Source organism: Gordonia liuliyuniae (assembly GCF_021738805.1).
Taxonomy (GTDB): Bacteria; Actinomycetota; Actinomycetes; order Mycobacteriales; family Mycobacteriaceae; genus Gordonia; species Gordonia liuliyuniae.
Window position 1 is genome coordinate 56,822 of the sequence record NZ_JAKKOR010000012.1, and the last position, 212,775, is coordinate 269,596.

A 212,775-nucleotide genomic window follows, 5' to 3' on the forward strand; every position below is an offset into this window, starting at 1 on the left:
CGGGCTTAGCGTTGAATGCTATGCCCAGGCCTGCCGCCGCCAACATGTCGATGTCGTTGGCACCGTCGCCAACCGCGACCGTCTGACCCATCGGCACACCGACCTGGTCGGCGAACGCGCGCAGCGCCCGCGCCTTACCCGGCCGGTCGATGATCTCGCCGATCACCCGGCCGGTGAGCGTGCCGTCGACTACTTCGAGCGTGTTCGCACGGACGAAGTCGAGTTCGAGTTCCCGGGCGAGCGGGTCGATCACCTGACGGAATCCGCCCGACACCACACCGCAGTGATAGCCGAGACGGTGGAGCGTGCGGATCGTGGTGCGGGCGCCCGGCGTCAACTGCAGCTCTGACGCAACCTCGTCGATCACCGACGCGTCGAGCCCCTCCAACGCTTTGACGCGTTCGTGCAGGGATTCGGCGAAGTCGAGTTCACCCCGCATCGCCGCCTCGGTCACCGCAGCGACCTCCGCCTCCCGGCCTGCCGAAGCGGCCAGCATCTCGATGACCTCGCCCTGGATGAGTGTCGAGTCGACGTCGAACACGATGACCCGTTTCGCGCGCCGTGCCAGGCCGCCACGGTCGACGGCGATGTCGATCGGGAATCTCGACGCCACTGTCACCAGCCCCGCGCGGAGGGCCATGTCAGTCGACTCGTCGTCACCGACGGTCACCAGCAGTTCTAACCCAGTCAGCGGATAGTCGGCGACGCCGCGGATCGAATCGATGTTCCCGCCGCACCCCGCGACCTCAGCGGCCACCGCCTGAAACGACTCGGCCGACACCGGCTGCCCCAGAATGACGATCGCGTGCGACGACGGGCGGTGCCCGTGGCTCGTCGCGTCCACCGCCAGCTCCACCGACATGCCGCGCGAATGCATCGGCAGGTCGACGGCGTCGAGGACCGCTGCCGCCGACCCGGTCGTCGTCACGAGGACACCGAGTGTCAGGTGGTTGTGAATCACCACCTGTTCGACGTCGAGGAGGTCGACTCCGACGCCTGCGAGCGCCCCCATCAACGACGAGGTCACACCCGGCTTGTCCGGGCCGCTGACGGTGATGAGAATGGTGCGCTTGGAGTCCACTTTTTCCACCCTTGAATTATGGGGCCTGGGCCGCGGTCGGAGCGAACCGGGCCGCAGACATACAACGAGACCCGCCCGAGTGAACTCGGACGGGTCTCGTCGTCTACGCAGTCGTGCCCGGGTTCTAGCCGGTCAGTGCGTCTTGTGCTTCTCGCTGCCCCAGCCGACATGGGCCTCGTCGCGCATGCGCTCCACCATGTGCGGGTAGTGAAGCTCGAAGGCGGGGCGCTCGGAACGGATCCGCGGCAGCTCGGTGAAGTTGTGGCGCGGCGGCGGGCAGCTGGTGGCCCACTCGAGCGAGTTGCCGAAGCCCCACGGATCGTCAACCGTGACGACCTCGCCGTAGCGGTAACTCTTGAAGACATTCCACAGGAACGGCAGCGTCGAGATACCCAGAACCAGGGCGCCGATCGTCGACACCAGGTTCAGCGTGGTGAAACCGTCCGACGGCAGATAGTCGGCGTAACGACGCGGCATACCCTCGTTGCCCAGCCAGTGCTGCACCAGGAAGGTGAGGTGGAAGCCGATGAACGTCAGCCAGAAGTGCCACTTGCCGAGCGTCTCGTCGAGCAGGCGTCCGGTCATCTTCGGGAACCAGAAGTAGATGCCCGCGTAGGTGGCGAACACGATGGTGCCGAACAGCACGTAGTGGAAGTGCGCGACGACGAAGTACGTGTCCGAGACGTGGAAGTCGATCGGCGGGGCGGCGAGCAGAACGCCCGTGAGGCCACCGAAGAGGAACGTCACGATGAAGCCGATCGAGAACAGCATCGGGGTCTCGAACGTTATTCGACCCTTCCACATCGTTCCGATCCAGTTGAAGAACTTCACACCGGTCGGGATCGCGATGAGGAACGTCATGAACGAGAAGAACGGGAGCAGAACCGAGCCGGTCACGTACATGTGGTGCGCCCAGACGGCCACCGACAGCGCGGCGATCGCGAGGGTCGCGTACACCAGACCCGAATAGCCGAAGATCGGCTTACGCGAGAAGACCGGGAACACTTCGGACACGATGCCGAAGAACGGGATTGCGATCACGTAGACCTCGGGGTGACCGAAGAACCAGAACAGGTGCTGCCACAGGATGACACCGCCGTTAGCGGGGTCGTACAGGTGAGCGCCGAACTGGCGGTCCACTTCCAGGCCCATCAGGGCGGCGGTCAGCAGCGGGAAGATCAGCAGGATCAGGACGCTCGTGACGAGGATGTTCCAGGTGAAGATCGGCATGCGGAACATAGTCATGCCCGGTGCACGCAAGCACACGACGGTGGTGATCATGTTGACCGCACCCAGGATGGTGCCCAGACCGGCCACACCCAGACCCATGATCCACAGGTCGGCGCCGAGACCTGGCGAGTGCACCATGTCGGTGAGCGGCGTGTACGCCGTCCAACCGAAGTCAGCCGCACCGCCCGGGGTGAGGAACCCGCCGAGTGCAGTCAGGTTGCCGAACAGGAACAGCCAGTAGCCGAGCGAGTTCAGGCGCGGGAACGCGACGTCGGGGGAACCGATCTGAAGCGGGAGAACGAAGTTGGCGAAGCCGATGACGATCGGCGTCGCGTACATCAGCAGCATCACGGTGCCGTGCATCGTGAACAGCTGGTTGAACTGCTCATTCGACAGGAACTGAAGTCCCGGATGGGCGAGCTCGCCACGCATCAGAAGCGCCATCAGACCGCCGACGAGGAAGAAGGCGAAACAGGTGACGATATACATCTGTCCGATCAGCTTGTGATCGGTAGTCGTGATGAGTTTGTAGAAGAAAGAGCCCTTGGGCTGGTAACGCTCCGGATAGGGGCGCTCGGCCTCCACCCGGGTCGTCGGCTGATCTACCGCGGTCACTGAATCCTCCTCGTGAGCACCGTCGCGTCGGTCTCCCGGTCGTCGGCACTGGACCTTCGTCCGTCTACTGCTGTGGCGCCGACCGAAGACAGCGCGCTGCATCACTGATCGTAGACCAGAGCCGGGTGCAATTCCGAGTGGGTCCTACGAACTGTCGTATTACGTGTTCGCGGCCAGATCACCGTGCCGCGCACCGGTGCTAGCGTGGGCGCGTGCATCAATTCCCCCGACGCCTCGCCCGCGGCCGTATGGGCTCCACCGCCGCCGCGCTGGCGTGCACCGCGACGCTCGCCGTCGGACTGTCCGCGTGCGGCAGCGACGACGGTGTGCTGCGGACCCCCGACGGATCGGTGATCTCCACGACGACCACTCGTTTCGCCGAGGTCAACATCGTCGGTGCTGGTCGTGACTACTCGCGGACGTGCCTGGCGCCGACGACGGTCGACCCGGGGCGCACCGACGCGAAGCGGATCGTCGTCACCGACCCCGCACTGTTGGACGGGTTGTGCGCGCTCGGCCTCGGCCCGCAGGTCCGGGCGATCACGGCGGCGCCGGGTTCGGTGCCGGAGTACCTGGGTCCGCAGCTGGCCGCGGTCCCCGCCGTCGGCGACACACCCGATGCGGCGGCGATCCGCGAAGCGGCACCCGACCTGGTGCTGTCGACGCCCGGCACCGCGAAGCAACTCGATGCGTTGACTGCGACAGGTGCGCTCGGCACGGCGCGGACCGCCGTCGTCGACCCGGCAGGTGACGCGAAGGCGTCGCTGATGGCCGTCGCGGAGGCGACCAACCGCTCGGCGGCCGGTACGCAGCGCGTCGACGAGTTCATCGCCGAGGCCGCCCGTGTGGGCCGGGTGATGGACGCTAGTCATAGTCAGGTGTCTCTCGTGCGCTTCACTCCGGACGAGTCTCTCATCGAGGGCACGTCCCCGTTCGGCGCGCAGATCATGGCGCTGGTCGGTGTCGACCGGCCCGCGCCGCAGCGCACCCCCGCCGCGGTGCCGATGACCGACGACAACATGACCGACGCCGACGCCGACCTCATCTACGTCAGCTATGCGGGCGACGGCGGCCGTGACCGCGGCCACGACGTCCTGATGTCGGACGAGTGGCTCAATCTCGGCGCCCCCACGTGGAAACGGGTGCTGTCGGTGAACGACGAGGTCTGGTATGGGCGGCCCGGCGTCGCCGCGGGATGGCTCGTCCTCAACGATCTCAAGCAGTCGTTGAACAGCAGCTCGGCGAGCGGCTAGCCGAGATTGTCGGTAGGTCGGCGTAGAACGATTCTGTGAAGGCAACGGTGTCTGTCAAGGCTCCACCCGTCCGTGTCCTCTGGCGTCCCGGCCTCGGTCTCGCAGTGTGGCCAGCAGCTGCCTCCGCTGACGCCGGCACGCTCCTCGACGAGGTGGCCGACGTGCCGTCGACGCTGGCGGATCTGATCGGTGGGCGCAGGCTCCGTCACCCCGTCGAACTCCGGACGCCGGGCGGGTCGCGCGATTTCGTGCACGCCACGGCGGTCGGCGTACCGACCGCCGTGCAACTGTTCGACCGCTTCGACCATGCGCGTCCGGGTGGCGACGTCGCGTTTTACCGCTATCTCCTCGCCGGTGTGCGCGCGGCGATCGACGCTGGCGCGGTCGCCCCCGGCACGGTCGAGGTCGCCGGCATCACCGAGGTGCGGTGGCTGCCGATGCCGACGAGCGCGTGGCGCGCCTGGATGCAGGTCGCGCACGGCAGCGCGCCCCCCGCGATCGCCGACAACGGCGGATCGGCGGCGATCACCGACTTCGCGAACGAACTCCTCGACCACGAGGTCCGGCGCCGGATCGGCGACCGCGTCGGCTCCCAGGTTCCGTTGATCGCAGGACTCGCCGAGCCAGCCCCGTCTCCGGTCCCCGACCTGCCCGGCGCACGCAGCGCGTGGACCGACTGGCTCGCGACCGTCGGTCCGGAAGCGGCGTCACTGGTGCTGCGTTTGCACGAGCCGCCAGACGAGCCCGTGCCGTTCGCTCAGACGCGGTGGCGCCTCGAAGTGTGCCGCCACACCGCGACCGGCGACGTCGTGCCCGTCGCACCCCACCGGATCGACCCGCACGAACTCGAGGCGATCACCGGCGACCTCGCGATCGCGGTCCGCGCATTCGGCGTGCTCGCCGTCGCCGACACCGACCCGCATTCGCTCGACTTCCTCCTCGACACCCGGGCCGTCGACGATCTGTTCACCTCCGGAGCCGAGTCGATCTCGCAGGCCGGGATCACCGTCCTGCTCCCCCGCACGATCGCCTCGGTGTCCCCGAGCCTGTCGCTACGAGCGGCGACAGCAGTCCCCGATGGCGGGGCACGACCCGGTTTCGTCGGACTCGACGAGATCTCCGACTTCGAGTGGCGGCTGGCTCTCGGCGACGCCCCGGACTCGCCCGAGCTGTCGCAGGCCGACTTGGACGAGCTCGCCCAACAGCACGGCGACCTGGTGAAGGTCCGCGGTCGCTGGTTGCGCGCGGAAGGCGCTGCGCTGCATCGGGCGGCGTCGTTCCTCGCTGCGCAGCGCGCCGTCGCCGATCCCGATGCCAAGCAGACGATGGCTCAGTTGTTGGAGTTGGTCGCGGATCCGGTCGACAAGCTGCCGGTACCGGTCTCGTCGGTGCACGGTCTGGGCTGGCTCGACGACGTCGCGCGGGCTGGTGCGATCGTTCCCGAACCGGTGGACGCTCCTGCGTCGCTGCACGCGACGTTGCGCCCGTATCAGCAGCGCGGACTCGACTGGCTGCACACGCTCGGATCGATGGGCGCGGGCGCCGTGCTCGCCGACGACATGGGGCTCGGAAAGACCGTGCAGGTCATCGCGCTGTTGACGACGATGCGGGCGGCCGACGACACCCTGCCGCCTGCCCTCGTGGTGTGCCCGATGTCAGTCATCGGCAACTGGCATCGGGAGCTGACGACGTTCGCGCCGGGGTTGCGCGTCGTCGTGCACCATGGGACGGGCCGCCGCGTCGACGCGATCCGGACCGGCGACGTCGACGTCGTGCTGACGACATTCGCCACGCTCGCCCGGGATCGCGCCGACCTCGCGACTCTCCCGTGGACCGAACTGGTGGTCGACGAGGCGCAGCACGTGAAGAATGTGAACACGGCGGCGGCGAAAGCGTTGCGTGCCATACCTGCCCGACTCCGGATCGCGTTGACCGGCACGCCGGTGGAGAATCGCCTGGAGGATCTCCGCGCAGTGGTCGACCTCGTGAATCCGGGCATGCTCGGGACCGCGTCGAAGTTCCGTTCACGCTTCGCCGAGCCCATCGAACGCGACCGTGATCAGGATGCACTGCGTCGCCTCAACACGCTCACCGGTCCGTTTATCCTGCGTCGCACCAAGACCGACCCGGACGTCGCTCCCGACCTTCCGGAGAAGTCCGAACTCATCGTGCGGACTAACCTGTCGACCGAGCAGGCGGGCCTCTACCAGGCGGTTCTCAACGAACTGCACGAAGCGCTCGCCGAACGCAATCCCGTGGGCGAACGACGCCGCAGCGTCCTCGCCGCCCTCACCCGCCTCAAGCAGATCTGCAACCATCCGGCCCACTACCTCGGCGACGGGTCACCGTTGATGCGTAAACGCCGTCACCGCTCGGGCAAGGTCGAGTTGTTGATCGACGTCCTGACCACGCTGATCGCCGAAGGCGACAAGGCGCTCGTGTTCACCCAGTTCGCGGTGTTCGCCGATCTGCTCAGCGAGTGGCTGTCGCCGGTCCTCGGCGTCGACGTGCCGGTGCTGCACGGTGGGCGCTCGCGAGCCGACCGTGACGCCATGGTCGAACGGTTCCAGGACGGCGACGGTCCGCCCGTGTTGATCGCCACGTTGAAGGCTGGCGGCACCGGACTGAATCTGGTCGCGGCCAACCACGTCATCCACGCCGACCGCTGGTGGAATCCGGCAGTGGAAGACCAGGCGACCGACCGCGCGTACCGGATCGGTCAGACCCGCAACGTGCAGGTGCGTAAGTTCGTCTGTGTCGGCACTCTCGAGGAACGGATCGACGAGATGGTGACGGCCAAACGGGAACTGTCGCAGTTGACGGTGAAGACCGGCGAGAGCTGGCTGTCGGACCTGGACGACGACGCGCTGTTCGACCTGCTCGCGTTGCGTGAGGAGGCGGTCGGCGAATGAGCGGGCGGAGACGGGCAGCCCCAATCCGCGGGTACGGGATCACCGGCTGGTCGCGGGCGTTCGTGTCCGTCGTCGAGGCGGGTGCCGACCACCGGCACATCACCGGCGCGCGACGCTACTTCCGCGACCGGCACGTCGACGCGCTGGTGATCGGCGACGGGACGATCACCTCTGCGGTCCGCGGCACGCAGCTCGATCCATTCGACGTGATCTTGCGGACGCGGACCGTCGACGCGGACACGGTGGTCGGTCTGCTCCGGACTACGGGCGACGTCGACGATCTGCTCGCACTGGCGCGCGGCGAGCAGCCTGCCGGTCTCGGGAACCTGATCGCGCCGACGGAGTCGGCAGACGTCGAATCGAGTTGCACGTGCCCGGATCAGGCCCCGCGGTGCATCCACGTGCTGGCGACCGCGTTCGAGGTGGCCGCCGAGATCGACCGTCGCCCCACCGTGTTACTGCAGGTGATGGGCACGGATCTGCCTGCGTTGCTGGGATCCGCAGGTGGCGGCGACGCGGAGCCGTCCGACGATCCGTCGACCGGCGACGTCCTGCCCGAGGACTTCTACGGCGACACCGTCGTCCTGCCGCCCCCTCCCCCGTTCCCGGCAGTCGACGCGCTCACCGAGTTGGAGCCCGCGGCGTTGAGGACCGCGCTGCGCGCGTCCGGCGTTCCCGCGACCCAGCTGGCCGAAGCGTTCGACGACCTGGCCACCTTCTACGCCGAACTGAAACGTCGGACGTGAGAAACGCTGTCGGGATCGCCTTCACCTGCTCGTTGATGTCACCCGGCGACACCAACTAGCAGGCGAGTGGCGGAATCAGAAGTCCCAGTCGTCGTCTTCGGTGTTGACGGCCTTGCCGATGACGTACGAACTGCCGGAGCCCGAGAAGAAGTCGTGGTTCTCGTCGGCGTTCGGCGAGAGCGCCGACAGGATCGCCGGGTTCACCGACGTCTCATCCTTCGGGAACATCGCCTCGTAGCCGAGGTTCATCAGCGCCTTGTTCGCGTTGTACCGCAGGAACTTCTTGACGTCCTCACTCAAACCGACCTCGTCGTAGAGGGCTTCGGTGTAGTCGGTCTCGTTGTCGTAGAGCTCAAAGAGCAGCTCGAACGTGTAGTCCTTCAGTTCGGCGCGGCGCTCAGCCGTCTGCGTCTCGAGGCCGCGCTGGTACTTGTAGCCGATGTAGTAGCCGTGGACGGCCTCATCGCGGATGATCAGGCGGATCATGTCGGCGGTGTTCGTGAGCTTGGCGCGCGAGGACCAATACATCGGCAGGTAGAAGCCGCTGTAGAACAGGAACGATTCGAGGAGCGTCGACGCGACCTTGCGCTTGAGCGGATCGTCGCCGCGGTAATAGTCCATGATGATCTGCGCCTTGCGCTGCAGATGCTCGTTCTCCTCGGACCAGCGGAACGCCTCGTCGATCTCCTTGGTAGAGCACAGGGTGGAGAAGATCGAGCTGTAGCTCTTGGCGTGCACCGACTCCATGAAAGCGATGTTCGTCATCACCGCTTCCTCGTGCGGTGTGATCGCATCCGGGATCAGTGAGATGGCGCCGACGGTGCCCTGGATCGTGTCGAGGAGCGTGAGACCGGTGAAGACGCGCATCGTCAGCGTCTTCTCGTAGTCGGTGAGCGTGCCCCAGGACGGGATGTCGTTGGACACCGGCACCTTCTCGGGCAGCCAGAAATTGCCCGTCAGACGGTCCCAGACCTCGGCGTCCTTGTCGTCGGTCACACGATTCCAGTTGATGGCCGACACCCGGCTCACCAGCTTCACCGGTGCACCTTCGGCGGGACTGTGGGCGATCTCAGACATGACACCTCGCGTTGAAGAAATGGTGATCGTTAGAACGGCTCAACCCTACCGCTTGGGGCGCGCACCAGATCGCAACACAACATCGTGTGTCTTGACGGAGATCGGCGTGGCGCCCGACGACACGCCGACACGATCGGCGCATTCTGCGACGACGGCACGTCCGCGACGACAGCCGGTAGCACGGATCTGTGAGATTCGCATCTCACGTCCTTCGGTCTTGACTACCGTGAACGCCACCAGCCCAATCAGGACCAGTCCAATCGGAGTGTGGTGGCATGCCGGAGCGCGGAACACGAGTCGACATGCCCCCGGCGGCCAAGCTCGCCATGAAGGGGCTGGGCTATTTCACCTGGCCGCTGAAGATCGACGACTATCTGGCGCTCATCAACCCACTGTGGTCGACAGCGGAGTTGCGCGGACGCATCGAACGTATCCATCACGAGACAGACGATGCGGTGACCGTCTACATCACACCCGGCTTTCGGTGGCGCGGCCACAAGGCCGGGCAGTACATCCGGATCGGTTTCGACATCGAAGGCAAACGGCACTGGCGCGCCTACTCGCTGAGCAGTGACGGGTCCCGGCCTGACGGGCAGGTGACCATCACGGTCAAACGCACGCAGGACGGCGTCGTCTCCAATTGGCTGCACGGACCGCAGGCCCTCGGATCGCTGGTCACGCTGGGACAGGTGGACGGGCAGTTCACTCTGCCCGACCAGGTCCCGGAGCGGTTGCTGTTCCTGACGGCGGGCAGCGGAGTGACCCCGGTGATGGCGATGATCCGTTCGCTCGAACGTTCGCACACCATGCCCGACACAGTGCACCTTCACTCAGCGCACACCGCCGACGAGGCCATCTTCGCGAGTGCCCTCTCGGACGCGTCCAACGCAGATCCGGCCTATCGTTTCGTGACTCGCTCGACCGCCACCGACGGGCGGATGACACCCGCCGATCTGGATGAGCTCTGCCCCGACTGGCGCGAACGGCACACCTTCGCCTGCGGTCCGGGAGCTATGCTCGACGACCTGACCGAGCACTTCGGCGGCGCGGGGCTCGACGACCGACTGCAGATGGAGTCCTTCGAGCGCGTCCTCACCTCGACCACCGGCGAGGGCGGCGCCATCACCTTCACTCGGTCCGATGCGCGCGCCAACTGCGCAGGCGACCAGGTGATTCTGCAGGCAGGCGAAGACGCCGGTGTGGACATGCCATTCGGGTGCCGGATCGGCATCTGCCACACCTGCACCGGAATGCTCTCGTCCGGTGCGGTCCGTGATTTGCGGACCGGGAGTGTCACGAAGGCCGGAACGGAGGTCCGTACCTGCGTGAACTCCCCGGAGGGCGACGTCACCATCGACCTCTAGAAACCGACAAGGATAGGACATGACATGGCCTTCTCCCCGCCGAACAGCCCCGACGTCGAGAACCCCCTCGCGAGACTCTCTGCTGAGGAACTCGAACAGATCGGCCGCGAGTTCGATGCCATCCACGACGAGGTCTTCACCAGCCTCGGCGACAAGGATTCGGAGTACATCCGCAATGTGATCGCCCTGCAGCGCCAGTTGGCTCTGCTGGCGCGCGCCATCCTGCTCGGTTCCCGGTACAAGCCGGCATGGCTACTCGGGACCGGTGTGCTCGGCATCGCGAAAATCCTGGAGAACATGGAGATCGGGCACAACGTGATGCACGGTCAATGGGACTGGATGCAGGATCCGCAGATCAATTCCACGTCGTGGGACTGGGACAGCGCGTCGACCAAGGAAGCTTGGAAGCACTCGCACAACTATGTGCACCACACCTTCACCAACATCAGGGGCAAGGACAAGGATCTCGGCTACGAGATCATGCGGATCGACCCGCGCCAGAAATGGAAGCCCGTCTACCTGCTGCAACCGTTCTACAACGTGATCCTGGCAGCCTTCTTCGAGTGGGGGGTGGCGCTACACGATCTCGACGTCGACGCCGTCTTCGCCGGTGAGCGGACGAAGAAGGAGGTGTTGCACGATCTGAAAGGCATGCGGCACAAGGCGTGGCGGCAGATCGCGAAGGACTACATCGCATTCCCGGCGCTGTCGGGGCCGAAGGGTTTCCTGCCGACGCTAACCGCGAACTTCACCGCCAACATCATCCGGAACGTGTGGGCGTACGCGATCATCTTCTGCGGCCACTTCCCAGACCAGTGCTACACCTTCAGTGAAGAAGAGACCGAGAACGAGACCAGGGCCGGTTTCTATGTCCGCCAATTGCTGGGCGCGGCCAACATCGAGGGCTCGCCCATCTTCCACGTGCTGTCGGGAAACCTCGGCTACCAGGTGGAACACCACATCTTCCCGGATATGCCTTCGAGCCGGTACGCGCAGATCGCTCCCAAGGTCAAAGAGATCTGCGAACGACACAAGCTGCCGTACAACTCTGGCCGTTTCGGCGAACAGCTCTGGATGGTCCAGCGCACCATCGTGAAACTCGCCTTCCCGGGCGGTCGCGTGACCAAGAAGCCGGGACCGTACAAACCGGTGGACGACGACGCCGTTGTGCGCCCGCTGATCGCCGTCTGACCCTGATCTTCGCCTCACGGGCGAGGGAGACGACGTGACACACGTGCCCGACCCGCGCCCAGGATCACGACTCGTCCGCCGTCGTGTCCGCTACTACTACCTGTTGATCGCGCTCGTCATCGTCATGTTCGCCGCGGAGACGACGATGCACTACACCCACTACACGTGGTCTCGGTGGATCGTGACGATCACCGCACTCATCGCGGTGAGTCTCGCCGTCGGCTCTGGTCTCCGCGCCGACGATCTCGGCCTGTCGCCGCGCACCTGGGCCCGAGGCGCGCGCTGGGCGGCGGTGATCGTCCTAGTCGTCGTGGTCGCCATCGCGCTGGCGCTGGCGATCCCGCCGTTGCGCGACCTATTCCTCAACGACGCGTACCGCGAGCTTGGGTGGGCGCTGTACTCGGCATTCGTGCTGATTCCGCTGCAGACGGTGATCCCCGAGGAACTCCTGTTCCGCGGCGTCATCACCGGCGCATTGCTGCGGCGTCAGTCCGTCGCGGTCACGATCGCCGCGCAGGCCGTCCTCTTCGGGCTGTGGCACGTGGTGTCCTCGACCGGGCTGTCCGCAGGCAATGACGGGATCGGCGACGTCGTCGGCTCCGGCACAGTCGGCCAAGTGCTCGGGGTGGTCGGCGCAGTCCTGTTCACGGGCGCCTCGGGTGCCGTGTTCGGCTGGCTGCGAGTGACGACCGGGAGCCTCCTCCCCTGTCTCGCGTTGCATTGGGCGGCGAACGCAGCGGGCGCAGTCGCTGCGGCGTTCGCATGGAAGCTCGGGTGACAGCGCAGCGCGCACGTGCCACGATGTGACAATGAGCACTGACGACGTGCGGTCCCGAAATGACCCGTTGCCTGCAGATCATTTGTTGCCTGCCCTGCGCGGGCTCGCCGTCGGCCGCATCGCGCTCGGTGTCGCGTCTCTCGTCGCGCCCGGCACGCTCGCCCGGGGTCTGGGCGTGCAGCAGACGCCTGAACTGGACTACCTGACACGGATCTTCGGTGCCCGCGCCATCGCTCTCGGCCTCGGCTACCTGACCACCCCGGCCGCCGAGCGGCCCCGCTGGCAGCGGCTCTCGCTGATGGTCGACATCACCGATACCGCGCACGGCACCGCGCATCTGGTCCGCGGCGACCTGCCGAAGCCCGCGGCCGTCGCGATGGTCGCGTTGACTGGCAGCTACATGACGGTCGGCGCCACCCGATTCGTTCGGGACATGGCAGCGCGGCGACGCTGACCCTCACACCTGTGTGGCCGGGCTCTTCGGGTCGACGAGGATCTTGGCGTGTTTCTCGGGATCGCCGAGCGCGTCGAACGCGGCTTCCAGACCGTCGAGGCCGACGACTCCGGTGATCAGCGGCTTCACGTCAACTTTTCCGCTCGCCATCATCTGCAGCGTGTCGTGGAACTCTCCGGGGTCGTAGCCGAACACGAAGCGGAACTCGATCTCCTTGCTGCCCGCCATCGCGGGCATGAAGGCGTCCTGCTCCATGCAGACGCCGACGACCACGATGCGTGATCGCGGCGGTGCGGTGTCGACGAGCTGCCCGATCATGCCGGGTACTCCGACGCACTCGAACACGACGGGGCCGGCGGGGACTTCGCCGAGCCGTTCGGCGAGACGGAACACGTGCCACCACGGCACGCCGGGCACCGCACGGAGCTTGCCCATGGTCCCGAGTGCGAGCCCGACCATGTCCGACACAGACCGCAACTCGTTGCGGGAAGGCTTGTACGCGTCGAACGGGTCGGTCTCCCAGGGATCGACGACGACGTGCGCGCCCACCTCGCGCGCCAGTTCGCGGCGGCGCGGCGACAGGTCACTCGCCACGATCTGCTTCACCCCCGACGCCTTGAGCATCGCGATGACAGCGAGACCGATAGGCCCGCAGCCGATCACGACTGCGGTTCGTCCCCGCCCGACGTCACCGCGACGAACAGCGTGCCAAGCGACGGCCATCGGTTCGGTGAGCGCGGCCTCGTCGTCGGACAGCCCGTCGGGGACGGCCAACACCATCGACTCCTGGACGAGGACGCGTTCGGCGTACGCGCCCGGCGCCAGTTCGGACAGTCCCACCAGTTGAGGTCCGCCGCCCTCGGTGATCATCGGAAGCGCGACGACCCGCGTCCCCGCCTTCCACCGCTCATGGCAGCCCGGGCCGTATTCGGCGACGGTCCCGACGAATTCGTGTCCCATCACGACCCGCTGGTCGGACCGCATCATATGTGAATAGCCCGCCTGTTCGGCGACCTCGGCGACGATGTCCGCGTGGTGACGGGCGTGCAGGTCCGAACCGCAGATACCGGTCCGTGCCACGTCCAACACCACCTGGCCACGCCCCGGAGCGGGGTCCGGGAGGTCGTCGACGGTCAGGTTGCCTTGGCTGCACACAACGGCTTTCACGTCGACCACTGTAGTTCCGAGCGACCCCCCGCGAGCGCTCTTGAGCTCGCCGCAGAGGTTTCGCTTTCAAAGTGTCGATCCCTGCGGCGTTCCGATCAGCACTTCCACGGCGACGACACACGCCGGTATCCGAACGGCCCGCACGCCATGCGCCGACAGAACTCATCGTGTCCGTATCGCCCGAACCGTCGTTGCTCCCCTGATCCTGTGATCTGCCGACACTTCTACTATTTCGCTCGTCCAGACCGACGCCACCGATCACACCACCGCGCTGCGCACCGCCACTGCAAGTTCGCGCAACGCGGTGCCTCGCGCCCCGCGAGCGGTCGGGCCGACGAGCGTGTCCACGATCTGATCGAGCACCTCGCAAGGTAGGAACGGCCCGACGTTGCCGAGGAACTTCTCGACCACCTCCTCGACGGTCAACGCGGAGTCCGGATTGCCTCTCGCATTGGGCACCTCTGCGGTCCATCGGCCCGCGATCGTGCGGACCGTCACTCGAGCGGGGCGGCGCTCGGGCAGCTCCGCCGAGAACTCCGGCAACTCACGCACGTGCACGCGATCGACCAGCATCGCCACCTCGGGTCGCTCGAACCGCCCAGGAAGAAACCCGTCCGCGTCAAGTCGACCGTCGACAACGACCGAGGCGACGCACCGCGGTATTGAGAATCGCGCGTGCAGGTCTGATTCGGCGCCGCGGCTGTCCAGGGACGCGGCGAACGCGAATGTCTCCACCTCGATGGCGGTGATCTCCGACGGCAAAGGGCCGCCGGCCTCCGCCAATGCCGTGTGCAGGGCGTCCAACGCCGGGTGGACCCACCGCGCACACGCGTACGGTTTGATGTAGCTCTCGTGCATGCGCCACCGCGCTCCGAGACCTCCAGTGAGCTCGTCGATATCGACGTCGGTGGTGACGACTCCGTCGTACAGCTCGTCGATCAGTCGGTCCGTGACGACTCTGTCAGCGGCCGTCGCGGCCGCCAGCGCACCGTAGTATGACCCGACGCCGGTCCACAGGTTGCGCACCGTACCGCCCCGCATCGGCACGGCGAGCGTCGCGGCGAGCGGCAGTGAGCCGCCCAACTCGATCGCTCTCGTCGCCGTCTCAGCATCTACCCCGTTGAGCGCGCTCAACGCGACAGCAGTTGCGATCGGTCCATGAATGCCGTGCGGATGCAGCCCGGGGCGCAGCGACGTGCCGGCGCCGAACCGCAGCCCCACCTCGCAGCCGATCACGAATGCGGCGATCGCAGCGTCGTCGTCGACGTCACCGCGGGCCAGAGCATGCAGCAACCCAGGCAGCACGTGCGGAGCTGGATGAGCGGTCGGTACCGGCGGAATGCGCGCGCCCGCTTGATGGAAGGAACCGCCCGAGTCTGCGTCGAGCCAGGTCGCGGCCGCCCCGAGCGTCGTCGTCCACCCGAACGGAACTGTGCCGGACGGGTCGCCCACGACATCGAGGGTCTCGCCGAGCCGCCGCACGGCGGGATAGCGTAGGCCGCCGATCAGCGCGCCGAGCGAGTCCAACAGCAGCAGACGTCCGAACGTCCACGTCTCGTCGGGGATGTCGTCGGCACCGGTCGCGGCAACGAAACAGCCGAGCGCGGTTAGGTCGATCTTCACTTCGTTCATCAGGCTCTCCGTCGGCCGGTGTTGGCAGCTGGGTCGCCGCGCGTCGGGGCGAGACCCGCGCGTACCGCCGCGACGGTGACAGCGAGGTTCGCCTCGATGCCGCCTGTCGCTCCCGCGAGCACGACACCCTCGATCCCGAGGTCGGCCAACGGTCGCAGCCTCGCCTCGATATCGCTTGCGGCCCCGGTCAGCAGAAAGCGATCTCGGATCAGTGCGTCGGCCGCGGGATCGGGTTCGCGTTCACCCGCAGCTCCGGCGGTCCCGTGCTTGCGGTAGTCGTGGGCTGTGGCGACGACAGCAACCCGGGGAACCGTCTGAGGATTGAGCTGATACCAGTCGGGTGACTGGACCAACCGCATGGCGCAAGAACCGAGGATCGGTGCTGCGGCCCTCTGCGCCTGGTCGTCGTCGGAGGTGACGACCGCCCGCAGGAACAGCCAGCACCGCACGTCCGAAGCGGCGGCACGAGCGGTCTCGACGGCGCGTTCGACGACGCTGGTCGATACGCCGACGTCAAGCAGTACTCCTCCGAGAGCATGTGCGGTGGCCGCGATGGTCCGCGGACCGGATCCGGCGCCAAGCACCGGCCCCGATGCAGGTGCCAGCTCGCCGAGTCGTGCACGCAGCGACTCGAGTTGACCTCGATACTCGCGCAGCGACGGCACCGGCACGCCCTCATTGCGCAGCGAACTCTCCCCGCGCGCGACCGCGGTCAGCGTTCGGCCGGGGAACTGCTCGGCCAACGTGGCGCATGACTGCGCGACGACGCTCGGGTGGTGCAGTCCCAGACCGATCACGCACGGACCGGACAGAGCGGCATCAGTTGCCCCGAGGACCCTGGCTGCGGTCAGGACCGGATCCGGAAACAGGCGGGGGCTGTCCGCAAACCCGACGCCGTCGACGCCGTCGCGCAGCGCACGCTTGGCCGTGTCGACCGGGTCATGGCTCTCGCGTGGCCGTGCCAGGTTCAACAGGATCTTCGGGTCCCTCATCGCAGCATTCTCAGTAGCTCGTCGACCTTGCTCGGCACCGAGTCGCGCGCCGCCACCGGCCGACCGGCCACAGCGGACAGGGTGTGTACGACGCTGCCCGGCATCGGCGTGATCACGTCGGCGGGCACTCTGGCGGCGAGCCATCCGGACGCTGCTGCGTGTCCGGCGAGCCACCCACTGCCCGCTGATCGACCATCGGGGGCGAACGCGGCCAGACTTGCCGCTAGATCGAGCACGTCGGCCAGGTCGGCTCCCTCCGAAGGCCCGACCAGCGATGCCGCCACGGCCGCCGCGAGAGTGCCGAGGGTCGGATACGCGAGCGGATCAGCCGCCAGTAGGACCGCGGCCTCGTCTGCGACGCCTAGTCCGGCGAGTACCGAGTGCCCCACTCGGTCGAGTCCGGTGTCCGCCCCCGCCGCGGCCAACGCTGCGAGCAGGGGCGCCCACCGCGGGCTCGGCTGGGCCGCGTCGAGACGCGCGCCGTTCCACATGAGGGCGGCGTACGTCGACGCGCGACGGCCGGTGCCAAGCAGCGGGAATCCGTCCTCGGTGGCGATGACGTCGGCCCACGAGTTGAAGGACGGCTCGCCAAGGAGACTCACGGCGTCGAGCACGGGCAGAACTGCGGCCGATACGTCCCCCGCGACCGTGTACGCCGCTAGCGCCGCCTCCGCCAACTGCTCAGTGCTCACCGGCGACGGGTCGCTCAGAACCACAGACGCAGCGTCGAACGTCACCGATCACGCTCCACCACGGTGCTCTCACCGATCAGATAGAACTTGAAGTCGGTGCGCCCGGCCGGTCCGCGTTCGACGGCCAGCGGGTTCTCATCGAACCATGCGCGGTACGACTGATATGCGTCATGGTCAGCGAAGTGCATCTCGGCGATCCGGTAGAAAGTCTGGCTCGGCGGAATCTGTGCAGTGCCGCCGGACGCGGACGTTACCGGATACAGGATCTTGTTGAAGACGATGCGGTCCACGTGCGGGTTGGCGAGCAGGTCGGGCGCGTGGACGTCGAACAGCCACCGCTCGTACTCTTCTTCGCTGACGCCTTCGACGATGCCGTATCCGAGTAGTGCCTTAATCATCGGTGCAATCCCTTCACTGCGAGTGCTGCCCTGAAACGCGTAGGTCGAAGGCCTGCGCGCCTTCGCCGAATCCTTCGACGCGGATCCGGCTCGGCGTGATCCGCACCCCGCGCATGCCGTCGTCGATCTCGGCGCGGCCGCGCCGGGGAGCCTTCACGTGGCCCGCAGCACGGAGCCGGTCGGCGTGGCGGCGGTACACGTCCCAAGTCTCGTCCGCATCGAGCAGGTGTGCCGTGCCGCGCACGAACACCGCCCGCGGGATGGTGAGGCCGAGGTCGAACGTCCAGGGCGAGTCGTTCACCGAATCCGGCGACGGAGCGCCGACCCAGGTGACGAGGACGCGCGGATCGCGCTCGAGCTGCGCGTTTCGACGATGGACGCGCCGCTGCACCATCTCGACCGTCCAGTCGTCGGCGAGGAACGCGCTCGTGGAGCGTCCGACGGGCTCGCCGAGCCGATCGAACGTCACCACCTGCGCGAAACCAGCCTCACGCTGCACGAATGCGCGTGCGGCCTGTTCGGGGTCGGACGGCTTAGCCATTCGCGACGACCGTCGCGGCGAGGTATGCCAGGCCGAACGCGGGCATCAGGCCGTTACCTGCCAGGTACCCCCCGGCACCGTGACCGGACACGCCGGCGGCGGCGCCGCCCGAGGCGTACAGGCCCACGATCGGGACGTCGGCCTCGTCCACCACACGCGCCTTCTCATCGACGACGAGCCCGCCCTGGGTGTGGAACAGCGCCGGGACCACCCGGACGGCGGCGTACGGCGCCTCCAACGGCGCTTCGTAGTCGCGGCCGAAGCGATCTTCGATCTCCCCGCGCGCGGCACGCGCCGACTCCTGCAACTCGGCGACGACGCCCTCGACGGGCAGCCCGGTGACCTCCGCGAGTCCCGCGGCATCGTCGGCCCAGACCTGCGCACCTGATTCGACGGTCTGCCGGAAGTCGGTGAACGGCTGGCACAGGTCGTGGACGCGGCGGTCGAAGACGACCCAGCCGGTCGCCCCGGGGCGGGCCGCCAGGTACGGACCGAACTCGGAGTATCCGCTGGTCTCCTTGGCGAACCGGCGGCCCGTGGTGTCGAGCATGATCGCGCCGTGCATGATCGTCGCCCAGCCGAGCAGCGTCGCCGATCTGGCGGCGAGCGCGCCGTGGCCCTGGTAAGCGTCCAGATACGCCGACGCAGCACCAAGCTTCGTGCCGATGCGCAGTCCGTCACCGCGGGAGGTCTCGCTGCCGTGGTAGGTAGCCGATGCGATCTCCGGCATGTGCTCGGCCACCATCTCATGGTCGGCACCGAATCCGTTGGTGGCCAGCAGCACCGCGGGTGTCTCGATGTGTTCGGGCGCTCCGGACGGATCGGTCACGACCACCGCGCACACGGCCCCGTCGGCGTCCAGCTCCACCTCGGTCAGACGCGCCGGCACCAGGAAGTCGATGTTCGGGTGCGCACGAGCGGTGCGCGCGAGATGGTCGATCAGTGCGTTGCCGTGCCGCTCCGGAATGGTGTGGCAACGGTCCACCGAGTGGCCCGGGTAGTGCATGTCGGTCATCAGCGAGATCTCCAGGCCGACCTCGTCCGCCATCCATTCGACCATCTCGCCGCTGACCCGGGCCAGGGTGCGGGCCAGCCGCTGGTCGCCGGTGCCCTCGGTCTTGCGCTCGACGTCGGCGGCGAACAGGTCCGCAGAGTCCTCGATGCCGAGTTCGCGTTGGAAGCGGCTGCCCACGCCCGGGATCATCGCGGTGCACATCGAAGTGTTGTTGCCGCGGGTGAAGTGTTCACTCGTCTCGACCACCAGGACGTCCAGGCCGAGCTGCGCGGCGCGTAGGGCGCCGATCAGTCCGCCTCCCGCGCCGGCGACGACCAGGTCGGGTCCGTCAGCGCTCATGCCCGGGATCCCGCCGCGAAGAGTTCTAGCGCCCGGATCACCGGGTCGACGACAGGCACCGCTGAGGGGTGGTCGGCGTCGACGTCGACCGCCGAGCACCCGTTGAGTAGCGCTCGCGCACCACGCGGCGCCAGCGTCGCGGCAGCGTTGTCGAGCTGGGCCTGCCACTGCGGGCCCGCACTGACCGCGTCGAACGGCAGGTCGAGGACCTGGACTTCGGTGAGCCACTGAGACCACTCGTAGACCTCGGTGACGCGGCGCATCTCGGCTGCGATCGCGTGGTTGCGGACCACTCCGGCGGTCGGGGCGGCCAGGGCGGCCGCATACGCCAGGTTCATCCGCAGGATTCCGATGACCGGGCGGTCGGTTTCGCTCTGCAGTCGCGCCACTGCCGGGTCGAGGACGCAGTCGGGCATCAAGGCGTCGAACTCGGTCGGCGCCGCGGCCAGCGCGGCGTGGACGTAGTGGTCCGAGCGCGCGATGTCCTCGGCCGAGTCGAGGCTGGTCGGCGCGCTGTCGGGCAGATCGTGCAGCGTCACCCCGACGCCCGCGGGGGCGATCGCGTCGTAGCGCTGCTGGCGGCGGGCCAGTTCGTCGACGCCCACATACAGCGGGGTGGTCGCGAAGATCTTCATGTCTGTGCCTCTCCAGTCAGGGATGGGTCAATGTCTGCAAAAGCGCGCGGACTCCAGGCGCCTCGGGCAACGAGGAGGCCACGTCGACGATCCGATCGACAGTGTCCCCGTCGCCGAGCAGGTCACCGAGGAGTGCGACGGTCCGCTCGTGGTCGAACGGCTGGCGCGCGGAGTCGCCGATCGGGTTGGCCGCCTCCTCCCGCAGGACGCGGCCGTCGGCGAGAGTGACCTCGACCGCGGCACCGCGGGCGTCGGGCAGCCGGTCGTCGAAGACTGCGTCGGCGACCACCTCCACCCGGTCGGCCAGGGCCTGGAACTCCGCGCTGTTCGAAGCGTCGAATCCGTCCGGTGCCACCCGCCCGTCGCGCAGCGCGGTCGCGACCACATACGGAATCGAGAACATCGCGGCGAGTCGGTTGTTCCAACGCGTCCGGTGCAGGTTCGCCGCCGCTGAGTACGTCGACACCCGGATACCGGTGATCGCGCCGACACCGCCCTCGCCCAACTGCGAGCGCAACTCCAAGGTTGCGTCGGCCGTCGGGTGGGTGAACGCGCATGACGCGTGCCGTTTGAAGTAGCCGAGGCCGATGTCCCAGCGTTTGTCGAGTCGCTCGACGAGCACGTCCGGTGAGAACGTGCCGAGGAGCCGGCCCAGACTGTGGGCGGCGATGCCGGTCGGAATGGCCATTCCGGCCTTCGCGAGGCGCGCGGCGGCCAGGCCCGAGACGTTGCAGGCCCCCATCCATTCGTTGCGGACCGGGTTGCCGTCGAGCGCGGCGGAGAACGGTCCGGCGATCGGCATGCCGCTCGCAGCGTCGACCGCGCCTGTGATCTGATCGGCGTCAAGGCTCAGCAGTTTGGCGCAGCCCGCCGCGGCGCCGGTGAATCCCCAGTTGCCGTGCGGGTGCAGGTCCGCCGCCGCAGCCGACGCGCGACCGTAGCGGGCACCGACCTCGTAGGCAACCAGCAGCGCGGCCGCCGTCGACGGCCCATCGGCGTCGATCGCCGCGGCGAGGGCCAGAACGGCGGGGAATCCGTGCGCGGCCGGGTGCCCGCCCGCGAACTTGTTGCCCTCATCCATCTCCAGGCTGACCAGCGCCGTCGCGTTCAACCAGGCCGCGACCTCGGGCGAGGTCCGCACGCCGGTACCGATCAGGGGCACCGACCCCACACCGGGCGTCCACGCGTCGACGAGGCCCGCCCGTTCGGGCAGACGCGCACCTAGCATCGTGACCCCGAGTGTGTCGAGCAAGACCAGCCGGAGACGGTCGCGGACCTCATCTGGAACCGTTTCCCAGGTCAGATCGGCGGCCCACTCCGACAGTGTGCGCGCCGCGGCAAGTGCCGCTCGCTGGTCGGGGTCGATGGCCTGTGTCTCCTCCCGTCGATCGCTCATAGTCCGAGATACGCCCTTCTCACACGCTCGTCGCCCGCGAGTTCCTGGCCCGGACCCTCGAGGACAACGCTGCCGCTCTCAAGCACGTAAGCGCGGTCGGAGATGGCGAGCGCCTGTGCCGCGTTCTGCTCAACGAGGAGCACACCTATTCCGGTCGCGCGGATCTCTGCGGCCGCGTTCAACACATCCCACGTCAGCTTTGGCGAGAGACCGGTCGACGGCTCGTCGAGCATCAACAGCCGCGGCTGCGCCATCAGTGCGCGGCCGATCGCCACCATCTGCTGTTGGCCGCCCGACATGGTCTGCGCCACCTGCTTACGTCGTTCCTTCAGAATCGGGAATAGATCGAACACGCGTCCAAGATCGTCGCCGACTTCGCTCTTCTTGCGCGTCCACGCACCGAGGACCAGGTTCTCCTCAACCGTCATCGGGCCGAAGAGGTCGCGGTCCTCCGAGACCTGCACGACGCGGCGCCGCACCACCTGGTGCGGACGCAGCCCCGACAACTGTTCCCCCTCGTACCGGATCTCGCCGGTGCGCGTCTCGATGAGACCACTGATCGCCCTGAGCATGGTGCTCTTGCCCGCGCCGTTGGCACCGACCACCGAGACCAACTCGCCCGCGCCTACGTGAATCGAGACGTCATGCAGAATCTGCAGTTTCCCGTAGCCCGCCGTGATGTTGTCGACCTCAAGCATCAGCGATCTCCGTTCCCAGGTAGGCCTCTTGGACCGTCGGGTCTGCGACGACTGCCTCGGGGTCACCCGATGCGATGACCCGACCACGGTCGAAGACGACCACCGAGTCGGACAGTCGCATAACGGCGGCCATGATGTGTTCGATGAAGACCATGCTCAGGCCTTCCCTCTCGCGCAGGTCGGCGAGGAGTTCGACGACCGGCGTGCGTTCGGATGGCACCAGACCGGCAAGCACCTCGTCGAGCAGCAACAGCTTCGGCGAGCGAGCGAGCACGCGAGCCAACTCCAGTCGCTTGAGGGCTGCAGTGTGCAGCGAGTCTGACACCGCGTCGGCCCACTCGGTCATGCCGGTCGCCTCTAGTACTTCATCGGCTCGCTTGCGCGCCTGGCGGTGGCTGCCGCCCTTGGTGAGCGCGGCCGTGATGACGTTCTCCCGAGCGGTCATCGTTCCGAACGGCCGCATCAGCTGGAAGGTGCGACCGACCCCGGCGTGTGCGATGCGGTGCGGGGGCTGACCGGTCGCATGCTCACCGAAGAGCCGGACCGAACCGCTGTCGGGCTTGAGGGTCCCGGTGATGCAGTTGAAGAACGTCGTCTTGCCTGCGCCGTTCGGCCCAATGACACCGACGATCGAACCTTCGGGGACGTCGAACTCCACATCGGCGAGCGCGTGCACGCCCTTGAACGACTTACTCAAGTCACGGACTTCGAGGACGTTGTTCATCGTTGTCTCCACCAGAGTCGTATCGAACCGACTATGCCCTTGGGCAGCACCAGCACGATGATGATGAGCAGGATCGAGTAGACGACCACGTCGAGGCCGCTGCGACCGGCCAGGAAGTCGAGGATCGCCGGCGGGGTACGTCCCCACTCCGCGGTCAACTCGTTTAGCGGACCGATGATCAGGGCGCCGACCACCGGGCCCCAGATCGTCGCGATGCCGCCGATGACGGCCGGTGTGATGGCCTGGACCGACTGGGCGTTTCCGAACGCGATCTCCGGGTCGACGAAGATGTAATACTGCGTGTAAAACATGCCTGCGACGGCGGTGATCGCCGCCGAGACCGCCATCGTCGTCAGCTTGACGCGCATGACATTGACGCCGAGCGAGTCGGCGGCTTCCTCGTTGTCACGGATGGCGACCGTGTAGATGCCCGATCTGGACCGCAGGTAGAACATGGTGATCAGTACGCAGACCACCAGGAGCGCGAGGCCGATGTAAAAGTATTGCATCGCGTTCGCGTCGAACTGCAGCATCCACCACGAGTCGTCCTTGAGTAGTGGGACGTGCAGGCCGGCGGTCCCGTTAAGCCAGTCGGTGTTCGTGGCCAGCAGCCGGAGCATCTCAGCGAACGCGAACGTGGCCAGCGCGAAGTACGCGGCGCGAAGTTTGTAACGGAACGCCACATACCCGATGACAATCGCTACCAGCGCTGCGATCGCGGCACCGATGAACAGCGAGATCCACGGCGATATGTCGTAGTGGACGATCAGATAGGCGTCGGTGTAGGCGCCGATGCCGAAGAACGCCGCGTGGCCGAAGCTGAACATGCCGCCGTAGCCGCTCATCAGGTTCCAGCCGATGCCCATCATCGCGATGATCAGGACGTTGACGGCGACAGCCTGCCGGGAGTCGGGCAGGACTAACGGGGTGAAGGCCGCGACGATCACGACCACGGTGAGAATGATCAGCGGACGCTTGAGGTTTCGGGATCCGTCAGCGCCCACCGGCGAGCGGGGGGCCATTCTCGTGAGCAGGTTGGTCGTCATGAACTCTTACCTCCGAACAGTCCCTGCGGACGAATCAACAGGATGAGCAGGAACAGGAGGAACACTCCCAGCAGCGGGCTCTGCCCAACGAGGGCTACGCCGCCGAGCTGCTCGACGAGACCGACAATCAGACCACTGATGAGCGCGCCCATCACGTTGCCGAGGCCGCCCATGACGACCACTACGAAGGCGAGGATGTTGAACTGGTCGCCCGCCGTCGGGGTGATCGTGGTGAATGGCGCGATCAGCATGCCCGCGGCGCCGGCGCACGCCGCCCCGAGACCGAACGTGACCGCGTACACGGTGCGCACGTTGATGCCGACGAGGCCAGCGCCCCGACTGCTCGCGGCGACGGCGCGGATGGCACGACCGAACGAGGTGCGATCGAGGATCAGGTACAAAACGCCAGCCAGGACCAGTGCGCCGACGAACGCGATGATGTGCGATCGACTGACCACGGCGCCAAGGATGTTCACGCCGGGGTCGGAAGCCAGGTTCACCGAGAGTGGGTCACCGCGGAAGATCATCAGCAACACGTTCGCAATGAGCAGTGACAGACCGAGGGTGATCAGGAGTTGGCGCTCCAGCCCGCCGCCCATCGTGCGGTGCAACAGGAAGAACTGGACCGCCATGCCGATGATGAACAGCGCCGCAATGGCGATCGGCAGGGCGAGGTACGGGTTCCACCCGGTCGATTCGACGACTTGATACGTCACGAACAGCCCAACCGTGAGGAACGCCCCGTGCGCGAAGTTGACGATATCGAGGACACCGAAGATCAGGGTCAGGCCCATTGCGAGGAGGCTGTACACGCCGCCGGTGACGATGCCGGTGAGGAGTGCCTGCCCAGTGATCGCCATGCTGCCCGATCGCAGCAGGGCCGCGACGAACAATGCGACCAGAACCAGCAGCATGACCAGCGCCGGGGTCGACGAGCGCAGGCTTTTCATCATCCGGACGCCGTTGCCCGCCGTCACCGCGTCGATCGAGGCATATGTGTTCGTATCAGTCTGCGTCGGACTCATCGGCCCGGTCCCGCCGGGTACATGATCTGCTTCACTGCGTATTGCTCCGGGTAGACAACGTAGGGAGCATCGTCGAGTACCTGGGTCAGGACCGGCAGAGTGGACAGGTTCTCACCGGTCTCGCTGAAGCGGACCGGGCCGTCCGAGAGCACGACCGGCGTCACGTCGGTCTTGCCCAAGGCGTTGCGAATGGTTTTGGGGTCGTCCGACCCTGCCTTTTCGATCGCCGCGGCGATCACCATGACCGAGTCGTAGGCGAGTGCCGCACCGGTACGCGGCGCGTCGCCGTATTCGGCTGTATAGGCTTTCACGAAGTCCTGCCCTTCCTTGCTCTTGTCGTTGATGTGGTAGTTCACATCGAAGTAGCCGTCGCCCGCACGTCCCGCGTCACGAGGGAACTGCGGCTGGTCGAAAGCACCGTCGGCGGCTCCGACCACAGCGTCGAGCTTCGGCTTGACGGTCTGGATCGCCTTGGCGGCCAGGACGCCGTCGCGGTAGTAGCCCGAGATCACCAGGACGTTGGCGCCGCTCGACTTCACCTGCGCGATCTGCGTAGTCAGGTCGGACACGCTCGCCGCGTCGTAACTGATCGACGGCCCCATCGTGAGACCGAGCTTGGCGGCGCGCATCGTGAACGCCTCAGACACTCCGTTACCGAACGCCGTGTTCTCATGGAGGTAGGCAACCTTGGTGACCGGCCGACCGGCCTTCTCCGAGATCTCCTTGACGTAGTCCGCGGTACTCGACCCGAAACGGGAGTTCGGCGGCTGCATCCGGAAGGTGTACCGGTAGCCGTTCTCCAGGATCGAGTTGTCGCCACAGATGTCCATCAGATACGGGACCTCGTTACGTTCGGCGACCACCGCGACGTTCGCGCAGACGGCACTCTGGTAGCTGCCGATCATGGCGACTGCACCGCCGCTGACGAGACGCTGAGCCTCGCTCTGGCCGGTCTTCGCCGACCCCTTCGTGTCGCCCGGGTCGATCGCCAGCTTCTTCCCGCCCAGCGCCTTGATGCCGCCAGCGTCGTTGATGTGACGGACCGCGAGTTCGGCACCGTTCTCCAACTGGGCGCCGTCACCGGCATTGACGCCGGTTAGCGGGTGTACTGTGCCGATCTTGATGACGTCCTCGCCACCGCCAGACGCACCGCAGCCGGTGGCCGTCAACGCAACTCCGAGCGCAACGGCGGCTGCCGTCACGAACTTCCGACTTCTCATTCCGACTGCTCCTGACCTCGTTCGGTCCCGTCCTCGAATCGATGATCGAGGCGTCTCCAGATTGTTCCGCTGAAAGGAACACCAACTCGTGGAACCTAAATCTAACATGTGACTCCACTCACCTCAAGTCCTAATAGCGCAGCACCTCTCGATCCCGAATCGGCGCAGTACACCGCTAATTGCCCAGTCAAACCAGCTGAACTGGTAATAGTTGACACAACACGTCCCATTCGCGACCATCGTTCCGCTGGAGGAAACATGGATCATCTTCCGGTTGATGATGCAACGAACCTGCTGGATGCGGCCACTACGCCGATTCATCGTCCACGGACGCCGGCCGCCGCGACGCCCGACGACCGTCGAGGTCCGGCAGCATGCGGGAGATCTGCTCACTGCGACAGACGCGTAGGCCGACGGCGGCAGCCCGCGAACACTCGGTACCCGAGCTCCGTCCGTTCGCGCCTGCCCGAAACGGCCGGCCGCTTGTTTATAGTGACACCAGCGAGCCGTCGTGCCCGAGTATGCAGACCACAGCTCCCGTCCGGTGGACCAAGACCTCATTCTCCGACCGAAAGGCAGGACAACGTTGTCCGAAGCATCCTCTGAGACCGGGGGCACCGAGTCCGCAGACCGAGTCGCAGACGTTCTCCTACTCTTCGGCCGTTCCGACACGCCACTGGGCGTGTCGATGATCGCCCGGAGCCTGTCGTTGAGCAAGGCCGTCGTCCATCGCATCCTGCGATCACTGGTCTCCCGATCGCTTCTGCAGACAGTGCCGGAGGGTTCGGAGTACACGCTCGGCCCCGCAGCCATGGCCTTGTCAGCCCGGGCGTTCAGTCAAGTGGACGTCCGATCGGTAGCCGCGCCTGTGCTGCGCAGGCTGCGCGCACAGACTCGGGAAACAGCCACAGTGTCTGTTCTCACCGGTAAGGAGCGCATCTACCTCGATCAGTTCGAGTCGCCGCAAGAGGTCAAGATGGTCGTTGACATCGGAGCGCGGCTGCCACTGCACTCCGGTGCGTCAAGCCGAGCCATTCTGGCCTTTCTGCCGGGGTCCTTCATCGATGACGCCGTACGCGACTTGCGAGCGATGCACCCTGATCTGGACGAGGACGGGTACCGCCACGAACTGGATCAGATCCGGGAACGCGGATACGCGATCTCATTGAACGAGCGCAACACGGGTGCAGCGGCCATCGCCGCACCGTTCTTCGACGCAGCGGGCAACGTCATGGGGTCGATCAGCTCCTCCGGGCCAGCCTTCCGCTACTCCGTCGACACCCACAGCGAACACGGCGAGCTCGTCGCCGAAGCGGCCCGCGCGATCACTGATCTCCTCCGCGCCTGACTCCCTCCTGGAAAGGACGCTCCGTGCTCCCCCGATCCTTGCTTTACGTGCCTGCCAACAGACCCTTGCTCTTCGCCAAGGCTGCGGCCGGTCCGGCGGACGCGGTTGTCCTCGATCTTGAGGACGCCGTTCCGATCGCCGACAAGTCGACGGCTCGCCTATCAGTGCGTGAATTCCTCGACAGCCTCCCCGACGTTCCCAACGGTGCACAGATCTGGGTCCGCGTCGACCCGACATCTCTCGACGCCGACGTCGAGGCCGTCGTGCGTCTCGGGCTGTCCGGGATCCTGTTGGCCAAGTGCAGCATCGACGCGCTCGACCAGTTGGCGGCTCTGCTGGACCGTCTTGAGGCCGAGCGCGGCGTGACTCGGCTGCCGGTAGTCGGCCTCGTGGAAGATGCCGCGGCGATCCTCTCACTGGCCGACCTCGCCCGTCATCACAGATTGACGACGTTCGCCGTCGGTGAGGTCGACCTGCTGGGTGATCTCAGGCTGGCCCGCACGCCGGACACGGCGACCGCGGTGGTCGACCTCCGTCTGCAGGTCGTGCTGCACGCCGCCGCCGCCAGGCTACCCGCGCCTGTCGCGCCGACGTCCACCGACTTCCGGGATCTGGACACGTTCGAGCGCAGCACCCGCGAACTCGTCGACCTCGGCTTCCGTTCACGGACCGCGATCCACCCCGGTCAGGTCCCGGTGATCCACCACGTCCTCGCCCCCGACGACGGGCAGATCGCGACCGCCCAGGATGTCCTCGACCGCTTCAACGCCGCGAACGGCGGAGTCACTGTGGACGCGAACGGACGGTTGATCGACGCCGCCGTGATCCGCGCAGCGCGAGAGACGTTGCAGCGCGCCTGACATCGACATGCGCCGAATCTTCCTCGACCGACTCCGGTGGCCGTGGCCGAAACGCGTATTTCTGGTCTAACCGTCAGAGCCGTACCGTCGACTGGATTCGGCGACGCCCACCGGCTGACGTCTCCACGCTTTTCGCGCGACAGCGACAAGGGGCGCGGCCGAATCGGCCGCGCCCCTTCTCCGGGGAGGGAGTTGACTACGGGTGGGTCAGGCCTCGCCGCCCGAACGACGGACGTACTGTCCGACGGGCTCGCCGACGATCTGCTCATCTCGGAAGACGCCGTTGCCACGCACGAAGGTGTCGGTGACCTTCGCAGTCAGGTTGAAGCCCTCGAACGGGGTGTACTCCTGCGTCGACAGCGAGTCTTCCGCGCGCACCGTGTAGTCGACGGTGTCGTCGAGCAGGCAGAAGTCGGCGTCGTAACCGACGGCGACGTCACCCTTGTTCGCCATGCCGTACCGGTCCGCGGGGTTCTTCGCGACGAGTTCGGCGATCCGCGGGTAGCTAAGACCGCGCTTGCGCCCCTCGCTGACCATGCCCGCAAGCAGATACTCGGCACCGCCGAAGCCTGACTTCTGCAGGAAGACGTCCTCGCGGGGCTCACCGAACTTGGCTTCATCGCGACAGCACGCGTGGTCGGAGGTGACCCACGAGAAGTTGCCGGCCAGCACGTGCTCCCACAGCGACTCGACATCGTCGCGCGAGCGCAGCGGCGGATTCACCTTGCCGCCCGGAGCCGCGGTGGTGAAGTCGGCTAGCAGGTGGCCGACGGTGACTTCGCGGCGGAAGTTGATGTGCGGGAACGCCTGCTGCATGGTCATCGCGGCCTCAATGGCCTTACGAGAGGTGAGGTGGAGGAGGTTGATGTTGGGCAGCTCGGTCTCGTGTGCGAGGTACGAAGCGATCGTGATGGCCAGCCCCTCCGAGTGCGGGGGGCGGGAGGCGCTGTAGGCCTCCAGGCCGGTGAGCTTGCCCTCGTCCTCGACCAACTTAGTGTAGGCGCGCATGATCTCGGCGGTCTCGCAGTGCAGCGAGAGGGAGATGTTGTCCTTGTCTTTGGCGAACCGCGGATCCCGACGAGCCTTCTCGATGCCACGCATCACGAACTCGAAGTGCGCGACATCGTAGGTCTGGTCCTCGGGGAGCATGAGGAACGACGACTGGTTGCTCGACCGACCATGCAGGCCGTGCGCACCGTAGAACATGAAGATCTTGAACGACGGGACACCGAATTTGCCGATCAGGTCGGGGATCTCGTCGATGTGCTCCTTCATGATCGGAGCTATGTGGAATGCGTAGTCGGTGTACGCGCGTCCCTCCGTGGCCGCGAGGACCTCCGGGAAGATCTCGTTGTAGGGACCGGTCTTGTTCATGTAATACGCACCGGTGCGCATGTAGGTGATGCCGCTGGTGACACCGCCCTGGGCCGACGCCTTCGACTCATGGGCGGCGTCCTCCGACAGCGTGTTGTAGATGCCCCAGTGCTGGTGGACGTCCACCACACCCGGGAACAGGTACTTGCCGCTGCCATCGACGACCTCGGTGCCCCTCTCGGCGGCGATATCCGCCTCGACGGCGGCGAACTTGCCGTCGGACACTGCGACGTCGAGCAACTCGGGTGTCTCGCTGCCGGGACGCACCACCTGGGCGCCCTTGATGACCACATCGAATTCAGCCATTGTTCTCACTCCTTATCTCGGCTATCAGTATGTGTTCGGCTCGTCGCGGCGAGCCGGAGTCGGGGCGTCGACCCCGGTGAGCGGGGCCATCAGTCCCCGGAGGTCGGCACATTCATCCAGTCGGCGGCAGGTCGCCGCCAGCTGGTCCGCCTCGTCCTCGGTCAGCGCCCGCAGTGCGTTGTCTCGGAACTTGGCGGTCAACTCGTCGAAGGACAGCGGCCGGGCCGGCCCGCCTCGAGTCGTGAGCACTTCGGTGACCACGTCGCGACCGCCGGTCAACCGCGCGGTCAACACCGCCGGGAACTGCAGCGGGAAAATCTCTGTACACCGCTCGTCGGCAACCACGTCGACCTTGGCCATAATCTCGCGGCGGCGTCGATCGTGGGCCAATTCGTCGGTGTAGTCGTCGAGGCCTGCGCCCAGTCCGGTGCCGCCCAGTAGACCGAGCGCTACCGCGTACGGACCGCTGAACTGGGCCATGTACCCGGTATCGGGGGTTCGCTTCACCTCGATCGGCTCGCCGACTGTCCGCTTGTTCTGCTCAGGGACGCCGAGAACCAGCGTCTCGATCTCGTCGATGCCGACGCCCTGCTCACGCAGCGCGGCGGCGGCGTCGACGGCCGCGTGGGTGAAGTGGTTGGCCGGGTACGGCTTGAAGAAGATGTCCGGCACAGACCACCGCGTACCTAGACCGTCGGTGATCTCCGACGCGTCGAACGTGCCGTGCAACCACGCCTGAAAGAACCCGAACCGCCCTTCGAGCACGGTCGGCGGACCAGTGAGCCCGAGACCGACCAGTTCAGCGGCGCTGATCGCCGCGTGGGCCGCCCAGCCGCAATGGATCCGCTTGACGGTGCCACCGGTGCGATTGGCTTCAATGATTCCCGAGGCCATCGACGCGGCGACACCGAGCGTGTCGACGATCCGCTTCTCGTCGGCGCCGTCGAGCAGTGCGGCGGCCACCGACGCGCCCATAGCGCCACAGATCGAGGTGGCATGCTGACCGTGCTCGAAGAAGGTCGAGTTGCCTGCCTTGCGGTCGTAACCCGCCATGCCGATCCGCACGCAGACCTCAAGCCCGACGGCGATCGCGCGGATCACGGCACGCCCATCCGCGCCGATTCGTTCCGCGGCCGCGAGCGCGGTCGGGACCACCGAGGCGCTCGGATGAAGGACCGAGGGGAGGTGAGTGTCGTCGTAGTCGAGCGAATGTGCGAGCACGCCGTTGACAAAGGCCGCCTGCGCTGCGGGGAGCGGTTGTGCGACGCCGATACCCGACGTGCCGGTCCCCTGCTCGGCGACGCCCTGACGGCGGGCCCACTCACGCGCCGCTCGACTGGTTTCAAGGGAGGCGGCCGCGGTCGCGATGCCCAGTGTGTCGAGCACCCGCATCTTGACGCTCTGGACCACGTCGACGGGCAGATCGTCGTAGGAGGTGCCTGCCGCGAACCCCGCTAGCTGCTGGGCAAGGGTGTGCTCGGTCATCGGCTTCGCACCGCCAGCGGGCGAACGGGCGAGCCGGTCGCTCCGAATATCGGCATCGGCACGAGGACGAACGTGAACTCGCCCCATCCACGCGCCGAGATGCCCTCGAGGTCGACGGCCTCGATGATATAGATGCCGCTCTCGACGAGCAGGACACGGTGCGCAGGCAGCAGAGCGTGGCCGGTGCCGGGCGCGAGTCGTTCAAACGCGATGGTGTCAGCGCCCGCCGCGTGGACGCGGCGCTCGGCGAGCCAGCGCGCGCCGGCCTCGCCGACACCGGGGACTCCGGTCGGCCCGCCGACATACGGTGCGCCATCCGGGAACTTACTGCCCCAGCCGCTCCGGATCAGCACCACATCGCCCTCGCTGACGGTGGCGGATGCGGCCGCTTCTGCGGCCTCCAGGTCGGCGACTGCAATCTCGGTGCCGCCCTCCAGACATTCGACGCCCTTCAGAGCGGCGACGTCGAGGAGGACGCCGCGCCGGATCATCGGCTCGATGGTGTGCACGCCGAGCTCGACATACTTGCCACCGACGCCCGCCGCCGCCGCGTCGACGTCGCCGTACATCTTCCCGTCGTGCGAGACGTGCGCGAGCGCATCGATGTGCGTGCCGACGTGGGTGCCCATGGTGATCATGTCATTGGCGGCGCTGCCGCCGTCGGCGCGTGTCATGTCGCCGTGACGACGTGGAAGCGTGTGCCAGAACTGCGGGTGGTTCGGCGACTGCGGCATCCCCACGCGCAGCTCGCGTCCCAGGTCTATGACGTCCGTGCCCCGCTGGACGGCGTCGAGCAATGCGTCGGTCATCGGATGACTCCACTCTCCTTCAGTTCGGTGATCTCGTCGGCGTCCACGCCGACCTCGCGCAGTACTTCTAAGGTGTCCTGGCCCAATGCACGTCCGGTGAATCGGATCGATCCGGGTGATGCGCTCATTCGCCACATCACGTTGTGCTGCAGAACAGGTCCGAGGTCGTCGTCTTCCACCTCGACGAGCATCTGCGTCTCACGGATGTGCGGGTCGGCGACAATGTCCTTGGCGTCGTAAACCGGTCCGATCGCGGCTCCAGCGTCTGTGAACGCCTCGATCACCTCGTCGCGGGTGCGCTGGGCGATCCAGCCGCCGACATAGTCGTCGAGCATGTCGACGTGCTGTGCGCGACCCCCGCCCGTGGCGAACCACGGTTCGGAGATCACCTCCGGGTGACCGACGAGCTCCATCACCCGCTCGGCGATGCGCTGCGCACTGGTCGAGACGGCAACCCAGCCGTCATCGCGGGTGCGATAGACGTTGCGCGGAGCGTTATTCGTCGAACGGTTACCCGTCCGCTCACCGACTTCGCCGAGTTGCTGGTACACGGTCGGTCCAGGTCCGACGGCTGCCATGATTGGCTCAAGCAAGCTCATGTCGACGACCTGCCCCTCACCTGTGCGGTCTCGGTGACGCAGAGCCATGGTGACCGCGCTCGACGCGGCGATGCCGCAGATGCTGTCGGCCAGACCGAATGCAGGCAGCGTCGGCGGCCCGTCGGGCTGGCCGGTTGCAGCAGCGAAACCGCTCATCGCCTCGACGAGAGTCCCGAACCCTGCCCGCGACGAGTACGGCCCCACCTGGCCGAACCCCGTGAGACGGACCAGGATCAGGCCTGGGTTCTCTGCTCGGAGAACCTCGGGCCCCAATCCCCAACGCTCGAAGGTCCCTGGCCGGAAGTTCTCGACGACGACGTCGGCCGTCTGGGCCAGCTTACGAAACACTTCACCGCCGCGCGGGTCCTTCAAGTCGAGCGCGACGGTTCTCTTGTTACGGCTGATCTCCTTCCACCAGATCGGCACGCCGTCCTTGCTGCGGCCATGTCCGCGCATGTTGTCGCCGCCGCGCGGATGCTCGACCTTGATGACGTCAGCGCCGAAATCTCCGAGGATCTGGCATGCCAGCGGGCCGGCAAGGATCGTCGAGACGTCCAGCACACGGACGCCGTCGAGCGGTGCTGTTGAAACCACTTTCCACTCCGTTCCGATCAGCGAAACGCTATTCCGTTTGCGATGTCGAAACTGTAACACAGAGCCGTGTGAACCGAATCACCCAGAAGCGCATAGACGCCGTATACCGCGCCATACCTCTGGATTTCCAGAACGGCAGCCAAGATTCCATCTGTTTCCTTCAGCGAAACATCGTTGAGTTTCGGACGGTCGGACATCGACCCACCGACGGGTACGGGCGTGCCTAATGGATGGTCGTCCTGCACGGTCCGTGCTAAGCAGCCTGAAAATCGAAGTCGGCCTCGCGGGCCGATGCCTCGACGCGGACAACCTCGTCGGCGGAGAGGAGGGGCCGACCGATGCCGCCGTATCGGCCCGAAAGCCTGGTGCCCGGCAACGTGGAAACTCGGTGCAATCGACCATCGGCACTTTGGCTGGGCCAATCCGAATGTGGCACTAGCCGCAATTGAACTACATGCGAGTGCCCAGATAACTCCGCCAGGCCCGCGGTATTCGCAAGCCCAGCGGCACAAGTGATTCCGAAGCAGTTGGCGATGTGCGTTGCCACAACCGGGTTCTCGACTGACGTGCGGCCGGACACGGACACCCCGGAGCCTCGCTCCGGTTGGGCTGGCTAGTCATCGCAGAAAATCTACGACATACAACTCGACGCTTGGCTTGCCTCCGATATATCGGAGGCAAGCCAAGCGCCTGTCTGCGGCTCTACTGCCGCGTGCATCACAACATGCAGGACACGCAGCTTCTAGCAGCACTGTTGCAGCAGTTCAGAGGCTCACACAGGTCGAGTGTCTCGACACCGTGCCATCCCCGTGCCATGCTCTCGGACGCGTCATACTCTGTACCTGACCCGCGCATCGCGCGGCGTTGTCGCACCAATCCTGCACAATGTAGCTAGTCGCGAGTCCGAGCGCGACGGCGGCCATTGGCCGCGCAGGCAGGTGCGGCATCCCGCTGGACATGCCGCCTGACACCCGCCTCGGAGGGGTCTGTCAGGGGTGCACCAGCATCACGCTTTCTGTGATGCCTGGAGTTCCCCGTGTCGAAGCTCAACCCCGACATCGGCCGTCGTGACTCGTTTCGGTGTCCATTGCTGTTCGTCGTCACCCACACGGTCATGCTGCAGGGCTCGGTGGCCTCGTGGTCGGTGGCGTGCCGGGGTGGGCAGGAATCAGCGATGACGCGTTCGTCGGGCGCGACAGTCGACCCGCTAGCAAACATCCCCCAACCAGCTACGCCGCCTGGATACGCTGCAGAAGTGGGAGACGATGACGCGGCAGATGCCTGCGCTGCGGCCGTGAAGCCGCCGCGGCTTGGTGAGGAGACCGTTGAGGTCATGATCACGGTCAAGTCCTACCCCAACCCCAGCGAGACCTACGGCGAAACCGTGTGCGTGGCCGGTGTGCGCCTCGACCGCGGCCAACCCGAATGGATCCGGCTCTACCCGGTGAAGTTCCGCAACGCCGACTTCGACAGCCAGTTCAAGAAGTACGAGATCATCCGGATCAACGGCACTTACCACCAGACCAACGACAACCGTCCCGAGTCGTTCCGGCCACGCCAGGACGAGATGATGCATGTTGAGCGCCTGGACTCGAAGAAGAACTGGCTGCTGCGGCGGACCAGGCTCGGGTCGCTCATCGGCGAAACGACGATGTGTGATCTCCTCGCGCAGAACCCGAAGGGCGGCATGGCGACACCATCGCCGTCCCTCGGGTTGATCAAGCCCACCGACATCGAAACGTCAGTCGTCAGCGGTGACCCGTGGACGCCGGCCGAACAAGCGAAGGTGAACCTGGCATCTGAGGCGGACCTGTTCGGAACATCGATGGAGCCGCTCGAGCCCGCACCATTCGCGGTTCGGTACAAGTACCGCTGCGCCGCCGCGAAGTGCCCGGGGCACGATCAGAAGAACTTGGACTGGGAAGTCGGGCAGGCTGGCCGACGATGGAAAGGCGAGTACGGCGACGCCGGTGCGCGCGAGGCGATGTTGAAGCGATGGCGCGACGACATGGTTTCGTCGGAGAAAGACATCCACTTCTATGTCGGCAACCAGAACCGCTACCGGCGGAGCTTCTCCGTGCTGGGCACTTGGTACCCGAAGTTCGAGAACGCGTTGTTCTAGACGTGAATCACCGCGGCGTTCGGGCGGGTCTCTAGCACCCGATCCACGACGATGTTCCTGTGACACTCGGCGTGGTCGTGCTCGAAGCACAACAACGCGACCGCTCCACCGTCCAGCAACTCGCACACATGCGCCAGCGCATCGCCAGCCGCTGCGGTCTCAAGCACCTCACGGTAGCGCGCCATCGACTCCGGCTCACCGGCGCGGAAACCGGCGCGGTTGTCCTTCGGGTTGCCGAGGGCACGGTGATGGACGTACTCGATCCCGGCGGCGCGTAGGGCCGCGGCGAGCTTCGTCTTCGACAGTCCGGGCTTGCGACTCAGCGGAGTGAGGCGCACATCGACGAGCGCGCGCACGTCCTGCTCCAACAACTGCGCGACGAGGTCTCCGACGGTTTTCCCTTCATAGCCGACGCTGACAAGGGTTCCGTCGTTGTCGTACTTGGAGTCTGCTGATGCCACGTGACTATGGTGCACCACGCCGCCCGGGGAACTGGTAGCAACCGGGTGAAGACGCGGCACGGGTCACAGCCGCCGCGGGATGAACAGCGGCCGGTGGAGCAGCTGACCTTCCGGATGGTCGAACCCCTCCCAGCCGAGTGATGCCCAGAACCCGTGCGCCTCCTCCGAATACGCGAACAGCCGCCGATCCGGATGCCGCTCCTGCAGTGCCCGCACCACCTGCGTGCCGACACCGCTGCCACGCGCGGCGGTGGCCACCTCGATGAACTGGATCTCCAACCGCTCCGGCCCCAGCTCCGGCACGTTCGCGTATTCGGGGTTGATGCCGCCGGGGTCGTCGAGTTCGACGCGAGCGACTTCGGCACCGTCCTCGAGCACCTGCACGTACCAGGGGTCGTCGAACAGGTACGGGACGTCGTCCCACCACCGCTCGTTCTCGTAGGCGGTCTCGAAGTCGAACGGCGGCACCCAGGAGTACCGACTCGCGCCACCGCGGCGCAGGTCGACGAGTTCGAGCGGCACGGTCAATCCTGGAGCTCGAAGGGCACCGACGAGTAGTACCGCTCGAACTCCCGGTAGTCCCCGATGTCACTGAGCAGGCGCGCTACCGCGAGCTCGTACTGGGTGATGCGCAACCCCTGGTGTCCGCCGCCGAGCGGGAGGATGCCGCGGGCACCGTCGACGTGGACGTAGTTGAGCCGGTCGACGAGCGACCCGCGCCAGAAGAAGTCGACCAAGCTGATCTCGCGGATCTTCGAGTCGGGGAAGCTCTCCGACCACTCGATGGACAGGTCGCGGTCGTCTTGGTTCTCAGCCATCCCGTAGGCGATCGTCAGGTCGATGTCGTGTCGGTACACCGCCAATTCGGCATGGCTGTCGTGGTCGACACCGGAGGTGCCGTCAGCGGGGCTACTCCAGGAGCCGAAGCGGTCGCGGTAGGTGGGGCCGATCTTCAGGATGCGGTGCCAGTCGCTCGCGGTGGAGTCGGCTACTAGGGTGCGCAGCTCGTCAAGTGTCATGGGGCCTCCGTACGGGTGGTGGCGAGCGGAGTGCTCGCGCGGTGGTGTCAGGGTAGGCGGTGACTACGACAGTCGCAGCGAGGTTCGATGTCGGACAGGTCGCGGCTAGTCAGATGTCAGGCCACGCGAACAACGACCGGTAGAACAGCTCACGCGGGTGAGGTTGAGGTTCGGCCTCACCAGGCTGTCCCTGTACGCAGCCGAGGATCGAGTGTGGCGTGGACGCCGCCATCGGCTTGTTCCGCAGGATCAGCTTGGTGAACTCCTCGATCAACCCGCTGCCTGCCCCCATCAGCGTGACGGCCGCCGTCGCTAGATCGGCAACGGTGGTCCGGGCGCCGAACACCTCGGCTGGATCCGCGCGCCAGACGCCGAGGCTGTCGTAGTGACTCTGCGTCAGTTTCGGGCTGGCGCCGGGGAGCAGTTCGGGCATCGCATCGAGGTTCAGCGCGATGTTCTTGGTGCTGCCGTAGCCGCGCCCCGGATGCTGATCAACGGGCAGGATCCCGTCGTGGATGTGGTTGCGGAGCACCTTGCACACCCCGGCGTATGCATGGAGTCGTTCCACCTCCACGAGCGCGTCGGCCGGGTACTCCCGGGTCAAGTGGTCGGTGATGTAACCGCCGGCGTCGAGGGAGAGCCGAAACTTCTTCGGGTCACGGGTGGAGTCGATCAGCAGGAGGAAGCGGCGTCCGTAGATATCGAACGCCGCAGCCAGGTACAGCAGCTGTCGGTCGAACGCTTCCGCTGCAGCCTCCACGACATCGGCGCTCCGCTTGCCGTTGATCGGGTTGGACAGGACAGCGAGTAGTTGATCGAGCGCTCGGGTGGCACGACAGAGTCGGACACGGATCGAGTTGACCGCAGCAGCAAGGTCGGAATCACCGCTCCGGGCAGCGATGATGAGGTGCAGGCCGTCGAAGTACGGCATCCGCGCGCCGACACCCCAGTCGTAGAAGTTCTCGATCGTCGCCGTGGACTCCGTCTGCTCCCACGAGCCGCCACCGACGAGTCCGCCACGGCGCACTTGCACGACGGGGTTACTGGTCATCCGCAAGTAGTGCCCGATCAGCGCGATCGCATCATCGGGCGACACGCTCACCACGATGTCGTTGTCCGCAACATCGCAGCGGCCTACCGTCGGCGCCGTAGTGACGATCGCGTCGATACCGACCGCAGCTGAGGCCGCCGCGTAGGCCGCTGCCCGGTTCCGCTCCGCCAAGGTGACGGGTTCCGCACCAGGAGTCGGAAGCTGCTCGTCGAGCTGTTGGTAGACCGGGAAGAAGTGCGCCGAGTACCGCGAGCGCTCCCTCTCGCCGTCGGTCGCCACCCCGAACTCGACGGTGTCAAGGTGACGTGAGGCCTCCTCGACCGTCGTGAACCCGATTTGCCGTACAAGCGGGTCCTGGAGAACCCGTGCCCAGGCGTCGGGGACGTCTGCGCCGCGGGGCACCAGCAACTGGATGTCGAGCTCCTCGCGACCGAGGAAGGTCGAGAACGTCCCGCCCGGTGGAGCAGGGATGGTCGCGACGTCGATCCCAAGCCGCAGCGGTCGTGTGGCCGGCCTCAACGGGTACAGCGGGCGGTGGTCTTCGTCGTCCTTGATGGGAGGTCTGACGTACCGCATGAAGCGGTGGTTCGGCTGTCCCTCCGGAAGGGTGATCGTCACGCCTCAGATCATCACAGCGGTGTGAACGCCGCGGGCCGGAACCCAGACGGTACATCCGTTCGGGTTACCGAACGACAGCCTCCGCGAGGTTCAGCAACTGCTCGGCGTGTTCACCTAGACGAACTACACGACGCTGCGGCGCGCCGAGGCAGCTCTCGGACAGAGCCTTACCGCCTGCCTCCGACTACGTTCGAGAGCATGCAGCAAATCACCGAACTCGCGGACCAGCATGTGTTCGCCGCACTGGAAACGGCGCGGTCCAACGTGCTGCTCGCAAGTCCCTATCTGGGGGCGCGGGTCGCCTTTCGGCTGTCCGACTTGGCCGCGCACTCGCCCGCGTCCTGGCAGTTGCTCACGGCTCTTGATCCCTGGGCAGCCGCGGGTGGGTACCTCGCTCAGCCCGGCCTCCGAGCACTTCTCGACGCGGGGGTTGAGGTGCGCGACCTCCGCAGACTCCACGCGAAGACCTACCTCGTCGACGAGGGCTTCGGCCTGATCGGCTCAGCGAATCTCACAGACACCGGCCTCGGCGGCGGAGCGCGCCCCAACGCCGAACTCTCGGCGCATCTCGACAAGCAGGGTGTCGCGAAGGCACGCGCCGTGGTCGAAGCGTGGTGGCAGGAAGCCGAGCCGGTCGACGCAGAGCGCTTGGACGCTTTCGCCGTGGAGGTTGACGGACTTCCGCGCCTGCCCCGCTCCCGACCCAACCCGACCGCGCCGGCGAACCTTGAGGCGGGCACCATCGAACAGCTGTTGAGCGACACGCGTGACCCCGGGCGGAAGCTGTGGATGAAGGCCCAGACCCTGCACGATCAACTCACTCCGTGGCGCGCTCCCCATTGGTTCTCCAATCACGGCGGGCGCGGGCGTCCCCGGATCGAAACCGGCGATCTCGTAGCGATCTACTCCACGCCGCACCACGGGATCATCGCGATCGTCGAGGTGACATCCGATTCACGTGAGGACCCCGACTTCGTCCGCAGACAACGCGGCTGGGCATCAGACGAGCCGGTAAAGCACCCGTGGGTGAACGACACGGCTCCACGCCTGGTCCCGGCCAACCTCACCGTGATCGACCCGGCGGCGGTCGGCTTGTCGGCGGGTCAGGTGTCGAGCCTCCAAGGCGGCTGGATCGGCCTCCCACCGGAGGTTTTCACGTCGATCGTCCGCGCATTGGCCGACGGCGGAGCCTGACTTCGTCTACCACCGGGCCCGCTGGAACTGCCACACCCCGTGATCGAGATCGGTGGGCGACATGCCCATCTCCTTCGCCGCGGCGGTCACGATCTCCATGGCGAACGGCGGCGTGACAACACGGCAGGGCAACCCCAAGGAGTCGGCGATGAACCGGCAGATCATCCGATCCGGCTTCACACCCTCGATGCCGACGAGCATCAGCATGTAGTGCCACGTGATCCCGGAGCGTTGGCCCTTCACCGCGCACCACGACTTGCGGACCTGCTCCAACTGCGCCTCGTCCTCGGCCATCTTCCGGAGCAGGTCGGTGGCATCGATCCCCGCGGCGTCGAGCACACGGGCCGCGTCCCGGATCGCCTGAGACTTGAGCACCCCGCCGCGCGTGGAGGTGCGGTTGCTGTTGCCGATGTTCGTCGCCCATCCCTCTGGGCCGTCGAGCTCGTCGAAGGTACCCAGCAACTCGGCGACCCCGTCGCGGTTCGGGTCACCGCTGCGTTCGCGGCGGTAGGCGCGGTAGCGGGCGACCACGTTCTCCACGCTGCTGTAGGTGACGCCCGTGGACTGCACGCTGTCGATGACGCAGAGGGCGAGGCCGTCGCGGTAGCCTGCCGGCGCCTTGGAACCGCGGAACTGCTCGCAGGCGGCGACGAGAGCATGCAGCTGCTCGGCGGTGTGAGTCATGGGCGCAAGCGTGGCACAGGGCACCGACGCCGGGACAGGAAATGTTCACTGCTCCCGGTGGGTGCCTGCCCCAACCTGCTGCCAGCTTGGAGAATAGGAATCGTGTTGCGCAGGCTGAGGGCCATCATCGCGGTGGGATTGCGCTGTCTACTGACCAAACGACGCGGCGTGGCCCCTACCGTGAGCCGTCAGTAGCCGCTCGGCGGGCGGTCTACCGAGTGTCCACCCTCGACTGAGGGTGTCCCGCGGAGAGGTCACTCGGGCGGGACGAAGCTCGTCGCCTCCGACGACCGAGGTTCGAACATCGCAGCGGCGCAAGACCCTTGAAGAGTCCGTTTAGCCCGGTTCTCCAGCGGTTTCGACCGCCGGTAGTCCAACTGGCGGTAGTTCCGGTAGTTCCCGGCTGTCCGCCGTCACGGTGTCCGGTTCAAATACCTATGAGAAGAAATTCCCCGAATCTAGGGATCCGGGCAGATTCCTCCCGGCGGTTTGAGACCCGATGACTACCGGTAGTACCGGAACTACCGTCAGACATACGTTCGATGGATTAGCTAATTCGAACACGAGCACCCGATCACACCCGCTGAGACTGCACCGCGTACACCTCCGCGGACGGAAGAACCCCGCTGCGGTCGGCCGCAGCGGGGTTCCGCCCATCACGGTCACGCACCCTGCACGTCCTGCGTGCGCCCCAGTTCCGTCACCGTGTACTTGAGTACGGGTCCGCAGTGGGCGACGTCCTCGGTCACCTGCGCGAGGAGTCCGGCCGCAACGAGGTCCGCGCAGAGCCGCTTGGCGTTCTCCTCGCGGTACGACCTCCGCCCGCCGGCGCGACCCTGCTCACTCGCTGTGAACGGCATCGGCTGCTTGCGAGCCCACTTGAGCGCCCGCTGCATCGCAGTGGTGTGCTCGGTGGCCTCACGCGCCTGCTTCCGCAGCGCGTCCTTCACGCCCTGCTCCACGGACTCGCCTACCCGAGTAATGCCGACCGCGGTCTGGCACGCAGTACGCACGCGGCGGTGATGCTCGAGCAGGTGCTCAGTCCAGCACCACCACTCCCACGTCACCGCCGCCGACTCACCGTGGTAGATCGCGGCGGCCACGGCGAGCTTGAGACGCATGAGCGCGGTGTGCGTCTCCAGCGCCAACTCGGGCGTCTCTTCCTCGACGGCCATGCGCATCCGTAGGACTCGCACTTCGCGGTGGACCTTGGGATCGACGGGGACAGGTCCCGGCCGGAAGGGGCCAGGAGATGTTTCCCCTGGCCAGCGAGTTAGCTATGGAACCCCTAGAGCATGCAACTGACGCAGCTCCCAGCCGCGCCATTATTGCAGGTCATCGGCCCAGCAGATCGAGGGCCTGGGAGACCGTGCCATCTCCGTGCCATGTGTTCACGCACATCACGCGGACCGGTCGCCGCGCGCATCGCACGGTGTTGTCGCACCAATCCTGCACAATGTAACCAGTCGCGACTCCGCGCGCGACCGCGCACCGAGTGATGCGCACAGGCACTTGCCAGGCAGCTGGTGGATCGCCCGGACCCCGCCGCGGAGGGGGCTTCCGGGGGCGGGCCAGCATCGTGAACGATGCCTGGAGTTCCCCGTGTCGAAGCTCAACCTTTCCGCCCTCACCGTCGGGGGGATCGCCCCCAGTTACGTCTCCGTAGAGCATGCTGCGCACCTCATGGACTGCAGCCACTGGACCGTGCGCCGCTGGATCACCAACGGCGCACTGCCGGCACGGAAGATGCCGAGCGGCGGCCTGCGTATCGCCGTCGCCGACCTGGAGTCCATCGGCGAGCCGGTGCGGCCAGACAAGCACGCGGCGTAGACGGCCCACCACAGCAGGGGCGGCACCAAGTCGGTGCCGCCCCTGTTGCGTGTGTATCTACGCCCGCCGCAGCGCGTCGCGGAGCTCGCGCATCCACAGTCGCACGAAGCTCACCTGCTCCCCCGTCGGCACGTCCGCGGCGACTAGTTGGGCCATGACCGTCGCGGCGTGCAGGTCTAGCTCGTCGTCGTCGGACAACAGGAACTCAACCGCCGCACGCTCCACGACGGGGATGTCCGGTCCGGGATCACCGGCCGACGCCGCGCGCATCAACCTCGTCTCCCAGATGCGTCGCTCGCTACTCGTCACGGCTGTACCTCCAGGCGAATCGTCGCGTCCGTCGCGTTCACATCGACCGCGAAGCGACCATCATCCGCGACCTCGAATCCGGCCGCCCGCAACCGCTCCGCAGCACCAGCATCGACGACCGCTGCCGTGTCGACAGTCGTGATCAGATGCGCGGCGACCGCCTCCTCGAACCGCAGTGCCGGGCCGACCGGCGGCGTGATCTGGAGCGTGTCGCCATCCCGCGCCACCACCGAGGCGGGGTAGATCGCGCGCCAGAACCGCTCGCTGATGGCGAGCGAGTTCGTGACCAACCGCATCTCGGTGACGCCGTCCGCCATGGCCGCCCGCGTGCGCTCCACCACCTGTCGGGCGTACTCGTGCTCACCCCGTTCGTGGAGGTCCGCCGTCGATCGCCAGAGTGCGCGGCTGGCCAGCTGCGAGACCGCATCGAGGTCCCCGCCGGTGATCCTCCGCGAGGCGTCCGGCGGCAGCGAGCTCAGCGTGCGGTGCAGCGCAGTGGCCTGCTGCGCCACGCGGTACAGGGCGGCCCGAGTCACCAAGTCGTCGAACACGGCCTCGTAGCCCTGCTGCACCGCTGCGGCGCAACTCGCGCAGAGCCTGCGGACACCACCGTCCCGCGAAGTGTGCAGTACCCCGGTCTTCCCGCACTCCTCGCACAGGTGGGACGCGCGCTGCTCGGCGGCACGCACGAGCGCGTGCATCTGCTGGTAGCGCTCGGTGTGGATGGTGTCGAAGCGGACATCAAGTTCCCCGGCCTCTTCCTTGACCTGGTGCACCACGTAGTCCGGGTCGATCGCTGCGAGGGCGGCGTCGAGGTCGACGAGCAGCGGAAACCAGCCCGGGCCGACACCGATGCTCCGGCCCCACTGTTCGGGAATCCTGCGCAGGATCGGCGTCAACTCCGGGTACTCGCCCTCGTCGCTCATGCCCTGATCATCGCGCGGCGGGCCGACACCTGTCGACGGAGCTCGAGATGCAGATGATCGTTGCATCTGCATCGGAACCAGCAACAGCGACTGGACCAGCGGCAGCGCCCTGGCGCGATGCAGGAGCATCGAACCAGGCTGCGCAGCTTGAGGTTCCACCTGCTCGATGTCACATCTGCGTGGCAGTCTTTCGTGGATGAGCAACACCACCGCCACCCGACCCGTGATCCGCGCCAGCGTGCCAAACCTCGACGCGGCCGCCGAGTTCCTGAGCATGCTGTTCGACGCGCCGGTGACGATCACCGCGTCGGACGAAGCGGTAGCCACACCCGCAGAGCGGCACCTGATCCTGATCGTTGCGGAGGCACTGGCGTGATCGCGGAGATCCGACTGAACTCCAACTCGGCGGAGAGCAGTGCCAGGTTTCTGGACCGCGCTCCTCAACGTGCCAGCGCAGGACCTCGGCGACGGCCGTTGGCGCATCACCCCGGTCACCGGTCCCGCCGTGGTGGTCAGCACCACACGCGTGTGGGAGACCATCTCCCGGTACGTCGACCTCACAATCGCGGTGGATGCAGGTGCCCCGGATCGGCTGCGCGAGTTGGGATTCGAGGTAGCGCACGATGGCAGCCAAGCAGTGGACCTCAACGGCACGGACGCCACCGTGTTCCTGGTGCAGACTCCGTGACGCTCACAGACCCAGCACGGTCACCGCGTTCCCGATCAGCGGCGCGCTCTCGCGGACGTACCGGGTGACCATCGCCGGTGTCCGGTGGCCGGTCTGCCTCATGATCGCGTGGTGATCCGCTCCAGCCCGCGCGGCCTGCGTCACGAACCCTGCCCGCAGCGAGTGCCCGCCCAGGCGCTCGACCGTTTCCGGCTCGAACCCGGCCCTCGACGCTCTCCGTCTGATGACCGCGTGGATACCTGCGCCCGACAACGGACCCTCCGACAGCACGCCGTTGCGGCACGACCGGAACAGCGGTGCGCGGCGGTCGAGCTTCGGCGCGCGTGAACGGCACACATGCCGGCTCCCGAACGGCGGAGCGCCGGTGACGAGTCTGATCACGGCGTCCTTGCCGCCGTCATCGAACGCGGAAACCGTTGCAGCCCAACGCACGAACGCGCACGCGGGACAGCGCAGCGGATCTTTCGTTCGCGGCAGCGGGTACGTGCCGCCCTCGCCGAGCTGGTCCGTCTTGCTCTTGCGCAAGTGCACGTGCACGCCATCAGCGGCGTGGAGCTCAACGTCGGCGCCGCTGAGTCCGCTGAGTTCGCTGCGGCGGAACGCGCCGGCGAACCCCATCAACAGCAGCGCCGAGTCTCGTCGCTCGCAGACCTCGCTGGCCCAGCCGGTTACCTGTTCACGGGCCGTCGTGACGAGCAGCACCACATCATCGGTGAGCAGCGGAGTCCGGGGCCGCCGTGGCCTGTCACCGCGCGCGGCGTACTGCCGACTGATCCCGCTTATCGTCTGGCGCACCAACTCATGCGCCGCCGGGTTCGGGTCCAGCCCGGCTCGGCGGTGCCGATCGAAGATCGCCGCGCACCACTTGCCGAGACTCATCGTAGAGTACGCCCTCTCCCCGTTCTCGGTGACCGTCTCGGCGGCGTCGACGAGGTACGCGGCGACGGTTGCGGGGTGCGCCGGCAGCGCCTCGTGCCCGTTGGTGCGGCACCACCACTCGAACCGTCGCCACGAACTCTTGTATGCGCGGCGGGTTCCCTCCGACTGGCTGTCGATCGTGGCCACGCGGATCCGCTCCACCACGTCGACGGGGAGATCCGGCGGCTGCGCGGCGGCTGTCACTGCGGGAAGGATCATGGGCGGGAAGGTAGGCCCGACACCCCGGCGAATCGGTGTGCGGCGCGGCTACCGACCCCAGGATCAGCCGCCTCGACCCGCGGGATCCAATCGATTTCCATCCCGTTTCCCCAGTTCACTGGCCTGCCATGTGCGGGAAGTAGAACGGATCAGGGACTACGGCTGCACCAGCAATCGGCGCAGTCTAACGTCACCTGCGCACCACGGCGGACTCGCTTGGAGCACCTGGCGTACTACCCTGAACCCGGCGACGCACTCTGCACCGTGCCCCTCAACACGATTTCCTACCTGCCGCAAGTCGTCACGTGGCGGGCGCGCCGAAATTCGGGCGCGCAAGAACGAGCGTTGACCACGAGCGAGCGTCGGAAGACTTCGGATGGAGAGCGGATCGGAGCCTTATGCCAGAGTCCAAGAGTATGCAGGACCGCGCGCACAACTCGATCGGATCTTCCGAGAGCGGGGCGCTCAATCGAGTTGAGCGGCCAGGGCCTGCTTCCCGCCCGACAAGTCGTCAACCAACGTGGCCGCGTAATCAATGTCGGGCAACGACCCTTGGGCACTGCGCAACAGAATTGGTGGGTGATGCATGAGCCGCGGCACACGTGGGATGCCTCGCGCACAGAGGGAGACCAGGATCCTTGACGCTGCGGTCGAGGAGTTCGGCCGCAGCGCGTATGCGGGGGCGACTGTACTGTCGATTGCTTCGGCAGCCGATGTGTCGAAGCCATTGGTCCTGCAGTATTTCGGGTCCAAGGAAGATCTGTTTATTGCGTGCGTTACCAGAGCAGGGACGAATCTGTCGGCTCGGATCGATGCAGTGCTCGCTGCTGGGGAGCCGACTCTGACGCTAGCGGCCGATACCCTCGCCGCGATCTTCATCGCCCTTGAGAACCGACCTCACGACTGGACGATTCTGCATGACCGGACCGTCGATCGGGGGTCCGCAGCGCACCTGGCGGCCCGCGTTCAACGCAACGTGATTTCCGCACAGGCAGGCCGGGGTGTGTTGGCGCTGATGGCTGCAGCGCCGGGTCCCGTCGAGGTCGACGATGCCGCTGTCCTGTCCGAAATCTGGATTGGGATCGTCACCTCGATGGTGCAGTGGTGGTTGCGGCACCCCGATCAGACCGCCACGCAGATGACCGACCGGTCCTACCGAATAATCCAGACTGTGACACGCCTGGCTGCGGCCTCGAACGCCTCCAGAACTCGTACGCCGTGACCACCGATTGCCCAGGCCACCGCGAATCCGGGATGTGGGCGAGCTCCTAGGCTTGGGCCGCGGCGAGCTCAAGCTTGTACTGCAACACGGGCGCGTCACATTGTCCGCCGACTCGAAGTATCCCATCGCCCAGCAGGTCTTCCCAGGCGAGGCGCGCCCCAAGACGCAGGCACAGTCACGAGATCGATCGGACCATCAGGCAAGCGCTGAACCTTGCGACGCTCCGCTAGGCGAGCCGGTGACTGCCGATGTACTCGACGTAGCCGACGCCGGCGATGTCCTTGCCGCGGAACCGACCGGTGTAGCGGTAGCTCCCCGCATACCCTCCACCCATCCCGTAGCGGTAGTCACCATTAGATACGCCGTGGATCTCGATGACCTGGTCGCTGTTGTCGTCGTCGACGCTCCAGGTGAAGTCGGTGCCCAGGTGCATGGAGATCCCGTTTGGTGTGATGCGAGCCGACGACTCAAGCCGGTGAACGTCGAACCGGTAGTTGTTCTCGTAAGTATTGCCATGGTCATCGAGCGACCGAACGTAGACCGCGCGCTGCATCGGGAGCCCCTTCGGACCGAGCACCTCCACCATCAGCACCTGTGTGGCCTCGTCGACATTGAGGATGTGGTACGTGAAGAAGGAGAATGGGAGTGCCACATTGGCTCCACGCGCGTACTCAAGGGTAGATAGCCCCGAGATCTCGGTGGTGTTGCCCGCATATGTGATTGCGCCTTCGTACCGGCAGAGTAGCGACCAGTGGTCGTAGAGGCCGCCGCGCAACTTCACGAAGTGCGCGATCTTGTCGGTTGCGCTGACCGACAGGTCGACCTCGAACTCCGGGTTCCGGTACGCAACAGTGAAATCCGGGTAGCGCCCCGTCCAGGTCAAGTCGGCGCCGAACTCGATGACGCTGGAATCCGGGGCGAGATTGAGGTCCCGTCCGACCTGGTAGCCGCGGAACTGATCAGTGAACTCCACACCAGTGCCCACAAGAAGGTTCGCGGTATCGGAGGGCGTGGTCTCGACCAGCTGACGGTTACGCCAGAGCTTGATCTTGGGCTGGCCGACGACCAGGATCAAGTCAAGAAAGTGGAACGGGGCCGGCAGGTTCGGCAGCATCATCCCGTAGTGCACAGACGAATAGCGTCCACGCGGCGGATGGAACGGCGTTGACGAGCCGAAAGGGGCACCTCGCAACGCATACGACTCGTTTGCCAATCGTTGAGCTATCCGAACTGCTGTCTGACCTAAGCTCATGCCAATCCTCTGCTCACGCGTTGGTTCGATGAATGGTTCAGCCTCGGCAAGCCGAAGTGACCTTCCGGTAATATAGCCCACCGGGCTGAGGCTGAAGAATACTGGCGCAGCCCCTGGTCACTGCGTTGAGTCACTCCATTGCATCCCTCCTACCGCGCACCGCCGCCAAACAAGCGGTCGAGACCACCACCGTTTCCCCAGCTCACCGGCTTGCCATGTGCGGGAACTGAAATTCTCGTCGGCTCGCGCGCATCCATCGCGAGTGACTACGCAGGTGCGCCGGCAGGGCGCGACCGCGAGATCACGAGCTGGGTGAACGTGGGTGCAGGAGAGGGAATCAGACGCGGGGTGCGGGGGCGCAGTCGAGCATCGTTCGCCGTGATCAACCCGGTGATCGGTCCGCGCGAAGTGGCGCGCGGCCCTCAGACCGCGCGCCGAGAGCTGCGCACTAGTTTTGTATCTGGAGGTACATAACCTGGTAACCTGACCCGCATGGGCCGACCTAGGAAGTTCGACACGGACGCTGCGACGGACGCCGCGGTGGACGTGTTCTGGACGCGCGGATTCGCCGGCGCCACACCCGCAGCACTCGAAGAGAGCATGGGGATCACACGCAGCAGCCTCTACAACTCCTTCGGCAGCAAGTCCGACCTGTATCTGAGGGCGCTCGAACGGTACATTCGCGACGAGTCTGCGCAGATCATTGCTCTCTTGGATCAGCCCGGCGACGTTTTGCCCCGGCTACGCGCGGCGATTGATCGCGTCGTTGAGCTCTCGCTGCTCGATGCCGAACAGCGAGGCTGCATGGTCACTAACGCGGCGATCGAACGCGCACGGGACGACGAGCAGGTGCGCACACTGTTGGCGCAGGCCGTTGACGACCAGGCCGCGGCGTTCAGCCGAGCAATCGCACGCGGGCAGCTCACCGGCGAGATCAACGCCGCCGTCGACAACACCGCGATGGGCAACCTCCTGGTCGCGACGCTCAACGGAATCCGAGTGCTCGCGCGCATCGACCCTTCACCGACGCGGCTCACCGCTCTGGCCAGTGCGGCCTTGCGCGGGCTCTGACCACTACCCATCAACGATCGAGGAGAGATCCATGGATTTGAAACTGACCGGCAAGACCGCGGTAGTCACCGGCGCCAGCAAGGGAATCGGATTGGAGACGGCCCGGCTGCTGGCCAAGGAGGGCGCCACGGTACACGGGATCGCCCGAACCGCACCTGCCCCGGTTACCGGGGTCTCTTTCCTGTCCCGAGACCTTACGGACGAGGCCGCGGCTACGGACCTCGCCGAACTAGTCGGGCCGGTGGACATTCTGGTCAACAATCTGGGTGCGGTGCTGCCCCGGAGTATGTACGCCGGCGGGTTCCTCGCGATTGACGTCACTGCCTGGCGCGCGACCTTCGAGCTGAACCTGTTCGCCACGGTGCGGGTGACCCAGGCATTCCTCCCGTCGCTGCTGTCCCGCCGGGGCGTGGTGGTCAACGTTTCGTCGATCGGGGCGCGGGCGGCCTACCAGCCGGTCGACTACGGTGCGGCCAAGGCCGCTCTGACGAACATGAGCAAGGCGCTGTCGGAGGAGTTCGGCGATAGGGGGCTCAGGTCGGTCACTGTCACACCGGGGCCGACGCGGACCGCGAACTGGGCTGACCCGAACGGTTACGCCGGACACCTCGCAGAGCAAGCGGGGGTGTCCCTGGACGAGTTCGTCCAGGCCGTGCCCGATGCGATGTCGATCGCCTCGGGGCGGCTCAGCGAGCCCGCGGAGACCGCTGCACTCATCGCCTTCCTGGCATCACCGCGAGCGGCTAACCTCACAGGAGCCGACTTCATCGCTGACGGAGGCACACTCAAGGCCGTGTGAAGTGCGCGTCGAGCACTGAGCGACACCAGGCGGCGTGAGACCTGCGACCGGTGCCGTGCGGCCGGCCCTGACAGAGTGGCGGCTACTCAGACAGATGAGGAGCGGGAATCCCCCGCCAGGCCCGCTGCGCTGGAGCGGAGGAGAAGTGCCAGCGCGATCACGGGGAACAGGAACAGCCAGAGGTTGGGGGCCCACCAGGCCGGATCGAACTCGCCCCGAATCGCCCAGAAGTTCACGGCCATCAGCCCGGCGGCCGAGGTCAGAGCGAGCGAGACTAACATCAGCCCGTGCCCGGCGGGATGTCCCCTTCGGGACATGAGGATGCTGGCCAGACCGGTGGAGATCGCGAAAAGGTCCAGGCCGAGGAACGACCAGTTCCAGTCCTGCATGACAGCTCCACCGTCGACTGAGACGATCCCGGCGGCCGTGGCGATCCAGTATGCGAGGAACCCGAGATCGGTCCAGAGCATGATCGACTTCAGTCGCCGCGTCAGCCGTTCGCTGTTCCGATGCTCAGGCATTGGTCGCCTCCTCCACGAGCGCTTCAAGCCTGGCGCGGAGCAGCGATCCAGTTCGGTCGTCAGGCTGAGCGAGGTCGGCGAACGCCGCGAGCCACCATCCGTCCATGGTGAGCCTGATCAGCGTGGCGGTGACCGGGTCGATGCCGTCTGCGTCGAGCATCGATTGCCAGCGGGCGAAGTGCCGACGGAGGATGGCCAGCATGCTCGAGTCGACAGCGACCGCGGCGACCAGCGCGGCCGCAATCTGCCCCGAGTCGTGGCCGGGCAACGCCGCTGCGATGTAGGCGCGGGTCTTGGCCCCCGGCTCATGGTCGGCGCCGTCCAGGGCCTCGTCGAAGCCGACGACCGCGTGGTCGACGAGCGCCTCGAGCAAGTCCTGTTTGGACGCGAAGTGGTATCGGAGACCGCCAACGCTGAGGCCGGCCTCTTGTGCGACGCGGCTGATCGTGAAGGCCTCGACCCCGTCCCGCAGCAATGTCGTCGCGGCTGCTTCGAGGATGCCGTTGCGCACGGCGGGTGTCTGCTTATGCATGATTTTACTATACCGCACGTGCGGTACAGTAAACAGTCGTGCGGAAACGGGGACGGAGGACGCAGATGCAGGCATAGTTGATGCTCGGTGGGGCGATCTTGCTAGAGGTCACCGGCACCCTGTCGCTCAAGGCATCGGAGGGGCTCACCCGCTGGCCATGGGTGATCCCCGTGGCGATCGGCTACCTCGGCGCGTTCGCTCTCCTGGCCCAGGTACTCAGACTCGGCATGCCTGTCGGCGCCGCGTATTCGACGTGGGCAGGAGCCGGCGTCGCACTGACAGCACTTCTGGGATGGGCGATCTACTAGGAACGGTTGGCCTGGACCATGATCGCGGGGCTCGTCCTCATCGCTGCCGGGCACTGATCGGGCTGGGCAGCAGCGCAGAGTGAGGATCTCAGGCCACCGAGAGTGAGGCGGTATGTGTGGGTCCGACCCACCTCGTCGTGCAGCCTCAAAGGCTCGGATCGTGAACACGATCCCGTGGCGCCGAGGTGGGAGGTGCACGTGGCGGTCGAAGTCACGCCTGCGCGGAAGGAGATAATCGAGATGGATCGATGGGATGTCGATGTCCTGTACTGCCGACGTGCCCGAGCAAGCACGCTCGTTCCCAGGCGCTTGAACAATGCCACCAGCCGGACCACCTCGACCGCCGGGTTCGAGCTGGCCCCGCCCCAGGCCCGCCGGAACCATCCGCGACAACCGTCTCCAGCCGCGTTAGTCCCGCGCACAATCCTTGGGTGCCGGATCGGTCAGGGCCAGCATCGCGAACGACGTACCCACCAAGTCAAAGAGCCGACTGTCTCGGTCGTCAGGGATCGCCTCCGCGACGAACGCCACAGGTGGTGCGATCTTGCTGCCTCGTGTCTCGCTCCAGGGCAGGTAACAGATCGGTTAAGGCGACGAACTGTTGGGCCAGCCGCGGTCTGCCACTTCTTCGATGCAGAGGCTACAAATGAGCTCACGCGCCGAGCTGCCGCGCGACCCGTCGCACCGACTCCAGCAGGATCCAGTTCATGCGTCTCAGGTTGATCGTCCTCTACGTCACGGAATCGGCTCTCGACCGCGCCGCGTGTCCCGCCTTGAGCGAAAGTGTGACGCACCCTTGAGCACAAGAGGTGGGCTGGGGCCGAACTCGCCAACAACGCCTAGCAGGCTATTGAACTCGTACCGTGGTGCCCTAACCTCGCGAGGAGTAGCTGGGCAACGACCCGGTCGTGGGTCAGGTCCTGGTGCCCGACGTGTGCGCGCGGACATACCTCTTGCACGAACACGTTGTCTACTCCTGGTTCCCGGATGAACTGAGACTTCGGCGGTGTGACGATCAGATCATTTCGTGAGGCGATGACGAAGTACTCGATGCCCGGCTGTGCGATCGGGCCACGAGTGAGCTTGCGCACGAACGCCGACCCCTCTTCCATGTCTACGCAGGCGGGGCAGAACACTCCCATCGCCGCATCGGTAGTGGCACGGTTCGGCGTGCCCGCTGGTACCAGGCGATTAAGCCCACTCAAGGTCGTGCCATGAGTCAACGGTGCCAGCAGGATCATGGAGTCCACTGTCGAGGCTCCGCCTAGGTACTTCGCGTAGTACTCACCGATCATCGCACCTTGCGAGTGGCCGACATAGGTGACCTTCTTCGCCCCGGTCCGCGCTTTCACGTTCGCGATGAAGTCTGCGACGTGCCGGGCTGAGGCTCTCACATCGCCGAATCCTTTGACCTGGCCGCCTGTCACCGGGTGCCCGCCGTAGTCGGGCGCGAAGACGCAGTATCCAAGCTTGACGAGCAACGGTGCGTAGTCCGCCCAGTCCTGCTTGTCCGCGGCGGTGCCGTGCACGAGAACCAGCGGGGCTGGGTGAGGGCTGTCCGGCTTACAACCCCAGTCGTTGACCTGCGCCATTGATGGCGCAGGCAGTTGGAAGCGAGTCTGGGCGGTGGCAGGAAACGTGGTGAAAGCGAGTACGCCGGCAACTGCAAGCGCGGCGACCGCAAGGCGTCTAAGCGAGGTGGTCATGAGTGATCCTTGATGGTGACGGTAACGGGCTTGTTTCCGCTGGCGGTGATCTGAATGCGGTTGTCGGTGAGGCCATTAGTTACTGTGCCTCCGTCGACAGTGATGGCTGGTCCGTGCTTGTAGTGCAGCGGGCTCACGAAGATCTCGGTTGGGGCATCGGCATTGCCGGGCTCGTAGGTGTAGGTGAAGTCGCCAGTGTTGGTGTCGAACCGCAGGCGCTTCGGGATCCCGGCGGTTGCCTGCGGGTACGTGCGGACCAGACGTCGGAGTTTGTCCTTCTTCGTGCTCTGCAAATCACTATCGTCTACGAAGAGACCTTGGTCGCCGTCGGCGGTTGTCGGGTCGCCCCACTTCTTGTATGCCCAGTGCATCCACCCCATCAGATGCCGATCCGCCACGTCGGCGTCGATGCCGATCGCCGTGGTGTTGTCGGTGGCCCCCCACTCGGACATCAAGGTGGTGGCATTCATTCTGCGTCCCTGATCGAGCGCGTGCTGATTCCGGTCGGTACTAAACGAGCGACATCCCTGCATGTTCCCCGCGGGAAGCCCTTGGGACTCGGCGAAGACGTCAGGGCAGTAGTTGTGCCAGGAGAATCCGAGGTTCTGCTCGCCGTCGACTGGTGTGAAGAACGTGTCCAGGCGTTGTCCGCCGGCGAACTGCTGGGGTTCGAACCAAACGATGTTGTTCGGGTCAACGGTGCGCACGGCCCGCAATGCCTTCTCGAAGGCGGGTTGGAGTTCGTTGCGATAGGTATCAGGGCACCCATCGATCAGGCAGGTCATTCCTTCAATTCCCGCCCAGGGCTCATTCATCAGGTCATACCCCATTGAGTATGGCTGGTCCTTGTATCGGTTCGCGGTGATCGCCCATGCGCGAGCGAACTGGTCGAGCACTCCGTTCTTGTTGGCCCAGAAGTTGTCGTACACGGTCGAAAGCTCCGGCATCCAGTACCCCATGGGGAAAGGAGCGGACGCGATCGCGGACCGTGCAAACGGTTCGGGGCGGTGCGTTGCCCAGTCGGGTGCTCCCTCGCCGCCGTACTTCTCGTGCCACATGTCCTGGTGGAAGTCGAATTGCATCCAGATCCTGCGTTCGGCAAGTGCATTCACCACCGGCTGCCAGCGGTCCAGATACGAGGGATCCTCGACTCCCGGCCTATCGGGGGTGACGCCAGTCCAGAGGGTACCTAGTCGCGCCCCGTTGAACCCGTGATCGTAGAGCCATTCGGCGTCCTTGTCGGTGAAGCCCTGCGCCGTGGGCGGCGGAACATACGGCTTGTGCTTCCACACCAGATTCAGGCCATGAACGAGAACCACCCGTCCGAACTGGTCGACCATCCACCGACCATCGCGCCGCAGTTGAGGAACGGCCGAACCATCGGCAGCCGCAGGACCGACCACCAGCACAATAGCCCCGGCACTAAGAACAGCGACAAGCAGTAGACGGACGGCCACCAGGGCCACTCGGCACCCACCGAGACGCACGCGAGTTCGTGTATTCCAAGCTGTCGGACGCTGCATTGCTTCTCCTAGAGTCATCGCACCACTCGCACTTGCGCGGGCGGTCGAGCACCGCGACACCAGTGCCGTGACCTCCCCGGTCAAATCTCTGCGGTACACACAGTGCGGTAGCGGTTGCGGGCTCGTGCGACTCACCCTGACGGAACACTCCGGAGTAGGCCGCGTTGTCAGGTGTCGACGTTTGGTCGAATCCACATCGGAACGGTAGCCCCGGACCAACCAGGTTTGCAAGACATTCCTTGCAGAATTGTCCGTACGATGAGCCTGTGGCAAGCGATACGCGAGGGAGAATCATCGAGGCGGCGGCGCGCTTGTTCGCCGAACGTGGCGTTACCGGAACGACAGTCACTGCCATCGAACAAGAGTCTGGGCTGGCAGCTGGCAAGGGAAGCTTCTATCGACACTTCTCGAACAAGTCAGCGTTACTCGAGGAGGTGCTCGATCAACTCATCACACACGCCGCCGAAGCCAAGGAGTCGGCTCAATGTCTCGAGGAGTCATGCGATCAACTGCCGTCATACCTGCGCGCAGACCTCAGACACCTAACTGGAATCCGTCACCTAGTTGCCGTCCTAGCAGCCTCGCGCGATAACGCCCGCGTCCGCGAACGCATCGGAGAAGCACTCGTCGACGGCGGTATCGCTAACGAATCAGTAGCCCTGGTGTCCCGCATCTCAGCAGCATCTCCGGCAAGTGAGGACCCCGCGGCCTCGGCAGCTGTGATGATATCGGCAATGATCGGATATGCCTTGACCACCGAGTTCTTCGGGAGACCGCCCGGTGACATCGAAGCTGACCGATTCACCGACACTCTCGCCCGAATCCTGATCGGACAACACCCGCCGACTCCTGCCGCGTGAACCGGCCACGACAGGCAGCGCATTCCCGCACAACACGCAAATGGTGCCAGGCGGAGCGACCAAGGGGCGAACGCGCTGCGCCGGATCGTGAGCGACGTGCCGCATCACTGCGTACGGTGAAGCCATGTCAGGCATGGACCTGGCGTTCCTCCCCTACTCCGACCCTTCCCTAGGGCTGTACATCCGTGGGTAGGTGGCCCAGGCCAGCCGGCGGTCCCGCTCGGGATCCTCGACCACACGCGTGTGGGTGTCGAAGACCAGGGTGTCGCGTTCGGTCGCGGTGTAGCGAGGCCATGACGAGAGAGGTTCGCCGTGATGCGCGATGTTGATCCAGTGACCTTGTACCTGTTCGGTCACGGCACGAAGATTCTTGCGCCCGCCGAGTGCGGTCAGCGCCCACCCTGCCGGAGAACGGTCGAGCCCGAACACTGCGATCATCTCCGACGTGTGAGTTGCACCGAATCCCAGAAGGTTCAGAGTTCGCGGAGCAAAGTCGTAGCGATAGGTGTAAGTGGGCGCGTACCGACTGTGCCCCTCCACCGTCGCGACCAGTGGGCGCAGGAACGTGTAATCGGCCCCCATGCATACGGCCGCCCGCTTGGGCGAGTATTCGGTGTAGTGCTTCGCAATACTGTCGAGGGGCACCGAATCCGAAGTCGCGAACATCCGTCTCAGCTTCGCATCAGTGGTCGGTATCGCATCGAGGACTTTCGAGAAGAACGACCCCTCGTTGCGGTTTCTACCGATGATCAGTGGGACGCGGTGGGCGGTGCCGTCAGCGAACGCGTCGAAAGGGTGGGATGGCAGGTAGTCGCCGTCGACGACCGGCGCGAGCGTCCACTCTCCGGGCTTGTTCACCAGCCGTCCCCGGGCGACTTCACTAACAGCACGACGCAGCCGCTGAGGGGGCGCGAACCGCAAAGTCTCCGCCGCCTCCCCCACACGGATGCCCAGGGCGGCAATGCAACCGCGGGCGATGTCCGCTGCCGTGTCGGCATCGTGAGCCCAATCTACCGGCGCACTCTGCGCTATCCCTCTATGAAACAGACCGTCCGCAGCCGGCGTGGCGAACAACGTCGTGACAGCCGCACCGCCCGCGGACTCACCGAAGATCGTGACATTGTCCGGATCACCACCGAAGGCAGCGATATTGCGTTGCACCCATTGGAGTGCGGCAACCTGGTCTCGCACTCCCAGGTTCGAATCGATCGGACCGTCGGCTGTTGCGAACGGGGTGAAGTCGATGTAACCGAACGCGTTGAGCCGATAGTTGAGCGACACGAAGACCACGTCACCGCGGGCCGCCAAGTTGTTCCCGTGGTACATGTCCATGGCCGAGCACCCGAAGAAGTAGCCGCCACCGTGAATAAACACCATGACCGGCCGCAGCTCACCACTGGAGTTGGCGGGCGCTGTGACGTTGATCGTGAGGCAGTCTTCGCTCTGCGGCTGGATCACGAAGGCCCCAGCTCGAGACCCGGATGCGTGCTGTACCGCTGCGTCACCGTAGGTCGTGCCGTCACGCACGCCACTCCATGGCTGAACCGGCTGGGGAGCCCGGAACCGCCATCGCCCGACCGGCGGGGAGGCGTACGGAATCCCGAGCCACCGATTCACATCACCGCTACGGCGGCCACGCACCACCCCCTCGGCGGTGGATACTTCCAGCGATGCGTCCATCTCCTTCCCCCTGCCATGTCGAGGATCAGCTCGCACGGGGCACCTCCCCGTTCGCATCGGACATGATGACCGTGGTGAGCCGCCGCATGTACTCGATCAGCTGCGCACGTTCGCTAGATGTGAATATCTGCGCGGCGCGCAGCTGCCGTCCCCTTAACTCGACACGGTGGCGGCCAAGTAGCTCCGCGCCCTCGACAGTCAGACTGACCAGGACCCGCCGCTCGTCTTCCTGTGATCGACGCCGCGTGAGGATGCCCTTGGATTCGAGCTGCTGGAGCATGCGGGTGGCCGTGGGGATCGTGACGCCCGACTTGCCGGCAAGTTGACCAACGGCGAGCGCATCTTCCGGCGACGAGAGTGGATCAAGGAGCGCAATCTGCGCTTGAGAGAGGCCGCCGCTGCTGTGCGCTGTGCGCGCCTTCCGCATAGCTAGATAGAGCGCGTCTGCCGCCTGTGCCATGCCTTCGGGCTCCCCCGTTGCGACGCTCCGGTATTCGTTTCGTTCCACGACGAGAAGATTAGCAGCCTATTGCTTAGTTAGCTAACTGTTAGTGTGCTTTCTATGACTCGTATTGATGTGCACCAGCACTTGCTACCGCCCCTGTACCGCCGCGTCCTCGATGAGCGGGGGCTCACATCGGGCGGATGGCCTACCCCTGCCTGGGATCCGAGGGGTGCGATCGCGGCGATGGACCACCGCGAGATCACGACCGGAGTCCTGTCGGTGAGCGCACCCGGCGTCCACTTCGGGGATGACGACGACGCGCGCCAGCTCGCCCGGGCGGTGAATGACTACCAGGCCGAGTTGATGAAAGACCGACCAGAGCGATTCGGCCACTTCGCTGTCCTGACGCTGCCTGACGTCAAGGGCGCGATCGTTGAGGCCACCTACGCTCTCGAGGAACTGAAGGCCGACGGAGTCGTTCTACTGTCCAACGCGCAGGGGACATACCTCGGAGACCCGTCGATCGAACCGCTGTGGGAGTACCTCGACACTCAGGCAGCCGTGGTGTTCATTCACCCTGCCGAGCCGCCCATCACCAGGTTGCCCGGCCTGCCCAGTCCGGTCGTCGACTATCCGTTCGACACCACTCGTACGGCGGTTCATATGGTGGCGAACGGTGTCATGGCGCGGCACCGAAGAATGCGGGTGATCCTTGCACACGCTGGCGGCTTCCTACCGTACGCGGCTGAGAGGTTCACTCTGGCCGCTTCTTTCAACACGGGTGCCACGCCCGAGGGGATCCGCAGGGACTTGCGCAGCTTCTACTTCGACACGGCCTTGTCTTCGTCAGCGCTTCCCGCACTGTTGGCGTTCGCCGCGGCCGGGCACGTGCTCTACGGAAGCGACTTTCCGTTCGCTCCGGCGCCAGTACGCGCCGAGGTTGACGCTGAACTGGAAACGTACCGGGGTTGGCAGCCCGGCCAGCTCGCGGCTCTTGAGCACCACAACGCCGAAGCGCTCTTCCCGCGTTTGCGGCGTTAGGTGGATCCGTTGCGGTGCCGTCGGCACGAAGTGTCGGAAGCTGTAGCGGAGGAGAACCGAGCCGGCGGGGCGTCCCGGCTCGGACACTGTCGGCAGTCAGCGAAGCTCGATCCAAGGTGCACGCGGCGTGCCTCGGGAGTCGGCTGACGAACTGAGGAGGCAGGGGCGGGACCAGACTCGCTCCCGGTAGGGCGCAACTCTCGTCGGTTGCGCAGTAGGGCTCCTCGATGGAGTTGAGCTGAGGATTCAGGACGCTGAGACTCGGCGACCGGCCGCGCAGACACCGATCAGTCGCTCGTTCCTGTCAGACCGCCGTGTCACGCTCATCTCCATGACCCAGACTCCGCCCACCGAACTGTGCGACTGTCCACGCCGAGACCACACCGGCTCCGAGAACGGGTGCTGCCTCAACCCGTCGATCCGCAGCGAAGGGGCCAGCGACACCGAGGTCGGTTACTCCCGCTACTCGGAGTGCGGCTGCTGCATGTCCCACTGTCCTGATGTACACCCGTCACCGACCCCCAGGCTTCTGACCAGTGCCGGGCTCGCTTGTCGTCGCCAAGGGGCACTTCGACACGCTGCTGGCCGAGAAGCAGATGGAGTTGCGCGAACGCGAGTCACGCGGGGAACTGCGGATCGCTCCGCAGGCCGAGATGCGGTCGCCAGGGATGGACCGATGAAGCTGAGCCTGATCGTTCTCTACGTTTCACCGCCGCCCCTTGACCGCGCCGCGGCGTTCTACGGTGAGATCCTCGCCGCCGAACCCGTCGCCGAGAAGCATGGCTCGGGTCCCCGGCAATGGTCGGTCACGTCCGACGAGACCGGTCTCGTGACGGAACTGTATCCGGCCACATCGTGGCCGCACACTGCAACGCGTCTCGAGTTCCACGGCGTGGACATGGACGCTGCGGCGCACCGCCTGATGGACCACGTGTACGCCTTGCCGGAACACGCCAGGGACGGTGCCGGTTGGTGGGTGAGCGATCCCATCGGCAACACAGTGGTGCTGTTGCCGGAGCCGACGCCGAGCTGAGCACAGTTGCCCGCGCCGCGCACACCATTTCACTGGGATCAGTCAGATCGTGTCCGCATGAACGAGTCGACCTGGACTGAACCGCCCGCCGCCGAGGACGCACCGCCCGAACTGCTGCACGATGCGCGCGCTACTCGCCGAATTCCAGGAACTCTCCCCGTCAGCGGACGGGTACGCCGAGGCCGTCACCGCACTGCGGGTGTCACGAGACGCGATGGCCGCGCCGCCCATCCGATCCCGCGTACCTCGCGGCGCAGCGGGAAGGAGCAGGCGCATGACGACCGGCCCCGTGCACATCCGCGACGAAGACGAGCAGTGGGCTGACTGACGGCGCGTCGATAATCGGAGGGGAGATATTCACGTGGTTCTCCTGTCGAGGTTGAGGTTCGTGAGGGGCTGCAATGACCACGCTGGCGTCGACGAGGTCCATTGCCACGCCGGCCTGCAGCACTGACCGTCTGATGGTCTGATCGGGGTGTAGCGCTGCGGCACCAAGAACGATGTCGCGGACGCCGAAGGCCTTAACGCAGCTGCCGTTGGTCGGGGCCCGGGTAATCGATACCAAGCGCGCGGTGAACGTGGGCCGGCGCCAGCGCTGTCGTCGCGCCCCAGGCGATACGACCGATACCGATCATTGTGAGAACAGTCCGCTCGGCGGTGTCCGGCAGTGTTGGTGTCATCTGGCTTCTCGCTCAGTCCGTTGCATCACCTGGTGTTTGGGCCGGGATCGCTGCGATCGGGATGGCCGCGGCCGGGGGTACAGCGGCAGCCATTCTTGCTCATCGTACGCAAAAGCCACTACGCGACTCCTGGAACAAAGCGCTGGCCAGGGGTTGTCTCCCCTCGCCAGCGCCTTGCCTATCCGGCCTCTAGAGCATGCAGCTGACGCAGCCTTCGACCTCGGTCCCCTCGAGGGCCATCTGACGCAAACGGATGTAGTACAGCGTCTTAATTCCCTTGCGCCATGCATAGATCTGCGCCTTGTTGACGTCGCGTGTGCTGGCGGTGTCCTTGAAGAACAGGGTCAAGCTCAGGCCCTGGTCAACGTGCTGCGTCGCGGCAGCGTAGGTATCGATGACCTTCTCGTAACCGATCTCGTAGGCATCCTGGTAGTACTCCAGATTGTCGTTCGTCAGGTACGGCGCCGGGTAGTAGGCGCGGCCGATCTTGCCTTCCTTGCGGATCTCGATCTTCGACGCGACCGGGTGGATGGAACTCGTCGAATGGTTGATGTAGCTGATCGAACCGGTCGGCGGGACGGCCTGCAGATTCTGGTTGTAGATGCCGTGCTCCTGAACGCTGGCCTTCAACGCACGCCAGTCGTCCTGTGTCGGGATGGCGATCCCGGCCTCGGCGAAGATTCCGCGCACCTTGTCGGTGGCCGGTTCCCACACCTGGTCGGTGTACTTGTCGAAGTACTCGCCCGACGCGTACTTGCTGTCCTCGAAGCCCGCGAACGCGTTGCCTCGCTCCTGCGCGATCGTGTTCGACGCACGGATCGCGTGGTACACGACCGTGTAGAAGTACATGTTCGTGAAGTCGATGCCCTCTTCGCTGCCGTAGAAGATCCGCTCACGAGCGAGGTAGCCGTGCAGATTCATCTGGCCGAGCCCGATCGCGTGACCGTCCTCGTTGGCACGCTTGATCGACGGGACCGAATCGATCGACGTCTGATCAGCCACCGCGGTGAGGCCGCGGATCGCGGTCTCGATGGTCTGCGCGATGTCCGGCGAATCCATCGTCTTCGCGATGTTCAACGAACCGAGGTTGCACGAGATGTCACGGCCGACATGCGAGTACGACAAGTCATCGTTGAACGTCGACGGCGTCGACACCTGCAGGATCTCCGAGCACAGGTTCGAGTGGGTGATCTTGCCCGCCACCGGGTTCGCGCGGTTCACCGTGTCCTCGAACATGATGTACGGGTAACCCGACTCGAACTGCAGCTCGGCGAGAGTCTGGAAGAACTCGCGCGCCTTGATCTTGGTCTTGCGGATTCGCCCGTCCTCGACCATCGCGTGGTACTCGTCAGTGACATTCACGTCGGCGAACGGCTTCCCGTAGACGCGTTCCACGTCGTACGGGCTGAACAGGTACATGTCGTCGTTGTTCTTGGCGAGCTCGAACGTGATGTCCGGGATGACGACGCCGAGCGAGAGAGTCTTGATACGGATCTTCTCGTCCGCGTTCTCACGCTTGGTATCCAGGAACCGGTAGATGTCGGGGTGGTGCGCGTGCAGATAGACCGCGCCCGCGCCCTGACGTGCACCGAGCTGGTTGGCGTAGCTGAACGAGTCTTCGAGCAGCTTCATGATCGGGATGACACCCGAACTCTGGTTCTCGATCCGTTTGATCGGCGCGCCGTGCTCACGGACGTTGCTCAGCAGCAGCGCGACACCGCCGCCACGCTTGGACAGTTGCAGCGCCGAATTGATCGAGCGGCCGATCGACTCCATGTTGTCCTCGATACGGAGCAGGAAGCACGACACGGGTTCACCACGCTGCTTCTTGCCCGAGTTGAGGAACGTCGGCGTCGCCGGCTGGAAGCGCCCGTCCATGATCTCGTCGACGAGGTTGCGTGCGAGCGACGTGTCGCCGCTGGCGAGCGTCAACGCGACCATGCAGACACGGTCCTCGAAACGCTCGAGATACCGCTTGCCGTCGAAGGTCTTGAGCGTGTAGCTCGTGTAGTACTTGAACGCGCCGAGGAACGTCGGGAAGCGGAACTTCTTGCTGAAGGCGTGGCCGAACAGCAATTTGACGAACTCGCGGTCGTACTGGGCGAGCACCTCGGGCTCGTAGTAGTTCTCCTTGACGAGGTAGTCGAGCTTCTCATCGAGATCGTGGAAGAACACCGTGTTCTGGTTGACGTGCTGCAGGAAGTACTGCCGCGCCGCCTCTTTGTCCTTCTCGAACTGGATGTTGCCGTCCGCGTCGTACAGGTTGAGCATCGCGTTGAGCGCGTGGAAGTCCAACTCCCCGGGGTCGTGGCCCGCGGGGCCTGCGTGCACCCCCGACTGGCTGGCCGAAACGGTGGAATCTGTGGCAGTGGCGGTGGGCGACACGGGTACTCCTGGAGTGTCTAGTGCGCTGGTGCGCGATGTGCTCGGACGAAGTCGGCGAGGCCGGCCCGCACTCGGGTGACGTCCTCTGGTGTGCCCATCAACTCGAACCGATAGAGGTAGGGCACGTTGCATTTGCCGGCGATGATGTCGCCTGCCATACAGAACTCCGCTCCGAAGTTTGTATTCCCGGCGGCGATCACTCCCCGGATCAACGATCGATTGTGTTCGACGTTGAGGAACTTGATGACTTGCTTGGGTACGTAGCCGCCGCCCGCATGGGCGGTGACCGTGCCGCTGTCGCTGACCTTCCCTCCCCCGTAGGTCGGGCTGATCAACACGTACGGCTCGTCCACTCGGAAGGCACCCTCACGGTCGATCAGCGGGATCCGCTGAGACCGGGCTCCGAGCTTGTGCACGAAGCGTTGGGTGTTCTCCGAGACTGACGAGAAGTAGACGATCAACGGCAGGTCGTCGCGGCCCGGTACCTCGTCGGCGGCCGCGGACATCGGCCCGGGCTCAGGCCGCGCGGACGGCGATGGCCTTGATGCGGTCCGGGCGGAAGCCCGACCAGTGGTCGTCACCGTCGACGACGACCGGGGCCTGCAGGTAGCCGAGGGCCATGACGTAGTCGCGCGCCTCGTCATCCTGACTGATGTCGACGACGTCGTACGACAGACCGGCCTTGTCGAGTGCCTTGTAGGTCGCATTGCACTGAACACAAGCGGGCTTGGTGTAGACGGTGATTGCCATCGGCGAGACTCCCTCATCCTGCGGTCGTGGACCGCTTCCCTGCGACTGTTTGTTCGTGGTCTGTTCGGGAGGCCTTCCCGGTGAACGACGTCGATGTGATTCGATCGCCTTCTGTCCGCCCCCCGGACACTCCAAACACTACACCTAGTGGTTCGGTTTTCAACCGACCACAATCACTTGTGAATAACATTCGTGAAAGTCCCAGGTCGGGATGACGTCATCCACAGGTCACTCGGCGTGTCTCGGCGCGTTCGGCGTGTCGTGCACAGCACTGTGGAGGAGTACTCAACAGCTGTGGATCGAACCATGAGACCAGTCAATCATCGGGGTGTGACAGTCACGCTCGGCGACGACGAACGAGCCCCGCGGCTGCGAGAGTCTCTCGCGGCCGCGGGGCTCGTTGAACGGCTCCGCTCCGGGATCTCCGGCGCGCACCGTCTCACCGGTCGCCGTCGAGGGTCAGACGGCGACCGCGACCGAGTCGACGAGGACCCGGACGGCTTCGCCTACCTGGCCGACGATCTCGTCGGTCCGCACACCCGCGTCGTCGAGCTTGCCGGTGGCGACGCCGATCTCGACCTCCTCGACCACCCGGCCACCCGCGATACCCGCCGACTTGCGGGTGTCCTGGCGCGACCAAGTGCCCGCATACTGCCCCAGGGCGGCGCCGATCACGCCGACCGACTTGCCGACCATCGCACCGGCGCCGTACGGACGCGACAGCCAGTCGATGGCGTTCTTGAGCACAGCGGGCAGAGTCCCGTTGTACTCGGGCGTCACCAGGAGGACGGCGTCGGCGGCGCCGACCGCCTCGCGCAGCTGCGCGACACCGGCGGGCAACGCACCTTCGATGTCGATGTCCTCGTTGTAGAACGCGAGATCGCCGAGCCCTTCGACGATCGAGCCGGAGACGCCCTCGGGGAGGTTCTCGAGCGCGACCTCGGCAAGCTGACGGTTGATGGATTCGGCCCGCAGACTGCCGACGAGGACGGCGACGGTGAGGTTGTTGTCCGACATGAAGTTCTCCTACTGAGGTCGTTGCAGCGGTGTCGTTGCAGTGAAGTCGTTGTCGCGAGCCGTCGTCGGGACGTCCCGCATCGTCCACGACGATTAAAACGGACCACGGTCCGCAGATCATCCCGCGACGCCGGTGACATCGGTCACCGCACGGGACCGATCGCAGGTGAAGCCGACAATCAGCTAGTGTCGGGCTATGGCGATCTCGCAGCACACATCCGTCGGCCTGCCGGTCATCGGCGGGCCGACACTGTCGTGCGAACGTGCCGACGCCGCACGTAATCGACGCCTGCTGCTCGCCGCCGCGCAAACGCTGATCGACGACAACGGAGCGGCAGCCGTCACGATGGACGCCGTGGCCCGTGCCGCAGGCGTTGGCAAGGGCACCGTGTTCCGCCGTTTCGGCAACCGCACCGGCCTGATGCGTGCACTCCTGGACCACTCGGAATCGGATCTGCAACAGGCGATGCTGTCCGGTCCCGAACCGCTCGGTCCGGGCGCGCATCCACTCGAGCGGCTCGTCGCGTACGGCCGTGCCCGTCTCAAGATGACCATCGACCATCTCGACATCCTGCTCGAAGCGAACGCCGACGATCCTGATCGACTGTCACACCCGGTGTGGACGATGTCGACGCAGCACGTGAAGATCCTGCTGCGCGAACTCGGATTCGCCGGCGGTCTGGACGTGCTGGCACACGCCGTGCAGGCTCCTCTCGACGCGATCACGGTCCGGCACCTGCTCAAGGTCGTCGAACTGACGCACACGCAGATCGCCGACGACTGGGAGCGCATGGTCCGCGACCTCACGGCCGGTGCGTCCTGAGCCCGGTCAGCGCACCACGTCCCGCATCGTCAACGCCGCGACACGACTGAGCTCGGGGCCTTCGGGCATCAGCGAGATCACCGACCACGGGGCCCGCAGCGGCGTGTCCGACAGGCCGAGGCTCGTCACTGCGTCGTCGCCCGCCAACCGGTGGCGTACGCCGGTGTCGGCGATCAGGAAGCGCTGTCCAGCGAGCGGGCTGTCGGCTCGAATCCCCGTCAGCGCAACGTATTCGGCCGTCCCCGGCGCCAGGTAGACACCGTCGACACCCGGCCCCGGCCCATCGGCAGATCCGAGTCGCACCGGCGCTCCGGTGCCGGGCACCGGCAACCGATCGGCGACCACCAGTCGCTCTTTCGCGCTCTCGTCCCGCCGTCGCGCCCAGTGTCTGCAGAGCACCGCGTCCGACCCGCCCCGCATCGCAGGCGCGCCGCCCGGAAAGTGCCCGACCGGCAGTCCGTCGACCGCTCGAACACTCGTCAGCTCGGCCGATGCGACGTCGCGGATCGGCGGCGCGGCGTCGACGGCCAACAACATGTCGGCGGCCGTCTCCGGCACCCGTTGCACGCCGTCGGCCAGGACCACGCGGTAGACGTGGGCGCCTGCCGCCGTAGTGGTGCGGATGACGGCTCCGACTGCGGCCCCGAGTGGACCCGGCGATCCGCGCTCCGGAACCTTGGGGACCTCGAGCGCAGGGACTTGGGGGAACGTGTCGAGCAACGCTGCGGACACGGCACGCGGCTCGACCCCCTCCAGTCCCAGGGCACGCAGCACTTCGATCCGCGACGTGTCGACCCGCGCCTTCACCGGCAGCGTGAGGTCACCTCGACGGTCGTTGTACAGCAGCCACTGCTCGTCACCGTCGCTGACGAGCACCCCGGAGTCGGCGGGCGCCGCTCGCGGGTCCGCCCCCGCCAGGACCACGGTGCCGTCCGCCCCGTCGCACACCGTCCACGCCGAGTCACCGTCGTCGGCGGCGCCCGGCAGCGACGCGGGCGCGCCGGGGATCCCGAGCGTCGGTCCACGCGAATACTCCCGCAACGACGCCGCGCTGACCGCCTTCACCGCAGCCGGGCTCCCCACCACCAGTCGAGCGGACGCGAGGTTCAGCACCGGATGCATCACCTCGTCGACGCGGACGAACAGGGCACCGCCCGGATCGGTGACGATCTGCGCGTCACCGACCGTCGGAGCTGGCCGGATCAGTCCGTAGACGCCTGCCCCCGCCAGGATCAAGACGGCGATCACCACTCCGGCGACCAACGCTCTGCTCTGCGAGCGCATCGGATCATGAAGCAACCGCACATCGCGGCGGATCAACGCGTGCTCGGCCCTCGTCAAGCCGAACCGATAGCCGCTGACCTGCGCTCGCGTCGTCATACGTCTGGACATTCGTGACCATCCCCCCGGAATCGGTCTATCCCCCGATATCGAATCCGATACAGGCACGCTAGCCGCGTTGTACCGTGACGCCTAGCAGTTCGGGGGAATTGGCGATTCGGGGGAATACACATGCGACTGCTCACACGCACTCATGTCGGACCGCGCCGGGAACCGTTCGACGTGCCCGACGGGGACGGATTCGTCGGTGTCGGGCTCGACGGAACCCGCTTGGTGTCGGTGCTGTCGGTGATTCCGCCGCCGCCCGCCCCAGTGCTGCTTCCCGACGGGCCCCGCGCACGGCTCCCCGTCGACGCGATCGCCCGCTGCTTCGCCTACACCGACGCCCGGCCCGCCCGCATCGACGTCGTCACCCGCACTCTCGCCTCGTGGGGCGACGGTCCCGCAGCTCGCGCCTATCGCACGGTGCTCGGCCCACTGGATCCGGCGTCCCATCGCACTGTCGCCCTGGTGATCCGCATCGACCCGGCACAGTGCCAGGCAGCCGTCGCCCTGCGCGGCGGCGGGGCCGTCGGCGCGCTGCGAACTGCGCTGTGGTGCGTTCGGCGGGTGACCGCGGCGGCGGCGCCGCACGTCAGGCTGCGACCGTTGACGGCGGCGGCGCTGTCCACGGACGCCGCCTGGACGCTCGACGCGCGCTCGGCGGTCGCCGCGACGCTGGAGCCGACCGGGTTCGACGGCGTCGCTCCGCCCATCGGTGGAGACGGCCAGGTGGTGGGCGCGGCGGAATCGGGCGCTCCGATCGCACTCTGCCTGGCCGGCCCGCACATCGACCGAGTCGACATCGCAGCCCAGCCGAGGCTGATCAGGCAGACCGCGGTCCGCCTCGCCGCTCTCGGCGTGCGCGGACACGTGATGACCGACCGTCAAGAGCTGTGGCAGCCGTTGGCCGCGGCGATCGGTGACCCGCTCCTGTTCGGTCTCGGCCCATCGGTTCCGCCGACTGCGCAGGTGGTGATCCGCGACGTCGAGCAACCCGACGACAGCAGCGAACCGGGCGTGACCGAGCTCCGCGTCCACCGTCGCGACGTGCGGACGTCGCCGGGCCGCTTCCTGCTCCGTCAAGATCTGGGCGACGCGTCGCTCATGCATCTGGTGGCGCCCGACGGCGCGACGACCACGGTGCGGACAGTGTCGACGCCTGCCGAACGTGCGCTCACCGGATGATCCGCGCGGCCATGCGACTCAGGGAACGAACGCGCGGACGAACTCGGTGTCCGACGACGCCGCGTGCACGACGACGTCCGGATCGGAGTCGGCGATCCACACCGCATCGCACGCGGACGCGGTCACGTCGTGCCCGTCCCCCGCGGACACCGTGATCCGGCCGGAGAGCACCGCGATGATCTGCGGTCCGGACACGCCGAAACTGACCGACGACGGCTGGTGCATACCCGTCCCGTCCAAGTGCACACGCGAGAGCCGGAACTCCGGTGCTGGCGTCAGATAGACGAGTTCGGACCCGACCGTCGTGCTCTCCGGGGTCAACTCGTCGAGGCTCACCGGGGTGAAGTCCAGGACGCGGAGCAGTTCGGGGACGTCGATGTGCTTGGGGGTCAACCCGCCGCGCAGCACATTGTCCGAGTTCGCCATGAGCTCGACAGCCGTGCCGTGAAGATATGCGTGCAGGTTGCCTGCCGCCAGGTACAGCGCTTCGCCCGGCCGCAGGTGAATGCGGTTCAGCAGCAGGGACGCGAGCACGCCCGGATCACCCGGATACGCTTCGCCGAGTTCGAGGAGCGAGCGCAGCTCCAACCGGAACCGGTCTTCGCCGCGTTCCAGCGCGCGCACCGCACCGGCGAGCGTGTCCGGCACCAGCGTGCCGATCACCGAGTCCGGCAGTGTGAGCCAGGTCGTGAACACCGCGCGCAGTCCTGTGTCGTCCGGCTGGCCGGCGAGCAGACCGAGGTACGGATCCAACGCGGGCACCTGCAGGCTGCGGAGCAACTCGACAGTCCGGTGCGGGTCACGGAAGCCGGCGAGCACGTCGAAGTCGGTGAGTGCCACGACCAGTTCCGGTTTGTGCCAGCCGTCGCGGTAGTTGCGTTCGGGCGCGTCGAAACGCAGGCCTGACGCGTTCTCCCGGGCGAATCCTTCGGCTGCCTGCTCGGCGCTCGGATGCGCCTGCAGCGAGAGTGGTTCTTGCGCGGCGAGGATCTTCAACAGATACGGCAGGCGCGGGCCGAACTGATCGATCACTGCCGCCCCGAGTGCACTGGCCGGATCGTCTTCGATCACCGAGAGCAGATCGCTGCCGGACTCGAGGGTCGCGGGCGACGCCGGGTGCGCACCGAACCACAGCTCGGCTTCCGGATGGGCCGACGGGCTCGGCGCGCCACGCATCTGTGCCAGTGCCGTGCGCGAACCCCAGGCATACGGCCGGATGACTCCGGCAAGCAGCTTCATCGCGCGGCGGCTCCCGTCAACTCCAGGTAGGCGACCGCGAAGTCGGCGCGGACCGCCATCGCGAGATACGCTCCGAGGTCGGACGGCGCGTCGCCGAACTCGACGGCGCCCCGATCGGCGACCGGGCTCGCGGGGCCCTCCGGTGCACTCGCCTGCTCGGTCACGATGTCGACGTCCCCGAACGACGCGGTGCGCTGTTGCACACCCCAGCTCCGGCTCGCGGTCGTCAGCATCATGACGCGGGGCCGCTCGACGGGCGCCCCGCCACCGACCCCAGAGTCGCCGAAGTCAGGGCCGTCGAAGTCTGGGTCATAGAAGAGTGAATCGGTCGCTGCCCCGGAGCGCGCCGGAACGCGCAGACGTGCGAGGATGTCCGCTTCGTCTCCGGCGGCCGACATGATGCCCGCGACGGCGAACAGGGTGGCCGCGACGTGTTCGGCGAGGGCCGTCGCCGCCGGGGTGTCGCCCGCCCACGCGACGGATCGTCCATCTGCCCGCATCGCCAACAGTTTGGCCTGGTTGTGGAAGCTCTCGTTGCCCGGACGGTAGGCGGTCGCCTCGGCGTCGAGGAGATCGGCGACGTCCGCGAGCGCAGGCGGCGTCGGATGCATCCGCGCCGCGCTGAGCTGCGTGCACACTGCGACAAGCACAGCGACGAGACGGACGAATCCGAAGCGTGCGTCCGCCGGTAGCCGTGGTGACATGTCGGCGATCGACGCCGCGGCGACGGCGTCGGCGAACGGGCCTTCGACGGGCACCGCCGCGACGAACTCCGCGCGACGGCGCAGCGCCCGGAGCGCTGCATCGGCGTAGCTGCGATCGCCCGGGTCGTCGCCCGCCGCGACCACCACGTCGAGCGGACCGATCCATCCGGGCAGGGTCGGCGCGACGACGAGCGGGGCGTCGACCCGCGCCGCCAGCAGTGCGACGACGAACTCCGCAGCCCGCCGCGCGGACGCCGACGCCCCCGTCACCACGACGATCGCGCGCGGCCGCAGGTCGGTGAGCGGGTCGAGGACGCCTTCCGAGACCGCGTGTGCGACGGCGCGGACGTGCGCGCCGGACGTGGCAGCTGACCGCAACAGACCATCGCGGTCAGCGGCGATGAGACCGTCGACGTCGTCGAGGTCGCGGAAGTGGGCAGACATGTGTTCCAGCCTAGGGCATGGCCTCGGCGTAGCGAGGCGTCCGAATGGACTCAGTCGACCGGGTCGGGCAGGACCCGCAGGTGCCCGCGCCGACCGGGTCGCGGAGTCACCGGGGCGGCCGATGCGGAAGCGCCGGACCGTTCGGTTGCGCGATGTCGTCCGCGCTGCGACTCGTCGAAGTCGGAGTGTGTCCGGAACGACGGCCGGGTGACCGGCGCGGCCGACCCGACTTCCCGGACCGCTTCGGCGAGCGCCGTCAAGTCCTGGTCCTCGGTGGTCTGCGTGAATCCGCTTCCGCTTCGCAGCATCTCCCAACCGCGCGGAACGGTGATGCGGTCGGCGTGTTCGGCGCACAGATCCCACGAGTGCGGCTCCTCGGCACCAGCGAGGGGGCCGATGACCGCTGTCGACTCCGCATAGACGAAGGTCAGCGTGGCCACGGCCAGCTTGGAGCAGCCTGGGCGGCAGCACTGACGGGGGGAACTCACACCCACACCTTAACGTGTCGTGTCGGTCCGGCCGCGTTCGACACACGCCCTAGACTGGCGTTCATGGCGTTTCGTCTCGCTCCCCTGCACTCAGGCCACCTTCTGCTGACTCCGGCGTCGCGTCGTGCCCGGGACAAGCGCGGACGCGGCCTGCGCGGGCCGATCCTCGCTCCGGGCATTCCCGCGCGACGCACCAGATCGGATGCGTTCGACCGCGCTGCGGTCGACGCGTTCGCCGAGCTCGACGCGCGCTGGCATGACCGGCTGACCGGCTTGGACGTTGCGGTCGACGACATCCCCGGGACCCTGCCGCGCGGTGCGGACCCCTCCGAATGGGAGACGGTCGCCTGGCCCGAAGAGGTCACGGCGGACGGACCCGTCCCGTTGGCACGACTGATCCCGGCGGCCGTCGACGCGCAAGGACGACCGACGCGCGCGCAGATCGTCCTGTTCCGACGTCCACTCGAGTTGCGGGCGCTCGACGACGACCTCCATGAGTTGCTACGGGAGGTCCTCATTCAGCAGGTCGCCACATACCTTGGCGTCGACGAGGACACCGTCGAAGACGGTCCGGAAGAATAAACCCTTCAGATGATGCCGCGCTTGAGGCGGCGACGTTCGCGCTCGGACATCCCACCCCAGATGCCGAATCGCTCGTCGTTGTGCAATGCGTACTCAAGGCAGTCGGCCTTGACCTCGCACCCCTGGCAGATCCGTTTCGCTTCACGCGTCGATCCACCCTTTTCGGGGAAGAACGCTTCGGGATCGGTCTGCGCGCAGAGTGCCCGATCCTGCCACTCGTCTTCCACCGCGTCGAACAGTGCTTCGAAATCGCTCGGAACAGCCGTGAGGTGCCCAAAACCCGACCCCGTAATTCGACTGGTCGGCTCAGCACCTTCGCCGTGATCAATAGTCATAGTCGGCGCCCTCCCTGCTTCGCTCCACCCTTAATGACACTGATGTGATTACACACGGTGACAATGGTGCGGGTCAAGCCGAACGCCAAGATTCATTCATAACATCGGGGACCGACAAAACCGTTCGTGCGCGAGTTTACCGACGCCCGTCGGCGTGTCGGCGGGCGCTGGTTAGAGTGGATCCCTGTGAATGTGACCGTACTCGTCGGAGGCGTCGGCGGCGCCCGTTTCCTGCAGGGCGCACGCGAGCTGTTCGGTGTCACCGATTTCCCTGCCACCGCCCCGTCGGCGGGCTCGGTGACCGCGATAGTCAACGTCGGCGACGACGCGTGGATGCACGGCGTCCGCATCTGTCCCGACCTCGACACCTGCATGTACACGCTCGGCGGCGGCATCGACCCGGAACGCGGGTGGGGCCACCGGAACGAGACGTGGAACGCCAAGGAGGAGCTCGCGGCGTACGGCGCCGATCCGGACTGGTTCGGGCTCGGCGACCGTGATCTCGCGACCCACCTGATCCGCACCCAGATGCTCGACGCGGGGTTCACCCTCGCCGACATCACCGCCGCGCTGTGCAAGCGCTGGCAGCCCGGCGTCCGACTGCTGCCGGTGACCGACGACCGACACGAGACGCACGTAGTCGTCGACAATCCGGGCGGCGAGCCCGGCGAGAAGGTCGCGATCCACTTCCAGGAGTGGTGGGTCCGGCATCGCGCCAAGATCCCGACACACGGATTCGCCCAGGTCGGCAGCGACGCCGCCACGCCCGCTCCCGGAGTGCTCGACGCCATCGCCGACGCCGACGTCGTCCTCCTCGCGCCGTCGAACCCGGTGGTGTCCATCGGCGCGATCACCAGTGTCCCCGGCATCCGCGCGGCGCTGCGCGCCACCTCCGCACCGGTCGTCGGCGTCAGCCCCGTGATCGACAACAAGCCGTTGCGCGGTATGGCGGACGAATGCCTGTCGGTGATCGGCGTCGAGACGTCCGCCGAAGCGATCGCCGCCCATTTCGGTGCGCGGTCGGGGAACGGGCTCCTCGACGGCTGGCTGATCGCCGACGGCGACCACGCCGAGGTCGACGGCATCGAGATCGGGTCGGCTCCGCTCCTGATGACTGATCCGGCGACGACCGCCGACATGATCCGCGCGGCCCTCGCGCTGGTGGGGGTGCAGGCGCCGTGAGCGAGCCCAGCACTCACGACCCCAGCACTCACGACCACCGGGCACTCGACGGACTCCGTATCCTGCCCGTGACCGGGCTCGGCGAGTTCGAGCCCGACAGCGATGTCGCCGCCGCGATCACGACGGCCGCGCCGTGGCTCGTCGACGGTGACGTGCTGGTCGTGACGAGCAAGATCTTCTCGAAGACCGAAGGGCGGATGGTCGACGCCCCGACTGATCCGGACGAGCGGGACGCGTTCCGCCGCCGACTGATCGACGACGAGACCGTCCGCGTCGTCGCCAAACGCAACCGGACGTTGATCACCGCGAATCGCAACGGGCTGGTGCAGGCCGCGGCGGGCGTCGACGGCTCCAACGTCCGCACCGATCAGATCGCGCTGCTGCCCGTCGACCCGGACGCGAGCGCCGCCCGGCTGCGCGCCGCGCTCGCCGCGCGCGGGCTCGACGTGGCCGTGATCGTCACCGACACGATGGGACGCGCCTGGCGCACCGGGCAGACCGATGTGGCGATCGGGGCCGCAGGCGTCGCCGTCAGCCATGCGTACGACGGCGTCGACGACGCGTACGGCAACACATTGATCGTCACCGACATCGCGGTCGCCGACGAGATCGCGGCTGCGGCAGATCTGGTCAAGGGCAAGCTCGACGGGGTCCCGGTCGCAGTGGTGCGCGGATGGCGTCCCGTCGACGACGGGTCGTCAGCCCGCGATCTGGTCCGCGACCTCGACGACGACATGTTCCGGCTCGGCGTCGAAGAGGCGATCGGCCAGGGCCGCCGGGAGGCGATCCTGACACGCCGATCAGTGCGAGCGTTCGCCGACGAGACGGTGCCCGAGGACGTCATGAACGCGGCGTTCGGCGACGCGCTCACCGCGCCCGCCCCGCATCACACACACCCGATCCGCTTCCTCTGGTTGCGTGACGCGCAACGCCGACGGGCCCTGCTCGATGCGATGGGCGATGCGTGGCGCACCGACCTCGACCGCGACGAGAAGAGCGACGAGTCGATAGCCAAGCGCGTCGCACGCGGCCAGATCCTGTACGACGCACCGGAACTGGTGATTCCGGTGATGACCGGCGAAGGCATGCACACCTATTCCGACGCCCGCCGCAACGCGTGCGAGACCACGATGTTCACCGTCGCCGGAGGCGCCGCCGTCTCCGGGCTGCTGGTCGGGCTGTCGGTCCGCGGTGTCGGCAGCTGTTGGGTCGGTTCGACGATCTTCGCGGCGTCCACCGTTCGCGACGTGCTCGACTTGCCCGAGCAGTGGCAGCCGTTGGGCGCGGTCGCGATCGGCTATCCCGCCGCGGAGCCCGGCCTGCGTGCGCCCGCCGCGACCGACGGGCTGGTCATCGAACTGTGAACATCACCGACGCGACCCGCGCCGTCCTCGACGGCTGGCACGCACCCGATTCCGGACAGGACGCGCTGCGGCACACCATGTTGGCGTTCATCGACGCGGTGGACGACCCGTGCATGCGAGCATGCGTCCCCGGACACGTCACGGGCTCGGTCATCGTCTTCGACGCGACCCTGCGCCACGTCCTGCTCACGCTGCATCCGCGCGTGGGGAAATGGATCCAGCTCGGTGGACACTGCGAGCCGGGCGACGCCAGCGTCGCCGCAACAGCGCTGCGCGAGGGTCTCGAGGAGTCGGGCCTCGCTTCGCTGCGACTGTCAGACGGCCCGGCGCATCTGCACACGCATCCGATCACGTGCTCGCTCGGCGTTCCGACGCGACACCTGGACATCCAATACGCGGCCGTCGCCGACCCCGCCGCGGACGGGTCGCTCCCCGACATCGTCCGCAGCGACGAGTCCGTCGACCTCGCCTGGTGGCCGGTGGACGACCTGCCCGCCGACATCGACGCCGACACGATCCCGGTACTCGTCGAGCGGGGCTCCGCCGCGCTTGCCGGACTGCCGGATTCGCCAGCGCGGTGACTAGCGCTTAATCCACCAGCACTTAATCCACTAGCGCGCTCTTACCGACGCAGACCACGCCGCCCGCACTGACCTGGAAGCGCTCGCGGTCGTGGGCGAGGTCGACGCCGAGCTGCCCGTCATCGGCGACGGTCACATTCTTGTCGAGGATCGCGTTGCGCACGACCGCGTTCTTTCCGATCCGAACACCGGGCATGAGGACGCTGCCCTGCACGACGGAACCTTCGCCGACGACGACGTCGTTCGACAGGACCGAGTTGTGGACGGTGCCACCGGAGACGATGCAGCCTGCACCCACCATCGAGTCGTTCGCGGCACCGCCTCGCAGGAACTTGGCAGGCGGCAGGTGGCTCGTCGCGCCGCGGATCGGCCAGCGCTGGTTGTACAGGTTGAACACGGGATTCTCCGAGATGAGATCCATGTGCGCTTCGTAGAACGAGTCGATGGTCCCGACGTCCCGCCAGTATCCCTTGTCGCGGGGCGTCTCACCGGGGATCGTGTTCTCGTCGAAGTCGTAGACGTACGCTTGCGCGGCCCGCACGAACGCCGGAATGATGTCGCCGCCCATGTCGTGGTCCGAGTCGGGGTCGGCGGCATCGCGTTTGAGCGCCTCGACGAGCTTGTCGGTCGTGAACACGTAGTTGCCCATCGACGCGTACGTGACATCCGGATCGTCCGGGGTGCCGGGCGGATCGCTCGGCTTCTCGACGAACGCCGTGATCTTGTTGTCGTCGGCGGAGTCGATGCAGCCGAACGCGATCGCCTCCTTGCGCGGTACGCGGATGCCTGCCACGGTGACGGCGGCGCCCGACTCGATGTGCGCCTGCACCATCTGAGACGGATCCATCCGGTACACGTGGTCGGCGCCGAAGACGACGATGTAGTCGGGTTTCTCGTCGTCGATCAGATTCATCGACTGGAATATCGCGTCAGCACTGCCGGTGTACCAGCGCGGACCGAGTCGCTGCTGCGCCGGAACGGGGGTGATGTACTCCCCGTGGAAACCCGAGACCCACCAGTTCTGGGAGATGTGCCGGTCGAGCGAATGCGACTTGTACTGGGTCAGCACGCACAGACGTTCGTACCCGCCGTTGACCAGGTTCGACAGCACGAAGTCGATGAGCCGGTACGAGCCGCCGAACGGCACCGCAGGCTTAGCGCGGTCCATCGTCAACGGATACAGGCGTTTACCCTCTCCGCCGGCGAGGACGATTCCGAGCACGTGCGGTTGTGATCTCACCGTTCAAACATATCGGCACTGGAGCGAAGCGACCACCCGGCCGTCCCGAACGGCTACCGACAGTGTGGTGTTCACCGTCGACGCGCGAGGGTGACCGTCACGTCGAGAGCCGCGGTCGCGGCGCCGGCCGAAGCGAGGTCGGCCGCTGCCGCCAGCAGTTCGTCGGCCGTCCGGTGAAATCCCGCGGGGCCCATGCCTGCGATGTCGGCGAGCTGATCCGGCAGGAGGTCGAGCGATGCGACCACGCGCTCGGTGGCGGTGATGTCGAAGTCCGAACGCAGGTCGGCCTCGAGGCGATCGGCCTTACCGTCGCCGACACGCAGCATCCCCATGGGTTCGACGATCTCCGCGAGATGTCCGGGGTTCGGAGTGATGATCACCCAGTGGCCGCCCGGCATGAGGATGCGGGTCGTCTCGGCGACGTTGCGCGGCGCGAACACCGACAGGACCGTCGACGCGGCGCCGGTCAGGATCGGGATCGACGCCCAGAGATCGGCGACGACCGACACGGCGCGCGGATGTGCGCGCGCGGCGGTGCGCGCGCATGATTTCGACAGGTCGACGCTGACGCCGACCGCGCCGTCACGTCGAGCGTCGAGCACGGCGGCCAGATAGGCGCCGGTGCCTCCGGCCGCATCGACGATGACCTCGTTCGACTCGTCGCGACCCGGCCGCGTGGCCGCTGCCGCGACAGCGTTCTGGATCGGCGTGTACAGCCCGCTCGCAAACACCCGGGCGCGGGCCGCGACCATGTCGGCTGTGTCGGACCGGTGTGCGGTCCCCTTCCCGCCGAGCAGGGACACGTAGCCCTGTCGCGCGAGGTCGAAGCGATGGCCAGCCGGGCAACCGAGAACTCGCCCCGATGCCTCGAGGGCTTCCTGACAGACGGGGCAGGCCAGGTGTGCGGCTGCGAACAGCTCCGGTCGCACCGTCAGGCGGTGACCTCGCGGAGAGCCTCGCCGAGAGCACCGGCCTCTTCGTCGTTCAACTCGACGACGAGTCGTCCGCCGCCGTCGATCGGGATACGAACGACGATCCCGCGACCTTCCTTGACCGCTTCCATCGGTCCGTCGCCCATTCGTGGCTTCATCGCCGCCATGCCCGTGCTCCCTCCAACGCTTCAATGACTGGGTCCATGATACGTGCAGCGTATCCGCGACTCGTCGTCAGCACCGGCCGAACTTACTCAGTCGTCAGTCTCGTGCACCCGAACGGTCGGCATGGCACCGGTGTCGGCGACGTCGCGACCGGACAGTTCGTGGACCACATCGCGGAGTTCGTCGATCTCGCGCGCCAACTTCTCCAGGGCCCAATCGACTTCGACGGCACGGTAGCCGCGGAAGCTCTGCGCGAAGACGAGACCGCGGACGTCGTCGCCGCCGATCCCCGCACGGGGCAGCCGAGTGAGGGTGGTTCCGGATTCGATCGGCGGCAGATCCTCGCCGCGTCCGAACACGAACCACACCAGTGCGAAGATCAGTGCGACCAGTACGGCCACGCCGATCACGTACAGTCCGATGATCGCCACCCCTCCAGCCTAGCGCCGCGCGGCCGTCTAACGCCGCCGACCGCCTGACGCCGCCGCGTTCAGGACTCGCGGATCGAGGTCGGCGACCGGCGGCCGCTCGTCACGCATCAGCTCGGTGGTACGGGGCGCGAATCCACCGGTGTCGTCGGGCAGGAACTGGGTGAGGCCGACACCGGAGTCGTCGATCCCGCAGCGGTCGAGGAGCGTCGCGACGATCTGCCTGCTCATGACGGCGAGGTCGCGGAGCGGACGGTTCCGGTGCTGCCGGACGCCGAGATTGACCTGTCCGATCCCGGTGAGCCCATAACGGTCGTAAGTGTCGACGAGCAGTCCGATCTCGACGCCGTAGCCGGGTGCGAACCGCACCGACGTCAGGAGTTCGCGGGTGCCCGCGTATTCGCCGCCGAGCGGCTGCAGCACCTCGCCCAGCTCAGGTTTGAGCGCGGTGAGCAGCGGGCGGGCGAGGAGTTCGGTGACCCGGCCGCCGCCGGAGGCCTCGTGGGTGGCCCCGGTCGTCAACGGCCGCCGGTAGTAGCCCTTGACCAGGTGGATGCTCGGCTCGGCGAGGAGCGGTCCGAGCATCTTCGGGACGAACATCGGGTCCGGGTCGATGAGGTCGGCGTCGACGAACGCGACGAGGTCGCCAGTCGTCGCGGCCAGTGACCGCCACAGCGCCTCGCCTTTGCCCGGCTGCGGCGCGATCCCGGGGATCGCCTCTTCCCGGGTGACCACGCGCGCTCCGGCGGCGTGTGCCCGTTCGGCCGTCCGGTCAGTGCACCCGGAGTCGATGACGACGAGTTCGTCGACGAGAGAGCCGAGCAGGGGTGCGATCGAGGCGATCACCTGCGCGACCGTGTCCTCCTCGTTCAATGCCGGCAGCACCACCGAGACGGTCCGGCCGGATTTCGCGGCGACGAGTTCGCCGACACTCCACTCCGGGTGGTCCCACGTGTGGGTGTGGGACCAGCGCGCCTCCCCCTCCCCGCGTTCGGTCCAGACAGCGTTCATGCGAGCCCTCGCACGGTGCGCGCCGGCGGTCGGGTGCCCGCGATCGACGCGACCATGTCGACGACGCGACGCGTGTCGGCGACTTCGTGCACCCGGAACAAGCGGGCGCCGCGCGACGCCGCGAGCGCGGTGGCGGCGAGTGTTCCGGCCACCCGTTCGGTGAGCCCGACGCCGAGCGTCTCGCCGATGAAGTCCTTGTTCGACAGCGCCATCAGGACCGGCCACCCCGTGTCCACGAGTCGGTCGAGGTCGCGCAGCAGCGCGAGTCCGTGGTGGGTGTTCTTACCGAAGTCGTGCGTCGGGTCGATGAGGATTCCGTCGTCACGGACTCCAGCCGCTCTGGCCCGCATCGCAGCCGACGTGACCTCCTCGATGACCTCGGCGACGATGTCGTCGTAGGCGACCCGGTGCGGTCTGGTCCGCACGCGAGCGCCGCCGGTGTGCGAACACACGATGCCTGCGCCGGCCTGTGCGGCGACGCCGACGAGACCCGGATCGACCCCGGCCCACGTGTCGTTGATGATGTTCGCTCCGGCGTCGCACGCGGCCGACGCGACTTCGCTGCGCCATGTGTCGACGCTGATCAGCAGGTCGGGGTGCCTCGATCGGATCCACGCGATGAGCGGAACCACCCGCTGCGCTTCGGCGGCGGCGTCGACGTTCTCCCCCGGTCCAGCCTTCACTCCGCCGACGTCGACGATGTCCGCGCCGTCGGCGACGACCGCGTCGACGCGAGCCTTCGCCGCGTCATCGGAGAAGGTGGCTCCACGGTCGTAGAACGAGTCGGGGGTCCGGTTGACGATCGCCATGACGAGGGCTCGATCGGTGGCGACAGGCCGACCGGCAAGGGTCGACCGGGCCGGTCCGGCCGTCGGGTCAAGGCTCACGGATTCACCCTACGGGGGCGCGTGTCTCCGCTCAGCGCGGGGCCTTGGCGGCCGCGACGTCGGCCGGGTACTCGGCGTAGAACGGCACATACCCGTCCTGACGACCCTTGAGCACCCACACCTCGTCGTCGCCCACGTCGGTGTAGGCCTCCTCGCGCAGTTCCACTTTGCGGTTCTTGAACGTCGAGGTGACCTCGAATTCGGGAACGAATCGAATGAACAGCGGTACCGCGTAGGTGGGCAGGTCGGCGTACATGCGGTCTGCCAGACGCTTCGGGTCCGGGTCTGCCTCGCCGGAACGAGTAACCGCGACCATACCCGCGCGGCCGTCGCAGCCGGGGACCTCGACGCCGTAGGCGACGGCGCCGCCGATCGCGTCGTCGCTGGTCACCGCGCCCTCCACCTCGGTGGTCGCGACGTTCTCACCCTTCCAGCGGAAGGTGTCGCCGAGCCGGTCGACGAACGCGATGTGCAGGAAGCCGAGCTCGCGGACCAGATCGCCGGAGTTGAAGTAGGAGTCGCCGGACTTGAACGCGTCGCGGATGATCTTCTTCTCGGTCTCGGTCGGGTCGGTGTAGCCGTCGAGCGGGATCCGGTTGGTGATCTCGGAGATCAGCAGGCCGGGGACGCCCTTCTTGACCGGCGTCACCCGGCCGTTCGCGTCGCGCTTGGGCGTGCCGTCGCTGTTGTACTCGACCACCTTGTACGGGAGCGGGCAGAACCCGACGGTCTTCTTGACGCCGAACACGTTGACGAACGCGAGGTTCGATTCGCTCGCCGCGTAAAACTCGACGATGCGGTTGATGCCGAAGCGTTCGGAGAACTCGTCCCAGATCTCCGGGCGCAGGCCGTTGCCGACGATCACGCGGACCGAGTGCTGGCGGTCGACCGCGCGCGGCGGCTGCGCCAGCAGGTATCGGCAGAGCTCGCCGATGTAGGAGAATGCGGTCGCCCGGTTCTCGATGATCTCGTCCCAGAACTTCGACGCCGAGAACTGCTTACTGAGCGCGATGCAGGCGCCGTTGGCGAGCACGGAGCCGAGGGACACCGAGACCGCGTTGTTGTGGTAGAGCGGCAACGCGACGTACATCGTGTCCGACGGCCGCAACCGCACCGACATCCCGCCGATTCCGCCGCTGTTCGACAGCCAGCGGTTGTGGCTCATGACGCTGGCCTTCGGCAGGCCGGTGGTGCCGGAGGTGAAGATGTAGAACGCGGGAGTCGACGCCGGGAGGGTCGCGGTGACTGCCGGGTCGGCCGTCGACTTGCCGTCGGCTGCCGCCTCGAGGGCCGCGAAGTCCAGGACGTGCTCGGGCTGCACGCTCGCGCTCATCGAGGCGAATGCCTCGTCGCATTCGGGGTCCCAGACCAGGACTTTGGCGCCGAGTAGGGACATGCTGTGGTCGATGACGTCGCCGCGCTGGTTGTAGTTGATCATTCCGGCGACGGCTCCGAGTTTGAGCGTCGCGAGGATCATCAGCAGATCGGTTGGGTTGTTCTTCGACAAGATCGCGACGATGTCGCCGACGCCGATGCCGCGTTCGGTCAGAACGGCCGCGTACCGGTTGACGATGCGATTGCATTCGCCGTACGACGACGACTCGCCGTGCCACCGGAGGAACGGACGGTCCGGGTGCTCGGCGGCATGCTTGGCGAACACCTGGCCGATCGAGTTCTTCGTCTCACCCGTGCGGAGGACGATGCCGGGCGCGTGTCGCGCCATCGATGGGAGGTCGGGAGCCAGCGTGGCCACCCCCTTGAGGATGTCAGTGATCCCGACCTTCGTTGGCGCTGCATTCATGCTTTCTCCACTCTCCGCACCGACATGTGAATGCCGCCACCCTACCGTCGAGTCAGTTGTGTTATCGCGTCGGCCGCCGTGTCGACGACGATGAGCCGGTCAAGCGCGTATCCGGAGACGAATCCGCGGGCCTTCAGTTCGTGCAGCCACTCGAGCAGCGGATCGTAGAAGCCGTCGAGGTTGACGATGACGACCGGCTTGTCGTGCTCGCCGAGGTAGCCGCCGGTCCACGTCTCGAAGAACTCTTCGAGCGTCCCGATTCCGCCGGGGAGCGTGACGAATCCATCGGAGCGCTCCTCCATGATCCGTTTGCGTTCGCGCATGGTGTCAGTAACGATCAGCTCGTCGGCGTCCAGGTCGGCGACTTCTTTGGCCATCAGATGTTCCGGGATGACGCCGATGGTCCGCCCGCCCGCGGTGCGGGTCGCGCGGGCGATGCTGCCCATCATCGAGACGTTGCCGCCGCCGGAGACCAGGGCAAGGCCCGCACGGGCCAACCCGGTGCCGAGATCGGCGGCCAGACGCAGATACTGCTCGTCGACCGCGCCGGACGCACAGTAGACGCAGATCGCGGGCTGGTCCGCGCTCACGAACGGACCGCTTTGTCGCACACGGCTTGAACGGCCTCGGCTGGGGTGTCGACGAGCGTCACGAGGTCGAGGTCGTCGGGGGAGATCTTGCCTTCGTCGGCGAGGGTGGTCGTGATCCAGTCGACGAGCGGCCCCCAGAACTCGCGTCCGACGAGAACGATCGGGAACCGCAGAACCTTGCCGGTCTGGACGAGGGTCAAGGCCTCGGACAGTTCATCGAGCGTGCCGAAACCGCCGGGCAGACAGATGAATGCCTGCGCGTACTTGACGAACATCGTCTTGCGGACGAAGAAGTAGCGGAAGTTCATGCCCAACGTCAGGTACGGGTTCATGTGCTGCTCGAAGGGCAGCTCGATGTTCAGGCCGATCGACGGGGCGCCGGCCTCGTAGGCACCCTTGTTGGTGGCTTCCATCGCGCCGGGTCCGCCACCGGTGATGACAGCGAAGCCGGCCTCGCCGAGCAGCCTGCCCAGTTCGACGGCCCGCTCGTAGCCGGGCGAGCCAGGCTTGTCGCGCGCGGATCCGAACACGGTGACCGCTTCGGCGACGTTCTCGAGGGCGTCGAAGCCGGACACGAACTCGGACTGGATGCGCAGCACTCGCCAGGAGTCGCGGACGGTGCGGTGCGCGGCGCGAGTCGGATCGCGCGGATCGACCCACTCGAGCAGTCCGCGGTCGGTCGGCACCTGTTCGGCGTCGCCGGGCAGCCTCACCTGCGCCGCGCCGACGTGTCGAACCTGAACGTCCATGTGGGGAATGTCGCCGGGACTGGACTGCGCCTCGCGCGCATCGTCTGCCATGGCGGAAACGGTACCAACCGCGCAGGCGCACGCTACTCGCCCCGCTCCGGAGGGTCGAGCCCTGGGCGTCGTCATTCGCGCAGGGCCCGCGCCCGTGCAGAACGCCGTGCCCTGGGCACGAACCGCGGCACACCTGGGAACAGGTCAGCGCACCTCGAACACCGGCATGCCCGGTGCCGCGTCCAGGATCTCCGCGTCGGTCGAACCGGGCGCGAGGCCTTCGTCGAAGGCCGCCACCTGCCACGCCCAGCGCGTCAGGTAGGCACGGATGAGTTCCGGTTTGCGGTCGTCGTCGAGTTCGACGAGCGTCACCGCTTCGCTGCGGCGGCCGCGCCGGAGCGTGACCGCTCCCCCGGCTCGGACGTTCCGCACCCACTGGGTCCGACCTCGCGCGGAGACGAGGTATCGCACACCGTCGAGGTCGAGGACGTTGACCGGCGTCGTTCTTAGTTCCCCGCTCACCCGACCCGGCACCTGCAGGTCGTAGCAGCCGCTCGGCGCGAAACCGATGCGCGCCAGACTCCCCACCAGCTTGTTCAGTGCGAAGCCCAGTCGCCCAGTCGGCTCGATGTAGCGATCGGCGGCGGTCGTGTCGTTCATCTCAGTCTCCTTCGAACAGTAATCGTGAACAGTGTTCTCCCTTTTACTGTAAGTCGACTGACCACAATAATCAAGAACACTGTTCTCTTTTCTCTGGGCGTGCGACGATGGGTCCGATGACCACTGATGACGCCCCCGGCATCCGGGCCCGCAGACGCGCAGGCATCGAAGCCGATCTCCGCGATGTCGGCCGCAGACACCTCGCCCAGCACGGCGCCGCCGCGCTCTCGTTGCGCGCCGTCGCGCGGGACATGGGCCGGACGCCGTCGTCGCTGTACCGCTATGTCCGCGACCGTGACGACCTGCTGACCGTCCTGATCGTCGACGCATACGACGACCTCGGTGACACCCTGGACGCTGCCGTCGCCGACCGCTCCACTCCCCGGTCGCGATTCGAAGCGTTCGCGAATGCGTTGCGCGCGTGGGCTATCGCCCATCCGAGCGAGTACACGCTCCTCTACGGGTCACCGGTGCCCGGCTACCACGCGCCCCGGGAGACGACGGTCCGCGCCGGGACCCGGCCGATCCTGACGTTCGGCGCGATCGCCGCCGACGCAGAGGTTCCCGCCGTCGACGGCACACACGCGTCACGACAACGCGCCGCCGCTGCCGCGCTGTCGGCGACCGCAGCGTCCGACGAGGTTGCCGGTCTGCCCCTGACAGCGGACGCGCTCGCCCGCACTCTGGTGGTCTGGAATCTGCTCCTCGGCTCGATCACCTCGGAACTGTTCGAACAGATGGGGACGATCACCGATCGACCCGACGACGTGTGGGCAGGCGTGGTCGACCTCGGCGGCGGATTGCTGTTCGGGCGACAGGGGGTCAGCGCGAGAGGTAGGCCCGCAACGTCTGGGTGACGGTCGTGATCTGCTCGACGGGGACTCGTTCGTCGACGCGGTGCGCGAGACTCGGGTCGCCGGGCCCGAGGTTCACGGCGGGAATGCCCAGTGCCGCGAACCGTGAGACGTCGGTCCAGCCGTACTTGGCGCGGAACCTCCCGTGCGCCGCCTCGACGAGCGCCGCCGCAGCGGGATGCGCGAGGCCCGGCAGCGCGCCCGCGGCCGAATCGGTGATCTCGGCGGTCACCGCACCCGAGGCGAGGTCGTCGGCGAACACCTCGCGGACATGGGTGAACGCCTGCTCCGGACTGCGATCCGGGGCGAAGCGGAAGTTGACGTCGACATACACCTCATCGGGAATCACGTTGCCTGCGACGCCACCGTGCACGGCCACCGCCGACAGGCCTTCGCGGTACTCGCAGCCGTCGATGTCGACGCGTCGCGGCTCATACGCGGCGAGAGTCGTGAGGAGACCGCCGATCTTGTGAATCGCGTTGTCGCCCATCCATGCGCGCGCCGAATGAGCGCGCGTCCCGGTCGCCGTGAACCGGACGCGGAGCGTCCCCTGGCAGCCCGCTTCGATCAGGCCCGCGGTCGGTTCGCCGAGGATAGCGACGTCCCCGACCAGCCAGTCGGGCAGTTCCCGCTCGATGGTCCCGAGACCGTTGAATTCGGCCGCGATCTCCTCGCAGTCGTAGAAGATCAACGTGATGTCGTGCGCCGGATCGTCCAGTGTGGCGGCCAGATGCAGGAAGACGGCGTCGCCGGACTTCATGTCGACCGACCCGCAACCGTGCAGCACGTCGCCCTCGTCGTCGGTGACGGCGCGCCGCGACGGCACATTGTCGATGATCGGCACGGTGTCGAGGTGCCCGGCGAGGATCACCCGGGAGTCGAGTCCGCGATCGGTGCGCGCCAGGACACAGTTTCCGTGGCGGACCACCTCGAAACCGGCCGTCTGCTCGCGGAGCGCCCGTTCGACGGCGTCCGCGATCAACGTCTCGTCTCGACTCACGCTCGGGAGGTCGACGAGAGCCGCCGTCAGATCGATCGGGTCGGCGGACAGGTTCAGGCTCGGAGTGCTCACAGGCAACCATCGTAGGCGGGAACGGCCACGGTTAGACTTGCCGACGTGACTATTCAAGGTGCTGCTGCCATTGGAATCGCCACCGTGTGGGAGAACGACGGCCGGGCGGCCGTCCTCGACACGTGGTACCCGACCCCCGAACTCGACCCGGCCCCCGGCGTCACCGGATCCACCGAGCTGACCGGCGACGACATCCCAGCCGACCTGCGTCCGCTCGTCGGCGTCGACGAGGCCCGCAACGTCAAGACGATCGCCGTGAAGACCGTCATCGCCGACCTGTCGGTCGCACCGGTCGACGCCCACGACGTCTACCTTCGCCTGCACCTGCTGTCGCACTGCCTCGTCCAGCCGCACGGTCTCAGCCTCGAAGGTCAGTTCGCGCTCCTCGCGAACGTCGTCTGGACCAACTTCGGTCCGTGCGCCGTCGACGGTTTCGAGCAGACTCGTCTGCGTCTGCGCGCCCGCGGCCACGTGACGGTCACCTCCGTCGACAAGTTCCCGCGGATGGTCGACTACGTCGCCCCCGCAGGCGTTCGGATCGGCGACGCCGACCGCGTCCGTCTCGGCGCCCACCTGTCGCCGGGAACCACCGTGATGCACGAGGGATTCGTCAACTTCAACGCAGGCACTCTCGGCACATCGATGGTCGAAGGCCGCATCTCCGCAGGCGTCGTCGTCGGCGACGGCTCCGACATCGGCGGCGGCGCGTCCACCATGGGCACCCTCTCCGGCGGCGGCAAGGAGATCATCGCCATCGGCCAGCGCTGCCTACTCGGCGCGAACGCCGGCTGCGGAATACCACTCGGCGACGACTGCGTCATCGAAGCAGGCCTCTATCTCACCGCGGGCACCAAGGTGACCGGCCCGGACGGATCGGTCGTCAAGGCACGTGAGCTGGCGGGCCGCTCGAACCTCCTGTTCCGCCGCAACAGCACCACCGGGGCCGTCGAGGTCACCGCGAAAGAAGGCGACGGCATCGAACTCAACGAGGCGCTCCACGCCAACAACTGACGAACTGCCGGAAGAATCGACCCGCTCACCCGCCTCCGAGGGCACTATGCCCTCGGAGGGTCGTGAGCGGGTCGATCTTTACAGTTCAGCAGAGGTGTCTCACGTCACAGGATTGGTGGCGTCGCGACCGTTGACTGGACCACTGCCCCGGCTCAGACTCACATGGCATGAGCCTGCCTCGCACGAGCTACGCCGACCAGCCAGAGTGGCGCACAATCGCGGATTTCCTGCCGAATAAGTACCGACTCACCGACGAGACCGTCCCCGTCGAAGAATGGTGGGAGCACGACGGCCACCACATCCACCTCGACACCTATCGGAACCCCGACGCCGCGGTGAAGGTCATCGCGTTCCACGGAGTCGGTACCAACGGTCGCCAGATGTCGACGATTCTCGGCCGTCCGCTCGCCGAGCGAGGATTCGAGACCATCGCCATCGACATGCCGACCTTCGGCGTGACGCAGGTCGCGCCGGGCGCCGTCGTCACCTACGACGACTGGGTGCGCATCGGCTCCGATCTCGTCGACGCCGAACGTGCCGACGACGATCGCCCCATCGTCCTCTATGGTCTGTCGGCGGGCGGGATGGAGGCTTTCCACATCGCGTCCGTCAACCGACAGGTCGCCGGTGTCGTCGGCATGACATTCCTCGACCAGTCCTCGCGCGCCGTCCGTATCGGGACCGCGATCGAACCGGCGACCGGATTCGTCGGCGCGAGCGTGATGAAGGCGCTCGCCCAGACGCCCGCGCGGCGCGTCCGCGTGCCGATGAGGGCCGTGTCCAAGATGCGGGCGCTCGTCAACGATCGAGCCGCGAAGAAGGCGTGCTACGCCGACCGCACGTCGGCGGGCAACCTCGCGACGGTCGCGTTCCTCGACTCCTATCTCAACTACGAGGCCGACATCGCCCCCGACGAGTTCGACGTGTGCCCGATCCTCCTGACCCAGCCGGCGGCCGACCGGTGGTCGCCGCTGTCCATGTCGCAGCCATTCGTGGACCGGATCACCCGGGTACCGGTCGAGACGGTGATGCTGGAGAACGCCGGACACTATCCGCTGGAGCAGCCCGGGCTGGACCAACTGGTCGACGCCGTCGCCGACTTCGCCGGGAAGGTGACAGGCCGGTAACTGTGACAGGCCGGTATAACTAGGGTGCGAGGCGATCGACGGCCGCATCGACGCGTTCGTCGGTGGCAGTCAACGCCATCCGAACGTGCTTCGAACCCGCCGGACCGTAGAAATCGCCCGGCGCGACGAGGATGCCGCGCGACGCGAACCAGTCGAGCGTCGCACGGGAATCGTCGCCACGCGAGATCCACAGGTACAGACCCGCTTCCGAGCGGTCGACGGTGAATCCGGCGCCCTCGACGGCGGCTTTCAACTTGGCGCGACGCACCCGGTACCGCTCACGCTGCGCATCGACGTGGACGTCGTCGTTCAACGCCGCGATCGTCGCCCCCTGAATCGGGAACGGCACGATCATGCCTGCGTGTTTACGGACAGCGAGCAGTTCGGCGATCAGCGCGCGGTCACCAGCGAGGAACCCCGCGCGATACGAGGCGAGATTCGACACCTTCGACAGCGAATGAACCGCGATCAGACCGGTGTGGTCACCGCCGCACACACTCGGGTGCAGCACCGAGAGCGCCGAACCCTCCCACGTCAGACCCAGATAGCACTCATCCGACACAACGACGCTGCCGTGCGCACGCGCCCACTCGACAACGCTCCGCAGTTCCTCGGCAGACGCGACCGCACCGGTCGGATTCGACGGACTGTTCAGGAAGATCAGCGTCGGTACGCGGTCGCCGTAGTCGGCGATCCGATCGGCTCGACGCGGCGTCGCACCCGCCAGAAGTGCGCCGACCTCGTACGTCGGGTACGCGACCTCCGGGATCACGACGGTGTCGCCCGCAGGCACCCCGAGTTGCGCGGGCAGACCCGCGATCGCCTCCTTGGTGCCGATCACCGGCAGAATCGACGACTCGTCGAGACCGGTGACCCCGAATCGCCGATCCAGCGCGCCGACCGCCGCCTCACGCAGCGCGAGAGTCCCGACGGTCGCCGGATACCCCGGGAACTCCGACGACGCGGCGAGCGCATCACGGATCAACGAGTCGACAGGGTCCATCGGTGTGCCGACAGACATGTCGACGATCCCGCCGGCGTGCGACGCAGCCGTCGCCTTCGCCGCGGAGATCGTGTCCCACGGAAAGTCCGGGAGCCCGGCACTGATCGGTCGGAGACGGCTCACGGTCGAATCAGTCCTCTTCGCCCATCGGAGGCAGATTCTTGATGAACGGCGGGTCGTACGGCGTCTTCCCGACCTTGCTCGCGCCGCCCGGCGACCCCAACTCGTCGAAGAAGTCGACGTTCGCACTCACATACGGTTCCCACTCGTCGGGCACATCATCCTCGTAGAAGATGGCCTCGACCGGACAGACCGGCTCGCACGCACCGCAATCGACGCATTCGTCTGGCTGGATGTACAGCATCCGGCCGCCTTCGTAGATGCAGTCGACCGGACACTCTTCGACGCACGCACGGTCCAGGACATCAACACACGGCTCCGCGATGATGTAAGTCACGTCGCTTCTCCTTCTCGTTCTCCGCGACGACACGAGGGCTGATCGCATCGTCTACGCATGTCGGGGCGGCATCGCAGCCGCACCGATACAGACTATCGGGACGGAACTCCGCCGCCCGAATCAGCGCACCCTGACCTGGGCTGATTTTTGCTCACGTACCGAAATCGCCAGGAAATCAGCCGAGCCCTACGCTCAGCATGGGAGCCGGAGCCGGACGATAATCGGTCAACCGCTGGCGCGGCGTCCGCCCGATCCCGTCGACGATGTCGTGCAACTCCTCGACAGTCTTCTCCGAACCGTGCTGACTGCCCGCCATCCGCGAAATGGTCTCCTCCATCAAGGTGCCGCCGAGATCGTTCGCGCCGCCGCGAAGCATCGCCCGAGTGCCGTCGACGCCGAGCTTGACCCAACTCGTCTGGATGTTGTCGATGCGGCCATGCAGCATGATGCGGGACAACGCGTGCGCGGCGCGATTGTCCCGCTGTGTCGGTCCGGGCCGCGAAGCCCCGGCCAGATACAGCGGCGACGACTGGTGCACGAACGGCAACAGGACGAACTCGGTGAATCCGCCAGTGCGGTCCTGGATCCCGCGCAGCACATTCAAGTGGCCGACCCAGTGCCGCGGCGAATCCACGTGCCCGTACATCATCGTCGAACTCGACGGCAGCCCCACCTCGTGCGCCGTCGTGACCACATCGATCCACGCCGACGTCGGCAACTTGCCCTTCGTGAGAATCCACCGGACCTCGTCGTCGAGGATCTCCGCGGCCGTGCCGGGGATGGAGTCGAGTCCGGCCTCGCGCAACGCCGTCAGCCAGTCACGGACCGATTCGCCACCGCGCGACGCGCCGTTGACGACCTCCATCGGGCTGAACGCATGCACGTGCATCGACGGCACCCGCTCCTTGATGGCGCGCACCAGGTCCGCGTAACCGGTCACCGGCAGTTCGGGATCGATACCGCCCTGCATACAGATCTCGGTCGCACCCGCGACGTGCGCCTCCCACGCCCGGTCGCCGACCTCCGTGGTCGACAGCGTGAACGCGTCGTCGTCACCCTTACGCTGCGCGAACGCACAGAACCGGCAGCCCGTGTAACAGATGTTCGTGAAGTTGATGTTCCGATTCACCACATAGGTGACGTCGTCGCCGACCACATCCCGACGAATCGAATCAGCCAGCGCCGCAAGGGCATCCAAACCCGGCCCGTCGGCAGTCGCGAGCGCGAGGTACTCGTCGTCCGAAAGCCCAGCCGGATCGTTCTCGGCATGCCGCAGCGCCGCAGCGAGATCAGCCTGTAAACGCTCGGGCCCGCTCGCTTCGCTCCCGGCGCCCAGCCCCACGGGCCCGCTCGCTTCGCTCCCGGCGCCCAGCGCAAGCACCTGCTCCCGGATCGTGTCCCAATCGCCGAACGCGTTGTCGATGTCACTGCGCGTGTCGGTGTTGCGACCGTCCGTGTCGATCTCCGTGTTCAAGTCCACTCGGCCGCTCGACGCCCACTCCTCGTCGGGCTCCTGCCACGGCATCCCCTCGGGACTCGCGTCGACGGCGAGACCCGTGACCGGATCGGTGACGGCGGCGACATGCCGCGCGATGCGCGGGTCGATCCACGGCGACCCCGCGAGCACATACCGGGGCTGCGCCGCCGACCGCTCGGTCAGCGTGTACCCGGTCGACGCGGTGATCTCCGCGAGCGAATCCAAGTTGGGCCACGGACGTTCCGGATTCACATGGTCCGGAGTCAACGGCGAGACGCCACCCCAATCGTCGACGCCCGCCGCGATCAATGCTCGACACTCGTCGGCCGACACCAGATTCGGCGGGGCCTGAATCCGCATACGCGGCCCCATCACCAGCCGTGCCACGGCCACCGCAGCCAAGAACTCCGACATCTCCGCATCGGGCGACGCCCCCATCGCCGTATCGGGCTTCGCACGGAAATTCTGCACGATCACTTCTTGGATATGGCCGAACGCCTTGTGCGCCTTACGGATCATGAAGATCGATTCGGCGCGCTCGGTCAACGTCTCGCCGATGCCGACGAGGATGCCCGTCGTGAACGGCACCGACAACCGGCCGGCGTCGGTCAAGACGCGTTCGCGGACCACAGGATCCTTGTCGGGGCTGCCGTAATGGCATTCCCCCTTGTCGGTGAACAGCCGGCGGGCACTCGTCTCCAACATCATGCCCATGCTCGGAGCCACCGGCTTGAGTCGGTTGATCTCCTCCCAACTCATGACGCCGGGGTTCAGATGCGGGAGCAGACCGGTCTCCTCCAAGACCCGGATCGACGCGGCGCGAACATAGTCGAGCGTCGAGTCGTAGCCGCGCTCGTCCAGCCACTGCGCGGCCTCCGGCCACCGCTCCTCCGGACGGTCGCCCAGAGTGAACAGCGCTTCCTTGCACCCGAGTGCGGCACCGTCCCGCGCGATCGCGACGACCTCGTCGAGTTCCAGGAACATGCCGCGGCCCGCACGCTTGAGCTTGCCCGGCACCGTCACGAACGTGCAGTAATGGCACCGGTCGCGGCACAGGTGCGTCAACGGAATGAAGACCTTGCGCGAATACGTCACCTGTTTGGCTCGCCCCTCCGCTTCGAGGCCCGCGTCACGGACCCGCGACGCAGCGTCGAAGAGAGCAGTCAGATCGTCGCCGCGTGCGGCCAATAAGACTGCCGCCTCATCGACGTTGAGCGCGGTCGCATCGGACGCTCGGCGCAGCGCGCGCCGCATCGCCGAGGGCGAAGGAGCCGAGACTCCGGTTGCCGATTCAGAAGACGTCACCTGTTCGATGGTAGACACGACTTCGCGAGCGTGGTTTTCGGGCGGGGTCTCGGTGGGCCGAACGCCTCGGCCGGCCCGGCGCCTACAGGTTGTTCAGCCGGGACATGTAGGTCGTGGCGGCCGGGACGCCGAGCCCGCAGAGGAGCAGGAGCAGCACGCGCCAGTCGCCGATGAGCGCACCGTTGCTGTTGATCCCCGGGACCGCAGCGACGAGGACGACAGCCGTCCACACGATGAGCGGTGCGTACCGCCACGACGACTCGGTGATCGCCGACGTGAGTCGCAGAAGCAGCGTCGTGCCGATCGCGGCGACGACCACGGTGAACGGGACCGGCACCACGCCGATCCGGACGTTCAGGAAGAACACCGTCAGAATCGCGAGGACGAATCCGCACACAGTGAGGACGCCGAGTTCGACCCGGTCGCCGACGCTCATCGCAGTCCCTCGAACAGGTCGGCCTCGACGCCGTCGACGCGCGGCCCCGCATCCGTGCGGATGAAGTGTTCGACCGGCGACACCGGTTGCGCGATGAGGTTCGACAGCGCGTACTCAGTCCGCGTCGGCGCCACGATCACCTGAGTGGCATGGGCGGCGAGCGCCGCGACCTTATGGTCGAGTACCGCGGAGACGTCCACTGAGGCCGTGATCGCCTCGTCCGGGTAGCTCGGCAGCTCGCCGGGCTCCGGCAACCGCCAGCCGTCCGGCAGTTCGCCGATCGACGCGAGGCCCGCGTCGAGCGTCGAACGTCGGGTCACCGACTCGTACACCTTGCGCGGGAATCCGGTCTGCGCCGCCGACTCGGCGAGCGCCGCCACCGAGACCTCGTGAACTCTCTTGTGGTCGGGATGGCCGTAGGTGCCCGCCTCGTCGTAGGTGACCACGACATGTGGCTCGAACGCATCGAGCTCGGCGCGCAACGCGGCCACGAGATCGGCCTGCGACGCCTGGAACAGAGCACGCGGGTGTTCGGCCGACGGCGTCCCGGCCATCCCCGAATCGCGCCACCTGCCCGCTCCTCCGAGGAATCGCGGCTCCGGAGGCGTCGCCCCGTCCGGCGTCACCGCTGCGAGCGCGGCCGTGAGCTCGCCGATCCGGTACCCGCCCAATTGGTCGGCTCCGCCGTCCGCGACGAGCTGGGCCCACCGGTCGCCGATCACCTCGCCTTCCTCACCGAGGGTGAACGTGACGACGCGGACGTCGACGCCTTCGGCGAGGTAGCGGGCGATGACTCCCCCGGTCATGATCGATTCGTCGTCCGGGTGCGCATGCAGGAGGAGCAGGCGCAGGCGCCCGCCGCCGGTCACCGGAGACCCCAGCGGACGGCGTCGCCGAACACACCCACCTGCGGCGCGCCGTCGAGGGACACACCGACGATCTTGTCGGTGGCGGCACCGAACACCGAATCCTGGTAGATGGGCAGATAGACGGCCTGATCGGCCAGGACCGTCTCCGCCTGAGTCAAATAGGGTGCCGGATCGTCCGAGCCCATCGCTTCGGTGGCCAGGGACATCAGTTCCGGATCACACAGCCCCGAGATGTTCCCGGTGTACGAGCTGTGACTGCCTCCCGCCGGAGCCCGACTCGTCGACGAGGCGCTCGGCTTCGTCGGCAGAACGCTTTCGTCTGCGTCACCGTCGCCCTCGGCCTCCTCGGTGTGCTCGCCTGCCTCGGTGCCGGCCGTCGGCGGTTCACAGCCCACTTGGGAGGCCAGTGACGTCGCCGGGTCGCCGCCCATCCCGGTCCAGCCGACCACCAGGTCGACCCGGGCGTTGAGCAACGCCGCTCCGTACAGTTCGGTGTTCGACATTCCCTGCACCACCGCCCGGACACCGGAGGCCCGTAGCTGGTCGGCGATGGTCTCGGCCGACGACATGATCTGTTCGTCCGAGTTGACCGCGCCTATCCGCACCACGAGATCGTCGCCGTCCTTGCTGATCGGGGCGACCCCGGACGGCAGACCCGGGACGTCGCTCGGCGCAGGCGTCGACGTCGACGGTGGGGTCGTCGACTCACCGGACGGCACCGGGGCGGGAGCCGGTTCCGGCGCGGGGACACCGGGACGGTAACCGACCGACGCCAACAGTTCCAGCACCTCGCGCGGCGACTGACGGGCGCGATCGACCGCGCGGTAACCGTGGTTGGACGGGGCGTACACAGTGTTCGCGAACGGCGTCACCACGGTGTCGCCTGCCGCCGCGGCTCGGATGAGTCCACCGTCGAGCATCCCGAGGATCGCTCGGCGCAACGGCAGCGAGGTCATCGTCTGCGACCGCGTGTTGATGTTGACGGTCAGGCCGCGGGTCATCGGACGACGGATCGTCGTGACTCCGGGGATGGCCCCGACTTCGGCTGCCGACGCCGGGCCCGCGGTCAACGACACCATCGTCGAGTCGCCGTTGCGGATTGTCTGCGCCATCTGCGGCGCGGTACCCGCGCGACGCAAGACGACCTGGTCGATCTCGGGCGGCTTGCGCCAATAGCGGTCGTTACGGATCAACCGCACCTCGTCGCGCGACCGATCGATCGAATAGATCGCGAAAGGTCCGGCTGTCACCGGTTTCCCGTTGTCCAGCCCGGTCTGGAAGCCGGCCTGCTCGGACCGGAGGCTGTGGCTGGGTAGCAGCGATGTGAAGAGTTCACGCCACGCCGTGTACGGCTGAGCGAAGGTCACGGTGACGACCTTGCCGCCGCTGCCGGTCTCCACATTCTTGACCGCTCGGTAGCCTGCGGCCCCGACGACGTTCGGCTGCCGTGACATCTGCTGCCACAGGTAGGCGAAATCGTCGCCGGTCACCGGTAGCCCGTCCGACCACTGCGCGTCGTCGACGATCTTGTAGGTCACCTCGAACGGGTCGGTCGACGTGACCTCCGCCGACGTGAGCAGAGCGTCGTTGCGCTGCCACTGGACGCCGTCGTCGGTCTGTACCGGCAGGAACGCACTCGGCAGGGTGAGCGCGGCGACCGCCGTCGTCACCGAGCCGAGGTCCGATCCGATGTGCGGATTGAACCCCGACCCGATGGAGTCGGTCGCCACGTACACGGTGCGTTCGTCCGGGTACTCGTTCGGCGTCGTCGTCGGGAGCGTCTCCCGGACCGGCGGCGGAGGATCGGCCATGCACGCGGTCGATCCGAATCCGACAACGCCGACCACGGCCAGCGCGGCGACGCGTCGCAGACCTGCAGAACGCCGGAAACCGTCTGCAGAACGCAGCACCGAACCTCCCGTGCCGGTCATCCACGCACCTTTCCGATCACAAACCCTGCCCGGTTTACGAGTTCTGGTCGCGTGCCTTGGCGCGTGAGCGCTCACGCGCACGAGTCGAGGCATCCAGGTGCAGCTTACGCACGCGCACCACCTCGGGCGTCACCTCGACGCACTCGTCGGCGGCACAGAACTCCATCGCGGCTTCGAGGTCGAGGACCATCGGCTTGGCGAGTGTCTCCATGACGTCGGCCGACGACTGACGCATGTTCGTGAGCTTCTTCTCGCGGGTGACGTTGATGTCAAGGTCTTCCATCCGCGGGTTGATGCCGACAACCTGGCCCTCGTAGGTGTCGTCGCCCGGGTCGACGAAGAACGTTCCGCGGTCGGCGAGCTGGATCATCGCGAACGGGGTGACGCTGCCTGCACGGTCGGAGACGAGCGACCCGGTGTGGCGGGCGCGGATCTCGCCTGCCCACGGGCCGTACTCGGCGAACACGGCGTTGGCGATGCCGGTGCCGCGCGTCTCGGTCATGAAGTCGGTACGGAAACCGATGAGGCCGCGTGAGGGCACCTCGAACTCCATGCGCACCCAGCCACTGCCGTGGTTGTTCATCTGGTCCATGCGGCCCTTGCGGGCGGCCAGCAGCTGAGTGACGGCGCCCAGGTACTCCTCGGGAACGTCGATCGTCAGATGCTCGAACGGCTCGTACGTCTTACCGTCGACCTTGCGGGTGACGACCTGCGGCTTGCCGACGGTCAGTTCGAAGCCTTCGCGACGCATCTGCTCGACGAGAATGGCGAGCGCGAGCTCACCGCGAGCCTGCACCTCCCACGCGTCGGGGCGGCCGATGTCCAGCACGCGGAGGGACACGTTGCCGATGAGCTCGCTATCGAGACGGTCCTTGACCATGCGCGCGGTGAGCTTGTGCCCCTTCACGCGGCCGGCGAGCGGCGCGGTGTTGGTGCCGACGATCGCCGAGATGGCGGGTTCGTCGACCGAGATGCGCGGGAGCGGAATCGGATTCTCCGGGTCGGCGAGGGTGTCGCCGATCATGATCTCCGACATGCCCGCGACGGCGACGATGTCACCGGCGACGGCGACGTCGGCGGGCGCGCGGTCCACACCGAGGGTCACCAGGAGTTCGGTGATCTTGGCCTTCTCGATGACCGGTTCGCCGTCGACGTCGCGGCACCACGACACCTGCTGCCCCTTGCGGAGGGTGCCGTTGTGGATGCGGACCAGGCCGAGACGGCCGAGGAACGGCGACGCGTCGAGGTTGGTGACGTGTGCCTGCAGCGGCGCGTCGACGTCACCCTTCGGCGCGGGAACGCTGTTGATCAGCACATCGAAGAGCGGATCGAGGTTCTCACCCGCGGGCACGTCGCCGTTGGCGGGCTGCACGGTGCTGGCGATACCCGCGCGACCGGACGCGAACAGCACCGGAAGCTCCAGTGCGAGTTCGGCGGCTTCGGCGGCCTCGTCTTCGAGGTCGGACGCCAAGTCGAGCAGGAGGTCCTGCGACTCGGTGACGATGTCGCCGATGCGTGCGTCGGGCCGGTCGGTCTTGTTGACGACCAGGATCACCGGCAGCGACGCGGCGAGTGCCTTGCGGAGCACGAAGCGGGTCTGCGGAAGCGGCCCCTCCGACGCGTCCACGAGGAGAACGACACCGTCGACCATCGACAGTGCACGCTCCACCTCACCGCCGAAGTCGGCGTGACCGGGGGTGTCGATGACGTTGATGACGTACTCGGAGCCGTCGGGCTGACGGCGGTGCACGGCGGTGTTCTTCGCGAGAATGGTGATGCCCTTCTCGCGTTCGAGGTCACCGGAGTCCATGACGCGGTCGACGAGTTCGGCTCGTTCACCGAACACACCGGACTGACGCAGCATCGCGTCGACCAAGGTGGTCTTGCCGTGGTCGACGTGCGCCACGATCGCGACGTTGCGGAAGTTGGGGACTGCGCTCACTAAGGTCTCTTTCATCGGGCCCGGACTTTTAACCCTGTAAGGGTAGCGGCACGGTCCCGTCGGAAGCGATTTCACCGTTAGGTCGATGTGGTTAGGCTGAGCTAAACTCGACGCATGGGGAAGAAGGATCCCGCCCGAGTCGCGAGTATGAAGCCGAAGAAGAAGTGCTGCCGCAAATCGACGCGGTGTCTGCGCTGCCCGGTCGTCATCCACCGCATGAGCAAGATCGACTGCGACTCGATGTCGAAGAAGAAGGCCACCAAGGCACTGAAGAAGGCGCGTGCGGCCTGAGCGCCGATCGCCCACTATTCACGCAGGTCAGCGAGCAGTTCCGGAATCCACGCCCGATCATTCGGCACGATCTCTCCGCGCAAGTCCATCGCGTTCAACATGTCGGCGTCCACCCAGCGGAGGTCGAGATGCTCGGTCGTGTCCGGGATGCCTGCGACGATCCGGGCGCGGACGGCAACCATGTCCAGCCCCGGTTTCAGGCGAACCGACGCCTCGAGCCGCACACCGACTCGGACGTCGACGTTTAATTCCTCACACAGTTCACGCACGAGCGCCTGATCGAGCGTTTCGCCGGGTTCGACCTTCCCGCCGGGCAGTTCCCAGAGCCCGGCGAGTTCCGGTGGATACGCGCGCTGCGCCAGCAGCAGGCGTCCGTCGTCGGCATAGATCGCGCCCGCCACCACGGTCCCCCCGCTCATCCGCGGACCACACCGATCCGTTCGGGCATTGGCGTGAGTGACACGCGATCGCCGACGGCGACCGCGGTATCGGACACCGCGTCGAGGGCCCGGCCGTCGATGACTGCCTGCACCCGCCAGGTGCCGATCAGCGGTGCCGAACGGGTGACGACGGCACGCCCTGCGTCGTCGCGGTCGGCCCGGAGCGAATCGGGACGCAGCGCGGCGCGGCACGGGCCTGCGGGGGCGTCCGCGAGATCGGCGTCGATCTCGATCGCGCCGAACGCCGTCGCGAGCGCAGCCGAACCGATGACGCCGTCGACGATGTCGGTGGCGCCGAGGAACCGCGCCACCCACTCGTTCGCGGGACGGCGCCAGAGTCGTTGCGGCGCCGCTGTGTCGACGATCGACCCGGCGCGCATCACGCTGACGACGTCCGCCATCATCGCGGCTTCGACGTGGTCGTGGGTCACGACCACGGTCGGGGTGCCGGAGTCGCGCACGATGTCCGTGATCGCGACGGCGAGGTCGTCGCGGAGTCTGCGGTCGAGGGCGGCGAGCGGCTCGTCGAGGAGCAGCAGACGCGGCCGCGGAGCCAGCGCTCGCGCCACTGCGACCCGTTGCGCCTGCCCGCCGGACAGTTCGGTGACCCGTCGGTCCGCGGCACCCGGCAGTTGGACGAGATCGAGCAGCTCGGCGACCCGCTGCCGAGCCTGCGCACGCGAGACGCCGCGGCGCGCCAGGCCGTACGCGATGTTCTGCCCGACGGTGCGCCCCGGGAACAGCTGGCCGTCCTGGAAGACGACTCCGAAGTCCCTGCGGTGCACCGGGATCGCTTGTAGGTCCACGCCGTCGAATGCGACCGTCCCCGACGCCACGGGCTCGAGACCGGCGATCGCACGCAGCAGCGTCGACTTTCCGCACCCTGACGGCCCGAGCAACGCCGTCACGAGCGCATCGCCGCCGACCTCCCAGTCGACGCCGTGCACCACCTCATCGGACCCATATCGGACCGACACATCACGCAGAGTCAGCACCGCTTGCGCCTCCTGTCACCGGTTCTCGTGCGCGCCGCGAACTCGACGGCGGCGACGACCACCGCACTCACCGCGACGAGCAGGACGGACGCGGCCATCGCTGCCGCGTAGTTGTCGGCGCCGGGTCGACCCATCAGTGAGCCGATGAGGACCGGCAGCGTCGTCGTGTTGGCCCGGGCCAGGAACGTCGTCGCACCGAACTCGCCGATCGCCATCACGAACGCGAACGCGGCGGCTGCGGCCAACGACTTCGCGGTGAGCCGAAGGTCGACGGTGACGAACACGCGTGGGCCCCGCGCGCCGAGTGTCGCGGCCGCGTCCCGCAGCCGCGGGGGCACTTGTTCGAGCGCGGGCACCATGACGCCGACGACCACCGGGATCGCGATCAATGCCTGCACGCACGGGACGATCAGCGGCGACGCCGCCACCTCGTAGGGCAGTTCGGCCAACGCCAGCGTGTACCCGAATCCGAGGGTGACCGCGCTGATCCCCAACGGCAGGATCGCCAGGACTGCGCCGGTGCGGGCCACCAATCCGCCGCTTCTGGTCAGCGTGGCCGCGGTGAGCAGTCCGACGACGACAGCGATCGCTGTCGCCAGGAAGGCGCTGGTCACCGAATACCGCAGGGACGCGACGGCCGACTCGCCGTAGGTGTCGTCGAACATCGCCCGATAGCCGACCAGACCCCAGTGTCCACCGGGACGCAACGATCGGACCACGAGCGTCGCGATCGGAAGCACCAGCCACACACCGATCCACGCGAGGACTGCGATCACCGCGATCCACCCGATGCCACGGGGACGCTCGGCGTGCGAGGTCGTCCCGCTCTGCGGTACGCGAGCCGATCCGAGCAGTCGCGCCACGGCGAGCGCCGCCAACACCACGCCGATCTGCAGCACCGACAGCGCGACGGCATCGGGCAGTCTCGCGTAACCGATGCCCTGCAGGTAAATCTCCGTCTCCAGAGTGTGTGCGGTGCCGCCGCCCAGGATCACGACGACACCGTAACTGGTGGAGCAGAACAGGAAGATCAGCGCGAATGCAGCCGCAACAGCGGGCAGCAGTCGGGGCGCGACGACGTCGAGGAACGCCCTGGTCGGCGACGCCCCGAGCGCGCGGGCGGCCGCGACCTGCCGCGGATCCACCCGTTGCCAGGCTGCCGAGACCACCCGTACGACGACGGCGACGTTGAGGAACGTGTGCGCCGCGATGATCGACGTCCACCCCTGTTCGACGCCGAGGAACGCGAGCGGACCGTCGAACACGGCGCGGAAGGCGACACCGACGACGACGGTCGGCAGCACGAATGGCAACGTGACGATGACCCGAAGCAGGCCCGTTCCCGGGAGCTTCGCCCTGGACATTAGCCAGACGATCGGCGCAGCCACGACGAGCGCCGCCACCGCCGACACCGCAGCCTGCAACGCGGTGACGCCCAGCAGGCCCAGCGCCCCGGTCCGCGACCACGACTGGCTGAGCGTCGTCGCGTCGTCGTCGTCGAAGGCACGCATCACCAGAACGCCAAGCGGCCACGCGAACACGACGGCCGTGAATACGAGCGGAACGAGCGCACCGAACCCACGTGCCAGGCCGAACGCTCCGCGCGAGCGAAACCTCAGCGTTTCACCGTCTCGCGCCACTGCGTGAGCCATTCCTCACGGTTCTTGTTGATGTAGTCGGGATCCATGCGCACGGTCCACGCTGGGGCCGGCGCTCGCTGACGCCAGGAGAAGGGCAGCTGAACACCCTTCTGGACGGGATACACGTACATCGAGGTCGGCAGCGCGGCCTGCACCTCGGGACTGAGTAGGAAGTCGACGGCCTTCTTCGCGCCCTCCACGTTGCGCGCACCCTTGAGCACGCCGACGTACTCGATCTGCGCGAAGCAGCTGTCGAGGATGGCGTGGGTGCCCGGCGTCGCGGCCGGACTCGACGCGTACGAGACGACGATCGGCTTGTCGCCGTGCCCCTCTCCGGCACTGAAGACTTGGTTGTAGGCGATCTCCCAGCCCGCCACGACCTGCGCGCCGTTGCCGCTCAGTTCGCGCCAGTAGTCCGGGGCCTTCTTCCCGTAGCGGCCGACGGTCGACAGCAAGAAGCTCATGCCGGGCGACGACGTCGCCGGGTCCATCAGCACCGTCAGGTCGCGGTACTCGGGGTCGACCAGGTCGTCGATACTGGTCGGCGGCTCGAGTTGGTTGCTGTCGAACCACGCTTCGTCGACGTTGACGCAGACGTCGCCGCGGTCGACCGCCGTTAGCTGGCCGGGGTGAGGGCCCACCGCATAGTCGGCTGCGCCGTTCTTCGCCAGGGGCGATGTGTACGGCTCCAGCGCCCCCGCATCGATCGGCCGGGCGGCGAAGGTGTTGTCGATGCCGAACACGGCGTCGCCCTTAGGTGATCCCGGAGTCAGTGACACCACCGACGACAGCTGTCCGGCGTCTCCGGACCGCACGATGTTCAGTTTAAGTCCGGTCTCGTCCTGAAACTTGTCGAGCAGATTCTGCGGGAGTTCGAACGAGTCGTGGGTCAGCAGATTCACCTCGTCGGCGCCGTCTGACGACGTACACGCGAACGAACTGGCGGCGACGACGGCGACGACGCCGAGCGCCAGTAGCCGACGCATCGTCTGCGCTGCGCGTTTCCCCCCTCTGCGTTTCCCCCCTCTGCGTTTCACTGCAAGGTTCTCCACTCGGTGGTCTCCTGCGGTCTCTGCGGCGTGCTGTCCGCCGTAACGGCGCACCGGTCCCTGACGAATCTAACTCTGACGAATCTAACCAGGAGACGGCAGATGTTTCGAGACTACCGGTGCTCGATGACGCCACCGTCACCCCATATTTCACACAGATAACAATTTTCACATCAGCCTCAGTAGTTTCATGGTGTTCGCGTTAGACTCGCGTCACCGTCCGTCCCATCTACCGATTGGATCCGCAGTGCGATTCGCGCGCATCAGCCGCACCGCCACGCTCGTCGCCGCATTCGCGGTGACCGGCGCTCTCATCGCCCCGGCCACGGCGCACGCCGAGCCCGCCACCACTGCCGAGACGCCGTCCGAGCAGACCATTCCGCTCCCCGACAAGGCGCCCGACGTCGACCCCGAGATCCTCAAATCACTCGGCACCTTCGCCCCTGCGCTGCTCGGCTCGGTCGCCACACGCGACGAGAATGGCAAGGTCGACACCGCGCTGCTCGACCATGCGCGCTCCCTCGCCGACAACCCGGCCGTCCCGAAGCAGGCCGGAGCCACCTGGCGCAGCCTCATCGATTTCCTCGGCGAGCCCGGCAAGCAGCAGGCCGTCGCCGCGGGCGCCATTCCGGCCGCCAAGCGCGACGCAGCCAGGGACAAGGACGCGCCGAACATCCCGACCGGGCCGAAGAAGCCGCGTATCCAGCAGTTCCTGTACCCAACACTCGGCTTCGGCTGCATGCCCGGCAACGGCAACTCGGTCGGCATGGCGCTGGCCACCGCGGGTCCGCAGTCGGCTCCCGCTCCCGGACCGAAGCGTGGTCAGGCCGGATTCGTCTACACGAGCCTCGGCACCGGCCCGGCGAAGGCGTCGTCGGCCCACCGGCTGTACGTCTCCTGGCTGAACCTGGAGAACGGGCGCACCGGACAGACCGCGCTGAAGCCGAATGCGAAGATCAACGCCACCAAGGGTCCGGGCACCTTCACCGGTATCGCGAAGACCGGCCGTGGCCGCATCGTCTCGACCGTCTACGGCGAAGTGACCACCAAGACCAAGGGTCGCACCATCTCGTGCATGATCGCGCCGACCATCGGCACCGCGATCATCTGACTCCAGACCGCGACGATCAGTGCCCTCCGGGTCTCACCCGGAGGGCACTGTCGTGTCGCGGCAATGTCACAACTCGGACTCGCTCCTTGAGTTTCGCCCGCCGACCGCACCACTATTAACTCCAACACCATCTGTCACACCAGTAACAATGCTCGTGTGGCGACTCAGCAGTTGTGGAGGAAGCCAGTGGCCGTCGTCAGAAACTCGGTTCGCGTCGGAATCGTCGGCGCAGCAGCCGCATTGGCAGTCGCCCTCGGCGCTCCCGGGCACGCGACCGCAGAACCCGAGACGACCACTCCCAGCACGCCCACCGCGCCCGCCACTCCCACGCCCGAAGGCGAGACCCCGACTCTCTCCGGCATCCCCGGCGACGCCGAACTCGCAGAACTCCTGCGCGCTCTCAAACAGTCCGGCGGCGACGAATCGGCGATCGGCGCGCTCTCGTCGATCCTCGGCTCGGAAGGACAGATCGACCCGTCCGGACTGTTGACCAGCTTCGGCATCAACCCCGACGCACTCGACTCGCTCCTCCCGACCGATCCGAACGCGACAGATCCTAACGTGCCTGATCCGAATGCGACTGCGCCCAGTCCGGTGTCGGGCACCGCGACGACGCCCGCCGCGGAGAACGCAGGCAGCGGCAACGTGATCGCGACGCTCGAGAAGCTCACCGGAACCCAGATGCTCTCCCCCGCGATCGCGCCGTTCTGCGCCGCCCCGACCGACGACAACCCGCTCGGCATCGTGACGGCGCCCGCCGTCGCCGTGCCCGGGCCGTGGCCCGTCGCCGAGGACTCCGCCCTGGCGAATCTGCTGCGCGGCACCGGAGCCGACAATCTCCTGAAGCTCGTGGATCCGAACGCATCGAAAGCCCTGCAGGCCGTCGACGACGGTGAGACAGCGTATGCGTTGGTTCCGCCGTCCAAGCCCGACTCAGCCAACCTCCAGGTCGCGTGGTTCAACACGTCGACGATGCAGGGTGGGATGGAAGCACTCAAGCCCCTCGGCGACGACAAGTCCGCGGGCCCGCTGTTGAAGGCACTCGCCGCCGCCGACGGATTCCACGGGATCCGCATGGCACGTGCGTCGACCGGTGAGGGCACGGTTCTGTCCGCCGTCTTCGGCACCACGACGACCGGCGGCCGCACCTGCTACTTCCTCCCCGCCCTGGGCGCGGTCACCAATGACTGACCCAGCCGAACGCCACGTTCACCGCAGAAGACTCGAGGACACTTCCATGACCGCGCAACCCCGCCGCATCGTCGCAACCCCCGGCCCCGGACGGTCGAAACGCCGTGCGCTCACGTCGCGTCCGACGATCGCGGTCGGAGCCGTCACCGTGGCGGCCGGACTCATCGGCGCCGGAGTCTGCACCACCCAGGCGTTCGCCGACCCCGAACAGACCGCAGGCGAGACGGCGCGCGGTGGCCAGACCGCAGGCTCGGTGTTCGCGAGCAGACCCATCGCCGACGACAGCCTCGTGACCGGCGCCGCGAACGGTCAGCAGTACAGCTTCTGGACGCAGGGCAGCGACGACCGCACACACTTGACGACGGCCGTCGTGCTGACCCCGAAGGGCAAGGCTCCGGCGGCCGGTTGGCCGGTCGTCGCATACGCCCACGACGCCGACGGGGTCTCCGAAGACTGCGGACCCACTCAGGCACGAGTCGCTCGCGACACCGGCGCCGTGTCCGACCTGCTGCGCGAGGACTACGCGGTGGTCGTCCCTGATTACTCGGTGATCGGCACCGACGGTTCCCCGCAGTACGTCGACTACTCGGTCGCCGCGAAGGGCGTGACCGATGCGGTGCGGGCCGCCCTCGACGTCGAGCCGTCGCTGTCATCGCGCTGGGCTGCGGTCGGCGACGGACAGGGGGCCGCTGTCGCCGTCGATCTCGCGAAGATCGCGTCGTCGTCAGGGTCGGCGAAGTCAGGGGCGGCGAAACTGGACTTCCGCGGCGCCACGGCGACCACCCTCCCCGTCGGCTACGCCGACGTGGTGACCGGCCTGAGCCCGCAATCGGCGAAGGTGTCGCCGTCGACTGTCGCCGACGTCGTCTACACCCTGTCGTCGCTGCCGTCCGACAAGATCGCCCCGCTGCTGTCGACGCGTGGGCGCGAACTCGTCACCAAGGCGAAGAAGCTGTGCGAGCCGGCCCTCACCAAAGCGGTCGGATCGTCGAACGTCGCGGACCTGGTGCGTAAGCCGATCTCGTCGGAGCGGACGTTGACCTCAGACCTACGCAAGCAGCTCGCGTTGCCGTCGAGCGGTTTCAGCCGTCCGATCATGTTGAGCCAGAAGCTGGTCGACGACGACACCGACGTCCCGGCCAGCCTCCAGTACCTGACGGCCGCGCAACTCGCGAGCAACAAGGTGTCAGCGAAGACCTACCTGACGGGCGATGTGAAGGACGCCGATAACCAGGAGAAGACAGCGCTCACCGCGTTCTTGAAGAAGCTCTTCTGAATCAGCGCAGCACCCTCACCCACCGACTAGCCCTTCACCAACTGGGCCTTCACCAACTGGGCGAGGTGGTCGTGCACGTGCGGTACTGCGGGTTGACCATCGGAACCCAGGCGAGCGCACCGACCTTCTGTTTGATCGCCAAATGCACCGGCCCCTTGCCCGGGTGAACGACGGCCTCCCACTGGTAGTGGGTGGCGCGCGTGGGAACGGTCACCTTCCCGCTGCGCCCGGTCCGGAGGTTCTTCCACTTCACCGTCGTAGAGATCGTGTACTCGGTGACGTTGCCCCACTGCCCTCCCGAGCGAGGGTCGTTGGCCCGCAACGAGATCGCGGGGCCGGGCAGGCCGTCGGACGGAAACTTGATACCGCTGTAGAGGTCGATCGATACGGGGATCCGCGGCGCAGGCCACGGGTCGGCGACCGAGCACCGGATCGTCTTCACGTAGTGCTCCCCGACCCACGGAGCCGCCGTGGCGTCGGGCGTCGCGACCACGATGCCGACGCCCGCGAGTGCGGTAGCCGACAACGCCACCGCGCCGCGTCTGATGACCGACATGTGTGTATCCCGCTTCAGCCCCTGTTCGCGCATGCGGCCAGTGTGCCACCGCTTACCATGTCGTCATGGCGAATCTGCAGATTGCTCAGGACCCGGTCGCAGACGAACTGCTGTCGACGGACGCGTTCGCACTTGTGACGGGAATGTTGTTGGATCAGCAGTTCCCGATGGAGCGTGCGTTCGCCGGTCCGGCGAAGATCGCGGAGCGTTTCGGCTCGCTCAATCCGGGGGCGGTCGCGGCGGCCGACCCGGAGGTGTTCGCCGATCTGTGTGCCACTCCCCCGGCCGTGCACCGGTACGGACGGTCGATGGCCGGGCGCATCCAGGAGTTGGCGCGAGTGGTCGTCTCCGACTACGACGGCGACACCGAGGCGATCTGGGCGACCGCGAAGACCGGGAAGGAACTGTTCGCCAGGATCCGAGCGCTTCCCGGTTTCGGTGAGCAGAAGGCCAAGATCTTCACCGCCCTCCTCGCGAAGCAGCTCGATGTGAAGCCGAGCGGGTGGACGACGGTGACCGGCGACTACGGAAAGAAGGGCTTCCGGTCGGTAGCCGACGTCGTCGACGGCGACTCGCTGATCAAGGTCCGCGAGTTCAAGAAGGCCGCGAAAGCCGCTGCGAAGAAGTGATGAGTTCCTGCAACCGCCAGGTACACTTTCGCGCATGAGCAGGTCACCGATCGATCCACGCGACATCCTCAGTCTGCCGTTCCGCGTCGGATTCGCGACGACCGGTGTCGTGCTCGGTACGGCCGAGTCGGTCATCAACGTCGTACGACTGACCGCCGGCAGCATCGAGTCCGAGGTGAACGAGGTCCTCGGCGTCGAGCCGGAGGCCGGCGTCGCGTCGGTCCGTGCCCCGCTCGCGATCCTCAGCCAAGTGGCCGACCTCCTCGGGCCGGACCGTCCGTTCGGCAGGCTTCTGGCCAACGGCGGCCCGCTCGACCGATTGGTCCAGCCGGGCGGCGTCATCGACCGACTCACCGCGCCGAACGGTCTGCTCGAGAAGTTGACCGAGCAGGGCGGCATCCTCGATCAGATGACCGACGAGAAGGGCATGCTGATGCGGGTCGCCGCCAAGAACGGTCCCCTCGACCGACTCACGCGGGACGGTGGGGTCATCGACCAGTTCACCGACAGCGAGGGCATTCTCGAACGCCTCACCTCCGAAGGCGGTTTCCTCGATCTGATGACCGACGAGAACGGCATCCTGATGCGGCTCGCCGCCAAGGACGGCCCCCTCGACCGACTCACACGCGAGGGCGGTGTCGTCGACCAGTTCACCGAGAACGAAGGCATCCTGGAGCGCTTGACGTCCGAGGGCGGCATCGTCGACAAGCTGACCGCCCCGGACGGGGTCCTCGAGAAGCTCGCCAAACAGGACGGACTCCTCGACCGCGCCGCGAGTGACGAGGGCCTGCTCGACCAGTTGCTGGGCGAGGGCGGTGCGCTGGACCGTCTCATCGAGGAGGGCGGTCCGCTCGACAAGTTCACCGAGCTGTCCGAAACGCTCGCGTCGCTTCCCCCGAACCTCGCGGCGATGCAGGAGACCGTCGACCGTCTCAACGACATCGTCGAACTACTCAACGCCTCGGTCGCGCCGATCGGCGGGCTCGCCGAACGTCTCCCGAAGCGGTTGACCCGCGGCGGACCGGGCCGCAGCAACGGCGGCGGATCGTATGAGCAGCTCCCTCCGCTCGACTGACCCCTCCTGCTGAGCGGTCGTCTCCACTGGCGGCAGCGCCACGTTCTGATTGACTCGTCGTCGACGTGGCGGATGGCGAGGGCGTTCGCCGCGGCTGGCCCCGACTGGTTCCGCGCCGACGGTTCAGAACGGGGGCGGACCGTCCTGTTCGATCGATGCGGCCCAATCAGCGGCCGCGCACACCTGGACATACCGACGGCGCGAGCGGATCCGCATGCGGTAGGCGTGTTTGGCCTGGGTTCGAGTGCGTACCCGGTCCGGCTGCGCGGCATCGTCGACCGAGCCCGGCGCGACGGGTTCGCCGTGTCGGCACGGGATCAGACCGAGGTCGGGCAGCAGCCAGTGGTTGCGGGCTCGTGAGCGGACGGTATACCCGGTCGGCGTGGTGACTTCGGTCCAGATCGCGCCGTCGGCGTCGACGATCTGGTCGTCGACCCAGTCTGACGCGAACGTCTTCAACACATGGTGGAACCGGCACTTCGGATTGAGATTGCACGGGCAGGTCGCACCACCCGCCGCGTTGTCGGCATGGTTGAACTCGCACACGTGGTCCAGGTCGCACGACCATGCCCGGCGAGCGCATCCCGGCTCGCTGCACGAGCCGAACACGGCACGCATCGCGGTGTCGCACGCCGAGGTCGGACGGTACGCGTTCCCTGGTTGAGCGGCGTGGTCTGCCAATCCGGCGATGTCCAGAGGTCGGGTGATGGCGTCGCCGCGGGCTGCGATCTCCCGCACATGATGCGCGTCGAGAACGCCGAACCCGTCGAGCCAACCGGCCTTGTCCGAGTCACCCGACAGCGTGGACGCGTCGGCGACCACATGCACGACGACCGACGCGAACCGCTCGGCGACAGTCGCCGCCGAGCCGGTGGCCGCACAGTCGGGATTACCGCAGTCGCATGCGAACTCCCCACGCGTGAGTAGCGCGACCGCGGCATCGTGGCGGCGCACACCGCGGCTGCGGGAGTCGTCGGCACATACTCGGTCGGCGACTGCGGACACCGATGCATCGATCAGGACGGCGTCTTCGGGCGTGGTGGTGATCGTGACGTCCGAGCCGTCCACGTCGTGAGAGACGTGGACACCTTTGCCTCGCAGTTCGCGGCGCTCGCGGACGCCGTCGGGGTCGAGTTCGGCGACAGCGCGGCGAGCGGTGTCGCCCGCGTCGCGGCGCGAGACTCCACCCATCTCGCGGAGTTCGGCGGCAGTCGTCGCATCGACTGCTGCGATCAGGTCGGTGTCGGCGACGCCGGTGGTCTGCAGTACGACATCGCCGAACGCCGCAACGCTGATTACACCGTCGCGCATCAACCGCGCGACCTGTGGAAGCCGCTCGGCCGCTTCGACCGCGAGATTCACTTGACGGTCCGCGGTCCCCGCCGCCACCCGCAACGCGACCGCGACCTCCCGCGCCACCGAAGCGAACACATCGACCACGCGATGATCGGCGTCGCCCACCTCGACGCCCTCACGAGCAGCCGCGGCGGTGAGCATCGCGTAGATCGCCTCGAACCGCAGGAACATCAGCATGCCTTCGCCCGCCTGCAAGACGTCGATCAACGCACCGCCTGCTTCCCCACCGACGCCGACCGGACTCAGGTCGACCTTCGCCCACACGTTTCCGGCCATTCGAACCGCCCCTCCAAGAATGCCCATATCGAACTGTTGTTCTAATTATAGGACCAGAGATATGATGTATTCAATAATTGCTTCGAACGTAGTTACGATTATTCCGGCAGGGTTTCGACGCTCTGCCCCTTCGCTCAGCCGGCGGGCGCGAAAGCTGCGGACAAGGCAGCCATGTACTCGTCGACATCGTCGGCGATCGGAGCACCCGCGCAGACGGAAATCGTCACCGCGTCACCGATCCCGTGCACACCGTGAGTCAGGGAGTGGGCGGCGCTCAGCGCCGGGAAACCCGCGGTGAAGAGCACGCGTCCGCCCGCGAGGGTCAGATCGGCTGCGCCTCGGTTGACCGACGACACCACCGTCCATCCGGACACCGTCGCCGGCTGCGGCGCATCCGCGCTCAACCGGGCCGCAGTCGCGCCGAGTACTGCGGGCGCCGATGCTGCGGCATGCCGGGACGCGACGAACCCCGGCGAGTCGACGCGACGTCGAACCGCTGCGAGCTCGGCCGCGATCAGCGCGGCCCGACGACGCCGATCCACCTCGTCCGCATGCAGCGGCACACTCGCGGTCTGGAAACGATTGCGCGCCAGCGCTTTCGCTCCGGAGTCGTCGCCGAAGGCGACGGTCACCTCGGCGCGTGCCTCGCGTCGCGACGCGTCGAGGAAGGCGGGGAGCACCTCGGCGAGAACGGCGAGCACTCCGACGGTGACCGAGTGTCCCCCACTCCGCACCGCCTCCGAGGGAACCGTGAGAGTCCGCAGCACTCGACGGTCGCCGGGAGCGGTGTTCGCTCTCGTCGCAGCCGTCGGGGCGGCCGTCGCCTCCGGAACCGGGGCCGCCCACGCGGCGAAGCCGAGAGCCGCCGCCCGCACCAGATGGGGCCCGACCAGCATCCCTCCGCGCACCGCGGCGAGGGTTCGGTCGCCGACCGCGACCCGCGCGTCCCGCGCAGGCTCGGGCAGCGATCCGCCGAACAGTGCTCGCGCGATCGCCGACACCCGACGCCCGTCACCCAGCGCGTGCGAGATCTGCAGGACGGCCACGCGTGCAAGGGAATCGGCATCCGGAACTCCCGTCACCCGATCGAAGATGTGGACGCGCCACAGATCTCCGCCGCTGCGCGTCGACAGCGCTGCGACGTCCTTCAGCACCGCGTCCCACGTGTAGGGCCCCGGATACCCGACGATCGCATCGTCGCTCACCGGTGCGGGCACCCACCGCGGGAAGTCGAGGTCGCCGGGAACGGTCTCGACGGTGAGATGAAGGTCGACGATGGCCGCGGCCCGTCGACGGACCTCGGATACCAACGCCGCACACGTCGCCGCCTCGTCTCCGGAGAACGCGAACAGGAGGAACTGGTCGTTCGCCGACACCTGCGACGCCCAGTACATCGCCGCATCCGCTGGTGCCATCGCCTGCATCGAAGCTCCTATCGCGACCGCCGAGGCGGGGTCTCGAATCGACGTCGAGCGGAGAGATGAATAATGCCATTCATGGATGACAACATCGCTGCCGCCGACATCGATCCGACCACTCCGATCATCGTAGGCGTCGGACAGGCGTCCGAGCGTCTCGACGATGCCGACTATCGGCGGTTGGGCGAGGCCGATCTCGCGGCCATCGCCGTCCGCGCGGCGTTCGCCGACACCGGACTCGACGCTGCGGCTGTCGCGGAGATGATCGATGTCGCCGCTGCGGTGCGGTCGTTCGAGAAGTCGAGTCCCGCGTCGTCCGCGCAGCTCGGGCGACCCGACAACATGCCGCGCGCCGTCGCGAAGCGGACGGGTATGGATCCGCGGCGCGCCGTCGAAGAGGTGACCGGAGGACAGAGCCCGCAGCACCTCGTGACCGAGTTCGGTACCGAGATCGCGGCCGGCCTGACCGACGCGGTCCTCCTGTTCGGGTGCGAGGTGATGTCGACGGTCCGCGCGGCACTCAAATCCGACGACCGCCCCGACTACTCCGAGACGGTCGGTGGTCAACTCGAGGACCGCGGGTTCGGGATCGCCGGACTCACCTCGGTCGACGAGGTCCGGCACGGTGTGATGGTGCCGCTCGCCCAGTACTCGATTCTGGAGAACGCGCGCCGCCACCGTCTCGGCCGGTCCCGCACCGAGTACGCGGCACAGATGGGCGCACTGTTCGCACCCATGTCGCAGATCGCGGCACAGAATCCGTACTCGTCGACGACCCGCGTCTACTCGGCGGCCGATCTCGCCGTCCCCGGTGACGACAACCGTCGCGTCTGCGTCCCCTACACCCGTCGACTCGTCTCCCGCGACCAGGTGAACCAGGCGGCCGCCGTGGTGATGACCTCGGTCGGAGCCGCCCGGCGGGCAGGTATCGACCCCTCGCGATGGGTGTTCCTCCACGGGTACGCCGACCTGTGCGAGAAGCCGATGATGCGACGGCCCGATCTGTCGCAGGCGCCGTCGGCCGTCGCAGCCGTGCACACCGCGCTGACGATGGCGGGAATCGGTATGGGCGACGTCGGGGCGCTCGACCTGTACAGCTGCTTCCCGATCGCGGTGTCGAACGTCGCCGACGCGTTCGGCCTCGAACCCGACGATCCGCGTGGGCTCACCGCGACAGGTGGGCTCCCCTACTTCGGCGGCCCCGGAAACAACTACTCGATGCACGGCATCGCCGAGATCGTCGAGGGCGCCCGCCGGACGCCCGGCTCGTACGGTCTGGTCGGAGCCAACGGCGGCATCCTCAGCAAGTACTCGGTCGGCGTGTACTCGACCACGCCGACACCGTGGCGTCGATCGACCTCCGACGCGGTACAGCGCGAACTCGACACCGCTCCGCACATCCCGATCACCCGATACGCCGACGGACGCGGCGTCATCGAATCGTTCACCGTCCTCAACCCGGATCGCACCGATCGCGCGGGAACCGTCATCGGCAGACTGCACGACGGCACCCGTTTCATCGCGACCGCCGAGGGCTACGACCTCCTCGACCTGCTGTGCGGCCAGGAGGATCCGATCGGCCGCACCGTGTACGCGCGATCGTCCGCCGACCGCAACGTCGTCACGCTGACCCGCACCGAACTGGACGAACGGCATCCGCGCACAGCACCCAGATTCGCCGACGACTACGAGCACCTCATCGTCGAACGTCGCGGCCGCGTACTCGAGGTGACCATCAACCGACCCGATTCGCGCAATGCGATCAGCCCGAAGACGAACGCCGAACTGGACGCAGTATTCGAGGCCTACTTCGCCGCCCCGGACCTGTGGGTCGCGATCCTGACCGGAGCGGGCGATAAGGCGTTCTCATCGGGCAACGACCTCGCAGCGAGTGCAGGCGGCACCGGCCTCTCCATGCCCGAGAACGGATTCGCGGGGCTCACCGCACGCACCACCGTGCCGAAACCGGTGATCGCAGCGGTGAACGGCTTCGCACTGGGCGGCGGGCTCGAGATCGCGTTGGCATGCCATGTGATCGTCGCCGACGAGTCGGCGACCTTCGGCCTACCCGAGGTGAAGGTCGGCCTCGTCGCGGCCGCAGGCGGTCTCGTCCGGCTGCCGCGCGCGCTCCCGAAGGCCCTGGCTCGCGACATGATCCTGACTGGCCGTCGACTCGACGCGGACGAGGCTCTCGCGCACGGACTCGTGTCCCGGATCGCTCCGAAGGGAGACGTCATGGCCACCGCCCGCGGCGTCGCAGAGGAGATGCTCGCAGCCTCCCCTGCGGCCGTTCGCGCATCGATCTCGACCATGGCCGCCGCTGACGCCACGCCCGACACGGTGACCGCCGTTCGGGACAGCCTCGGTGTTCTCGACGAGATTCTGGTCAGCCCGGACACCACCGAGGGGATCATGGCGTTCGTGCAGAAGCGCCCGCCTCAGTGGACCGGAAGGTGACCGAGGACTGCGTCGTCGACCGACAACAAACTTGGACGTCCAACCTATTGATTTAGTTGGACTTCCAAGTTTATTCTTGCGGCATGCCCTATCCAGTTCTGGCCGACGACGACCTGCTCGTCGTCGAGACCGCACGCGACTTCGCCCGCAAACGCCTGGCCCCGAACTCCTTGGAGTGGGACGCGACCAAGCACTTCCCCGTCGCGGAGATGGTCGAGGCCGCATCGCTCGGCATGGCCGCCATCTACACCCGCGACGACGTCGGCGGCTCCGGTCTGCGACGCATAGACGGCGTCAGAATCTTCGAGGAATTGTCCAAAGCCGATCCGGTGACCGCGGCGTTCCTGTCGATCCACAACATGTGCACCTGGATGGTCGACACATACGGCACGCAGGAGCAGCGCAACGAGTGGGTACCGCGTATGGCGTCGATGGACGCGATCGCCAGCTACTGCCTCACCGAGCCCGGCGCGGGTTCGGACGCGGCGGCCCTCTCGACGTCGGCGCGACGCGACGGCGACGAGTTCGTCCTGCGCGGCAGCAAGCAGTTCATCTCCGGCGGCGGCGTCAGCGACGTCTACATCGTGATGGCGCGGACCGGCGACGCCGGACCGCGTGGCATCTCCACGTTCATCGTCCCCGCCCAGACGCCCGGGCTCTCGTTCGGTCCGGCCGAAGCGAAGATGGGCTGGCATAACCAGCCGACCGCCCAGGTGATCTTCGACGACGCCCGGGTTGGCTCCGACGCGATGCTCGGTGGCACCGATGGCGAAGGCACCGGCTTCTCGATCGCGATGAACGGGCTCAACGGCGGCCGCCTCAACATCGCGGCGTGCTCGCTGGGCGGCGCTCAGGCCGCCTATGACGCGGCTCTCGCGTACACCGCGGACCGTGAGGCGTTCGGCGCACCGTTGATCGACGAGCCGACGATCCGGGCGACCATCGCCGACATGGCGATGAACCTTGAGGCGTCGCGTCTCATGCTGTGGCGTGCCGCCGACGCACTCGACGCGGGCGATCCCGACAAGGTGGAGCTGTGCGCGATGGCCAAGCGGTTCGTCACCGAAGCATGCTTCACCGTCGCCGATCAGGCATTGCAGCTTCACGGTGGATACGGATATCTCCACGAGACCGGTGTGGAAAAGATCGTCCGCGACCTGCGGGTGAACCGCATCCTGGAAGGAACCAACGAGATCATGCGGATGGTGATCGGCCGTGCCGAAGCCGCCCGCGTCAGCAACGAAAGGAAAACGCGATGAAGATCGCATTCGTCGGACTGGGCAACATGGGTGGGCCGATGGCCGCGAACCTGATCTCCGCCGGCCACGAGGTCGTCGGTTTCGATTTGTCGGCCGACGCCGTCGCCGCGGCCGTCGAGCACGGTGTCACCTCGGTGGAGAACGCTGAGGCTGCTGTCGTGGGCGCGGACGCCGTCATCACGATGCTGCCGAGCGGCGCGATCGTGAAGAGCGTCTACGCGTCGGTGCTCGACCACGCCGCCCAGGGCACGCTGTTCATCGACTCGTCGACCATCTCCGTGGAAGACGCGCGTGAGGTGAACGCTCAGGCGAGCGCGGCGGGCATGTTGCAGGTGGACGCGCCGGTGTCCGGCGGTGTGAAGGGCGCGACGGCTGGCACGTTGGCGTTCATGGTCGGTGGCGACGACGAGTCGGTCTCAGCTGCACAACCGGTCCTCGCTCCGATGGCAGGCAAGGTCGTGCCGTGCGGAGGCACGGGCAACGGTCAGGCTGCGAAACTGTGCAACAACATGATCCTGGCCGTCCAGCAGATCGCCGTCGGTGAGGCGTTCGTCCTCGCGGAGAAGCTCGGCCTCGCCGATCAGGCACTGTACGACGTGGTGACCGGCGCGACCGGAAACTGCTGGGCGCTGCACACCAACTGCCCGGTCCCCGGCCCGGTCCCGACCGCACCGTCGGAGAACGATTACAAGCCCGGCTTCGCGACCGCGTTGATGAACAAGGACCTCGGCCTCGCGATGGCCGCCGTGTCGACGGCTGGCTCGTCGGCACCACTCGGCACGCACGCCGCCGAACTCTATTCGGCGTTCGCCGCGGAGAACGGGCACCTCGACTTCAGTGCCATAATCGACACTCTGAAGTGATTCGGCGCAGTAGTAGTTCGGCGCAGTAGTAGTTCACCGCAGTAGTAGTTCGTCGCAGGAGTGAACGTCGCAGTAGAGGAGGGGCCCGTGCGTGAGGTGACCGATCCGATCGCATTGGCCCGCTCCCACTGGGAGGACGCGGGCTGGGGCGGCGAGATCGCCGACGGGATGGAAGCCGTCACCTCGGTGATGCGCGCGCACCAGATCATGCTGGCTCGTGTGGAATCGGAATTGAAACCGTTCGGGTTGACGTTCGCCCGCTTTGAACTCCTGCGACTCCTGGCGTTCAGCCGGTCCGGTGCGCTGCCGATCTCGAAGGCCAGCGACCGGCTGCAGGTCCACGTATCGTCCGCGACGAACGCCGTCGCACGTCTCGTCGACGCGGGCCTCGTGCAACGCCGACCGCACCCGACAGACGGGCGCACGACCCTGGTCGCGATCACCGACTCGGGACGTGACCTCGTCGAGCAGGCGACCGTCGCGTTGAACACGGTGTTCGCCGACATCGGTCTACCGCCCGCGCAGTCACGCGCGCTGGTGGACGCCATCCGTACGTTGCGGCGATCCCACGGGGACTTCTGACACCCGATTTCTGATCGCCGACACCTGCCGGGCGGCTTCGGTCCCGACGCCGTTCTCCTGAGACCAGTACCGTGGACAGTGTCGTCTTGGCAGACGACGCCGAACGGGGATCCACCGTCCGGTCGTGTTCGATTAGCGGAGGGGTATCACATGGGAATCGCAGACGACGCTCAGAACAAGGCAGACGACCTCAAGGGTCGCGCCAAGGAGGCCGCGGGTGCGGCCACCAACGATGACGACCTCAGGCAAGAGGGGCAGGCCGATCAGGGCCTCGCGGGCGCCCGCGAGAAGATCACCGAGGCCGCCGACAAGGTGAAGGGCGGCATCGACTCCGTCAAGGACAAGCTGTCGGGGCGCTGACTCACCGAAGCAAAGGGCCGGGACCGCGCTGCGGTCCCGGCCCTTCGGCGTCGGTCAGCACAATCGCCCGATCCTCACGCAGCGAGTTTGAGTCCGATGACTCCGCCGACGATCGCGATGATGCAGACGATCTTCGCCAGACTCGCGGCCTCGGTACCGGTGGCCATCGCGTAGACGACCGTCGCGGTCGCACCGATGCCGACCCAGATCGCGTAGGCCGTACCCGTCGGGAGGTCGCGCATCGCGTAGGCGAGTCCCCCCATGCTGACGGCGAGCGCGACGAAGAACACGATTGTCGGCGAGAGTCGGTGCAACCCTTCGGATCTGCCGAGCGCGGTGGCCCACACGGCTTCGAAGAGACCTGAGATCACCAGTACGATCCATGACATGACGATTCCCGTCTCCACCGTCTTGTCGCGGACCGGGTACGGCGGGCTCGTCCGGGGCCGCAGACGCGGCCACGCCGTCGAGACTACCCACGGCCGCGTCCCAGGTGAAGGGCCTGATGTGGTGGATTCGGTCACCATGGTGGCCGAGGCGACGATCACCTTGTAACTCGGCGTGCGCGGACATACCGTCAGTACATGAGCCACCCGAGAGAACTGCTCCGCGATCCCGTCGTCTACCAGGTCGCCGCTGCCGGTCAGGCCGCAGACGCCGCAGCATGCATCGGCCCGATCCCCTACGTCGCCCGCTGTCTCGACTCCGTCGACTTCCCCGCCGAGCACCGCTGGATCTTCCCGGTGGTCAAGGCTGCGTCGGCGGTCGGACTCGCCGCCGCGCCCAGGTTTCCAGGCCTCGCCCGCCTCACCAGCGTCATGTTGACGATCTACTTCGTCCTCGCGGTCGGCTCCCATGTTCGTGCCCGCGACATCGGCCTCAACTTCGCGGCGTCGTCGTCGATGCTCGCATTGTATTCGACCCTCGCGGTGACGGGACCGCCCCAAGACCAGTCCGTCCCGTCTCAGACGAGTCCTGCCTGAACGGCGATCACCGCCGCCTGCACCCGTGACGGCGCGTCGAGTTTCATCAGCACCCGGGACACATGGGTTTTCACGGTCGACTCCCCGATGTCGAGTCGCCGCGCGATCTGCATGTTCGACAGTCCGGACCCGATCCCGGCGAGGACGTCACGCTCGCGCTCGGTGAGTGCGGACAAGTCGGCGTCGGTGGTCGCGGACCGTCCGCGCATGGCGTCGACGACGACCCGGGCGACCTCCGGGTCGAGGACTGCGTCGCCGGCCGCGACACGTAGCGTCCCGTCGACGAGTTCGGCGCCCGACGCCGTCTTCAGCAGGAACCCGGACGCACCTGCGGCGAGCGCGCCGAGTACGTAGTCGTCGACACCGAACGTCGTCAGCACCAGAACGCGCACCCCGGTCGAGGCGGTGATCGTCTCCGTCGCGGCGATCCCGTCCACCTGCGGCATCCGGACGTCCATCAGGACGACGTCCGGGCGTACCTGCGTCGCGGTGCGGATCGCGGCTGCACCGTCCGCGGCCTCTCCGACGACACTGATCTGGCCGGACGCCTCCAACACCATGCGGAGGCCTTCGCGGACCGCCGCATGGTCGTCGGCCAGCACCACACGTACTCGTCGCTGGTCGTTCATCGAGGCACCTCCGCGGTCACGACCCAGTGTCCCCCGTCGGGTCCGGCGTCGGCTCGGCCGCCGATGCTCTCGGCCCGGACCTGCATGTTCAGGACCCCTCGGCCCGCTCCAGCGTCCGCTGCGCCTGCCGGCATCTCGTTGCGCACCGTCAACCGGGCCCGGTCGGCGAGGTCGGCGACGACGACGCTCACCGCGTGCCCGGGCGCGTGGCGCGTCGCGTTGGCGATCGCTTCCCCTGCGATCCGGGTGAGCACGGCTTCAACGTGGTGCGGCAGGTCAGCGAGGTCGCCGTCCACGGTGACAGTCGATCCGACGGCGTCGGCCGCGGCGATCAGCGGTTCGAGCGACGCCCAGCGGATGGTGGTCCTCTCGTCACCGTCAGCTGCGAGGACGTCGATCATCGTGCGGAGTTCACCGAGCGCGGCGAGACTGTTCCGGCGTATCGAGTCGACGATGGCAGACGGCTCGTCAGCGCCTCGCGCCGCTTCGGACAGGATCGCGATGGCTGATACGTGACCGGCAACCGTGTCGTGCAGGTCGCGCGAGAGGCGGCGTCGCTCATCGGACACGGCTTCGGTCCGTTCGGCGTCGGCTCGCGAAACCGCTGCCGTCTTCTCTGCCTCGGACGCACGCCGCGCTGCGGTCACCGCCCGGGCGTATGTGATCGGCGACAGCAGGAAGGCGATGCCGATCAGTCCGACGAGAACGCCGACCCGCACGCCGCCGGCCAGCGCACCGACGACGGCGAGCCCGAGTGTCAGGATTGTGCACACCGCGATCACGACGCGCTGCAAGGTGTGCGTGCCTCGCACCGCACACAAGAACACGATGTCCGACATCGCGATCCACAACGGCAGCGACGGCCCCCAGACCGCGTCGACGGCGAGCAACGCGCACATCACGCCGAACGCGAGCGCCGGTCGTTCTCGCGCGGCGAGCGCGATGCCGAGAGCAGCCGTGAGCAGCAGAAGTTTCGCGTACCAGGGATAGACGTCGTGGTCGGAGAAGAACGTGAACGCTCCACACGCCCACAGCAGAAGCCCGACGGCGAACGTGCCGACGGCGGTGAGGTTCGCCGGCCGCGCCGGGTCTGATTCGCCCAGGTGAGACTTCATCGTCCTCAACTACAGCACACTGGCGTACTTGGTCGGGTCCCCCGAAAGTCGGACCCCGCGCGCGCCGCCCGACGGATGTGCAGGAGGTGATCCGGGGGAACGCTGAAGCCATGAACGAGCTCACCGACCCCGTCCTCGTCACGATCGCCGCGTGCGAGATCGGATTCTGGGTGTTCGTCGTCGGCGGCTTGGCCTTGCGTTACCTCGCGCGGCTGCCGCGTCCGTCAATGGTCGTCCTGGCGTGTGTACCCCTAATCGACCTGGTGTTGCTCGTCGCCGTGACGATCGACTTGGCGCAAGGCGGCGACGTCGGTTTCGCGCACCGCCTGGCCCCGATCTATCTCGGCTGCACCGTCATGTTCGGCCATCGGATGGTCGCGTGGGCCGACGCCCGGTTCGCCCATCGGTTCGCGGACGGTCCGGTGCCCCATAAGGTCCCGGCGTACGGCCCCGAACGGCGACGCTACGAGTGGGCCGATTTCGGGCGGTGGCTCGGGGCCGTCGGCATCGCCGTCGCGATCACCGGCCTTCTCGGTGTCACTGTCGCCGACCCCGCGCAACGCGAAGCCCTGCTCGGCGGCCTAGGCGTCTTGGGCACGATCACCGTGATCTGGCTGCTGACCGGACCTGTGTGGTACTCGCTGAGTCGAGACTGACCGGCTCGCCGAGACTCCCTCGCCGAGCCGGTCCGGACCCGCAGGCCGATTCAGTCGGCGAACGGCGCCAGGCGCTTCGGCTCTTCGATCACCGAGTAGTGCGAGGCGTCGCCAGTGAGGATCTCTCCGGTGCGGCCGTCGGCGTTCACCGGAACATCGCCGGCGAGGGTGATGCGGTGCAGCTTGCGGTCTTGCGCGCCGAAGTCCGCGATACCGTAGTGCTGGGTGGCACGATTGTCCCAGATCGCAACGTCGCCGAGGCTCCAGCTCCAGCGGAATGTGTTCTCCAACTTGATGATCCGGTTCTGCAGAAGCTGGTAGACCGCGCTGAACTCGGCGGGCTTGAGTCCGATGAACTCCTTGACGAAGTGGCCGAGGAGCAGGGTCTTCTCACCGGTCTCCGGGTGGACGCGGACCACCGGATGGATGGTCTGGTACTCCTTGCTCGTGAACTCCTCGTAGTGGACGACGCGGCGTTCGACCTGCGTGTCGTCGATGTCGACGTCGTTGGTCACGTAGTCGTAGAAGTTGGTGTGCTTGGCCCACAAATTGTCCACGAACGCCTTCAAGCTGTCGGGCAACTGGGCGTATGCGGCCGTCGTGGACGCCCAGGTGGTGGCACCACCCCAGGTCGGCAGGTTGACCGCGCGCAGGATCGACGCCTTCGGGATGCGGTCGACGAAGGACACGTCGGTGTGCCAGCTGTTCGCCGCACCTTCGATCGTCAACAGCTGGTCACCCCTGGATGTGACGGTCGGGTGCGGCAGGGTCGGGTCGCCGAGCAACTGCGCGAACGCGTACTGGCTCTCGTCGTCCAGGTGGTTCTGACCGGTGAACACGATGGCCTTGTTGACGGCGAGAGCCAGCCGGATGGCCTCGATCTTGTCCGACGGCACGTCGCCGCCGAGCGTCACGCCGCCGATACGCGCGCCGATGTGTTCGCCGAGCTTGTCCACGGTGATTCCCGCGTCGGCATAGACGGACTGGATCTCGAGCTCACGGTCGGTGAAATTGGAGACGGTGACGGTCATTGTGTAACGCCTTTCATCAGAAATCGGATCTGTTTATCCGATTGCGGGAGTGAGTATTCGACGGATGCGAGGCAGGAGAATGTCGAGCCGAATTCTCTCTGCTTCGAGTTCCGTTGAAAAAGCGAGTGCTACCGATTCGGTGGTGTCAGTCAAACATGCGGCGATGCGCATCAACCAGGGATAGATTCACGATGAATTCAAGTCGCGTCGGTCAATCCGCGAGATCTTCGGCCTGCTCGTCGATGACCTTCCGGACGGCGGCCGGGACCTTGACGTCGCCCGGGCGATAGGAGACGGCAACGAGACTCGACGGTGCGCGGAACACGCCTCGCCTCCGGCGTAGTTCCGGATCGACCGGGCCCCTCGCATCAAGACCCACCGAGATGCCCGTCCACGGGGCCATGCCGACGAGTTGCACCGCGCGCGGCAGTTCCGCGACCCTCGTCTCACCGTCGGCGCCCGCCGCGCTGACGGTGAAGTTCCATCGCACGTCGACCGTCGCCTCGGCCCGGAGCGTCACCGACCTGGTGCCCAATGGGAGGGCCGCGGCCACTCTGTTGATGCGACCGTACGAGTTGAACACGAACGTCAACTGCCCGTTCTCGACAACCAACAGGTAGCCACCCTGCACGTCGCCGTGCGCGACGAGGACGCCTTCGTCGTCCGGGGACCATCCGTCGAGTTCGACGATCACGTCGAAGTCGCGGTAGGCGATGAGCCTGCTCGACCGGTATCGCTCGAGCGGCGGGGCGCCTGCCAGGATGCGGACGTCCGTCTCGAACCGCTCGCGTTCGGCTGGGCGTCTGCGTTGGGCGTCGCCCGGCGTGTCGAACAGCGGGAACACCGTGTTGCGCCAGGCCGCTTCGTTCCACGCCGCCGCGAGTTCGGCGACGATGTCGGGATGCTCAGCGGCGACGTCACGCGTCTCCGCCGGATCGATCCACATATTGTAGAGCTCCCACCTGGGCTGATCGACGTGCGACGGGTCGCCGTCGTGCAGCGACAGCAGCTTCCACCCGTCCCGGTAGAAGCCGCGATGTCCGCCGAACTCGGCGTACTGCTCGGTGTGCGGGGATGCCGCGCTGCCGTCGCGCAGCACGTCGACGATGCTGACTCCGTCGCGGTCGGCCGCCGGGCGCCCGTGTCTGGTGGCGGGAGTCTGAACTCCGGCGAGATCCAACAGGGTCGGCGCGAGGTCGGTGACATACGAGAACTGCCTGCGGACACCGTTGTCGTCGGCGTCACGCGCCAGTCCGCGCGGCCACGAGATGACGAACGGGACTCGAACGCCGCCCGCGAAGGTCTGGCCCTTGTAGAATCGGAACGGGGTGTTCGACGCCTGTCCCCAGCCTCGCGGGTAGTGCACGCCCAGTTCCGGCGACCCGATCAACGACTCGTCGTGCGGCACGTCGCGCTCCCAGTCCGGCGGCACCGGTCCGTGCACGAACTGGCTGAAGTACGACCGTGTCCCGACCGGGCCGCCCTCCGCGGTGCCGCCGTTGTCTGAGGTGAACACGACGATGGTGTCGTCGAGTTCCCCCAGGTCGTCGAGTACGTCGAGGAGCCTCCCGACGCTCTGGTCCACGCTGTCGACGAGTGCGGCGTACACCTCCTGGTAGCGCTGAAACCGCTCCTTCTCCTCGCGCGAAAGACTGTCCCACGGCGGCGCGTCGTATCCGGGCTCGGTGTTGCGCTCGGCGATCGGCGTGCCCGGGTCGAACAGACCGGATGCGACTTGTTCGGCGAAACGGCGTCGCCGCACGTCGTCCCAGCCTGCGGCGTACCTACCGCGATGCCGCGCGAGGTCGTCGTCCTTCACCTGGTGCGGCCCGTGCATCGCGATGTGCGCGAAGTAGAGGAAGAACGGCTTGTCGGCATCGTGAGCGCGCAGCGCCTTGACCTGCGACACCGCCCGATCGGTGAGGTCGTCCGTCACGTAGTAGCCGTCGGGGTACTCGTCGACGTCGACCACCGAGTTGTCGACGATTAACTGGTTTGGGTGAAAGAACGAATTGAGTCCTTCCAGCGAACCGTAGTAGCTGTCGAATCCGCGCTGCAACGGCCAGGACCGGCGGGATCGGCCGGGGCTCATGTCGGCGTCGCGCACCAGATGCCACTTGCCGACCGCGAACGTCGCGTAGCCGGACTCGCGCAGGATCTCTGGAAGCGTGAGCACGTCGTCGGCCAGTTCCAGTCGTAGCCCGGGAAACCCGGGGTCGGAGTTGGCGACGCTGCCGTAGCCGGCGCGGTGCGGGTTGACACCGGTCAGCAGCGCGGCGCGCGCGGGTGAACAGACCGGTGTCGTGTGGTAGTTGCTCAACCGGTAACCGCGCTCGGCGATGCGGTCGATGTTGGGCGTCGGAATCTCCGATCCGAATGGTCCGATGTCGGAGTAGCCCATGTCGTCGATCAGGACGACGACGATGTTCGGCGCTTTGCGATCGGCTGTTCGGTCGTGCGGCCACCACGGTGTCGACTGCGAACTGGTGCGTCCCACAGTGCCTCCGAAACCGTCATATCCGCGAGCGTATTCGGGAATGTCCTGAGTCATTTCGAAAGAATGCTCCCGTGACATCGGGTCGCACAAAGATTTAATTCTCGGTGAGTGGAAGTGATTACAAATCCGCGTCCGTCGCGAATCATTCGAGAGCAGTCGCTCACCTCCCCGGCGGCTGTTGTTCACCGAATCAAGAAAGCGGCCCCAACTCATGTTCCGATCCAGACGTCTGCGCGCGTTGTGCGCACTGGCCCTGACGTTCGCCACCGTCGTCGGGCTCACCGCATGCCGCAGCGCCGTCGACGCGAAACATGGCTCGGCGAGCCGGTCCGGCCCCGTCCAGAGCGGCGGCGAACTCCGCGTCGGCGTGATCGGCGACCTCGCGCCCGCCAAATTCTTGCAGATCGGGGCCGGCGGGCCGACCGGCCACGTGGTTGCCAACGTGTTCGACACACTGATCACCTATCCGCCCGAATCGTCGAAGCCGCAGCCGTCGCTGGCGACGTCGTGGGAGCTGGCGTCGGACGGGCTCGCACTCACCCTGAACCTGCGCGGAGGAGTCACCTTCCACAACGGAAAGCCGTTCACCTCGAACGACGTCAGATCGTCGATCCTGGCCTACCTCGGCGGCCCATGGACCCCGCAGTTCAAGCGGACCGCGGCCGCGATCACCGGGTACGACGTGAGAGACCCGCACCGTGTGACATTGACCTTCGCGCATCCGTTGAGCAACATCTTCGACCTCCTCGACTCGGCGCCGATCCTCGACGGCGACACGCTCGACGACCTCAAGGCGGGCAAGACGTTCAACGGGACCGGTCCGTTCCGGTTCGAGTCGTGGACCCCGAACTCGTCCATCACGATGGTGCGAAACGACGACTACTGGGGCGGCGCCCCTCCGCTCGACGCGGTGACGCTCGTCGAAGCCACCGATCCGAAGTCGCTGTACACACGCCTGCGGACCGGTCAACTCGACGTCGCCGAAGACCTGAGTGCGCAAGACCAGGAGCTCGCGACCACCCGGTACGGCTTCACCGACATCGAGCTGACCGGAGCCGAGTCGCAGGTGTACGTCGGCGTCAACGTCGCGAACCCGGCGCTCGCCGATCCGCGAGTCCGCAAGGCGATCGCATTCGCCGTCGACCGCGAACGCATCATCACCGACGTGTACCGCGGCTCCGGCTATCCGGTGAACGTGCCATGGCCGAAGACCTCCCCCGCATACGACGAGGCCGCCAACCACACGTACCGCCGCGACGTGGTCAAAGCGAAAGAGCTGCTGCGCGACGTCGGCCCGATCGGCCCGATCGACCTCGACTACACGTCGACGGGCAACACCTTCCGCGTGGTCGCCGAGATCGTCCAGTCCAATCTGCGTGACATCGGGATCACCGTGAACCTCGTGCCCAACGACGAGGCAGTGCAATCCAAGAAGCTGATCGGTTCGCAGTTTTCCGGCCTGTGGATCCTGCAACACGCGTTCGCCCAGTTCACGCCATCGACGCTCGCGGTCAGCGCCTACCCGTTCAATGCCGCGAAGAACTCGTCGAACTATGTGAACCCCGAGTACTCGGCGGCGGCCGACGCCGCCTGGACCACCCCCGACCCGACATCGCCCGAAGCGGTCGCGGCCTACCGGCGCCTCGACGAGGTGTGGCTCAACGATCTGTTCCTTGTCGAGATCGGCGTGCTCCTGACCCGGATCACCGCGGCACCCGACGTCCGCGACGTCGCGTGGGATCACCGCGTCCAACTCCATTTCGCTGACACCAGCCTCACCGACCCCGATCGGAGCGCGTAAACCATGACCAGTTACCTGTTGCGGCGTATCCCGACGGCCCTGATCGTCCTGGTCGCCGCGTCCCTGCTCATCTTCGCCGTACTCCGACTCATCCCGGGTGGACCGGAGTCGGCGCTCGCCGGTCCGGACGCCACCCCGGCGGACCTGCAGGCCATCCGGCACGACCTGGGGCTCGACCGAGGGTTCTTCGTCCAGTATTTCGCCTGGCTCGGCAGCGTGCTGACCCTCGACTTCGGTACGAGCTACCAGATCGGCGGAGACATCGGCGACCTCGTCTCGTTCGGTCTGACGAACACGCTCGTGCTGACCGTGACCGCGGGCGTGCTGGCGATCGTGCTCGCGTTCGGGTTGTCACTCACTGCGACGATCCGACCGAACCGAGCGATGAACGCCCTGCTCACAGGTGTGAACGCGGTCGCAATCGCGTTGCCGACGTTCGTCGTCGGCACCGTGCTGATCGCAGTGTTCGGCGTCGGCGGCGGGGTTCTCCCCGCGGGCGGGACCCCGCCCGACGGCCTGAGCGACGACCTGTGGATCACCGCGCAGTACCTGGTGCTGCCCGCCGTCACGCTGGGACTCCCCGCGGGGGCGATGCTCTCGAGGTTCCTCACCGAATCCCTGCAGACTGGACTCGCGCAGCCCTATGCGGTCACCGCGATCGCGACCGGAGCGTCCCGTCGCGACGTCGTCCTCAAACACGCGCTCCGGAACGCGCTGCCGTCGACGATCACCGCGTTCGGACTGATCGTCGGCGCACTACTCGGTGGAGCGGTCCTCGTCGAAGCGATCTTCGGTTGGCCGGGGCTCGGCATGCTCACCGAGGAGGGCATCTCATCGCGCGACTACCCACTCGTCCAGATCCTCATTCTCCTGTCGGTGTCAGTGTTCGTGCTGATCCAGCTCGCCGCTGACGTCGTCCACGCCTGGCTCGACCCCCGCATCCGATTGGCAGGTTCCCGATGACCACCACAGACCTCTCCCGCGACAGTGTTCGCGTCGACGGGATCGACCCGGGCCTGGTGCCCGAGTCGCCCGCCGACCGCGACGAGATCCGTCCCCGGAAAACCCTGTACCGCAGCCTGTTCCACGGCAGCGGCTTGCTCGGCACGGTTCTGGTTCTCGCAGTCGTCGCCGCCGGCGTGCTCGGTCCGCTGTTCACCTCGTACGGTGCCGAACAGCAGATCGACGGAGCGTATCTGCTCCCACCGAGCGTCGACCACTGGTTCGGCACTGATGACGTCAACCGCGACGTCCTGACCCGCGTCCTCGTCGGCATCCGTATCGACCTGCTGATCATCGCGGTCGCCGTCCCGGTCGGCGCGGCCGTCGGCACGCTCGTGGGTCTCGTATCAGTCTCGGTGCGCGGCCTGGATGCTCTGGCGCAGCGCGTCTTCGACGTGATCCTCGCCTTCCCCGCGCTGATCCTCGGCATCGCGCTCACCGCGATCCTCGGGCCCGGCACGCTGACCATCGGCATCATCATCGCGATCGCCGAGATTCCCGTCTTCGGCAGACTCGTCCGCACGTCGGTCTTGCGGATCCGGGAGCAGCCGTATGTCGAAGCCGCGCGAGTCAGCGGCGCGAGCACTCCACGCATCCTCCTCAAGCACGTCTTCCCGAACTCGGTGGAAGCACTCGGCGTGCAGTTCGCACTGTCGCTGTCGCTCGGTGTGTTCATCGAAGGGGCGCTGAGCTATCTGGGTATCGGCGTGGTCCCGCCGACACCGTCGCTCGGCGGGGTCCTCGCCGCGGGCAATAGCTACTTGGAGACCAATCCCTGGTTCTCCGTCGGACCGCTGGTCATCATCTCGGCCCTCGTCCTGGGCTTCTATCTGATCGCGCAGTCGATCTCGAACGACCGGAGGAACCTGTGACACTCGCACTCGAGGTGTCCGACCTGCACGTCAGGTTCGACTACCCCCGCCCCGCCGTCGCGGGTATCAGTCTGACTGTCGGCCGCGGCGAGATCGTCGCCCTCGTCGGCGAATCCGGCTCCGGTAAGACGATGACCGCACGCGCCGCCATCGGCCTCCTCCCGGCCGGGGCTGCCGCGACGGGCTCGGTGAAGGTCGACGGCGTCGAAGTCCTCGGACGGTCCGAGCGGGAGCTCACCGCCATCCGCGGCGACCGCGTCGCCATGATCTTCCAAGAACCGCAGACCGCGCTCAACCCTGTGCAGACCATCGGTTGGCAGCTGCGGCAGGCGTTGACACGGCACCGCAAGCTCTCGCGCGGCGATGCACGTCGTCGAGCCGTCGAACTCTTGACGCTCGTCGAGATCCCGGAGCCCAAGACCCGGGTCGCCTACTATCCGCATCAGTTGTCGGGCGGACAGAAGCAGCGCGTGGTGATCGCGCTCGCGCTCGCTGGCGACCCCGCACTGCTGCTCGCCGACGAGCCGACGACCGCGCTCGACGTATCGGTGCAGCGCGAGATCCTCGAACTGCTGGTCCGTCTCCGCGACCGGACCGGGGCCGGGATCTTGCTCATCACTCACAACCTCGGGGTGGTCGCCGAGATCGCCGACCGGGTCGTCGTCGTGCAGCTCGGCGAGACCATCGAGACCGCCGACGTGCATGAGATCTTTGCCGCCCCGCAGCAGCCGTACACGCGGCAACTGCTGGCGGCCGTCCCCCGCCTCGACACCGTCCCCCGTCTCGACAGCGCGGTGGGCGTGGTCGGCGGTCGGGAGGTGGACGCCGCAGAGGCCTCAGCGGAAGTCCCGGTGGTGCGGGTCGACGCCATCACGGTGAGGCATCCCGGCCGGTTTGGAGCGGGAGCGCACACCGCGTTGTCGGACGTCTCGCTTCGGGTGGCTCCGGGCGAGGTCCTCGGCGTCGTCGGCGAGTCCGGATCCGGGAAGACGACCCTCGGCCGAGCGATCGGCGGGATCCTTCCGCTGGCATCCGGGCGAATCCTCGTGGACGGCGACGATATCGCAGACCTGTCCGCCACAGAGCTCAAAGCCGTCCGACGTCGGATCGCGTTCGTGCCCCAGGATCCGTCCGCGTCGCTGAACCCGCGGTTCTCGGTGGCCGAGTCGATCAGGGAACCGCTGGACATCCAAGGCCTGGGCAGTCGGGCGTGGCGCGGCGAACGAGTGACCGAACTGCTGACGGCCGTGCAACTGCCGTCGGCGTTCGCATCACGGCTCCCCCACGAGCTGTCCGGCGGGCAACGTCAGCGGGTCGCGCTCGCGCGAGCGTTGTCGGCCGATCCGGAACTGCTGATCGCCGACGAGCCGACGAGTGCGCTCGATGTGTCCGTGCAAGCTCGGGTGCTCGAACTGTTCGCCGACCTGCAGGCGGAGCTGGGATTCTCGGCAATCTTCATCAGCCACGATCTGGCGGTGGTCCGCCAGGTGTCCGACCGGGTGACGGTCCTGCGGTCCGGCCGCGTCGTCGAGACCGGAGCCACCGACACGGTCTTCGCGTCGCCGACGACCGACTACACACGCTCGCTCGTGGCCGCCGTCCCGGTTCCCGATCCCGATCGGCAACGCGCCGGGAGGCCCGCCGTCGCAGCATGAACCGGGCTGTGCCCGTGTTGCTCAGGCTCCGAGCGCCGACAACGCGCGGTCGGCATGGACGGCCATGCTGACCTCGGACGCGATGACGTCGGCGATCACGCCGTCGGCGCCGATCGCGAACGTGGTGCGTTTGGTCGGCATGACCGACGAGAGCAGCCCGCTGCGTCGAACGCCGTAGGCGTGGGCGACGCTCCCGTCGCCGTCCGACAGGAGCGGGTAGTCGAGTGAATGCTTCGCGGTCCAGTCCGACTGCTTGGACACCTCGTCCCGGCTGATCCCGACGCGCTGCACTCCGGCCTGGGTGAACTCGCTCGCGAGATCCCGAAAGTGGCACGCCTCCTTGGTGCAGCCCGGCGTGAACGCCGCGGGATAGAAGAACAGTGCGACGGGGCCGTCGGCGAGGAGTTCGGACAGTCGGCGCGTCTGCCCGTTCTGGTCGGGCAATGCGAAATCAGGGGCACGATCACCGGTCTTCATAGACTCCACGGTAGTCGGCGACGCAATGCATGGCGAAGCCTCGATGCTGTTGCCGCGCCCTCGGCTACGGTCACGCTGCGGTCAGACGAGCCCCGCGTCGTGCATGAGGATCGCGACCTGGACGCGATTGGATGCACCGAGCTTGGCGAAGATGTGCGAGATGTGCGCCTTCACGGTCGCCACACCCATGTACAGCTCGGCGGCGATCTCTGCGTTCGACGCCCCCTTGGCCAGGCAGGTGGCCACCTCGCGCTCGCGGTCGGTGAGCTCGGCGATCGCGCGTTCGGCCGACTGCGAGCGGTCCGCACCGTTCGAGTCGACGACCTGCTTGATCAGCGCCGCTGTGACGGACGGACTCAACGCGGGCTGTCCGCTCAGGACGTTCTTGACGGCCGCCACGATGTCGGCGGGCGGCGTGTCCTTCAACAGGAACCCGTCCGCTCCGACGGCGAGCGCGCGCACGACGTAGTCGTCGGCGTCGAACGTCGTCAACACGATCACCGACGGCGCCCGCTCTAACGCTTTGAACTCTGCCGTCGCGGCGATGCCGTCCATCACCGGCATCCGCAGGTCCATCAGGACGAGGTCGACGGGATCGGCCGCATGCTGGCCGAGCGCGTCCGCGCCGTGGCCTGCCTCAGCGACGACGTCCAGTCCACGGTCGCCGCCGAGGAGCAGCCGCAGGCCGGACCGGACGAGCGGATCGTCGTCGACCAGCATGATCCGGCTCACGGCGTCCGCATCGGGCCCACCCGGTGTGTCCACCCCGACCCCGCTGTTCATCCAACCGCCCTATTCATCAGCAAGCCCCGATTCTTCGGCCAGCCCCGTTTGTTTCTGCCACGGTAACCACACCGCGAGCACGAACGTGCCACCACCCGTCGTCCGATGGACTTGGCGGCCGCCCGCGAGAGCGACACGCTCGGCGAGACCGACGAGCCCGAAACCCGACTCGGGCGGTGTCTGGCCGGCGGCGAGCGACAGCGGATTCTCCACGTGGATGTCGACGCCGCGGCCCGGCTCACCGCTCACCGACACGCGCACCCGGCTGGCGGGCGCGTGTTTGCGGGCGTTGGTCAACGACTCTTGGACGCAGCGGTAGACCGTCCGCCCCAGCACGGCGGGCAAGGCGTCGACGTCGAGGTCCCCGTTCACGCCGAGGCTCCAGTGCACGTCGATCCGCATACCCGTCCGACGATTCTCCTCGATCAATTCCCGCACGTGCGCTGCGGTGGCCTGCGGGCGTTCGGGGTCGGCGTCGCCCGGGCCGTCCCGCAGCACGCCGAGCACCTCACGCAGTTCGGTCAACGCCTGGTGCGACGTCTGTTGAATCGTCTGCGCCGTCGCCTTCACCTCTTCCGGCGACAGATCGTCCCGGAACGCGAGCGCCCCCGCATACATGCTTGCCGCCGAGATGCGGTGTGCGAGCACGTCATGCATCTCGCGAGCGATCCGGGCGCGTTCCGCGCTCTGCGCTTCGCGAACGTGTGCGGCCTGCTCGGCCTCGCTGAGCAGTGCACGCGCCCGCCAGCTGGCGAGCAGTTCGCGGCGCGAACCGATGTACATGCCCCACGCGACGACGAGCGCGGCGATCAAGACGAACAGGGCCCCGTCGACGACGGTCAACTCGGCTTCGTCCGGTGCCCGCAACACGTGCTCGCCTGCCAGCATGCACGTGATCGTCAGCAGCGTCTGCGGGACGATCTCCTTCCACCGCCTGCGCGTCGACAACGACACGAGAGCCAAGACCGCCGGACCGCCCGCCGTCGTCGACACCACCGTCATCAGGTTGGTGATCGTCGCGACGAGCACCGGGTGGGTCCGCCGGTACCGCATCACCATCGCCAGTGCGAGCACGCCGAGAGCGAGGTCGACGGCGAACCACCATCGGTGCTCGCTCCACTGGTACGCGACGCGCGGCGCCCAGCCGAGGGCCGACACGGCCACGACGCCGATGATCCGCCACGTGTGACCCCACCAGGTGAGGGTCGGTTGGTAGTCGGCGGGACGCACGAGGTACAGGCTAGTCGCGTCGGTCACGACACTGCTTCCGTCCGGGGTCGACACCGATCTCATACTTTCGGATGATGCGGAACTGTCCCCGAGACTGATGACAATCCAGTCTGGGGCGACGAGTATTAACGTCATGATCGAAGTCAAGAACCTCACGAAGCGCTACGGCGACTTCGTCGCCGTCGACGACGTCTCGTTCACCTGCAAGCCGGGGCGGGTGACCGGATTCCTGGGTCCGAACGGCGCAGGCAAATCGACGACCATGCGCATCATCGCCGGTCTGACCCCCGCCGGATCGGGCAGCGCCACCATCAACGGTGTCGCCTACCGCGACATCCCCAATCCAGCGACCCACGTCGGCGTCCTGCTAGACGCGTCGGCACAGCACGCCGGCCGCACCGGAGCCGAGATCCTCCGTCTGTCGGCGACCACGTTGGGGGTCCCCGCGTCCCGCGTCGACGACGCTCTCGCGATGGTCAGCCTGACCCCGCAGGAGGCCGGCCGTCGTGTCCGCAACTACTCGCTCGGCATGCGGCAGCGCCTGGGCATCGCGAACGCTCTCCTCGGCGACCCCAGCGTCCTGATGCTCGACGAACCGGCCAACGGCCTCGACCCGGCGGGCATCCACTGGATGCGCACACTCCTGCGTGGGTATGCCGACCGCGGCGGCGCCGTCCTCCTCTCCTCACATCTGCTACACGAGATCGAGATCATCGCCGACGACCTCGTGGTGATCGGCAACGGACGGATCGTCGCCGAAGGCACGAAGGAAGAACTCCTCGCGGGCACGGGTTCGGTGGTCCGCGCCGTCGACAACAACTATCTCGGCCAGTCCCTGCATGCCGCGGGGGTGGCCGCCCATCCGGTGGACGGCGGCGGTTTCCGCGTCGAAGCGACCCCCGACGTCGTCGGTCGTATCGCGCTCGACGCACAGGTCCACCTCGTCGAACTGCGCGGCGGCGACGGCGCCCGCCTGGAGGAGATGTTCCTCCAGCTCACCCAGCAGAACCAGCGCGAACAGCCACAGGGAGTCCAGTGATGACCGCGACCACACAGCCCGCGTCGGCCGTCTTCACCGGCCCCGGCATCCCGTTGAGCCGACTGATCAAGGTCGAACTCCGCAAACTCGTCGACACCCGCGCCAGCTTCTGGTTGGCGGCGTCCATCGCCGCGATCTCGGCGATCATCGGCGTCGTCGTTCTGATCGTCGGTCCGGGCACGTCCGACTCCAGCGCGGACGGCAACATCACCTTCGCGAATCTGTTCGACCTGATGACCGCTCCGATGGCATTCCTGCTGCCGGTGATGGCGATCCTGCTGGTGACCAGTGAGTGGAGCCAACGGAACGCGCTCACCACGTTCACGATGGAGCCGCGGCGCGAACGGGTCATCGTCGCCAAGCTGACCGTCTCGATCATCGCCTCGATCGCGGCCGTCGTGATCGCGCTCGCGCTCGGCGCACTGTGCAATCTCGTCGGCGGGCTGATCTACTCCGACGGCGGCGAGTGGTCGATCTCGGGAAGCGCACTGGTCTCCGGACTGCTCAACATACTGGTCGGCGTACTCGTCGGATTCGCGTTCGCCGCACTGCTTTTGAACACGCCCGCCGCGATCGTCGCCTACTTCGTCATCCCGACGGTGCTGGAGATCATCGGCGCCGTCGTGCCCTGGATCAACGACCACCTGATCGACTGGATCCGCCTCCCGATGCTGGCGTCCTCGCCGTCGGGCTCGGACTGGGCGCATTTCCTGTCCGGCTGCGTCATCTGGTTCGCGATCCCCTTGTTCTTCGGTGTCAACCGAATAATGCGTTCAGAGGTCAAGTGACCGGGAGGGGTCACTTCACCTGGAGGAACTGAACGCGAAACAACGCGGTCGGTGCGCCCGAGTTTCCCCGGGCCCACCGACCGCGTTCTTCGTCATCGCCGGTCTACGCGTGCGTCGCCCCTGGCGCCGCATAGGCGTTCGGATCGAATTCGCGTGTCGCCGAACGATACTTGAAGGTGAACCCCGGCCAGTTCTGGGTATTCTTGCCGGACGCCGTCGTGTACCAGCCGTCGCATCCCGTCGCCCAGACCGTCGTACCGAGCTGTGCCTGGATGTCGGCGTTGTAGGCGTCCTCCACGTCTTGCCGGACGGTGAGCCACCGGCCTGCGCTGCGATCGATCTCCCGCACCGCGTCGACGATGTACGCGAACTGCGATTCGAGCATGTAGACGATCGAGTTGTGCGACAGGTTCGTGTTGGGCCCGTACAGCATGAAGAAGTTCGGGAACCCGGCCACCGCGATGCCCAGATACGCCTGAGCGCCGTCGCGCCACGCCTCGTTCAAGTCTTCGCCGCCGAGCCCGGTCACCGTCATCGGCGCCAGGAATTCGGTGGCAGCGAACCCCGTACCCAGGACGATGGCGTCTACCTCGTGCAGCTTTCCGTCTACTGTCACCACACCGCTGGGTTCGATGCGCTCGATACCGTCCGTGACGACGTCGACGTGCTCGCGGACGAGAGCCGGGTAGTAGTCGTTCGACATGAGGATCCGCTTGCACCCCATCGGATCCGTCGGAGTCACCTTGCGACGCAGCTCCGGGTCCGCGATCTGCTTCTTCAACGACCTCAGATACCGCTTCTCGAAGACGCTGATCAACAGCCGGCCCGACTTGGAGCCGTTGAACCCCAGCCCACGCGGCTCCAACCACGCGTACGTCGCGAGACGCGACGCCTTCAGCAGTGTCGGGAATCGTTTGAACGCCGCGATCACGCTCCGCCGGTACGGGTAATCGGGTTTGTCGATGACGTGCGGCGCGTGCCGCTGGAACAGTTCCAGACCCGCAGCGCGATGAGCGATGTGCGGGACGAACTGGATGGCGGACGCGCCGGTCCCGATCACCGCGACCCTCTTGCCTTCGAACTCGTAGTCGTGGTCCCACGTCGCCGAATGGAACATTGTCCCGGAGAAGCTGTCGATGCCGTCGATCCGCGGGTAGGCGGGACGACTCAGCTGGCCGGTCGCTGCGATCAGTATCTGCGCGCGATGTGTCTGCTCGCCGTTCAGCTCGAGTTCCCATTCGCCTGCCGACTCGTCGAACGTCGCGTTGAGGACCTCGGTGCCGAACCGGATGTTTCGGCGGAGATCGAAACGGTCGGCGCACTCGTTCAAGTATCCGACGATCTCCTGCTGGCCGGCGAACCTCCGTGACCAGTCGGGTTTCGGCGCGAACGAGAACGAGTACAGGTGCGACGGCACATCGCATTCGGCTCCCGGATACTCGTTGTCGCGCCACACTCCCCCGACGTCGTCGGCCTTCTCGAAGATGACGAAGTCGTCGTAGCCGGCCTGGGTGAGCTGTGCGGCCATCCCGATGCCGCCGAATCCGGTGCCGATAATGGCGATCGTCGGGCGCGTATCTGCTGTCATGCCCTCACGGTATAACCGCGGCCGCGCGGTCGGCAGGTGCACGACGGCGCAAGAGTTACTCGTTTCGGCAACCCTCAGCGGCCGGTGCGATGCCGCACGTACTCGGCGGGACCGCAGCCGTGCCAGCGGTGGAAGGCCTGCGAGAAGCTCGACACCTCGACATAGCCCAGCCGCTGCGCGGTCTCGGTGACGGTGAGTCGCCCGCTCACCAACATCTCCTCGGCGAGTCGAGAGCGCATCTCCTGCAGCAGACCGCGATACGAGGAGCCCTCGGCCGCCAGCCGGTGACGCAACGTCCGGGTGCTCATCGCGAGAGCGCGCGCCGCCTCGTCTGCGGTCGGCGGTTTCGCCGGGTCGGTCGTCAGCAGATCTTGGACCCGTGCCGCCAGCCCCGACCGTGCCGCCCGCGTGCGCAGCAGGTCGCGGCACTGCGCCTGCGCGAACGCCGCCGCCTGCGCATCGGCGCGCGGCAACGGCTCATCGATGACCTCTCGCGGCAGACGCAGCAGCGTCTCGTCGCACCCGAACACGGGACGCGCGTCGAACACCTCGATGTACGGCTCGATGTGGTCGGGTTCGTCGAAGGCGAACTGGATCTCGAGCGGACGATCCGCGTCGGCGACGAGGTCGCGCGCGATCGTGCGCACTGCGGCGAGGTCCCGTTCAACGACGAATCGTCGCACAGCCGCCGGCACGTCCGGGACGGTGAACACCAGCTCGAACCGGTCGCCAACGTCGCGTGGCTCGATGCGCGAGAACGCAAACGTCAGGTCGAAGTAGCGCAGCCCGACCTCCACGGCGCTCCGCAGAGTCGGGCTGCTGATCAGCGCGAACCCGAAAATCCCGTACGTCGTCAGCTGGTAGCGAGCACCGGCCCGCACGCCGACGCCGGTGCGGTCGCCGAGCGCGTCGACGAGGTTGCCGACGACGACGAGTTCCTGTCGGAGCTGAACTTCCGAGTCGGGTCGCGTCACGACATCGACGTCGAGCCCGGTGCCGGCGAGCGTCTGCTCATCGGACAGCCCGGCGTCTCGGGCGAGGCCCAGCAAGACGAGGACTCCCGCCGACGACCGCGGGATGCTCCAATCCATGGTGGCCGACGGTCAGCGCATCACGGCGGGCGTTCCGGAGCGCCTGACCTGTCGACGTCGGCCGCCCGTCCACCCGAAGTAGCAGGCCGTCACGATGATGAACCAGATGGCGCCGACGACGAGGGCGATCCGACCGTCCTCGTTGAAGAACAACAGCACGACGACCATGCCGAGGAACGCGAGCGCGACCGTGGAGCTGACCATGCCGCCCGGGACGGGATAGCCGGAGTCGGGCAGATCCCCGGAACGGACCTTGAACCGGTACCGCATCTGACACACGATGATCGTCGCCCACACGACGACGATTCCGACCGTCGACACGGACGTGATGTAGGTGAACGCGTGCTCCGGGTCGATCACGTTGACGACCACGCCGATCACCATGACGACGGCGCTGAGCACGATGCCGGTGACCGGTACTTGACGGCTCGACAAGTTGGCGAGGGCGCTCGGTGCGTCGCCGCGCTGCGACAGCGATCGCACCATGCGTCCGGTCGAGTAGATGCCCGAGTTGCACGAGGACAACGCTGCGGTGAGCAGGATGAAGTTGACGATGCCCGCCGCGCCCGGGATGCCGATGTATTGGAACACAGCGACGAACGGGCTGGTGCCCTCGTGAAAGTCCTTCCAGCTACGGACCGACAGGATGACAAGGAGCGAACCGACGTAGAAGATGCCGATGCGAAACGGGACCGAGTTGATGGCGCGGCGGAGGGTGACGCGCGGATTCTGCGCCTCACCCGCGGTGACGCCGACGAGTTCGACACCGACGTAGGCGAACATGACGATCTGCAGGCTGAGCAGCGCGTTGGTGAATCCGGTTGCGAAGAAGCCGCCGTCGCTCCACAGATTCGTCACCGACGGTCCGGCGTCCGGCCCCAGCCCGGAGATCGGGAGCAGCACGCCGATGCCGATGATGATCATGCCGAGGATGGCGGTCACCTTGATCGCCGAGAACCAGAATTCGGCGCGACCGAACAGTCCGACGGAGATCAGATTCGCGCCGAACAGCACGATGAGCGCGACGAGTGCGGTCACCCATACCGGGATCGCCGGCCACCAGTAGTTGATGTACTTGCCGGCCACCGTGATTTCGGCCATGCAGGTGGTGACCCACACTGCCCAGTACGTCCAGCCCTGGCTGAAGCCCATGAACCGACCGAGGAACTCGTCGGCGTACTCGCTGATGCCGCCGGAGATCGGGCGGTAGAGCAGGAGGTCACCGAGGGATCGCATCACGATGAAGATCGCGAGACCTGCGAGGGCGTACGCCAGGATCAGGGCCGGGCCTGCCTTCTCGATCGCGCCGCCCGCCCCGTAGAACAGGCCGGTGCCGATGGCTCCGCCGATGGCGATCATCTGCACGGTGCCGGACGTGAGGCCTCTCTGGTAGCCCTCGTCGACGCTCGTGTCGTCGACCTTGTCGGCGCTCTGCGGTGTAGACGTCACCGGCGTTCCTCTCTGGGTATGCGTTGTGCAGCGGGAGTGAATCTACTCTCGTCGTGTATCTCGCGTGTTACCTGGTTCACGTAGAAACCGATGGACGACTTACATCGACCTGGGGCGTACGGGTGCTGCGGCAGCGAAACCTACACCGCAGGGGGCCAGCATCGGGCTATCGGCGGTCGTGGCGCCTGAGCGGTGTAGGTACGTGACATCGCGGGGAGATATCCTCGCGACGCTCAGAGCCGCCGGGTGATCACGATGAGGCTGCCAGCGACCGCATTCGTTCGACGAGGACGTCGAGCCAGCCACCCACATTGCGGCGAGCGTCGACGGTGTCCGGGTATCGGCATCGCAGATGCAGGCCAGCGTCGTCGAGGATGAACCACAGCATGACGCCATCGGTGCGGATGACCGCTCCGACGTACTGCGCGTCGATCGTGTGCGAGTCGATCTGTACCGGGAGACGCCGGAGGTCGAGCCATGAGATCGCGAACATGCCTGCTTTCTCCGGCATGTCGCCACCCCACGCGTCCAACACGTCGCGCAGCGGCCACGAACCGAGGCGCACCGCCTCGCGGATGGCGTCGGCGCTCGCCGCCGGATCCGGGTCGGCCGATTCGAGCACCGAGTTCGTGATGAACCAGCCGACCGACTCGTGCCAGGTGTCCTCGTATCGGCTGTGCACCGGAAACACGGCGCGCAGCGGGGCATCCGCGAGGTCACGGGTCACCGCGGTCATCACCGACACCGCGAGCGACAACGTCGACACTCCGTCGGCACGCGCCTGCGCGGAGAACGTCGCACTTTGGTCGACGTCGAACACGTCACGCACTTCGACGCGCTCGGGTTGAGGCTCGGCTGGCCCCAACTGCAGCGGGAATCGAGGCATCACACCGCCGCCGGCTGTCAGGATCTCCTCCCACCGGCGGTGCACGTCGGAGGGAGCCGTCGGGCGCTCCGCGAGCGCACGCGTGTGATCGACGAACGCAGCAGCGGCCGGCAGCGACGGGCGCCCGCCCGCGGTGATTCCGGCGAGCAGATCTCGGGCGACGACGAGCATTGACCACATGTCCACGTGCGAATGGTCGGCCGCGACGACGACAGTCGACGACGTCGCCGTCTCCAATACGCACAAGCGGTGCGACGGCGAAACGTACGGCGAGCACGCGGTGTCGAGGACGTCGCGGAGAGCCTCGTTGACCGCCTGCCCCGGCCCGATCGGGTGCTCGACCCAGCCGCCCGGAGCGATGTCGACCTCGAACAGCCGCGGTCCGTCGTCGCCCGGGGCGAACACCGTCCGCAGCGTGTCGTGGCGATCGATCACGGCGAGCCACGCCGACGCGAGAACCCCACGGTCCACCGGCCCGTCGAGGCGGAACGAGAGCGCCATCCACGAACCTGGCCGATCCCCCGCTCCGACGTGTCGCCGCTGGTCGAACGAGACCGGCTGCTCGGTGCCGCGGTCGCCGACACGCACGTCGTACCCCCACAGCCTGCCGAACGGCAGTCGCAGGTGGCCGACGTTGTCCAGACGCATGCCGGTGTACGCTACGCCCCATCCCGATCGCCGCAACTCCAGGAGAGACCCGTGCCCACGTTCGACGTTCCCGGAGCCCGGATCGCGACCCAGTTCAGCGACGAAGGTGGACGGGCCGTCGTCCAATTGCACGGCCTGACGTCGAGCCGGTCACGTGACCGTGTGCTCGGCATGGACCTCGGTCGCGGCCTGTCCGGGACACGCCTGCTGCGGTACGACGCGCGCGGCCACGGCGAGTCGACCGGTGCCGCGGCGCCCGACGACTATCGGTGGACGAATCTCGCCGACGACCTCCTGCGGCTCCTCGACCACTGGTTCCCCGGCGAGCGGGTCCACGGAGTCGGGCCGTCGATGGGCGCCGGCACCCTGCTGCATGCGGCAGTCCGCGAACCCGAAAGATTCTCGAGCCTCACACTGATGGTTCCCGCGACGGCATGGGCCACCCGAGGTGCCAAGGCCGAGGAGTATCGACGGTCAGCCGACATCGTCGAGCAGGAGGGGCTCGCGGCGTTCGTCGCCTCGGGAGCCGACAGCCCACACCCTCCGGCGTCGGCGGACGCACCGCCGACCCTGCCCGCTGTCGCCGAATCGCTGCTCCCCTCAGTACTGCGGGGCGCCGCGCTCAGCGACCTGCCACCGCTCGACGACATCACCGCGATCGCCGTGCCCACGACGATCCTCGCCTGGATCGACGACCCCGCTCATCCCCTCTCGACCGCACAGGCACTCGTCGAGACACTGCCGAACGCATCGCTGACCGTTGCCCGCACTCCTGCCGATCTGGCGCAGTGGCCATCGCTTCTGCACCATTCACTGTTCTGATCGGCGGCGCGCGGGTCGAATGTGGGCCTGCCGCGAAGCTGCTGAACCCGGTGTCCAGCTCGTAGTACGCCCGGTCGATATTCTCGACCCATGAGCTTCACTGGATTCCCCGAAGCGGCCCTCGACTTCTACGACGACCTCGAGATCGACAACAGCAGAGTCTTCTGGGACGCGCACCGCGACGTCTACCGCGATGCTGTCGCCGCGCCGATGACCGCTCTCACCGCCGAGTTGGCCGACGAGTTCGGCGACGCGAAGATCTTCCGCCCATACCGTGACGTGCGATTCTCGAAGGACAAGACACCGTACAAGACCCACCAGGGCGCCTTCGTCGCCGTCGCCCCGGCAACCGGCTACTACGTCCAGATCGGCGCCCCCGGGGTCCGCGTCGGGGCAGGCTTCTATCACGCCGAACCTGAACGCCTGGCCTTCCTGCGCCGCGCCATCGACGACGACCTGCACGGCGCCGAGCTCGAGAAGCTTGTTGACGGACTCCAGCGACGAGGCTGGGAAATCGACGGCGACCGGCTCAAGACCGCACCTCGTGGGTGGGCGAAAGACCACCCACGAATCGAACTCCTCCGACACCGGTCATTGATCGCCAACCGCGACTACGGCTTCGAGGGAATCATCCACACCCCCGATCTCGTCGACGAGATCCGCGCACACTGGAGACAGACACGGCCGCTCCTCGACTGGCTCGTCCAACACGGCGGATGAGCGCGTTCGCCGCGCTCGCGGCGGGCCGACGACACTGGGGCGGGCTCCGAGACGACGGAACCGTCACCGCAGTGGGCGACGGCCGCGCGGGCGAATGCGCTGTCGGCGACTGGACCGACGTCGTCGCGATCGCGGCAGGCGCCGTCCACGCTGCGCGCAACACCGGCCGCTCGCACACCGTCGGACTCCGAGACGACGGAACCGTGGTGGCGACCGGATGGAACGACGACGGCCAGTGCGACGTGGCCCACTGGACAGACGTGGTGGCGATCGCGGCGGGTTGGCGGCGGACTATCGGCGTCCGCGCCGACGGGACCGCCCTAGCCGCGGGGCGCAACCGCGAACAGCAGTGCGCCGTTGACGACTGGCGTGGCGTCCTCGCCGTCGCGTGCGGCGACTGGCACTCGGTCGGACTTCTCGCCGACGGATCCGTTCGCGCCACTGGAAACGACACCAGGCGACAATGCGACGTCGGACAGTGGCGAGACGTAGTCTCGGTGGCGGCCGGGTCTGTGCACAGTGTCGGGCTCCGACGCGACGGGACCGTCGTCGCGGCAGGCCGCGGCCCTACGTGCGAAGTCTCCGAATGGACGAACGTCGTCGGTGTGACCGCGGGCAGCCACCACACGATCGCACTACTCGACGATCGAACGGTCGTGGCCGCCGGCGCCGACGAACAACATCAATGCGACGTCGAGCAGTGGCAAGACGTCGTCTCGGTGGCGGCCGGGTCGACGTTCACGGTCGGGCTGTTGCGTGACGGCTCGGTCGCAACCTCTGGCGAATTCTGACCCCCACTACTGCCGCTGTGCTCAGCGCCGTCGGACAGCCATCCGACCGCCGAACCGCGGCGCGAACGCGACACCGCGCGAATGCAGCGCCTCGGCCCTCGCGGTCGACGGCTCGATGCGGAACTCACGCAAGACAGTCCGCACGACCACATCCATCTCCATCGTCGCGAACGCCGCACCGATGCACCGTCGTGTGCCGCCGCCGAACGGCAGCCAGGCAGCGGACGGCGTGCTCCCGACGAACCGGTACGGGTCGAAACGCGCGGGGTCGCGGAACTGTTCGCTGTCGTCGTGCAGCAGCGAGATCGCGACCATGGCGTTGTGTCCGCGCGGAATCCGCCACGGTCCGATCTCCAGATCGTCGGCGACGACGTGTCGTCCCGCAAAGTCGATGACTGGTCGCGACCGCTGCGTCTCCAGGATCACCGCGTGACGGAGTTCGTCGCCGTCGCCTTGAGCTTCGACCGCCAGGTCGTCGAGGATCGGCCGATGACGTTGAATCCGTTCGAACAGCCACGCAAGAGTGGTCGCCGTGGTCTCGTGACCGGCCGCCAGGAGCGTGAGCAGCTCGTCGGCGATCTCGTCGTCCGTCATCACGCTGCCGTCGTCGTAGGTGCTCTGCAGCATCAGCGCGAGGATGTCGTCCCGGTCGGCCAGATCCGGGTCGCTGCGCGCCTCTCCGATCACTCGGAGGATCGTCTCCTGGTACCGCGCGCGACGGAGACGCAGGTGCACATTCGGGTCGACTCTGCTTAGCGCGCGAGGCAGATCCGGCATCGTCGCCGACCGCGATCCGGCCGCCACCAGATCCGGAAGTTGCGCACGAAGATCGTCGAAATCGTCGCCGTCGGCACCGAACACCGCTCGAAGGATCACGTTGAGGGTTATCCGCATCATCGGCTCCAGGGATGCGAAGCGCTTCCCGGTCGGCCATGTCGCGATCTCGCGCTCGGTCTCCTCTTCGACGATCTGCTCATAGGTGCGGATCCGCTTGCCGTGCAACGGCGGCGTCAACAGCTTGCGGCGACGCCGATGGTCGGTGCCTTCGATCGCGAAGATCGAGCCCGAGCCGAGCACGCGGCCGAGGTTCGGCTGGACGTTGATCGTCTTGGCACCGGAGGTGAACAGTTGTTTCGCCATCGCGGGGTCGGAGATCACTACGAGGTTCCCGAACACCGGAACCTCGAGCTCGAACACGGGGCCGTAGCGGGCTCGGCACGCGCGGAGCACTCCGCGGCGGGCGGCGAGAAACCCGACGCCCTGAAGCCACGTCGGCAGCGGCACTTTCGGCGGCAGCGCCGAGGTCGACGACTGCTGAGGGACTTCGGTGGTCATCAGGCGGTCTCCGTTCACTGGTACGACACCGTACCAGTAGACGGTACGCTGACGTACCACCGGGGGCAAGGGCCTATTCTGGAGACGTGACATCGACCAGCGCCACCGACGGAATCGCGGACACCGACTTTCAGGCTCGATCCCGCCTCCTGTCCGCGATGAGCGAGTGCGTGGCACGCCTCGGGTACCGCGCGACGACCGTGGCCGACGTCGTCCGGGTGGCCCGCATGTCGCGCCGGTCCTTCTACGAGCACTTCACCGACAAGTCCGCCTGCTTCGTCGCCGTCCTGCGCGGAGCGAACGACGAGATGATCGACGCCGTCGCCGACGCCGTCGACGCGTCCTCCCCGTGGACCGATCAGGTGCGACAGGCCGTGACCGCGTACGTCGAACTGAGCGAAGCGCGCCCGGAACTGACGTTGAGTTGGATCCGGGAACTCCCCGCACTCGGCGAGCCCGCGCAAGAACTCAAGACCGAAGCAATGGACGCCTGGATCTCCCTGTTCGTCGTTATCACGTCGACGCCGAGCGTCGCCGCAGACGGGATCGAGCCGGTCTCCCGGATCACCGCGATCATGATATGGGGTGGAATCAGGGAGTTGACTGCCGACTCCGTCGAGAACGGGACGCCACTGTCGGCGATCATCGAACCCACCACCCAGGCGTGTATCGCGCTGATCGCCGGCAACACCGCCCGCTGAGTCCGACCGATTCCAGGGCGCGACGGCGGAGTGGACGCCGTCCTCGACCGGTGCGATCAGCGGGAGGCGATGAGGGCGGCGACTTCGGCCAGTGAGTACGGCGGCTCGTCGTCGTGGCCGCGGTAAGCGACGAAGCTGGGTTGGAACGGCGGATACTCACCGATGAATCCGCCTGCCGCACTGAATATCTCACCGGTGACGTCGGCAGCGAGGTCGCTCGCGAGATAGGCGTAGAGCGGAGCGACGTACTCGGCGGGCGCAGGTTGGAGCGCGACATCGCGCGTCCCCTCATCGAGCAGCCCCCGTTCGTGCAGATCGTCGATGTGGGCGCGGTAGTCGTCACCCGACGACAGCCGGGTCTTCCCGCCGGGGCAGACGACGTTCACCCGAACTCCATTCGGCCGCAGTTCCGCGGCCAGCGCCATGGCGAGACTGTTAACCCCGCCCTTTCCCGCCGGGTAACCGATACCGCCGAACATGCCGGACGACGCCGCCGATCCGGTGAGTACCACGGCGCCCGCTCCCTGCGCGACGAGCAGCGGCGCCGCCGCCCGGGCGAGCTCAAACGAGCTGACGAGGTGAACGTCCAGTTGCGCGCGGAACTCGTCGGTCGTCGCCGTCAGGATCGATGAGCCTGCCGGTTCTGCGGCGCCCGCACAGTTGATCACGATGTCGACCCCACCGAACTCGACGACGGCGGCGTCGACCATCGCCTGTGCAATCGCGTGGTCCGCAGCACTCCCCGCCACGGGGACGGCGACACCACCCGCGGCCGACAGTTCAGTGGCGGCAGCCAGCGCGACGGCCTCCTCCCGACCGTTGACGATCACCGAAACACCCTCGGCCACCAGAGCTTTCGCCACAGCCAGCCCGATGCCACGACTCGAGCCCGCGACGACGGCCCGCTTGCCGCGCAGTACCGAATCGGTCGGCGTCACCACATCGGCACGGGCGTCTGCCCGATCGGGTACCAGCCGGGAAGCGGCCCGTCAGCGTTCAGAACGCGGTCGATCCGGCCCTGCAGGCCCGGGGTGATCACGCCGTCGGTGAGCATCTCCGCGAACAGCGCGGTGACGTTGCCGTAGTCGAAGAAGTCACGCTGCCAGCCCCACTTGAAGTCGCCCGCGTACTTGAACCAACTGCCTTGCACACCGTTCAACGCGTAGTGGGTGCCGTCGGCACGAGTGGCCTCGTTGATCTGCTTCCACAACCCGATCATGTCGCCGGTCTGTTCGTCGATCACCCACGACTGATACGGGTACGTCCACCCGTCGAGCCCGTCCATCTCCAAGCCGATGGCGATGTCGCGAATCTCGTCGCGCCCCACCGCCATGAAGTCGTTCTTGGGGCCGTAGTTCCATCCGTAGGTCGCGTCCTCGGTGTAGAAGTCCGCCAGCGGACGCCAGTCGCCTGCCTTCTCCACGTCGATGTTGGCCTGCAGCCAACGCTCCTTCATCCCGTCAAGTTCAGCGCGATCGAATGCCATGGCGGCGACCAACTTCCTGTGAGTACTGGACATCTGACCCGACGCTACATTAGGTTCAAACGCAAGTCCAGACAGTTGTCCAGAAGGAGAGTCAGGCGTGTCCCTCAAGCCAGAAAACAGTTCTGAACTGTTGATCGACGGAGAATTGGTGCCCGGCTCCGCCGGCACTTTCGACGTCGTCAACCCGGCGACCGAAGAGGTGATCGGACAGGCCGCGGACGGCAGCGAGGCCGACATGAGCGCCGCCATCGCGGCCGCGCGCACCGCCTTCGACACGACCACGTGGTCGCGTGACCCGGCCTTCCGCGCCACCTGCCTCCGCCAACTACGCGACGCCCTCCTCGGCCACCTCGACGAGCTCCGCGAGATCACGATCGCCGAAGTGGGAGCCCCCAAGTTCCTGACCTCCGGGCCCCAACTCGAAGGCCCGATCACCGACCTCGGATACTTTGCCGACCTCGCCGAGAGCTTCGAGTGGGAGACCGATCTCGGACGGGCGGAACCGATGGGCATCGCCAACGACCGACGCCTACGACGCGAAGCAGCGGGCGTCGTCGGCGCGATCACGCCGTGGAACTTCCCGCACCAGATCAATTTCGCCAAGATCGGGCCAGCCCTCGCGGCCGGATGCACCGTCGTCCTCAAACCCGCCCCCGACACCCCGTGGTGTGCCGCACTCGTCGGCAAGGTCGTCGCCGAGGAGACCGACATTCCGGCAGGCGTGTTCAACGTGGTCACGTCGAGCGATCACCGGGTCGGCGCACTCCTGTCGACCGACCCGCGCGTGGACATCGTGTCGTTCACCGGGTCCACCGCGACCGGACGAAAGGTGATGGCCGCCGCGTCCGAGACGCTCAAGCGGGTCTTCCTCGAGCTCGGCGGCAAGTCGGCGTTCATCGTCCTCGACGACGCCGACCTCGCGACGGCCTGCTCGATGGCCGCGTTCAACGTCGTCACCCATGCGGGCCAGGGCTGCGCGATCACCACGCGACTGCTGGTCCCTCGCGAGCAGTACGACGAGGCGATCGGCCTGGTCCGCGACTCGATGGCCGGTCTGCAGCCCGGCGACCCCACCAAGGGTGGAACCATCTGCGGACCGTTGATCTCCGCCGTTCAGCGCGACCGCGTACTCGGCTACATCGAACTCGCCAAGACTGAGGGCGGCGTCATCGAGACCGGCGGCGGTCGACCAGCCGACAAGGAAAAGGGCTTCTACGTCGAACCCACGCTCATCTCCGGTCTCGACAACTCTGCGCGCGTCGCCCAGGAGGAGATCTTCGGCCCCGTACTGGTCATCCTCGCCCACGACGGCGACGACGACGCGATCGCGATCGCCAACGACTCGCCGTACGGCCTGTCCGGCGCCGTGTGGGGAACCGACCCCGATCGGATCAACAAGGTCGTCGACGGTGTCCGCACCGGAACTATGGGCGTCAACGGCGGCATCTGGTATTCGGCGGACGTCCCGTTCGGCGGCTACAAGCAGTCCGGCATCGGCCGCGAGATGGGCGTCGCCGGATTCGAGGAGTACCTGGAGACCAAAGCCATCGCAACCCCCGCCTGACACCCGAACCACCACCACAGAGGGAACCCCATGAGCACCAAGCGTTTTGAAGGAAAGACCGCCATCGTGACCGGCGCCGCAGGCGGCATCGGCGAGGTGTACGCACGCCGTCTCGCCGCGGAGGGCTGCCACGTGGTCGTCGCCGACCTCAACGACGAGGCGGGACAGGCCGTCGCGGCGGACATCGGCGGGCTGTACGTCCACACCGACGTCGCCGACCCCGACTCCGCCGAGGCGCTCGCCGACGCGACGATCGAGAAGTACGGACAGATCGACTACCTCGTCAACAACGCCGCGATCTACGGCGGCATGAAGCTCGACTTCCTCATCACCGTTCCGTGGGACTACTACAAGAAGTTCATGAGCGTGAACTTCGACGGCGCGCTCAACGTGACACGTGCCGTCTACGGGAGAATGAAGCCGGGCAGCGCGATCATCAACCAGTCGTCGACCGCAGCATGGCTCTACAGCGGCTTCTACGGTGTCGCGAAGGCTGGCGTCAACAGCCTCACCCAGCAACTCGCGACCGAGCTCGGCGGCTCCGGGATCCGCATCAACGCCATCGCGCCCGGCCCCACCGACACCGAGGCGACGAAGACCACGACGCCCGGCAACATGGTTGCCGAGATGGTCGGGAAGCTACCGCTCTCGCGGATGGGCACCCCCGACGACATGGCCGGGATGCTGCTGTTCCTGCTCTCGGACGACGCGGCGTGGGTCACCGGGCAGATCTTCAACGTCGACGGCGGACAGATCATCCGGTGATGAGTGGCAACGACGAGACCGTGTCAGAACCGGTCGGATTCATCGGCCTCGGCAACATGGGCGCCCCCATCGCCGAACGCCTCGCCGCCTGGCCGGGCGGACTGATCGTCAGCGACGTCCGACCGGACGCCACGATCGACGGCGCGAGGCGCGCCGAATCGCCCGCCGAGATCGCGTCCGCCGCCACCGTCATCGGAATCACCGTCCTCAATGACGAGCAGGTCCGCACCGTCGTCACCGGACCCGACGGCATCTTGGCGAGCGCACGTCCGGGCACGGTGGTCGTGATCCATTCGACGATCGGCCCGCACACCGCGGTCGACCTTGAAGCGGTGTGTGCGGCCAAGGGCGTCGCGGTCCTCGACGCGCCCGTCTCCGGCGGCGCGCAGGGCGCGAAGGAGGGCAGGCTGGCGATCATGGTCGGCGGCGACCGCGACGCCTACCTGCGGATCAAATCGCCGTACGCGCTCGTGTCCGACATGCTGATCCACGCGGGTCCGGTCGGGTCGGGAACCAAAATGAAGCTGGCCCGCAACCTGCTGCACTTCATCTCGTTCACCGCGACGACGGAGGCGTCCCGGCTCGCTGAGGCCGCAGGCATCGACCTGGTGAAACTCGGCAAGGTGGTCCGCCACACCGATGCGATCACCGGTGGCGCGGGCGCGATCATGTTGCGCGACACAACCGCACCCATCGCGCGCGACGACTTCTGGTACGACGTGTTCGACCACGTGCGCGGCCTCGGTGAGAAGGACCTCGGACTCGCTCTCGATCTGGGCGACGAACTGGGCGTCGACCTGCCTCTCACCGCACTGGCACTGGAACGATTCGCCGATGGACTCGGCGTGGGAAAGGACGACAAGTGAGCACTCCGGAGGATTCCTCGGAAAAGATCTCCCCGCAACGCCAGAAGGGCCTGGACATGATGTCCAAGGTGTACGGCTGGGAGATGAAGGACGGGCCGGGCGACTTCTTCGCCCACACCGCGGATCAGGTGTTCGGCGAGGTGTGGTCCCGTGACGGGCTCAGCATCCGTGACCGTCGCCTCCTGCTGCTGGGGGCGCTCGCTGCGACCGGACAGATCGACGTCGCCGAGATCCAGGCGGGCGCCGCGCTCGGCAACGGCGAGCTCGACGGCGACGAACTCCTCGAGATCGCCCTGTTCCTCTGTTATTACATCGGGTGGCCGCGGGGTTCGGCCCTCAACATGATGTTCGGTGGGGTCATCGACAAACATGAGAGGGCTCAACGCAAGGATTGAGTCGAACGATCGCAAGGCATGGGAAGGCAACGGATGCGCGTCCTGGTGACGGGTGCGACCGGCTTCGTCGGAGGCTGGATCGCGAAGGCAGTACACGAACACGGCCACGAGGTCCGGCTCCTCGCACGCAGCCCCGAGAAGGTCGCCGACTCGGTGACCTTCCTGGGGTTCGACCCCGACGTCGTCGTCGGTGACATCGGCGACCCCGACGCCGTTCGACGGGCCCTCACCGGATGCGATGCGGTGATTCACGCCGCCGCCGAGGTCGCGCTCCACGCGGGCAAGGCCGACGACTTGGTCCGACGCAACGTCGAGGCCTGCCGAAACGTCCTCGGTCAGGCCGCCGACCTCAGCATGGACCCGATCGTCTACGTGTCGAGTTCGGGGGCGCTCTGGGACGCGGCGGAGCCGGGCGTCGCACCGAACCTTCCGGTGCGAGGCGGACCGGACGCGTACGGACAGTCGAAGGCGGCGGGCGAACGGTGCGCGCGGGAACTCCAAGACGCAGGCCATCCAGTCGTGATCGTCTACCCGACCGCGGTGATGGGGCCGTCCGCGCACGGCCGGTTCGGCGAGGCCGGCGACGCCGTCATCACCTTGACCAGGGCGGGCGTCGTCGGACGGACGGCAGCCCTGACGATCGTGGACGTCCGTGACGTAGCCGAACTGCACGCACGCGTACTCGAAGTCGGCCGGGGTCCGCGCCGATACGTCGCGGGCGGACATCGTCTCGGCGACGCCGAACTGGCTCGATGTCTCAGCGAGATCACCGGCCGCCGGATCCGCCACTGGCCGATCCCGAACTCGATACTCGCCTGGGCTGGCCGCGTCGCCGACCGGGTGCCCGGTGTGGTTCCGCCGTTCCTGTCCCAGCTGAGCGAGGCCGCGATCGGCTACCTCGTCCACGCACCGATCCCGGACAACACGGCAGCCGAGAACGATCTGGGCATGACGTTCCTTCCGGCTGCCGAGACGCTCGCCGCTGTGTGGGACGAGCATCCGTCAGGCGGCGGCTCCCGCTGATCCGCGCGCGACGATCAACGCAGGAAGTTCTCGCGGATCTTCCGCTTGAGGATCTTGCCCGTAGCGTTGCGCGGGAACGGACCGAGGTCGAACACCACGTCGGTCGGCGTCTTATACGCGGCGAGCGATTCGCGGACGATGTCGCGGACATCGTCCGCGGTCAAGGCGAGTCCCTCGGCGACGGTGACGGCGGCGACCACCTTCTCGCCCTGTCGCGGATCGGGCACGCCGAACACCGCGACCTCGGTGAACCGTTCGGACGCCAACAGCGTGAACTCGACTTCCGCGCAGTACACGTTCTCGCCGCCGGTGATCACGATGTCCTTCTTGCGGTCGACGACGTAGACCAGACCATCGGCGTCGACGTATCCGAGATCGCCTGTGCGGTACCAGGACCCGTCAAGCACCGCGGCAGTCTCTTCTGGACGGTTGAGGTAGCCGGCCATCACCTGGGGGCCGCGGATCTGAAGTTCACCGGTCGCGCCCGGCCCGTCGAGGGCCTGGCCTGCCGCGTCCACCACACGCACCTCCATCACCGGGCTCGTCGCCCCTGCGGTGTTCGGATGGGTCGCGAGCAGGTCGCCGCCCGCCGTGCACACGCTGGCGGTGGTCTCGGTCATCCCCCACCCGACGCCGCGGGCAGCGTTGGGCATCACTCGCTCGATCCGACTCACCAGGTCGGGCGGTGTCGCCTGGCCCGCGGGCGAGACGTTGATCAGGGTTCCGACTTTCTCGGCGGGCGGTTCCGCGGACAACAGATCGATGATCACCATCGGCGGTCCGGCTAGCATCGACAGCTTGTACTCGTCGATGAGTTCGATCGCCGCGTCCACGTTCCAGCGGGGCATGATCACCGCGAATCCGCCCGCAGACATGGTCGTCAGCAACGATGCCAACCCCGATGTGTGAAACAGCGGGAAGATCAACAGCGCTGAGAGTTTCGGCATCAATCCGCGGAGCGCCTCCGGCTCCATTCCGTACTTGCGCGCGTTGAGAGCGATATTCGACTCCTTGATCACGCGCAGATTCACGACCAGGGTGCAGATGTTCCTATGGGTCAGCAGCACACCTTTGGAACGTCCGGACGTCCCGGAGGTGAACAGGATCCATGACACCGAATCGGGGTCGGGCACTTCTCGTGCGGCGATCGGCTCGCCGCCGGCCAGTAGGTCGTCGTAGCGACACGCGGGCGCGGACGGCAGGTCCCCGTCGCCGACGACGACGAGGTCGGTTTCCTTGTCCCGCGTTCGGATCTTTGCCGCGCGCTCGTCGTCGGCGACGATCACGACGCACGCGGCGTCGGCTACGGCACCGGCGAGTTCGCCTTCGCTCTCGCGGCCGTTGAACAGCACGGCGATGGCCCCGCACCGTCCGATGGCGACGAGCGAGACGACGAAGGCCATCCGATTCTTCATCGCGATCCCGACGCGGTCTCCGTCGGCCACACCGTGGTCACGAACCAACGATCCGGCGAGCAGCCCGGCCGCGTCGGACACCTGCCGATAGGTGTACGAGACGCCGTCTTCGACGAACAGCGTATCGTCGGCGTACTCCGAGACGGCTTCGGCGAACACTTCGTCGAAGCTCGTCGGTGTGTCGCGGTAGACCCGCATCGTCTCGCCGCCGACCACCGTGTCGATCACCGCGAACGGCCCGTCGGGACCGGTCAGTTCCGCTTCGATCTCGCGGTAAGCGGCTACCGATTCGTTGGCTGTTGTCACGAGTAGGACCTCCGGGTCGATTCTCCAGGCACGGCAAAAACTGAAACGTATTCTAGTTACACGATAACTGATGTAGCCGACGTCACTACGGAAACGTCGATTCTGTGCCGTCACACGACGCCGAGCGGCTGCTCCGTCAGCGGAGGGTCAGTCCGACGGAGCGAGGGTGCGCGTCAGAAAGTAGATCTGGTGCTCGGACGCCGCGTCGAAGTAGGGCTGTCCGGGGAAGATCCCGAAGTGGTCGCATGGGTAGTGGCGCACCTGCGCACGAGCTTTGACGCCCGCTTCGATTGCGGCGTGCGGCGGGGCGCTCCGGTCGAAGTCAGCGACCTGCATGAGTACCGGCACGGTGATGTCCGCGGCGTGTTTGTCGGCGCGGTAGCCGCCGATCTCGGTGCCGAGCGCCGCGTCGACTTCGTTGCACCACGTCGGCCCGGCGATCGCGAGGTAGTCGCCACGGTAGCCGGGCAACGTCAGTGCGCCGGGCTCACCGGGGTCTCCGACGATCGGCATCATCAGCGGTTCACGGCCTGCGAGACGACGAGCCTTGCTGCGGTACCCACGCACCGTCGACGCGGCCATCGCCGACACCGGGCCGTTCGCCAACGCGAGCCGTCCGGCTGCCAATCCGTTGACGAGCGGCGTCATCGAGACAACGGCGGCGATATCGTCGCGACCGGCGGCGACGGCGAGGACGTGCCCGCCGGACAACGACACACCCCACAGCACGATCCGCCGGGGATCGACGCCGTCGATCTGCGCGGCCGCGGCGATCGCGGCGCGGTAGTCGTCGAGCTGGTCGGCGAGTCGGACTGTCTGCCGTGGTTCGCCGTCGGACGCGCCGAAGCCGCGGTAGTCGAAGGCGAGGACGTCCACCCCCGCGACCGACAGGCGTTGCGCGAACGGCGCGAGACCCGAGTCCATGGTGCCGCCCAGCCCGTGCGCCATGACGACGACTGGCCTGCCGTTCGGCCCGGCGAGACGGTCGGTGCCCGCAGGGAAATGCCAGGCGGCGCAGCGCGTTCCCCCGCTGACGAAGGATGTCGGCGTGTAAGCGCCGGAGTCGCGTGTCTCAGGTCGAGCGGTCATGCTGTCACCGCCGTCGTCGACGCGCCGAAGCGTTCGGCTCGTGCGATGCCCGCAGGCAGTTCCCTTGTTCGCAGGTCGTGCTCGTAGATGAAGTAGTCGACCTGTTGGGTGTGGCGAGGTCGGTCCAGCATGTGCCCGGTGTACTTGTGCTGGTCGCTCACGATGACCTCGTTCATCACCTCGACCGACGGCAGCCGGTAGCGGCCGGCCGCGTATGCGCCAAGGAGGCGGGACTGACATTCGACGAACGGGAACAGGGTGGGCGTCGCCTGTGCGAAACCGATGAACACGAGATCGTCGAACCCCGGCTTGAACATGCGCTTGTACAGGTCGATGCGGTTGTGGGGAGCGCTGATGACGTCGTCGTCGAAGAACGGGAACGTGATGTTGTAGCCGGTCGCGTAGACGATCACGTCGAAGTCGCTGCTGGTCCCGTCGTCGAAGTGGACCGTCTCGCCATCGAGCCGGGAGACATTGGGTTTCGGGATCACGTCGCCAGACCCGAGTCGCAGCGGCAGTTCGACGGACTGCGTCGGATGCGCTTCGAAGAACTTGTGGTTCGGGGTCGGCAAGCCGAAGTTCTCGGGGCGTCCCGCCGACATCGGCTGGCCCCACTGGGCGATCTTCCGCTGCCACGACAACGGCACGTGCGGACTCGTCTTGTAGTACTTATCCGCGGGTCGTCCCGCGATGTACTTCGGCACGATCCACGCACCGGACCGGGTCGACAGCGTCACGTCGTTCTGCAGCGATTTCGATGACAGTTCGACGGCGATGTCGGCGGCGCTGTTGCCGAGTCCGACGACGAGAATTCGCTTACCGTGCAGGTCGAGCGGTTCCTGCGGATCGATGTAGTGGTGCGCGTGGATGGACTCGCCAGTGAACGTGCCGGGGAAGTCGGCCATCCGGGCGTCCCAGTGGTGGCCGTTGCCGACGACGAGCAGATCGAACCTCCGCGTCTCACCCTTCTGCGTGGTGAGCTCCCATCCCCCGCCGTCGAGCCGTCGAGCGTGCATCACCCCGTTCTCGAACTCGATGTTCGCGCGGAGATCGAACGCATCCGCGTAGTCGTCGAGGTACGCCTTGATCTGTGCGTGGTGCGGGAAATCCGGGTAGTCGTCGGGCATCGGAAAGTCTTTGAACGACAGCCGATGCTTGGAGGTGTCGATGTGCAACGAGCGGTAGGCGCTGCTCATGCCGTTCGGGTTGCGGAACGCCCAGTTGCCTCCGACGCGGTCAGAGACTTCGAAGCACGTGTAGTCGATCCCGTAGTCGGCCAGTATCTTTCCGGCGGTCAAACCGCTGATGCCTGCACCAATGATCGCGGTCGTCGGCCCAGATCGCCTGTCTCCCGAGCCCCTCTGTCCGGCACCCCTGTGTTCCGTCATGGCTTGCGCCCCGCCCTACGCGAGCCCGAGCTTGCCAGCGAGTTTGGCGAGGTACCCGCTCGCCCGTTCCTCACTGTCGTCGGGCACCCCGTACAGGACGGTCGTCACCCCGAGTTCACGCCACTTGTCGAGCTTGTCGGCGACCGGCTTGAAGTCGAGGACGACGATCTGCGGATCGCCTTCGCGTCCGGCGTCGACCCAGATCTGCTTGAGGAGCAGCACCGACTCCTCGATGTCCTGTTCGTTGGGCGTCGTGATCCAGCCGTCGGCACTGCGCGCGATCCACTTGAAGTTCTTCTCATTGCCCGCGGCGCCGACGAGCGTCGGCGGCCCCGGCTGCTGCACGGCCTTGGGCCACGCCCACGATGGGCCGAAGTTCACGAACTCGCCCGCGTACTGCGCTTCCTCGTCCGACCAGAGCGCGCGCATCGCTTCGAGGTACTCGCGCAGCATGGTCCGTCGCCGCTTCGGCGGGACCCCGTGGTCGGCGAGTTCGTCGAGGTTCCAACCGAACCCGACGCCGAGAGTCACGCGTCCGCCGGAGAGGTGGTCGAGCGTGGCGATGCTCTTCGCGAGCGTGATGGGGTCGGATTGAACGGGCAGCGCGACGGCCGTTCCGAGTCGGATCGTCGACGTGACCGCTGCTGCGGCGCTCAGCGACACCCACGGGTCGAGGGTGCGCATGTACCGGTCGTCGGGCAGCGACGAGTCGCCGGTCTGCGGATGCGCAGCGTCGCGACGGGTGGGGATGTGGCCGTGTTCGGGGACGTAATACGCACTGAACCCGGCGTTCTCGATGAGGGGTGCCAAGACCGACGGCGCGAGCCCTCGGTCACTCGTGAACTGGACGATGCCGAAATCCATGCTTACTCCTACGCGCCGACGACCGATGGCAGACTAATGACTGGACACTAGTCCAGTATTGTAACACGTTCTAGTACATGCGAGGGTTCAGAACGTCATCATCCGCGGTATTCAGCAACGTTCGCAGCATTCGGCGAGTGCCGCGCACGTCGCCGAATGCCGCGTCGGCTCACGACTGGGCGAACACCCGCTCGACCTGCTCGCGATCCATCTCCGGGTCAGACCCGAGAACGTACGTCGGTTCGGTGTGCGGGCTCGTCGTACCACCCGCGACGCGGCGCTGAGCGGCAGCAAACTCGGGAGCCGTCCCCATACTCGAATGGAGGCCGTTGATCGCCGTCCACACCGCAGAACGCCGGGCACGTCGCTCCACCGGGTTCGGCGGCTGGTACATCACCAGACGCGCAGCCCACGACGGCATGGTGTCGCGGATCGCCCAGTCGACCGCGGCTTGCGCCGGGTTGGTGAGGTTCGATCCGGTCGCCATCGCACTGCCGTACGTCAATCCGAGCTTCGGCAGATACTCTTCGAGACAGTCGAGAGTCTCGGCCTTCGACGTCGGTAGACCCGTGCCCCCGAGCGCGTGTCCGACGCGCACAAACTCGGCGTAGTACTCGTCGAGCGCGGCGCCGCGGAGCGGCTTCGGATGATAGATCTCATGCGCGGTCGCGATGCCCCAGACCACCGTCGCATAGTTCCACCGCAGCCAGTCCGGATCGTCGGCGTCGTAGGCGAGACCGTCGGGGCGGACCCCTTTGATCGTGTGATGCATCGATCGAACCGTGCGCGCGAGCCGTTCGGCGGTCGCCGAGGAGCCGTAGGCGGTCCCGACGAAGAACGCCAGCGAGTGCCCGAGACGGATCGCCGCCCCTTCCGGATCAATTCTGGCGACGAGCCCGTTCTCCGAGTTCTCCACGAGGCGGGAGTGATGCATGCCCATCCAGTAGATGCTCGGATCCAACCGCTCGAGGTACGACGCGCACTGGAGACCGAAGATAAGCGCGGGCGTGTGCGAGTGGACGTACCACGTCCGACTCTCCGGACCGAACCATCCGGGGTCGGCCGTCGGTGCTTCGAACTCCATCCCGCGGAAGAACTTCGACTTCACGTTCGCGGTGAAGCGTTCGTTGAGCCAGTCCCCCACGAATCGATGCGGCCATTGCACCGACACCGGGGCGACGGCGGGCAGCCCGGGGACGGACGGAAGTCTGGACGGCAGCAGGGACGGCAACGGCAGGGACAGCATCGTCGATCTCCTCATCATTCTGGCAACATCTGTACCCAGAATAGCTTCTGGATACAGATGTGACCAATAGTTCGGCGCGGACGTATGCTGGACGAGTGTCGAGCCCCACGAGATGGGCGGGCGTCCCACTCGCGGATCGTCGCGCCGAACGCAGATCGAAACTGGTCGAGGCTGCCTTCGACATCTTCGGAACCGGAGGTGAGACGGCGTTATCCGTCCGATCCGTTTGCCGCGCATGCGGTTTCAACACGCGGTACTTCTACGAAAGCTTCGCTGACACCGACGAGCTACTCGGAGCCGTCTACGACGTGACCGCGCTCGCTCTGGGCGAGGCGATCGAACGAGAGCTCGCCGACCTCCCCAGCTCCGTCCGAGCCCGCACGCGCGCGGGAATCGTCGCCGTCCTCGATTTCAGCTCGACCGATCCTCGCCGCGGACGCGTGCTCTTCACCGAGGCGCAGGCGAACCGCGTACTCGCGCAACGACGGTCGGCGACGCAGGAACTGCTGCACGAGCTCACCCTCGCCGAGACGCTCACCCACGCCCCCGATCGGCTGGTCGGCAGAATCCGTGCGGTCATGTTCACCGGTGCGATGTCGGCGCTCGTCCAACAGTGGTTGAGCGGCGATCTCGGCGACGATCTCGATGTGGTCGCCGATCACGCGGTCAGCATGCTGACGAGCTGAGGTCGGCTCGCACTACGCGCCACTCGGGGTGCACGATATTCATTCGTCAGATCGGGCCGACACCGGGAGAATGGGTCGCGTGGACGATCTGCTCATCTCGCCGGGCCCCGGTGCGCCTCATGGCCTCCGTGTACCCGCAGCCGAGTTGGTCGAACAGTTCTCCCGATCATCCGGGCCCGGCGGGCAGGGCGTGAACACCACCGACTCGCGCGTGCAACTCAGCCTGGACCTCGCGGCGACGGCGGCGCTCGACGACGTGCAGCGAGCGCGCGTACTGCACAATCTCGCGGCTCGGCTCGATGGAAGCGTCCTCATGATCGCGACGTCGGAGGACCGAGCGCAGCGCCGCAACCGTGTCGCGGCGCGGCAGCGTCTCGCCGACCTGCTGCGCGATGCCGTCGCCCCGTCCGTCTCGCGACGGGCGACGCGTCCGACGAAAGGCTCCCAGCGACGTCGGCTCGACGCCAAGGCGCGGCGCGGCGCGGTCAAAGCGAACCGACGCAAGCCGGTCGCGGACTAGCCTAGTGCCGAGTGTCGTTACAAGCCGAGTTCAGTCCGCCGTCGAGGAGGCGTGAAGACCATGGCACAGGGAGCCGACTCCACCGCTGTCCGCACCGCACTGTGGCGCGCACTGCACGTCCTGCTCGACGAGCCGCCGCACGTCGTCGACGACCTGGTCGGCGTGCAGATCGCCGACGTCGACGATGCCTGGCGGACGCGCCCGGACATGAATTCAGAGCGGACACGCACCAACCGTGCGTCGATCGTGGCGCGATCGCGGGCGGCCGAAGACACACTTGGTGACTCCGGCTCACGCCAATACGTGCTGCTCGGGGCGGGTTTGGACACGTTCGCACAGCGACAGGACGGTAACGTCCGGGTCTTCGAGATAGACGAGCCCGCGACTCAGGAGTGGAAGCGTCAGCGCCTCGACGAACTCGGCTACCTCGACTCTGCTCGCCCGATCTTGGTGCCGGTCGATTTCGAAGCAGGTCAGTCCTGGCTCGCCGAAGCGAAAGCGGCCGGTCTCGATCCGACGGCACCGACCGTCGTCGCGATGCTCGGTGTGACGATGTATCTCACGCGCGACGCCATCTCGGCGACCTTGCGCGAAGCGGCGTCGCTCGCGCCCGGGTCGGTGACGGTGTTCAGCTATTCGCGGCCGATCGAGATGGCGCCGCCTGAGGTGCGGACGATCTTGGAGGTGGCGTCACAGGGGGCCGCCGCCTCCGGCCACCCGTGGTTGTCGCTGTTGCGGCCCGACGAGGCAGCCGCACTGGCCCGGGACGCCGGGTTCAGCGACGTCTCGGTGATCACCTCCGACGACCTCCACGACCGCTATTTCGCCGACCGCACCGACGGGCTCAGTCCCGCGGGCGGAGAAGATCTCGTGGTTGCCGAGGTGTCGCGATGACCACCCGGATCGACAATATGGGGATCGTCGTCGACGACCTCGACGCAGTGATCGGCTTCTTCACTGAACTCGGTCTCGACCTCGTCGGCCGGACCACCATCGAGGGCGACTGGTCGGGACGTGTCACCGGGCTGCCCGGCCAGCGCGTCGAGATCGCGATGCTGCAGACGCCGGATGGTCACGGCCGACTCGAACTGTCGCGCTTCATCGAACCGGCCGTCGTCGCCGACCATCGACGCGCTCCTGTGAACGCGCTCGGCTACCTGCGGGTGATGTTCGCCGTCGACGACCTCGACGACACCCTCGACCGGCTTCGTGCACACGGCACCGAACTCGTGAGCGACGAAGTAGTGCGCTACGAGGACGTCTACCGCCTCTGCTACGTGCGAGGTCCGGAAGGGATTCTGGTCGGGCTCGCCGAGGAACTGGGCTCGTCGTCGCAGGCTTGACCGGTCGACGTCGGATCCGGCGACCCATAGCGGACGGTTCTCGTCCTATATGCCCTCTACCGTGAGTTCGTGGCCGCCTCCAGGCAGTCGCAGATGCTCACCGAACACGAGGAGACCGCCATGCAGTTGGCAGCAACCCGCATCATCACCGACGACGTGGACGCACTCGTCGCCTATTACGAGACGGCGACTGGGATCACCGCCCACCGAATCCACCCGTTGTTCGCCGAACTGCGCACGCCGACGGGCACACTCGCCTTCGCCAGCAGCGCCACCGCCCCGTTGCTCGGCGAGGACGTCGTGGAAGCCCACTCGAATCGCAGCGTCATCCTGGACTTCCTCGTCGACGACGTCGACGCGACCTATGCGGCTCTTCAGCAGGTCGTAGACGTGTTCGTGAACGAGCCGACCGACATGCCGTGGGGCAACCGTTCGCTTCTCGTCCGAGACCCGGACGGCAACCTCATCAACTTCTTCACGCCGGTCGCCACCGCGGCATCCGACGAATAGGCGTCAGCGATCGACGAAGACCGACATCGACGACACCGTGCATCCCGCGTATTCAAGCATCGCCAGCGCATACGACCGTCCGTCGGTCAATGTCGCAGAGACGGTGTGACCTGCTGCAATGATCTTGCCGACTCGCCAGCCTGCGAGATGCTCGCCGAACTCGGCCGGCGAGTGCACGTCGTCCACGCCGAAGCGGAGCGCAGCGGACTCCGCGAGCACCGCGGCAGCATTCGCGGAGTCGCCCGCGGCGAGCGCTGAGAGCAATTCGGCGGCCCGCCGTTTGGTACGGCCGCCGACGCCGACGAATCCGCGTGCGAAGCCTGCGGTGCCGGCGAGCCGCTGATTACGCAGCAGACCGACCGTGAGTCGGCGCGACACAGCCGCGGCTGGCAACCCTTTGCCGATGAGCTGACCGACCATCGGCACCAGCTCCCAGTGTGCATAGAGTCCGTCGATCCGCGCATCCGCAGTCATCGCGTACCGCAGATGCGCGGGCACCGACAGAGTCACCCGGTCGCTCATCTGAATCTTGAGTGTGACGTCGCGAAGCACGGTGGATCCGCAGACGATGTCCTGGTGCACCTGGAAGGTGATGTCGTTGGGCGCGATGAACGTGTCGTAGAAGCGCGACAGTTGTGCACGGCCCCGATGCGGCGCAGAGCCGACCGGATCGTTCACGATCGCGGACGGCGCGAACAGGGACAGCCAGCGATCCTTGTCGTGCTCGGCTACCGCGGCGGGCGACGCGTCGACCGCGGCCAGCAACTCCCGCCTCGTTGGCATCCTCGGCCATCCTCCATCAACTTAGAACCTGTTCCAATTCTATCAGCGATCCCCCGGTCGCGAATGGAGGCGAGGGCTGAGGGGTGCGACGATCAGCCGGAGCCATTCACTGTTTGTACTTCGCGTCGGTCGGCTCCACCCACTGTACGAGTTGGTAGATGACAGCGTTAGGGTCGGCCATTTGAAAATACCGTTCACCCCACGGCTCGGTCTCAATCGGCGTGACGACGTCGACACCCTCGCTTCGTAGCCGTACATACTCGGCGTCGATATCGTCGACCGTGAAGACAACGAGAATCCCGTCGGCTCGCCCCGCAACCGATTCCGGCTTGAACGTTGGCAACCCCGCCCGGAGATAGACGAGGTTGACACCGGCCGACTCGTGGGCCAGCGAACAGAAGCCGTCCGCGGCCATTGCCACTGTGAAGCCAAGATGCTTCCGCAGCCATTCGGCCGAAGCCTCGACATCTGAAACGTTCAGCGAGATGGCAGTGCTGGTGATGTGCATGTCGGCCCCTGTCTACTCACAACCCTTTGCCGTACACCGTACAGGGTACGTGGGAGTGTCGAGCTCACGAACGTCGAATCCCTTCCCCGAGACCGGTCCACAGTCACGCCTTGACGGGCTCGGGCATATAGTCACCCCAGGAGCTGGCTTCGGTTCCCCAATGATGGGAGACCGGATGTCCGGTACCACTCGATCGTCCGTTGCTGTTTCTGCCGTCTCGTCTGACGAGGCTCCACCGAGCAACCGGCCGCTCACTCTCGGGTTGCTGGCAAGCTCGACGATGGAGAACGAACGTCGACTGCCGATCCATCCCCACCACCTGGACCGGATCGACCCGGACCTTCGAGCGCGCATGATCGTCGAACGCGGTTACGCTGCCGAATTCCAGCTGGAACCCGAATATGTCGAATCCCGCGTGGGCAGCGTCGCGGAGCGCGCGGACGTGATCCGATCCGCGGACATTCTGCTTCTGCCCAAGCCGCAGGCGACGGACGTGGCCGCAATCCCCGAAGGCGGCGTCCTGTGGGGATGGCCCCACTGCGTGCAGGATCCCGAAGTCACGCAGACGGCGGTCGACCGCCGACTCACGCTGATCGCGTTCGAAGCGATGAACCACTGGACCCACCGCGGTGACTTCAATCTGCACGTCCTCCACAAGAACAACGAACTCGCCGGTTACTGCTCCGTACTGCACGCGCTGAGCCTCAGAGGCTCGACCGGTGATTACGGGCCACGCCTCAGCGCTGTCGTCATCGGCTTCGGCGCGACGGCACGAGGGGCTGTCACCGCGCTCAAAGCACATGGAATCCACGACATCCAGGTCCTCACGCAGCGTGACGTCTCGGCAGTCGGCTCACCGATCCACAGCGCACACATCACCCAACTCAACACCGACGACGGACCGACCCACCTCAGTACAATCTCCACCGACGACGGCAACGTGTTCCTCCCGACCTTCCTCGCATCGCACAACATCGTCGTCAACTGCACGCTCCAGGACGTGGCCGCGCCGTTGACGTATCTGCGCACCGAGGACCTGGCGGAGTTCGCCGCAGGCAGCCTCATTATCGACGTCTCATGCGACGAGGGGATGGGATTCGAATGGGCGAAGCCCACGGGTTTCGACAACCCGATGTTCACTGTCGGCCAAGGAGTCAACTACTACGCCGTCGACCACAGCCCGTCGTACCTGTGGGACTCGGCTACGTGGGAGATCAGCGAGGCGATACTGCCGTTCGTCCGCGCAGTCATGGAAGGACCGGACTCCTGGGCCGCAAGTCTCACGATCGCGCGCGCCATCGAGATTCACGATGGTGTGATCAAGAACCCGAGCATCCTACAATTCCAAAACCGACGACCGGACTATCCGCACGCCTTCGTGGAAGGCGCCTAGCACTGCGTGCCGACCGCGACGGGGCAGTCGGCGCTCGCGAACCTACACCGCCTGTGGCGCACACTTGTCTATAGACCACCGTATGGCCTGAGCGGTGTAGGTCATACGTCATGCAGGCCGGGCTCGTCATTCAGGCCGAGCTCGGCGACCAGGCCAAGTTCGTCGACCACCTCAGCGACGCGGACGCGGTCTGCGGCGCCGAGGCCCTGGATCGGTAGGGGCAGGCACCGCCGCGGGGCAAGGCCCAGCTGCTCGGCGATGGCCGCGACCACCCGCAAGCTCCCTCCGAACTCACTGAACAGCGACCACAGAGGTTCGAGGCGGGCCGACTCCGCGAGCGCCTCATCGGCCCGGAACTGTTGCGCGGCACGGGTTATCGCCAATGCAGGATCCGGCAGGGTGCCGCCGATCACGGAGTACCAGGCATCGCATCCGGCGTTGAGCCCAGTGGCCGCGAAGGCGTCGCCGGAGACGCCGATGGTCACGTGCTCCGGGATCACCGCGCGGATCGCTGCCACGTGGTCAGCGGCCCGCTTCGGATCGGCGGGCACAGCGGGGATCTTGATCGACGCGATGCCGGGCAGCCCGGCGATACGTGAGTAGAGGTCGACGGTGAACGAGAAGTGGGTCGTACCGGGGTTGTCATAGACGATGACCGGCAGTTCGGTGCGCTCGGTGACGGCTCGGAACAGTTCGAACACCTCGTCGTGCGTGAGCGGCTGGTAGGTCATCGGCGCGAGCAGCACGCCACTGGCGCCGGCACGCTCAGCGTCGGCCACGTTGGCCAACACGTGCGAGGTCCGCAGCGCCCCGACTCCGACGAAGACCGGCGTCGTACCCGCATACTCGACAGCGAGGCGGGCGACGCCCGCGCGTTCCTCGGGGTCGAGGAAGGCGTATGAGCCGGTCGAGCCCAGCGCCGTGATCGAGTCGACTTCTGCGTCCGCGAGCCGTTCAATCAGGCTGACGAATGCCCGCTCGTCGACCGCGTCGTCCTTGAACGGGGTGAGCGGAAATGCGCTGAGACCGGTGAACTCGGCCAATCTTGCTCCTGTTCGTTGAAGCACGTAAAGCCTACTGCTCGCGGCTATCGGCAGATCCCACCGAGCACGAACCCAGTTCGGCGGTCGTAGTCCGCCCGGGAAGGTCGGCCACCGTGCTTGAGGGCGAGCGCATTGTCGATCGTCAGCGCCTGGAAGTCTTGAGGCAGGAAACCCTGCACCAGCACACCGGCGATGTGCCCCTCTGCGACCAAGTCCGCATGGAAGTCTCCCCCGACGCGACAGAGCGCCATCAGCGGTTCCGAGTCGGGGAACTCCTGCAGCAGGACGTCGTTGACCGCTGGCAGTCGGTACTGGAGGTCCCGGATCGCCCCGACGTACGAGCAGATCCGATTGCGGACGTCCGGGACGGACCGTTGAGAATCGATGACGCCCAGCAACTCTGCGGCGACGACGTCATCGATGACTGCATCGATCAACCCGATCCGCCCGCCGAACCTGTTGAAGATGGTCGCCTTGCTCACGTGGGCGGCCTCGGCGACGTCCTCGAGAGGTGACGAGAAACCCTTCTCACGGAACACCGTCACAGCCGCGGCACGGATCTGCTCCACGTTGCGCCGGGCATCCGCGCGAAGCACCGACGACGGCTGCGCATCGATCACGCCATCCTCCTCAATTCACGAAAGTAACTTGACTCTGTTGGTCAACTTGCTACAGAATCCTACTCGAACTTAAGTTGACCCACTGAGTCAACTTGTCATCGATGGCTGCCGCGGACCCCTACCGGGATGCCACACAGCGTCAGCCCGAACGAAAGGCGCCACATCATGATCATCGTGACCGGAGCAACGGGGGTCCTCAACGGCGCCACCGTCGAACGTCTACTCGACCACGTTCCCCCAGATCGCATCGGTGTCAGCGTCCGGGACCCCGGCCGCGCCACTCACCTGAGCGAACGAGGAGTTCGCGTACGACCCGGAAGCTATGACGACCCAGATGCGCTCCGCCACTCGTTCGCTGATGCACAACAGGTTCTCCTGGTCTCCTCGAGCGATGTCACCGCCGACGTCGTCGGGCAGCACCGGGCGGCGATCGACGCCGCAGTCGCCGCCGGAGCAGAACGGATCCTGTACACCAGCGCTCACGGGACCGGCTACGACACGCCCTACCCGCCGCTCGCGATACACGCCGCCACCGAGGACTACCTCGCGGCCTCAGGCGTCGCATGGACTTCGCTGCGCAACGGCTTCTACGGCGAGCTGAGTCAACTGCTCGGCCCATGGCGGGAAACGGGTGTCATCGCCAAACCCGCCGACGGCCCGTTCTCGTGGGTCGATCGGCGCGATGTCGCAGAGGCCGCCGCAGCCATCATCACCGGCGAGTCTCCGGTCGATGGCCCCATCGATCTGGTTCTGCCCTCGCCGGTCACTCTCGCGGATTTCGCCTCGACGGCTTCCGAGATCTCTGGATTCGACGTCGAACGTGTCGTCGTCGACGACGACGAATGGGTCGCCCGTGAGATCGCTGACGGGACGCCGGAACCGGTCGCGCGTTTCACTCTCTCAATGTTCCAGGCCACCAGGAGCGGGCATTTCGCGCAGTCTGATCCTGCACTGTCCCGGCTCCTCGGAAGGAGTCCACGCAGCATCGCTGATCACCTACTCGGCGGGTGAATCCCTTTCGGCCCCTCGCCGTCGCTCCGCCGATGTGTAGGGTGACGTGATGGCGAAGCCGCGAGTGCTGCAGATCGGCATCGACCCGGGCGTCATCGACTTCTCACCGTGGCCAGGCCAAGACGCCGACGGTCTCCGAGCACGTATCGCAGACGCCGAGACGGCGCTACGCGATGCGGGGTTCGACGTCACCGTCTGCTTGGTGCCGGACGACGCCGCAGCCGCTGACTCGGCGGTGCGCGCACGACTCTCCAGTGCGGTGTTCGATGTCGTCGAGATCGGGTCGGGTTTGAGGACGTCCCACGAGTACACGACGATCTTCGAGCGGGTCGTCAACGCCGTCGCCACACTCCACAGCGGAGTACCGCTGTGCTTCAACGATTCACCAGAGACGACGCTCGACGCCGTACGTCGCGCGCTGACGCGGTGAACCAGCCCGCACTCTTGCGAGTCTATGAGCGCACGGTCTGGGGCCCGACGGTCCGTGCGCCCAGGCTGCTCACCCGGGACCGCAGGCCCCGGTCCGCGGTCACGACCACGACGTCGTTCCCCTGTGCGGTGAACTGCTCGACGACGTGCACGATGGTGTCATCGCCACTGCCGGGTGCATCGATCACTCGCACGACGTCGGAGGACTCGACGCCTCGGGCACGCCCTTCGACGACGAACACCACCACCGGGGCCGCGTTCAAGTGCAATGTGTGCCGCAGTTCGTGGGGCGAGATGGAATCACGGAGCCGCCGCGTCGCTCCAGCCCGGTCACGCCACCAGCCGTCCGGAACACTTCCGACGCAGTTGGCAGCGTCGACGATCACAGCGGTCTGAGACGTATCTGTCATGGTCACCACCCTGTCACGCATTCGAGCGATACCCCTCGCCGGCGAGCCCGTCTGTCCACGCTTAGTCGTGCGGTGGATACGTCACCACACCGTCGACGTCGACGGAAGGCGCTGCGCCCCATTGGCCGAGCACATGTGTGCGGGGGACGCCGCCGGTGACCAGATGCTCGACGCTCCAGCCCTGCGCGACAAGCGTGTTGGCAATGAGCAGGCGATGGCACCGCCACGGCATCGGCTCGCCGCACATGATCGCGACCCGGTGGGTCGTGGCGATGCTGATCAGTTCGTCAATGCCGCTGCGATAGTCGTCGGTAAGGGTGTAGTCCGCGTAGTTCTTGAAGCTCGAGTTCTGCCATGCGGCGTTGGTGTTCGGGTCGACGTCTTGGCGCCGTCGCCGACCGCCGAGCGCCGCAATCCGCCGATAGTCGATGCCGTTCTCTGGGAGCCAGATAGCCATCGTGTCCGACCCGAACTGCGGGTTGCGGCGGGACCCTGGGTGAGCTCGAACGTCGACGAGCACCTCGATGCGACGGTCGTCCAGCGGTTCGAGGAAGGCAGGGATCGGACAGGTCCAGTGTCCGATCGTCCAGATCTGACGAGGGTCTTTCACAGGACGGGCGGCTAGTCGATCCGGCGCAGCGCGCCGGACGTAGGTACGGCGACGCCGACCGCGAGATCGTTACTCATGTCCGCACGTTAGCAACCACCGAACACGCATGCTGCCGTGTCGAATGATCTGAGAGCGTGACCGGCCTGCGGCCCCACGGACGGCTGCTCCGCTGTCCGGTGCGGCAGACAGATCAACGCCTGCTCAATCCACTGTTCGGATCGTGTAGCCACGCTCGATGTCAGCGGCCGCCTGGCCCTATTTCACTAGATTTCGTAGTTCGACCCGCAGTCCGTAATGGGACTGAAGGTTGATCCAGAACCCCTCAGAGGTACTGGAGTAGGGCGCTCGGCGAAACCCTTCAATGAAGTCCTCCATCAGAACCCAGCCGCGTCGATCGCCGCGTTCAGGAAGCCGCCGAGCGGACGATTTCGGCGATGCGTTCCTCAGTGGGTTCGTCGATGGTCTCCAAGTACCACGCTGCCGGCATCAATGTTCCGTCGGATCCACCTGCGGGGATGAGCACGACCTTCTCGGTGAGAGCCAGGTTGACGCGTTCGTCGTTGCGCAGCGTCACCAGTGCAGGAGCACTCGCGGACAGCGCGTACGCGGGCATGCCGTACCAGATCCGCGGCTTCAGCCTGGGCGCAGCGGCCATGATGATCTCGTGCACTCGCTGCACGAGTGTCCGCGACGGCTCGTCCATCTTCGCGATCTTGTCGATCACCTGGGCGAGGTTCTTCTCATCCTTCGATGCCATGTCATGTCCTTTCGCCAGCCGATGTCTCGCATCGGCGGTTGAAGTCGGCGCAACGATGCGCCACACCTCATTCGGACATGTCCCGAGCGAGCGGGCCTCTCCGCAATGTTTCAGGCGGTCCGCGCCTGGAAGTGCTGTCGGCAGCTTCCGCTGCCACGCCGAGAATACCGCAGGCGCTTGCAACGGCGCGAGCTGAAGCAGTGCGGGACGGACCTCGCTCTCGGGGCTTCGGTCACACGATGAACCTGAACTCCACCGTATTCCGGCACGGAGAACCAACAGCGATGACGTTGCCTCATCTCGTGCTGAGGCGCGCGCTGAGCGAGTCCGCAATCTCGTCCGCAGCCTGCGCTGCCGTGTCGAACTCCAAGACCTCATCGGACCACGCGGCATAGTCAGCGCGACGGCGCTGCACAGCCGACCAGGTCGGCTCGCTGACGTGGGCGAGACCGCGACCCCTGCCGCTGAGCCTTCGCTGATGCTCCAGCGCATCGGAGATCATGAGGTGCACGAATTCGAGGGATGCAGCCGTACGCGCGGCCGCCGTCCGCCAGGTCTGCCGAGCCTCTTCAACTGTCGTTGATTGCATCGACGACGACATCGTGGCCGAGCCGCAGATTCTGCTCCGCCATCGCACGTGCCGTCTCGTACGCCGCGACGCCGACTTGCCGCCCTGTCGGCAATCCGCAGGCGAGAATCGACTCCTCGACTGCGTCGGTGGAAAGGTGGACCGCTCCCCCGTGTTCGCAGCGACCGATCACGGCGACGCTCGTCTAGCCGACACCGGGCAGACCGGAGACCACGACGAGGCGTCCGGTCACGCGACTACCAGTGGCTTGATCGCAGCGACCTTGTCGCGCAGCGCCCGGCGCTCCAGACGCCGATGGACACGGCAAGCTTGTTCTGCGTGATCCCGAAGCCCTCGATGAAATCCTCCATCAGGATCTCTCCCGGGTGGATCGGCTCGATCAGATCGCGCTCAGTGGTAGTCGACGAGTTCGACATTGTCCGCACCTCCCTCTCTCCAGACGAAGCAGAGACGCCATTGCGCGTTGGCGGATGCTGTGCTGCCCGCGTCGGTCGCCGACTAGGCGCTCCAGGCGGTCGCCCGCTGCACCGTCCGGTCGACGCGCTTGACGTACTGCTCATGCCAGATGCGCTCGGTGTCCTTGCTGCCGAACGATCTGATCACGACACCAGTGCATAACGGACACCGTCATTAACGCTAGACGTTAAACCGGAACTCAACCGCATTCCGGTGATTGCGGAACCTTTGGTGCTGAGGCTGTCCCTTTGCCACCATATGACTTGGAACCAAGCTATCACTCGGGGTTCTGGCAGAGTCGCGAGGGTGCCAACCGGCGCGCCACTGGACGGCTTGGCATGGCTACCCGACTCCCTCTACCGAGATGGGAGGTTTGGCCTACCGCCAACGCTGACCCAGTACGGACACTCGCCATCGTGGTTCCCCCAGTCGCAAGCGTGAGGGCCCTCGTGGTGGTGCCAGCCGCCGAAGCGACCAAGCTCCTCAGACCAGTGCTCACAGCGGATGACCTTCGGCGCGCGCTCGGGGTTGTCCTCGGTCATGAGCCCATGATCCCACTCATTGCTGGCCTCAGTCCCTAGACTCTTCATCCCCCGAGGCAAGCCCGCGGAACCGCTCGAAGAATCTGGAGAGCGCTTCGATGACCCGCTTCTTCTTGTCGCCGTGGTTGGACTCGCGGTTGAACCGTGACACTGGCTGCAAGATGCGGGTGATCTCAGTTCCCGCCGTGCGCAGCTGTCCGTCCCGGAACGCCTCATCCACGAACGACTGCGTCTCCTCCAGCTTGAGCTTGTGCGCTTCGATGAGCTCCTGAAGCTCAGCCTCGCGCTTCGCGGAGATATACGACTGCCACTGCTCATCGACCGCGCCCTGCAGCGACACCGACTCGACGAAGTCCTCGACGAGATCGCGCTTGCTTCGCAGGGTCGGGCTCGCATCGACAGCGCGCGTGATCTCGGCGCGGACTTCTTTGTCCTCTCCGTCGCCCTTCTCGGCGCGGAGCTTCTCGACGAGCATGAGGATGTAGTCGACGTTGATCTCGACCTGCTTGACGAGCTCGATCTCGAACACGACGTCCTCGTTGATGACTTCTCTGTCGCCGTCACGATCGCGCGTGAACTCATCGCGGAGCCGCAGGTAGATGCTGGTGTAGTCCTGCCGCTGTCGCTCGGTCAGTGGATCGTTGCCGTCGAAGTCGTCGAAGGACGTGAGGATGTTCTGCAGCCGCAGGATCGTGCCGAACAGCTGGATGAAGTCCTTTTGCGCCTGCTCCCCCACGATCTGCTGCCCAATTGGGAAGTGCGTGAGCAGTTCGGTGACCTTGTCGACATACTCGCCGTAGTAGTCGCCGTACGGTTTCAACAGGACGACGCCGCGGGCATCCTTGTTGCCGAACAGCTCCAGCGCAGCGTTCGTCTCTTCCTCGAGATCGCGGAAGGCGACGATGTTGCCGTAGGTCTTCACCGAGTTGAGGATGCGGTTCGTGCGCGAGTACGCCTGGATCAGTCCGTGGGCGCGCAGGTTCTTGTCGACGAACAGCGTGTTCAGCGTCGTCGCGTCGAAGCCGGTGAGGAACATGTTCACCACGATGACCAGGTCGATCTCGCGGTTCTTCATCCGCTGCGACAGGTCCTTGTAGTAGTTCTGGAACCGGTCGGCGCTCGTGTCGTAGCTGGTCCCGAACATGTCGTTGTAGTCCTGAATCGCGTCTTCCAGAAACGAGCGCGAGTCAAGGTCAAGCGCATCGGCGTCAAACGCTTCATCATCGAGGATGCCGTCAGCTTCGGCCTCGTTCGCACCGTAGCTGAAGATCAGCCCGATCTTCAGCCGCTTGTCCGGTGGCAGCTGCTCCATCTGCAGCTGGAACTGGTTGTAGTAACGGCGTGCGGCATCGATCGACGCGGTCGCGAACAGCGCGTTGAATCCGCGCACTCGTTTCCGCTCCTTGAGTGCCTCCGCCTGACGGCGGCCCCGCACTGAGTCGGCGACGTTCGTCACGACCGCGTGTTCGTAGCTCGATGAGCGCTTCGTCTTCTGATCGAAGTGCTCCAGGGTGTAGGCCACGACGTCCCGGATCCGACGCACATCGAGAAGAGCTCGCTCACGGTCGATCGCTGACACCTGTGAGTCGTCGGGGTTCCCGACCTTAATGGTGTTGATGTAGTCGATCCGGAACGGCAGCACGTTCTTGTCTGTGATGGCGTCGACGATCGTGTACGTGTGCAACTTGTCGCCGAACGCCTGCTCGGTCGTGCGCAGCTGAGGGTTCCCGCCGCTGCCGGCGTTCGCGGCGAAGATCGGCGTGCCGGTGAACCCGAACAGGTTGTACCGCTTGAAGGCGCGTGTGATGTCGGTGTGCATGTCGCCGAACTGCGACCGGTGGCACTCATCGAAGATGATCACCGCGTGGCCCGAGAACACCTCGTGGCCCTTGTTCGCCTTGATGAACGTCGACAGCTTCTGGATCGTCGTGATGATGATCCGCGCACCACGGTCCTCAAGCTGCTTCTTCAGCACCGCCGTGGACGTGTTCGAGTTCGCCGCACCCTTCTCGAACCGGTCGTACTCACGCATCGTCTGGTAGTCGAGGTCTTTGCGGTCGACGACGAACAACACCTTGTCCACACTCGGCATCTTCGATGCGAGCTGCGCTGCCTTGAACGAAGTGAGCGTCTTGCCCGATCCGGTGGTGTGCCAGACGTACCCTCCAGCGTCGAGTGTGCCGAGCGTCTTGTAGTTCGTCGAGATCTGGATCTTCTGCAGGATCCGCTCGGTGGCGACGATCTGGTACGGCCGCATCACCAGCAGGTCGCGATCTGCGGTGAGCACGCAGTACTTCGTCAGGATGTTCAACAGTGAGTGTTTCGCGAAGAAGGTCTTCACGAACGCCGTCAGCTCGGTGATCGGCTTGTTGTTCGCGTCGGCCCACCAGCTGGTGAACTCGAACGAGTTACTCGTCTTCCTGCCCTTGCCGGCACCACTGGTCTTATTCTGCTCGGCCAGGTGCCTGTTGCGAGTGCTGTTGGAGTAGTACTTAGTGAGCGTGCCGTTGCTGATCACAAACAACTGCACGTACTCGAACAGGCCCGAGCCCGCCCAGAAGCTGTCGCGCTGATACCGGTTGATCTGGTTGAACGCCTCCCGGATGTCCACGCCGCGACGCTTCAGCTCGATGTGCACCATCGGCAGCCCGTTGACGAGCACGGTCACGTCGTAGCGGTTGGCGTACTTCGCCCCGCCCTCGCCAGCGTTTCCCTCGCCGCGGACGATCTCGTACTGGTTGATGACCTGCAGCCGATTGTTGTGGATGTTCGTCTCGTCGATCAGCGCGATGTTCTTCGTCGTCCCGTCGTCGCGCCTGAGGATCTGGACATGATCTTCCTGCACACGCACGGTCTTCTCGACGACGCCGTCGTTGGCACCTGCAATCTTCGTCGTGAAGAACTGCTCCCACTCAGCATCAGAGAACGAGATCCTATTGACCTTCTCGAGCTGCGCCCGGAGGTTCGCGACCAGCTCCGCCTCGGACGTGAACGGCAGATAGTCGTACGCCTGCCCCTGGAGGAGCCGGATCACCTCCTTCTCGAGCGCAGACTCCGACTGATACGCCTCAGCCTGCAACGGACCGTGAACATACTCAGCGACAACCGTGCTCTCCGACGAGACAGCGATCGGATCGTACGTGCGCGTATGTGAATCGCTCATGCCGCAGCCGCCCACCTGAACGCCTTCAGAAACTCTTGAAACTCGCTCCTAAAAGCATCCTTGTACTCTTCGGCTACCTCGAAGGTGTCGATGTCGGCGAATCGGTCATGACTGTACAGATTTAGCACCTTAGTCACCAAAGCGGCATCTGGCCCGACCAGCAGGTCGCCCCAGCCTCCCGTGTAACCAAGGAAATTGGCCGTCTTCTCAAGCAGTGCTCGGAACTGATTAAAATGGACTCGCCCAATCGCATCTTCGGATATCGCCTCATTGATTTCTTTGATTATCCCGAGGTGGTAACTGAACGGCGAGTCCTTTGACTGCCTAGAAAGCGTCCATCCGGCAATCTGACCCCGCGCTAGAATATACGCTCGATCACTCTTCCGACGGAGCGAGTTGAACAGCACGTTAAAGAAGAGAGCGTGGTGAGTGGCGATAACGAACTTCAAGTCCAACTCTGAGGCTCGCTTGATAAGCGCCGCCAACGCGAGAGCTACTGACACGATTCGCACATCATCCATGGATGATACCGGGTCGTCTATGACAGCATGCGTTAGCTGATCGTAGTTAGCCGTGGAACGCAAGTCAGGATTGTCGCGAAGCGTCTCAATGGCTTCGCTCAAAACAGAGTAATAGACGCTCCAAACAAATATGCTCTCCTCGGCGCGAGATATCTTGATGCCGTCCGCAGAACTGTCGTCCCCCTTGTGAATGCCAAAGTTGACCTCTCCACTCTCGAAGTCAAGCCCTGGTTCAATTTTGCCGCTCGTGAAAGCTCGGAAGTTGTCGACGATCGCACTGTCAAGACCCTGGGTAACGATAGTTTCCAATAGCTCAGACTCTGGGTTCATCTTGAGCACGACTCGCTCGTTGTCCCAGGTGAACACGTCCTCTACGAAGGAATTGTAGAGGACTACTCCGTCCGGATCGCTCTCTTTAAGGTGTTGAGCTAGCCGAGTCTTACCGATCGTGTTCGGGGCGTAAATCAGGGCAGTACGCGAACCAGAAAGGCCATTCAACACCTCGTCGGCCAAGCTCGCGACCGTTTCATGAACGCCCGTCATCTAGACAGCCTCCTTAAACGTCAGCAGGCGGTCGCGGTAGTACTCGTACTGCTGGCGGCGGGCGCTGAGTTCGGCCGGAAGACCGATGCTGATATCGTTCACGAGCGCATCAAACTTATCGAGCACTTCGACGATCTGCTCCTTCGCAGCCATCGGCGGGTCCGGAACCGGAATCTTGTTGAGGTTTGCCTTATTCAGCTTCGGCTGCGCCGCGCCGGAGATGTACGGGACAAGGTCGATCGAGTTCAGATAAAATTCGACGAAGCGTCGCTCGGCGTACGTAGGGAACTCCAGAACGTGGGCATGATTATTCACCCATGTCTTGCCTGAAATAGAGAACGCGATAGGGGTCGAGCGAGCAAGAAGATTCGCCCCATCCTCCGACACCAGAAGGTAATCCCCTTCGAAGATATACTCACTCACGTAGTCAACAACCCCGGACGCACCGTAATAAGGAATCTCGCCGGGAACACGTGCCTCGCGGGTCACTGGCTTCCGGCGACTGTCAAGGTTTCTTGCGAGATCGCCGAGGGTACTTGTTGCTACCTCTGACCCAAACGTGAGCACGTCGTGTCGATAGTGCTCGTACTGGGCGCGCCGGGCTTCAAGCTCCGCTTCAAGCTCCGCTTCCAGCTGGGTGAACTGATCCAGTATTCGCACGATCTCGCGCTGTACCTCGAGAGGCGGCATCGGGAATGGAAAGTCCGTAATCATCGGCTTCCTGATCGAGGTCACAGTTGCACTGACGGCCTTCTGGACGATGAATCTTTTGAAATATGTCGAGAAGTAGAAATAGGCAAATCTAGGATGTACACGAGCGTCCGTGAAGTGAATCCGGTATGCACGCTGGTGCAATGCATACTTGCCATTCACATAGTGGAAGATCTCACCAATGCCGCCCTCGCCAGGAATAATCAGTGCTTCTTCGTCGAACTCATACGAGTCGATTCGCATGACGTCCTTCGAGCGGACGTAGAACGGGTAATTGCCGTCGCAAATAGCATCCTTGCGGTCACTACTGCCAGTTCCGACCTGCGCGAGCACACCGATCTTGGCGTACTCCACCCCATCAGGGCACAGCTCCTGAATCAGTTCATCGATGCGGCTCACTTGGAGCCCTCCAGGTCCGCCACGATCTCGTCAATCGCTGTACGAAGCTCTACCTGACAGGCAACGATGCGCGCGATCTCGGCGTTCAGCTCCGTGATGTCGACTTCCTCGCGTGTGTCCTCGGCCTCGACATACGACGACACCGCGATGTTGTAGTCATTGGCCGCGATGTCTTCGTTGCCCACGATGGTGGCGAAGTGGTCCTGGGGCTCGCGCGTCGTGAATGCGTCGAGGATTCTCGCCTGGTGCTCCTCGAGCAACTTGTTCTTGTTTCCGACGCGTTTGAACTCGGCCGATGCGTCGATGAACAGCACGTCGCTGGTCTTCTTCGACTTCTTAAGCACGAGGATGCAGGTCGCGATCGTCGTGCCGAAGAACAGGTCCGGCGGCAATTGGATCACAGCATCGATGTAGTTATTTTCTACGAGGTACTGGCGAATCTTCTTCTCCGCTCCCCCGCGGTACAGCACGCCAGGGAATTCGACGATCGCTGCAGTGCCGTTGACGGCGAGCCAGCTGAGCATGTGCATCGTGAAAGCCAAGTCGGCCTTCGACTTCGGCGCGAGGACACCAGCCGGCGAGAAGCGTTCATCGTTGATCAGGAGCGGGTTGGCATCGCCTTCCCACTTGATCGAGTAGGGCGGGTTGGAGACGATCGCCTCGAACGGCTCGTCGTCCCAGTGGGCGGGGTCGAGGAGTGTGTCACCGTGGGCGAGATTGAAGTCGGCATAGTTCACGTCGTGCAGGAACATGTTGATCCGTGCAAGGTTGTACGTGGTCAGATTGATCTCCTGACCGTAGAACCCTTGGCGGACGTTGTTCTTTCCGAGCACCTTGTCGAACTTCAGCAGCAGCGAACCCGATCCGACAGCCGGGTCATAGACCTTGTTCACCTGCGTCTTGCCGACCACCGTGATGCGCGCCAACAGCTCGGAGACTTCCTGCGGCGTGTAGTACTCACCACCGGACTTGCCCGCGTTGGCGGCATACATCTGCATCAGATACTCGTAGGCATCCCCGAACAGATCGATCGAGTTGTCCTCCCACCGCCCCAGCGGCAGATCACCGATTGCGTCGAGCAGTTTCACCAGCTTCTGATTGCGTTTGGCAACCGTCGGGCCGAGCTTGTTGCTGTTGACATCCAGGTCGTCGAACAGACCCTTGATGTCGTGCTCGCTGTCCGTACCGAGCGCCGACGCCTCGATGTTCTTGAAGACCCGCTCGAGCGTCTCGTTGAGGTTCTCGTCGCCCGCCGCACGCTTGCGAACGTTGGCGAACAGGTCGGACGGCAGGATATAGAACCCCTTCTCCGCGACAACCTCGTCGCGTGCAAACTCCGCGTCGGAGTCCGCCGTCAGCCGGTAGTCGAACGACGCGTCGCCCGCATCGTGCTCGTGCTTGTTGAGGTACGCCGTGAGGTTCTCAGAAATGAAACGATAAAAGAGCATGCCCAGCACGTAGGACTTGAAGTCCCACCCGTCGACGCTGCCACGCAGATCGTTCGCGATCCGCCAGATCGTCTTGTGCAACTCAGCTCGCTGCGCCTCTTTGGTGGTCGATGCCATAGGTCGTGCTCCTCCGCGCCACGGCGCAATCACAGTGTTGGTGGTTTTCTCTCACGATATCGGGCACCACTGACGCCCGGGGTTGTAGCAGCATCGCCGCGTCGCGTAGAGCGCCACGGCCGCTGTCACGTTCAACGAGCCGACGCCGCCCATCGTCGGGATCGTAACCCGGCGATCGAGCAGCGCGTCGGTCTCCGGTCTGACGCAGTGCCCTCCAGCTCACGCAGCGGGCATCAAGGCCGAATGATCAGCGAACGCGCCTCGACGCCGAGCTGCTCAGCGAGAGCATCCACCGAATCCAGAGTGAGGTTCCGCTCCCCACGCTCGATGCCGGCGAGGTACCGAGTCGAGACACCGAGCTCCTCGGCGAGACCCTCCTGCGACAGACGGCGCGCAAGGCGCAGATCGCGCACCTGCGCTCCGAGCACCTTCTTCAGCGGTTCTGTCACACAACCAGCCTCAGGTCTGGTAGTCATGACTTCCAGGAAGTTATCGCTTCCGGTAGCGGTCGAGGCAGTGTCGCGCGCGACTCGCACTGAGCCGCATCCGACCTCGAAGGAGAGCGTGACGATGTTCGAATCGCAGCAGATCCCCGACGGGAGCTCGACAGCTCTCCCCCGCGTCCTGCACACACCACGGAGCAGGGCGCTGCTCTCGGAATCGTGGGCCCAAGCAGACGAGGCGAAGCGGAGGGAGCGGGCAGGCGACGACCTCCAGCTTCCGTATGAAGCCTATGCAGCCGGCGAACCCTGCCGCGCATGTGGGCGCGCCCTTCTCGGTGAGCCAGCCCTGGGTACTGATGAAGAGGGCCTTGCACTGATCGACGCCGACAATGCCCAGTTCCGCGCCGAGCACGCGGCATGCAGCATGGGTGTTTGGCGTCTCGAGAACAACAGGGTGGAACACTGCCACCTGTGCTGCCCATTCCCGCCACTTTCACCGGCTCAACGCGATGAGCTCCGACAGCTCCTATACCCACCCTCATTGCGGGTAGACCGCAGCGCCACCTGGCGAGTGAAACTGACCTGCCAGCACGTCGAGACCTTGGCCGCGCACTCCCCCCGCTACGTTGAACCGACCGTCCAATGCACCGAATGCGCCGTCATCCGCGGCGTGGTCAAGGCCGTGCGAATCGATGACCAGGCAAAGGATGGTGACGACGGCAGAGACATCGAGAGCCTCCAGCTCGGCTATCAACGACTCACAGATGAGCAATGGAGCTGGATCAAGCACATCGTTCACACAGAAGAAGGCCCTCGCCGCGGGCGGCCACGTACTGACATACGCACGATCGTCGACGCGGCGCTTTTCAAGACACGCACCGGCATCACGTGGCGCGAGCTCCCGGCAGAGTTCGGGTCATGGCAGACCGCCTTGCGCCGGCACAACCAACTGATCGCGAGCTCCCAGTGGGACGAGATCACTCGCACTCTGGCAGAACGAGATCTGCCCTAGTGAACCGCGGCGTCGTTGCGGCGACCGACTTTTGAGTCAGACTGCTTATTGAGTCAGCGCACCTGCCGAGAGATCGCGCGTCGAACGCGGTGAACCCTCCGCGGCACTGGCCAGCCGAGGCTGCTTACTAGAGACGCTGCCGCACCGCGGAAACGAGAATCGGCCTCTGCGGGAGTTCCGCAGAGGCCGATCAAAGTCCCAGGTCAGCGGGACAAACGCTTAGCAACTGATGGTAGATCGGAACCCGTCCGCCGAGCCAGATCGGAAGCTGCGAAGGTAAAACCCCTGTTCAGAAGCGCTTTCTAGACATTGAACCTGAATTCAACCACGTCGCCGTCGGCCATGACGTAGTCCTTACCCTCCATGCGGACCTTGCCCGCAGCCTTGGCATCGTTCATGGAACCGGCCGCGTCGAGATCGTCGAAGGAGACGATCTCGGCCTTGATGAAGCCCTTCTCGAAGTCCGTGTGAATGACACCGGCAGCCTTGGGCGCGGTGTCGCCTTGACGGATAGTCCACGCACGCGACTCCTTCGGGCCCGCCGTGAGATACGTCTGCAGACCGAGCGTGTGGAAACCGGCGCGGGCGAGCTGATGCAGACCCGCCTCGTGCTGACCGATCGACTCGAGAAGCTCCATAGCGTCCTCGTCATCGAGTTCGAGCAGTTCGCTCTCCACCTTCGCGTCGAGGAAGACGGCGTCCGCGGGCGCGACCGCAACGCGCAACTCGTCCTTACGTCCCTCGTCGGTGAGGACGCTCTCGTCGGCGTTGAACACGTACAGGAACGGCTTCGCCGTCAGCAGATGCAGTTCGCGGACCGACGACAGGTCGAACGAGTCCTTTTCCGAGAACAACGTCCTGCCACTGTCGAGGATCTCCTGCGCGTTCTTCGCCGCATCGACCAGGGCCGCGAGATCCTTGTTCTTGCGCGCGTCCTTCTCCAGACGCGGCAACGCCTTCTCGAGCGTTTGCATGTCCGCGAGAATCAACTCGGTCTCGATCACCTCGATGTCGGCGCGCGGGTCGACGCGGCCGTCGACATGCACGACGTCGTCGTCGGCGAACACCCGAACCACCTGACAGATCGCGTCGGCCTCACGGATGTTCGCGAGGAACTGGTTGCCCATGCCCTCACCTTCGGAGGCGCCCTTCACGATGCCCGCGATGTCGACGAAGCTGACCGTCGCGGGCAGGATCCGCTCACTGCCGAAGATCTCCGACAGCCGATCGAGACGAGAATCGGGCAGCTCGACGACACCCACGTTCGGTTCGATGGTCGCGAATGGGTAGTTGGCGGCCAACACATCATTGCGCGTCAACGCATTGAACAGGGTCGACTTTCCGACATTGGGCAGGCCGACGATTCCGAGGGTAAGACTCACGGGTGTCGAGTCTATCCGTCGCCCGCGGCCCTCGCCGCCGCGGCGTCCTCCTCGGCCACCTTCTCCCCCGCGGCCGTGCCTATCTGATCCACGATGTACCGGAGCGCGACGGCCAGACACGACACGGCGGGAACCGCCAGGAAGGCGCCGGTGATCCCGTACAGCGTGCCGCCGAGCGTCACCGAGAGCAGAACGATCACCGCGTGCAGATTCATCGATTTGGCCTGCAGCCACGGCTGCAGCACATTGCCCTCGAGCTGCTGCACCACAAGAATGATTCCGAGAACGATCAGCGCCTTCGTCACACTCGCCGACACCAGTGCGATCAGCACAGCCAGCGCGCCCGCGACGAACGCGCCGACGATCGGGATGAATCCACCCAGGAACGTGATCACGATCAGCACTCCCGCCAGCGGGATGTTCAAGATCAACAGCCCGGCGCCGATCAGCGCCGCGTCGACGAAACTCACGATCGCCTGAGTTCTGATGAAGCCGCCCAACGTGTTCCACATCTGCAGCAGCACCTCGCCGAGGTGCGACCGCTCCGGAGCGACGCCCATCGTGCGGTTGAGCCACGGAATGAAGCGCGGGCCGTCCTTCAAGAAGAAGAATACGAGGACGATCGTTGCGAACAACGTGACGAGAACCGAGGTCGCAACACCGACTCCGCTGAACACGCCCGAGGCGATGGCGGTCGCGCTCTGCTGCAGCTTCGCGGTGATCTCATCGACGAAGGAACTGATCTGCTCATCGCCGATGTTCAGCGGCGGCCCCTGTGCCCAGTCCTGAACCTTCTGGATACCGTCCACCGCTTTGTTCGCCAGGTCCGGCGCCTGATCGACGATCGACGGAACGATGAGACCGATGACACCCCCGACCACGCCGAGCGCCAACAGCACGACCACGATCACGGCCGCAGCAGGCGGCACCCGTCGTGCACGCAACCAGCGGACCGGCGGCCACAGGACAGTGCAGACGATGATCGCGAGGATCACCGGCAACAGCACGACCCAGAACTTGGCGAGCACGATCATCAGGACATACAGGAACGCCAAGACGAGGATCATCTGAAGGCAGACGATCGACGTCGATCGCAGACCGGCCAGAAACACCCGACCGCGAGTCGGGTGCTTCCGCACTTGCGTCCCAGGCTCGGCGACGTCAACAGCCTCGGCGACGTCAACGGGCTCGGCGTCGCCGGCAGGCTCAGCGTCGTCGGCAGGCTCGTTAGGCTCGTTCACGCCCTCATCGTCACACAGGGATACGACAAAAGGCGTACGGCGCACCGCCGTGTCTGATTCCCGCTAGACGACGACTCGATCAGATGACAGCGTTACAGGTGTGACCACGACGCTCGCTACCGCTCCGCTCGACTTCGACGGCTGTTACCGCGCGCTCGCTGCCCGCGACACTCGGTTCGACGGACAATTCGTGACGACGGTACTGACGACCGGAATCTATTGTCGGCCATCGTGCCCCGCACGGACTCCGAAGCCGGGGAATGTCCGCTTCGAGCTGACGGCCGCGGCGGCGGCGGCCCGCGGCTTCCGCGCCTGCCGTCGATGCCTGCCCGACGCGACCCCCGGATCGCCGCTGTGGAACGTCCGGGCAGACCTCGCGGGTCGAGCGATGCGTCTGATTGCCGACGGCGTCGTCGACCGCGACGGAGTCGGCGGACTCGCGGCCGCCCTCGGGTACACCGAACGTCACATCAGCCGAGTGCTGTCCGCCGAGCTCGGAGCCGGAACGCTCGCTCTGGCGCGGACACATCGCGCGACGTCGGCGCGCATGCTCCTGACCGGAACGAACCTGCCGATCGGCGACGTCGCTTTCGCCGCGGGCTTCTCGAGCATCCGACAGTTCAACGACACGATCCGGGAACTCTACGACGCGACGCCGAGCGGCCTGCGCGCGTCCCGCGGCCGCACCGACGCCGCGAGCACAGGCGACCGGATCACCCTCTGCCTCCCGTTCCGACAGCCGTACGACACCGCATGGACGCTCTACGGTCTGGCGGCACACGCCGTCGACGGGCTCGAGCACTGGGACTCGACGACATTCGAGCGCACACTGCGTCTGCCACACTGCGCCGCCTCGGTGCGCATCACCATCGGCTCAGACCACGTCTCCGCGGCGTTCGAGCATCTGGACATGAGTGACCTCGGTGCGGGCGTCAACCGTGTTCGACGCCTCCTCGACCTCGACGCCGACCCCGTCGCCGTCGACGAAGCACTGAGCCGTGACCGCAGACTTCGCCCGCTGGTGACCGCTCACCCCGGCATTCGCATCCCGGGCAGTGTCGACGGCGTCGAGACCCTCATCCGCGTGATGATGGGTCAGCAGGTGAGCGTGAAGGCCGCGCGCACACGCATCGCACGACTCGTCGCCGAGCTGGGTGAACCCACCGGATGGCCGGACGAGGCGGGCCGCCCGAACCGGCTGTTCCCGACCGCCGCAGCCATCGCCGAACACGGCCCAGCAGTGTTGACCGGCCCCGCCCGGTCGATCCGATCGATCACCGCCGCCGCAGCCTGTGCACAACAGATGGAACTGCACCCGGGGGTCGATGCGTCCAACTTACGAGCGGACCTGATGCGGCTGTCCGGCATCGGCGACTGGACCGCAGACCAGGTCGTGATGCGGCTGACTGGCGATCCGGACGTCCTCACCCGCCGCGATCTCGTGATCGATCGTGCTCTCGCCGACCTCGGCGCGCGCCCGGACGACACGCGATCATGGCGGCCGTGGCGGTCGTACGCGTCGATGCATCTGTGGCGGCACCGGCTCGCTCACCTGGTCGACGATCCCGTCGCACCACGACCACTACCGAGGGGAACCACGTCATGACAATCGAAACCGCCACGACAGCCGCAAGGACCACGCCGGCCGCAACGTTGCACTGGTCCGGAGTCGATACTCCCGACGGGCGCTTCACCGCCGTGTTCGACGACGCAGGCATTGTCTTCGCGTCCGGATGGACCGACGATCCCGACTATCTGCGAGTCCTCATCGCGCCGCCCCTGCGGACCGACGAGATCACCGAGGTCGACGGCGGCGACGTCATCGCCGCGGTGGACGCGTACTACGCAGGCGACCTCGCCGCACCCTCGCAGATTCCCGTGCGACAAACGTCCGGACCGTTCCTGACCGCCGCATGGGCGGCGTTGCGGGAGGTTCCCGCCGGCAAGCCGGTCACCTACACACGGCTCGCTGAACTCGCGGGCAACGCCGCCGCGGTCCGGGGCGCGGCGTCATGCTGCGCGCGGAACGCCGCCGCTCTGTTCGTCCCGTGCCACCGTGTGGTCCGAACGGATGGGACGCTCGGCGGCTTCCGGTACGGCCTCGACGTGAAGCGGTCCCTGCTCGGCCGGGAGGCTGCCGCGGCCGCGTGACGGTGACCGCCGGAATCAGCTCGCCAGAACTGGGTTCCTGCACGGAATTGTCGGAGGGCGGGTCCATGATGGCGATATGACTACGATCGCAGCCGTCATCGGACCCGTCTGCCTCGTCGTCGGGGTGCTCCTCGGCTGGTTCGGCCACAGTCGTGCGATTCGGGACCAGCCATCGACGATGCCGCCCGACGCGCTCGTCGCGCCGCTGCGCGACACGCTGGGACACCTGTCGGAGGAACTGCGCCGATCCGAACACAACCGAGTGCACGCGTTCGCCGGGCTCAGCGAACAGGTACGCGGCATGCAGCTGACGTCGCACCGACTGCACGAGCAGACCGCGAAACTGGCAGGCGCGCTGCAAGCACCACAGATCCGCGGCCGGTGGGGCGAGATCCAACTGGAGCGGGTCGTCGAACTGTCGGGCATGTCCCGGCACTGCGACTTCGCGACCCAGGTCCACGGCCGAACGCCGGACCGCGTGGTCCGTCCCGACTTGGTGGTGCACTTGGCCGGCGGGCGGACGATCGTCGTCGACGCGAAGGCGCCGCTGCAGGCGTACCTCGATTCGACGTCGCCAGGCCTGACCCCGGATGCTGCCCGCGACAAGATGGCCCGGCATGCTCAGGCCGTCCGCGCACACATCAATTCGTTGTCGGCGAAGGCGTATTGGGCTGCGCAGACGAGCACTCCCGAGTTCGTCGTCCTGTTCCTTCCCGGCGACGGCGTACTCGACGCGGCCATGGCCCACGATCCGGATCTGCTCGACTACGCGTTCGCGCGCGACGTCGTCCTGGCCACCCCGGGAACTCTGATCGCGCTACTGCGCACCGTGGCGCTCGGGTGGCGCCAGCACGCGATCGCCGAGGACGCGGAACAGATCCAGATGCTCGGCCAACAGCTCTACCAACGGATCGATCAGGTTCTGGGACACCTGGAGAAGGTCGGCTCCGCGCTGCGGCGCACCGTCGAGAGCTACAACTCGGCGGTCGGAGCCATCGACTCCCGGCTCGGGGTGACGGCACGCAAACTCGCCGAGATGGAGGCGCTCGCCGTGTCGACCGGTCGGACGAACAGTACGGACAGATCGCCCAGGCCCGTGGACGCCACGGTGAGATCCGCATCACCGAATCTGTGATGCGCTGGGAACTCGCGGGCGGGGATAAACCGGCTCGGCCCCGGTAACCGGTACCGTCTAAGTGTGTTTTCCCGATCCCCGAGCGGCTCCGCCCTGCCCGCCGACCAGCAGTCCGTCGTACCGACCGTGCGCGGACTGCCCTGGTGGGGCGCGGTCCTTCTGGCGACGGTCGTCACGTTCTTCGGCGCGCTCATCGACTCCGCTCCGTCCGGTGAGCTCGGCCGCGTCTTCAAGATCGTCTTCATCATCGGTTGTGTTCTCGCGGCGCTCGCAGTGCGACGTCGCGCGATGTTCACCGCGGCGGTGCAGCCACCGCTGATCGCGTTCGTCACCGGCCTCATCACGCTGTACCTCGAAGCAGGCGACGCTGCATCGGACAAGAAGACCCTGATTCTGAAAATCGTGCTGCCGATCGCCACGAGCTTTCCGTGGATGCTGATCGCGTTTGTGCTGAGCCTCGCCGTCGTGCTCGCACGTCTGTTCCTCACCGGCCCACCGTCTAAACGTCCGTTCGGCGGCTTCGGCGGATTCGGCGCGAAGACTGCGGCACGCAAACCGGTTCGCGAGACCCAGAAGTCCAAGACTCAGACGTCCAAGCCCCAGAAGCCGAAGATTCAGAAGGCCAAGACTCAGAGGCCCAAGACTCAGGGCTCACAGCCCCAAGGCGCCACGTCTTCCAAGTCGCAGTCTTCCAAGTCGCAGTCCCCCAAGTCGCAGTCCCCCAAGTCGCAGTCCCCCAAGTCGACGGCCAAGAAGTCGGCTGCCCCGACATCCACGAGTGGCGACTCGAAGCGCACCGCTGCGGCGGCACCTCCGAAGAAGGCTCCCGCCGATCAGCCCGGGGCGAATGCGCCGTCGAAGATGGCGCCGCCGACGCCTACCCGCAGGCCCCGCCCGAGGCCCGCAGCCGAACCCGCATCGAGCTCCGACCGCGGCGCAGCCCAGCGCGAACCCGTCCGTCGACCGCGCCGGACGAATCCCGCAGAAGCTCCCGCACCGCGGTCAGCCGCGCGTCCGAACCCGGCTCCCGCTGATGCTGCGGCGGCCCCCACGGAGCGGCAGACCAAGCGGCCCGACCGTCGACGTGCGCAGCCCGAGAAGATCCCGGCCCGCCCGCGCCGTACCGCCGGCCAGCAGCTTCGCGAACGGGGTGCGATCGAGGACCTCACCGCAGGCCTCGACGACTGACACGACCCAGCCAAGGCGGCTGGGCTGGTTTAGGTCGCGGCCCCGTCCACGGTCCGCACCCAGTCCGCGAGTTGGCGTGCGGCTGCGTCGACGACCTGCGGCCACTCCATCGCCGAGTCGTCCGCCTGATCGCTGACCGCCTTCACCAGAGTGAGCGGTATCCGATAGTGAGCGCACACCTGCGCGATCGCCGCGCCCTCCATGTCCACGAGGTCCGCGCGTTCGGCCAGCTGTGCGCGGTGCACGGGGTCGGTGACAAACGTGTCGCCGGTCGCGAGGACGGTACCGTCGCCGTCGTCGAACTCCCACCGATCGGCGGTGTCGTGGCCGATGGCGGTCAAGGCCGCGGCGCTGATGTCGTGCTCGACGACCGCCGACGGAACGAACAGACCCGAGTGGTGGTCGTGCAGGGCTCCGGCGGTGCCGATATTGATCACCCGCGTATAGTCGCCGCGCTCGAGTCGTCGGGTCACCGCCATCGCAGCGCGGACCTTGCCGATTCCCGTGACGAGGACGTTCGCGCGCGCGCCGAGGTGCGCCGCCTCAGCGTGTGTCGCGGAGACGATGAGGGTCGTGCTCACGTCAGTCGGTCCGCCCCATCCGAGTCGACGCCGCTCCCTCGGGCGCGCCGTCGGAGGCACCGCGGCCGGCGATCCGGGAGAGCTGGTCGAACCGGTTGTTCGCAATCCGCATCGCGACCTCGTATGGGAACGCGAACTTGCGCGCCCACCAGTACCCGAACCGGACGTCGAACGACGTGTAGACCATAAACTTGTTCTTGGCGACCCCGCGGATGATGGCGTTCGCGGCCTTCTCCGGCGTCACTGCGATCTTTCCGAAACTGTCGACCTGCTTCGCCACGCGTGGGTCGTCGCGGTCGAGACCGACGATCTCGACGGTCCCGACGAGCGGCGTCGCGACGCCGCCCGGACACACCAGCGACACTCCGATGCCGTGACGCCGGAGGTCGTAACGCAGCACTTCGGACACCCCGCGGATACCGAACTTGCTGGCGCTGTAGGCGGCGTGCCACGGCAGTGCGAGGAGCCCGGCAGCGGACGACACGTTGACCACGTGGCCGCCGGCGCCGCGGCGCACCATCTGCGGGACGAAGCTCTCAATGATGTGAATCGGACCCATCAGGTTGACGTCGACGAGCTTGCGCCAATGCGAGTGCTTGAGGTGCTCGACGGTCCCCCACGCCGAGATCCCGGCGACGTTCATGACGACGTCCATCACGCCGACCTCCGCGTCGACGGCGCGCGCGAACGACGCGACCCAGTCGTAGTCGGACACGTCGCCTGCCGCGTGATAGACCACCGAGCCGCCGTCGCCTGCGATGTCGGCGACCACGGCGTTCAGCGGGTCGGCATGTAAGTCCGTGAGGACGAGCTGCGCGCCGTCGCGTGCGGCGGCAACCGCCGTCGCACGACCGATTCCGCTGGCCGCACCGGTGATCAACACCGTGCGCCCGCGCAAAGACGGAACCGGGGTGGGGACCCAGAACAGGTCGCGGATCGTGGTCAGCGTGCGCAGCGGATCGAGGCCCATGTCACAACCCTAACCCGACGCGTTCCCACGCCCCTCGGATCACCACTGGCGGGATCAGACCGGCAGTTTGCCGCCGAAGACCGCGTAGACCACCGACAGCATCGACTTGAGCACGTCGGCGGACACGTCCTGCCCCTCGCTCAACAGGATCCGCTGCGCCTCCTGCGCGCTCTTAGCGCCTGCGATCTTGTCGAACAGCGGACCGATCGCGGCGAGGCCTGCGAGGTCGACACCGTCACCGCTGTCGTCGGATTCGGGTGCGGCCTGATCCTGCGGGTTCACGCCCTGCCCGGACTTGTCGTCCCCTGGTGCGGGGACCGGTGCGGTCGGGTTCGCGGGCCCGGCCTTGCCTTCGACGTACGACGTGATTCCGTCGGTGATCGCGACCGCATACTTCGCCGCACCCTGTGCAGACGACAGCGACTTGGCTTCGGCCGGGTTCGACAGGTTGCCCATTTCGAGGAACACGGCCGGGACGCGAGTGAGGTTGACACCCGCAATGTCCGAGCGTGTCTGGATCCCGTCGACGGCGCCCGCGTAGCCCGCGGGGGCGAAGCCAGCCTTGACCATCGCGTCGCGCATCGAGTTGGACGCCTTGCGACCTTCGCCCGCCTGCGCGGTGTCCGCCGCCTTATCGGGCAGCGGCAGCGTCGGCACGATCAGGTGGAACCCCTTCTTGCCGGTGTCGGCCGCTGTGCTCGTCGAGTCGGCGTGCAGGCTGACTGCGACTGCCGCGCCCGACCGACTCGCCGCCTCGGCGCGCTCGTCGACGCATCCACCCCATCCGGTGTCGTCCTTGCGGCTCAGCACCACTCGGGCTCCCTTGCCCTCGAGCGCGGCCTTCACAAGCTGAGAGACTTCCCAGTTGATGGCGTGCTCGGCTTTACCGCTCACCGCGGTGGCGCCGGTGGTCTGGCAGTCCTTCTTGCCGCCCCGACCGTCCGGAACCTGCTTGCCGAGGTCGTGTCCGGCCGCCGATCCCTGGTGTCCCGGATCGAGGAAGATCGTCTTCCCGGCCAGTGCTTTCCCGGCCCTCGGCGAGGGGGCGGCGTCCGCGGACGGCGCGTTGACCATCCCCAGACCGAGCGCTGCGGTAGCGGCCAGCGATGCCCCTGCGAGAACTCCACGACGTACACGGACACCATTCATCGGCGCTGCTCCCCTTCCAAACGACACATCAATCGTCACATTGATCACTTGCGTAACAGTGAACCAGTAGTCGAGGGTCGCTGTCGAACGGGAACCTTCCACGGCACCGAATCGTTAACCCGCTGTGACCCGACCGCCTGTAGAGTCTGGGCGTTCCAACGAGACGACTCGAAAGCCACGCATGTTCGCGAAACTCGGTGCGAGATACCACAATCTCCGGCACAACCATCGGTACGGCTTCGTCCTGCGCTATGTGACGATCGTCGTCGGCGTGCTCGTGACCGCCGTCGGCGTCGTCGCGATCCCGTACCCCGGCCCCGGCTGGGCGATGGTCTTCCTCGGCCTGCTCATCCTGTCGCAGGAACTCGAATGGGCGGCCCGGCTGCGGCGGTGGATCATGGACAAGCTCAACACGTTCTACCGTCGCTACATCGACGACAATCTCGTCGCACAGATCATTCTCGGTGTCGCGACCTGCGCGATCGTGATCGCCACCCTGTGGGTCACCGACGCGCTGGACCTCGTCGCCGGCTGGGTCGGCATCCACGCCGGCTGGCTCGACTCACCGGTCTTCTGACAGATCGGGTCAGTCGACGATGTACCGGGTGATGTGCAGGATTCCGTGCTCGTCCGCGGGATCGGGCGGTTCGACGAGCGCGGCGAGCGCGTGGTCGGCGGCGTCGACGTCGAGGCCCGCACCGATCACCACCAGCGATGTCCGGACCGGCCTGCCCGCCCATGCCTGAGTGGTCACACGGACAATGCCGCCGACCGCCTGGATCACGTAGGCGCGGTCGCGATGCCCCGGCACATCGATGTAGGTCTCTCCTTTGATCCGGTACGCACCGGCGGGCGGTCGTTCCAGGAAGCGCGCGAGTCTGCGCGGGTCCACGGCATCGGCCGTAGCCAGCGACGTGGACTGGAACGACGCGTGCAGGTGGGCGCTGTGATCGTGGTCCGCCGGCTCGTCCGCCAACAGTTCGTCGAAGGTGAGCTGTCGGGCGCCGACGTCGGCGACACGCTCGGGCGCATCGTCGAACAGCATCGCAGGGTCGACCGCCGCCTCGCTGACCACGACAGTCGAGGCCGTCGGATTCAGTTCGGCGACAAGATCGCGCACCCCGGAGAGCACCGTCTCGTCGACAAGGTCCGCCTTGTTGCAGACCACGAGGTCGGCGACCCCGATGTGGTCGCGCACCGACGGGTGTTCGTCGACGGTCCGGGCGAGCGCGGACGAGTCGACGACGTAGACCAGTCCCCCGTACGATGCCGTCGCCCCGCACGCCGCCAGCACGAGCCTGATCAACGCGCTTGGCTCGGCGATGCCGCTCGCCTCGATCACGATCGCGTCGAGGCCCGCGGTCGGTGCCGACAACGCACCGATGGCCTCCTCGAGACCATCGGCGTCGGTTGTGCAGCACATGCAGCCGTTCTCGAGAGTGACGGTACCGCCAGCCACTCCGGAGACGAGCAACGCGTCGACGTTGATTGAACCGAAGTCGTTGACCAGAACACCGATTCGTCGTCCTCCCGCATTAGCGAGGACGTGGTTGAGCAACGTGGTCTTACCGGCGCCTAAGAATCCCGCCAGCACGACAACTGGAATGTGTCGTTCACGCACCGGTGGGCACACATTCTTCGCAGACCACCGCCAACTCGCGCCCCTGCCGGTCCGGGTGATTGACGACGCGCGACGTCGGCGCCTGGCATTCGGCGCATCGCCCGATGACCGCGGGTGCGCCGAAATCTATCGACATTCGCTTGTCGAAGACGTAGAGAGAGCCCTCCCACAGTCCGCGGTCTGCGAACCGCTCGCCATACCGCACAATTCCCCCGTCCAGTTGATAGACGTCGGTGAATCCTCGATGCCGCATGATCGCAGTGAGGACTTCACAGCGGACGCCACCGGTGCAATACGTCACGACCGGTTTGTGTTTGAGGTGGTCGAGTTCGCCGCTTTCCAGAAGCGGAATGAAGTCGCGTGTGGTCTCCACGTCCGGCACGATCGCGCCGCGAAAACGTCCGATCTGTGCCTCAATCGCATTCCGCCCGTCGAGGAATGCGACGTCGCCGCCGCGTTCTTCGATCAACGCGTGGAGCTCATCCGGATTGAGGTGAGTGCCGCCTCCGATGATTCCGTTCGCGTCGACCTCGACCTCGTCGGGTGCGCCGAACGTGACTATCTCTGAGCGCACCTTCACGGTCAATCGGGGAAAGTCGTCACCGACACCGTCCGACCATTTGATGTCCGCTCCGCGGAACGGCGTGTACTCGCGGGTGGCTCTCACGTACTGTTTCACTTCACGGATGTCGCCACCCACTGTGGCGTTTATCCCGTGGGATGACACGATGATCCTGCCGTGCAGGCCGAGGGACTCGCATACCCGGTGCTGCCAGAGGCGAACGGCCTCCGGATCGGGCAGCGGCGTGAACACATAGAACAATACGATTTTGGGGGTCGCCACAGTGCAAGGGTACGGACCACGCGGCGGAGTCGCCGCCATAGCCCTGCTCGGGCTGCTCATGCTCAGCGGCTGCGGGCTACTCACTGATCAGGGAACCCCCGACCGGATCGTCATTCCCAGCACCGAGGACCTCTCGACCGAGACCAAGCCGTCGACGCTTTCGGCGACCTCGACGACCGAGCGTTCGCATTCGAACGATGTCCCGTCCGAGTGGAGTTACGAAAGAGTCATCAAAAGCGCTCCGCGAGTGAGCAACTCTGAATATCAGATCGGCGCCTCCGCCGCGGACGGAAGCCGAGAGGACGTTTCCGGATACCACTTCACTTCGGCCGACCGTGAAATCCGCTGCTCGACGGGCAACAACGGCGCGAATGCGTTGACGTGCGCCTCCGACGAGGTGAACGGTCCGGCGAACCCACCTGCGAACGAGGATGCTGGCTGTTCCTGGGACCGGGATCTCGCAGTGCTGTCTGGTGACGGAGTATCCCGAGGCGCTTGCGATAACCGTTACTCTGTCTTGTTCCGGTCGCGCAGCATCCCGTCCGGATCGACGATTGCCATCGCCCGATTCGCCTGTCTGTCGCAGGATTCGGGACTGTATTGCGTCGAGTCGGACTCCGGCTCAGGTTTTGCGTTGACCGACGACGGATTCTCTGAGATCAGAGCAGACGAAAGGGCTCCGGAATCATTGACCGGAGTGGAATCGGAATCATCTTCTTCGACCTCTGCTTCTCGTGTGGTATCGACGCGCTGATCATGTGTACAGTAGGCGACGAAATACCCACAGATTCCTATTAAGGGGCGCCCCGTGGCAAAGAAGACCGTGATCAAGATCGTCGACGACATCGACGGCGCAGAGCTCGATGAATATGAAACCGTCCGCTGGAGCCTCGATGGCAAGAACTTCGAGTTCGACACATCGCCTGCGCACGCCGAAGAGTTCCGTAACCACGTGGCCACGTATGTCGCCGCGTCGCGGTCGGTCGGTCGCGCGACGCCTCGTCGTGGCGCAGGGTCGGCGCGCCCGGCCGCGAATACACGCGTCATTCGCCAGTGGGCCAACGAGAACGGGCACCCGGTGAGCGACCGCGGTCGCATCCCCGCCGACGTCCTGGCCGCCTACGAGGCTGCACACTGATCTCCCGCGGTTAACGATCGGGGCTCCGGACCACACGGTCCCGGGCCCCGATCGTTGTCACGGCACCCTTTGCTCAGGCCGGACTTTTCCCCAGCCCGGTTGTATCTATGGGCCGCGGTATTCGGCCGCGATACTCTGACCAACCATGACTGTCCTTCATAAGGCTCAGCGGCGGGTTCGCGCACTGCCCTCTCCTCGCAGGTGGTTGCCGCTGCTGATCGCGGTGCTCCTGATCGGTGCGCTCGCAGCGTGCGGTTCCTCGTCGTCGGACGAGACCGACGATGAGGGTCTGTGTGCCCCGCCCGGAGTCAACAGCGCGTCGGCGGCGCCGACGAACCTCGCGACGAGCGCCCAGGCGCCCGACAAGTTCACGACGCCGAACGTGACGCCGATCGACGAGATCGACACGTCCGACCTCGGCCTCATCAAGCCGGGCACGATCATCGTCGGCACCCTCGGCGACGCCCCGCCAAGCATCTGCGTCAACTCCAAGCAGCAGTACACGGGCATGGACAACGAGATGCTGCGCGCCATGGCCGACAAGCTCGGCTTGCAGGTCGAATTCGTCGGCACCGAGTTCTCCAGTCTGCTGGCCCAGGTCGCAGGCAAGCGGTTCGACGTCGGGTCGTCGTCGATCACAACCACCGACGAACGTCGCCAGACCGTCGGCTTCACCAACGGCTACGACTTCGGCTATTTCGCGCTCGCCGCGAAGGTCGACGGCGAGGTGCAGAGCTTCGACGACCTGAATGCGAGCACCCGCATCGGCGTCGTCCAGGGCACTGTGCAGGACGACTACGTCGCCAACACACTGGGCTTGAACCCGGTCAAGTTCCCCGACTACGCGACCGCTTACGCGAATCTGCGGTCCGGGCAGATCGACGCGTGGGTTGCGCCCAGCCAGCAGGCCGAAGGCACCGTCCAGGCGTCCGACGGGATCGGGATCCTCGAGAACACGTTCAGCATCAACAACTTCACCGGCTGGGCCGTCAACAAGGGCAACCCGAAGCTGGCCGACGCGCTCAACAGCGCGCTCGACGCGATCATTGCCGATGGCACCTGGTCGAAACTGTACGAGGACTGGGCCCCGCGTGAACTGCCGGCAGGCTGGAAGCCCGGCTCCAAAGCCGCACCGTCGCCGAAGCTCCCGGACTTCGCGAAGATCGCCGAAGCGAACGCGGCCGATCAGACGAAGACCGAGGCCGTCGCCCCGAAGAGCACTTTGGAACAACTCGGCGACACCTTCTTCAGCGGCGAACAGTTCCGCAAGGCATTGCCCGAGCTGGTCACGACGGGTCTGCCGAACACGCTGAAGATCGCGATCACGTCCGGCGTCATCGGCACCGTCCTCGGCATGCTGCTCGCGGTCGCGGGCATTTCGCGCACCCGTTGGCTCCGCTGGCCGGCCCGCGTCTACACCGATGTCTTCCGTGGGCTGCCCGCCGTCGTCGTCATCCTGATGGTCGGGCTCGGCTTCGGCCCGGTGGTCAAGAACATCACCGGCGGCAATCCGTTCTGGCTCGGTTCCATCGCGCTGGGACTGCTCGCCGCCGCCTACATCGGCGAAATCTTCCGATCAGGCATCCAGAGCGTGGAGGACGGCCAGATGGAGGCCTCCCGCGCGCTGGGATTCTCCTATCGGTCGTCGATGTCGCTCGTGGTGATCCCGCAGGGGGTCCGCCGCGTCCTGCCCGCACTGATGAACCAGTTCATCGTGCTGATCAAGGACTCGTCACTGATCTACTTCCTCGGTCTGACCGTGTCTGAGCGCGACCTGTTCGCAGTCGGCAAGGATTTCAACGCCGACAGCGGCAACCTGACACCGCTGCTCGCCGCAGGCCTGTTGTATCTGGTCCTGACCGTCCCGCTGACCCACCTGGTCAATTACATCGACAAGCGCCTGCGCACCGGAAAGGCCTGATCTCACCATGAGCACTCCTACCCCACCGGTCGACCACCCTCTGGTCAGCAGCGATTCCGCGATCTCGTTGACCGGCACCGACCTGCACCTTTCGTTCGGTGACAATCATGTGCTGCGCGGCGTCGACATCCAGGTGGATGCAGGAACCACGACGACAGTCATCGGGCCATCCGGTTCGGGCAAGTCGACGCTGCTTCGCGTGCTGAACCGTCTCCACGAGCCGCAGCAGGGAGACATCCTCATCGATGGCCGCTCGGTCCTCGGCGACAACCCGGACGAACTCCGACGCCGAATCGGCATGGTCTTCCAGCAGTTCAATCTGTTCCCGCACAAGACCGTCGCACAGAACGTGGCTCTGGCGCCCCGCAAACTGCGCGGCTTGAGCAAGGACGAGGCCCACCAGCTGGCGCTCACCCAGCTCGACGCCGTCGGACTCAAACACAAAGCCGACGTCCGGCCGTCCACGCTGTCGGGCGGTCAGCAGCAGCGTGTCGCGATCGCGCGGGCCTTGGCGATGAAACCCGAGATCATGTTCTTCGACGAAGCGACGAGCGCGCTCGACCCCGAACTCGTCAAGGGCGTCCTCGCCCTGATGGCCGAACTGTCGACGGAGGGTATGACGATGATCGTCGTAACCCACGAGATGGGGTATGCGCGCGACGTCGCCGACAACGTCGTCTTCATGGACGAAGGGTCCGTCGTCGAGACCGGCGCCCCCGAGAAACTGTTCGAAGACGCCCAGAGCGATCGGCTGCGTGCCTTCCTTTCACAGGTGCTGTAGCGCCTCGGTGAACGCGCGCGAGGCATAGAACGGCGCGAGACGTCGTCGCAGTGCGGCCTCCAGGAAGCCCCGGCGGTTGATCTCGGCGATGACCGGCGGACCGAATCGGTGCGCTTCCTCGATGAGGTCGTCGTAGCCGATCCCGAGGTCGGCCAGGAGGTCCGCGAGCGACGTGTCGCCGTAGGTGTCGAAGACCTCGTCGACGCCATCGGCGAGGAGCCGAGCGAAGTAGTCGGTCTCGCGGAAGAGGCGCCAGAACTCGAAGACCAGGACGACGACGTCTTCCACGTCACCGGGTTCGACGAGCGAACCGAGTGCGCCGGCGCCCGGCGCGGCGGCAGCCCGCGAGAGCTCGCGCATCGTGTCCGCGAGCAGCTCATCCGATTCGGATCTGTTGGCACGCAATACGAACGACGCTGCCCGACGGGTCACCGACTCCACCGCGCCGTCGACGTACCGGCGCAGGCTCTGCGGCAGGCGTGAGGAGTCGACGGACCGCTGGACGGCTTCGACGACGGTGTCGACGGTGTCGGGCGAGTCGAGCACTCGCTCCACCAGCCTGCGCGACAGGCCGAGCTGCGCAATGTCGTCGGTCAGGTCGTCGGCGTGCTTCCGACCGATCAGTTCGGCCAGGACGACGTCGTCGGTCGCGGAGTCGTGGTACAGCCGCGCCGCGACCCGACCGACGAGCTCGGGGATCGCGCCCTCCACCGGGAACGCGACCGCGTACTTGTGCGCGACGGCCTTGATGAGGTCCCGCGACACCGCTTCAGACAGGGTGATGTGCGCGGCGTCGTCGAGGGCGTGGGTGATCTCCTCGTGCACCAGTGCGGCGAACTCCTCCGGATCGGTGACCTGACCGCACATGAACTCGACGTGTGCGTCGAGCAGCCGGGCGGCCAGATCATCGTCGGCGACGGGGTTCTCAGCGGTCATGCCTGTGCACCCTACTCATCCGAGGAGTTCGCTCAACACGGTGACCACACCGTGCTCGACGTTCGACGGCGCACGGAAGCGGGCGCGAGCGGCCACCTCGGGGTGCGCGTTGTCCATCGCGTAGGAGAGGTCCGCCGCGTCGAGCATCTCGAGATCGTTGAGGTAGTCGCCGAAGACGACGGTCCGCGCGGCGCTCACTCCGAAATGCTCTTGCAACCGGCGGACGCCGACACCCTTGTGCACGCCGCGCCCAGTGATGTCGAGCCAGTGCGCGCCCGAGACCACGAGCGCGTGGTCGTCACCGAGGTGGGCGAGGACGCCGTTCGCGGTCGCCGCCGCGTCGTCGAAGTCGTAGACGGCGATCTTGACGACACCGTCGGTGTCGGCGGTCAGATCGTCGACCTGATGCAGCACCGCGCAATAGGTGGCGGCGTGGGCGGCGAACTCGGGGTCGGCCGATTCGATGGACGCACCGTCCGCGCGGCACGCGATCGCACGGAGCCGAGCGCCGTCGTCGTTCGCGGCGCGAACCGCGAGGACCGCACATCGCACGAAGTCGGGATCCATCGCGGCCGCATGCAGCAGTTCGCCCTCGCGGACGGCGACGGCCCCGTTCTCCGCGACGTACGACAGCGTTCCGGGGAACCGGTCGAACAGGCGAACCAGACTCTGGTATTGGCGGCCGCTGGCCGGAACGAAGGCGATGCCCCGCGCGGTCATCTCGTGCAGGAGCGGCCAGAACCCCTCGGGCACGAGACCGTCGGCGTCGAGCAGCGTGCCGTCCATGTCGCAGACCACGAGTCCTATATCGGCGGCGGGTTCGGGCACGGCGCATGCACCTCTCATCGGCAGGGCACCCGGGAGTCCGGGGATGGTCCGCCCAGTCTATTGCCGAACGTACAGTCGGTTGCCGACCGTCCCCGGCGCCGACCGCTCTTTTGTTAATGATTTTCATTACCGATACTCTGGCGGCATGAAGGTTCGGAACTCACTCAAGTCGCTCAAGAATCAGCCCGGCGCCCAGATCGTCCGACGACGCGGTCGCACATTCGTCATCAACAAGAAGAACCCCCGCTTCAAAGGCCGACAGGGCTGACCGCCGCGCCGACGCGCGAAACGATCGAAACGCTAGTTACGCGCACAAGCGTGACTGTGACGTGGACTACTCCGAGACTCGTTCACGACGCCAAACCACAATCCGGTGGAAGGCACGAGTGAATCGAGACGACGATGCTTGTAGTCCTCGGCCTGGCGATGGTGGCCGTGTTCATGTTTCTGATCATGACCAAGCGCGCGACGCCGGTCGTCGCGCTCATCCTGGTCCCCACCGCCTTCGGCCTGTTCGCAGGCGCGGGTCTGGGCATCAGCGACATGATCTCCGACGGGATCAAGGATCTCGCACCGACCGCGGCAATGCTGTTCTTCGCGATCGTCTTCTTCGGGATCATGATCGACATCGGCCTGTTCGATCCGATCGTGCGGGCCGTCGTCCGCCTCGTCGGGAACGACCCGGCCCGTCTGGTCGTCGGCACCGGGGTGCTCGCCGCCGTCGTCTCCCTCGACGGTGACGGGTCGACGACGTTCATCATCGTCACGTCCGCACTCCTGCCGCTGTACCTGAAGCTCGGCGTCAGCCCGGTGGTCCTGACGGTCACCGCTGGCCTGGCCAACGGCACCATGAACATTCTGCCGTGGGGCGGCCCCACCGCCCGCTCGGCGGCAGCCCTCAACATCGACGCCTCCGACGTCTTCGTCCCTATGATCCCCTCGCTGGTCGCAGGCATGATCGTGGTGTTGGCGTTCGCCTACCACCTCGGGATCATGGAGCGACGCCGGATCGGCCGCATCGAGATCGCCCCCTCCGTCCTCGCGTCATCCGTCCACGCCTCGGCCACAGCATCCGTGTCGACCGGCGGCAGCGACCTGCCGCCCGCCGGCGACGACGTCCCTCCGCGCCCGTCGGGCTCCGCCGACGAAAGCGATAGCGACGGGGACAGGAACAGCGCGTTCGGCGGCGTCCTCGATCCCACACGGCCGACGCTCCGACCGAAGCTCCTGTGGGTCAACGCGGCGCTCACCGTCGGACTCCTCGCCGTGCTCGGCGCCGACATCATCGCGATCCCGGTCCTGTTCATGATCGCGGCCGGTCTCGCACTGATCATCAACTTCCCACAGCTCAAGGATCAGCAGGAGGCGATCGTCCGGCACTCGTCGTCGATCGTGTCGGTCGTCGCCATGGTCTTGGCCGCGGCGGTGCTCACCGGTGTCTTCGCCGGAACGGGCATGGTCGATGCCCTCGCCCGCTGGCTGACCGGAGCCATCCCCGACGCGATGGGCCCGCACATGGCGATCGTCGCGGGCGTCCTGTCGATCCCGCTGACATTCCTAATGAGCAATGACGCCTTCTATTTCGGGGTGATGCCGGTCCTCACCGAGACCGCATCGAAATACGGTATCGATCCGGCGGAGATGGCGCGCGCATCGATCACCGGGCAGCCCGTCCACATGCAGAGCCCTCTGGTGCCTGCGATCCTCCTGCTCGTCGCGCTAGCCGCCGTGCCGCTGGCCGACCACCACAAGAAGGTGCTGTGGCGGGCTGCCGTCGTGTCCGTGGTGATGCTGCTGGTCGGCTGCCTCGTCGGAGCCATTCCCTTCTGAACCCTCCACGCGACTCCTACGCTGGCACCATGCCGCGAGCGACCAACGACACGCGCCCCGTCCACCGACCGGGGCGTGTGTCGTTGGTCGCCCAGGTCCTGCTGCTGCAGATCGTCGTGCTCGTGGTCAGCCTGGCCGTCGGATTCGGTTGGCACATCAGCAAGCTGGACGACGACATGCGGACCGAACACGCCGAACGCGCGCTCGCGGTCTCCCGCGCCGTCGCAGGCGACCCCGACGTCCGCAGAATCCTCGGAACACTGCAGGGGCGCGAGCTCGACGCGGCGACACTCGCCTCGGGCGTCCTGCAACGGGAGGCGGTCGACATCGCGCAGCGGACCGGCGTCCTGTTCGTGGTGATCGCCAACGCCGACGGGATCCGGGTCGCGCACCCCGACCCCGACGAGATCGGCGAGCACGTGTCCACCGACCCGAGTCAGGTGCTCGACGGCGAGGACGTCATCAACATCGACCGCGGAACCCTCGGCGAATCGGTACGAGGCAAAGCCCCGGTGCGCGACGACCAGGGCAGGCTGATCGGCTTCGTCAGCACCGGAATCTCGACGCAGCGCGTCGCGGACGCCACCCACCGCGACATCGTCGTCACCATCGGCCTCGCGACGGCCGCACTCGCAATCGGGGTCGTCGGGTCAGTCTTGATCGCCCGCCGCTGGCGGCGGCTGACCCTCGGCCTCGAACCGGACGACCTCGTCGACCTCGTCGGCGAGCAACGCGCCGTCCTGCATTCGCTCGCCGACGGAGTCCTCGCCATCGACGAACGCGGGCGGCTACGGCTGATCAACGACCGCGCACGCGAACTCCTCGACGTCGACGCACCGGTGGACACCGGCGTCGACGATCTCGGTCTCACGTCACGCATCCGGCGGGTACTGCAGACTCCACACCACGAGCCGATCGCGGCGACCGTCGGCGACCGCGTGGTCGTCGTGAGTTCGCACCGGGTCGACGCGGACGGTCGCGACCTTGGCATGGTGCTGTCGGTGATCGACCGCACCGACATCGAGAACCTGACACGTGAACTCGACGCCGTCCGCATCATGAGCGAGGCGCTGCGTGCGCAACGCCACGAAACGGCGAACCGGTTCCACGTGCTGGCCGGCCTCCTGCGGCAGGGAGACATCGACGAAGCCGTCGCCTACCTCGCCGAGGTGACCGGATCGGCAGGCCGGTCCGGGCTGGCGGGGCTGGAGAACATCGCCGAGCCCCATTTGCACGCCTTCCTCGACGCGAAAGCAGTGCTCGCCCGCGAACGCGGTGTCGCGCTCACCCTCGGACCGCAGACCTGGGTGGCGGGCACGCTCAGGTCGTCAGTCGCGGCGACGACAGTGGTCGGCAACCTCCTCGACAACGCCGTCGACGCCGCCGCGACGGGCCCGGCAGGCGCTGTCGAGGTGGAACTGCTGACCGACGGCGCCACGCTGTGGGTGACCGTCGCCGACACCGGCGACGGCATCGCCTTCGAAGACCCGGACGACGTGTTCGCCGAAGGGGTCTCGTCCAAAGGCGGCGGATCGGCGCCGGGCGGGCGCGGAATGGGGCTTGCGCTGGCCCGACAGATCTGCCAACGCTACGGAGGGGACGTCCGCATCGCCGATCCCGGTGGCCCCCGGACGTCGTCGCGTACCGTCTTCGTGGCCGACCTGCCCGACGCGATGACCGAAGGAGACCTGACATGACCGGCGGCCCCGAGATCGGTGTGCTCATCCTCGACGACGACTTCCGCGTGGCGCGCCTGCACGCGGCGATCGTCGACGCGCTGCCCGGCTTCCGCGTCATCGCGCAGGCCGGCTCGGTGGCAGACGCCCGCGCCGCGGTCGCTGCCGAACGAGCTGTTGATCTGGCACTGGTGGACGTCTACCTGCCGGACGGCTCGGGCATCGACCTCGTCGCGGAGCTGCCGTGCGACTGCTTCGTGGTGGGCGCCGAGTCGAGCAGCGACGCTGTGCGACGAGCCGCCCGGTCCGGCGCGTTGACCTATCTGATCAAGCCGTTCGACGACACCGAACTAGCGCGCCGTCTAGCCGGGTACGCCCGTTACCGTCGGCTCCTGGAGGGCGGGCCCGTCGACCAGAAGCAGGTGGACGACGCGCTCGCAGCAGTGCGGTTCGGCGGGCGGAGCGCCGACCGGACCGCGATCACCTCACCGACCGAGGAGCGGATCCTCGGCCTGTTCACCGACGGAGCAGAACTGTTCGCCGACGATGTGTCCCAACGGATCGGTGTCGCCGCGCCCACCGCGCGCAGGCATCTGGCGAACCTCGTCGCTGCGGGGCGACTCGGCATGAGCCTGCAGTACGGCGGCACCGGCCGACCACGTCAGATATACCGGTCGATCTGACTGTCTACGAGTCGTGCGCCGGGCGCTGGTCCGCGTCCTTCGCGAGCGCCTTCTCCACGCGCTCGAGTTTGCCGTCGATCTCGCCGGTGTGCCCCGGCCGAATATCGGCCTTGAGCACCAGTGATACCCGGGAACCGTAGCGGCCCACCTCGTCGGTGGCGCGCCGAACCACGTCCATCACTTCGTCCCACTCGCCTTCGATCTCCGTGAACATGGAACTCGTCCGGTTCGGCAAACCGGACTCGCGAACGATCCGGACTGCGGCGGCGACCGCTTCGTGGACACTCGCCCGATCGCCCGCAGACGACGCGACTGCGGAATCGACGGGAGGGCCGGACGGGGCGACAGAGAAGGCGACGATCACGATCCTTACCGTGCTTTCTTCTGCATCGGGGCTTTCTTCTGCATCGGGGCTTTCTTCTGCATCGGGGCCTTCTTCTGCAGCGCGGCCTTCCTCCGTAGCGGGATGCGATCGCGGGCGACAAGCCATTTGGCCGCGGGCGTACGCAACAGCAGGTCGACGGCGATCAGCGAGAGCGCCAGCACGACGATCACCAGGACCGTCGAGCGGGTGGCCGCCGACCTCGGGAACCACTCGTACAGGTCAGGAGTGAATCCGACGCGGTTGAGGATGTCGAGGATCAACGGGTGGACGGCGAACACGCCGAACGCGCGGATCGTCGCGTACGAGACCGCCCGCGCCCCCACCTTTCGGCCGCCGACGCGGAGTGCATCCCACCCCATCGCCGCCAGCCACAGCAGAACGACGCCGCTGACCAGCCACAGCAGCAACGACGGGTTCCACGGGGTGGTCGCCTGCCACGGCACCTCGCCCGGCTCGGTCATCCACAGATAGACGGCAATGCTCGCCGCGGTACCGAGGACGCACGCGCTCACGACCGAGACGACGTGGGCGCGTAACCAACTCTGCACCTGGTCGAGGTGCAGAGCGGTGAGCCCGCCGATTGCCACGAACAACGTGTACATCGGCAGTGTCTTCCACGCGTGCTCGTACACCTGATCCCATGCGGAACCGCTGGGGCGAGGCAGCCACTGGTAGATCACGAACGTCAAGATCTGAATTGCGGCCGCACCCGCCAACACCAGCCACGGGTGTCTGATCGTCCGCTCGAGGATCCACGAGATCACCGGAAAGAACAGGTAGATCTGCATGGAGATGAGCAGGAAGTAGAGCTGATACTTGCCGGTGCCTGCGACGACCGACCAGCCGAGGTCCTCGAAGAACTGGCCGACTCCCGGGAACGGATCGTCGGCGATCAACAGGTGGTCGGACACCGCGTACACGACCGTCCACACGAGGTACGGGGCGACGATCAGGCCGAATCGTCGCCGCCAGAACTGGACGGGTCTCATCGTCCGTCCGCGCATGCTGAGCACGAGGACGAACAGGGTGACCGCCACGAACCCGTAGCGCGTTACGTGCAGCAGGGTGCCGACGAGTTGCGCCGAACGCAGGACGTCCGGGCTGGTGTTGATGCCGCTGACGCTGTGCGCGATGACAACGCCTGCGAACAGCACGACGCGCACGAAGTCGGCGGTCAGCGCGCGGCCGCCCGTGCGGGGCACAGGTTTCTCGGACGTCGGTTTCTCGGACGTCGCCGGTCGTGCAGTGATTGGTGGAGCAGACGGTGCGTCGCCGACGACGGTCTGCCCTTCGCCGGTCCTCACACGCTCCGTCTCCTCGACGGTCTGCTCCACTCTCGACACCTCCGCGAGTCTTCGTTCACCCCACGACCCCGCCCCGCGCCGGAGTCTACGGACCGAACCTGGGAACGGCACACAGGAACTCCTCTGGCGCGTCGCGTGGAATACTCGCGGAATGGACGAGGACCGCCCGCGGGCGCCGATCGACGAGGTGATCGCGTTCGAGACCGCCACCCGCGATCTCGTCGGCGTCGCGTTGCGCAGCGTCGAACGACTCGACGTCTCGCTGTCCCAGTTCCGCCTGCTACTGGTCTTGTATGAGCACGGCCCGTCGAGTTCGGTCGCGTGCGCGCGAGCGCTCGGTGTCGTCGGTTCGTCGGTCACCCGCCTCGCTGATCGGCTGGATGCCTCCGGTCACCTCCTGCGCGGCGCGGATCCCGCCAACCGGAGCGCGGTGACCCTGCGGTTGACCGATGTCGGCCGCCGGGTCGTCCAGGAGGTCACCGACCGACGCAGGCGGGAGCTGTCCGAGGCCATCGGCAGCCTGGACCCGGCGGAGCGCGCGGCGTGCGCACGCGCGCTGCGGAGTCTGCACCGCTCGCTCGACGGCACGACGTCGGGCGACGAACTGCGCCGCAACCTGCCGTTCTGACACCCCGGGCGGGGGCTTCGCCTAAGCGAATCGACCGAGTGAGACCTCTCGCACGGTTCGCCTGATTCATGTCTTGCGTTATGCAACACTTGCGTTTGGAATGCCTTCTGGCCATGGCCGAAGACTCACGACCGGCCGTCCGACCTGACGATTGGAGATACCTCATGACCACCACCGCAGACGCCACCGTCGGCGAGATCCGCGGACCGCGCAAGCTCGGCCCTCTCACGCCGCTGGTCGGCGAATGGGAGGGAGATGTCGGCGTCGACCTCTCGTACCACAACGACGACGACGTCACCGACCGCACGTCGTACTTCGAAAAGGCGTCGTTCGCGCCGATCCCCATCCAGGAGAACGGCCAGCAGAAGCTGTGGGGTCTGAAGTACTCGATGACCGCGTGGCGGCACGGCGAGGAGGCGATGGACCCCTTCCACGACGAGTTCGGCTTCCTCCTCTGGGACAAGGCGAACGGTCAGGTGATGCGCAATGTCGTGTTCGGTCGCGGCATCGCGATCCTGGCGGGCAGCGACGCCGGATCGCACGACACCCAGTTGCACTTCAACGCCAAGCCCGGCGACCCGTCATACGGCATTCTGCAGAACAAGTATCTGATGGAGCGTGCTGAGATCGAGGACTTCACGAGTTCGTTCACGATCATCGACGACGAGACGATCAGCTATACATCCGATCTGGTCCTGCGCCTAGCGGCGGCGGGCGTCACGATGCACCACACCGACGAGAACACGCTGCGCCGAGTGAAGCGATTCCACCCGAGCCAGGCCTGAGGGCACCTGGCTTCAGTCAGTGGGCCCGTGGCTGGGCAGGACACACACCGCGTCGATACCCAGCACACGGTTGAGGCGGCCGAACGCCAACCACGAGCCCAGACACATCGACAGTTCGACGATCTCCCGGTCTGCGTAGGCGGCCCGCATCCGCGTCCAGAAATCGTCATCGAGTCCGTGGTGGTCGAGCGCGTACCGTTCGGCGTATTCGGCAGCCAGACGTGTGCGCTCGTCGAAAGCGTCGGTCACGCGCCACTGCTCGACCGCGGCGTCGAAGGTGTCCTCCACCTTCTGCCCGTCGCGTTCGGTACGCCAGTCCTGACAGAACAGACAACCGTTGATCTGCGCGATGCGCAGTCGCGCCGCCTCGAACTCGCGGAGTCCAAGTGTGCTGTGTTCGTAGACGCTGGTCGCCAACGTCGCGGCGGCCGGTCCGATACCGGGAACGAGCTCGCCCCACACGTATCCGATGGGGTCTTTACCGTCGGGAATGTCGATGATCACGGTCAACTCCTGGAGTCGGTGTGGGAGGTCAGGATTTCGGGGTGTCGGGGGGTCAGAGCATCGGGTCAGGGCATCGGGGGTGGGGTTCGGAGGTAGACGGAGGGCGTGAGCGGAACCTCGAGTCCGTCGTACAGTCCCGGTTCGGCGTCGCGAAGCCAGGGAATCGCGTTGACGATGCGGTCGGCCGCGGTCGCATTGCCACCCGCCGACCGGTTGCCGTCCTCGTCGGTCGCCTCGACGTTGATCTCGATGCGCGGACGGCCCTCGATGACGACGCGGTGTGCCCCGTCGCCGCCTGCCGGCGGGGCCGGCCAGTCGGGCGCGACATCGGCGACGATGCGGGTGACGTGCTCGATGACGATCAGCGCCCGACCGTCGACGACGCCCTGCACTTCGAATCGCAACGCTCCCTGCATCCCCTCGCCGAAGTCGCCGAGGGCGGTGGTGACCTGTTCGGTCAACGGCTGTCGATCGACCACTTCGCGGATCTCGTCGAGTCGAACGCCGAGCGCCCGCGCGATGAGGCGGATCTGCCCGCCCCAGACCATCGTCGGCACCCCTGCCCCGACCATCGGGGGCTCGTAGTCCATCGGCTGCCCCATGCCGACGAGGTAGCGGACGGAATCCTCGGCGTCGTAGGTGGAGTAGTCGAAGATCTCCTGACACCGAATCTGCTCGACACGCGCGCCGAGCCCGCTGACGAGAACCGGAAGCAGATCGTTGCCCCACCCGGGGTCGATCCCGCTGACGAACAGTGCCGATCGGCCGGCGGCGCACGCCTGCTCGACGGGATCCCGCACTTCCGGTGGTGCGCTGTGATGGTCATAGAGCGCGTACACCGAGGTGCTGACGACGACGGCGCCTGCGGCGAGCGCTCGAACGATGTCGGCGACCGCCTCGTCCGGCCGCAGTTCGCCCGACGCCGCGTACACGAGCGCGCCCCCGCCGCCGAGGCTCGCGAGGGCTGCGTCGACGTCGCGGGTGGCACGCACTCCGAGGTCGCCTGCGACACCGACGGGGAGGTCGGCGAGCCGCCCCGCGTCACACCCCACCTTCGACTCCGACGCGACTATCACGGCTGCGAGGGCGAGATCGGGATGCGCGTGGACGGCCCGGATCGCCGCTCGGCCGACGTTCCCCGTACCCCACACGACGACCGGGATCGGCGAGTGACACACGTTACAGTCCACCATGGTCTGAGCGTAGCCGCCAGTCACGCCGACGGGCGCGCGTTCTACTCCTTTAGGGTGAGACACATGAGCGCCAGTGACGACGACGTCCGAGTCGGGACCCCCGAACGAGAACGCGCCATCGGCTTTCTCAACGACGCGTTCTCAACCGGATACCTCGACATCCCCGAGTTCGAGGAACGCTCGGGCATCGTCTACGGCGCACGTACCCGCGGCGACCTGCGAGGGGTGGTCGCGGACCTTCCCAACGCCGCGATGCTGTTCCCCGACGCGCCGGCCGCGACCGGCGTCCCTGCAGCGCCGACTGCCCCGACCACGTTGAGCTCCGACTGGGAGACTGTGCGCCGCAAGGGTTCCTGGCAAGTCCCGCCGAGACTGATCCTCACCGGGTCGATGGGCACGTTCGACCTCGACTTCCGGCAAGCCGTGTTCACGACGCCGACAATCGAGATCGAGGTCCAGGTCTCGGCGACCAACGTCAAGCTGCGTCTGGGACCCGACCACGAGGTCCGCGCCGACGAGGTGGTGAAGTCCGGCTGGTCGAGCACGAAGGACAAGGCAGGCCCACCGGCCCGGCCGGGCGGCCCGATCGTCGTCGTACGCGGTTCGCTGGCGGCGGCGTCCGGGCTGATCATCAAGCGGTAGCGCGCTCCCCTCGGCAAGCCGGATCGACATTCCAGGCTGCCGCAGAATTACACATCTGTTATTAACGCTCCCAGGTTTCCCAACGCGTCACTGTGACGTACGGTGCAGAAGACGACTCGTGTTGCGAGGGGGACGAATGTTAAGGGAGTTCACGGCAGATGCGAGTTGATTCCGGTGCGCGATGGTTTGCGCGCGGTTGCGCGACGGGTGCAGTGGCCCTGGCCGCAACGCTCGCCGCCGGACCCGCGATCGCCGAACCGACCAAGGCCAACCCGGTCGCGTCGTTGATCAATCAGATCGCCGACGTCGACCAGACGTTGACGAACCTGTCGGACGCGGTCGCGACCAGACAGGGCGATGTGAACAAGTCGCTCGTCGACTTCCAGAACGCGGTGGCCGCCCGGCAGTTAGCGGTCGAAGCGAACAGCGGCGCGAAGTCGTCGCTGGCTAAGGTCGGCGGCGAGGTCGAACGCGCCCAACGCGACTTCGACGCATTCGTGCGATCCGTCTACCGCGAAGGCGGCAGCCGGGGCGCCATGACGAAGTACGTGGCGTCCGACGACCCGGACAAGGTTCTCGAGCAGATGTCGGCCGTCGACCGGGTCACCAGCCAGCAGCAGCGAGTGATCCGCAAACTCCAGGTCGCACGCAACCAGCAGGCCAACCGGGTCGCCGCCACCGAGGTGACCAAGCGACAGACCGTCGCGACCGCTCGGGACGCGGAGTCGCGGCGCGACGACGCCGTCGCCGCGTACCGCGCTGCCCAGGCGGCGATGCGCGATCAACAGACCAAGCGCACGGACCTCCTCGAGCAACGCGACTCGCTCGCGACCCGGCTCGCGAAACTGCGCGGCAAGCCCGCTGCCACCGCGCCGGAGCGCGGCGAGCAGCGGCAGCAGCCGGCCGTCCCCGGAGTGCCGAAGGAGGTGACCGACGGGCTCGAGCGCGCAGTCGACGCGATTCCCGCCAAGCCCGTCGAAGGCGACGATGCGCTGGCTCAGGCCGCGGAGGCAGCCGCGACACTGGCCACCGACACCGGACAGGCACTGCTCGCAAGTCTCGTCGGACAGCAGCAGATCCCGCACTCGAAACTTCTCGACGAGATCGGGATCGGCGGGACCAGCCCGTTCGAGCAGGGGGACAACAACACGTTCACCCGCCTCGGCAACGGGTCGTTGGGCTCGCTGTTCGGTGGACAGGGCGGCGCTCCCGGTGCGATCCGCCCCGGGCTGCGCGGGCCGCAGGCGATCGAGGTCGTCGTCAACCGGATGAAGTCTCAGCTGGGCGTCCCCTACTCGTGGGGCGGCGGCGACGCGAACGGACCGACGCTCGGGGTGCGCGACGGCGGCGTCGCCGACAGCTACGGCGACTACCAGAAGGTGGGTTTCGACTGCTCAGGCCTGATGGTCTACGGCTTCGCCGGGGTCGGCATCGACCTGCCGAAGTACTCGGGTTACCAATACACAGCGGGCCCACAGGTCCCGTTGTCGGAGGCCAAGCGCGGCGACATGATCTTCTACGGCCCCGGCGGCACCACGCACGTGGCCCTGGTCCTCGGCGACGGCACCATGCTCGAAGCCCCCTACTCGGGTTCGGCGGTCAAGATCTCCCCGATGCGCACCGCGGGCGCCGAGCCGATGGTCGTCCGTATGCTGTGAGTCTCGGCGACCCGCCCCGAGTCCACTCCCCGGTCATAGCTGGCTGACTCGTCCGGCCTCCACACGCCAACGTTGATCGACATCGACGTTCGCGAGCATCCGTCGATCGTGCGTCACCAACAGGAGTGCGCCGTCGTACGACGCCAATGCCGACTCGAGCTGTTCGATGGCGGCTAAGTCGAGGTGGTTGGTCGGCTCGTCGAGCACCAGGACGTTGGTCCCCTGTGCCTGCAGCAGCGCGAGGGCTGCGCGTGTGCGCTCCCCCGGCGACAGATCGTCGACCGCGCGGTCGACGTGGTCGGCGCGCAGACCGAACTTGGCGAGCAGGGTGCGGACGTCGGCGGTCGTGAACTCCGACACGAGTCGCTCGAACCGTTCGGCGAGCGGATCCGCGCCGGAGAACAGTCCGCGAGCCTGATCGATCTCCCCGATCGCCACGCTCGCACCGAGCTGCGCGGTGCCCTCGTCCGGGGTGATCTGCCCGAGGAGCATCCGCAGCAGCGTCGACTTCCCCGCACCGTTCGGTCCGGTGATCCCGATCCGCTCGCCCGCATCGACCTGCAGTGACACCGGCCCCAGAACGAAGTCACCCTGACGCACCACCGCCTCGTTGAGGGTCGACACGACCGAGCTCGATCGCGGCGCCGACCCGATCGTGAACTCGAGCACCCACTCCTTGCGTGGTTCGACGACCTCCTCCAGTCGGGCGATGCGACTCTCCATCTGACGCACCTTCTGCGCCTGCTTCTCGCTCGACTCGGACGCCGCCCGGCGACGGACCTTGTCGTTGTCGGGGTTCTTGCGCATCGCGTTGCGCACCCCCTGGCTCGACCATTCGCGTTGCGTGCGGGCACGAGCGACGAGGTCGGCTTTACGGTCGGCGTACTCCTCGTACTCGTCGCGCCGGTGCTTGCGGGCGACTGCGCGCTCGTGAAGATAGCTGTCGTAACCGCCACCGAAGACCGTGTTCGTATGCTGCGCGAGATCCAATTCGAGGACACGGGTCACACTGCGCGCCAAGAACTCTCGATCATGACTGACGAGCACCACGCCGCCGCGCATCCCGCTGACGATGTCTTCGAGGCGATCGAGCCCGTCCAGGTCGAGGTCATTCGTCGGCTCGTCGAGCAGGACGACGTCGAACCGCGAGCACAGCAGCGCGGCCAGACCGACGCGCGCCGCCTGGCCGCCGGACAGCCCGGTCATCAACGCCGATTCCGGCGCCACGACACCGGGGACGAACCCGAGGCCCGCGAGCACCTCCGGCAGCCGCTCGTCGAGGTCGGCCGCACCGGTCGCCAACCAGTGGTCCAGTGCCGCTGCGTACACGTCGTTCGGATCTTCGGGGCCTGCCGCATCCGGCTCGGCCAGCGCCGCGGCCGCATCGTCCATCGCCCGCTCCGCCGCCGCGCACCCGGTCCGGCGGGCGACGTACTGTCCGACGGTCTCCCCCGGCACTCGCTCGTGCTCCTGCGGAAGCCAGCCGACGAACGCGTCCGACGGCGACCGCGACACCGTGCCTGCCAGCGGTGCCAGCTCGCCGGCCAGGATGCGCAGCAACGTCGACTTCCCCGCGCCGTTCGCGCCGACGACGCCGACCACGTCGCCCGGCGCGACAGTCAAGTCCAGGTGATCGAACAGGACGCGGTGCGCGTACCCGCCGGAGACGTCCTTCGCGACGAGCGTTGCGGTCATGCACATATGGTTGCACTCGTGCCCCCACGTCCTCGCGCCGCCCGCTATGCCCGACGCCGCAAGACCCGGATGGCCGCCCGCACACACGACCTCACCGACGAGCAGTGGATGTCGCTGCAGGACGCGTGGGGCGGGTGCGCCTACTGCGCGGCGCCGGGTCCCGGCCTGCAGAAGGACTGCATGCAACCCATCTCGCGCGGCGGCCGGTACACGCTTGAGAACGTCGTCCCCGCATGTCGGTCGTGCAACGCGAGCAAATGCAACACCGAGCTGACGACGTGGATGCGACGCAAGAAGCACAACGAACGCCTGTTCCTCGAACGACACGTGTTGATCGTGCGGGAGCTCACTGGTGCTCGTCGGTCTCCCGAGAGTCCGTGAGCGTCGACGCTCCCCACAGTGCGATCACGCCGACGACAACGGCGAGGACCGCGTAGGCGATCCGCTCGCCGTGGAAGAACGACTCGACGAGGTCGCCGCTCCAGACGCCCGCGGGCAGACTCGTCGTGACCAGCGCCGCGATGAGGGTGCCGACGACCGCCGTTCCGACGCTCGTCCCGACCTCCTGCGCAGTGTCGTTGAGCGCGGCGCCCATCGACGTGCGGTTCTCCTCCATCGCGCCGATCAGCGCCACTGCGCCGATGATCATCACCGTGCGCAGACCGATCGTCAGGGTGACCATGAACACCGCGATCGCGAGGTAGCCGTGACCGACGCCCCACGCGAGGCCCGCCATCGAGCCGCCGAGAAGCACCGCACCGATCACGCACGCGAACCGGTGTCCGAACCTCTTCACGAGGTGTTCGGAGACGGGCGTGCCCAGGACCATCGTGAGGATCAACGGAAGGTTGGCGAGTCCGGCCTTCATCGGGCTCCAGCCGTACGCATACTGGAAGTGCAGGATCAGTCCGAACATCACCCCGGCCATCGCGATCGACGTCGCGATCTGGGCGATGGCGGCGCCGCGCACCGTGCCGTCGGCGAAGATCCGCAGGTCGAGCATCGGTTGTGGAGTGCGGAGTTCGCGCCAGATGAAGAGCCCGAGCGCGAGAACCGATCCGGCTGCGGCCCCCATCGTCGACGCCGAGACCCAGCCGTGGTCGATTCCCGAGGTCAGCGTGTAGCAGCCGAGTCCGATGGCCAGAATGCTCAACACCGCCGCAGGCAGGTCGAGTCGATCATCGGTCAGATCGTCGGTGTGGTCGGGTTGCACGCCGACCCGGACCCCGACCCACGCGATGAGCGCGATCGGCGCGTTCACCAGCAGCAGCCATTCCCAACCGACGTGCGCGAGCATCGTGCCGCCCAACACGGGCCCGAGGACAAATCCGCTCATGCCGACGACGATCATCACCGTCATCGCACGCATGCGGAGCGCAGTATCGCTGAAGAGCCGGAAGACGAGCGAGTTGGTGATCGGCGCCATCGCGGCCGCCGCCACGCCGAGCGCGGCCCGCACTGCGATCAACTCCCCCGTCGACGACACCGCCAGGACCGCGAGACTGATCGCGCCGAACGCGACAAGACCGACCAGAAGGACGCGCCGTCGCCCGAAACGGTCGGCGATCGACCCGGCGGTCAGTAGCAGTCCGCCGAAGGTCAGCGAGTATGCGCCGGTCACCCATTGCAGGGCAGTCGTGCCGCTGCCGAGGTCGCGGCCGATGGTCGGCAGCGCGATCGTCAGCAGCGTGTTGTCGACCATCTCCACGAAGAAGGCCAGACACAGCGCGAACATCGGAATCCACGCGGCACGCAGGGAGGTATACGTGCGGGTCGAGGTCTGCACGGTGGTAGCCATGGGATCCCCTCTCTCTCTATCGAACAGCGTTCGGTTATCGAACGATGTTCCATAGACTAGAACGATGTTCGATAGAGTGCAAGGAGGAGGTTTCGATGACACCGCGAACAGCACAGGCGGCACCGCGCCACGGCAGGCGCCGCGCATCGCATTCGATGGCGACCGTGATCGGCGAGACCGTCGCACTGCTCGACGAGTCCGGCGAGACCGCGCTGACGTTCCGCGCACTCGCCGCCCGACTCGGCGGCGGGGTGGCGAGCATCTATTGGTATGTCGACAACAAGGACGAACTGCTCGACCGCGCGACCGACCACATCCTCGGCGAGGTCGTCGACCAGACCGACGGGTTCGCCGACACCGACGATCCGATCACCGATCTGCGCGCCGTCGCGATCGCCTTGTTCGCGGCCGTCGTCGAACGGCCGTGGTTAGGTCAATACCTGATGCGCGACAACGGAACTCAGCCGAACGGCATGCGCATGTACGAGACACTTGGTCGGCACGTGATGCGGTTGGGCCTCAGCCCGCGCGACACCTTCCACGGGGTGTCCGCGGTGCTCGGATTCGTCATCGGCACCGCGACCGACCTGGGCCAACAGGTGCCGGCAGAGGTGCGCAACGGAACCGTCTCCGGCGAGGAGCTCATCGCGCGCGCCGCCGACCAGTGGCGCTCCCTCGACCCCGACGAGCATCCGTTCGTCCACTACATCGTCGACGAGTTCGCGGCACATGACGACGCGGACCAGTTCCGCGCGGGCCTGGACCTCGTACTGGCCGGGCTCCGCCTGCAGGCCGACGCGTGAAATGATTTCGGCACTTTCTTTCGGCGTGACGCCGAAAGAAAGTGCCGAAGTTCTGTCAGAGGATCAGTTCTAGCTGTAGTCGTAGAACCCGCGGCCGCTCTTGCGTCCGAGGCGGCCCGCGTCGACCATGCGGCGCAGGAGCGCGGGCGGCGCGAAATGCGGCTCGGCGAACTCGGCGTACAGCGACTCGGCGGCAGCGAGACAGATGTCGAGACCGACTGTGTCGCAGAGGGTCAGCGGGCCCATCGGGTAGCCGCAGCCGCCCTTCATCGCTGCGTCGATGTCTTCGGCGGTCGCGTACCCCGAGTCGTACATGCGAATGGCCTGGCAGAGGTACGGGATGAGGAGAGCGTTGACGATGAAACCCGACCGGTCGCCCGCCTGGACCGTGGTCTTGCCGAGCACGTCGCCCGCGTAGGCGGTGACGGCGGCAGCGGTTTCGTCCGAGGTCAGCAGGGTCGAGATGATCTCGACGAGCGGCATCACCGGGACCGGGTTGAAGAAGTGGACGCCGACCACACGCTCGGGCCGCTTGGTCTCGGCGGCGATCTTGATGACCGGGATCGACGACGTGTTGGTCGCGAGAACGGTCTCGGGCTTCACGACCTCGTCGAGCTTGGCGAAGATATCGTGCTTGATGGACTCGACCTCGGGGGCGGCCTCGATGACCAGTTCGCGGTCGGCGAACTCGGCGACGTCGAGCGTGACCCGGACGCGCGCGATGGCGGCGTCGGCGTCCTCCTGCGAGATCTTGCCCTTGGTCACACCTCGGCTGATGGACTTGGTGATCCGTGCGTTCGCCGCATCGGCGAACTCCTGCTTGGTCTCCAGGACGAGCACGTCGCTCCCGGCCTTGGCACACACTTCTGCGATACCGGCACCCATGGTGCCGCCACCGATCACGCCGATGAGGTTCACTCTCACTCCAAATCAACACGGGCCACCGGCAACGGGCGGCCGAATTTCGGTTGTCGCCTCATAGGTTAGTTGCTGCGTCGGTGGACTAGCGCCGCCGGTGCGCGATAGTGACGGCCGTCGCGAGGATCAACGACCTGTCGACGTGAGCAATCAGCTCAGGGGGTAGTCGTAGCGGGAGGTCGGCACGACATCTATGTTCTTCTCTGCTCCGATCCGACTGACGCTCGCGAGCATCGCGGTGATGCGACGGTTCAGCTCGTCTCGGTCGCCGCCGCTGCCGTAGAAGGCGTGGACGTCGGAGATCGCCTCCATCGGGAAGAGTTCTTCGACGATCGCGACGACACCGGTCGGGTCGTCGGTCAGCGGCTCGGCGACGATGTTCTGGTAGTAGCCGAACGTCGCCTGCGTGTCGATCGCGACCGGGGTGTGGTCGTCGAGCCAGCGGCGTCGCCATTCGTCGTACGCCAGGTCGTCGGGGCGGCGGAGGAAGGCGACATTGGCGAGCGCGTCGACCCGCTCCCCGACGGGCAGGTCAGGGTCGAGAGGGGCGCGCAGCGCGGTCCGCCACGCCTGCACGGTTCCGGCCACGCCGCCGAGCGCCGCGAGCACATCGGCGCTGTCGCCGCCGGTGACGGCGACGACCGCCTCGATCGGCTGTTCGAAGTGGTTCATCGCGAGTCCGCCACGAGCGTCGTCGTCGCAGACGTTCACCTGAAGTCGGGTCGCACCGAGTGCGGCCAGGGCCGCGTGGAGGCGTTCACCGCGCAGGGCGTCGGCGTCGACGTCCCAGAGCGCCGCGATCAGTCGCATCGGAAGTCCGGTCATGCTCGTAATCGTAGGTCGCGGCGCGTCAGCCGTGGAGTTTCGCGCCGATGTCGGCGGTGGTCGTCACTTCGCCGAGCTTGGGGAAGATCGTGGCGACCGAGAAGTCGTGCGCGGCCGGAAGCGAATCGGTCATCGCGTCTTCGACGAGGACCACGTGATAGCCGAGCTCGTAGGCGCTGCGGGCGGTCGACTCGACGCCGATCGACGTCGAGATGCCGGTCATGACGATCTGGGTGACGCCGAGTTCGCGGAGTCGTGCGTCGAGATCGGTGTTCGTGAACGCACCCCAGGCGCGTTTGGTGATCCTGATGTCTGCGGCGTCGGATCCGAGCGCTGCGTCGATCACGATGTCTGCCGCAGCGAACTCCGCGGTGCTCGTGCCCGCATCCGTGCGGCCCGGCGGACGGGTCGCGACGTTCACCAGTACCACCGGCCGGCCCGCGGCACGGAAGTCGGCGGCGAGCGCCGCCGCGTTCGTCACGGTCGGGCGCGCGGCGTCACCGAGCATGCCGACGATGTTGCGTTGAAGGTCGATGACGACCAGTGCGGAGTTCTCATCGATCTGGGTAAGCGGCATCAGGGCTCCTGTCGTTCGCAGTTGTCGTCGTTCGCGGTTGTCGTTGTTCGCGGTTGTCGTCATTCGGCAAGCCGGGCCAGCAGCGGCAACGCTGCGTCGACCGTCTCGCGTTCGGCGTCGGTGAGTCGTTCGGCGACGGCCTGGGTGAGCCACTCCTCACGGGTGCGGCGCGTTCCGTCGACGAATGCGCGGCCGGCCGCCGACAGCGAGAGGAGTTGCCGGCGACCGTCGTTCGGGTCGGGAGCGCGGTCGACGAAGCCCCGGCCGACGAGTACGGCGACGGTGGCGGCCATCGACTGCGGGCGCACCCGCTCGGCCGCGGCGAGGTCGCTCGACGACGCGTCGGCGCCTACGAGACGACTGAGCACGGAGGTCTGCGACGGCGTGAGCTCGTCTAACTGGGAGACTTCGCGGAATCGTCGTCGGAGGCGGCTGAACACGACTCTGATCTCGCCAGCCGTGGTCCTCGCGTGGTCCCGGTTCGCCATAATCTTCAGTCTAGGCTGAACGATTGCTGTGGGCGGGCGGATGCAACGTTTCCGCCACCGTGATTGTTTACCTGTGCGGGGTCACGCCGCGTTCCTAACATCACCGCGGTGACTGTCACCGAACCCCACGAGACCTCTGTCCCGGCGGCGACTGCGCCCGTTGGCCCCGCGCCCGACAGTCGGCGTCTGCGCAATGTGGTCCTCGCCAGCATGCTCGGCACCACGGTGGAATGGTACGACTTCTTCCTGTACGCGACGGCGGCCAGCATCGTGTTCAACGACGTCTTCTACCCCGACACGAGTGCGTTCGTCGGCACGATGCTCGCGTTCGCGACGTTCGCGGTCGGGTTCGTGATGCGTCCGGTCGGCGGCATGGTCTTCGGCCACATCGGCGACCGGATCGGACGGAAACGCACGCTCGCGCTGACGATGGTGACGATGGGGGTCGCGACGGCCCTGATGGGTGTGCTGCCGTCATTCGCGCAGATCGGTGTCGCCGCACCGATCCTGCTGCTCGTGCTGCGCATCGTGCAGGGCTTCGCGCTGGGCGGTGAATGGGCCGGCGCAGTCCTGCTCGCCGTGGAGCATTCGCCCGCACGTCGCCGCGGACTGTTCGGTTCCATCCCGCAGGTGGGTCTCGCGGTGGGCCTGGCGCTCGGCACCCTCGTGTTCGCGGGACTTCAGACGGTGTTCGACGAGGACGCGTTCATCGCGTACGGGTGGCGTATCGCGTTCCTGATCAGCATCGTGCTGGTCGTGATCGGCTTCGTCGTACGACTGAAGGTCGAGGAGACTCCCGAGTTCACCGAGGTCGACCGGCTGGCGAAGAAGTCGTCCGCTCCGCTGAAAGAGGTCGTCCTTCCGCCGCACACCCGCAATACGATTCTCGGCCTGCTGGCGCGGTGGGGTGAAGGCGCCGCGTTCAACACGTGGGGTGTCTTTGCGATCACGTACGCGACCGGCACCCTCGACATGCCGAAGGTTCCGGTCCTGGTCTCGGTGGGCATCGCCGCGATCGTGATGGCTCTCCTGCTGCCGCTGTCGGGAGTCCTCGCCGACCGGCACGGCCCGAAACGGGTGTACCTCACCGGGATCGCCGCGTACGGCGTCCTCGTCTACCCGGCGTTCGCGTTGTTCGGCAGCGGGAACCTCGTGTGGTTCACGGTCGCCCTCGTCGTGGTGTTCGGTGTGGTACACGCCTGGTTCTACGGCGCGCAGGGCACGTTCTTCGCCAGCCTGTACCCGACCAGAGTCCGCTACACCGGGCTGTCGGTGGTGTACCAGTTCTCGGGGATCTGGGCCTCGGGCCTCACCCCGCTGATCCTGACCGCGCTCCTCGGCGCCGCGCACGGCTCCCCGTGGCTCGCGTGCGGGTACCTGGTCGCGACGTCGGCGATCAGTGTCGGGGGGGGGGGGGGGGGG

Annotated in this window: 211 protein-coding genes, 2 pseudogenes and 1 riboswitch (1 of these 214 running past the window's edge); of the genes and pseudogenes, 89 read left to right on the top strand and 124 right to left on the bottom strand. The window is 66.5% G+C overall.

Going from position 1 to position 212,775, the window contains the following annotated elements; all coding sequences use genetic code 11:
- Positions 1-1,090 carry the 5' portion of a phosphoserine phosphatase SerB gene (gene serB, locus L5G33_RS16170; protein WP_372476925.1) on the bottom strand. It extends 140 nt beyond the left edge of the window, so 1,090 of the gene's 1,230 nt are visible here — the first part of the coding sequence; it begins with the start codon at positions 1,088-1,090; its stop codon lies off the left edge, out of view.
- 123 nt (positions 1,091-1,213) lie between these two features.
- Positions 1,214-2,926, bottom strand: coding sequence for an aa3-type cytochrome oxidase subunit I (gene ctaD, locus L5G33_RS16175; RefSeq protein WP_236999192.1), 1,713 nt, complete (start codon positions 2,924-2,926; stop codon positions 1,214-1,216).
- Positions 2,927-3,174: 248 nt separating this feature from the next.
- On the opposite strand from ctaD, the gene L5G33_RS16180 reads away from it, so the two are divergent.
- From L5G33_RS16180 to L5G33_RS16190, 3 genes are read left to right on the top strand one after another with little or no spacing between them, the layout of a single operon-like run.
- Positions 3,175-4,179, top strand: coding sequence for an ABC transporter substrate-binding protein (locus L5G33_RS16180; RefSeq protein WP_236999387.1), 1,005 nt, complete (start codon positions 3,175-3,177; stop codon positions 4,177-4,179).
- Positions 4,180-4,214: 35 nt separating this feature from the next.
- Positions 4,215-7,091, top strand: coding sequence for a DEAD/DEAH box helicase (locus tag L5G33_RS16185; protein WP_236999193.1), 2,877 nt, complete (start codon positions 4,215-4,217; stop codon positions 7,089-7,091).
- Positions 7,088-7,837, top strand: a complete 750-nt coding sequence (locus tag L5G33_RS16190; protein WP_236999194.1) for an SWIM zinc finger family protein — start codon at positions 7,088-7,090, stop codon at positions 7,835-7,837. Before L5G33_RS16185 ends, L5G33_RS16190 begins: the two co-directional genes overlap by 4 nt.
- 75 nt (positions 7,838-7,912) lie before the next feature.
- On the opposite strand, the gene nrdF is transcribed toward L5G33_RS16190, so the two are convergent.
- Positions 7,913-8,914: a class 1b ribonucleoside-diphosphate reductase subunit beta gene (gene nrdF, locus L5G33_RS16195; protein WP_236999195.1), complete on the bottom strand. Its 1,002-nt coding sequence runs from the start codon at positions 8,912-8,914 to the stop codon at positions 7,913-7,915.
- Positions 8,915-9,189: 275 nt separating this feature from the next.
- On the opposite strand from nrdF, the gene L5G33_RS16200 reads away from it, so the two are divergent.
- Genes L5G33_RS16200 through L5G33_RS16215 form a run of 4 tightly spaced genes read left to right on the top strand, consistent with a single transcriptional unit; the run spans position 9,190 to position 12,701 of the window.
- On the top strand, positions 9,190-10,278 hold the full coding sequence (locus L5G33_RS16200) for a ferredoxin reductase (protein ID WP_236999196.1): 1,089 nt from the start codon (positions 9,190-9,192) through the stop codon (positions 10,276-10,278).
- 24 nt (positions 10,279-10,302) lie between these two features.
- Positions 10,303-11,469 carry a fatty acid desaturase family protein gene (locus L5G33_RS16205; protein WP_236999197.1) on the top strand — a complete coding sequence of 389 codons (1,167 nt, stop codon included), beginning with the start codon at positions 10,303-10,305 and terminating at the stop codon, positions 11,467-11,469.
- Between the two features lie 34 nt (positions 11,470-11,503).
- On the top strand, positions 11,504-12,247 hold the full coding sequence (locus L5G33_RS16210; RefSeq protein ID WP_236999198.1) for a CPBP family intramembrane glutamic endopeptidase: 744 nt from the start codon (positions 11,504-11,506) through the stop codon (positions 12,245-12,247).
- Between the two features lie 31 nt (positions 12,248-12,278).
- On the top strand, positions 12,279-12,701 hold the full coding sequence (locus tag L5G33_RS16215) for a hypothetical protein (protein WP_236999199.1): 423 nt from the start codon (positions 12,279-12,281) through the stop codon (positions 12,699-12,701).
- A gap of 3 nt (positions 12,702-12,704) precedes the next feature.
- On the opposite strand, the gene L5G33_RS16220 is transcribed toward L5G33_RS16215, so the two are convergent.
- From L5G33_RS16220 to L5G33_RS16285, 14 genes are all read right to left on the bottom strand, one after another.
- Positions 12,705-13,868, bottom strand: a complete 1,164-nt coding sequence (locus L5G33_RS16220; protein WP_236999200.1) for a zinc-binding dehydrogenase — start codon at positions 13,866-13,868, stop codon at positions 12,705-12,707.
- A gap of 258 nt (positions 13,869-14,126) precedes the next feature.
- Complete coding sequence (locus tag L5G33_RS16225; RefSeq protein ID WP_236999201.1) at positions 14,127-15,500, bottom strand: MmgE/PrpD family protein; 1,374 nt, start codon at positions 15,498-15,500, stop codon at positions 14,127-14,129.
- Entirely contained in the window at positions 15,500-16,492 is a 993-nt protein-coding gene (locus L5G33_RS16230) for an LLM class flavin-dependent oxidoreductase (RefSeq protein WP_236999202.1), read from the bottom strand. Before L5G33_RS16230 ends, L5G33_RS16225 begins: the two co-directional genes overlap by 1 nt.
- Entirely contained in the window at positions 16,489-17,229 is a 741-nt protein-coding gene (locus tag L5G33_RS16235; protein WP_236999203.1) for a hypothetical protein, read from the bottom strand. Before L5G33_RS16235 ends, L5G33_RS16230 begins: the two co-directional genes overlap by 4 nt.
- Positions 17,226-17,582 (bottom strand): EthD domain-containing protein, encoded by a 357-nt coding sequence (locus tag L5G33_RS16240; RefSeq protein ID WP_236999204.1) that lies wholly within the window; start codon positions 17,580-17,582, stop codon positions 17,226-17,228. The genes L5G33_RS16235 and L5G33_RS16240 overlap by 4 nt, the downstream gene beginning before the upstream one ends.
- A 13-nt stretch (positions 17,583-17,595) precedes the next feature.
- The gene (locus L5G33_RS16245) at positions 17,596-18,123 is read right to left on the bottom strand and encodes a hypothetical protein (protein ID WP_236999205.1); all 528 of its coding nucleotides are present in this window, start codon (positions 18,121-18,123) and stop codon (positions 17,596-17,598) included.
- Positions 18,116-19,477 (bottom strand): FAD-dependent oxidoreductase, encoded by a 1,362-nt coding sequence (locus L5G33_RS16250; protein ID WP_236999206.1) that lies wholly within the window; start codon positions 19,475-19,477, stop codon positions 18,116-18,118. The genes L5G33_RS16245 and L5G33_RS16250 overlap by 8 nt, the downstream gene beginning before the upstream one ends.
- Positions 19,474-20,112 carry an aspartate/glutamate racemase family protein gene (locus L5G33_RS16255; protein ID WP_236999207.1) on the bottom strand — a complete coding sequence of 213 codons (639 nt, stop codon included), beginning with the start codon at positions 20,110-20,112 and terminating at the stop codon, positions 19,474-19,476. The genes L5G33_RS16250 and L5G33_RS16255 overlap by 4 nt, the downstream gene beginning before the upstream one ends.
- 16 nt (positions 20,113-20,128) lie before the next feature.
- Positions 20,129-21,508, bottom strand: a complete 1,380-nt coding sequence (locus L5G33_RS16260; protein ID WP_236999208.1) for an MmgE/PrpD family protein — start codon at positions 21,506-21,508, stop codon at positions 20,129-20,131.
- Positions 21,505-22,206, bottom strand: coding sequence for an ABC transporter ATP-binding protein (locus L5G33_RS16265; RefSeq protein WP_236999209.1), 702 nt, complete (start codon positions 22,204-22,206; stop codon positions 21,505-21,507). The genes L5G33_RS16260 and L5G33_RS16265 overlap by 4 nt, the downstream gene beginning before the upstream one ends.
- Positions 22,199-22,930, bottom strand: a complete 732-nt coding sequence (locus L5G33_RS16270) for an ABC transporter ATP-binding protein (RefSeq protein WP_236999210.1) — start codon at positions 22,928-22,930, stop codon at positions 22,199-22,201. Before L5G33_RS16270 ends, L5G33_RS16265 begins: the two co-directional genes overlap by 8 nt.
- A complete protein-coding gene (locus tag L5G33_RS16275) occupies positions 22,927-23,976 on the bottom strand; it encodes a branched-chain amino acid ABC transporter permease (protein ID WP_236999211.1) in 1,050 nt (349 codons plus the stop codon). The genes L5G33_RS16270 and L5G33_RS16275 overlap by 4 nt, the downstream gene beginning before the upstream one ends.
- On the bottom strand, positions 23,973-25,001 hold the full coding sequence (locus L5G33_RS16280; RefSeq protein WP_236999212.1) for a branched-chain amino acid ABC transporter permease: 1,029 nt from the start codon (positions 24,999-25,001) through the stop codon (positions 23,973-23,975). The genes L5G33_RS16275 and L5G33_RS16280 overlap by 4 nt, the downstream gene beginning before the upstream one ends.
- On the bottom strand, positions 24,998-26,221 hold the full coding sequence (locus L5G33_RS16285) for an ABC transporter substrate-binding protein (RefSeq protein ID WP_236999213.1): 1,224 nt from the start codon (positions 26,219-26,221) through the stop codon (positions 24,998-25,000). Before L5G33_RS16285 ends, L5G33_RS16280 begins: the two co-directional genes overlap by 4 nt.
- Positions 26,222-26,765: 544 nt before the next feature.
- Here L5G33_RS16285 and L5G33_RS16290 point away from each other — a divergent pair.
- Together L5G33_RS16290 and L5G33_RS16295 are read left to right on the top strand one after the other, a co-directional pair.
- Positions 26,766-27,569, top strand: a complete 804-nt coding sequence (locus tag L5G33_RS16290) for an IclR family transcriptional regulator (RefSeq protein WP_236999388.1) — start codon at positions 26,766-26,768, stop codon at positions 27,567-27,569.
- Between the two features lie 23 nt (positions 27,570-27,592).
- Positions 27,593-28,429: an HpcH/HpaI aldolase/citrate lyase family protein gene (locus tag L5G33_RS16295; protein WP_308191590.1), complete on the top strand. Its 837-nt coding sequence runs from the start codon at positions 27,593-27,595 to the stop codon at positions 28,427-28,429.
- Positions 28,430-28,636: 207 nt separating this feature from the next.
- Here L5G33_RS16295 and L5G33_RS16300 read toward each other — a convergent pair whose 3' ends face one another.
- The 4 genes from L5G33_RS16300 to L5G33_RS16315 are packed head-to-tail and all read right to left on the bottom strand — an operon-like array spanning position 28,637 to position 33,596.
- The gene (locus L5G33_RS16300) at positions 28,637-30,109 is read right to left on the bottom strand and encodes a dihydroorotase (protein ID WP_236999215.1); all 1,473 of its coding nucleotides are present in this window, start codon (positions 30,107-30,109) and stop codon (positions 28,637-28,639) included.
- A gap of 24 nt (positions 30,110-30,133) precedes the next feature.
- Positions 30,134-31,594 (bottom strand): MmgE/PrpD family protein, encoded by a 1,461-nt coding sequence (locus L5G33_RS16305; RefSeq protein WP_236999216.1) that lies wholly within the window; start codon positions 31,592-31,594, stop codon positions 30,134-30,136.
- The gene (locus tag L5G33_RS16310; protein WP_236999217.1) at positions 31,591-32,403 is read right to left on the bottom strand and encodes a cyclase family protein; all 813 of its coding nucleotides are present in this window, start codon (positions 32,401-32,403) and stop codon (positions 31,591-31,593) included. The genes L5G33_RS16305 and L5G33_RS16310 overlap by 4 nt, the downstream gene beginning before the upstream one ends.
- On the bottom strand, positions 32,400-33,596 hold the full coding sequence (locus tag L5G33_RS16315; protein ID WP_236999218.1) for a CaiB/BaiF CoA transferase family protein: 1,197 nt from the start codon (positions 33,594-33,596) through the stop codon (positions 32,400-32,402). The genes L5G33_RS16310 and L5G33_RS16315 overlap by 4 nt, the downstream gene beginning before the upstream one ends.
- Before the next feature lie 1,255 nt (positions 33,597-34,851).
- On the opposite strand from L5G33_RS16315, the gene L5G33_RS16320 reads away from it, so the two are divergent.
- Complete coding sequence (locus L5G33_RS16320) at positions 34,852-35,718, top strand: DUF8757 domain-containing protein (protein WP_236999219.1); 867 nt, start codon at positions 34,852-34,854, stop codon at positions 35,716-35,718.
- On the opposite strand, the gene L5G33_RS16325 is transcribed toward L5G33_RS16320, so the two are convergent.
- From L5G33_RS16325 to L5G33_RS16340, 4 genes are all read right to left on the bottom strand, one after another.
- Positions 35,715-36,179: a DUF488 domain-containing protein gene (locus L5G33_RS16325; RefSeq protein WP_236999220.1), complete on the bottom strand. Its 465-nt coding sequence runs from the start codon at positions 36,177-36,179 to the stop codon at positions 35,715-35,717. The genes L5G33_RS16320 and L5G33_RS16325 overlap by 4 nt on opposite strands.
- Positions 36,180-36,242: 63 nt before the next feature.
- Complete coding sequence (locus L5G33_RS16330; protein ID WP_236999221.1) at positions 36,243-36,701, bottom strand: GNAT family N-acetyltransferase; 459 nt, start codon at positions 36,699-36,701, stop codon at positions 36,243-36,245.
- 2 nt (positions 36,702-36,703) lie between these two features.
- On the bottom strand, positions 36,704-37,198 hold the full coding sequence (locus tag L5G33_RS16335; protein WP_236999222.1) for a hypothetical protein: 495 nt from the start codon (positions 37,196-37,198) through the stop codon (positions 36,704-36,706).
- Between the two features lie 109 nt (positions 37,199-37,307).
- Positions 37,308-38,867, bottom strand: coding sequence for a hypothetical protein (locus L5G33_RS16340; RefSeq protein WP_236999223.1), 1,560 nt, complete (start codon positions 38,865-38,867; stop codon positions 37,308-37,310).
- A gap of 198 nt (positions 38,868-39,065) precedes the next feature.
- Between L5G33_RS16340 and L5G33_RS16345 the strand changes: the two genes are divergently transcribed.
- The gene (locus L5G33_RS16345; RefSeq protein ID WP_236999224.1) at positions 39,066-40,061 is read left to right on the top strand and encodes a phospholipase D-like domain-containing protein; all 996 of its coding nucleotides are present in this window, start codon (positions 39,066-39,068) and stop codon (positions 40,059-40,061) included.
- 6 nt (positions 40,062-40,067) lie between these two features.
- Here L5G33_RS16345 and L5G33_RS16350 read toward each other — a convergent pair whose 3' ends face one another.
- Together L5G33_RS16350 and L5G33_RS16355 are read right to left on the bottom strand one after the other, a co-directional pair.
- Positions 40,068-40,745, bottom strand: coding sequence for a DUF8548 family protein (locus tag L5G33_RS16350; RefSeq protein ID WP_236999225.1), 678 nt, complete (start codon positions 40,743-40,745; stop codon positions 40,068-40,070).
- 662 nt (positions 40,746-41,407) lie between these two features.
- Positions 41,408-41,920 carry a hypothetical protein gene (locus tag L5G33_RS16355; RefSeq protein ID WP_236999226.1) on the bottom strand — a complete coding sequence of 171 codons (513 nt, stop codon included), beginning with the start codon at positions 41,918-41,920 and terminating at the stop codon, positions 41,408-41,410.
- A 427-nt stretch (positions 41,921-42,347) separates the two neighbouring features.
- Between L5G33_RS16355 and L5G33_RS19505 the strand changes: the two genes are divergently transcribed.
- Positions 42,348-42,575, top strand: coding sequence for a helix-turn-helix domain-containing protein (locus L5G33_RS19505; RefSeq protein ID WP_372476926.1), 228 nt, complete (start codon positions 42,348-42,350; stop codon positions 42,573-42,575).
- 57 nt (positions 42,576-42,632) lie between these two features.
- Here L5G33_RS19505 and L5G33_RS16365 read toward each other — a convergent pair whose 3' ends face one another.
- Both L5G33_RS16365 and L5G33_RS16370 read right to left on the bottom strand, forming a co-directional pair.
- Positions 42,633-42,884, bottom strand: coding sequence for a hypothetical protein (locus tag L5G33_RS16365; protein WP_236999228.1), 252 nt, complete (start codon positions 42,882-42,884; stop codon positions 42,633-42,635).
- Positions 42,881-43,810, bottom strand: a complete 930-nt coding sequence (locus tag L5G33_RS16370; RefSeq protein WP_236999229.1) for a hypothetical protein — start codon at positions 43,808-43,810, stop codon at positions 42,881-42,883. Before L5G33_RS16370 ends, L5G33_RS16365 begins: the two co-directional genes overlap by 4 nt.
- Positions 43,811-44,006: 196 nt before the next feature.
- Here L5G33_RS16370 and L5G33_RS16375 point away from each other — a divergent pair, with 196 nt between their 5' ends.
- Positions 44,007-44,186, top strand: a complete 180-nt coding sequence (locus L5G33_RS16375; protein ID WP_236999230.1) for a hypothetical protein — start codon at positions 44,007-44,009, stop codon at positions 44,184-44,186.
- A gap of 39 nt (positions 44,187-44,225) precedes the next feature.
- A complete protein-coding gene (locus L5G33_RS16380) occupies positions 44,226-44,498 on the top strand; it encodes a hypothetical protein (protein ID WP_236999231.1) in 273 nt (90 codons plus the stop codon).
- A 3-nt stretch (positions 44,499-44,501) separates the two neighbouring features.
- Here L5G33_RS16380 and L5G33_RS16385 read toward each other — a convergent pair whose 3' ends face one another.
- Positions 44,502-45,635, bottom strand: coding sequence for a site-specific integrase (locus L5G33_RS16385; protein WP_236999232.1), 1,134 nt, complete (start codon positions 45,633-45,635; stop codon positions 44,502-44,504).
- 586 nt (positions 45,636-46,221) lie between these two features.
- Here L5G33_RS16385 and L5G33_RS16390 point away from each other — a divergent pair.
- Positions 46,222-46,857, top strand: coding sequence for a TetR/AcrR family transcriptional regulator (locus L5G33_RS16390; RefSeq protein ID WP_236999233.1), 636 nt, complete (start codon positions 46,222-46,224; stop codon positions 46,855-46,857).
- Between the two features lie 226 nt (positions 46,858-47,083).
- On the opposite strand, the gene L5G33_RS16395 is transcribed toward L5G33_RS16390, so the two are convergent.
- Positions 47,084-47,986, bottom strand: a complete 903-nt coding sequence (locus L5G33_RS16395; RefSeq protein ID WP_236999234.1) for a DUF6670 family protein — start codon at positions 47,984-47,986, stop codon at positions 47,084-47,086.
- 615 nt (positions 47,987-48,601) lie between these two features.
- Here L5G33_RS16395 and L5G33_RS16400 point away from each other — a divergent pair.
- Positions 48,602-49,180 (top strand): TetR/AcrR family transcriptional regulator, encoded by a 579-nt coding sequence (locus L5G33_RS16400; protein WP_236999235.1) that lies wholly within the window; start codon positions 48,602-48,604, stop codon positions 49,178-49,180.
- Between the two features lie 31 nt (positions 49,181-49,211).
- Positions 49,212-49,979, top strand: coding sequence for an SDR family oxidoreductase (locus tag L5G33_RS16405; RefSeq protein WP_236999236.1), 768 nt, complete (start codon positions 49,212-49,214; stop codon positions 49,977-49,979).
- Between the two features lie 86 nt (positions 49,980-50,065).
- On the opposite strand, the gene L5G33_RS16410 is transcribed toward L5G33_RS16405, so the two are convergent.
- Together L5G33_RS16410 and L5G33_RS16415 are read right to left on the bottom strand one after the other, a co-directional pair.
- A complete protein-coding gene (locus L5G33_RS16410; RefSeq protein ID WP_236999237.1) occupies positions 50,066-50,500 on the bottom strand; it encodes a DUF5360 family protein in 435 nt (144 codons plus the stop codon).
- Positions 50,493-51,032, bottom strand: a complete 540-nt coding sequence (locus L5G33_RS16415) for a TetR/AcrR family transcriptional regulator (protein WP_236999238.1) — start codon at positions 51,030-51,032, stop codon at positions 50,493-50,495. The genes L5G33_RS16410 and L5G33_RS16415 overlap by 8 nt, the downstream gene beginning before the upstream one ends.
- Before the next feature lie 80 nt (positions 51,033-51,112).
- Here L5G33_RS16415 and L5G33_RS16420 point away from each other — a divergent pair, with 80 nt between their 5' ends.
- On the top strand, positions 51,113-51,340 hold the full coding sequence (locus L5G33_RS16420) for a DMT family transporter (RefSeq protein ID WP_372476927.1): 228 nt from the start codon (positions 51,113-51,115) through the stop codon (positions 51,338-51,340).
- Between the two features lie 839 nt (positions 51,341-52,179).
- Here L5G33_RS16420 and L5G33_RS16425 read toward each other — a convergent pair.
- Positions 52,180-53,046 carry a lipase family alpha/beta hydrolase gene (locus L5G33_RS16425; RefSeq protein WP_236999239.1) on the bottom strand — a complete coding sequence of 289 codons (867 nt, stop codon included), beginning with the start codon at positions 53,044-53,046 and terminating at the stop codon, positions 52,180-52,182.
- A complete protein-coding gene (locus tag L5G33_RS16430) occupies positions 53,043-54,512 on the bottom strand; it encodes a cellulase family glycosylhydrolase (RefSeq protein WP_236999240.1) in 1,470 nt (489 codons plus the stop codon). Before L5G33_RS16430 ends, L5G33_RS16425 begins: the two co-directional genes overlap by 4 nt.
- Positions 54,513-54,835: 323 nt before the next feature.
- On the opposite strand from L5G33_RS16430, the gene L5G33_RS16435 reads away from it, so the two are divergent.
- Entirely contained in the window at positions 54,836-55,429 is a 594-nt protein-coding gene (locus tag L5G33_RS16435) for a TetR/AcrR family transcriptional regulator (RefSeq protein WP_236999241.1), read from the top strand.
- A gap of 153 nt (positions 55,430-55,582) precedes the next feature.
- Here the strand turns inward: L5G33_RS16435 and L5G33_RS16440 are convergent, their stop codons facing one another.
- The gene (locus L5G33_RS16440) at positions 55,583-57,109 is read right to left on the bottom strand and encodes a carboxylesterase/lipase family protein (protein WP_236999242.1); all 1,527 of its coding nucleotides are present in this window, start codon (positions 57,107-57,109) and stop codon (positions 55,583-55,585) included.
- A 25-nt stretch (positions 57,110-57,134) separates the two neighbouring features.
- Positions 57,135-57,617 (bottom strand): MarR family winged helix-turn-helix transcriptional regulator, encoded by a 483-nt coding sequence (locus L5G33_RS16445; protein WP_236999243.1) that lies wholly within the window; start codon positions 57,615-57,617, stop codon positions 57,135-57,137.
- 54 nt (positions 57,618-57,671) lie between these two features.
- Between L5G33_RS16445 and L5G33_RS16450 the strand changes: the two genes are divergently transcribed.
- The 4 genes from L5G33_RS16450 to L5G33_RS16465 all read left to right on the top strand — a co-directional run bounded on the left by L5G33_RS16450 (position 57,672) and on the right by L5G33_RS16465 (position 59,956).
- Positions 57,672-58,595 carry an amidohydrolase family protein gene (locus tag L5G33_RS16450; protein ID WP_236999244.1) on the top strand — a complete coding sequence of 308 codons (924 nt, stop codon included), beginning with the start codon at positions 57,672-57,674 and terminating at the stop codon, positions 58,593-58,595.
- A gap of 536 nt (positions 58,596-59,131) precedes the next feature.
- Positions 59,132-59,275 (top strand): hypothetical protein, encoded by a 144-nt coding sequence (locus tag L5G33_RS16455; protein WP_236999245.1) that lies wholly within the window; start codon positions 59,132-59,134, stop codon positions 59,273-59,275.
- Positions 59,272-59,628 carry a VOC family protein gene (locus L5G33_RS16460; protein WP_236999246.1) on the top strand — a complete coding sequence of 119 codons (357 nt, stop codon included), beginning with the start codon at positions 59,272-59,274 and terminating at the stop codon, positions 59,626-59,628. The genes L5G33_RS16455 and L5G33_RS16460 overlap by 4 nt, the downstream gene beginning before the upstream one ends.
- 121 nt (positions 59,629-59,749) lie before the next feature.
- Entirely contained in the window at positions 59,750-59,956 is a 207-nt protein-coding gene (locus L5G33_RS16465) for a hypothetical protein (protein ID WP_236999247.1), read from the top strand.
- A gap of 541 nt (positions 59,957-60,497) precedes the next feature.
- Here L5G33_RS16465 and nrdE read toward each other — a convergent pair.
- From nrdE to L5G33_RS16485, 4 genes are all read right to left on the bottom strand, one after another.
- The gene (gene nrdE / locus L5G33_RS16470; RefSeq protein ID WP_236999248.1) at positions 60,498-62,693 is read right to left on the bottom strand and encodes a class 1b ribonucleoside-diphosphate reductase subunit alpha; all 2,196 of its coding nucleotides are present in this window, start codon (positions 62,691-62,693) and stop codon (positions 60,498-60,500) included.
- A 17-nt stretch (positions 62,694-62,710) separates the two neighbouring features.
- On the bottom strand, positions 62,711-63,199 hold the full coding sequence (gene nrdI, locus L5G33_RS16475) for a class Ib ribonucleoside-diphosphate reductase assembly flavoprotein NrdI (protein ID WP_236999249.1): 489 nt from the start codon (positions 63,197-63,199) through the stop codon (positions 62,711-62,713).
- A 10-nt stretch (positions 63,200-63,209) separates the two neighbouring features.
- The gene (gene nrdH, locus L5G33_RS16480; protein WP_236999250.1) at positions 63,210-63,443 is read right to left on the bottom strand and encodes a glutaredoxin-like protein NrdH; all 234 of its coding nucleotides are present in this window, start codon (positions 63,441-63,443) and stop codon (positions 63,210-63,212) included.
- A gap of 459 nt (positions 63,444-63,902) precedes the next feature.
- Positions 63,903-64,460: an NAD(P)H-dependent oxidoreductase gene (locus tag L5G33_RS16485; protein WP_236999251.1), complete on the bottom strand. Its 558-nt coding sequence runs from the start codon at positions 64,458-64,460 to the stop codon at positions 63,903-63,905.
- A 196-nt stretch (positions 64,461-64,656) separates the two neighbouring features.
- On the opposite strand from L5G33_RS16485, the gene L5G33_RS16490 reads away from it, so the two are divergent.
- A complete protein-coding gene (locus tag L5G33_RS16490) occupies positions 64,657-65,283 on the top strand; it encodes a TetR/AcrR family transcriptional regulator (protein WP_236999252.1) in 627 nt (208 codons plus the stop codon).
- Positions 65,284-65,289: 6 nt separating this feature from the next.
- Here the strand turns inward: L5G33_RS16490 and eccB are convergent, their stop codons facing one another.
- On the bottom strand, positions 65,290-66,675 hold the full coding sequence (eccB, locus tag L5G33_RS16495; protein WP_236999253.1) for a type VII secretion protein EccB: 1,386 nt from the start codon (positions 66,673-66,675) through the stop codon (positions 65,290-65,292).
- A 120-nt stretch (positions 66,676-66,795) separates the two neighbouring features.
- Here eccB and L5G33_RS16500 point away from each other — a divergent pair, with 120 nt between their 5' ends.
- Positions 66,796-67,851 (top strand): type VII secretion protein EccE, encoded by a 1,056-nt coding sequence (locus tag L5G33_RS16500; protein WP_236999254.1) that lies wholly within the window; start codon positions 66,796-66,798, stop codon positions 67,849-67,851.
- 18 nt (positions 67,852-67,869) lie between these two features.
- Here L5G33_RS16500 and manA read toward each other — a convergent pair whose 3' ends face one another.
- The 3 genes from manA to L5G33_RS16515 are packed head-to-tail and all read right to left on the bottom strand — an operon-like array spanning position 67,870 to position 70,726.
- Positions 67,870-69,090, bottom strand: coding sequence for a mannose-6-phosphate isomerase, class I (gene manA, locus L5G33_RS16505; RefSeq protein WP_236999255.1), 1,221 nt, complete (start codon positions 69,088-69,090; stop codon positions 67,870-67,872).
- A complete protein-coding gene (locus L5G33_RS16510) occupies positions 69,087-70,238 on the bottom strand; it encodes a hypothetical protein (protein WP_236999256.1) in 1,152 nt (383 codons plus the stop codon). The genes manA and L5G33_RS16510 overlap by 4 nt, the downstream gene beginning before the upstream one ends.
- Positions 70,239-70,288: 50 nt before the next feature.
- Positions 70,289-70,726 (bottom strand): DUF3499 domain-containing protein, encoded by a 438-nt coding sequence (locus tag L5G33_RS16515; RefSeq protein WP_236999257.1) that lies wholly within the window; start codon positions 70,724-70,726, stop codon positions 70,289-70,291.
- A gap of 63 nt (positions 70,727-70,789) precedes the next feature.
- Here L5G33_RS16515 and L5G33_RS16520 point away from each other — a divergent pair, with 63 nt between their 5' ends.
- Positions 70,790-71,308: a metallopeptidase family protein gene (locus L5G33_RS16520; RefSeq protein WP_236999258.1), complete on the top strand. Its 519-nt coding sequence runs from the start codon at positions 70,790-70,792 to the stop codon at positions 71,306-71,308.
- Positions 71,309-71,313: 5 nt separating this feature from the next.
- Here L5G33_RS16520 and L5G33_RS16525 read toward each other — a convergent pair whose 3' ends face one another.
- Complete coding sequence (locus L5G33_RS16525; protein WP_236999259.1) at positions 71,314-71,643, bottom strand: WhiB family transcriptional regulator; 330 nt, start codon at positions 71,641-71,643, stop codon at positions 71,314-71,316.
- 186 nt (positions 71,644-71,829) lie between these two features.
- Between L5G33_RS16525 and cofD the strand changes: the two genes are divergently transcribed.
- Genes cofD through L5G33_RS16540 form a run of 3 tightly spaced genes read left to right on the top strand, consistent with a single transcriptional unit; the run spans position 71,830 to position 74,770 of the window.
- On the top strand, positions 71,830-72,825 hold the full coding sequence (cofD, locus tag L5G33_RS16530; protein WP_236999260.1) for a 2-phospho-L-lactate transferase: 996 nt from the start codon (positions 71,830-71,832) through the stop codon (positions 72,823-72,825).
- The gene (locus L5G33_RS16535; protein WP_236999261.1) at positions 72,822-74,189 is read left to right on the top strand and encodes a coenzyme F420-0:L-glutamate ligase; all 1,368 of its coding nucleotides are present in this window, start codon (positions 72,822-72,824) and stop codon (positions 74,187-74,189) included. The genes cofD and L5G33_RS16535 overlap by 4 nt, the downstream gene beginning before the upstream one ends.
- Positions 74,186-74,770 (top strand): NUDIX hydrolase, encoded by a 585-nt coding sequence (locus tag L5G33_RS16540; RefSeq protein WP_236999262.1) that lies wholly within the window; start codon positions 74,186-74,188, stop codon positions 74,768-74,770. The genes L5G33_RS16535 and L5G33_RS16540 overlap by 4 nt, the downstream gene beginning before the upstream one ends.
- Before the next feature lie 22 nt (positions 74,771-74,792).
- On the opposite strand, the gene glgC is transcribed toward L5G33_RS16540, so the two are convergent.
- The 10 genes from glgC to L5G33_RS16590 form a co-directional block, all read right to left on the bottom strand.
- Entirely contained in the window at positions 74,793-76,010 is a 1,218-nt protein-coding gene (gene glgC, locus L5G33_RS16545) for a glucose-1-phosphate adenylyltransferase (RefSeq protein ID WP_236999263.1), read from the bottom strand.
- Between the two features lie 71 nt (positions 76,011-76,081).
- Positions 76,082-76,939 (bottom strand): putative RNA methyltransferase, encoded by an 858-nt coding sequence (locus L5G33_RS16550; RefSeq protein ID WP_236999264.1) that lies wholly within the window; start codon positions 76,937-76,939, stop codon positions 76,082-76,084.
- A gap of 2 nt (positions 76,940-76,941) precedes the next feature.
- Positions 76,942-77,109 carry a DUF3117 domain-containing protein gene (locus L5G33_RS16555; RefSeq protein ID WP_236999265.1) on the bottom strand — a complete coding sequence of 56 codons (168 nt, stop codon included), beginning with the start codon at positions 77,107-77,109 and terminating at the stop codon, positions 76,942-76,944.
- Positions 77,110-77,196: 87 nt separating this feature from the next.
- Positions 77,197-77,538, bottom strand: coding sequence for a DivIVA domain-containing protein (locus tag L5G33_RS16560; RefSeq protein ID WP_236999266.1), 342 nt, complete (start codon positions 77,536-77,538; stop codon positions 77,197-77,199).
- A gap of 27 nt (positions 77,539-77,565) precedes the next feature.
- The gene (locus L5G33_RS16565; protein ID WP_236999267.1) at positions 77,566-78,546 is read right to left on the bottom strand and encodes a glucosyl-3-phosphoglycerate synthase; all 981 of its coding nucleotides are present in this window, start codon (positions 78,544-78,546) and stop codon (positions 77,566-77,568) included.
- The gene (gene folP, locus L5G33_RS16570; RefSeq protein ID WP_236999389.1) at positions 78,543-79,355 is read right to left on the bottom strand and encodes a dihydropteroate synthase; all 813 of its coding nucleotides are present in this window, start codon (positions 79,353-79,355) and stop codon (positions 78,543-78,545) included. The genes L5G33_RS16565 and folP overlap by 4 nt, the downstream gene beginning before the upstream one ends.
- 109 nt (positions 79,356-79,464) lie before the next feature.
- Positions 79,465-81,234 (bottom strand): long-chain-acyl-CoA synthetase, encoded by a 1,770-nt coding sequence (locus tag L5G33_RS16575; protein WP_236999268.1) that lies wholly within the window; start codon positions 81,232-81,234, stop codon positions 79,465-79,467.
- 41 nt (positions 81,235-81,275) lie between these two features.
- A complete protein-coding gene (locus L5G33_RS16580) occupies positions 81,276-81,824 on the bottom strand; it encodes an LOG family protein (RefSeq protein ID WP_236999269.1) in 549 nt (182 codons plus the stop codon).
- A complete protein-coding gene (locus tag L5G33_RS16585; protein ID WP_236999270.1) occupies positions 81,821-82,624 on the bottom strand; it encodes a TIGR00730 family Rossman fold protein in 804 nt (267 codons plus the stop codon). Before L5G33_RS16585 ends, L5G33_RS16580 begins: the two co-directional genes overlap by 4 nt.
- Before the next feature lie 144 nt (positions 82,625-82,768).
- Positions 82,769-83,224, bottom strand: coding sequence for a nitroreductase family deazaflavin-dependent oxidoreductase (locus tag L5G33_RS16590; RefSeq protein ID WP_236999271.1), 456 nt, complete (start codon positions 83,222-83,224; stop codon positions 82,769-82,771).
- 116 nt (positions 83,225-83,340) lie between these two features.
- Between L5G33_RS16590 and L5G33_RS16595 the strand changes: the two genes are divergently transcribed.
- The gene (locus L5G33_RS16595; RefSeq protein WP_236999272.1) at positions 83,341-84,081 is read left to right on the top strand and encodes a TetR/AcrR family transcriptional regulator; all 741 of its coding nucleotides are present in this window, start codon (positions 83,341-83,343) and stop codon (positions 84,079-84,081) included.
- Here the strand turns inward: L5G33_RS16595 and dapE are convergent.
- Positions 84,047-85,150 carry a succinyl-diaminopimelate desuccinylase gene (gene dapE / locus L5G33_RS16600; RefSeq protein WP_236999273.1) on the bottom strand — a complete coding sequence of 368 codons (1,104 nt, stop codon included), beginning with the start codon at positions 85,148-85,150 and terminating at the stop codon, positions 84,047-84,049. The genes L5G33_RS16595 and dapE overlap by 35 nt on opposite strands.
- A 45-nt stretch (positions 85,151-85,195) precedes the next feature.
- Here dapE and dapD point away from each other — a divergent pair, with 45 nt between their 5' ends.
- Both dapD and L5G33_RS16610 read left to right on the top strand, forming a co-directional pair.
- The gene (dapD, locus tag L5G33_RS16605; protein WP_236999274.1) at positions 85,196-86,161 is read left to right on the top strand and encodes a 2,3,4,5-tetrahydropyridine-2,6-dicarboxylate N-succinyltransferase; all 966 of its coding nucleotides are present in this window, start codon (positions 85,196-85,198) and stop codon (positions 86,159-86,161) included.
- A 173-nt stretch (positions 86,162-86,334) separates the two neighbouring features.
- Positions 86,335-87,288, top strand: a complete 954-nt coding sequence (locus L5G33_RS16610; protein WP_236999390.1) for an alpha/beta hydrolase — start codon at positions 86,335-86,337, stop codon at positions 87,286-87,288.
- A gap of 19 nt (positions 87,289-87,307) precedes the next feature.
- Here the strand turns inward: L5G33_RS16610 and dapC are convergent, their stop codons facing one another.
- The 7 genes from dapC to typA form a co-directional block, all read right to left on the bottom strand.
- Positions 87,308-88,414, bottom strand: a complete 1,107-nt coding sequence (gene dapC / locus L5G33_RS16615; RefSeq protein ID WP_236999275.1) for a succinyldiaminopimelate transaminase — start codon at positions 88,412-88,414, stop codon at positions 87,308-87,310.
- Between the two features lie 7 nt (positions 88,415-88,421).
- On the bottom strand, positions 88,422-88,748 hold the full coding sequence (fdxA, locus tag L5G33_RS16620) for a ferredoxin (protein ID WP_236999276.1): 327 nt from the start codon (positions 88,746-88,748) through the stop codon (positions 88,422-88,424).
- A 175-nt stretch (positions 88,749-88,923) separates the two neighbouring features.
- The gene (locus L5G33_RS16625) at positions 88,924-91,479 is read right to left on the bottom strand and encodes a bifunctional FO biosynthesis protein CofGH (RefSeq protein ID WP_236999391.1); all 2,556 of its coding nucleotides are present in this window, start codon (positions 91,477-91,479) and stop codon (positions 88,924-88,926) included.
- Positions 91,480-91,612: 133 nt separating this feature from the next.
- Positions 91,613-91,966, bottom strand: coding sequence for a hypothetical protein (locus tag L5G33_RS16630; RefSeq protein ID WP_236999277.1), 354 nt, complete (start codon positions 91,964-91,966; stop codon positions 91,613-91,615).
- A complete protein-coding gene (gene mshB / locus L5G33_RS16635; RefSeq protein ID WP_308191593.1) occupies positions 91,963-92,835 on the bottom strand; it encodes an N-acetyl-1-D-myo-inositol-2-amino-2-deoxy-alpha-D-glucopyranoside deacetylase in 873 nt (290 codons plus the stop codon). Before mshB ends, L5G33_RS16630 begins: the two co-directional genes overlap by 4 nt.
- A complete protein-coding gene (locus tag L5G33_RS16640) occupies positions 92,832-94,766 on the bottom strand; it encodes an ABC transporter family substrate-binding protein (protein ID WP_236999278.1) in 1,935 nt (644 codons plus the stop codon). The genes mshB and L5G33_RS16640 overlap by 4 nt, the downstream gene beginning before the upstream one ends.
- A 34-nt stretch (positions 94,767-94,800) precedes the next feature.
- Positions 94,801-96,708 carry a translational GTPase TypA gene (gene typA, locus L5G33_RS16645; protein ID WP_236999279.1) on the bottom strand — a complete coding sequence of 636 codons (1,908 nt, stop codon included), beginning with the start codon at positions 96,706-96,708 and terminating at the stop codon, positions 94,801-94,803.
- Positions 96,709-96,822: 114 nt separating this feature from the next.
- On the opposite strand from typA, the gene L5G33_RS16650 reads away from it, so the two are divergent.
- Positions 96,823-96,999, top strand: a complete 177-nt coding sequence (locus L5G33_RS16650) for a hypothetical protein (RefSeq protein WP_236999280.1) — start codon at positions 96,823-96,825, stop codon at positions 96,997-96,999.
- A gap of 14 nt (positions 97,000-97,013) precedes the next feature.
- On the opposite strand, the gene L5G33_RS16655 is transcribed toward L5G33_RS16650, so the two are convergent.
- Genes L5G33_RS16655 through L5G33_RS16670 form a run of 4 tightly spaced genes read right to left on the bottom strand, consistent with a single transcriptional unit; the run spans position 97,014 to position 101,060 of the window.
- Positions 97,014-97,418, bottom strand: coding sequence for a (deoxy)nucleoside triphosphate pyrophosphohydrolase (locus tag L5G33_RS16655; protein ID WP_236999281.1), 405 nt, complete (start codon positions 97,416-97,418; stop codon positions 97,014-97,016).
- The gene (locus L5G33_RS16660; RefSeq protein WP_236999282.1) at positions 97,415-98,434 is read right to left on the bottom strand and encodes an ABC transporter ATP-binding protein; all 1,020 of its coding nucleotides are present in this window, start codon (positions 98,432-98,434) and stop codon (positions 97,415-97,417) included. The genes L5G33_RS16655 and L5G33_RS16660 overlap by 4 nt, the downstream gene beginning before the upstream one ends.
- Positions 98,428-100,086, bottom strand: coding sequence for an ABC transporter permease (locus L5G33_RS16665; RefSeq protein WP_236999283.1), 1,659 nt, complete (start codon positions 100,084-100,086; stop codon positions 98,428-98,430). Before L5G33_RS16665 ends, L5G33_RS16660 begins: the two co-directional genes overlap by 7 nt.
- Positions 100,050-101,060, bottom strand: a complete 1,011-nt coding sequence (locus L5G33_RS16670; protein WP_236999284.1) for a thiamine ABC transporter substrate-binding protein — start codon at positions 101,058-101,060, stop codon at positions 100,050-100,052. Before L5G33_RS16670 ends, L5G33_RS16665 begins: the two co-directional genes overlap by 37 nt.
- A 310-nt stretch (positions 101,061-101,370) precedes the next feature.
- Here L5G33_RS16670 and L5G33_RS16675 point away from each other — a divergent pair, with 310 nt between their 5' ends.
- The 3 genes from L5G33_RS16675 (at position 101,371) to L5G33_RS16685 (ending at position 104,701) form a co-directional block, all read left to right on the top strand.
- Positions 101,371-102,234, top strand: coding sequence for an Rv1157c family protein (locus L5G33_RS16675; RefSeq protein ID WP_236999285.1), 864 nt, complete (start codon positions 101,371-101,373; stop codon positions 102,232-102,234).
- 186 nt (positions 102,235-102,420) lie between these two features.
- The gene (locus L5G33_RS16680; protein ID WP_236999286.1) at positions 102,421-103,425 is read left to right on the top strand and encodes a hypothetical protein; all 1,005 of its coding nucleotides are present in this window, start codon (positions 102,421-102,423) and stop codon (positions 103,423-103,425) included.
- Positions 103,426-103,471: 46 nt separating this feature from the next.
- Complete coding sequence (locus L5G33_RS16685) at positions 103,472-104,701, top strand: alpha/beta hydrolase (protein WP_236999287.1); 1,230 nt, start codon at positions 103,472-103,474, stop codon at positions 104,699-104,701.
- A gap of 49 nt (positions 104,702-104,750) precedes the next feature.
- On the opposite strand, the gene L5G33_RS16690 is transcribed toward L5G33_RS16685, so the two are convergent.
- Positions 104,751-105,257: a hypothetical protein gene (locus L5G33_RS16690; RefSeq protein WP_236999288.1), complete on the bottom strand. Its 507-nt coding sequence runs from the start codon at positions 105,255-105,257 to the stop codon at positions 104,751-104,753.
- A 65-nt stretch (positions 105,258-105,322) separates the two neighbouring features.
- Between L5G33_RS16690 and L5G33_RS16695 the strand changes: the two genes are divergently transcribed.
- Positions 105,323-105,886, top strand: coding sequence for an HhH-GPD-type base excision DNA repair protein (locus tag L5G33_RS16695; RefSeq protein WP_236999289.1), 564 nt, complete (start codon positions 105,323-105,325; stop codon positions 105,884-105,886).
- Positions 105,887-105,920: 34 nt separating this feature from the next.
- Positions 105,921-106,961: a hypothetical protein gene (locus L5G33_RS16700; protein ID WP_236999290.1), complete on the top strand. Its 1,041-nt coding sequence runs from the start codon at positions 105,921-105,923 to the stop codon at positions 106,959-106,961.
- A gap of 123 nt (positions 106,962-107,084) precedes the next feature.
- Here the strand turns inward: L5G33_RS16700 and L5G33_RS16705 are convergent, their stop codons facing one another.
- Entirely contained in the window at positions 107,085-108,593 is a 1,509-nt protein-coding gene (locus L5G33_RS16705; RefSeq protein WP_236999291.1) for a DUF222 domain-containing protein, read from the bottom strand.
- 134 nt (positions 108,594-108,727) lie between these two features.
- On the bottom strand, positions 108,728-110,008 hold the full coding sequence (locus L5G33_RS16710; RefSeq protein WP_236999292.1) for a WS/DGAT domain-containing protein: 1,281 nt from the start codon (positions 110,006-110,008) through the stop codon (positions 108,728-108,730).
- Between the two features lie 81 nt (positions 110,009-110,089).
- Between L5G33_RS16710 and L5G33_RS16715 the strand changes: the two genes are divergently transcribed.
- The 5 genes from L5G33_RS16715 to L5G33_RS16735 all read left to right on the top strand — a co-directional run bounded on the left by L5G33_RS16715 (position 110,090) and on the right by L5G33_RS16735 (position 115,532).
- Complete coding sequence (locus L5G33_RS16715) at positions 110,090-112,468, top strand: acetyl-CoA acetyltransferase (protein WP_236999293.1); 2,379 nt, start codon at positions 110,090-110,092, stop codon at positions 112,466-112,468.
- Positions 112,469-112,551: 83 nt separating this feature from the next.
- Positions 112,552-113,727: an acyl-CoA dehydrogenase family protein gene (locus L5G33_RS16720; RefSeq protein ID WP_236999294.1), complete on the top strand. Its 1,176-nt coding sequence runs from the start codon at positions 112,552-112,554 to the stop codon at positions 113,725-113,727.
- Positions 113,724-114,590 carry a 3-hydroxyisobutyrate dehydrogenase gene (gene mmsB, locus L5G33_RS16725; protein ID WP_236999295.1) on the top strand — a complete coding sequence of 289 codons (867 nt, stop codon included), beginning with the start codon at positions 113,724-113,726 and terminating at the stop codon, positions 114,588-114,590. Before L5G33_RS16720 ends, mmsB begins: the two co-directional genes overlap by 4 nt.
- An 87-nt stretch (positions 114,591-114,677) precedes the next feature.
- Entirely contained in the window at positions 114,678-115,172 is a 495-nt protein-coding gene (locus L5G33_RS16730) for a MarR family winged helix-turn-helix transcriptional regulator (RefSeq protein WP_236999296.1), read from the top strand.
- A 150-nt stretch (positions 115,173-115,322) separates the two neighbouring features.
- Entirely contained in the window at positions 115,323-115,532 is a 210-nt protein-coding gene (locus L5G33_RS16735; RefSeq protein WP_236999297.1) for a CsbD family protein, read from the top strand.
- Positions 115,533-115,606: 74 nt separating this feature from the next.
- Here the strand turns inward: L5G33_RS16735 and L5G33_RS16740 are convergent, their stop codons facing one another.
- The gene (locus tag L5G33_RS16740) at positions 115,607-115,921 is read right to left on the bottom strand and encodes a DMT family transporter (RefSeq protein ID WP_236999298.1); all 315 of its coding nucleotides are present in this window, start codon (positions 115,919-115,921) and stop codon (positions 115,607-115,609) included.
- A gap of 11 nt (positions 115,922-115,932) precedes the next feature.
- A riboswitch (guanidine-III (ykkC-III) riboswitch) is annotated at positions 115,933-115,996 on the bottom strand.
- 120 nt (positions 115,997-116,116) lie between these two features.
- Between L5G33_RS16740 and L5G33_RS16745 the strand changes: the two genes are divergently transcribed.
- Positions 116,117-116,515 (top strand): DoxX family protein, encoded by a 399-nt coding sequence (locus tag L5G33_RS16745; RefSeq protein WP_236999299.1) that lies wholly within the window; start codon positions 116,117-116,119, stop codon positions 116,513-116,515.
- Here the strand turns inward: L5G33_RS16745 and L5G33_RS16750 are convergent.
- Entirely contained in the window at positions 116,497-117,144 is a 648-nt protein-coding gene (locus L5G33_RS16750) for a response regulator (RefSeq protein WP_236999300.1), read from the bottom strand. The two genes, L5G33_RS16745 and L5G33_RS16750, sit on opposite strands and share 19 nt — an antisense overlap.
- On the bottom strand, positions 117,141-118,259 hold the full coding sequence (locus tag L5G33_RS16755; RefSeq protein WP_236999301.1) for a sensor histidine kinase: 1,119 nt from the start codon (positions 118,257-118,259) through the stop codon (positions 117,141-117,143). The genes L5G33_RS16750 and L5G33_RS16755 overlap by 4 nt, the downstream gene beginning before the upstream one ends.
- Before the next feature lie 110 nt (positions 118,260-118,369).
- On the opposite strand from L5G33_RS16755, the gene L5G33_RS16760 reads away from it, so the two are divergent.
- A complete protein-coding gene (locus L5G33_RS16760) occupies positions 118,370-118,915 on the top strand; it encodes a hypothetical protein (RefSeq protein ID WP_236999302.1) in 546 nt (181 codons plus the stop codon).
- 50 nt (positions 118,916-118,965) lie between these two features.
- Here the strand turns inward: L5G33_RS16760 and L5G33_RS16765 are convergent, their stop codons facing one another.
- Positions 118,966-119,946 carry a TauD/TfdA dioxygenase family protein gene (locus tag L5G33_RS16765; RefSeq protein ID WP_236999303.1) on the bottom strand — a complete coding sequence of 327 codons (981 nt, stop codon included), beginning with the start codon at positions 119,944-119,946 and terminating at the stop codon, positions 118,966-118,968.
- A 211-nt stretch (positions 119,947-120,157) separates the two neighbouring features.
- Positions 120,158-122,497 (bottom strand): arylsulfatase, encoded by a 2,340-nt coding sequence (locus L5G33_RS16770; protein WP_236999304.1) that lies wholly within the window; start codon positions 122,495-122,497, stop codon positions 120,158-120,160.
- Positions 122,498-122,654: 157 nt separating this feature from the next.
- On the opposite strand from L5G33_RS16770, the gene L5G33_RS16775 reads away from it, so the two are divergent.
- Genes L5G33_RS16775 through L5G33_RS16790 form a run of 4 tightly spaced genes read left to right on the top strand, consistent with a single transcriptional unit; the run spans position 122,655 to position 127,773 of the window.
- Entirely contained in the window at positions 122,655-124,244 is a 1,590-nt protein-coding gene (locus tag L5G33_RS16775) for an ABC transporter substrate-binding protein (RefSeq protein WP_236999305.1), read from the top strand.
- A gap of 3 nt (positions 124,245-124,247) precedes the next feature.
- On the top strand, positions 124,248-125,207 hold the full coding sequence (locus L5G33_RS16780; protein ID WP_236999306.1) for an ABC transporter permease: 960 nt from the start codon (positions 124,248-124,250) through the stop codon (positions 125,205-125,207).
- Complete coding sequence (locus L5G33_RS16785; protein WP_236999307.1) at positions 125,204-126,118, top strand: ABC transporter permease; 915 nt, start codon at positions 125,204-125,206, stop codon at positions 126,116-126,118. Before L5G33_RS16780 ends, L5G33_RS16785 begins: the two co-directional genes overlap by 4 nt.
- Positions 126,115-127,773, top strand: a complete 1,659-nt coding sequence (locus L5G33_RS16790; protein WP_236999308.1) for a dipeptide ABC transporter ATP-binding protein — start codon at positions 126,115-126,117, stop codon at positions 127,771-127,773. Before L5G33_RS16785 ends, L5G33_RS16790 begins: the two co-directional genes overlap by 4 nt.
- A gap of 21 nt (positions 127,774-127,794) precedes the next feature.
- Here the strand turns inward: L5G33_RS16790 and L5G33_RS16795 are convergent, their stop codons facing one another.
- The 3 genes from L5G33_RS16795 to L5G33_RS16805 all read right to left on the bottom strand — a co-directional run bounded on the left by L5G33_RS16795 (position 127,795) and on the right by L5G33_RS16805 (position 130,263).
- On the bottom strand, positions 127,795-128,250 hold the full coding sequence (locus L5G33_RS16795) for a peroxiredoxin (protein WP_236999309.1): 456 nt from the start codon (positions 128,248-128,250) through the stop codon (positions 127,795-127,797).
- An 81-nt stretch (positions 128,251-128,331) separates the two neighbouring features.
- On the bottom strand, positions 128,332-129,033 hold the full coding sequence (locus L5G33_RS16800; RefSeq protein WP_504878022.1) for a response regulator: 702 nt from the start codon (positions 129,031-129,033) through the stop codon (positions 128,332-128,334).
- Positions 129,034-129,042: 9 nt separating this feature from the next.
- On the bottom strand, positions 129,043-130,263 hold the full coding sequence (locus tag L5G33_RS16805) for a sensor histidine kinase (protein ID WP_372476931.1): 1,221 nt from the start codon (positions 130,261-130,263) through the stop codon (positions 129,043-129,045).
- Positions 130,264-130,396: 133 nt separating this feature from the next.
- Here L5G33_RS16805 and L5G33_RS16810 point away from each other — a divergent pair, with 133 nt between their 5' ends.
- Positions 130,397-131,302 carry an ABC transporter ATP-binding protein gene (locus tag L5G33_RS16810; protein ID WP_236999311.1) on the top strand — a complete coding sequence of 302 codons (906 nt, stop codon included), beginning with the start codon at positions 130,397-130,399 and terminating at the stop codon, positions 131,300-131,302.
- Positions 131,302-132,090: an ABC transporter permease gene (locus tag L5G33_RS16815; protein ID WP_236999312.1), complete on the top strand. Its 789-nt coding sequence runs from the start codon at positions 131,302-131,304 to the stop codon at positions 132,088-132,090. Before L5G33_RS16810 ends, L5G33_RS16815 begins: the two co-directional genes overlap by 1 nt.
- A gap of 103 nt (positions 132,091-132,193) precedes the next feature.
- Here the strand turns inward: L5G33_RS16815 and L5G33_RS16820 are convergent, their stop codons facing one another.
- From L5G33_RS16820 to L5G33_RS16835, 4 genes and pseudogenes are all read right to left on the bottom strand, one after another.
- Positions 132,194-133,678 (bottom strand): flavin-containing monooxygenase, encoded by a 1,485-nt coding sequence (locus tag L5G33_RS16820; RefSeq protein ID WP_236999313.1) that lies wholly within the window; start codon positions 133,676-133,678, stop codon positions 132,194-132,196.
- Positions 133,679-133,752: 74 nt separating this feature from the next.
- Entirely contained in the window at positions 133,753-134,769 is a 1,017-nt protein-coding gene (locus L5G33_RS16825) for an AraC family transcriptional regulator (RefSeq protein ID WP_236999314.1), read from the bottom strand.
- Positions 134,770-134,781: 12 nt separating this feature from the next.
- Complete coding sequence (locus L5G33_RS16830; RefSeq protein WP_236999315.1) at positions 134,782-136,218, bottom strand: amino acid permease; 1,437 nt, start codon at positions 136,216-136,218, stop codon at positions 134,782-134,784.
- Between the two features lie 253 nt (positions 136,219-136,471).
- Positions 136,472-137,752: pseudogene (locus tag L5G33_RS16835) on the bottom strand (condensation domain-containing protein); the annotation flags it as partial.
- A 51-nt stretch (positions 137,753-137,803) separates the two neighbouring features.
- Here L5G33_RS16835 and L5G33_RS16840 point away from each other — a divergent pair.
- From L5G33_RS16840 to L5G33_RS16850, 3 genes are all read left to right on the top strand, one after another.
- Positions 137,804-138,574 carry an alpha/beta fold hydrolase gene (locus L5G33_RS16840; protein WP_236999316.1) on the top strand — a complete coding sequence of 257 codons (771 nt, stop codon included), beginning with the start codon at positions 137,804-137,806 and terminating at the stop codon, positions 138,572-138,574.
- A 90-nt stretch (positions 138,575-138,664) separates the two neighbouring features.
- Entirely contained in the window at positions 138,665-139,294 is a 630-nt protein-coding gene (locus tag L5G33_RS16845) for a DUF2461 domain-containing protein (protein ID WP_236999317.1), read from the top strand.
- On the top strand, positions 139,291-140,085 hold the full coding sequence (locus L5G33_RS16850; protein WP_236999318.1) for an RCC1 domain-containing protein: 795 nt from the start codon (positions 139,291-139,293) through the stop codon (positions 140,083-140,085). Before L5G33_RS16845 ends, L5G33_RS16850 begins: the two co-directional genes overlap by 4 nt.
- Before the next feature lie 21 nt (positions 140,086-140,106).
- Here the strand turns inward: L5G33_RS16850 and L5G33_RS16855 are convergent, their stop codons facing one another.
- Positions 140,107-141,420, bottom strand: coding sequence for a cytochrome P450 (locus L5G33_RS16855; protein ID WP_236999319.1), 1,314 nt, complete (start codon positions 141,418-141,420; stop codon positions 140,107-140,109).
- Positions 141,421-141,506: 86 nt separating this feature from the next.
- On the opposite strand from L5G33_RS16855, the gene L5G33_RS16860 reads away from it, so the two are divergent.
- Positions 141,507-142,121 (top strand): TetR/AcrR family transcriptional regulator, encoded by a 615-nt coding sequence (locus L5G33_RS16860; protein WP_236999320.1) that lies wholly within the window; start codon positions 141,507-141,509, stop codon positions 142,119-142,121.
- 56 nt (positions 142,122-142,177) lie between these two features.
- Here L5G33_RS16860 and L5G33_RS16865 read toward each other — a convergent pair whose 3' ends face one another.
- Complete coding sequence (locus L5G33_RS16865) at positions 142,178-143,062, bottom strand: SDR family NAD(P)-dependent oxidoreductase (protein WP_236999321.1); 885 nt, start codon at positions 143,060-143,062, stop codon at positions 142,178-142,180.
- On the bottom strand, positions 143,056-143,607 hold the full coding sequence (locus L5G33_RS16870; RefSeq protein WP_236999322.1) for a nuclear transport factor 2 family protein: 552 nt from the start codon (positions 143,605-143,607) through the stop codon (positions 143,056-143,058). The genes L5G33_RS16865 and L5G33_RS16870 overlap by 7 nt, the downstream gene beginning before the upstream one ends.
- A gap of 97 nt (positions 143,608-143,704) precedes the next feature.
- Here L5G33_RS16870 and L5G33_RS16875 point away from each other — a divergent pair, with 97 nt between their 5' ends.
- The 5 genes from L5G33_RS16875 to L5G33_RS16895 are packed head-to-tail and all read left to right on the top strand — an operon-like array spanning position 143,705 to position 148,220.
- Complete coding sequence (locus tag L5G33_RS16875; RefSeq protein ID WP_236999323.1) at positions 143,705-145,171, top strand: aldehyde dehydrogenase; 1,467 nt, start codon at positions 143,705-143,707, stop codon at positions 145,169-145,171.
- Between the two features lie 30 nt (positions 145,172-145,201).
- Positions 145,202-145,936 carry an SDR family oxidoreductase gene (locus L5G33_RS16880; protein WP_236999324.1) on the top strand — a complete coding sequence of 245 codons (735 nt, stop codon included), beginning with the start codon at positions 145,202-145,204 and terminating at the stop codon, positions 145,934-145,936.
- Positions 145,936-146,802, top strand: coding sequence for an NAD(P)-dependent oxidoreductase (locus L5G33_RS16885; protein WP_236999325.1), 867 nt, complete (start codon positions 145,936-145,938; stop codon positions 146,800-146,802). The genes L5G33_RS16880 and L5G33_RS16885 overlap by 1 nt, the downstream gene beginning before the upstream one ends.
- 56 nt (positions 146,803-146,858) lie before the next feature.
- Positions 146,859-147,197: a carboxymuconolactone decarboxylase family protein gene (locus L5G33_RS16890; RefSeq protein ID WP_236999394.1), complete on the top strand. Its 339-nt coding sequence runs from the start codon at positions 146,859-146,861 to the stop codon at positions 147,195-147,197.
- Positions 147,198-147,215: 18 nt separating this feature from the next.
- Entirely contained in the window at positions 147,216-148,220 is a 1,005-nt protein-coding gene (locus L5G33_RS16895) for an NAD-dependent epimerase/dehydratase family protein (RefSeq protein WP_236999326.1), read from the top strand.
- Positions 148,221-148,234: 14 nt separating this feature from the next.
- On the opposite strand, the gene L5G33_RS16900 is transcribed toward L5G33_RS16895, so the two are convergent.
- The 5 genes from L5G33_RS16900 to L5G33_RS16920 form a co-directional block, all read right to left on the bottom strand.
- On the bottom strand, positions 148,235-149,941 hold the full coding sequence (locus L5G33_RS16900; protein ID WP_236999327.1) for a class I adenylate-forming enzyme family protein: 1,707 nt from the start codon (positions 149,939-149,941) through the stop codon (positions 148,235-148,237).
- A 147-nt stretch (positions 149,942-150,088) separates the two neighbouring features.
- A complete protein-coding gene (locus tag L5G33_RS16905; protein WP_236999328.1) occupies positions 150,089-151,030 on the bottom strand; it encodes an alpha/beta hydrolase in 942 nt (313 codons plus the stop codon).
- Complete coding sequence (locus tag L5G33_RS16910) at positions 151,027-152,418, bottom strand: flavin-containing monooxygenase (protein WP_236999329.1); 1,392 nt, start codon at positions 152,416-152,418, stop codon at positions 151,027-151,029. Before L5G33_RS16910 ends, L5G33_RS16905 begins: the two co-directional genes overlap by 4 nt.
- 15 nt (positions 152,419-152,433) lie before the next feature.
- Complete coding sequence (locus tag L5G33_RS16915; protein WP_236999330.1) at positions 152,434-153,282, bottom strand: LLM class F420-dependent oxidoreductase; 849 nt, start codon at positions 153,280-153,282, stop codon at positions 152,434-152,436.
- Positions 153,283-153,451: 169 nt separating this feature from the next.
- Entirely contained in the window at positions 153,452-154,528 is a 1,077-nt protein-coding gene (locus L5G33_RS16920) for an oxygenase MpaB family protein (RefSeq protein ID WP_372476928.1), read from the bottom strand.
- A gap of 95 nt (positions 154,529-154,623) precedes the next feature.
- On the opposite strand from L5G33_RS16920, the gene L5G33_RS16925 reads away from it, so the two are divergent.
- The 5 genes from L5G33_RS16925 (at position 154,624) to L5G33_RS16945 (ending at position 157,587) form a co-directional block, all read left to right on the top strand.
- The gene (locus tag L5G33_RS16925; protein ID WP_236999331.1) at positions 154,624-155,214 is read left to right on the top strand and encodes a TetR/AcrR family transcriptional regulator; all 591 of its coding nucleotides are present in this window, start codon (positions 154,624-154,626) and stop codon (positions 155,212-155,214) included.
- Positions 155,215-155,293: 79 nt separating this feature from the next.
- A complete protein-coding gene (gene arfB, locus L5G33_RS16930; protein ID WP_236999332.1) occupies positions 155,294-155,734 on the top strand; it encodes an alternative ribosome rescue aminoacyl-tRNA hydrolase ArfB in 441 nt (146 codons plus the stop codon).
- A 60-nt stretch (positions 155,735-155,794) separates the two neighbouring features.
- Entirely contained in the window at positions 155,795-156,628 is an 834-nt protein-coding gene (locus tag L5G33_RS16935) for a class I SAM-dependent methyltransferase (protein WP_236999396.1), read from the top strand.
- Entirely contained in the window at positions 156,625-157,077 is a 453-nt protein-coding gene (locus tag L5G33_RS16940; protein ID WP_236999333.1) for a VOC family protein, read from the top strand. The genes L5G33_RS16935 and L5G33_RS16940 overlap by 4 nt, the downstream gene beginning before the upstream one ends.
- Before the next feature lie 120 nt (positions 157,078-157,197).
- Positions 157,198-157,587 carry a VOC family protein gene (locus L5G33_RS16945; protein WP_236999397.1) on the top strand — a complete coding sequence of 130 codons (390 nt, stop codon included), beginning with the start codon at positions 157,198-157,200 and terminating at the stop codon, positions 157,585-157,587.
- A 3-nt stretch (positions 157,588-157,590) separates the two neighbouring features.
- Here the strand turns inward: L5G33_RS16945 and L5G33_RS16950 are convergent, their stop codons facing one another.
- Together L5G33_RS16950 and L5G33_RS16955 are read right to left on the bottom strand one after the other, a co-directional pair.
- Complete coding sequence (locus L5G33_RS16950) at positions 157,591-158,370, bottom strand: nuclear transport factor 2 family protein (protein WP_236999334.1); 780 nt, start codon at positions 158,368-158,370, stop codon at positions 157,591-157,593.
- A 106-nt stretch (positions 158,371-158,476) separates the two neighbouring features.
- Complete coding sequence (locus L5G33_RS16955; RefSeq protein WP_236999335.1) at positions 158,477-158,878, bottom strand: VOC family protein; 402 nt, start codon at positions 158,876-158,878, stop codon at positions 158,477-158,479.
- Positions 158,879-159,158: 280 nt separating this feature from the next.
- On the opposite strand from L5G33_RS16955, the gene L5G33_RS16960 reads away from it, so the two are divergent.
- A complete protein-coding gene (locus L5G33_RS16960) occupies positions 159,159-160,271 on the top strand; it encodes a N(5)-(carboxyethyl)ornithine synthase (RefSeq protein ID WP_236999398.1) in 1,113 nt (370 codons plus the stop codon).
- A 101-nt stretch (positions 160,272-160,372) separates the two neighbouring features.
- Here L5G33_RS16960 and L5G33_RS16965 read toward each other — a convergent pair whose 3' ends face one another.
- Entirely contained in the window at positions 160,373-161,314 is a 942-nt protein-coding gene (locus tag L5G33_RS16965) for a dihydrodipicolinate synthase family protein (protein ID WP_236999336.1), read from the bottom strand.
- Between the two features lie 44 nt (positions 161,315-161,358).
- Complete coding sequence (locus tag L5G33_RS16970; RefSeq protein WP_236999337.1) at positions 161,359-161,934, bottom strand: TetR/AcrR family transcriptional regulator; 576 nt, start codon at positions 161,932-161,934, stop codon at positions 161,359-161,361.
- Positions 161,935-162,108: 174 nt separating this feature from the next.
- Between L5G33_RS16970 and L5G33_RS16975 the strand changes: the two genes are divergently transcribed.
- Positions 162,109-162,945, top strand: a complete 837-nt coding sequence (locus L5G33_RS16975; protein WP_443669348.1) for an NAD(P)H-binding protein — start codon at positions 162,109-162,111, stop codon at positions 162,943-162,945.
- 49 nt (positions 162,946-162,994) lie between these two features.
- A complete protein-coding gene (locus tag L5G33_RS16980) occupies positions 162,995-163,375 on the top strand; it encodes a hypothetical protein (protein WP_236999339.1) in 381 nt (126 codons plus the stop codon).
- A gap of 22 nt (positions 163,376-163,397) precedes the next feature.
- Here L5G33_RS16980 and L5G33_RS16985 read toward each other — a convergent pair whose 3' ends face one another.
- From L5G33_RS16985 to L5G33_RS17030, 10 genes and pseudogenes are all read right to left on the bottom strand, one after another.
- Complete coding sequence (locus tag L5G33_RS16985) at positions 163,398-163,784, bottom strand: PIN domain-containing protein (RefSeq protein WP_236999340.1); 387 nt, start codon at positions 163,782-163,784, stop codon at positions 163,398-163,400.
- Positions 163,785-163,845: 61 nt separating this feature from the next.
- Entirely contained in the window at positions 163,846-164,394 is a 549-nt protein-coding gene (locus L5G33_RS16990; RefSeq protein ID WP_236999341.1) for a DUF488 domain-containing protein, read from the bottom strand.
- Positions 164,395-164,797: 403 nt separating this feature from the next.
- Positions 164,798-165,151 carry a DUF1801 domain-containing protein gene (locus L5G33_RS16995; RefSeq protein ID WP_236999342.1) on the bottom strand — a complete coding sequence of 118 codons (354 nt, stop codon included), beginning with the start codon at positions 165,149-165,151 and terminating at the stop codon, positions 164,798-164,800.
- A gap of 295 nt (positions 165,152-165,446) precedes the next feature.
- Positions 165,447-165,740 carry a hypothetical protein gene (locus L5G33_RS17000; RefSeq protein WP_236999343.1) on the bottom strand — a complete coding sequence of 98 codons (294 nt, stop codon included), beginning with the start codon at positions 165,738-165,740 and terminating at the stop codon, positions 165,447-165,449.
- Between the two features lie 287 nt (positions 165,741-166,027).
- Positions 166,028-166,156: pseudogene (locus L5G33_RS17005) on the bottom strand (helix-turn-helix transcriptional regulator); the annotation flags it as partial.
- A gap of 610 nt (positions 166,157-166,766) precedes the next feature.
- Positions 166,767-169,901 carry a type I restriction endonuclease subunit R gene (locus L5G33_RS17010; protein ID WP_236999344.1) on the bottom strand — a complete coding sequence of 1,045 codons (3,135 nt, stop codon included), beginning with the start codon at positions 169,899-169,901 and terminating at the stop codon, positions 166,767-166,769.
- Entirely contained in the window at positions 169,898-170,965 is a 1,068-nt protein-coding gene (locus L5G33_RS17015; RefSeq protein ID WP_236999345.1) for an AAA family ATPase, read from the bottom strand. Before L5G33_RS17015 ends, L5G33_RS17010 begins: the two co-directional genes overlap by 4 nt.
- Entirely contained in the window at positions 170,966-172,075 is a 1,110-nt protein-coding gene (locus tag L5G33_RS17020; protein WP_236999346.1) for a restriction endonuclease subunit S, read from the bottom strand.
- Complete coding sequence (locus L5G33_RS17025; RefSeq protein ID WP_236999347.1) at positions 172,072-173,640, bottom strand: type I restriction-modification system subunit M; 1,569 nt, start codon at positions 173,638-173,640, stop codon at positions 172,072-172,074. The genes L5G33_RS17020 and L5G33_RS17025 overlap by 4 nt, the downstream gene beginning before the upstream one ends.
- Before the next feature lie 233 nt (positions 173,641-173,873).
- A complete protein-coding gene (locus L5G33_RS17030) occupies positions 173,874-174,089 on the bottom strand; it encodes a helix-turn-helix domain-containing protein (RefSeq protein WP_236999348.1) in 216 nt (71 codons plus the stop codon).
- Between the two features lie 121 nt (positions 174,090-174,210).
- On the opposite strand from L5G33_RS17030, the gene L5G33_RS17035 reads away from it, so the two are divergent.
- Positions 174,211-175,095, top strand: coding sequence for a transposase (locus L5G33_RS17035; RefSeq protein WP_236999399.1), 885 nt, complete (start codon positions 174,211-174,213; stop codon positions 175,093-175,095).
- Between the two features lie 302 nt (positions 175,096-175,397).
- Here the strand turns inward: L5G33_RS17035 and ychF are convergent, their stop codons facing one another.
- Both ychF and L5G33_RS17045 read right to left on the bottom strand, forming a co-directional pair.
- A complete protein-coding gene (gene ychF / locus L5G33_RS17040) occupies positions 175,398-176,477 on the bottom strand; it encodes a redox-regulated ATPase YchF (protein WP_236999349.1) in 1,080 nt (359 codons plus the stop codon).
- An 11-nt stretch (positions 176,478-176,488) separates the two neighbouring features.
- The gene (locus tag L5G33_RS17045) at positions 176,489-177,718 is read right to left on the bottom strand and encodes an AI-2E family transporter (RefSeq protein WP_372476929.1); all 1,230 of its coding nucleotides are present in this window, start codon (positions 177,716-177,718) and stop codon (positions 176,489-176,491) included.
- A 100-nt stretch (positions 177,719-177,818) separates the two neighbouring features.
- On the opposite strand from L5G33_RS17045, the gene L5G33_RS17050 reads away from it, so the two are divergent.
- From L5G33_RS17050 to L5G33_RS17065, 4 genes are all read left to right on the top strand, one after another.
- Complete coding sequence (locus L5G33_RS17050; protein ID WP_236999350.1) at positions 177,819-179,324, top strand: AlkA N-terminal domain-containing protein; 1,506 nt, start codon at positions 177,819-177,821, stop codon at positions 179,322-179,324.
- Complete coding sequence (locus L5G33_RS17055; RefSeq protein ID WP_236999351.1) at positions 179,321-179,869, top strand: methylated-DNA--[protein]-cysteine S-methyltransferase; 549 nt, start codon at positions 179,321-179,323, stop codon at positions 179,867-179,869. Before L5G33_RS17050 ends, L5G33_RS17055 begins: the two co-directional genes overlap by 4 nt.
- A gap of 76 nt (positions 179,870-179,945) precedes the next feature.
- Complete coding sequence (locus tag L5G33_RS17060) at positions 179,946-181,004, top strand: DNA recombination protein RmuC (protein WP_236999352.1); 1,059 nt, start codon at positions 179,946-179,948, stop codon at positions 181,002-181,004.
- Positions 181,005-181,067: 63 nt separating this feature from the next.
- Positions 181,068-182,192 (top strand): DUF6542 domain-containing protein, encoded by a 1,125-nt coding sequence (locus tag L5G33_RS17065; RefSeq protein ID WP_236999353.1) that lies wholly within the window; start codon positions 181,068-181,070, stop codon positions 182,190-182,192.
- 29 nt (positions 182,193-182,221) lie between these two features.
- On the opposite strand, the gene L5G33_RS17070 is transcribed toward L5G33_RS17065, so the two are convergent.
- From L5G33_RS17070 to L5G33_RS17080, 3 genes are read right to left on the bottom strand one after another with little or no spacing between them, the layout of a single operon-like run.
- Positions 182,222-182,773, bottom strand: coding sequence for a nucleosidase (locus L5G33_RS17070; protein ID WP_236999354.1), 552 nt, complete (start codon positions 182,771-182,773; stop codon positions 182,222-182,224).
- A gap of 1 nt (position 182,774) precedes the next feature.
- Positions 182,775-183,743: an SDR family oxidoreductase gene (locus tag L5G33_RS17075; RefSeq protein ID WP_236999355.1), complete on the bottom strand. Its 969-nt coding sequence runs from the start codon at positions 183,741-183,743 to the stop codon at positions 182,775-182,777.
- A 54-nt stretch (positions 183,744-183,797) separates the two neighbouring features.
- On the bottom strand, positions 183,798-184,892 hold the full coding sequence (locus L5G33_RS17080; RefSeq protein ID WP_236999356.1) for an N-acetylmuramoyl-L-alanine amidase: 1,095 nt from the start codon (positions 184,890-184,892) through the stop codon (positions 183,798-183,800).
- A gap of 181 nt (positions 184,893-185,073) precedes the next feature.
- Here L5G33_RS17080 and L5G33_RS17085 point away from each other — a divergent pair, with 181 nt between their 5' ends.
- On the top strand, positions 185,074-185,469 hold the full coding sequence (locus tag L5G33_RS17085) for a TIGR02611 family protein (RefSeq protein ID WP_236999357.1): 396 nt from the start codon (positions 185,074-185,076) through the stop codon (positions 185,467-185,469).
- Positions 185,470-185,478: 9 nt separating this feature from the next.
- On the opposite strand, the gene L5G33_RS17090 is transcribed toward L5G33_RS17085, so the two are convergent.
- Both L5G33_RS17090 and trhO read right to left on the bottom strand, forming a co-directional pair.
- Positions 185,479-186,513, bottom strand: a complete 1,035-nt coding sequence (locus tag L5G33_RS17090) for a CobW family GTP-binding protein (protein ID WP_236999358.1) — start codon at positions 186,511-186,513, stop codon at positions 185,479-185,481.
- Positions 186,506-187,357: an oxygen-dependent tRNA uridine(34) hydroxylase TrhO gene (gene trhO / locus L5G33_RS17095; protein WP_236999359.1), complete on the bottom strand. Its 852-nt coding sequence runs from the start codon at positions 187,355-187,357 to the stop codon at positions 186,506-186,508. Before trhO ends, L5G33_RS17090 begins: the two co-directional genes overlap by 8 nt.
- Before the next feature lies 1 nt (position 187,358).
- Between trhO and L5G33_RS17100 the strand changes: the two genes are divergently transcribed.
- The 4 genes from L5G33_RS17100 (at position 187,359) to L5G33_RS17115 (ending at position 191,197) form a co-directional block, all read left to right on the top strand.
- Positions 187,359-188,111, top strand: coding sequence for a hypothetical protein (locus L5G33_RS17100; protein WP_236999360.1), 753 nt, complete (start codon positions 187,359-187,361; stop codon positions 188,109-188,111).
- 54 nt (positions 188,112-188,165) lie between these two features.
- The gene (locus tag L5G33_RS17105; RefSeq protein WP_236999361.1) at positions 188,166-188,495 is read left to right on the top strand and encodes a histone-like nucleoid-structuring protein Lsr2; all 330 of its coding nucleotides are present in this window, start codon (positions 188,166-188,168) and stop codon (positions 188,493-188,495) included.
- A 145-nt stretch (positions 188,496-188,640) separates the two neighbouring features.
- Positions 188,641-190,416 carry an ABC transporter substrate-binding protein/permease gene (locus tag L5G33_RS17110; RefSeq protein WP_236999362.1) on the top strand — a complete coding sequence of 592 codons (1,776 nt, stop codon included), beginning with the start codon at positions 188,641-188,643 and terminating at the stop codon, positions 190,414-190,416.
- Between the two features lie 7 nt (positions 190,417-190,423).
- Entirely contained in the window at positions 190,424-191,197 is a 774-nt protein-coding gene (locus tag L5G33_RS17115) for an amino acid ABC transporter ATP-binding protein (protein WP_236999363.1), read from the top strand.
- On the opposite strand, the gene L5G33_RS17120 is transcribed toward L5G33_RS17115, so the two are convergent.
- Entirely contained in the window at positions 191,183-192,133 is a 951-nt protein-coding gene (locus L5G33_RS17120) for a hypothetical protein (RefSeq protein WP_236999364.1), read from the bottom strand. The genes L5G33_RS17115 and L5G33_RS17120 overlap by 15 nt on opposite strands.
- Positions 192,134-192,148: 15 nt before the next feature.
- A complete protein-coding gene (locus tag L5G33_RS17125; RefSeq protein WP_236999365.1) occupies positions 192,149-192,961 on the bottom strand; it encodes a Cof-type HAD-IIB family hydrolase in 813 nt (270 codons plus the stop codon).
- A 145-nt stretch (positions 192,962-193,106) separates the two neighbouring features.
- Here L5G33_RS17125 and ykgO point away from each other — a divergent pair, with 145 nt between their 5' ends.
- From ykgO to L5G33_RS17145, 4 genes are all read left to right on the top strand, one after another.
- On the top strand, positions 193,107-193,229 hold the full coding sequence (gene ykgO / locus L5G33_RS17130) for a type B 50S ribosomal protein L36 (RefSeq protein ID WP_236999366.1): 123 nt from the start codon (positions 193,107-193,109) through the stop codon (positions 193,227-193,229).
- 134 nt (positions 193,230-193,363) lie between these two features.
- Positions 193,364-194,791, top strand: coding sequence for a CitMHS family transporter (locus tag L5G33_RS17135; protein WP_236999367.1), 1,428 nt, complete (start codon positions 193,364-193,366; stop codon positions 194,789-194,791).
- 29 nt (positions 194,792-194,820) lie between these two features.
- The gene (locus tag L5G33_RS17140) at positions 194,821-196,488 is read left to right on the top strand and encodes an ATP-binding protein (RefSeq protein ID WP_236999368.1); all 1,668 of its coding nucleotides are present in this window, start codon (positions 194,821-194,823) and stop codon (positions 196,486-196,488) included.
- The gene (locus L5G33_RS17145) at positions 196,485-197,150 is read left to right on the top strand and encodes a response regulator (RefSeq protein ID WP_236999369.1); all 666 of its coding nucleotides are present in this window, start codon (positions 196,485-196,487) and stop codon (positions 197,148-197,150) included. Before L5G33_RS17140 ends, L5G33_RS17145 begins: the two co-directional genes overlap by 4 nt.
- A 4-nt stretch (positions 197,151-197,154) precedes the next feature.
- On the opposite strand, the gene L5G33_RS17150 is transcribed toward L5G33_RS17145, so the two are convergent.
- Both L5G33_RS17150 and L5G33_RS17155 read right to left on the bottom strand, forming a co-directional pair.
- On the bottom strand, positions 197,155-197,514 hold the full coding sequence (locus L5G33_RS17150) for a thiamine-binding protein (protein ID WP_236999370.1): 360 nt from the start codon (positions 197,512-197,514) through the stop codon (positions 197,155-197,157).
- Positions 197,515-197,519: 5 nt separating this feature from the next.
- The gene (locus tag L5G33_RS17155; protein ID WP_372476930.1) at positions 197,520-198,869 is read right to left on the bottom strand and encodes an acyltransferase; all 1,350 of its coding nucleotides are present in this window, start codon (positions 198,867-198,869) and stop codon (positions 197,520-197,522) included.
- Positions 198,870-198,990: 121 nt separating this feature from the next.
- Between L5G33_RS17155 and L5G33_RS17160 the strand changes: the two genes are divergently transcribed.
- The gene (locus L5G33_RS17160; protein WP_236999371.1) at positions 198,991-199,467 is read left to right on the top strand and encodes a MarR family winged helix-turn-helix transcriptional regulator; all 477 of its coding nucleotides are present in this window, start codon (positions 198,991-198,993) and stop codon (positions 199,465-199,467) included.
- A gap of 164 nt (positions 199,468-199,631) precedes the next feature.
- Positions 199,632-200,252, top strand: a complete 621-nt coding sequence (locus L5G33_RS17165) for a heme-binding beta-barrel domain-containing protein (RefSeq protein ID WP_236999372.1) — start codon at positions 199,632-199,634, stop codon at positions 200,250-200,252.
- A gap of 12 nt (positions 200,253-200,264) precedes the next feature.
- Here the strand turns inward: L5G33_RS17165 and L5G33_RS17170 are convergent, their stop codons facing one another.
- On the bottom strand, positions 200,265-200,756 hold the full coding sequence (locus L5G33_RS17170; RefSeq protein ID WP_236999373.1) for a carboxymuconolactone decarboxylase family protein: 492 nt from the start codon (positions 200,754-200,756) through the stop codon (positions 200,265-200,267).
- A gap of 65 nt (positions 200,757-200,821) precedes the next feature.
- Positions 200,822-201,949: an NAD(P)H-dependent amine dehydrogenase family protein gene (locus L5G33_RS17175; protein ID WP_236999374.1), complete on the bottom strand. Its 1,128-nt coding sequence runs from the start codon at positions 201,947-201,949 to the stop codon at positions 200,822-200,824.
- Positions 201,950-202,012: 63 nt separating this feature from the next.
- Between L5G33_RS17175 and L5G33_RS17180 the strand changes: the two genes are divergently transcribed.
- On the top strand, positions 202,013-202,591 hold the full coding sequence (locus L5G33_RS17180; RefSeq protein WP_236999375.1) for a DUF1707 SHOCT-like domain-containing protein: 579 nt from the start codon (positions 202,013-202,015) through the stop codon (positions 202,589-202,591).
- A 158-nt stretch (positions 202,592-202,749) separates the two neighbouring features.
- On the top strand, positions 202,750-204,249 hold the full coding sequence (locus tag L5G33_RS17185) for an NlpC/P60 family protein (RefSeq protein WP_236999376.1): 1,500 nt from the start codon (positions 202,750-202,752) through the stop codon (positions 204,247-204,249).
- 33 nt (positions 204,250-204,282) lie between these two features.
- On the opposite strand, the gene L5G33_RS17190 is transcribed toward L5G33_RS17185, so the two are convergent.
- Positions 204,283-205,944, bottom strand: a complete 1,662-nt coding sequence (locus L5G33_RS17190) for an ABC-F family ATP-binding cassette domain-containing protein (protein ID WP_236999377.1) — start codon at positions 205,942-205,944, stop codon at positions 204,283-204,285.
- A 6-nt stretch (positions 205,945-205,950) separates the two neighbouring features.
- On the opposite strand from L5G33_RS17190, the gene L5G33_RS17195 reads away from it, so the two are divergent.
- Positions 205,951-206,325 carry an HNH endonuclease gene (locus L5G33_RS17195; protein ID WP_236999378.1) on the top strand — a complete coding sequence of 125 codons (375 nt, stop codon included), beginning with the start codon at positions 205,951-205,953 and terminating at the stop codon, positions 206,323-206,325.
- Here the strand turns inward: L5G33_RS17195 and L5G33_RS17200 are convergent.
- Positions 206,291-207,742, bottom strand: coding sequence for an MFS transporter (locus L5G33_RS17200; RefSeq protein ID WP_236999379.1), 1,452 nt, complete (start codon positions 207,740-207,742; stop codon positions 206,291-206,293). The genes L5G33_RS17195 and L5G33_RS17200 overlap by 35 nt on opposite strands.
- A gap of 95 nt (positions 207,743-207,837) precedes the next feature.
- On the opposite strand from L5G33_RS17200, the gene L5G33_RS17205 reads away from it, so the two are divergent.
- Positions 207,838-208,545, top strand: a complete 708-nt coding sequence (locus L5G33_RS17205; protein ID WP_236999380.1) for a TetR/AcrR family transcriptional regulator — start codon at positions 207,838-207,840, stop codon at positions 208,543-208,545.
- Between the two features lie 69 nt (positions 208,546-208,614).
- Here the strand turns inward: L5G33_RS17205 and L5G33_RS17210 are convergent, their stop codons facing one another.
- The 4 genes from L5G33_RS17210 to L5G33_RS17225 form a co-directional block, all read right to left on the bottom strand.
- Positions 208,615-209,463: a 3-hydroxybutyryl-CoA dehydrogenase gene (locus L5G33_RS17210; RefSeq protein WP_236999381.1), complete on the bottom strand. Its 849-nt coding sequence runs from the start codon at positions 209,461-209,463 to the stop codon at positions 208,615-208,617.
- A gap of 150 nt (positions 209,464-209,613) precedes the next feature.
- On the bottom strand, positions 209,614-210,288 hold the full coding sequence (locus tag L5G33_RS17215; protein ID WP_236999382.1) for a hypothetical protein: 675 nt from the start codon (positions 210,286-210,288) through the stop codon (positions 209,614-209,616).
- Positions 210,289-210,313: 25 nt separating this feature from the next.
- Entirely contained in the window at positions 210,314-210,865 is a 552-nt protein-coding gene (locus tag L5G33_RS17220) for an isochorismatase family protein (RefSeq protein ID WP_236999383.1), read from the bottom strand.
- 59 nt (positions 210,866-210,924) lie between these two features.
- Positions 210,925-211,353 (bottom strand): MarR family winged helix-turn-helix transcriptional regulator, encoded by a 429-nt coding sequence (locus L5G33_RS17225; RefSeq protein ID WP_236999384.1) that lies wholly within the window; start codon positions 211,351-211,353, stop codon positions 210,925-210,927.
- 108 nt (positions 211,354-211,461) lie between these two features.
- Here L5G33_RS17225 and L5G33_RS17230 point away from each other — a divergent pair.
- On the top strand, positions 211,462-212,775 hold a 1,314-nt coding region (locus L5G33_RS17230; protein ID WP_236999385.1), incomplete at its 3' end, for an MFS transporter.

Coding starts and splice junctions, on each gene's coding strand:
- L5G33_RS16180 (WP_236999387.1), top strand. CDS start 3,175: ATGGGCTCCACCGCCGCCGCGCTGGCGTGCACCGCGACGCTCGCCGTC.
- L5G33_RS16190 (WP_236999194.1), top strand. CDS start 7,088: ATGAGCGGGCGGAGACGGGCAGCCCCAATCCGCGGGTACGGGATCACC.
- nrdF (WP_236999195.1), bottom strand. CDS start 8,914: ATGTCTGAGATCGCCCACAGTCCCGCCGAAGGTGCACCGGTGAAGCTG.
- L5G33_RS16200 (WP_236999196.1), top strand. CDS start 9,190: ATGCCGGAGCGCGGAACACGAGTCGACATGCCCCCGGCGGCCAAGCTC.
- L5G33_RS16205 (WP_236999197.1), top strand. CDS start 10,303: ATGGCCTTCTCCCCGCCGAACAGCCCCGACGTCGAGAACCCCCTCGCG.
- L5G33_RS16215 (WP_236999199.1), top strand. CDS start 12,279: ATGAGCACTGACGACGTGCGGTCCCGAAATGACCCGTTGCCTGCAGAT.
- L5G33_RS16225 (WP_236999201.1), bottom strand. CDS start 15,500: ATGAACGAAGTGAAGATCGACCTAACCGCGCTCGGCTGTTTCGTTGCC.
- L5G33_RS16230 (WP_236999202.1), bottom strand. CDS start 16,492: ATGAGGGACCCGAAGATCCTGTTGAACCTGGCACGGCCACGCGAGAGC.
- L5G33_RS16240 (WP_236999204.1), bottom strand. CDS start 17,582: ATGATTAAGGCACTACTCGGATACGGCATCGTCGAAGGCGTCAGCGAA.
- L5G33_RS16245 (WP_236999205.1), bottom strand. CDS start 18,123: ATGGCTAAGCCGTCCGACCCCGAACAGGCCGCACGCGCATTCGTGCAG.
- L5G33_RS16250 (WP_236999206.1), bottom strand. CDS start 19,477: ATGAGCGCTGACGGACCCGACCTGGTCGTCGCCGGCGCGGGAGGCGGA.
- L5G33_RS16255 (WP_236999207.1), bottom strand. CDS start 20,112: ATGAAGATCTTCGCGACCACCCCGCTGTATGTGGGCGTCGACGAACTG.
- L5G33_RS16260 (WP_236999208.1), bottom strand. CDS start 21,508: ATGAGCGATCGACGGGAGGAGACACAGGCCATCGACCCCGACCAGCGA.
- L5G33_RS16265 (WP_236999209.1), bottom strand. CDS start 22,206: ATGCTTGAGGTCGACAACATCACGGCGGGCTACGGGAAACTGCAGATT.
- L5G33_RS16270 (WP_236999210.1), bottom strand. CDS start 22,930: ATGAACAACGTCCTCGAAGTCCGTGACTTGAGTAAGTCGTTCAAGGGC.
- L5G33_RS16275 (WP_236999211.1), bottom strand. CDS start 23,976: ATGACGACCAACCTGCTCACGAGAATGGCCCCCCGCTCGCCGGTGGGC.
- L5G33_RS16280 (WP_236999212.1), bottom strand. CDS start 25,001: ATGAGTCCGACGCAGACTGATACGAACACATATGCCTCGATCGACGCG.
- L5G33_RS16285 (WP_236999213.1), bottom strand. CDS start 26,221: ATGAGAAGTCGGAAGTTCGTGACGGCAGCCGCCGTTGCGCTCGGAGTT.
- L5G33_RS16300 (WP_236999215.1), bottom strand. CDS start 30,109: ATGGCTGAATTCGATGTGGTCATCAAGGGCGCCCAGGTGGTGCGTCCC.
- L5G33_RS16305 (WP_236999216.1), bottom strand. CDS start 31,594: ATGACCGAGCACACCCTTGCCCAGCAGCTAGCGGGGTTCGCGGCAGGC.
- L5G33_RS16310 (WP_236999217.1), bottom strand. CDS start 32,403: ATGACCGACGCATTGCTCGACGCCGTCCAGCGGGGCACGGACGTCATA.
- L5G33_RS16335 (WP_236999222.1), bottom strand. CDS start 37,198: ATGACACTTGACGAGCTGCGCACCCTAGTAGCCGACTCCACCGCGAGC.
- L5G33_RS16345 (WP_236999224.1), top strand. CDS start 39,066: ATGCAGCAAATCACCGAACTCGCGGACCAGCATGTGTTCGCCGCACTG.
- L5G33_RS16350 (WP_236999225.1), bottom strand. CDS start 40,745: ATGACTCACACCGCCGAGCAGCTGCATGCTCTCGTCGCCGCCTGCGAG.
- L5G33_RS16355 (WP_236999226.1), bottom strand. CDS start 41,920: ATGGCCGTCGAGGAAGAGACGCCCGAGTTGGCGCTGGAGACGCACACC.
- L5G33_RS16370 (WP_236999229.1), bottom strand. CDS start 43,810: ATGAGCGACGAGGGCGAGTACCCGGAGTTGACGCCGATCCTGCGCAGG.
- L5G33_RS16375 (WP_236999230.1), top strand. CDS start 44,007: ATGAGCAACACCACCGCCACCCGACCCGTGATCCGCGCCAGCGTGCCA.
- L5G33_RS16385 (WP_236999232.1), bottom strand. CDS start 45,635: ATGATCCTTCCCGCAGTGACAGCCGCCGCGCAGCCGCCGGATCTCCCC.
- L5G33_RS16390 (WP_236999233.1), top strand. CDS start 46,222: ATGAGCCGCGGCACACGTGGGATGCCTCGCGCACAGAGGGAGACCAGG.
- L5G33_RS16400 (WP_236999235.1), top strand. CDS start 48,602: ATGGGCCGACCTAGGAAGTTCGACACGGACGCTGCGACGGACGCCGCG.
- L5G33_RS16405 (WP_236999236.1), top strand. CDS start 49,212: ATGGATTTGAAACTGACCGGCAAGACCGCGGTAGTCACCGGCGCCAGC.
- L5G33_RS16410 (WP_236999237.1), bottom strand. CDS start 50,500: ATGCCTGAGCATCGGAACAGCGAACGGCTGACGCGGCGACTGAAGTCG.
- L5G33_RS16415 (WP_236999238.1), bottom strand. CDS start 51,032: ATGCATAAGCAGACACCCGCCGTGCGCAACGGCATCCTCGAAGCAGCC.
- L5G33_RS16420 (WP_372476927.1), top strand. CDS start 51,113: ATGCTCGGTGGGGCGATCTTGCTAGAGGTCACCGGCACCCTGTCGCTC.
- L5G33_RS16425 (WP_236999239.1), bottom strand. CDS start 53,046: ATGACCACCTCGCTTAGACGCCTTGCGGTCGCCGCGCTTGCAGTTGCC.
- L5G33_RS16440 (WP_236999242.1), bottom strand. CDS start 57,109: ATGGACGCATCGCTGGAAGTATCCACCGCCGAGGGGGTGGTGCGTGGC.
- L5G33_RS16450 (WP_236999244.1), top strand. CDS start 57,672: ATGACTCGTATTGATGTGCACCAGCACTTGCTACCGCCCCTGTACCGC.
- L5G33_RS16460 (WP_236999246.1), top strand. CDS start 59,272: ATGAAGCTGAGCCTGATCGTTCTCTACGTTTCACCGCCGCCCCTTGAC.
- L5G33_RS16465 (WP_236999247.1), top strand. CDS start 59,750: ATGCGCGCGCTACTCGCCGAATTCCAGGAACTCTCCCCGTCAGCGGAC.
- nrdI (WP_236999249.1), bottom strand. CDS start 63,199: ATGTCCGCGGCCGCCGACGAGGTACCGGGCCGCGACGACCTGCCGTTG.
- nrdH (WP_236999250.1), bottom strand. CDS start 63,443: ATGGCAATCACCGTCTACACCAAGCCCGCTTGTGTTCAGTGCAATGCG.
- L5G33_RS16485 (WP_236999251.1), bottom strand. CDS start 64,460: ATGTCGGACAACAACCTCACCGTCGCCGTCCTCGTCGGCAGTCTGCGG.
- L5G33_RS16490 (WP_236999252.1), top strand. CDS start 64,657: ATGGCGATCTCGCAGCACACATCCGTCGGCCTGCCGGTCATCGGCGGG.
- eccB (WP_236999253.1), bottom strand. CDS start 66,675: ATGTCCAGACGTATGACGACGCGAGCGCAGGTCAGCGGCTATCGGTTC.
- L5G33_RS16500 (WP_236999254.1), top strand. CDS start 66,796: ATGCGACTGCTCACACGCACTCATGTCGGACCGCGCCGGGAACCGTTC.
- manA (WP_236999255.1), bottom strand. CDS start 69,090: ATGAAGCTGCTTGCCGGAGTCATCCGGCCGTATGCCTGGGGTTCGCGC.
- L5G33_RS16510 (WP_236999256.1), bottom strand. CDS start 70,238: ATGTCTGCCCACTTCCGCGACCTCGACGACGTCGACGGTCTCATCGCC.
- L5G33_RS16520 (WP_236999258.1), top strand. CDS start 70,790: ATGGCGTTTCGTCTCGCTCCCCTGCACTCAGGCCACCTTCTGCTGACT.
- L5G33_RS16525 (WP_236999259.1), bottom strand. CDS start 71,643: ATGACTATTGATCACGGCGAAGGTGCTGAGCCGACCAGTCGAATTACG.
- L5G33_RS16555 (WP_236999265.1), bottom strand. CDS start 77,109: ATGGCGGCGATGAAGCCACGAATGGGCGACGGACCGATGGAAGCGGTC.
- L5G33_RS16565 (WP_236999267.1), bottom strand. CDS start 78,546: ATGAACGCTGTCTGGACCGAACGCGGGGAGGGGGAGGCGCGCTGGTCC.
- folP (WP_236999389.1), bottom strand. CDS start 79,355: ATGGCGATCGTCAACCGGACCCCCGACTCGTTCTACGACCGTGGAGCC.
- L5G33_RS16575 (WP_236999268.1), bottom strand. CDS start 81,234: ATGAATGCAGCGCCAACGAAGGTCGGGATCACTGACATCCTCAAGGGG.
- L5G33_RS16585 (WP_236999270.1), bottom strand. CDS start 82,624: ATGGCAGACGATGCGCGCGAGGCGCAGTCCAGTCCCGGCGACATTCCC.
- L5G33_RS16590 (WP_236999271.1), bottom strand. CDS start 83,224: ATGAACGACACGACCGCCGCCGATCGCTACATCGAGCCGACTGGGCGA.
- L5G33_RS16595 (WP_236999272.1), top strand. CDS start 83,341: ATGACCACTGATGACGCCCCCGGCATCCGGGCCCGCAGACGCGCAGGC.
- L5G33_RS16625 (WP_236999391.1), bottom strand. CDS start 91,479: ATGCGGCGCGCGCTGCGCCGAGCGTCCGATGCGACCGCGCTCAACGTC.
- L5G33_RS16630 (WP_236999277.1), bottom strand. CDS start 91,966: ATGAGCGTCGGCGACCGGGTCGAACTCGGCGTCCTCACTGTGTGCGGA.
- L5G33_RS16640 (WP_236999278.1), bottom strand. CDS start 94,766: ATGACCGGCACGGGAGGTTCGGTGCTGCGTTCTGCAGACGGTTTCCGG.
- L5G33_RS16650 (WP_236999280.1), top strand. CDS start 96,823: ATGGGGAAGAAGGATCCCGCCCGAGTCGCGAGTATGAAGCCGAAGAAG.
- L5G33_RS16655 (WP_236999281.1), bottom strand. CDS start 97,418: ATGAGCGGGGGGACCGTGGTGGCGGGCGCGATCTATGCCGACGACGGA.
- L5G33_RS16665 (WP_236999283.1), bottom strand. CDS start 100,086: ATGGCTCACGCAGTGGCGCGAGACGGTGAAACGCTGAGGTTTCGCTCG.
- L5G33_RS16670 (WP_236999284.1), bottom strand. CDS start 101,060: ATGCGTCGGCTACTGGCGCTCGGCGTCGTCGCCGTCGTCGCCGCCAGT.
- L5G33_RS16685 (WP_236999287.1), top strand. CDS start 103,472: ATGACCGCGCAACCCCGCCGCATCGTCGCAACCCCCGGCCCCGGACGG.
- L5G33_RS16690 (WP_236999288.1), bottom strand. CDS start 105,257: ATGTCGGTCATCAGACGCGGCGCGGTGGCGTTGTCGGCTACCGCACTC.
- L5G33_RS16695 (WP_236999289.1), top strand. CDS start 105,323: ATGGCGAATCTGCAGATTGCTCAGGACCCGGTCGCAGACGAACTGCTG.
- L5G33_RS16700 (WP_236999290.1), top strand. CDS start 105,921: ATGAGCAGGTCACCGATCGATCCACGCGACATCCTCAGTCTGCCGTTC.
- L5G33_RS16705 (WP_236999291.1), bottom strand. CDS start 108,593: ATGGCCGGAAACGTGTGGGCGAAGGTCGACCTGAGTCCGGTCGGCGTC.
- L5G33_RS16710 (WP_236999292.1), bottom strand. CDS start 110,008: ATGGCACCAGCGGATGCGGCGATGTACTGGGCGTCGCAGGTGTCGGCG.
- L5G33_RS16715 (WP_236999293.1), top strand. CDS start 110,090: ATGGATGACAACATCGCTGCCGCCGACATCGATCCGACCACTCCGATC.
- L5G33_RS16720 (WP_236999294.1), top strand. CDS start 112,552: ATGCCCTATCCAGTTCTGGCCGACGACGACCTGCTCGTCGTCGAGACC.
- mmsB (WP_236999295.1), top strand. CDS start 113,724: ATGAAGATCGCATTCGTCGGACTGGGCAACATGGGTGGGCCGATGGCC.
- L5G33_RS16735 (WP_236999297.1), top strand. CDS start 115,323: ATGGGAATCGCAGACGACGCTCAGAACAAGGCAGACGACCTCAAGGGT.
- L5G33_RS16740 (WP_236999298.1), bottom strand. CDS start 115,921: ATGTCATGGATCGTACTGGTGATCTCAGGTCTCTTCGAAGCCGTGTGG.
- L5G33_RS16745 (WP_236999299.1), top strand. CDS start 116,117: ATGAGCCACCCGAGAGAACTGCTCCGCGATCCCGTCGTCTACCAGGTC.
- L5G33_RS16750 (WP_236999300.1), bottom strand. CDS start 117,144: ATGAACGACCAGCGACGAGTACGTGTGGTGCTGGCCGACGACCATGCG.
- L5G33_RS16755 (WP_236999301.1), bottom strand. CDS start 118,259: ATGAAGTCTCACCTGGGCGAATCAGACCCGGCGCGGCCGGCGAACCTC.
- L5G33_RS16760 (WP_236999302.1), top strand. CDS start 118,370: ATGAACGAGCTCACCGACCCCGTCCTCGTCACGATCGCCGCGTGCGAG.
- L5G33_RS16765 (WP_236999303.1), bottom strand. CDS start 119,946: ATGACCGTCACCGTCTCCAATTTCACCGACCGTGAGCTCGAGATCCAG.
- L5G33_RS16770 (WP_236999304.1), bottom strand. CDS start 122,497: ATGACTCAGGACATTCCCGAATACGCTCGCGGATATGACGGTTTCGGA.
- L5G33_RS16775 (WP_236999305.1), top strand. CDS start 122,655: ATGTTCCGATCCAGACGTCTGCGCGCGTTGTGCGCACTGGCCCTGACG.
- L5G33_RS16780 (WP_236999306.1), top strand. CDS start 124,248: ATGACCAGTTACCTGTTGCGGCGTATCCCGACGGCCCTGATCGTCCTG.
- L5G33_RS16785 (WP_236999307.1), top strand. CDS start 125,204: ATGACCACCACAGACCTCTCCCGCGACAGTGTTCGCGTCGACGGGATC.
- L5G33_RS16795 (WP_236999309.1), bottom strand. CDS start 128,250: ATGAAGACCGGTGATCGTGCCCCTGATTTCGCATTGCCCGACCAGAAC.
- L5G33_RS16800 (WP_504878022.1), bottom strand. CDS start 129,033: ATGAACAGCGGGGTCGGGGTGGACACACCGGGTGGGCCCGATGCGGAC.
- L5G33_RS16810 (WP_236999311.1), top strand. CDS start 130,397: ATGATCGAAGTCAAGAACCTCACGAAGCGCTACGGCGACTTCGTCGCC.
- L5G33_RS16815 (WP_236999312.1), top strand. CDS start 131,302: ATGACCGCGACCACACAGCCCGCGTCGGCCGTCTTCACCGGCCCCGGC.
- L5G33_RS16820 (WP_236999313.1), bottom strand. CDS start 133,678: ATGACAGCAGATACGCGCCCGACGATCGCCATTATCGGCACCGGATTC.
- L5G33_RS16825 (WP_236999314.1), bottom strand. CDS start 134,769: ATGGATTGGAGCATCCCGCGGTCGTCGGCGGGAGTCCTCGTCTTGCTG.
- L5G33_RS16845 (WP_236999317.1), top strand. CDS start 138,665: ATGAGCTTCACTGGATTCCCCGAAGCGGCCCTCGACTTCTACGACGAC.
- L5G33_RS16850 (WP_236999318.1), top strand. CDS start 139,291: ATGAGCGCGTTCGCCGCGCTCGCGGCGGGCCGACGACACTGGGGCGGG.
- L5G33_RS16855 (WP_236999319.1), bottom strand. CDS start 141,420: ATGACCACCGAAGTCCCTCAGCAGTCGTCGACCTCGGCGCTGCCGCCG.
- L5G33_RS16870 (WP_236999322.1), bottom strand. CDS start 143,607: ATGGCATTCGATCGCGCTGAACTTGACGGGATGAAGGAGCGTTGGCTG.
- L5G33_RS16880 (WP_236999324.1), top strand. CDS start 145,202: ATGAGCACCAAGCGTTTTGAAGGAAAGACCGCCATCGTGACCGGCGCC.
- L5G33_RS16885 (WP_236999325.1), top strand. CDS start 145,936: ATGAGTGGCAACGACGAGACCGTGTCAGAACCGGTCGGATTCATCGGC.
- L5G33_RS16890 (WP_236999394.1), top strand. CDS start 146,859: ATGATGTCCAAGGTGTACGGCTGGGAGATGAAGGACGGGCCGGGCGAC.
- L5G33_RS16895 (WP_236999326.1), top strand. CDS start 147,216: ATGGGAAGGCAACGGATGCGCGTCCTGGTGACGGGTGCGACCGGCTTC.
- L5G33_RS16905 (WP_236999328.1), bottom strand. CDS start 151,030: ATGACCGCTCGACCTGAGACACGCGACTCCGGCGCTTACACGCCGACA.
- L5G33_RS16910 (WP_236999329.1), bottom strand. CDS start 152,418: ATGACGGAACACAGGGGTGCCGGACAGAGGGGCTCGGGAGACAGGCGA.
- L5G33_RS16915 (WP_236999330.1), bottom strand. CDS start 153,282: ATGGATTTCGGCATCGTCCAGTTCACGAGTGACCGAGGGCTCGCGCCG.
- L5G33_RS16920 (WP_372476928.1), bottom strand. CDS start 154,528: ATGCTGTCCCTGCCGTTGCCGTCCCTGCTGCCGTCCAGACTTCCGTCC.
- L5G33_RS16935 (WP_236999396.1), top strand. CDS start 155,795: ATGGCACAGGGAGCCGACTCCACCGCTGTCCGCACCGCACTGTGGCGC.
- L5G33_RS16940 (WP_236999333.1), top strand. CDS start 156,625: ATGACCACCCGGATCGACAATATGGGGATCGTCGTCGACGACCTCGAC.
- L5G33_RS16945 (WP_236999397.1), top strand. CDS start 157,198: ATGCAGTTGGCAGCAACCCGCATCATCACCGACGACGTGGACGCACTC.
- L5G33_RS16950 (WP_236999334.1), bottom strand. CDS start 158,370: ATGCCAACGAGGCGGGAGTTGCTGGCCGCGGTCGACGCGTCGCCCGCC.
- L5G33_RS16955 (WP_236999335.1), bottom strand. CDS start 158,878: ATGCACATCACCAGCACTGCCATCTCGCTGAACGTTTCAGATGTCGAG.
- L5G33_RS16960 (WP_236999398.1), top strand. CDS start 159,159: ATGGAGAACGAACGTCGACTGCCGATCCATCCCCACCACCTGGACCGG.
- L5G33_RS16980 (WP_236999339.1), top strand. CDS start 162,995: ATGGCGAAGCCGCGAGTGCTGCAGATCGGCATCGACCCGGGCGTCATC.
- L5G33_RS16985 (WP_236999340.1), bottom strand. CDS start 163,784: ATGACAGATACGTCTCAGACCGCTGTGATCGTCGACGCTGCCAACTGC.
- L5G33_RS16995 (WP_236999342.1), bottom strand. CDS start 165,151: ATGGCATCGAAGGATGAGAAGAACCTCGCCCAGGTGATCGACAAGATC.
- L5G33_RS17000 (WP_236999343.1), bottom strand. CDS start 165,740: ATGCAATCAACGACAGTTGAAGAGGCTCGGCAGACCTGGCGGACGGCG.
- L5G33_RS17010 (WP_236999344.1), bottom strand. CDS start 169,901: ATGAGCGATTCACATACGCGCACGTACGATCCGATCGCTGTCTCGTCG.
- L5G33_RS17015 (WP_236999345.1), bottom strand. CDS start 170,965: ATGACGGGCGTTCATGAAACGGTCGCGAGCTTGGCCGACGAGGTGTTG.
- L5G33_RS17025 (WP_236999347.1), bottom strand. CDS start 173,640: ATGGCATCGACCACCAAAGAGGCGCAGCGAGCTGAGTTGCACAAGACG.
- L5G33_RS17035 (WP_236999399.1), top strand. CDS start 174,211: ATGTTCGAATCGCAGCAGATCCCCGACGGGAGCTCGACAGCTCTCCCC.
- L5G33_RS17055 (WP_236999351.1), top strand. CDS start 179,321: ATGACAATCGAAACCGCCACGACAGCCGCAAGGACCACGCCGGCCGCA.
- L5G33_RS17060 (WP_236999352.1), top strand. CDS start 179,946: ATGACTACGATCGCAGCCGTCATCGGACCCGTCTGCCTCGTCGTCGGG.
- L5G33_RS17075 (WP_236999355.1), bottom strand. CDS start 183,743: ATGGGCCTCGATCCGCTGCGCACGCTGACCACGATCCGCGACCTGTTC.
- L5G33_RS17080 (WP_236999356.1), bottom strand. CDS start 184,892: ATGAATGGTGTCCGTGTACGTCGTGGAGTTCTCGCAGGGGCATCGCTG.
- L5G33_RS17085 (WP_236999357.1), top strand. CDS start 185,074: ATGTTCGCGAAACTCGGTGCGAGATACCACAATCTCCGGCACAACCAT.
- L5G33_RS17110 (WP_236999362.1), top strand. CDS start 188,641: ATGACTGTCCTTCATAAGGCTCAGCGGCGGGTTCGCGCACTGCCCTCT.
- L5G33_RS17115 (WP_236999363.1), top strand. CDS start 190,424: ATGAGCACTCCTACCCCACCGGTCGACCACCCTCTGGTCAGCAGCGAT.
- L5G33_RS17120 (WP_236999364.1), bottom strand. CDS start 192,133: ATGACCGCTGAGAACCCCGTCGCCGACGATGATCTGGCCGCCCGGCTG.
- ykgO (WP_236999366.1), top strand. CDS start 193,107: ATGAAGGTTCGGAACTCACTCAAGTCGCTCAAGAATCAGCCCGGCGCC.
- L5G33_RS17135 (WP_236999367.1), top strand. CDS start 193,364: ATGCTTGTAGTCCTCGGCCTGGCGATGGTGGCCGTGTTCATGTTTCTG.
- L5G33_RS17140 (WP_236999368.1), top strand. CDS start 194,821: ATGCCGCGAGCGACCAACGACACGCGCCCCGTCCACCGACCGGGGCGT.
- L5G33_RS17145 (WP_236999369.1), top strand. CDS start 196,485: ATGACCGGCGGCCCCGAGATCGGTGTGCTCATCCTCGACGACGACTTC.
- L5G33_RS17160 (WP_236999371.1), top strand. CDS start 198,991: ATGGACGAGGACCGCCCGCGGGCGCCGATCGACGAGGTGATCGCGTTC.
- L5G33_RS17165 (WP_236999372.1), top strand. CDS start 199,632: ATGACCACCACCGCAGACGCCACCGTCGGCGAGATCCGCGGACCGCGC.
- L5G33_RS17175 (WP_236999374.1), bottom strand. CDS start 201,949: ATGGTGGACTGTAACGTGTGTCACTCGCCGATCCCGGTCGTCGTGTGG.
- L5G33_RS17180 (WP_236999375.1), top strand. CDS start 202,013: ATGAGCGCCAGTGACGACGACGTCCGAGTCGGGACCCCCGAACGAGAA.
- L5G33_RS17185 (WP_236999376.1), top strand. CDS start 202,750: ATGCGAGTTGATTCCGGTGCGCGATGGTTTGCGCGCGGTTGCGCGACG.
- L5G33_RS17190 (WP_236999377.1), bottom strand. CDS start 205,944: ATGACCGCAACGCTCGTCGCGAAGGACGTCTCCGGCGGGTACGCGCAC.
- L5G33_RS17195 (WP_236999378.1), top strand. CDS start 205,951: ATGGTTGCACTCGTGCCCCCACGTCCTCGCGCCGCCCGCTATGCCCGA.
- L5G33_RS17200 (WP_236999379.1), bottom strand. CDS start 207,742: ATGGCTACCACCGTGCAGACCTCGACCCGCACGTATACCTCCCTGCGT.
- L5G33_RS17205 (WP_236999380.1), top strand. CDS start 207,838: ATGACACCGCGAACAGCACAGGCGGCACCGCGCCACGGCAGGCGCCGC.
- L5G33_RS17215 (WP_236999382.1), bottom strand. CDS start 210,288: ATGACCGGACTTCCGATGCGACTGATCGCGGCGCTCTGGGACGTCGAC.
- L5G33_RS17220 (WP_236999383.1), bottom strand. CDS start 210,865: ATGCCGCTTACCCAGATCGATGAGAACTCCGCACTGGTCGTCATCGAC.
- L5G33_RS17225 (WP_236999384.1), bottom strand. CDS start 211,353: ATGGCGAACCGGGACCACGCGAGGACCACGGCTGGCGAGATCAGAGTC.